This window comes from Firmicutes bacterium HGW-Firmicutes-1 (assembly GCA_002841625.1).
GTDB lineage: Bacteria > Bacillota > Clostridia > Lachnospirales > Vallitaleaceae > HGW-1.
Window position 1 is genome coordinate 115343 of sequence record PHAG01000002.1, and the last position, 230686, is coordinate 346028.

The following is a 230686-nucleotide window of genomic DNA, read 5'->3' on the forward strand; positions in this document are numbered from 1 at the left end:
AGAAAAGCTTGTAATTCTTTAGGTTGACATAATTCTCGTTTTTGAACAAGAATAATATCAAACAAAATTAATAATTCAATAAAATGGTTTTTATTACAAAGTTATACAAATTGAATAAAATATTTTGTTTTTTTTAAAAGTATATATTGTACATTTTCTCGTAAGCTGATACAATATATAGTGGATATAGTAATAAATTGACGAATAATAATTGAATTGTTCGAAATTTAAAACCAATTCGTTTTTGAATTGAAAGCAGGTGATTTTATGAGAATGCATAACAATACAGATGTATTATCAAAGGCCCTAGATGCTTCATCGTTAAAAGGAGAAGCAATTACCAATAACATAGCTAACGTTGATACTCCTGGATATAGAAGAAAAGATGTAGTTTTTGAATCTTATTTACAGCAAGCAATTGATTCGCATGGGAAAATCAAACCTGATTCGTTGTCTAGAGTGTTCCCAAAGGTCATAGAAGTAAATACAAATTTAGACTATAGGATTGATGGTAATAACGTGGATATTGATACGGAAATGGGATATTTGGCACAAAATCAAATAAAATATAACACATTAATTAGTCAAGTCAATTACAACTTTAATAGATTAAAAATGGTATTAGATAGATAGTTTGATTGGAGGTAGGAAACATGTCGGTATTTAATACAATGAATGTAAGTGCAACTGGTATGACTGCTCAAAGACTTAGAATGGATACCATATCTCAAAATATAGCAAATATCAATACAACACGAGGAGATAATGGTAGTGGCCCCTATAGAAGAAAGATAGCTGTGTTTGAAGAAATTAGTACGCAGAAGAATTTTTCTAACATGCTCAATCAATATTTGGGAGAGTATTCAAAGGTTGGCGGAGTAAAAGTGAAAAAAATAGCAGAAGATAAATCTCCTTTTATATCTCTTTATGACCCTACTCATCCTGATGCGAACAAAGAAGGATATGTTTTAATGCCTAATGTGAATTCGTTAGAAGAGATGACCAATCTTATTTCTGCAAATAGGTCCTATGAAGCTAATGTTACTGCATTTAATTCAAACAAATCTATGCTTTCTAAGGCACTAGAAATTGGCAGATAGTTTTAAAGGAGTGATAAATCATGGCTTTGAATGTACAAGAATTATCAAAAATCGGAAATATTGTTCTACCTGGAAGTGCTGGACCAAAAAGTAATAACGTAGCGTTTGATGAACTCTATAAATCAGCGATTGGTATGCTAGACGAAACCAATCAACTTCAAAAAACAGCTGAACAAAAAAGTATGGATTTTGCTCTAGGAAAAATAGATAATATACATGATGTAATGATTGCTCAAGAAAAAGCAAACATTGCATTACAATATACCGTTAAAATGAAAAATGCTGTTATGGATGCGTACAATGAAATAATGAGAATGCAGCTATAATGTTTTTGATTGACAAGGAAAGTTCCGCATATGCAATTGGAAAAGCGGCAGATGGGCAACAAGTGTTGTTTAACACTGCGTATAAATAACAATGTTATTTAACGCTGCGAAGCCGATTTTCTTGATTACATAAAAAAGCAAGATCACTATAAAGGAGTGGCAATATGCCTGAATTTATCCGTAAAATAACTGGACAAATAACTACTTTTTGGAACAGTTTAAAATTAAAAAGTAAAATTCAAATCATTGTGGCTCTGGTAGTGTCCGCCGTTGCTCTAGGCATTTTGGTGTTTGTGTTAAGTCAGCCCACAATGACGAAGTATGCATCAGGTATTGAACCTGATAAAATGAATCAGATTAAAGCGGTTTTAGATGAAGAAGCAATTGAATATGAAATAAGTGAAGATGCAACGACGATTTATGTTGATTCTAAGAGAAAGAAGGATGTTACTTTACTGACTGAAGAGTTAGGTGTTCTCTCTGATGCAGAAATGACTTGGGATGAAGCCCTTTCAAATTCGTTAACCACCACCACAAATGAAAAACAAATTAAATTTCAATTAGCCTTTGAAGAAGAGTTAAATAATAAAATTGAAACATTAGATTCAATTAAGAATGCTTACGTTAAGCTTGACGTTGCTAAAGAGGATACAACAATATTTGATGAGACCAAAAAAAGCTCGGCAACAGTCATTCTTGAAACGAAACAAGAGCTAAACGAGGATCAGGTAAATGGTATTGTTAACTTCCTGAAAAATGCAGTTTCAAACCTTGAAGAAGGAAGCATTTCTATTATGTCTACGAATGGCAAGCTGTTATATGATGGTTCATCAAAATCCAGTATGTCAGGTAATATTGGTTCCAAGCTTGACTATGAGTTTGCAAGAGAATTAAATGTTGAGGCTAAGCTTAGAAGTGTATTATTGGCTGGAGGAGAATTTGATGATGCCACAGTTTCGGTAGATTTGGCAATTAATTTCGATGAATTGTCATCTGTTTCTGAGCAAGTTACTGGCATCAACGGAACAAACAAAGGAGTTATTACTCACCAATACGAAAGTGAATCAGAAGGAACCAATACAGAAGCAGCAGGGGCACCTGGTACAGATACAAACGGTGAAGATCCTACTGATGTAATGATAGATAATGGTTCGAACTCAAATAGTACGAATACTGTCAAGGAAACAGAGTATGCGCCAAGTAAAACTGTTACATCTGAAACGAAAAATATTGGAAACATTGTATATTCAGATTCTACAGTAACAGTAATATTAAATAAATTTGTTAAATATGATCAAGCTATTCTGGAAAGTCAGGATGCTTTAGGTGGTTTAACTTGGGATGAATTCAAGGCTCAAAATGATGTAAGAACTAAAATTGATGAATTAGATCCAGAGATTATTAATTTAGTCAAAACATCTGCAAAGATTGATAATGTTGCAGTAATGGCTTATAGTAATCCGGTTTTTATTGAAAAAGAAGTAGAAGCAAATCCGATTTTAAATTACATACCAGTGCTTATCATTGTAATTCTTATTGGATTGTTAGGATATGCAGTATATAAAGGAACCAATCCAGTTGAAATCACTGAAGTTGAACCAGAATTATCAGTAGAAGATTTACTAGTTTCAACAAAGAGCAAACAAGAATTAGAATCTATAGAATTTGACGGCAAGTCAGAAACTAGAATTCAGATAGAGAAATTTGTGCAAGATAATCCAGACGCAGTTGCTTTATTATTAAGGAACTGGCTGAATGAAGATTGGGAGTGATTAAATGGCGTCAGATAAAGGTGTTATGAAAGGTGTTCAAAAGGCATCAATACTGTTAATTGCATTAGGCCCTGAAAAATCAGCGCTCATATTTAAGCACCTAAAAGAAGAAGAAATTGAACAGCTTACACTTGAGATTGCAAATACAAGAAGTGTATCTCCTAAGGAAAAAGAGAAGGTATTACAAGAATTTTATGATATATGTTTAGCACAACAGTATATTGCTGAAGGCGGTATTGGTTATGCTAAGGATTTACTTGAAAAAGCCTTAGGAGCGGATAAAGCGATAGAAGTTATCGGACGATTAACTGCTTCTCTACAAGTTCGTCCATTTGAATTTGTTAGAAAAACAGATGCTGGACAATTGCTTAACTTTATTCAAGATGAACATAATCAAACAATTGCATTAATACTATCTTATTTAAATCCTACTCAATCTGCTATGGTACTTGCAGCATTACCGCAAGAGAAGCAAGCAGATGTTGCTAGAAGAATTGCGCAGATGGATAGAACTTCGCCAGATGTTGTTAAGGATGTTGAGGACATCTTAGAAAGAAAGCTATCCTCTCTCGTTACACAAGATTACACAATTGTTGGTGGCGTAGATGCTATAGTACAAATCTTGAACTCTGTAGATAGAAGTACAGAAAAACATATTATGGAAACACTTGAAATTGAAGATACAGAACTTGCTGAAGAAATCAAGAAGAAGATGTTCGTATTTGAAGATATTATGTCCCTTGATGATAGATCTATTCAGAGGGTTCTTAGAGAAGTGGATAATAACGATTTAGCAATTGCACTCAAAGGTTCAGGAGAAGAAGTGCAAAATGTTATATTCAACAATTTATCAAAGCGTTTGGCGACTATGATCAAGGAAGATATGGATTATATGGGACCTGTACGTTTGAAGGATGTTGAGGAAGCTCAGCAAAAAATTGTTAATATCATTAGAAAGCTTGAAGATGCTGGTGAAATCGTTATTTCAAGAGGCGGAGGTGACGAGATAATTGTCTAGTATTATCAAATCGTCATTTATTTCGTTATCAGAACAAAAAAAGACTATTGAAGTTATTCAAAATAACGATGCAAAAATCATTAATCCTAATTTTAATGTACAACATCATCAAGATGGGGTTGATGATGGATTCCAAATTAATAGAGATTTGTATCGGTCGGATGACGCAAGTGAAGACCAATATGAAGATGAACATTATGAACAAGACCAACATGAAGAAGACCAGTACGAAGAACAATATAATCATCCAGGATTACCCCAAAATGATGTAATAGAGGATGTAATGAAACAAGCTGAAGAAATCCTTGAAGGTGCAAAGGAGGCTGCTGTTTCAATTGAAGCGGAGGCCAATACCAAAGGTTATGATGAAGGTTTTAAGGCAGGAAAAAAACAAGCACTTAAGGAAGAACTAAAGTTAAGACAGAAATTAAAAGAAGAAATAGAAGCAGCAACGCAAGATAGAAAAAATTCCATTCATAAAATGCAACCCAAGGTAGCCGAAATAATTCAGAGGCTTGTTCTAAATATGATTGGTATACAAAAAATTGAACCAGAGATTATTTTATTTTTAATAAAGTTAGGATTAGAGGAAGTTGATTTATATGGAGATCTAATTATTAAAGTATCATCAGATGATTATGATGAAGTAATACATAACAAAGATAAAATCGTAGAAAACTTAAGTGATAAATTAAGATTTGAGATTTTAAAGGATAATAAACTCAATAAAAATGATTGTATTATTGAAACCTCACTGGGTAGCATAAATTGTAGCTTAAATGAAAGAATGGATGGACTTCTTAGACAGCTAGAGCTTATAGAAAAAAGCTATAGCTCAAATACACCAATAGATTTAGGTGATAAAAATGAAAAAATTTGACTTTACTATATATGAAGACTTGTTTTCAAAGTCCTATATTAAGCATATAGGAAAGGTCACTAAAATTGTTGGCCTTACGGTAGAATCTCTAGGTCCTAATGTAAATATGGGCGAGGTTTGTAGAATAGTTTCTGACGGTGTATCGGTATTTGCTGAAGTTGTTGGCTTTAGAGAAAACAAAATATTGCTTATGCCCTTAGGTGAATTAACTGGGATTGGTTTAAATAGTACAGTTGAGGCGCTTGGTCACTCTCTTCAAGTATCTGTAAGTAAGGATCTGCTGGGTAGAATATTAGATGGCTTAGGGAAACCTATGGATAACTTAGGACCAATTTATTCCAATACTTTGTATAACATTGAAAATGATTCTCCCGATCCCCTGACAAGAAATAGAATTTCTGAGCCACTACCTATCGGAGTCAAGGCTATTGATGGGTTGTTAACGATTGGAAAAGGACAAAGAGTAGGTGTATTTGCTGGTAGTGGGGTTGGAAAAAGTACATTAATGGGTATGATTGCAAGAAATACCTCGGCAGATATAAATGTAATTGCATTGATTGGAGAGCGTGGAAGAGAAGTTAGAGAATTTATAGAACGAGATTTAGGTGAAGAAGGATTGAAGAGGTCGGTTGTAATTGTTGCAACCTCGGATAAGCCAGCACTCATTAGACAAAAAGCTGCTAAAACTGCGACAGCTATAGCAGAGTATTTTAGAGATCAAGGAAATGATGTATTGTTTATGATGGATTCCTTAACAAGGTTTTCCATGGCACAAAGAGAGATTGGCTTAGCAATTGGAGAGCCACCAGTAAGTAGAGGTTATACTCCATCTGTTTTTTCAGTAATGCCAAAGCTACTTGAACGTGCGGGCAATTCAGAGAAAGGTTCTATTACAGCATTATATACTGTACTTGTTGATGGAGATGATATGAATGAGCCTATTACTGATACTGCCAGAGGTATATTAGATGGACATATTGTATTGTCAAGAAAGCTTGCAAACAAAAACCATTACCCTGCTATAGATATTTTGCAAAGTGTTTCAAGGGTTATGCCAGAGGTTGTATCAAGTGAGCATAAGAAGGCTGCTAATCAACTCAAAGCTTCTTTGGCCATTTATTCTGATGCGGAAGATCTTATTAATATTGGAGCATATTCTAAAGGAAGTAATAGCGAAATTGATTATGCAATTTCTAAAAATAAAGAAGTGAAAGAATATCTTCGACAAGAAACCGATGAGAAATTTGAGCTTAATGATGAAATAGAGCTCCTCAAGAGCATATTTGAAAGCTAGGGTGATGATAGAATATGGGAAGATTTACTTTTAAGCTTCAAAATGTTTTGGGTATTAAAGAAAAAATCGAAGAACAAAAAAAGATTGAACTAGGAAATGCAATGATTTATCTTGCGAAACAGGAAGAAATATTTAGCGCGCATAAAGATGCTCTAAATCTACATATTCAAACCTTTAATGAAAAAAACGGAAAAAGTGTTTTGGCAAAAGAGCTTATAGAACTTAACGGATATATTAAATATTATAAAGATGCTATTCAGTTTCAAAAAAATATTATTAATGAAGCAAAAGAAATGGTTGAGATGAAAAGAGAAGCATTAAATAAAGCATTGATTGAGAAAAAGACCTACGAAAAGCTTAAAGAATTAGCACTTGAAAATCATTTGTTAGAAGAACAAGCGCAGAATAACAAGCAAACTGATGAATTGAATAGTTACAATCAATTAATCAAATCTACAACACAATAATCAGGAGGTAAAAAAATGCGAGAGACACAAGAGCTTGAAGATGACGCAACGCCGGATAAAAACAATAAGTCTTCTAAGGAAAAAAAGCCACCAAAGGCGAAAAAGGCTCCTAAGGCGAAGAAACCTCCTAAGGCGAAAAAGCCACCAAAAGAGAAAATACCTCCTGCTGATAAACAGCCCAAAGTAGGTAAATCAAATGATAAGGACAAAGGAAGCGGAAAGATACTTATGCTGTTTATTGTTCTTTTCGTATTCATAGGTGCATTTATATTGCTAGTGAAATTAGATGTTGGTGGGCTTGGATCTAAGGTGATTGGACCAAAATTAAAAGATGTTCCAGTGCTTAATCTTATATTGCCAGAGATGGAAGAAGCAATTGAAAATAATGATATTACTTCCTATAATTTTGAAACGATTGATCAAGCAGTAGAAAGATTAAAAGCTACTGAAATTTTGCTAAAGGAAAAGGAAAAAGAAGCCGAAAAACTAATTGAGACTATTAATCTCAATAAGACTGAAATAGAGCGATTAAAAGTTTTTGAAGCGGAGCAAGTACAGTTTAAAAAAGACAAAGATGAATTTGACTTGCTTGTATCGCAAAAAGCTGCACCTGAAGCGTACATGACCTTTATAGAAAAAGCTTACCCAGAAAATGCATTAGAAATCTATGAAAGTTTAGTCAAAGAAAAGCAATTAAATGAAGAGATTGCTGAAATAGCAAAAATGTATGAAGAAATGAAACCAAAAAATGCTGCTGCAATATTAGAAGAAACAATCAGCAAAGATATTGATATGGCAGCACAGATTTTATTGCAATTAGAGCCTTCTCAGGCAGGAGCAATTTTAGCTGCTATGGATTCAATCGTAGCAGATAAGATTTCAAGATATATGTATCCTGATAATAATTAAATAATGAGAAAGGAGGAATATGATGAACTCAGTTGCAGTAAGCAGGGTTGCAACTAACATGAGTAAAAACTTTGGACAAAAAGAAAAGACAACTTCTAACGGCTTTGATTCAATCCTTGAAAGCTCAATGAAAACTAAAAAACTTGAAAGCACTACTAAATTAGGGCATCAAGACACTGAAATTCAGAAGAGTGAATACAAAGGAACAACAAAAGCCGAGCAAACCAATCAAAGTGAGCCTACAACCACAAAAAGCATTGATGTCAAAGCAGTAGAACAAAAGGTTCTTAAGCAAGTAGCTAAAAAGTTAGGTATTTCTGAAGAAGATTTAAATGAGATCATGTCTACTCTTAATATGAGCTTTATAGATTTGTTTTCAAATCAAGGAATACAAACGGTAGTTAATGAACTTTTTGGAACAACAAATCAAGTAGAGCTACTTACCAATGAAGAAGCCTTTAGTGCTTTTAAAGACATCAAGCAGGAATTAAGTCAAATTTTAAACGAAGAAGCAATCAATTTTGTGGATTTACAAAAAGCGATTACAGAATACCTAAAGAATAGTACAGCACTTCCATTAAAAGATAATGGAGCAAGTAAAGAACCTATTATTAATGTTACTGATGAAATAAGTTTGGATACGAGTGAAGATACAAGCAAAGCTATAAGTGTCGAAGCTCAAAGTCAAACAGCTAATGTACAATCATCAAAGAACAATGTAAAAGTTGAAGTTGAGGATGCAAGAACTAAAGTGGAAAAATCAGTAGATAGTACTGTAGAAGCTAAGCCACTTGAAGTGAAAGTAGAAAGCAACAACAGTGATAACAAAAGTGATCAAGGCAATCGCAATAATAGCTTTGAAAACCATTTTAACAATGTACTATCTCATACAGTCGCTCACAAATTTGAAGTGGTTACAGCAAACGGTATTGAAGAAATTGTCCATCAAGAAACAACTGTCAAAGATATACTTACTCAAATTACAACCCAAGTAAAACTCTCGATAACAAATGATGCTAAGACAATCTTTTTGCAATTACAGCCAGAAAATTTAGGAAAAGTTGCTTTTTCAGTTAGAAGTGAAAACGGTATGATGACTGGTCATATTGTAGCTGAAAATAATAGTGTTAGAGAAGTAATCGAACAAAATTTAGCTAGTTTAAGGACCAACTTAGAACAACAAGGCATTAAGTTAGATGAAATCAAAGTCGTTATTGGCAGCACAAATCAATTTTTTAACAAAAGCGACCAAGAAAATAATTCGAATCAGTTCACTAAAGGAAAAAGACGAAGAAGCATCGAAGGCGTTTCCCAAAGCTTTGATCCTAAATTACAAGATGTAGATGAACCACTTAGAAGCACCGGTTTAGAAGAAGAGGAACACTCAGTTGATTATTCAGCATAAGGAAGGTGAAGAGATGTCAGAAGTAAGCTCAGCAACCCAAAAAATAATGGAGAAATATGGTGTAACTAACAATGCAAGCACAAAAGGAAACGACTTAGGCAAAGACGCATTTTTAAACCTACTTGTTACTCAAATGAGATATCAAGATCCATTAAATCCAACAAGTGATAAAGATTTTTTAGCCCAGATGGCACAGTTTTCATCCTTAGAGCAAATGCAAAACTTAAACACCAGTTCACAAATGTCTCAAGGATATGATTTGATAGGTAAAGTAGTCGAAGGAACAATCATTAATGAAACTACTCTTCAATCAACAGAAGTAAAAGGGTTTGTAGATGCAGTAAATTTAAAAGCAGGTAAAACCTATTTGCTAGTTGATGGAAAAGAAATTGCACTTGATCAAGTTACAAAAGTAACCTATGTAGACTTTGATTCAGCATCAATAGAATCTTTAAACAAAGTAAATGAAGCTTTAAAAGCTATTCAAGAACAGCTTAAAAAACTATTGCCAGAAACTGAAACCGAAACCGAAACTGAAACCGAAACCGAAACCCCATAAGTTCCTTCATAAGTAACTTTAGAGTATAAGATGAAGAAGAATTCAATTGGATTAGAAAATGACAAGGAGGGTCAAAAATGAATATTCAAAATAGACCAATTCCCTCTATACAACAAGTACAAAGCGAACACTTAGCTAGTACGAAAGTAAACAAACCCAACAATTTACCTACATCAAGTTTTGGAAGTATTTTACAGCAGAAGCTACAAGAAAAAGAACCTATAAAATTTTCAAAGCATGCAAATATGCGATTAGATTCTAGAAATATAAAGCTTACTGACGAACAAATTCTAAAAATTCAAAATGGTATAAGTAAAGCAGAGGAAAAAGGTATTAAGGAATCATTGGTTTTAATTGATAACATTGCACTAGTTGTAAATATTGAAAATAAGACAGTAGTAACTGCATTAGATCAACAAGAAACAAGAGATTATGTTTTTACAAATATTGACGGTGCTGTAGTATTATAGCTGGACCTCGAGAAGGAAGCTATTAATTCCTGAATGATAGAAGGAATTAACACATGCATTATAACAACTTACATATTAAGGAGGTCATTTATTATGATGCGTTCGATGTACTCTGGTGTTTCCGGTTTAAGGATTCACCAAACAAAAATGGATGTTATTGGTAATAATATTGCGAATGTTAATACAGTAGGCTTTAAATCAAGCCGTGTAACATTTAGTGAAGTATTTAGTCAAACGATTCAAGGTGCCAGTGGTGCTAGTGAAAATAGCGGTGGTACGAATCCAATGCAAATTGGACTTGGTGCAGGAATATCTTCTATTGATGTGGATATGACAGAAGGTGCTGCACAGAGAACAGATAATCCATTGGATTTAAAAATTGAAGGTGATGGATTTTTTGTAGTATCGGATGTTACAGGAAATAAATTTTCAAGAGCAGGAGCGTTTAGAGTAGATGAAGCGGGAAATTTAGTAAACCCTGATGGATTAAATGTTATGGGTTGGACTCCAGATGCGACATCAGGTCTAATTTCAAAGACAAAAGTAGTTCCATTACAAATTCTTAATGCTGATAATATGTATGTAGAACCAAGTCTGACTACATCTGTAACATTATCAGGTAATATTAATAAAAATGATCCACAAGTAGCACCTGGTATAGGTTCTCCCTTTTCCTTTAAAGTTTATGATAGTTTAGGCTATACATATACAGCTCAATTTGAAATAACACAACCAAACGCAGCTACACCTAATGTGTACCAATTTGATTTACCAGCAAATAGTATTACAGATGTCAAAGGTAATGCTATAACAAATACTGCTGCCGTAGGTACAGTTACATTTGACACAACAACTGGAAAGGTTGCTAGTGTTGTACCAGCACCATTTACGATACCTAGTATCACAACTCCTTTTTCTACCTTCCAAGTACCTATGAATATCGATGCATCAGCTCTAACCATGTTTGCTGGTAATACAACAGTTACTGGTACATCTGGTGATGCGAATGGTTTAGGTGCTGGTAATGCAGCTGGTACAATTTCAGGTTTTGAAGTAGGCTCTGATGGAAAAATACTTGGAAGATACTCAAATGGTGAAACCAAACTACTCGGTCAAGTTATTATTGCGAAATTCCAAAACCCAGCAGGATTACAAAAAATCGGAGCTAATCTATTTGAAACAACAAGCAACTCAGGAGACTTCGATGGAATTGGTGAAGATGTTAAATCTTCCGGTGGTAGTTTTAATGCAGGAGTACTGGAAATGTCAAATGTTGACTTATCAAGAGAGTTTACAGAAATGATAACAACGCAAAGAGGTTTCCAAGCAAATTCAAGAATCATTACATCTTCCGACGAAATGTTACAAGAACTTGTAAATCTCAAGAGATAATGATACAATAAACTGATTAAGGCCGTTGCATAGTATGAGCGTAGGTTATGTATTATGCAACAGTCGTGATCCTTTTTAGAGCAGCTAAGCCTGTTCAATAAAAAGTAGGTGATAGTGTGATCTTTGTAACTAAAATGAACAATGAAACAGTGTTACTTAACAATGATTTAATTGAAACCATTGAAGAAACACCTGATACAGTAGTCACTCTAACAACAGGTAAAAAATTAATAATTAAAGAATCAAGCAAAGAAGTATTAAAGCGAGTTATAGATTTTAAGATGAAAATTTACAATGGAGACTATGATCATGGGAAGGAATAGGCTCTAGAACGAGGTGAAAAGATGGATCTTGCTACAATAATCGGGTTAGTTGCCGCAATCGTTTTCGTGGCTGTATCAATTCTGTTGAATGGCTCATTGTTAACTTTTTGGGATGCCCCTTCAGCAATGATTGTTTTTGGGGGTGCTTTTTCAGCAGTCCTAGTATCTTATCCTTTGGATAGGTACATTAATTCATTAAAAGCAATAAGCTTGGTTTTTAAAAATCAAACAATGGATGAAGGAACTGTAATTAAGAAAATTATTGAATTATCAAATGTAGCTAGAAAAGAAGGATTACTTGCTCTTGAAGAAGCAACAGAATCTATTGATGATGATTTTTTGAAAAAAGGAATATTATTAATAGTCGATGGAACAGATCCTGAATTGGTAAGAAATATATTGGAAACGGAATTGATTTTTATACAAACTAGACATGGATCTATTCAAGGATTCTATGATAAGCTTGGTGAATTAGGTCCTGCTTGGGGTATGATTGGTACATTAATTGGCCTTATTAATATGTTGAAAAATATGAACGACCCAAGTTCTATTGGTCCAAGTATGGCAGTTGCATTAATTACAACATTATATGGATCGATATTAGCTAATTTATTTGCAATTCCTTTTTCATCCAAAATGAAAATTAGAAGTGGTGATGAAGTGCTTTTAAAGGAAGTTATGATTGAAGGTCTTTTGTCTATTCAAGCTGGAGAAAATCCAAGAGTAATTGAAGAAAAGCTAAAAGCGTTCTTATCACCTATATTAAGGAAATCATTAACTGAAGCAGAAGGAACAGAAGGTGATGCATAATGGCAAAGAAGCATGAAGCGCCATCAAGCGGTGGGTTACCACCATGGCTGGCTACATATGGAGACTTAGCTACACTATTATTATGTTTTTTCGTTTTACTATATTCTATGTCTAATGTTGATATAACAAAATACAAAGCTGCCTTTAGTTCTTTTGAAAATCAAATTGATGTAATGCCAGGAGGCATAGCACTAACAGGTGAGGAATTAATTACAAATGGTGTGGATCAATTAAGTGATATTGAATTGATTTTAGACAACAAACCTCCCACAGCTGAGGATTCTGAGTCGGAAGAATTAAAGATAGATGAGAAGAAAAACTCATCCACTAGCGACGAAACCACATTAGATCCAAGTGAACAGACTAGTGCAAGTGCAGGAAATTATGATTCCAAAACAGAAAAAATTGCGAAAGAAATTCAGAAATATTTAATTGAAGAAGGCATTGAATCAGATATCGTGCTTTCCTATAACTCAAATTATGTTAAGCTAACAATTGAAGGCGAAGTGCTTTTTGATGTAGGGCAAGCTGTTTTGAAACCAGAAGCAAAAGGTATAATGAATAGCATTGCAAATATGATCATAGAAAAAAATTACAAACAGTACAATATCCAAATTGATGGGCATACAGATGACTGGGATATAAATACAGTGCAATATCCTAGTAACTGGTATTTATCAGCGGCAAGAGCAATCGCCGTAGGAGTTATTTTGATTAATCAGTATAATTTCAATCCTGATTCGATAGCCTGCACAGGTTATGGTGAATATAATCCTATCGCAGATAATGAAACCCCAGAAGGCAGGGCGAAAAATAGAAGAGTTGAAATTAAGTTGATTGTTGAAACGGATGAAGTTGTACCAGAAGATATTTTATTGAATAAAGAAGACAATTAATTATATAAATAATCATTAAGTACTATACCTAAATGAGGTGGAACTATGGACAAGGGAAAAATAATATTTATTGTAGGTGCTATATTTATCGTAATTGCGTTAGTGTTATCTTCAGTATCAGTAATTATGATGAGTTCAGTAGTAAAAAAGCTGAATGGTGGAACAGAGGAAGAGGTTGTTGCTGAAGAAGGAGAAAAAGTAATACCATTATCTGAAACAACAAACTTTGAATTGAAATCACCGGTTATAGCAATATTAAAATCAGAAATCTCTGATAAATCTATGAATAAGAGTATAGAAATTGGTTTCAGACTTGACAATGAAAACAAAAAAACAGAAGGTGTTCTTGAACTAATGGGTGCAAATGAGGGCATAATTAGAGATAGAATTTCTAAGCTTATTGAAACAAAATCAGTAGAAGATTTTGAAAAACCAGGCTTCACACAAAACCTACAAAAGGAGATACTTGATTTAATTAGTACTGCTTTTGAGACTGACACAATTGTCGAAGTGTATTTTAAAAACAATTTAGGAAGTTCAAAATAAAAGGTTAGATAATAGCTGAATGGAGGTGGTGAGGAAGTGGGAGAAGTTTTATCGCAAAACGAGATAGACAGTTTGCTTAACGCCTTAAATGCAGGAGAACTTGATGTTGAAGAATATAAGTCTAATGCCGCAATTAAGCAAATTAAGGAATATGATTTTGCTAGACCATCTAAATTTGCAAAAGAGCATTTGAGAACATTAGAGATTATTTTCGAACATTACTCTAGACTTGTGTCGACGACCTTACCAGCGTACTTAAGGCATTCATGTCAGGTCGATGTAATTAATTCAGAAGCCGTATCCTATTCGGAATTTTCTAATGCACTGTCAAACCCAATTCTGATTGGAATTATTGACTTTGCACCCTTGAAAGGATCTATTGTAATGGACATGTCAGTTAATATTGGGTATGCCATAATAGATCGGTTATTGGGTGGAAAAGGTGAAACCTTAGATAAGGAAAGAGATTTTTCGGAAATAGAATTAGCAATTATCGAAAAGATGATGACAATTTTAATAGAGCTAATGGTAGAACCTTGGAAAAATGTTGTTGAACTAGATCCTCTCCTTGAAAAGATAGAAACGAATTCTCAATTTGCACAAGTTGTTTCGCCAAATGAGGTTATTGCCTTACTTACCTTGAATTTGAAAATAGGTAAGGTTGAAGGATTAATTAATATTTGTATTCCATATATTTGTGTAGAAGATGTATTAGATAAATTGAATACCAAATACTGGTTTTCAACTATGAGAAAGACAAATGTTGAAATATATCATGAAATTATTGAAAAGCAAATAAGCTCTTCAAAAATACCAGTAAAAGCAATATTTGGAAGAACGACGATAACTGTAAATGACTTTGTGAATATACAAAAGGGTGACATTATTAAGCTAGATCAGAAACTTGACGATGAATTAGATATACTAGTTGGTGATATTATTAAATTTAGAGCAAAACCAGGAATTCATGATAGCAACAATGCTGTTAAAATTACCTCAGTTGTACGAAGGGAGGAATAGTTCATGGGTGATATGTTATCGCAAGAAGAAATAAATGCATTGCTGAAAGGAATAGATGACGATGCAGGTAGCTCTGCATTTACATTATCTGCTGAAGAAAGAGATGCTATTGGTGAAGTTTCTAACATTAGCATGGGTACTGCAGCAACAACACTGTTTTCACTAGTTAATCAAAAAGTATTGATTACTACACCAAGGGTTGAGGTTACTACTTGGGATAAGGTTGCAAGTGGATTTGAAAAGTCTTTTGTAGCTATTCAAATTGTTTACAAAGAGGGCTTGTCTGGTTCTAATCTTTTGGTATTGAAAGAGAATGATGTAAAAATTATTTCCGATTTAATGATGGGTGGAGAAGGGGAAGCTTTTGAAGGAGAACTTTCAGAGCTACATTTAAGTGCAATTGGTGAAGCGATGAATCAGATGATTGGTTCCGCGTCAACTTCTATGTCTTCAATGTTTGGGAAAAAAATTGATATTAATCCACCTATTTCTAATTATGTTGATAATAGCGACTTCGTTGATCCAAGTGAAATTGCAGAATTTTTGACAGGCGAATTTATTAAAGTTTCGTTTGATATGAAAATTGGAGAATTAATAGATAGTGAAATTATGCAACTGTATCCAACTCAGTTTGCACAAGATATTTATAAGGCTTTTAGCCAATCTAAGGAAGTAAGCACACCACCAGCACCAGCGGCTCCAAAAGAACCGCCGACGCAAGATAATGTACAACAACAAATGCCACAGCAACAACAGATGCAACAGCAACAAATGCCACAGCAACAACAAATGCCACCAAATATGAATCCATATCCACAAATGAACCCATATGGTCAACCTAATCCATATCAAAATCCTTATCCCCCAATGGGAGACAATTATGGAGCTGGATATCGAAATATTGAAGTTCAACAAGCTCAATTCCAGAATTTTGACATGAATAGTGTGATTCAACAAAAAGAAAATATTGATTTAATTATGGATGTTGCGCTGGAGGTGACTGTTGAGCTTGGTAGAACACATAAGTCGATTAAAGACATTTTAGAGTTTACCCCGGGGACAATTATTGAGCTTAATAAGCTAGCGGGAGAACCTATTGATGTATTGGTAAATGGTAAAATTGTCGCTAAAGGCGAAGTAGTAGTAATAGATGAAAATTTTGGCATTAGAATCACAGAAATCATCAAGCATTCGGGTAGTATTATGTGATTTTATATCTAAAATTTGGTTATAATATCTCAAAAAGTTTATTAAACGAACTTTTTGAGATATTTAAATTGTAGCAGTAGATAGTATATGGTATAATCATAATATATTTATTTTAAATGCATGAAGGAGAGATAAAAATGGCAGGTAAAAACATTTTAATTGTTGATGACGCAGCTTTTATGAGAATGATGATTAAGGATATTCTTTCAAAGAATGGATATATTGTAATTGGAGAAGCTGAGAACGGTGCTAAAGCTGTAGAAAAATATAATGAGTTAAAGCCAGATTTAGTAATTATGGATATAACAATGCCTGAGATGGATGGTATTGAGGCTGTAAAAGCAATTAAGGGCATCGACAGTAAAGCAAATATTATTATGTGTTCTGCTATGGGGCAACAAGCTATGGTTATTGAATCTATCCAAGCTGGTGCTAAAGATTTTATCGTTAAGCCTTTTCAAGCAGAACGTGTTATTGAAGCAGTATCAAAGGTCACTGGATAATATTTTAAGAATATGAGTGGTAAACAATGAAATATTTATTTTTGCTAGGTGAAATAGCCTACAAGGGAAATGGAAACCAGTATTTTCAAATTGTATATATCTTGATATTATGCGTTGTTATTTTTGTTGGAGCTTATTATTCGTCTAGGCTCCTTGGCAACTATCAATTAAAAAGAACGAAGTTATCTAATTTAAAGATAGTTGAAGTGATTAGTGTCGGACCTCAAAAAACGATACAATTGGTTAAGGTCGGTAATGATTATGTACTAATAGGGGTTACCAAGGATAGAATAACATTTATGAAAGAAGTTTCTGCTGATCATATTGATTTAAGTATACTTCAAAGTGTTACAAATGAATCATTACCCTTTAGTCATCATATGGACAAGTATTTAAAGAAAAAATCATCGAAAAAAAATGGAGATTAATTTTTTTTTGATGCCATTTTATTACTATAAGAAAGTGGAGTGGCTTATATGGTAAAGTTCAAGAAAGCTCGAACATCCGTGATTCTGATTGTGTTTTTGATTATAATTAATATGTGTATGTTTATTGGAACCAATCAAGTTCATGCAACGACAACAGAAGACGTGCCAATACCCATTTCATTTGATTTTAACGTAAGTTCTACAGCAGAGGGTAAAGATGTTGTTAGTAGTCTACAAATTCTTTTTTTCCTTACTATAATTTCATTAGCTCCATCATTATTGATCATGATGACATCTTTTACTCGAATTGTTGTTGTGTTGCATTTTGTTAGATCTGCTATAGGAACGCAGCAGACTCCACCTAATCAAGTATTGATTGGGTTAGCATTATTTATCACCTTATTTATTATGTCTCCTGTTATATCTCAAGTAAATGAAACTGCTCTAAAGCCTTATAGCGCTGGAACAATATCTCAACAAGAGGCGATTGATGCTGGACTTGCACCTATAAGAACGTTTATGTTTGATCAGGTTAATGATAAGGATTTAAAGCTTTTTCTTGATATTTCAAAAGTAGATAATATAACGGATCAAAATGACATTCCTACAACAACCTTAATCCCTGCATTTATTATTAGTGAGCTTCGAGCTGCTTTTATTATGGGATTTTTAATTTATATCCCGTTCATAGTCATAGATATGGTGGTAGCCTCTACACTGATGTCAATGGGTATGATGATGTTACCTCCGGTAATGATTTCTATGCCTTTTAAAATATTGTTATTTATTCTTGCAGATGGATGGAGTCTTGTCGTGCGAGAGCTTGTTAAGACCTTTTACCATTAGCTTATTAAATTGATAAGAAGGTGCTACTTTGAATGAAGATTTAATTATTGATGTGGCTAGGGAAGCGATCATGCAAACAATATTGGTTTCAGCACCAATGCTAATGATAGCATTGATTGTGGGCTTGTTAATTAGTATTTTTCAAACTGTGACCTCTATTCAAGAACAGACTCTTGCATTTGTTCCCAAAATTCTTGCAGTTTTTATAAGTATATTAGTTTTTGGACCTTGGATGTTAAATCAAATGGTAGAACTCATGAATAGTTTATATACGAGCTTTAGCATTTTTATTTTTAGTTAAAGGTGAATAGATGGATCTTTTATTATCAAACCCGTATAAATATTTAGATGTTTTTTTGTTGGTTTTTGTGAGAACCGCTAGCATGTTTATATCAGTACCAATTTTTAGCAATAAAAATATTCCTACTATTGCAAAAATTGGACTTGCGTTTTTTATAACTACAATTGTGATTAATGTAATAGATGTGACCACTCCGATTGCTAGTACAGACCCAATCGGTTTTGGCATTGTTCTAATCAAAGAATTCTTTGTAGGCTGGTTGATTGGAATGGGTGCCTATATGGTATTTACGATTCTAACCTTAGCTGGACAGTTTATTGATTATCAAGTTGGATTTTCTATGGTAAACGTATTCGACCCATTGAGTCAAATACAACTTACTATTACAGGTACATTTTATTATTACATGGTTCTATTAATGATTTTGTTAACCAATACCTATCATTTTTTTATTAAAGCCATGATAAAAAGTTTTGAACTAATCCCAATAGGGCAAATGGTTTTATCTTCGAGTTTATACGATAGCTTCGTTGGCTTTATGAATGAATTGCTCTTAATATCAATGCAAATTGCTGCACCTTTCTTTTTTGTTATGCTATTAACAGATGTCGTATTAGGAATTTTAGCCAGAACAGCACCACAAATGAATTTGTTTGTAATCGGATTTCCCATAAAGATTTTTTTAGGTCTAGGTGTTATGCTGATTACACTTAATATTTTCCCAGCTGTAAGAGATATCATTACAGACAAGTTGGTTATTTTTATAGACAATCTAATAAAGGGTATGATGCCGTTGTGATTTACCTACAAGATAGCTACAAACCACTATTAAAGTATAATTTGCAGTTCTTTGCAGAGGCAGGCTCTGGTGGAGAAAAAACAGAGAAGGCTACTCCTAAAAAAAGAGAAAAAGCAAGAGAAGAAGGGCAAGTTGCAAAAACGAGTGAAATAGCTACTGCATTAATGTTTATTAGTATGTTCAGTGCCCTTAAAATTTTAGGACCAAACTTAATACTTGATCTTATACAATTTACAAAAGAAATTTTTGGATTGTTTACTATAAAAGAAATAACGATTCAATATGCTTCAGGCTTAATGAATCATGCAATAAAAACTTTAATCGGCATGATAGCACCGTTTTTTATAGTTGCTGTCCTCGTTGGCTTTGTTAGTAACTTTATGCAGGTAGGGTGGCATCCTACGACAAAGCCTCTCATGCCAAAACTAAGCAATTTAAGCCCGATACAAGGCTTTAAAAGACTTTTTTCAATGAGATCCATAGTTGAATTATTAAAAGCTCTAATCAAAGTTGGCATAATTCTTATTCTTGTATATACTACGCTTAAGAATTATGAAAATACAATTTTAGCAATTTATGATATACCAGTACTTGAGGCGTATGCCCTTATTGCTAATTTATGTTTAGACATTGGTATTAAGGTAGGTGCATTTTTTATTATTGTTGCACTTGCAGATTACATATATCAAAGAGTACATCTAAGTAATAAATTAAAGATGACGAAGCAAGAAGTAAAAGATGAATACAAACAATCAGAAGGTAATCCTGAAATTAAATCAAAAATAAGACAAAAGATGAGAGAAGCATCAATGAGACGTATGATGCAAGACTTACCTAAAGCAGATGTAATCATAACAAATCCAACCCATTTTGCTGTAGCAGTTAAGTATGATTCTGATAATCAAGGTGCTCCAACTGTAATCGCTAAAGGTGCAGATATGATTGCAGCAAAAATTAGAGAGGTTGCAAAAGATAATAATATTCAAATAGTCGAAAACAAGGCTTTGGCAAGAACGTTGTTCTACACTGTAGAAATTGGGGAAGAAATTCCACCAGATCTTTACCAAGCAGTTGCAGAAATTCTTGCTTTTGTATATAATCTAACAAGAAACAGTAAACAAGCGTAACAATACAATCTAAAGAAAGGTGTTAGAGCATGAAGATAAAACCTGGTGATATAGTTCTTGGATCCTTTGTCATACTTGCAATCATAATTATGATATTACCGCTTCCAACACTATTAATTGACATTCTTATAACGCTCAATCTTTCAATATCATTAATTATTCTTTTTAATGCATTATTTGCAAGAGAAGCTTTGGAAATGTCATCTTTCCCTACGATTCTACTCTTTTCAACAATCTTCAGGCTATCATTAAATGTTTCCTCGACAAGATCTATCCTTACTACTGGTAGTGCTGGAAACGTTGTTGAGACATTTGGAACCTTCGTTGGTGGAGATAGTATAGTTGTCGGTATTGTTATGTTTATTATATTGATTATTATTAACTTTATGGTTATTACTAAGGGTTCTGAAAGAGTTGCTGAGGTATCAGCACGTTTTACGTTAGATGCAATGCCGGGTAAACAGATGGCAATTGATGCTGACCTAAATGCAGGACTAATAGATGAAAAAGATGCTAGATCAAGAAGACAAAAAATACAAGATGAAGCAAGTTTTTATGGCTCTATGGATGGTGCTAGTAAGTTCGTTAAGGGTGATGCAGTAGCTGGACTTATTATTACCTTTATTAATATAATTGGTGGTCTTACGATTGGTGTGATTGTAAATGGTAATCCTATTCAAGAAGCCTTAACAGATTACACGATTCAAACGATTGGAGATGGATTAGTAAGTCAAATTCCAGCACTTCTGATTGCACTTTCTACTGGTATATTAGTTACGAAGGTAACTAAGGATGCTGATGTTAGTGATATATTAGTGAGTCAGTTATTCGCACTACCTAAGGTATTATATTTATCTGGAGCCGTTTTAATTCTATTAGGGGTAGCAACACCATTGAATGATTTTGTTGTTTCTGGTACCGGCTTACTTGTTATATTAGCTGCTAGAGCTATTGATAAAAGCTTACAGGTACAAGCTGTTGCACAAGAGATTTCTACAGAAGATGTGGCTGCGGAAGAAACAAGAAAACCAGAAAATGTCGTTTCATTACTTCAAGTTGATCCAATTGAGCTTGAATTTGGGTATGGTATTATTCCATTAGCAGATGTCAGCCAAGGCGGAGATTTATTGGATAGAGTCGTAATGATAAGGCGTCAAATTGCGCTTGAGTTAGGAACTATTGTACCGATTATCAGATTAAGAGATAACATTCAGCTTAATCCAAATCAGTATATTATTAAGATAAAAGGGACTAAGGTAGCTGAAGGTGAAATATTGTTTGATCACTATATGGCAATGAACCCTGGTTATGTAGAAGAAGAAATTGATGGTATTGAGACAATTGAACCGGCCTTTAAACTACCTGCGCTTTGGATTTCCGAGGCTCAAAGAGAGCGGGCTGAAACCTTAGGGTATACAGTTGTAGATCCTCCATCCATAATTGCAACTCATTTAACAGAAGTGATTAAGATGAGCTTAGGCGAATTATTAACTAGACAAAACGTACAAACATTGATTAATACAGTTAAAGAAAATAACCAAACCTTAATTGATGAATTGGTACCAAAGCAGTTAAGTGTTGGTGAGATTCAAAAAATTCTTATGAATTTACTCAATGAATCAATTTCAATTAGAGATCTTGTAACAATTTTTGAAACGATGGCTGATCATGCATCAGTTACAAGAGACCCAGATGTATTAACTGAATATGTAAGACAAACACTAAAACGAGCTATTTCTGCAAAATATTTTGAAAATGATGAATCTAATCAAGTAATTACACTTGATCCAGCTATAGAACAGGCAATCATGGAATCGGTAAAGCATACCGAACAAGGTACATATTTATCATTAAAACCTGAAATGACACAGCAAATATTAAGCGCTACAAAAAAAGAAATCATGAAATTAACCGCTACAGGAAGAATGCCAATTATTTTAACCTCACCTATAGTGAGAGTATATTACAAAAGATTGACCCAAGAAGAATTTGAAGATTTAGTAGTCTTATCTTTTAATGAATTAGATTCAAATGTAGAATTACAATCTGTTGGGATGGTGAGTGTAAGTTGAAGATAAAAAAGTACGAAGGTTCTACTGAAAAAGAAGCAATGCTAAAAGTAAAAGATGAATTAGGTAAAGAAGCCTTAATTGTTAGTGTGAAAAACATTAAGCCTAAAGGGTTTTATAAAATTTTCAAAAAACCTTATGTGGAGGTTACTGCGGCCGTTGATGACAAAGGTATTCTAAATAATGACAAGTTTGCAGATAAAAGAGCAGAAGGCTTTTCACAAGGTAAGAATGCTAACTTAGAACTTGATCCATCTCAAGAGGATAGTACTTTCGTTCAACTTTTAAAGACACTTGCTGATTCGAAACATATCGCTGATTCAAACCATCTAACAGATTTGAAAAAAAATGAACAAGAACAAAGATTAATTAAAAAATCGGCAGAAGAACAGGTTGATAAAATGAATATGACGCATGATCAACCATTTCTCAAGGTAGTATATGAACAGCTCATAGAAAATGATTTAGATGAAATATATGTGAATCAATTGATGCTGGGTTTAGGGGAGCTCTCCTATGATCAAAAGGCAACCATTGATGATGTTGTATCAATCGTATATAAGAGAATTGTGAAGCTTCTTACTGATTTAGAGACCATTAAGCTTACAAAAGGTAAAACGAAAACAGTAGCCTTTGTAGGGCCAACAGGAGTTGGGAAAACAACCACAATTGCAAAAATCGCTTCCTATTTCACACTTAATTTAGAGAAAAAAGTTGCGTTAATTACAGCTGATACGTATAGAATTGCTGCAGTGGAGCAACTTAGAACATATGCAAACATACTAAACATACCAATAAAAGTAGTTTATACAGCTACAGAGCTCAAGGACGCTATTGAGTCTTTTAAAGGTGTTGATTTGATTTTAATAGATACAGCAGGTAGATCTCATAAGAACCAAGAGCATCAAAATGAATTATCAAAACTATTAAATGAAATTGAAGAAAAAGAGCTATATTTAGTTCTTAGTCTGGCTACTAAATATAAGGATTTAATAAAAATTACAGATGCATATAATGACATTAGTGCATACAAACTTATTTTTACGAAATTAGATGAAACATCAAGTTATGGGAATATATTAAATGTTAAGCTTAAAACCAATGCATTGTTGTCCTATGTAACCTTCGGGCAAAATGTTCCCGACGACATAAGTGAAGTTAATGTTCACGAGATCGCTAAGAAGATATTAGGGGGATGTGAATCATAATGGATCAAGCAAGTAACTTAAGAAATATTATTAAAAACAATCAAGTAAATTATAAAAAAAATGATGTAAGAGTCATTACAGTAACAAGTGGTAAGGGGGGCGTTGGTAAATCCAATGTTTCTGTTAATCTTGCAATTAATTTTAGAAGACAAGGTAAGAGAGTTGTTATATTTGATGCTGATTTTGGTCTAGCCAATATAGAAATAATATTTGGAATCGCGCCTAAATATTCAATGTACGATATGATTTTTAATAATATGAGCATAACAGACATATTAACTTCTGCACCCTTTGGTATCGAATTTATTTCGGGGGGCTCTGGAATTCAAGAGCTTGTGAACTTAAGCAGAACTCAATTAAACTATATGATTAGCAAATTATATGATTTAGATTGCCTTGCAGACATTATTATTATTGATACTGGGGCAGGCATATCTGATAGTGTACTTGATTTTGTTACTGCTTCAAATGAAGTACTACTGATTACAACACCGGAACCAACCTCCATTACAGATGCTTATTCAACTTTAAAAGCGATGAAAAACAGAGGTGGAAATTCGAAGGATAAAATAATCAATCTTCTTGTCAATAAAGCTTCAGGAGAAGCTGAAGGACTTGAAATATATAAAAAGCTTAACAAGGTTACTGAGCGATTTTTAGATATTAAGTTAAAGAATGTTGGATACTTGCCTTATGATAAGACTTTAGAAAAGGCTGTTATTGAACAAAAACCAGTGGCGATGCTTTTTCCAAAGTCAAATATTTCCAAGGCTATTGAAAAATTGGCAGATAATTTATTGGGAAATGAAGAATCTAACGATGCTAAGCCATTAGGGATCAGTAATTTGTTTTCAAATATCTTAAAAATGAAAAAGGTTAAGTGAGGTGGTATATATGATAAATAGTGCAGTAGAACTAGGGGATAAAATTGAAGTTATAAGAAAGACTGTAATAAAAGCGAATCAACATTCTCTTTTTAGTAAAATTCAAGATATTGGTTCAAACAATGAATTGATTATTACTTCGCCAATTGAAAATGGTAAAATAATTCCGCTAGAGCTGAATCATGAATACTATTTATGTATTTATACATCAAGAGGGCTATATAGATGTGAAGCAGAGGTTATTGATAGAAAAAGAGAAGATAATATGTTTATGGCTACCCTCAAAGTGATATCTAAAATGCAAAAATACCAAAGAAGGCAATACTATAGATTAGATTGTGTATTGTCATTTCAATATAAAAATGAAGACGAGAAGGAAATATGGAATAGCGGCATTATTCTAGATATTAGTGGTGGAGGCTTGAGATTTACCTCTAATACACAGCTCATTAATGGAGAGCCACTAATTTGCCATATTCAATTAAATTTTGAAGATGAACAAAAGCACTTATATGTTGCAGGTTCTATTGTTGATTGTAATATTGTCGATTTTAACACAAATACCTATGAAACTAGGGTTGCCTTTGATACAATTTCAAACGAGGTAAGAGAAGTAGTAATTCGTTTTATCTTTGAAGAAGAGCGAAAAAGAAGAAAAAAAGAAAAAGGAATGTGATTTTATGTCTAAAAAGAAAAAAGTTTTAATTGTTGATGACTCTGCATTTATGAGAAGGGTGATTTCTGATATAATTAATAGTGATGAAAGATGTGAAGTGATAGGTGTCGCGAAAAATGGCAAAGAAGGATTAGAATTAGCAAACCAACTTATGCCTGACGTAATTACACTTGATGTTCAAATGCCAATCATGAATGGACTGGAAATGCTTAAGCAACTCAATATAGAAAGACCTACGCCAGTTATTATGTTGAGCACTCTTATGAAAGAAGGCGGAAAAGAAACCATTGAAGCTTTAGAGCTTGGTGCCTATGATTTTGTAAGAAAGCCAGATAATATTTTCAAGATTAATTCAGATGATATTAAAGACGAATTAATTACGAAGGTTATAGAAGCTTCTGAATCAGGAAAAAAAATTATGTCACAATTTAGACCGTCTATTCAGAAAATCAATCTTGAGACAAAAAGTATTTTACCTAAGCAACTATCATCAAATACTAGTAAGGTGAAGAATCTTGTGGCTTTAGGGACTTCAACAGGTGGTCCAAGAGCATTACAATTTGTAATACCTTATTTACCCAAAAATATCAATGCTGCTATTGTAGTAGTACAACATATGCCTCCTGGTTTTACAAAGTCTTTATCCGAAAGATTGAATCAGTTAAGTCAAATAAGTGTTAAAGAAGCTGAGGATAAAGATATTATTGAAAATGGAAAAGCATATGTAGCTCCTGGAGATAGGCAACTTGAGATCAGAGAGGACAAGAGTGGAAATTTGGTGATTCACATCACTGATGACCCACCTAAAGGTGGACATAAGCCGGCGGTGAATGTCATGATGAATTCTGTAGCAGAAATATCAACAAGGAAACTGATTGGCGTTATTATGACAGGAATGGGATCAGATGGCATGGAAGGCATGCAAGAGGTTAAGAGCAGGCAAAAAATGCATATCATAGCACAAAATGAAGAAACATGCGTTGTATACGGAATGCCAAAATCTGTAGTAGAAAAAGGAATAGCTGATGAGGTGGTTCCTTTGGAAAAAATAGCTGAGTCAATTTTAAAACAATCGGGGGTGCTTTAAACATGGATATAAGTCAATATCTGGAAATATTCATCGAAGAATCAAAAGAGCATTTACAAGGCTTAAACACTTCACTGTTAGAATTAGAAAAAGGAACTGTAAGTAAGGATGTTATAAACGAAGTCTTTCGTTCAGCACATACATTAAAGGGTATGGCTGCAACTATGGGCTTTAAAGGCATGAATGTATTAACACATGATATGGAAAACGTTCTTTCAGAAATTAGAAATGATAATATGAAAGTGGATGCAAATTTATTAGACGTTTTATTTCAATGCTTGGATGCATTAGAACGCTTTGTTGATAGTATTATTGAAACAGGTAATGAAGGCCCAGATAACAACGAGAGTATTATCAAAAAGCTCAATGCAATTTTAAGCGGAAATAGTGAAGTTAAAGCTGGGGATGGTAAAGCTGAAGCTGATAAGCATGTTGTTAAAACGAAAGTGAAAGTAGATGTTGCTGCTGAAAAGGTGCACAAGTATGCAAATATTCCTTTTACTGATTTTGAGAAACATGCTTTTGTAAGTGCAAGTAAAGAAAACTATAATTGTTTTGGAATTACATTATATATTTCGGATTCTTGCGTTCTAAAATCAGCTAGAGCCTTCATTATTTTTAGAACCTTAGAAAATTTAGGCCAAATAATAAAAGCATATCCTTCAGTACAGGATATTGAGGATGAAAATTTTGAAAATGATTTTAGTGTTTTTATTGTTTCAAAAGAAGATCAAACAGAAGTACGTCGACAATTAATGACAATAGCAGAAGTTGAAGAAGTGCTTGTTGGAGACATAAATGTTGATGAATCAGTAGAGACTAAAACTGCAGTGGAAGATGATGACTCCAGTGATACACCACAAAAAGAAAGTGAACAGAGCAATCCAGGCAGTCAATCTAAGCCAAAAACCAATAGAACAGTTCGTGTTGATATCGAAAGATTAGATACACTTATGAATCTAGTGAGTGAGTTGATTATTATTAAAAATGGTTTAGAAACAGTAGAAAATACAAATCAAAATTTCACAGATCAAATAGAGTATTTAGAACGTATTACCACGAATTTACATGATGCGGTAATGAAAGTTCGAATGGTTCCAATTGAACGTGTATTCAATAGATTCCCTAGACTCATAAGAGACTTATCAAGACAACTTGAAAAAAACATGGAATTCCATATGTCTGGTGAAGATACTGAATTAGACAGAACAGTAATTGATGAAATTGGAGATCCATTGGTTCATTTAATTAGAAATTCAGCTGATCATGGTATTGAAATGCCTAGTGTGAGAGCACAAAATGGTAAAAATCCAATGGGTCAGGTATATTTAAAAGCATATCAAGATGGAAATAACGTTGTTATTGAAGTTGCAGATGATGGGAATGGAATTAATGTTGCTAAGGTGAAATCAAAGGCAATAGAAAGAGGCACAATTTCAGTAGAGCAAGGTGAAGTTATGTCTGAGCAAGAAATTATTGAACTATTATTTAGACCAAGCTTTAGCACTGCAGATGTTATCTCAGATGTTTCAGGTAGAGGTGTAGGTTTAGATGTTGTTAAAACAAAAATTGAAGCTCTTGGTGGTATTATTGAAGTTAAAAATGAATTAGGAAAAGGAAGTAAGTTTATCATCAGATTGCCATTAACACTAGCCATTATTCAGGCTTTGATGGTTAATATTGCAGATGAGAAATATGCTATTCCATTAAATACAATTCAAAACATTGAAAATGTAAATGTGGTTGATATTAAATTTATTCAAAATCAAGAGGTTATCAACCTCCGTGGACAAGTTATTCCAGTAGTACGACTATACGATATTTTAGACGTTAATAAAGAACCAGCTAATAAGGAGTTTATTACTGTTGTTATCGTTAATAAGGGTGATAAAAAAGCAGGTTTTGTTGTAGACTCATTAATCGGACAACAAGAGATTGTTATTAAAACATTAGGTAAATTCTTAACTAATATTAAGATGATCGCAGGCGCAACTATTTTAGGTGATGGTGATGTTGCACTGATACTTGATGTCAATACTTTAGTATAAGGAGGTAGACTAATGGAGATGAATGTGAAACAAACAAAAAACGAAGAAATAACACAGTATATAATAGTTAAAATTGGACGCGAGCAATACGGTATTAATATTAAATATATTCAAAACATTGTTCGTATACAAAACATTACTAGAGTTCCAAAAGCACCATATTATATTAAAGGTGTTATTAACTTAAGAGGTGAAATTATACCTGTTATGTCAATTAGATTAAAATTTGGATTAGAAGATGAAGAAGATACCTTCAATACTAGAATCATTATCGTTAAAATTTCAGGACAAGTAATTGGACTAATTGTTGACGAAGTTAAGGAAGTAACGGAAATTCCTGAAGAAGATATCCAAACAGTTGCTAGAGAAGCAAATGATGAAAGAGGAAACTATATTATTGGTGTAGGAAAAATTAAAAGTGAATTAGTGACTTTATTAAATCTTGAGGGTTTTATAAATGTCAGTAGTTAAACCATAATGAAAGAGGTGAATCCATGAGCGAAATGAATTTTGATAATATTGACAGTATCCAGTTAGATGTGTTACGTGAGATTGGCAATATTGGAGCAGGAAATGCAACAACAGCATTATCACAACTCATTAACAGAAGAATAGACATGGGAGTTCCTAAGGTCAATATTTCTGAATTTAATGAACTATCAGAAGTTCTTGGTGGAGCAGAAAATCAAATAGTGGGTATTTTATTAGCAGTAGAAGGCGAAATAAATGGGATGATGATGTTTGTTTTAGAAACAGCATCGGCGCATAATTTGATTAATATTTTAATGGAAAAAGATATAGACAATTTTGATGATTTTTCTGAAATGGATTTATCTGCTTTAAGTGAAATAGGAAACATTATTACAGGCGCATATCTCTCATCGTTGTCAACATTAACGAACTTGAGAATAGTTGCATCTGTTCCTTATATGGCAATTGATATGGCGGGGGCTATCCTCAGTGTACCTGCTATTGAATTTGGTAAGATTGGAGACAAGGCCCTTTTAATACAAACAGATTTTGGTGAAGGACAAGAAAGTGTTTTTGGATACTTCATTTTGATTCCTGACATGAAATCATATGAAACAATTTTGAATAGTCTAGGCATATGGGGTTAAGCTATGGATGAATTAATAAAAGTAGGGATGGCGGATCTTAACGTATGTATACCACCTAAAGGTTTAACAACCTTAGGATTAGGTTCCTGTGTCGGTATAATACTTTACGATCCAATTACAAAAGTGAGTGGATTAGCTCATATTATGTTACCGGATAGTACAAAAATAAAAAACAATAGTAATATAGCAAAATTCGCCGATACAGCAGTAGATAAAATGATTGAGGATATGTGCTTACTCGGTGCAAGAAAAAATAGACTTGTCGGCAAGCTTGCTGGTGGAGCTCAAATGTTTTCCTTTAATAGTACCAATGATTTAATGAGGGTCGGTGAAAGGAATATTATTGCCTCTAGAGAAAAGCTGCAAGCCCTGGGAATTCGTATTATATCAGAAGATTGTGGTAATAATTATGGTAGAACAATAGAATTCAACCCTGAATCGGGTGAGCTGTTAATAAAAACTATTGGGAAGCCCGTAAAAATAATATAATAGGAATGAGCTGATATGAAAAGAAAAATCATGAAAGTCATTATCGTACTCTTAGCGAGTATTATAGCTGTGGTATTGGGTTTCGTACAAAATTATTCACTTGAAAGATTATCCTACACAATGCTCGTGGTTGTGGTTTTGTTTTACATAATCGGGATAGTTATTCAAAGTATAATTGATAGGACTATAAAAAGTTCAGAAGCATTAAATTCTAAAGCTTTAAATGACTTAGAAGTGACACAGAAAATACCAGTTGTAAAAGAAGTTAATGATCAACCAATAGATCCTTTACAAAAGAACAATGTTGAGGAAGATGAGGAAGAAGGCTTTGAATAAGAAAATGATATAATTGAAAGCTGGTGACAATATGGATGAAGTGAGTAAAACAAAACTTTGGGAAAAATACAGTAAGACGAAAGATGTGACAATAAAAGAGCAATTAATTATTGAGTATGCTCAATTGGTAAAATTTGTTGCTGGTAGACTTAGCATGTATTTAGGAAGCAATGTGGAATTTGAGGACTTATGTGGTTATGGTATTTTTGGATTGATTGATGCAATTGATAAATTCGATTATGAAAAAGGTGTTAAATTTGAAACCTATGCATCGCTTCGGATTAGAGGCTCTATTTTAGATAACATAAGAAAAATGGATTGGATTCCAAGATCAATTAGAAAAAAACAAAAAGTAATGGATGTTGCAATTAGAAAATTAGAAATTGAGCATGGCAGAACTGCAACCGATGAAGAAATAAGTAATGAATTAGAAATTTCTACCGATGAATATTATAAGTGGATGAATCAAACCAAAGCATTGGCATTAACATCACTTGAAGAATATGTAGAACAGGGTGGAGAGACAAGGGTAGAACCTGTATCAAACTCTAGATATACGCAACCAGAAGAAATGGCTGAACGTGAAGCCCTTAAAAATCTATTATCAAATGCAATCGAAGGTCTATCCGAGAAAGAAAAAAAGGTTATTATATTATATTATTATGAAGAACTAACATTAAAGGAAATCAGTGCGATTATGGGTGTTTCAGAATCAAGAATCAGCCAATTACACACAAAATCTTTAAGTAAAATGAAAAGTACGCTAGGTACACATCTTAGCATTTTTATGACGAACTAATGGAGGTTTACATGGATGGACGGATATTTTGAAATAAAAGAAATGGAAGATGGCATGTATATAGAAGTGGTTTCACCTACAGAAGATGGAAATAAAGTTACTATTGGTGAGATCACTACCAAACTTCAAGAACGAAATATAGAATATAATATTACGTCTATAACGGATGCTCTAGAAAATATTGATCATCAACCGCTTTTTAAAATTTCCGAACTTTCTGAGTTGAAAGAGGAAGAGGTTGTTGAAGAGATAGTTGAAAAGAATTTTAATTTATACGTTTCAGATGATCAAATGAAGCTAATTGTTAAATTTTTCCCTACTAAAAATCACAATAAGGTTGAGCTTAATCTCCAAGCCATTTTAGAAGACGCAAGTAAAATGAAAATTAGTGTTCCAATTAATGATAAATTATTATTAGAATTAGCTGATGAAATTGAATTCCATAGGGATTATATCATTGCAGTTGGAATTACGCCTGTTCCTTCCAAGGAAGCAGAAATCCAATATCATTTTAAAACTGATAAGGATTTTAGACCAGAGGTTGATGAAGAAGGTAATGTCAATTATCATAAATTACATGTTATAGCGAATGTAAAAAAAGATCAAGTATTAGCTACGTTGATACCAAGCTTTGAAGGCATTTCTGGCATGAATGTGTTTGGTACTGAAATTAAACCAAATAAGCCAAAAGTTGTGAAACTGAAACGAGGAAAAAATGTAGGTATGAATAGTGACTTTACGGAACTTTTTTCAGAATCAGATGGTTTAGTTAAACTTGAAGACGACAAGGTTTCGGTTTATAATTCATACGACATTCCAGGAAACGTAGGAAGTTCTACAGGAGATGTAGAATTTCAAGGATCAATCGTAGTAAGTGGAAATGTAATGACAGGCTTTAAATTAGTTGCAACTGGTGATATAGAAGTGCTAGGTGTCGTGGAAGGAGCAATCGTAGAAGCAGGAGGCAATATTTTGCTGCACAGAGGTATACAAGGAATGAATCGTAGTAGGATTCAAGCCGGTGGAAATGTTATTGCAAGATATATAGAAAATGGAGAAGTAATTGCTGGAGGTATGGTTCACAGTGAAGCGATTCTTCATAGTCAAGTTTCAGCAAAGGAAGAGATCAAGGTTGAAGGGAAAAAAGGTATGATAACCGGAGGCACTGTTCGCTCTGGTACTGAAATATCTGCGAATATATTAGGTTCTCATATGGGCACCGCAACAAATATTGAGGTTGGAATCGATCCTCTCATTTGGGATGAATACAATGATCTCAATAAAGAATATCCTAAGCTTTTAAGTGATGCAGAAAAAATCGAACAAGTCATGGCGTTACTGAATAAACGTAAAGAAATTGATGGTGAACTTGATGAACAAAAAAAAGAAATGTATATTTCTGCTACTAGAAATAAAATTATTTTAAGTAATAAAATAAGTAAATCAGAAAAACGTATAGAGGAATTAAAGCACGAAGTTGAAAGAAGAAATGATGGCAAAATCAAAGTAAGAAATATTGTTTACCCAGGTGTTAGAATTACGATAGGAACAGCTAAATATTTTGTAAGAGACGAAATTAAATATGTCTTAATGCAAAAGGATGGCGCAGATGTCAAATTAAGTTCACTTTAGAGTGATTCTTAGAGGAGGGGTTCATATGTCAATCAGACCTTTAGATATGCAGGTTATGGTTCCAAAGCTACAAGAGGTTGCTCAAATGAAGCATATGGAGCAACAAAGAGCTGGCATTAATCAACATGACATTAACCATGCCCAAGATAAAAAAAATGAAAAGGCACATCAGTCTGTTGAAAAAACCTCTGAGGATAACTTACTTCAAAATAAAGCTGATGCAAAAGAAAAAGGTAACAATGAATACAATGCACAAGGTAAGAAAAAGAAGAAGGATAAAGAAGTTATTGAAGAAAAGACCAATAATGGTATGCGTAATAAAATAGACATTAAAATTTAACTATATTATTTTCTTTTTGTATTTTGTTTATTATAGGTTTTAAGGAGAATGTTAATATGAACTACGCGGGTATGACAATAACACTAGTTATATTAGGCTTTGGAGCAATATTATGGAGTTATTATAAAGACGATAAAAGCATGCCCAAAACTACAAAAAATGATGACAATGAAGATTACTATAACGAATATGGTGCTAGAATCGAAGAGCTAAATCATAAGATTCGTGAAATGAACGAGTACGGAGAATTTATGAAAAGCGAATTAGATAAAAAACACAAGGAACTATTGTTTTTATATCAAATGATCAATGAAAAATCAAAAGATATAAATGGGAATAGTGAAGTTTTTAATAGCGTTAAAGAAGAAATGAGGTTAGAGGTTACTAATAAAGAGCAATTTCAACCTCAAACAACAATGTTAGAACAAAAAACCGAACAATTAAAAACGAATCATAATCAAATGATTTTGGAGTTCTCAGAAAAGGGCTATAGCATAAAGGAAATTGCGCAAATGCTAGAAATTGGCCAAGGAGAAGTGAAGCTGGTATTAGATTTGTTTGAATGAGGTGTAAATAATGAAAAGAGATGATAGAGTATTAATAAGAGGTGTGGGCATTGGAGTAATTATTACTACATTGCTTTTTTATTGTGTATTTACATTTACAATACCAAAAGAAAATACATTATCTAACGAAGAAATTATCGAGAAAGCCAAAGATTTAGGAATGATATTTATATCCAACTTAGAAAACGATGAAGTTAATAAGGATAACCTAGATACGGATATTAATCTTGTCGACGATATTGACAGTGATGTTGATGGTGCGCCAGATGATAATATAGGTGAATGATATTTTATACTGATCCGAAAAGTTAGGAGCTAAATAATAAAAAGCTTGATATATGGAAACATATATGGTATACTTTCAATCGTGAAAAAGCACGAATTTGGATTTTTAGAAAGGTGCCTAAAGGTATTCTAAAAAGATGAAGAATTCGGAAGATAACTAACCAAACGGAGGAATTTTTATGAGCGTTATATCAATGAAGCAATTACTTGAAGCAGGTGTTCACTTTGGACATCAAACAAGAAGATGGAATCCAAAAATGGCGGAATACATCTACACAGAAAGAAACGGTATTTATATTATCGATTTACAAAAGACTGTTGGATTAGTAGATAAGGCTTACTATGCTATTAGATCTGCAATTGAAGATGGTGGAACTATTTTATTTGTTGGAACAAAAAAACAAGCTCAAGATGCAATTAAAACGGAAGCTGAACGTTGTGGAATGTACTATGTTAACCAAAGATGGTTAGGTGGTATGTTAACAAATTTCAAAACGATTCAAGGAAGAATAAAAAGATTAAAAGAATTAGAAACTATGCAAGAAGATGGTACTTTTGATGTTTTACCTAAAAAAGAAGTTATCAAACTTAAGGGTGAAATGGAAAAGCTTGAAAAGAATCTTGGTGGTATTAAAAATATGAAGGGTGTTCCTTCAGCAATGTTTATCGTAGACCCAAGAAAAGAAAGAATTGCTATCCAAGAAGCACATATATTAGGTATTCCAATTATTTCAATCGTTGATACAAACTGTGATCCAGAAGAAATAGATTATGTTATTCCGGGTAATGATGATGCAATTAGATCCGTTAAGCTTATCGTAGCAAAGATGGCTGATGCAGTAATCGAGGCTAATCAAGGCGCTCAAGACAATGAAGAAGAAAAAAAAGCTCCGATTAGAAGACAAGAAGTGAAACCAGAAGTAGTTAATAGCACAATAGAAGCAACACAACAAGTGCAATAATTCATTAAATGCTTCAACTAGTTGTTGAAGCATTTATTTTAGAAGAAAGTATGATAAAAATATCTTAGTGATTAAAAATACAGGTCCTATGGAGGGTTCAAAATGGCAATAACTGCAGGTATGGTAAAAGATTTAAGAGAAAGAACTGGAGCAGGTATGTTAGATTGTAAAAAAGCTTTAGAGCATACTGAAGGCAACATTGAAAAAGCAATCGAATATTTAAGAGAAAAAGGTTTATCACAAGCTGCTAAAAAAGCAAGTAGAATTGCGGCAGAAGGTTTAGTAGCTGTTAATTCAGATACAAGTGGAAAAATTGCTGCAATCGTTGAAGTGAATAGTGAAACTGACTTCGTTGCAAAAAATGATATCTTTAAAAGCTATGTTAAAGAAGTTGCTGATCAAGCAATGGCAACGAATTCTACTACAATTGAAGAATTTTTAGCAGAACAATGGATTTTAGATACGAGCAAAACAGTTACGGATGTATTGAATGAAAAAATTTCTCTTATTGGCGAAAAGCTTAATATCCGTAGATTTGATAAAATGAATGTAACCGATAATGGTATAGTAGAATCCTATATTCATGGTGGTGGAAGAATTGGTGTTATCATAGAATTTGTTACAGATGTTGTGAATGATAGCATTAAAGAATGTGCTAAAAACATTGCAATGCAAGTAGCTGCAATTGCACCAAAATATGTTAGCAGAACTGAAATTTCTGAAGAGTTTGTTGAAAAAGAAAGAGAAATATTAAAACAACAAGCAATCAATGAAAATCCTGATAAACCAGAAAGTATCATTGACAAGATGATGGTTGGTAGATTAAACAAACAGTTAAAAGAAATTTGTCTAGTAGATCAACAATACGTTAAAGATGGTGACTTTACTGTAGAACAATATGTTGCAAATGTTGCAAAAGCAAATGGTGCTAACTTATCAATTAAACGCTTTGTTCGTTTTGAAACAGGTGAAGGAATTGAAAAGAAAGAAGAAAACTTTGCAGAAGAAGTAGCAAGACAAATACAACAATAGTGTCTGAGTAACACATTATATAAAAAGCAACATTAATATGTTGCTTTTTTATCTACCAGCCGATTTTTTTTAGGACTAGAAAAATGAACCAAGGTATGGTAAATTATAAATTAGAGGTGTTTTTATGTCAAAATACAAGCGAATAATGCTCAAGCTTAGCGGAGAAGCCTTATCTGGAGATAAAGGTTATGGATTTGATGAAGCTACAGTACTTAAAGTTGCACATCAAGTAAAAAAAATCACTGAGAACGGAATTCAAGTTGGAATTGTTATTGGTGGTGGAAATTTTTGGCGTGGTAGAAGCAATGAAAAGATGGATCGAAGTAGAGCAGATCAAATTGGAATGCTTGCTACTGTCATGAATTGTCTATATGTAGCAGAAATATTTAGAACAATTGGAATGATAGCTGCAGTACAAACACCTTTTAAAATGGGCAATATGACAGAAGAGTTTTCCAAAGAGAGTGCACAAAAACGCATGAACAATTCTGAAGTTGTTTTTTTCGCTGGAGGAACTGGGCATCCGTTTTTTTCAACTGATACAGCTGTTGCTTTAAGAGCTCTGGAAGTTGAAGCAGATGTTATTTTACTTGCTAAAAACATTGATGGTGTTTATGACTTGGATCCAAAGGAACACAAGCATGCACAAAAATTTGATAAAATATCACTAAATGAGGTAATACAAAAAAAGCTAAAGGTTATGGATTTAACAGCTGCAATCATGTGTCTAGAAAATAACATGCCTATGCTTGTATTTTATTTAGGTGAAGAGGATAGTTTGTTGAATGCAGTGGATGACAATATTTCCGGTACATTTGTATATATCTAGGAGGAGAAGAATATGAAGAAAGAATTAGAAATCTATAAAGTTAAGATGGAAAAAACTGTATTATCTTTAGAATCAGAATACAATACACTTCGAGCAGGCAGAGCCAATCCTCATATATTAGACAAGCTAATGGTAGATTATTATGGTCAACCAACGCCAGTACAGCAAGTTGGAAACATAAGTATTCCTGAACCAAGATTAATGCAAGTTCAACCATGGGATAAGGGCTTATTGAAAAGTATTGAAAAAGCAATTTTAATGTCTGATATTGGTATCAATCCGACAAACGATGGAATTTCAATTCGTCTAGTATTTCCAGAGCTTACAGAAGAGCGAAGGAAAGACCTAACAAAAGACGTTAAGAAAAAGGGTGAAGAATCGAAGGTTGCTATTAGAAATATTAGAAGAGATGGTATGGATCATTTTAAAAAGCTTGAAAAGAGTCATGAGCTTTCAGAAGATGATTTAAAGACCTTAGAAGAAGATCTTCAAAAGTTGACAGATAATTTCATTAAAGATATTGATAAGCATGTTGAAGAAAAAATCAAAGATATTTTAACTGTATAGCTGAAATTGAAGAAAGATGTTACCCTCGCTTTAGCGGGGGTAACATTATTAAAGTAAAAATCGAATGGCTCTTAAGGAGGATAAATCTTATGGGGCAAAGGGTAAGCTTAAAAGATTGCGTAATTCCTAAACATATTGCATTCATAATGGATGGAAATGGAAGATGGGCAAAGGAACGAGGAAAAAAAAGAACCTGGGGTCATAAAGAAGGTAGTAATGTTCTCAAAAAAATTTGTAGAGATGCATATCAACTTGGAGTTGAATATGTGACTGTTTATGCCTTTTCAACAGAAAATTGGCAAAGACCTGAAGAGGAAGTCGATTTTTTAATGGATTTATTAAGGCAATATTTAAAGGAAAGCGTGAAAACATGTAAAAAAGACAATATGCGTGTGAGGGTCATTGGAAATAAAGAAGGATTGCCCTTAGATGTTCAAGATACAATAAAGGAGTTGGAGCTGGAATCTTCGGGATATACAGGTCTTAACTTACAAATAGCTCTTAATTATGGTGGAAGAGATGAAATACTTAGAGCAATCAAAAACATGTCTATAGATTTGAATCAAAATCAGCTTTCGATAAATGACTTAGATGAAGAACGGTTCTCGAGCTATCTTGATACAAAGGAAATACCCGATCCAGACTTGATGATTAGAACAAGTGGAGAAATTCGCCTGAGTAATTTCTTGTTATGGCAGCTTGCTTACAGTGAATTTTATTTTACACAGAAGTATTGGCCAGACTTCAAAAAAGAAGACTTAGTAGAGGCAATACAAATATATAATAAAAAAGAGCGTCGTTATGGAGGTTTAATAGATGAAGACTAGAGTCATTACTGGAGTTTTAGCACTTCCGTTTCTTATTGCACCTATTTATTTTGGAGGGATCATTTTATATGTAATGATTTTTTTACTCAGTGTAATTGGCACTTATGAATTGTTGAGAGCTTACAAAGTGACGAATAGAGGCATTTACGGGATTGCGCTTATAACTACATTAAGCTATTATTTGTTGCTGTGGTTTAAGGGTAATGATTATTTATATTTGTTTATTACTTCCTTCCTATTAATTTTGCTCGTTTATTATGTAATTGCATTTCCAAAATTAAATTTTGAAGCTATAACCGTTGCCTTTGTAGCATTTTTTTACATTACATATCTTATTTCTCATGTTATATGGATACGTGAGTCAAAAGACTATGGTTTTGCACTTGTTTGGCTAGTATTTCTAATAGGTTTCGGTAGTGATACTTTTGCATACTTTAGTGGTAGGTTATTTGGTAAGCATAAACTTGCAAAGGTATTAAGTCCTAAGAAAACAATTGAGGGTTCCATTGGCGGAATTTTTGGAGCCATGTTACTTTGCTTCATATATGGTTTATTTATGTACAAAACTGGGACATTTGAAGATTTCTCAAAATTAAAGTTTCTTATACTCATGGGTGGAGCTGGTTCTATTTTGTCCCAGGTTGGTGATTTAGTAGCTTCAGCTATCAAAAGACAAACTGGAATTAAAGATTTTGGAAAGTTGTTACCTGGCCATGGAGGTATATTAGATAGATTTGATAGTAATTTTTTTACTGCTCCGTTTGTATACTTCATTATGACCATATTTATGAGTTAAATAAAAGGAATAACATATGAAAAAAATATCAATACTGGGATCAACAGGTTCTATTGGCATGCAGACTTTAGAAATTGTTGATGAAAATGAAGATATTCAAGTTTATGGATTAACAACAAATACGAATATTGAAAGATTATACCAGCAAATTCAAAAGTTTAAGCCCAAAGTTGTAGCTGTTATGGACGAAAAAAAAGCAATGATGCTAAAATCAATGGTTCATAGCGAGGTCACCGTACTACAAGGAATTGAAGGACTTATTGAAGTTGCAACTCTTTCAGAAATTGATACGGTAGTTACTGCAGTTGTTGGTATGATTGGCCTAAGACCTACGATTGAAGCAATAAAGGCTTCAAAAAACATTGCACTAGCGAATAAAGAAACCTTGGTAACGGCAGGCTCTATTATTATGGAGCTTGCAAAAAAGCACAATGTATCTATACTCCCTGTTGATAGTGAGCATTCAGCAATATTTCAAGCTTTAAAGGGAGAGAATGCGAAGGAAATAGAAAATATTTGGTTAACTGCATCTGGTGGACCTTTTAGAGGGTTGAAAACGAAAGAGCTTGAAGGCATTACTTTGGAGCAAGCATTAAAGCATCCGAATTGGTCAATGGGACACAAAATTACCATCGATTCAGCCACTTTGATGAACAAAGGATTAGAGGTAATAGAAGCCAAATGGTTATTTGACGTATCAGCTGATCAAATTAAAGTTGTTGTACACCCACAGAGTATTATTCATTCAATGGTAGAATTTTGTGATGGTTCAGTTATAGGTCAATTAGGATTGCCAGATATGAAACTTCCAATTCAATATGCATTATATTACCCTAACAGACACCAAAACAGCTTTAAGAGACTAAACTTAGCTCAAATTGGGAAACTTACTTTTGAAGAGCCGGACAGAGTAACTTTTCCTTGTCTTCAACTAGCTTTCGATGCAATGAATATTGGAGGTAGTATGCCAACAGTATTGAATGCTGCAAATGAACTCGTAGTTAGTAAGTTTTTAAACAAAGAAATTGGATTTATAGAGATACCTAAGATTATAGACTTTTGTATGTCAAAACATGATATAATTAATGAGATAACATTAGATAAAATACTTGAGGTTCAAAAATGGACCTATGAATTAATCGAGAGTAGGTGGTAAAAAGATGAATAGTATAATTTCAATTTTAGTTGCGATATTAATATTTGGATTAATTGTTTTAGTACATGAATTCGGTCATTTCTTTTTTGCTAGAAGAAATGGTATTACTGTAGAAGAATTTGCTATCGGAATGGGACCAAAGATTGTAGGTAAAAAGTTAGGGGATACTCTTTTTTCAATTAGAGCATTGCCTTTCGGAGGATTTTGCAGATTACTAGGTGAAGATGAATTGGTAGAAGATGTAAATGCTTACTCATCTAAATCTGTTTGGGCAAAGATACAGGTAGTAATTGGTGGGCCATTGTTTAATATGTTACTTGCGTTTGTTTTTGCAATTGTTTTTTTATTGATTAGTGGTAGAGTTTTAACACCAGTTATATCTGAAGTAAGTGAAGGTTCACCTGCACAAGCTGCTGGTCTTCAAATTGGAGATAAATTAGTAGCAATCAATGATAAAAATATTGTAGCATATAATGAAGTGCAAATATATATTAATGAAAACAAAGGTCAAGCCATTGAACTAACCTATAAAAGAAACGGAGAAAAAATAGATACTGTCATAACACCAAAACTTGATAAAGATAATCTTTATCGAATCGGGGTTAGTCCTACTGCTGTAAGTATGAGTAATCCATTAAATGTTGTTAAGTATGCTTTAATTGAAATTGTTTTTTGGGTTAAAATGGTTTTTTATGGATTTGGTATGTTGTTTTCAGGTGCTATTTCAGCAAATGAAGTTGCAGGTCCGGTTGGTATTGTAACTGTAGTAAGTGAAGGTTATAAATCAAGTATTGAAATGGGGCTACTATCGGTAATACAGACGATTTCATTTTTTATTATTTTACTTAGTGCAAATCTTGGAATAATGAACTTATTGCCTATTCCAGCCTTAGATGGTGGAAGATTGGTGTTTTTAATTATTGAGGCGATAAGACGTAAACCAATGAATGAAGAAAAAGAAGGAAAAATTCATTTTATTGGATATGTACTATTGATGTTACTTATGGTAGTTGTATTATTTAATGATGTCAGGAAGCTTTTTTAAGATCTAGAAATCATTCTTATCAACAAGAAAACCTTAAATAAGGTTTTCTTGTTATATAACACGAGAATCCTATATAAGGAGGTACATACATGTATAGAGAAACTACAAAAGCAATTCATATTGGTGACGCTGTGATTGGAAATGGCAATCAGATTTTGATTCAATCTATGACCAATACAAAAACAGAAGATGTTAAGAGCACCGTACAACAAATAAAAAAGCTTGAAGAAGTAGGGTGTCATATTATTCGTGTAGCTGTACCTACAAAAGAAGCTGCATTAGCAATAAAGGAAATTAAAAGACAAATCAGTATCCCTATTGTAGCCGACATACACTTTGATTATAAGCTAGCATTGTTATCAATTGAAAATGGTGCTGATAAGATTAGAATAAATCCCGGCAATATTGGAACTAGGGACAAGCTAAAAGCAGTTGTTGAAGCTTGCAAGGTTAGAAATATTCCAATAAGAGTTGGCGTAAATAGTGGTTCCTTAGAGAAAAGTATTCTCGAAAAATTTGGCAAACCAACAGCAGAGGCACTCGTAGAAAGTGCGATTTTTAACGTAGAGCTTATTCAACAATTTGAGTATGATAATTTAGTCGTATCCATCAAATCCTCCGACGTACTTCAATCCATAGAAGCGTATGAATTAGCAGCTAAAAAAATGATATACCCACTTCATATTGGTATCACTGAAGCAGGGACACTTTTTTCTGGCACGATAAAGTCTTCAGTTGGTCTAGGTATCATACTAGCCAAAGGAATTGGAGATACACTTAGAGTATCCTTAACAGGCGATCCTATTGAAGAAATAAGAGTAGGCCAAAAGGTTTTACAGGCACTTGATTTATATCCTAAGGGTGTAGAAATTATTTCATGCCCTACCTGTGGTAGAACTCAAATAGAATTAATTAAGCTTGCCAATGAAGTTGAAAAAAGATGTGAACATATGAATAAGCAAATCAAGGTAGCTATAATGGGTTGTGCTGTGAACGGACCAGGAGAGGCAAGAGAAGCAGATATTGGAATTGCGGGTGGTCAAGGAGTTGGACTCATTTTTAAAAAAGGTGAAGTATTTAAAAAGGTTGAAGAAGGTAATCTAATTGAAGCATTAATTGAAGAAATCAATAAACTGTAGGTGATTAAATTGACTAAAAATTTTAAGGATGTCTTTCCTAAAATTAAATTAGGTGAACCATTAAGCAATTATTTTAACGAGTGCCTTGTTGAAAATATTTTTCTCAACAAAAAAACGAATCAATTATTTGTTAACATAACCTTAACACAAGTCATATTCCCACAATTTATCGAAAAGCTTGCTGAGATTATAAAAATTCATTTAAATGTAAGTGATTCATTTCAGGTTATCGTAAAAGAAAGGTTTGTACTTACTACGGTATTGTCCTTTCAACAGATTTATGGGCTATACAAAGGTGCTGTGCATAGTCAAATTATGAGCATCAACCCTGTATGTGGAGTCAAGCTTGCAAATAGTGAATATGTAATTAAAAATAATACAGTAATCTATGAATTTAGCGAACAGCTATATGATTATTTCAAAAGATATGACATTGCTGATAAAATTAGATCTATTTTTAGTGAAAAATTTGATTTAGATATTATAGTTGAATTAAATAAAAAAGAAGGTATGGAGTTAGTTGAGAAGTTCATGGAAAGACATGATATTGAACAAAAAATGCTCCTACAAGAATTGAATATAGATACGATGAATAGTGCCTCCAAGTCATTACCCAAAAAGACAATTAAAAAGGTGGATAAAGAAAATCTCGATCTAGATAAAATTTTAATTGGTAAAAAAGGTATTTCAGGAGAACTGACATATATTAAATCCTTTAGTGAGGAAACAAATGAAGTAATCTTAGAAGGCTTTGTTATCAATTATGAGGAAAGAGATATTAAGGGTGATAAAAAGCTTGTTATCTTTGATCTAACAGACTATTCTGCCTCAGTAACCTGCAAATCATTTTTAAAAATGGATCTATATGAGGAGCAAACAGCAGGAAAGTTAAATAAAGGAATGTTTGTAAGACTATCAGGTAGGCTACAATACGATGAGTTTCAAAAAGAAAACATTGTTATGGTAAATGGACTTGAGTTAATAGAGGATTTCAGGAAGCAAAGAAAAGACCTAGCCACTCAGAAGAGGGTAGAACTTCACTTGCATACGCAAATGAGTGATATGGATGCAGTGGTTAGTGCTAAAGATGTGGTAAAGCAAGCTATAAAATGGGGACATACCGCAGTAGCGATTACGGATCATGGGGTTGTACAAGCTTTTCCAGAAGCCTTTCATGCAGCAGAAAGAAGTGATTTGAAGATTATTTATGGAGTAGAAGCTTATATAGTAGATGATGAAAAACCAACTGTGAAAAATTCAAAGGGTCAAAACTTTGATGAAACTTACGTTGTTTTTGACTTGGAAACCACAGGCTTTTATCCTGGTACAGATAAGATCACTGAAATCGGTGCTGTAAAGGTGAAAAACAGAACGATTATTGAAAGGTATAGTAGCTTTGTTAATCCACAAAGAGGGATACCTCTAAAAGTGCAACAATTAACTGGAATTACGCCTGAAATGGTACAAGATGCACCATTCATAGAAGAAGTGTTAAAGGAATTTCTAGCGTTTGTAGGTGATGAGATTTTAGTTGCACATAATGCGGATTTTGATCTGAGTTTTATTAAATATTTTGCAAATAAACAAAATATTGAGGTTTTAAATACGAGTGTAGATACCTTAGAGCTTGCACGAACCTTATTCCCGGATTTGAAAAATCATAAATTAAATACTCTAGCAAGTGAGTTTAATATACAACTAGTAGGACATCATAGAGCGGTGAATGATGCTGAGGCAACAGCGGGAATATTTGTTTATTTAACGAACCACTTAGATAATATCAACATACATAATTTAGAACAATTTATTAATTATGAAGCAACGCATTTTAAGAACAATAAAAAATTACGTTCTAATCATGCAATCATGCTGGCACAAAATCTTGTGGGACTTAGGAACCTATATGAATTAATTTCTATTTCTCATATCAATTATTATTTTAAACAACCAAGAATACCCAAAAGTGTATTTAGAAAATATAGAGAAGGAATACTGATAGGGTCAGCTTGTGAAGCTGGAGAAATATATAAGGCTGTGCGCGATCATAAGGATCATGAAGAAATCGATAGGTTAGCTCGTTTTTATGATTATTTTGAGATTCAACCACTTGCCAACAATGAATTTTTAATTAGGGATAATGTTGTTCAAAGCAAACAGCAACTTATAGAAATTAATAAAAGAATTGTTGAGCTGTCTAAGGAATATGGCAAGTTAACCGTGGCTACTTGTGATGTGCATTTTATGAATCCTGAAGATGAGATTTATAGAAGAATACTTATGGCAGGAAAAGGCTTTGCAGATGCAGATCAACAAGCACCACTATATTATAGAACAACGGAAGAGATGCTTGCAGAATTTTATTACCTAGGAGAAAAGGAAGCTTTCGAAGTAGTTGTTGAAAATACAAATAAGATAGCTGATCTCATTGAAAAAATCAATCCAGTACCTCCAGAGAAATACCCGCCAAAGATTGATGGTTCTGATGAAGAGCTTAAAAGGATATGTTATGAAAAGGCAAAGTCTATGTATGGCGAAAACTTGCCCTTCATTGTGTCGGAACGATTAGAAAGAGAGTTACATTCCATTATTACAAATGGGTTTGCAGTTATGTATATCATTGCGCAAAAGCTTGTATGGAAGTCTAATGAGGACGGATATTTAGTAGGCTCTAGAGGATCAGTTGGGTCTTCTTTTGCTGCAACTATGGCAGGGATTACTGAGGTGAATCCTCTTTCTGCCCATTATTTGTGTGTAAAATGTAAGTATGTTGATTTTGATTCAGAAGAAGTGAAAAAACATGCAGGTAATTCTGGATGTGATTTACCAGATAGCAAGTGTCCTGTGTGTGGGGAAGTGCTTGCCAAGGAAGGCCACGATATTCCTTTTGAAACCTTCTTAGGTTTTGAAGGAGATAAAGAACCGGATATTGACTTGAATTTTTCTGGAGAATATCAAAGTAAAGCCCATGAATTTACTGAAGCACTATTTGGTTCAGGACATGTGTTTAGAGCGGGTACGATAGGAACACTAGCTGAGAAAACAGCCTTTGGTTTTGTGAAAAAGTATTATGACGAGCGAAATATTGAAGTAAATAAGGCTGAAATAAATAGATTAGTGGAAGGCTGTACTGGTGTTAGAAGAACAACAGGACAGCATCCAGGTGGGATTATCGTTGTTCCTAAGGAGCAAGAAATATATAAATTTACACCGGTACAAAGACCAGCAAATGATATGACTTCTACAATTACTACAACTCATTTTGATTATCACTCCATTGACCATAATCTATTGAAGCTAGATATATTAGGTCATGACGATCCAACAATTATCAAAATGTTAGAAGATATCACTGGAGTTGATGCTAGAACAATACCACTTGATGAGCCTAAGGTTATGTCCTTGTTCAACTCAACAGAAGCACTAGGCATTACACCCAATAGAATTGGCGGATGTACATTAGGTTGTTTAGGGGTACCTGAATTTGGTACAGATTTCGTTATGCAGATGCTAATAGATACCAAACCTAAGTCTTTTTCTGACTTAGCAAGAATATCCGGATTATCTCATGGTACAGATGTATGGTTAAACAATGCCCATGATATCATTAAGGAAGGGAAAGCGAATATATCAGAGGTTATTTCAACAAGAGATGATATCATGACCTATTTAATCAATCAAGGTGTTGAAAAGGGGTTATCCTTTACGATCATGGAAAGTGTTCGAAGAGGTAAAGGATTAAAGGAAGAATGGATTGAAACCATGAAAGAAAATGGAGTTCCGGATTGGTACATTTGGTCTTGTAATCAAATTAAATATATGTTCCCAAAAGCACATGCCGTTGCATACGTTATGATGGCTTATAGAATTGCCTACTTTAAGGTATATTATCCAATTGCATATTACACAGCATTTTATAGTATCAGGGCTTCCAATTTTGATTATGAAATGATGTGTAGAGGTAAGGAACAATTAGAAGAGCATTTAAAGGATTTAAAAGATAGAGATAACCTGCCAGATCAAGCACTCAATAAGTTAACTAAAAAAGAAAAAGATATGATTAAGGATATGAGAATTGTACAAGAAATGTATGCAAGAGGAATTGACTTCATGCCTATAGATTTATACAAAGTAGATGCTACAAGGTTTCAAATATTCTCTGGTAGAATTATGCCTTCCTTAAGTGCAATCGAAGGTCTTGGTGACAAGGCAGCAATAAATATTATCGAAGCAAGAAAAGATGGTGCTTTCGTATCGGTAGAAGACTTAAGAGAACGAACAAAGTTAACAAAAACAGTACTTGAAGTTATGAAACAGAATGGTATTCTTGAGGGCATGTCAGATACGAATCAAATGAGTCTGTTTTAGTATTGCAAATTCTTTACTTTGAAGTTTATCTAGGTTAAACTATACATAAGTTGAATGTTCTTAAAATGAAAAAATGAAAAGTATACTATATAAAGGGGTTAAATACCATGCAAAAAGTAGATTTGTTTACAGATGGCGCATGTAGAGGAAATCCAGGCCCAGGAGGCTATGGTGTTGTCTTAGAGTATTTAGACAATAGTGGTGAAAAATATAGGAAAGAATTAAGTGAAGGCTATATAAATACCACGAACAATCGAATGGAGCTTATGGCGGTTCTAAAAGGTCTAGGGGCATTTTCAAAGCCTTGTGAGATTAAAATATATACGGACTCACAGTATATTGTAAATGCGTTTAATCAAGGCTGGCTAAATAGTTGGATCTTAAATAACTGGAAAAGAGGAAAAAAGAAAGAGCCAGTTAAAAATGAAGATTTATGGAAACAAATCATTGAGAAATTAAATGGTCATAAAGTAGAATGGATATGGGTTAAAGGACATAATGGACATCCACAAAATGAGCGCTGTGATGTATTGGCTACGATTGCAGCAGATGGTGAAAACCTGATAGATGATATTGGATTTGAAGCATAATAAATATTCGGGAGGTAATAAAAAATGAGAAACAATGGGTTTATGGTTAGAAAAAGCGGTGTAAAGGATGGGAATTATTATATTGATTTTGAAGGAGAATATATCCCGGAAAATATTAAGAAGTTGACTGGAATAGATTCTATTACGGATATTTATAAAAACAACAAAGGTGAGTATGATGAAGAGCATGATGTTTATTACTTCCCTTCAGTAGATAATGCAGAGAATGCAATCAACGATTTGGTAAAACTCTTAAGAAAATCAGATCATGTTAGAAAAGTAGAATTAACTGAAAGTGAAATTGAATATATCCGCAGGGCACTTATCAATGAGGATTCAAATGTTATTTTTACAAAGAATAAAATCCGAGAATCCATTTTTGACAAGTTGAATAGATAAAACGATCATAATGGCAAAGTAGTATTATAAAGATGTTAGTTGATTTACTTTGGAAATATAAGAAATCATCACTTTCTTGATGCATCGCTTTAATGCATAAATGACAGAAAGTCAATTATAACTTGCATTTTAGCCGGTTTTAGTGTAAAATAGCCCCATAATAAAACCATTAGAAGGAGAATAATAATGAGAAAAATACTAGCACTTATATTAGCAATGGCTCTTGTTTTTTCTTTGTCTGCATGTTCCAAAGACGCAGAAAAAGATGATGTAGCAGAAAATGACACAGTAGCAGAGGATACAGTGAAAAGCAACGTTCTTAGAGTAGGGGTAGATGATACATATCCACCGATGGAATTCAGAAATGAAAGCAATGAACTGATTGGTTTTGATGTTGATTTTGCAAAAGCTTTAGCCACTGAGTTAGGGATGGAAATTGAATTTGTACCGATTGCTTGGGACGGAATATTTTTAGGACTTGGTGCAGACAAATATGATTGTATTATATCATCGACTAGTATTACAACTGAGAGAATGGAAAATTATGGATTTTCAAAACCATATTTATCAAATGGACAAGTAATTGTAGTTACACCTGGTAACGAAACGATAAAATCCACAGAGGATTTAGCAGGAAAAAACGTTGGTGTTCAAATCGAAACTACTGCTGATATTGCAGCTGAAAAGCAAAACGCTTTAACTCCATTTGAGCTTACTAAGTATGATACAATTATGGATACATTTTTAGATTTAGAAGCTGGTAGATTAGATTGTGTTGTAGTTGATTATGCTGTAGCTCTTGAATATGCAACACAAAATCCAGAAGGTTATTTAATTACTACTGCACAATTAACGAACGAGCCTATAGCAGTTTGTATGAATAAAGAAGATACAGAATTAATAGAAAAAGTAAATACAGGAATTACTTCACTGCAAGAAGCTGGAAAAATGAAGGAATTATCCAATACCTGGTTTGGGGATGATTATACTTCCAATATTGATGAAGAATTAAGATAGTTTTATATCTCGCTTACATTAAAACATTAATGTAAGCGAGCTTTAGTTCTTTTGGTGTATTTATGTGAAATCATTTAATAAAGCTTATATTGTATAAATAAAATGCTTATAGAGTTTTATTAAGGGATTATCATTTGGAGAGTCGTTAATATATAAAGCAGCCCATGTATTACTATAATCTAAAAGGGGAAATGTGATAAATGACTAAAATACAAGCATTGGAGTTATTTAAAGGATCTATAACCACAATTGAACTTACTATTCTAGCAGTAGTAATTGGTTTGTTTTTTGGTATGTTTTTAGCTCTGGGAAGAATTTCTAGAAATAAAATAATGAATGGAATTTGTTGGATATATATTTGGATTTTTAGAGGAACACCTTTACTACTACAAATTTATGTCATATATTTTGCCCTTCCAAGTATTGGCATTAAATTTGATGCTTTTCCTGCCGCTATTGTTGCTTTAAGTCTTAATTCAGCAGCCTACCTAGCTGAAATTATCAGAGCGGCGATTCAGTCAATAGATAAAGGACAAATGGAAGCCTCAAAAGCGTTAGGAATGAGTTACTATCAAGCTATGTTTAAAATAATCATTCCTCAATCGTATAGGAGATTGATTCCACCAGTAGGAAACGAAGCGATTATGCTATTAAAAGATTCTTCATTAGTATCCGTAATGGGTATGACAGAATTACTTCGTAGTTCAAAGCTTATGGCAAATGCGAGCCGTGAAATGTATTTCTATTTCATTGCTGGTGCTATTTATCTTTTCTTTACTACAATATTTACTATAATCTTCCAAAAACTAGAACAGAAATATTCTGTTTATGAATAGAGGTGTCTACTATGATGATAGAATATAAAAATATATATAAATCCTTTGGTAAGCTAGAGGTATTAAAGGGAATAGATTTGAGTATAGATACTAGCGAAGTTGTCTGCGTAATTGGACCAAGTGGTTCTGGAAAAAGTACCCTTCTAAGGTGTTTGAATCATCTTGAACGTATTACGACAGGTGAAATATATGTAGATGGTGAATTGATTGATTCAAATGATGGTCATGTTCAATTAAAGTTACCACATAAAAAAATGGCCGAGGTGTGTTCTGAGTTAGGAATGGTTTTTCAAAGATTTAATTTATTTCCACATTTAACAGTGCTTGAAAATGTTATGTGTGCCCCCATACATGTGAAAAAAGAGTCAAAGAAGGAAGTAAAAGAATATGCCCTTCAACTTTTGGAAATGGTAGGGTTATCAGCTAAAATGGATGAGTATCCATCAAGACTATCAGGTGGTCAGCAACAAAGAGTAGCAATTGCAAGAGCACTAGCAATGAAGCCTAAAATTATGTTATTTGATGAGCCTACCTCAGCCCTTGATCCAGAACTTGTTGGTGAGGTTTTAGAAGTAATGAAGAAGCTTGCAGCAGATGGAATGACAATGATCGTTGTTACACATGAAATGGGTTTTGCTCAAGAAGTGGGAACGAGATTGATTTTCATGGATGATGGTGTTATTATTGAAGATACTAAGCCTAAGGAATTTTTTGAGAATCCAAAAAGTGAGCGTGCTAGAGCTTTTCTTAGGAAGATACTTTAAATAATTTTGTAATTATTGTATGTTAATTGGGAAAATGGTATAATGTTACTCAAACAAATGAAGAAGTAAGGGAGAAGTTATTATGCAGTATTTAAAAAGATTACTTTCACTACTATTGTTGGTGTCATTAGCTTTGATTAATAACTGGGTAAGACCTAATGTAAGTACAAGTTTTTCAGTGCATACAATACTTTATTGTGTGATTAATATTTTACTTGTTTTAGGGATAATTGTAGCGTACAATTTATCCAAGCACGTAACTAAAAATATGATTGTCATCATAGTCGATTCAGTGATTTTGATTATGCTATTCATAATTTCTTTCCTGCCACAAATAGATATGGTTTTGGGCGATGTATTGAATAATCAGTTTAAGATATCACTCAAAGACATTAATTTTATTTATTATATGCAATTCATTTTTGGGTATTGGGCTATTACATACGTTATGATACTCAAAAACATTAATATAAAACGTGGAAATGTGATTAGTTCAATTAGATATATGGGTCCATAAATACTACGGATATTACACTCTCTTAGGGGGGTGTTTTTTTGTAAAGATAGTTTTGCATAAGCAAACATATTCTAGAGTAAAATAGTAAAAACTATTCTATTGGAAAACCTATGGAAAAAAATCTAATTAGATTATTTGTGCTCATATTTATGTTGGCTTTTTTAATTGATCGTGCGCTTATTAGCTTTTTCTATGTTGAAATACCTATCGAAAAAAAATCAGCACTTGTAAATTATGAAAAGTTTTGCAAGATGGATATCACAGGGGAAGCGCTCATAAATATTAAGTCTTTTTGTGAAAAAAACAAAATTGACTTTTCTACATATTTATCTTCATATATGGTTGAGCATGATTACAGTGTTGATGGTCTTGAAGGCGAGTTAAAAAGATTAGGTGATAGAAATACCCCAAACCTCGAATTAAAGCACTTATACCATATGGTATTTGCTGATATTGAATGCTTTCCTATACTTTGTGAGAATGAGGAAGATAAAAAAAGATATACTTATGTTGATTCTTATCTTGCAGAGAGAACTTATGGTGGAGACAGGAAGCATATGGGAACTGATATCATGGATAATGAAAATGAAAGTGGTTATTTTAAAATTGTAAGTATGACAGATGGAATTGTAGAAAATGTAGGATGGTTAGAGTTGGGTGGATATAGAATTGGCATCCGTTCAAATAGTGGTACATATTTTTATTATGCCCATTTAGCAGGGTATGTAGAAGGATTAAAGGAGGGAGATAACGTAGTTGCTGAACAATTACTTGGTTATATGGGAAGTACGGGGTATGGTGAGGAAGGAACCGATGATCAATTTGATGTACATTTGCATTTGGGCATTTGTCTAGTAGAAGAGGGAAAAGAGGAATTATGGGTAAATCCATTTTCTATTTTAAAAATGGTTGATACAAAATAAGGATAGATCCATTTTTAAATGTATCAAAATAAAAACAATTGTGATATAATATTTATGTATGCTTTTACAAGAAATTATGGAAGCTACATATATTATTGGGTGTATAGGAGATTGGTGAATGGAAATACAGATGTGGAGAGAAATACTTATTCCGTACCAACAAGCAGTTAGTGAGCTAGAAGTTAAATTTTCGAGTATTGTAAATGAAAATATTAAGCTTGGTAAGCATTCCCCGATTGAACTTGTAACGGGAAGAGTAAAGAAAATTGCAAGTATTTTAGAAAAGATGAACAAAAAAAACATTCCACTTAGTAGGATTGAAGAAGAAATTGAAGATATAGCAGGTATTAGAATTATTTGTCAATTTGTTGAAGACATCGATATTGTTGTTGACCTTATAAGAAGCCGTAGTGACCTTGAAATTAAGTATGAAAAGGATTATATTTCTAATTCAAAAGAAAGTGGATATAAGAGCTATCATATTATTGTTTATTACGAGGTACATACAGCACTTGGTAAGAAAAGAATCCAAGCAGAAATTCAAATTAGAACACTCGCTATGAATTTTTGGGCAACGATTGAACATTCGTTGAAATACAAATACAAAAGGAATATTCCAATTAACATTAAGGAAAGACTTATCCAAGCCGCTGAAGCAGCGCATAAGTTAGATCAAGAGATGTCAAAAATTCGCAGTGAAATATTAGACGCTCAAGATACCTTTCAATATAAGTCGAGTGTGATAGCTGATATTTTGAACAACATTCAAAATATTAGCAAGGTGAGCAATAATAGCAATGAAATTCACTTGATCCAAGAAGAATTCTATAAGCTTTGGGAAGAAGGAAGCTTAGAAAATCTTGTGGTTTTTAGTAAGAAATTAGATATTATTGCTGAGAAGCATAAGGTACAGTGTTTAAACTACTAATTACTACATAGATTGGGATTGGTGACTATTTTGATTTATGCAATTGGGGATTTACACCTGGGTTTTTCCACGAATAAGGAAATGGATGTTTTTGGAAAGCATTGGGTTAAACATTATGAAAAAATTAAAAAAAGTTGGATTTCATCAGTAAAAGACAATGACTTAGTACTTATTGCTGGAGATACTTCATGGGCAATGTCCCTTGATGAAGCGAAAGTTGATATTGATTTCTTAAAGGAGCTTCCTGGTAGGAAGCTTTTAGTAAGAGGAAATCATGATTATTGGTGGCAATCCTTAACAAAAATGAAAAAGCAGTATATAGATACGAATATAAGCTTTTTGCAAAATGATAGCTTTGTTTATGAAGATATCGTTATCTGTGGCACAAGAGGTTGGGTATGCCCATGCGATAAGGGATATACGTTTGAAGACGAAAAAATATATATTAGAGAAATACAAAGATTAAAGCTTTCATTAGATCAGGATAGAGGTAATCATAATAAAATAGTTATGATGCACTATCCTCCAATGAATGAACAATTAGAACCCTCTGGATTTACTTCTCTTTTTCAGGAGTATGGTATCAAGAAAGTAATATATGGACATGTTCATGGAGAAGAAAGCTTTAAGTGTGCTCCCCAGGGAGTAATTGATGGAGTTGATTATCAATTAGTATCTGCTGATTTTTTGAACTTTCAGTTGTATTTACTCGAGTTGTAAATATTTCATAATATCTATAACATCTCAATGGTCAAATCAAACATGCCTGAAATGATAATATTATTGTTATAATGAAAGGACATTCAATGACACTTCCAGAACAGTATAAAAACAAAATGAAGACTTTACTTGAAGATAATTATGAGGCCTACATAGCCTCATTCGATAAAGTGCATTATCAAGGTTTAAGAAGTAACGATATTAAAATAGATCCAAGTACCTTTTTAAAAATTGCACCCTTTCAGCTTGAACCAATTGTATGGGCAGATAATGGGTTTTATTATTCTAATGAAGAAAAGCCTGCAAAGCATCCTTATTATCATGCAGGTTTATTTTATATTCAAGAGCCTAGTGCTATGGTTCCTGCCTCAATATTACCGATTCAAAAAGGAGATAAGGTATTGGATTTATGTGCTGCTCCAGGGGGAAAGAGTACCCAAATTGGTGCAAGACTTGGTAATACTGGATTATTGGTAAGCAACGATATTAGTCCTTCAAGAGCGAAAGCAATCGTAAAAAATATTGAACTTTTTGGTATAAGAAATGCAATCGTTTTAAGTGAAGCACCTGATAAGCTAGTTGGATATTTTGAAGGTTTTTTTGATAAAGTTCTAGTGGATGCTCCTTGTTCAGGTGAGGGTATGTTTAGAAAGGATTCATCTATGGTAAAAAACTGGCTCGAATACGGAGTATCCTATTATGAAGCTATTCAAAAGGAAATTCTTCCTTCGGCGGCTAAGATGCTAAAGCCAAATGGATATATGGCATATTCTACATGTACTTTTTCAAGTGAAGAAAATGAAAAAATGATAGAATGGTTTTTGAATACCAATTCCAATTTTGAACTAGTGGATATTGAGTCTATAGATGGTTTTGAAAATGGTAGAGAAGGTCTTACACAAACAAAAAGGCTGTGGCCTCATAAAATTAAAGGTGAAGGACACTTTGTAGCCTTACTTCATAAAATAGATGATAACCCAACTAGTAAATATAGACCCTTTTCCTTTGAAAAAACAAATGAGAAGCAACTTTCTTCTTATTTAGATTTTGAAAAGGATGTTTTGAGTTGTACATTAGATAAGAATAGAATGATTATTATCCAGGACAAACTTTATCTCTTGCCGGAGCATACTCCGGATTTAAAAGGTCTTAGAATTCAAAGGAGTGGGTGGTATTTAGGAGAGTTTAAAAATTATCGATTTGAACCTTCACAAGCATTTGCAAGTGGACTTTATTTTGAAGAGATAAAAAAATTGATTACTATACCTGTTGTTGACCATAATGTGATAAAATATCTTAAAGGAGAGTCTTTGAATCTTGATGCTCCTGAAGGTTATAATATGGTTTGTGTAGACGATTACCCACTTGGTTGGGCTAAAAAAACAGGAAACATATTAAAAAATAAATATTGTGCAGGTTGGAGATGGCAATAATTATTAAAATGAAAGGAGACAATATGTTAAAAAATATTGAAGCAGTATTATTTGATTTAGACGGAACTTTAATCGATTCCATGTGGTTATGGAAAACGATAGATATAGAATATTTGAAAAAATTTGACATTGAATTTCCAGATGATTTCCAAGATGAAATTGAAGGTATGAGCTTTACAGAAACAGCACAGTTTTTTAAAGAACGCTTTAACTTGCCAGTCGAAGTGGATTCAATTAAGCAAGATTGGAATGAAATGGCAGGTGAGTATTATAGAAATAGAGTGCCTTTAAAGGAATGTGTCCAAGAATTTTTGGAGTATCTTCTTAAAAACGAATATAAAATAGGTATTGGTTCTAGTAATTCAATAGAGCTTGTGGGAATGATTGTAGATAAATTTAGCTTAAGAGGGCATTTTGGCTCTATTAGAACAAGCTGTGAAGTGAATAAAGGAAAGCCACATCCAGATATTTATTTGAAGGTGGCGCAGGACTTAGGTGTTAAACCAGAAAATTGCCTTGTTTTTGAAGACGTACCTGCTGGAATTATGGCTGCAAAAAATGCTGGAATGAAGGTATGTGCTATATATGATGATTTTTCTAAAAATATTATAGATGAAATTAAAGCTTTAGCAGATTACTTTATTGATGGCTACACTGACATATTAAAGATTATTGAGGATGATAATAATGAAAAAGTTTTTGCCAATTAGTATTGAAGATATAAAAGAACGTGGATGGGATAGACCAGATTTTGTTTTTGTAACAGGGGATGCATATGTTGATCACCCTTCCTTTGGAGTAGCCATTATTAGTAGAGTGTTAGAAAGTTTTGGTTATAAGGTGGCAATTCTAGCACAGCCAAACTGGAAGGATACAGAAGATATTCAAAAGTTTGGAGAACCTAGGTTGGGATTTTTAGTTACTGCAGGAAACATTGATTCAATGGTGAATCATTATACAGTAGCAAAGAAAAAAAGAACAAACGATGCATATACACCTGGTGGAGAAGCAGGCAAAAGACCAGATCATGCTACGGTAGTATATTGCAACTTAATAAGACAGGTTTACAAGGATACGCCAATTATTATAGGTGGAATAGAAGCAAGCTTAAGAAGAATGGCTCATTATGATTATTGGAGCGATTCAGTAAAAAGATCCATACTGCTTGATTCGCAAGCAGATTTGCTCTTATATGGAATGGGAGAGAAAAGTATAGTAGAAGTTGCCGAGGCTCTTTCTTCAGGAATTTCAGTTCAAGATATTACCTATATTGCTGGAACTGTTTATAAAACGAGTTCATTAGAGAGTCTATATGATTATATTGTATTGCCTACTTATAACGATATAAAAGGTGATAAAAAGAAATTTGCTAATAGCTTTAAAATTCAATATGAGAATACGGATTTTGCTACTGGTAAAGTACTGGTTGAAGGCTATGGCGATAAACTATTTGTTGTGCAAAATACTGCACAAAATCCATTAACTCAACCAGAGTTAGACAATGTATATGCCCTTGATTATATGAGAGACTATCATCCTATATATGAAGAACAAGGTGGCATAGCAGCTATTGAGGAAGTTAAATATAGCTTAATTAGCAATCGTGGGTGCTTTGGAGGCTGTAACTTTTGTGCACTTACTTTTCATCAAGGAAGAGTGCTTCAGAGCAGAAGCCATAAGTCTATTGTTACAGAAGCTGAGCAATTTATTTGGGATAAGGATTTCAAAGGCTATATCCATGATGTTGGAGGTCCAACGGCCAACTTTAGACACACCTCCTGCGAGAAGCAAATGGAGTCAGGTGTATGTAAGAACAAGCAATGTCTATTCCCAGAACCATGTAAAAATTTAAAAGTGGATCATAGCGATTATCTTAAATTACTCACTGAACTTAGAGGCTTATCTAATGTGAAAAAGGTGTTTGTTAGATCAGGCATTCGTTTTGATTATTTAATTCAAGACAAAGACGATCGTTTTTTTAATGAGCTATGTAAACATCATATTAGCGGTCAATTAAAGGTAGCTCCAGAGCACGTATCAAATAAAGTGTTAAATCATATGGGTAAACCAGAACATAAGGTCTATGAGCGATTTGTGAAAAAATACAAACAAATTAATGATACATTAGGAATGAAACAATTTTTAGTTCCTTATTTAATGTCAAGTCATCCAGGTTCTGATTTGAATTGTGCCATTGAACTTGCGTTGTACCTTAGAGACATTGGACATATACCTCAACAGGTTCAGGATTTTTATCCAACACCTTCTACCATTTCTACGTGTATGTATTATACCGAACGAGATCCATTAACGATGCAAAAGATTTATGTGCCAAAATCATCACATGATAAAGCAATGCAAAGAGCACTTATTCAATATAAAAATCCAAAGAATTATCATTTAGTTCATGAAGCACTGACTAAAGCTGGTCGTGAAGATTTGATTGGTTTTGATAAGAAATGCTTAATTCGACCACAAACAGGTGGAAGAGGTAAGTTTAATGCTTCAAATGCAGCACAAGGTTCTTCATTTAAGAAAAATGATGAACCAGTGATTCATTATAAGAAAAGAACGATTAGGAACGTCCACAAAAAGAAAAGCTAAATATAAAATATGAATAAACAATGATTGATTGGAGGCTTTTTATATGAAAAACATTGCAGTCATTACAGGTGCTTCTTCAGGTATGGGAAAGAAATTTGTTGAAACCATATGCGAAAGCCAACAAACTTTTGATGAAATATGGTTGGTTGCTAGAAGACGTGAACCAATGGAAAAATTAGCAAACCAGTATCAAGAATATAAATTCAAAATTCTCCCACTTGATTTAGCTTCTAAAGATGTTTACGCTACGTATGAAGATGAATTGAAGAAAGAAGATGCTAATATTAATCTGCTTATTAACAATGCAGGCCTGGGAAAAACGGGTGCTTTTCATAGGGTTGACCTGGAGTATTATATGAACATGATCGAGGTTAATATTAAAGCACTTACTGCTTTTACACATATTAGTTTAAAGTATATGAAAAAGGGTAGCAAAATAGTCAATATGGCATCTATTGCTGGATTTGCACCACAACCTTACTTTAATGTTTATGCTGCTTCAAAAGCGTATGTGATTAGCTTTTCAAGAGCTCTACGATTTGAATTAAAAGAAAGAGGCATTAAAGTGCTTACGGTATGTCCCGGCCCTGTTGATACGGAATTTTTGGATGTTTCAGGTCCAGTTAATTCATTGAAGAAAGGATTTTTTGAAGAAGCAGATGCTGTTGTTAAAAAAGCCTTAAGAGATTTGAATAGAGGAAAAGAAATTTCTATTTGTGGCTATAAAATGAAGACATTAAGCGTTTTTATGAAGATTTTGCCTCATCATATAATCATGAGGTTTATGAAAGAATAAAAATTTTGTTTTGTATGCTGATAGCATACCAAAAAATACATTTAACCTGTTAAGATAGTTTGTGTAGCGTAATTTTAACCGAATGCGGAGGTTTTGTAACATTGACGAGCAGCAGGGTAGTTATCAAAGTTTTTAGTACACCGTTTCATAAAAGTTGAAAGGTTAATTGAAAAAAACTGTTGACACAGAACAAGGGTTCGTATATAATAAATACAAACAGGCGTTCGAATAATTCGAGAAGGGGGCACCTAGGATATCTAGGTACATAATCATGAAGGAAGATAAAACTCAGGCTTTAACAGCTGCCATAGCGCAGATTGAAAGGACTTACGGAAAAGGTTCAATTATGAAATTAGGAGACTCAGGTAATCATTTCAATGTTGAAACAGTGCCTACAGGCTCTATTAGCTTAGATATTGCTTTAGGTGCTGGAGGTCTTCCAAGAGGAAGAATTGTTGAAATATATGGACCTGAATCAAGTGGTAAGACAACAGTTGCATTACATATGCTTGCAGAAATTCAGAAACTAGGTGGAATAGCCGGCTTCGTTGATGCAGAACATGCGCTTGATCCAGTTTATGCTAAAAAAATTGGTGTTGATATCGATAATTTATATATCTCTCAACCAGACAACGGAGAGCAAGCATTAGAGATTACAGAAACAATGGTGAGATCAGGAGCAATAGATATTGTTATTGTTGACTCTGTTGCAGCCTTGGTACCTAGAGCTGAAATTGAAGGTGATATGGGTGATTCTCATATGGGATTACAAGCAAGACTTATGTCCCAAGCACTTAGAAAATTAACAGGTATCATTAATAAGTCCAATTGTATCGTTATATTTATTAACCAGTTACGTGAAAAGGTAGGGGTTATGTTTGGTAGCCCAGAGACAACTACTGGTGGACGTGCCTTGAAATTTTATGCTTCAATAAGATTAGATGTAAGACGTATAGAAACCTTAAAGCAAAATTCAGAAATGATTGGTAATAGAGTAAAGGTTAAGGTAGCTAAGAATAAAATTGCGCCACCTTTTAAAGAAGCAGAATTTGATATTATGTTTGGAGAAGGTATTTCTAGAGAAGGAGATATTCTGGATTTAGCAGCAAAAAACGAAATAGTTCAAAAAAGTGGTGCTTGGTTTTCTTTTAAAGAAACTAGATTAGGTCAAGGAAGAGAAAATACCAAGGAATATTTAAAAAACAACCCTGAATTATTAAGCGAAATTGAGAAGCTCGTTAGAGATTTTTTTGGGCTTGAGACAAAGTCTTCACTCCAAACTAGAGGTTCAGGAGAAGAAACTACGGTAAAAGCTAAGAAAGAAAAATAATGTGTATGAGTAGCTAGGGGTGTGAATCCCTAGCTTTTTTGATCCAGTAGGAAAGTTCTACTTTCCACGAAGCATAGAACAAAGCGTTAGATAGCATAAATTATTACGTAACGCGCTGAGCTTTGTTCTTTACTAGGAAAGTTCTGCATAAGTAATTTGAAAAGCGACAGAGATGAAACGAGGATTTTTAACTCGGCGCAGCCGATTTTCTTGTATATAGAAAAGTTTTGTATAAGCAGTTGAAAAAAGAGATAGATAGGTAACAAGGCTTTTAGCTCATTGCAGCCTTAAATTCCACGATTGGATGTGAGCCATTGAAGATAACTAGACTTGATAAGGATAACAAGAAATTTAGAGTTTATATAGACGAGGAATATGCATTTTGCCTATTTTATAAAGAATTGAAAAGATTCAATATTGAAATAGAAGGTGAAATAACAGAAGATTGCCTTGAGAGGATTCATCAAGAAGTAATTATCAAAAGAGGAATACAGTATATTTATCATCTGTTAGCTAAAAAAGCATATACATATTATGAATTAGAACAAAAAATGCAAAAGGCTGGTTATATAAATGTCATAATAGAGACAGTACTCGACAAATTTTTAGTGAAGGGGTTTATCGATGATCTAAGTTATGCAAAAAGATATATTGAAAGCCATCATAGAAATAAAAGCAATACTCAGATGATATACAACTTAAAAAACAAAGGTATCAAAATGAATACTATACAAATAGCGTTAGAAGAATTAGGTTTAGATGAAGTTGAAGCTGCTAAAAAGGTTATATTAAGAAGATTAAAAGGAAATGAAGAATTAACCTCTTTAGAACAAAATAAGCTTTTTAAATACATGTTAAATAAAGGCTATAAGATGGACACAATTAAATCAGTACTACGCTCTTTGAACAAAAAAAAAGGCGAATAATTGGTTATTATGTCAAGTTTTTTAAAAAACCTCATATATGGCTTGACATAATATTTAAAAAAGTATAAAATTTATATGTTGTGTTATATAAATATGTACAATGAAAATTAAATAAAGAGGAGGTGTTATCAATGCCAACACCAATAGCTATAATTATGTCTATACCAGCACCAGTAGCTATTCTACTTGTTGCCGCTGTAATTATATTTCCTGTGATTGGTTTTTTTACTGGGATTGCCTATAGAAAGAAAGTGTCAGAAGCTCAATATGGATCTGCCGAACAAAAGGCTAGAAAAATAGTTGACGATGCGATTAAAGAAGGCGAAAACATTAAAAAAGAAGCTCGCTTTGAGATAAAAGAAGAGATTTTTAAAACTCGTAATGATGTTGAAAAAGAGCTTAAAGAGCGCAGAAATGAAATGCAACGACTTGAAAGAAGAATACTTCAAAAAGAGGAAGCTATTGATAAAAAAACAGAATCACTTGAAAAGAAAGAGAGTCAATTGATTTTGAAAGAACAAACCCTAAATCAAGACAAAGAAAATGTTGAGCAATTGAAACAGCAACACCTATCAGAACTTGAAAAAATTTCTGGTCTCACCTCTGAACAAGCAAAGGAATACCTTTTAAAATTAGTCGAAGAAGATGTTAAACATGAAACAGCAGTAATGATTAAAGAAATAGAACAAAAAGCTAAGGAAGAAGCCAATAAACGCGCAAGAGAAGTATTGTGTATTGCTATACAAAAATGCGCAGCAGACCATGTTGCTGAAACAACAGTATCTGTAGTTTCTCTCCCTAACGATGAAATGAAGGGAAGAATCATTGGTAGAGAAGGTCGAAATATTCGTACCTTAGAAACACTAACGGGAATTGATTTAATTATTGATGACACTCCAGAAGCCGTAATTTTATCTGGATTTGATCCAGTTAGAAGAGAAGTAGCAAGGATAGCTTTAGAAAAACTTATTGTAGATGGCAGAATTCATCCTGCTCGAATTGAAGAAATGGTAGAAAAAGCTAAACGCGAAGTAGAACAAATGATTCGCGAAGAAGGTGAAAACGCTACATTTGATACGGGAGTTCATGGTCTTCATTCTGAACTTATTAGACTACTAGGAAAAATGAAGTTTAGAACTAGTTATGGTCAAAATGTATTAAAACATTCAATCGAAGTATCATTGTTAAGTGGATTGATCGCTGGAGAAATCGGCGTAGATGTTCGCATGGCAAAACGTGCAGGTCTGTTACATGACATTGGTAAAGCAGTGGATCATGAAATGGAAGGATCACATATATCAATAGGAGCTGAATTGTGTAGAAAGCATAAGGAATCTCCAATTATTATCAATGCAGTTGAAGCACATCATGGCGATGTAGAGCCAACTTCACTTATTGCAATCATAGTTCAAGCAGCAGATTCTATTTCAGCAGCTAGACCAGGTGCAAGAAGAGAAACGTTAGAAACTTATATTCAAAGACTGCATAAACTAGAAGAAATTGCCGACCAATTTAAAGGTGTAGAAAAATCATTTGCTATTCAAGCAGGTAGAGAAATTAGAATTATGGTAATACCAGATCAAACAAGTGATGAAGAAACGGTATTATTAGCGAGGGATGTTGCTAAACAGATTGAAAATGAACTGGAATATCCAGGGCAAATAAAAGTTAACGTAATTAGAGAAACTAGAGCAATAGAATATGCAAAATAAAAAATGGCGTGATATGCTAAATATCACGCTTTTTTAATTGTGTATGACCAATGTTTTTGATAAAAATATTTTTAAATCTTGCATATGAAGGTCTATTATCTTCATAATACGTGCAATAATTACTAATTAGTGAATAAAAGAAAAATTAAACTTGCAAAACAATAGCTATTATATTACAATAACAGTATATTATTAAGGATGGTGGAACTATGAATTTATCTAACAAAGCAAAACAAATTAAACCTTCATCTACATTGGCAATTACTGCTAAAGCCAATCAGATGAAAACAGAAGGTATTGATGTAGTTGGTTTTGGAGCTGGCGAACCTGATTTCGATACTCCTAACCATATAAAAGAAGCTGCCATCGCAGCAATTCATGCTGGCTTCACAAAATATACACCGGTAGCGGGAACAGTAGAATTAAAAACTGCTATCTGTAAAAAATTTAAAGAAGACAATGGTCTCGAATATAAACCAAGTCAGATCGTTGTAAGCAATGGTGCAAAGCATTCACTAACGAACGCGTTTATGGCTATTTTAAATGCTGGTGATGAAGTAATTATTCCAGCACCATTTTGGTTAAGTTATCCAGATATGGTTGCATTAGCTGATGGTGTTCCAGTAATCATTAAGACAACAGAAGAAACAAACTATAAACTAACATTAGAACAATTGCAAAATGCTTTAACTTCAAAAACAAAAGCGATTATTGTTAATAGTCCAAGCAATCCTACAGGAATGGTTTATTCCAAAGAAGAGCTTCAAATGATTGCTGATTTTGCTGTGGAAAATGATATTTTAGTTATTTCAGATGAAATATATGAGAAGTTACTTTATGATGATGAAAAGCATTACAGTATTGCTCAGCTGGGTGAAGAAATATTTAAGCGTACAATCGTAGTGAATGGTGTATCAAAAAGCTATTCCATGACTGGATGGAGAATTGGATATACTGCTTCTACAGAAGAAATTGCAAAGCTTATGTCAAATATTCAAAGCCACGCGGCTTCAAACCCTAATTCCATTGCACAGAAAGCTGCGGTTGCTGCAATAGCAGGTCCACAAGAATGTGTTGAGGTAATGCGAGTAGAGTTCGATACGAGAAGAGAATATATGGTAGAACGTGTCAATGCAATGCCGGGTATTTCTTGTAAAGTTCCGAAGGGTGCATTTTATGTGTTCATTAATGTATCTTCGGTATTTGGTAAATCCTACAATGGAACTGTAATTAATTCTGCAAGTGATTTTGCAGCATGTATTCTTGAAGGTCAAGTAGCAGTAATTCCATGTGAGGATTTTGGGTTTGATACTCATATAAGAATATCCTATGCTATATCACTTGAAAGCATCAAAAAAGGCTTAGATCGATTAGAAACATTTGTTGAATCATTGGTATAAGAAACTTAATAAAATTAAGTAAGTGTGTGAAATTGCACCCTTTATGTTTACACTGTTGCATTGGTGTCAACACGAGGGTGCATTTCATATTATCCCACTTTTTATATTTACTTTTAATGTATTTATGCTATAATAAACTGTAATTAAATGTCAGTATGTGAATAAACCGTTTGAAAGGATGAATATAAATGAATAATGAAATTTATCAAACGCCATTAGGGGAAAGATATGCAAGTAAAGAAATGCTTTATCTTTTTTCACCTAATAAAAAGTTTAAAACTTGGAGAAAGCTGTGGATTGCACTTGCTGAAGCTGAAAAAAGCTTGGGCCTTGATATTAGTCAAGAGCAAATTGAAGAATTAAAGAAATATGCAAATGATATCAATTATGATGTTGCAAAAGCGAAAGAAAAGGAAGTACGACATGATGTTATGGCGCATATTCACGCATATGGAGAACAAGCTAAGTCTGCAAAACCAATCATTCATCTTGGAGCAACGAGTTGTTATGTTGGAGATAATACAGATGTTATAATCATGATTGAAGCTCTTGAGCTAATCAAAGAAAAAGTATTAAATGTAATGGATAAATTAGCAAGCTTTGCTATGGAATATAAAGATTTACCTACTCTTGGATTTACGCATTTTCAAGCTGCCCAACTTACTACAGTTGGCAAAAGAGCATGTTTATGGTTAGAAGATTTATGGATGGATTTCCAAGATATTGAGCATCAATTAAGCAAAAAGATGTTATTGGGTGTGAAAGGTACAACAGGAACGCAAGCGACATTTTTAACCTTGTTTGATGGAGATCATGATAAGGTTAAGCAATTAGATGACCTTGTTGCTGAAAAGTTTGGTTTCAAAGCGTCTTTTCCTGTTACCGGTCAAACGTATCCAAGAAAACTTGACTCACAAATGTTGAATGTACTTAGTGGTATTGCTCAATCAGCATATAAATTTAGCAATGATATTAGATTGCTTCAAAACCTTAAGGAAATTGAAGAACCATTTGAAAAAAGTCAAATCGGTTCATCTGCTATGGCCTACAAAAGAAATCCAATGAGAAGTGAGAGAATATCTTCTCTTGCAAGACACGTTATATGTAATGCACTAAATCCTGCAATTACTGCTTCGACACAATGGTTTGAAAGAACACTTGATGATAGTGCTAATAAACGATTGGCAATTCCAGAAGCGTTCTTAGCAGTTGATGCTATATTAGAAATATACATGAATGTTGTAGATGGCTTAGTAGTATATCCTAAGGTAATTAGACAGCGCATTATGAGCGAACTGCCATTTATGGCTACTGAAGTTATACTAATGGAAGGCGTTAGAAGAGGTGGAGATCGACAAGATTTACACGAGCGAATAAGAGTTCATTCAATGGAGGCTGGAAAACTTGTCAAAGAAGAAGGCTTACCAAATGACCTGATTTCTAGAATTTTGGCAGATGAAAATTTCAAAATGTCTGAAGAAGAGGTGCTCCTTATCCTTGAACCAGAAAACTTTATTGGTAGAGCACCTGAACAGGTTGAAGATTTCATAAAGGATTATATAAGAGAAATATTAGAAAACAATACGAATATCTTAGGAAAATCTGCAGAATTATCTGTGTAACCAATAACATGCATCCTATTTAAAGGGGGATTTCTCAAATGAAAAAAATTGGATTTATTGGTGTTGGAAATATGGGGTTGCCGATGATGAAGGGTGCAATTCAAGCTTTTGGTAATCAAGATATTTTATATACTGATGTGAATGAAGACAGATTAAGATATGTGGAAAATGTATTGAACATTCCTTATTTAACTTCAAATGAACAATGTATTGTTCAATCAGATATGATTGTTTTGGCTATTAAACCACAATTTTTAAAAGATGCCTTAGAAAAACTTAAGGGAAATAATCTGAATGATAAAATATTTATTTCAATAGCACCAGGAATCCACATTTCGAAAATCAAAGAGATTCTTGGTGAAGATATTAGAGTTGTTCGAGCAATGCCTAATACTCCGGCTATGGTATTGGCTGGTATGAGTGCAATTTGTTTTTCATCGGATCGCTATACAGATGATGATAGAGATTTTATATTTCAGTTTTTTAATTCCTTTGGTGAAACAGTAGAGCTTAACGAAAAACAATTGGATATGGTAGTTCCTGTTTCTGGAAGCTCACCGGCATATGTTTATATGTTAATTGAAGCAATGGCAGATGCAGGAGTTCTTTTTGGACTTCCACGAGATGTTGCTTATAAATTAGCGGCCCAATCGGTATATGGTTCGGCTAAAATGGTGCTTGAAACAGGAGAACATCCAGGTGCTTTAAAAGATGCGGTTTGCTCGCCAGGTGGCACTACAATTGAAGCCGTGAGTAGTTTAGAGCGTACAGGCTTCAGAAGTTCAATTATTGAGGCTATGAAGGTTTGTTATGAAAAGACACTCTCCTTTAGCAAGTAAATAGATCTTAAAATCTATGTAATAAAAAATTTATTGAAGAGGTGACGTTAATGGCTGATACAATTAAAAAGTTAAGTCAAACAGAGATATATAAGGGCGTTCGAGTTCATTTGGTAACAGAAAGAATTTTGTTGCCAAATGGTAAAGAAACCGATTGGGAATTGATTCTTCATCCAGGAGCAGCAGCAGTAGTACCAGTAGATGATGAAGGAAAAATTATCATGGTTAGGCAATATAGAAATGCATCCAATAGCTATACTTTAGAAATACCAGCGGGTGTTTTTGATTCACCTAATGAAGATCCTAAAGAATGTGCCGCGCGAGAGTTGGAAGAAGAAATAGGCTATAGCTCAAACAACATTGAATTTTTATTTAACTTTTATTCGGCTATAGGTATTTGTAATGAGATTATTAATGTTTTCGTTGCAAAAAATCTTATTCAAAGTAAACAAAATCTTGATGAAGATGAGTTTATAACATTGGAAAGATATACAGTGGATGAATTGGTTCAGATGATTATAAATGGTGAAATAAAAGATAATAAATCAATATCTTCGATATTATTATACAAAGAGAAATTTGGATTATAGGCGATAGCTTATAGTCCTTTTTTTAAGCAGGAGTATATTAACTAACAGGGGAACAACCATGTAAAGATTTGTTTGAATTATTGTTTTATTATTGTTGAAATGCAACTATTAAAATGGTAAAATTAGGATGTTATGATGTAAATTAGTTTTAATATTATGATAAAGGAGAAACGACACATGAAGAAGATTGTAACATTACTCTTATTAGTACTATCACTTGCTATGTTTACCTTTGTTGGTTGTTCTTTTGATGGCTTCGGTGACAAGGATAGCAAGGTTGAAAAAGACGAAGACGAAGATGAAGACGAAGATGAAGACGAAGATGAAGACGAAGATAATGAAGATGATGAAGATGAAGACGAGGACGACGAGGACGAGGACGAAGACACCAACAATGAAAGTAGTGCAACTGTAGAACCTTATGGGTTTACTGCTACCTTTGATCCAAATCTAGAACCAGAAGATACTGTAGATAGCTATAGCCCGTCTGATACAATGTACTATGTTGTAATAGCAGGAGGCTTCCCAGCAGGTAGTTCTATTCATCAAGTTTGGGAGTATTTAGAAGATGGAAGTATTGTTGAAGGTGATCTTAATATACCAACAGATGTTGTATACAATTATCTAGGATTTAATCTAACTCCAGATGGTGAACTTCCAATTGGAGAATATATTGTTACATTAACATGGACAGTTGATGGTGTTGATGGTAAATTGGTTTCTGATATCATAGAAGTTAAATAAAAATTACATAAAAGTAGCTTTCTAGAAACTAGAGAGCTGCTTTTTTTTGGAAATAAATTGTAATAAATCTATTTTTTTGCGCATATATTGGAATATCAATTAACGACAGGAGAAACAAATATGCTAAAGAAAATAAAGATCAATAAATTTACAGAAGTACAAATACAATTGTTTTTCTTTATGGTTTTTATATGTATTGGGGCTTTGTATGCTAATCTAAATGTAAGTAAGCATATGGATGATTATAATTTGATATTTGATTTTTTCAATAATAAAATGGCTAGTCCTATTATTGTCAAAACGGATCTCTTTGAGTTTCTTCTTGTTAGCAGAATGAAAATATTACTTGGCCTTTGGATTATTGGGTTTGTTTTATTTGCATCTTATATTGATTATATAATTAGTGGATTTTTTGGATTTAATTTTGGATTAATTTTATCTTCCGCATTAATTTATAATGGTTTTAACAGTTTTAATTTAATTATCGTTCTACTTCTTCCTCAATGTATTATTTATGCACCAATATTTATTTATATAACTTCAAAGAATGTGGAATTTTCAAAGGCACTATATAGAAATAGAAAAACAAGTAAATCTCTCAAATTGAGTGGACAACTATTATTTGAGTATTTCCTTGTACTAGTAATATGTTCTGTCTTTACATTAATAGGAATTACTCTCGAGGCTTATGTGAATCCTGATTTAATTAAATGGTATATTTCCATAAAAAGTTTTTAAAATTAATCGACTTTTTGGTAAATATGGATTATAATGGTGTTACATCTTTGCGAAAAGGAAAATATATCATGGAAAAATCTACTCAAGAATTTCTGGTTTATCTACAACATACAAAGGGTGCTTCTATCAATACAATACAATCATATAAGAGAGACTTGAAAAATTTAGTATGCTATTTAACTAAGAATAGTTTAAGAGATCTTAAAAAGATTACTTCAACGCAGTTAAATGCTTATTTTATCGAATTAGAAAAAGAGGGACGAGCTACTTCTACGATTTCAAGAAATGTTGCCTCAATTCATTCTTTTTTTCAGTTTTTGGTTAAAAGCGGTATGATTGATAATGATCCTAGCGAGGTAATTAGCGCACCCAAAATTGATAGGAAGATGCCAAAAACATTATCACTTGAAGAAGTTGATCTACTATTAAATCAACCTTTTGATACTGATAACAAAGGCATTCGTGATAAAGCAATGCTTGAACTCTTGTATGCAACAGGAATTCGTGTTTCAGAATTGATTAATCTTAAAGAAACTGATATAAATATTCCAATGGGCTACATCATATGCTCTGATAAAAATAACAATAAGGAACGAGTCATTCCTATGGGGAATGTCGCTCAATATGCCCTTAGTAATTATATTAAGACCTCTAGAGCAGCCATGGTTAAGAACCCAGAAGAAGAGATGTTATTTGTAAATTGCTTAGGTTCATCAATGAGTCGGCAAGGCTTTTGGAAAATCATTAAGAGCTATGCAAACAAAGCAAATATTAATAAGATCATTACACCACACATTTTGAGACATTCTTTTGCTAGTCATTTAGTAGAAAATGGTGCTGACCTTAGGTCGGTTCAAGAAATGCTAGGACATTCAGATATATCTACGACTCAAGTATATGCAAAAATGAATAATTATAAGTTAAAGGAAGTCTATGCTAGGGCACATCCTAGAGCTTAATATGCAAAAAGAGTATTTATATTAATATAGATGCTCTTTTTTAGCTTAACAATGCACCGTTTTAAAGTGTAACTACACCTATTTTAATGCATTCAATTTAACTAAATAGGAATACTTTTTATGAAAAATTTGGTATAATAAATTATGAAATGATTTTAAATTACTAAAGGAGGCAGCATTATGATTGATAGAGTAATATGGATAATTTTAGACAGTGTTGGAATTGGTGAGTTGCCAGATGCCGATCAATTTGGAGATGTAGGTAGTAATACCTTAGAAAATATTGCTAAGGCTACTAAGCTTGATTTGCCCAATTTGTATAAATTAGGATTAGGAAATATAGATGGTGTTGTACATTTAGGAAGAGTAGACAAACCAATTGGTATATATGGTAAGATGGCCGAGATATCCAATGGAAAGGATACTACGATTGGTCATTGGGAAATGTCAGGAGTATATTCTCCTCATCCTTTACCAACCTATCCAAATGGATTTCCAGATGAAATTATTACTCCATTTATTGAGCAAACTGGCAGGGAGATTCTTGCTAATAAGCCTGCATCAGGCACACAGATTCTTGAAGAGCTAGGCGAAGAACATATGAAGACGGGAAAGTTAATTGTTTATACATCTGCTGATAGTGTTTTCCAAATTGCAGCACATGAAGATGTTGTACCAATTGATGAATTATATAAATATTGTAGTATTGCTAGAGAATTACTTAAGAATGAACACGCTGTTGCGAGAGTAATTGCTAGACCATTTATCGGAGAGCCAGGAAGCTTCAAGAGAACTTCTAATCGTAGAGACTATTCTTTGCTGCCTCCTAATAAAACAATATTAGACTTGGTCAAGGAAAGTGGCAAGGATGTTATAGCTGTAGGCAAAATCGAAGATATTTTTTGCGGTCAAGGAATTACAGAAGCTGTTCATACAAAGGACAATATGGACGGTGTTGATCAGACAATTCAATATATGAAACAAAATAATTCAGGGCTAATTTTTACCAATTTAGTAGAATTTGATTCTAGTTGGGGACATAGGAATGATGTTCAGGCTTATGCAAATGGATTAATGGCTTTTGATAAAAGATTAAATGAAATTATGGATGAAATGAAAGATTCAGATATTCTAATTATGAATGCAGATCATGGGTGTGATCCTACAACGGAGAGTACAGACCATTCAAGGGAATATATACCATTTATTGCATTTGGAAATGAATTAAAGAAGGGTGTTAATATTGGAATAAGGAAATCTTTTGCAGATATAGGTCAAACGATTAGCGAAATTTTTGATTTACCTAAGCTACCTGTAGGGGAAAGCTTTTATCTAGATATAAAAAAGGACTAAGGAGCTATTATGTATGAGAATGTATGATTTAATTGAAAAGAAAAAGATGGGACATACTTTAACAGAAGAAGAAATCCATTTTATCATTGATGGTTTTACAAATGAAACAATTCCAGATTATCAAATGTCGGCACTTTTAATGGCTATCTATTTTCAAGGTATGAGCGAACAAGAAACCTTATCACTTACAATGGCTATGGCGAAAAGTGGAGATATGTTAGACTTATCTGAAATAGAAGGTATTAAAGTTGATAAGCATAGTACTGGAGGTGTGGGGGATAAGACGTCTCTCATCTTAGCACCTATGGTTGCAGCCTTAGGGATACCTGTTGCAAAAATGTCTGGACGAGGTCTTGGTCACACGGGCGGAACAATCGATAAATTAGATTCCTTTCCAGGACTTAGTACGAAGCTAAGTAAAGAAAAATTCATTGAAAATGTGAATACAATTAAGATGGCGATTGCAGGACAGACTGCTAATCTTGCCCCTGCAGACAAAAAAATATATGCGTTAAGAGATGTAACCGCAACGGTGGATAATATTTCTTTAATTGCAAGTAGTATTATGAGTAAAAAAATCGCATCTGGATCAGATGGCATTGTTTTAGATGTTAAAACTGGATCGGGCGCTTTTATGAAGGAAGAAGAGGATGCATTTAAGCTTGCAGTGGAAATGGTGAACATAGGTAATGGCTTAGACAGAGAGACAATTGCAGTTATTTCTGATATGAATCAACCGTTGGGGAAATCAATAGGCAATGCACTTGAAGTTATTGAGGCAATTCAAACTCTTAAAGGTGAAGGTCCTGCAGATTTATTAGAGATATGTTTACAATTAGGTAGTTATATGGTTGTAATTGCAGGTAAAGCAAAAACTCCGGAAGAAGGAGTTCAATTGTTGCTTGAAACGATCAACAGTGGAACAGCTTACAATAAATTTAAGCAATTTGTTGAAGCTCAAGGCGGCGATGCTAGTTATGTGGATGAAATAGATAAATTACCCAAAGCATCAATTGTTGAGGAGGTAACATTATCTGTTTCAGGATATATCAAAACGATTGATACTGAAGAACTTGGATTTGCGACGATGATGCTTGGTGGAGGAAGAGAAACAAAAGATAGTGAAATAGATTTGGCGGTTGGTTATATGATAGAGAAAAAAATAGGTGATTATGTTTCAAAAGGAGAGCCAATTGCATTTATTCATGGTAATGATAAGGAAAAAATGGAAGCCTCTAAAAAACGCTTTGTCAGTGCTTTTACACTGAGTGATGTACCAACGCTTCCTACGAAGTTCATCAAGGGAATAGTTACCAAAAATGGAATAAATAGATTTTAAACAATAGAATTATTTTTGATTAAATAGCTTACCCTATACATAGGAAATGGTTAATATGACAATTGAAACCATTCTACTATGTTTAACTCAAGATTTTCTAATAAGGAGAGGTAAGCTATGATTAAAAGAGGAATAATAGTAGTTTTTGGAGTTTTGATTTTGTTTTCTGGCATTTTTGCCCTCAATATATCTGCAATTAATACGCTATCTCAGACTAAGGAAGGAGATGTATTAAAGCTCACATCTCAGTCAGCTGTATTGATGGAACCTTTAACAAAAACAGTGATTTATGAAAAGAACAGTCATGAAAGATTGAAGCCAGCAAGTGTAACAAAAATAATGACTTTATTATTGATTTATGATGCGGTAGAAGCAGGTAAGATTGGTTGGGATGATGAGGTTGTAATAAGTGAAACTGCATCAGGTATGGGTGGTTCACAAGTATATTTAGAGACGAATGAAGTACAAACCGTTGCAACTTTGACCAAGTGTATCGCAGTAGCTTCTGCAAATGATGGTTCTGTAGCGATGGCAGAGTATATTGGTGGATCAGAGATAGGGTTTGTTCAAATGATGAACGATAAAGCCGAGGCCTTAGGAATGGTAGATACGAACTTTGAAAATGCTTCTGGACTAGACTCGGATAACCATTATACAAGTGCATATGATATCGCTTTGATGGCTAGAGAGTTAACTGTTAAATATCCAGAAATCTTTGATATTTCTACAATTTGGATGGATACCATTATTCATAATACCAAAAGAGGTGCTGAGGAATTTGGACTAACCAATACGAATAAACTACTTCAATGGTATGATGGAGCGACAGGTTTAAAAACAGGCTCAACTAGTTTAGCAAAATATTGCTTAGCAGGAACTGCAACACGAAATGATTTAGATCTTATAGCAGTAGTAATGGCAGCACCAGATTTTAAGGTTAGATTTAAAGAAGTTATGAGCATGTTTGATTATGGATTTGCTCTTTGTAGAAAATACAAGGATAACGTAGTAAACCAAGATATGGGCTCCTTGAAAGTTAGAAGAGGCATCTTAGAAGAGATTAAAGTGTTTGCTAAAGAAGATTTCAATTATGTAATGATGGATACAAAGTATGATGAAAGCAAAATAAAAAAACAAGTCATTTTACCAGAGTATATAGAGGCTCCAGTAGTAAAAAGTCAAAAGGTTGGAGATTTAATCTATACCTACGATGGAAAAGAAATTGGTAGAGTGGATATTGTAGTATTGGATGATGTGAATAAAGCAAAGTTTAGTGATTATTTGAAAAATGTATTTGAAAAATATGTAAACTAAAGTAGAGTGATACACTTACTGAGCCAATGAAAAGCAGTCCCTACATTCATTCTGTAGGGACTACTTTATCTTAAAATAAAATGAAAAGGGTGAATAAAATGGTTTTTGCACAAAAAATGCAACAATTAGAATCTGCAGTTTTTACGCAACAAGAAGCGTTGAAAAGAGATTTGTTATCAAAAGGTATAGAAATTTTCAATTTTAGTGTTGGGACACCAGACTTGCCTCCGCCAGATCATGTTATGAAGGTGTTAAGTGAGGAAAGTGCAAAAGCTTGTAACTACAAATATGCAATTAAAGACAGTGAAGAGTTAGTGGATGCTGTGATAGGTTGGTATAGAAAGAGATTTAATGTTAGCCTAGAAAGAGATGAGATATTGGGTTTAAATGGATCACAGGATGCCCTTGCCCATACTGCGCTTGGTTTGATTAACCCTGGTGAAGTCGTATTGATACAAGACCCACATTATCCTATCTTTTTTGTTGGCCCCCATTTATCTGGTGCTGATATTGTTACGATGCCGATGCTAGAGGAAAACAATTATTTAATTGATTTTAATCAAATAAGCAATACCGTAGCCCATGATGCGAAGATGATGGTGATATCCTATCCCAATAACCCAGTTACTGCTTTAGCACCCTATGAATTTTATGAAGAATTGGTTTGGTTTGCAAAAAAATACGAGATTAAGGTTATACATGACAATGCCTATTGTGAACTTGTGTACGATGGCAAAAAAGCTGGGAGTTTTTTAAATGTGCCAGGTGCAAAGGACATCGGAATTGAGCTTAATTCTTTGTCAAAATCATATAATATGCCTGGATGTAGAATCTCTTTTGCATTAGGAAATAGAGAAATTATCAAGAAGCTTGCAACGATAAAATCACATATAGATTATGGCATTTTTATTCCTATTCAAAAAGCAGCAATAGCAGCCATTACAGGTCCCGATGATTGTATTATGAATACTGTTCGTACATATGAAAAAAGAAGAGATACTTTAGTAAATGGCTTTACTGAAATTGGATGGCCAATGTTAAAACCAGAAGCAACGATGTTTGTCTGGAGTAAGATCCCTGATGGATTTTTAAATTCAGAGCAATTTGTTCATGAGATGATAAAGCAGACAGGTGTTTTTACCGTACCTGGTTCAGCTTTTGGAAAGATGGGAGAAGGTTATGTCAGGTTTGCTTTGGTTGATACAGAAGAAAAAATCAAAAGGGCAATACAAAAAGTAGGCGCTTGGTTGGAATCAAGAAACGCATAACCTTTTATGAATACATTACTAAATTCAGCCGCATTAATCACTAAGATTAATAGCGGCTTATTCTTTGAATAAAAACTAGTGAGTATTTGTTAGAGTAGTTGGTCCAATTAATTATCCTATATCTATACAAGCACAAATCGGACTTTTCAGAGTAATATAGTAGTGTGATTAATATCAAGGAGAGATGATAAATGTATCAAAAACAATTTGCAAACCCTGATTGTTTATATGGAAAAATGGACCCTCAATTTCAATTAGCACGTGCGTATGTTCCATTTCAAGTATTAGGTGATGTTTATGGCCCGGCCGAAGCACTTTGTAAAGGAACATTATTCCCAAAATTATATATGCCCTATCATTTTTAACCGATGTGCAAGCGAAGCTTGCATTCGGTTACGAAACCGTAGCGAATGCGTTGGTTTTGTAACATTAACAAGAAATAATTCGTGGAGGTATTATAAATGCATAACGATCAATTGGTCATGTTAAAAGAACTCATGGAAGTGGGTTTTTGTACTATTGAGATGTCTCTATTTTTAGATACACATCCTACTGATGAAAGAGCTGTTGGACTTCATAATTCATATGCGATTCGTTATAAAGAGTTAACTGATGCGTACAATATGAAGTATGGCCCTTTAACTTCAAATGATTTAAGTAAATGCCCTTGGGAATTTATAGCGGGTCCGTGGCCTTGGGAAATTGATTATATTAATTGTTGTATATAGGAGGATAGTATATGTGGATTTATGAAAAGAAGCTCGAATACCCAGTTAGGGTAGATACCTGTGATCCAGCTTTAGCGTCATTGATATTAGAACAATTTGGAGGACCAGATGGTGAACTATCTGCAGGTATTCGTTACCTCAGTCAACGTTGGACGATGCCTACTGATCAAGCAAAGGGTATTTTAACAGATATAGGAACTGAAGAATTAGCCCCAAGAGGTTATCCGTTATATCACCAGATTAATTTTCAACCAGGCTTGATATTATAGGATATATAGTAAGTGCAAAATTATCTGATCGACATCTTTTAATATAACATTTTTTTGATATGGATCATCTAAAGTTCGATACACTTCTAAGATTGTTTGAATTTTTGGAATAATACTCTTTTTATTATTTTCACGTTGTTCATCCATTTCTATACTTTTATTAATTATTTCAAGATCTTGCTTTATCTGTTTTATACGTTCAGAAATAATTTTAGAACGATCTAAAAAAGTATCTATGCTATAAACTTCACGTTCAAGCAGGTCATGAAGATTACTCAATTGTAACTCTAAATTTTTTAATTCAACATCAAACTTTAAAATAGCCTTTCTCTTAATATCTAATTCAATGTTATTTTCACTTTCTGAATTTTCCCATTTTAACTTATAGGCATTTAATATCTCTTCAAGTCCTTGCAATACTCGATCCTCAACGTAATTGAGGGGAGAGGATACTGTGCTGCATGATGGCTCAGAACACATCAAATAGTCAAATTTGTAAGATGTGTGATTCAAAGGTCTTCTAACCATTTTTCTGCCGCATTTACCACAAATAATAAGTCCTGAAAGGGGATTCATAACCTTTTTTCGGTGAGGTATGGGCTGAGATGGATTATGAGACATATACTCTTGAGCTAATTGCCAGATAGATTCGTCAATTATTGCATGATGAATTCCCTTTGTGAGAATATAGTCTGTTTTTCGTGGACGTTCTTTAACCATATGACCATCAACCATTTTTTTAACAGATGGTCGCCAGTTCCATCTAATCATACCGTTGTATACCGGATTAATCAAAATATCTCTAATAGTTGATTGTGTCCATATTTTTCCAGTCTTGGACATTACCTTCATTTCATTCAGTTTACGTGCAATTAAAGATACACCTATTCTTTTTGGAGCACCATTTGATTCAATCTCTCCATAAGTATATAATTTATAAATAAGCTGAACTATTTCAGCTTCATTTTCTATTGGTTCTAAGGTGAAGCCCTTTCCATGTTCTATCTTTATACGCGTATAGCCATAAGGAGGACGATTACCTACATATTTTCCTTCTTTAACTGATTCCAACCTTCCGCGTTGAAGACGTCTATTAATTGTCTTGAATTCACGCCTAGACATAAAAAGACCAAACTCAAAGTACTCCTCATCATATTCATTATTTGGATCATAAGTTTTCATTGGAGTAATGATTTGTGTATTTGAGTATTTAAATGTTTGTGCGACTAAGCCTTGATCAATAGTATCACCACGAGCTAAACGCTCGACTTCCATTACGAGTACACCATCCCAGATGCTTTGTTCAACTTCACTTAAAAGTTTTTGCATCTCGGGTCTTGCTATAATGGTTTCACCAGATACAACTTCTCTAAATATTTTTGTAACAGGCTTGTTAAGACGTCTAGAAAGCTCAATAAGAACCCTTTCGTGGCGAGCTAGAGTTTCACCTTCGCCATGTGCTTCTGCATCCATATCGGCACGAGATTTTCTTAAATACATACAGTATTGCATTGGATCACCTCAAAAAATTATTCTCCACATTAGAAGAGTAGAGAATATATTTATATATCATTTAATAAATTTTTTAAAGTTAAATAATGTTATTATAGAACAGAATAATCATTATAGCTAACAGTAATAAAATTATTAGCCAACAAAGAGTATATAAATGTATTTTTGAATCAATATACTTTATATCTTCTTTTAATACTTGATCCGATTTAAATATCTTAATAATATCTTTTTCACACAACAAATCAGCATATTGAGATTTGATTCTATCATAATTACTTTTAAATCTAACTAAGTATTTTTTCTTATCAATATGAAGAAAAAGCAAATATAATAAAGATATTACAATAAATAGTGATGATACAATACATATTTCATCTGTAAAAATTTCATTAAACCTATTTCCAGCTACCACATTAAGTACTATAACAGTAATAAAAAAAGTTATTATTGAAGTTATACTTGTTTTAAAACTATTTGAAAATGATTCACAATAATCATGGCTTTTTTCTGATAACTGAAAAAGATGTTCTGAAATGTTATTTTTTATTTCTATATATCTACTTACATTTTCCTTTAGATAAATTTTGAAGTTAGATTCAATTGAACTATATATCCCACTATTAATTTTTGACAGGTTATTATCATCTAGAGATAGAGATATGATATTTCTTGATAGTCCAAGTTTATCTGAATAGCTTTCTTCACAATATATCCAATCATAAATTGAATTAATTTCATCTATGTCCAACACAGAAAAATTATTAAATGAAATTCTGTTTTTTATGAGTTTGTATCCTTCTAATTGAGCTATTAAATAATCATTCTCAATTTGAGAAAGATTGCAAATATCTATTAAGAAATAGATATAATTTAGTCGGTAAAACAAATCATTATACTCATTTATAGAGCATGGTACTAATAGCCGGAACGTATTAAGTGATAGATTTTCAAATTGTCCACGTTGTAGAAAATTGCAATCAGATCCATACTCAACTTTAGTTTCATTATGAATGATTCCATGAAAGCTATTTTGATCATTGATATTACCGATATGAATATAGGGTGTCTTTAAGCATATAGATTCCTCAATAGTATGAAAAGAAATTTCTTTATAATTTAATTGCTGAAATAATTCGTTAAAGTTTTTAAGTATATGAAATAAACTCAGTGATTGTAAATAAGAAAAAAAAGAATCAAGAAAATAGACATTGATGATATTTTTATCTGCCTTTTTAAATATTCTTAATTTAATTTCATACTGATCTCCATCTTCCCAATATTTATTTTGATCATTAATATTAGAAATAAAATCATTTGTATTATTTGTGCTGTTATTAATAATTATTGGGTCATTATAACTACCTTGATTGGTTATATGTATTATTTCAATTGATAAGAAATCATAAGAATATGAATTTAAAAATGAAATCAATTTATACTCTATTGGTACACAAGTTTGATTTAAGCAAAAAGTAATATTTACCTCTTTGAAATCTTCAGTAATTATAGATTCTTGTTGTACAGCATTAAACAATTCAATAAATTCATTGTATAAACCCATAAAAACACCTTCTTAGTTTAATAATAAAACAACTTGAATGTAGCTTCATTTTTAGTCAAGATTTTCAGATACATTTTTCCTTCATCATCTTTATAAGAAACAATATCTTCTTTTATATTATCAATATCCTCAGTAAATTTCAACTTAATTTTAGGGCTTATATCATATTCTTTTTTGAATTTCGTTTTAATTTCATCTTTAATGATACTAAATTTAGGATCAAAACTATTTTTTTCAGGAAGTGCTCTAACTTGAGCGATTACTCTATTTATGTCAAAAGCAGAACCTTCTTCAACGTAGTAATTACCTAATACAGCATCAACATATGTATCTATTTCAAATACATCCTGTGTTCTAAAATAATGTGTATGAGCATTACTTAGTAAGTTGTAGTCAGATGGAAATTGTGGACGGATCTTTCTGATCAAAAAATTTGATATAGTTGAATAAGCATTTTTAGTATTTTCATTATCAGATTGAAGCTCATCAAATTCTAAAAACATATTATCCCAATAATCAGCAATAGTCTTTTTTCCACAATCAGCAATCAGAATATCATCAACGTGCATTGATTCTTCATTTAAAGTAAAGCTTATATCACATACTTTATATATTTTGCTATTTAAAGGTGGTCCAGTTATAATTCTTAGATCCTCATCGCTTAAAATAGAAGAACCTTCGATTTTAGTTAAAAAATAATGTAATGTCCCAATATCGTCAAGATATAAGCCTTGTATAAAACTACCTTTTTGTAGATCAGAAGGTGAAGTTTGTTGTCTAACCATTTCAACCCTAAACAATTTTTGAGATATTCTATTTGAGTATTCTTTAAATAATTCATCTTGAGTTGTAAAGTCCTCTTTATTGACTAGATCTAGTATTAGAGACACAACTTGTGTAGCATTATCACGAACTTTATAAAATCGTTTATTTTTATCATTATATAAATTAATAATAGTACCTAAAATGTAATTTTTAGCATCACCAGTAGATACGTTTCTTTCTTCAAGCTTGCCATCTACAGAACTAATGTTATGTAATGAAGCATAATATAGTATCATTTATAGATCCTCCTCTAATGATTTTACATGACTTGATTAATTGAATATACAATTTGCTAGCATGGTTTGAACGTCTTTAATGTTAGTATTCTTTTTAAATTCTTTTTGTATAGGGGTTGAGTTACCAGAAATCCATATCTTAAGTTCTGAATCATTATCAAAAGTACCTGCAGTTTCTACAGCAAAGTGAGTGATACTTTTGTAGGGGATAGAATGATATTCAACTTTTGATCCAGTAAGCCCTTGCTTATCTGCTAAAATAAGACGTTTATTTGTAAAAATAAACATATCTCTAAATACTGCGAAAGCCTTCAATATGGTTTCACCATTAGCTAGTAGCGGAGAAAGTTCCTTTTCAACTATCTTATTATCTACCTGAGATGCATTTCCCATTAATGAATCTAATAATCCCATTAAAAAATCCTCCTTAGTAATTATTTTTTTGTTTAATTTATAGCTATATATAAAAAAGACAACTAAACCATGGCAATGCCAAAGCCTAATTGTCTAATTAACAAATTGTAATAGTTAATTGTATTAATCATAATAATCTCTCTCCCAAATTATTTTGATTACAATATTTTTAGTTATTTATAAATGATTTTATATTAACTAAAATAATATCACAACATAAGATCACTTACAAGCACTTTTATTGATATATTATTACAATATAAACCTTTAATTGACACGAACAAACGTTTGTGATATAATTCCCGATATAGCAAAATACAGCAAAATATAAACCTAATATTTTCATTACTGCTAGAAGCAGGGGGAGGGCATATGGACATAACAAGATTAAAAGAGAGTGTATACAGAACTTGTGACAAAGTACTTAATAAATATTATGAAAAAGCAAAAAAGTTTAATCAAAAGCAATACTTATATTCGTTTTATTCAACATTAGTTTTGTTTGGATCTGGTTTTTTTTATGCTTTAATTGGAGTTCAAATCAATAATGAAATTTATCAGAATATGATAATTAACGCTGGGGTAGTAAATATAACTTTATCAATTATCATATTCAGTTTTTCTCATTTTATAAGAATTACTATAAATGGTGTAATTAATACGTTAACTCATTTTACTAATAATTTAACTTCAGAGTGTGTAGCGATCCATGAAGCTGGTCATGTTATATTGACAGAGTTTCATTTTCCCTTTTCTATAAAATCAATAAAATTAACAAGAGGTATATTCCATTGTTGGGATGAATATATGAATCCAGGATATATAATTCAAAATATTAATTTTATGAAATGGAGATATAATTTTAACGCTTTATCAAAAAACGATATTGAAAAGCAAATTGCGATTTCCCTTGCTGGTTATATTAATAATCAAATTTACTTATTACAGGATCTTGATCAAATACAAAGAAGCATTATTGATATTATATATTTTAGCGATAAGTCACAACTTGATTCGGACTTTTTATTTGTTAGAAACCAACTTCCGGTTATATCTCGTTATGAAGATTTAGAAAAAATCATTGAAAGTACATATAAAATACTAAATAGAAATATCAAATCCACAAATGCATTAGTTAGTGTAATAACAAAGAAAAAAAAGGTTAAACACAGTAAAACAATAAAAATATTGAAAACAACCATTTCCTCAGAAGACTTAAATTTAAAAAAACAATATAAAAAAATTTATCCTAAACTACTATATCTATTCGTTATTTTTGCAGAATGGATGCACGTTGAAAATACTGTTGATATACTTAGGGAAACAGTTTTAACACTTAGGTTAAATAATTACTAATCAACTAATGTATGGATATTAAGAAAGAATTGGATTGGATGTAATATTAGTAACATCATTATTCTTCTGTTTTCTTTCTTAATTCTTCCATTTTTTCAGCATTTTCTAATGCGCTTTTTATGTCACTGAATAGTTCAAATTGAGTTTGTCTTTGCATTTCCTTGCCATTAAATATATTGATATCATTGTTTTTAAGGATATCTAATAATTGATAAAATTTTTCTTTCAAATCTTCTTTATTATCTTCGCTATTCATTTGTAATGATTGACCGTCGATACTTCTACCCAAAAGATAATCTACTGAAACTCCAAAAAAATTAGCTAGTTGTTGTAATGTATCACTATTAGGTTCAGTTCTTCCTGTTTCCCAACTTCCAATGGTTTGCTGAGATACATTTATCATTTGACTTAGTTCTCTTTGGCTTAAATCTCTTTTTTCGCGTTCCTGTTTTAATCTGTTTTTTAGCATTAGAGCTCACCTCACATAACATTATCATACAACAATATGTTGTTAATGTAAATAAATACAACAAAACATAGTAATAAGTCTTGACAACTACATTATGTTGTTATATAATTGCCACATAACATAGTAGAAAGGGGCTGACGATCTGAAAAATTTAATCGCAGAACTTAGAAATAATAAAAATTTAAGTCAGTTAGAACTTGCCGAAATGCTAAATGTTACGCAGCAGACACTAAGTTCTTGGGAAATAGGAAGAACAATACCCAAACCTTATCAAATGCAATATTTAGAGGATATATTGGGAGAGAAAAAAGAGAATATTTTTTTTGAAGACTTTAACTACAAAATGAAGTTAATTCCTAGTTTGAAATTAAAGATATTGATCAAAAGCAAGTAAGCAGATAAGGTGGAAAACAATAATTAATTAATGTAATCAGGACAAATCATTTAAACATATAAAAAAGTAAGGAGATTGGGAGGTATATGCTTATGCCAAGTCCACCTGTAATAGGTAACGTAGTAAAAGAATTTATGATAGGCAATACTACTATAAAAATTTGCGACGATTCTTATAGGGATAAAACTAAGGAAGATGTTGACAGAATTCTAATGAATATATCCCGAAATGCTTATGAGTTTTTGAATGCACAAGCGAATAAGCCTAGTTAATAGTTAAAACGTTAAAGATGAAGGAAGATAAGAGCAACTGTTGCGTTAATATTAGGCAGTTGCATAGAAAGACATGGACAAGATAGTTGAAGAAGATACTCATTAATTCATGAGTAACAGAAATGCTATTCATTTATTAATATTATTTTATAACAAAAATATGTAGCACGTAAATAAGCAAAGTAATCATATTCGAAGAAAAAAAAGGAGGAATGAATTATGTGTGTAGCAACGGTAATTAAAGAAGCAAGAGAAAGCAATAAATTAACTCAAGACCAAATGGCTTACAAATTTGGAGTATCAAGAAGTACATATAGTGCTTATGAACGAAAAACAAGACCAATACCAGATGATTTAGTATTAAAGATAGCAGATGAATTTAATGATCAACAAATTATTGCAGAGTTTTCATATGAGAAAGGTACTGAATTTTTCAATGTTCCAGTTCTTGATAATGTAGACAAGTACCCTCAGGTAGTTATGGATATTCTAATAGAAGAAGCTAGCGAAATGATTAAAGCTTTATTACAGATAAAAAATATTATTAAGAATAAAACTAGGGCTGATCAAATCGGGAAGGACGTATTTGAAAGACTTATGGAACAAGAAGAGCAAGTTGGTGACGTTTACACAGCTCTTAAGATGCACTTTATAACAATGCAAAAATATGGAGTCAATGTCAAAGATGTAGAGCGAAGATGTGTAATAAAATTAAGAAACAAAGGATTAATAAAAAAAGAAAAAGCACGCCTTGGCAGGACGTACTAAGTAATTAACTTAAATAAATTATACCATAAAAACATTTAAAATTCAATAGATTCTTAAATATATAGGAGGCATATCAATGGAAACATTTATTCTTTGTATGTTATATATTTTAACAATATTATCTATTCACCTAGTGGACAAGCTGATTTCTAAAGTGCTCAACAAGTTATTAATATAAATTATGATAGCCAGAGGACTGTGCACGGTTCGATTCCGTGCTTGGCTACTAACAAAATGGGCTCTTTTGACTCTCCCTCAAAAACCTCTTTTAAGGATAAATAATTTTCACCACGTTATACCTTTATAAAGCCCATTTTGTTTTTTACTATCAATCAAATACTAGGAGGATAAGCTATGGGGTTAGATATCAAGGCATTAGCTCGTGGAGCACTCGAAGAAAAATTTGACATCGAAGTTGACAAAGTAATTAATAACATAATGGATCCTAATACATCGTTCAAGCAAAAGCGTAAAGTAACCATTACTTTAGAATTTACACCTAAGGATGAACAGAGAGACTTTGTTGATGTATTAGTAAATGCAACGTCGATAGTTGCGCCATATGGACCAATTAAAACAGCAATTATTATTGGGAAAGAAAATGGTGAATATGCAGCAGAAGAAATTAATCGTGGTCAGATACCAGGACAAACAAGTCTAGAAGACAATGACAAAGTTATTCAAATGAATAAGGAGGCTAATTAAAATGATAAAAGAAGCAATCGAGTATTTATTTAATAAAGGTACTGAGGAATTTGGTTCACTCGAAGTTGAGGGAAAGACCTACATAACAGGAAATGCATCAATGATTGAAGAACCAAGAGTTAATAAAGCCTTTCTCTTAACAACTCTTACTGGCATTGTAGATTACATCAATAATGCAGTTGATGTAAAAGAGGTAGGTAGAGAAATGACAATTCACATTGATGATCCAAATACAGTAAGTATATATTCGCAACTCAATGATGAACGAAAAAGAGAGCAGTTAGTTATTGCAAAGGCAATTCTACCAAATGTTGTATATGACCGATTTCTAGAATCAGAAAATTTCATTATCGAACTAATGAGTAAGTTTGAACCTACAGAAGACCGTGAAAAAGTACTTAAGTTGTTTGGATGTATTAAGTCAGAACAAGTACATAAATCAATGGATGATGGTTTATCACAAACAGTTACTGCTAAAAAGGGAATATCTACAGTAGCGGAAATGGAAGTTCCGAACCCTGTAACATTAGCTCCATATAGAACATTTCCGGAGCTTCCACAACCAACTAGTAAATTTGTATTAAGACTTCAAGATGGTCCTGAAGCTGCTTTGTTTAATGCTGGAGGTACTTCATGGAGAGTCGAAGCAATGCAAAGTATTAAGGAATACCTTGATGAGGGTATTAATCCAGAGCTTAAAGAGTTCGTGAAAATTATTATGTAATAAAGAGGGCAATTGCCCTCTCTGCATTAAAATAAGGGTATACAAATGTATATCCAAAACGATAGTGTATACCCTAATGTATACCCATAAAATCATTAAATGTATAGACATTGTATACCCATGATTAGGTCGTATACCTTTATGTATATACAAAATAATAAAACTACTGTGGGAGGTAGAAAAATGAGATATGCAATAACTGTTGATCCTGGTAAGGATACAACGAAAGCAATATGTAGTTTTCGTGACTCAATAGGTCCACTAAATGAAAAGAAAACATCATTTCCAACACGGCTATATGATTTAAGCAATGGAGATATTGAAATTCAAGGCAATTCATTTCATGTCGTTTATGATGATAAAGAACTTGTCATAGGAGAGCAAGGTGAGCTTTATGACACTCAAACTACAAAAACATCACTTTTACATAAGTTAGCAATATTTTCTGCAATATCTAAACTAATAGATCCCCTTGATAAAGAACCATGCATTGTACTTACAGTAGGATGCCCAACAACCATTTTCAGGAACAAGTCATTAAAAGAAGAATATAGGGAATACATAAAGTCTAATCCAATCGTGATTATTAACAATCGTAAGCATTTATTTAACTTTGAAAAAATCATTATCAAAAACGAAGGTTCAGGCATTGTTTACTTAGAACCTAATATTTTTCTGCAAAAAAGAGTCGCGGTTTTTGATATTGGAGGTAAACAATTTAATTTTGGGATTTTTGATAATAGAGTATTGATACCCAGTAGCTCTTTTAGCAATAACTTTGGTGGTACAAAATTACAATCCTTGGTAAGGCAAGAACTCAATATTGCGTTAGGTATTGATTGTAGTTTAATGGATGCCAAAAATGCTATAGAGAATGGTGGTATTTTTATTGATGGAGAGCTTAACGCAGATAGTGTAATCGTAATTAAAACAACAATTTCGCGTTTTATTAAGGATTATATACTAAAGTCTCTTGAAGAAAGCAATATTTCAATTAGCTTAATGCCAGCAGTTGCTGTAGGAGGTACTAGCTTCAGTGTTTTAGATGAGTTTAAAGAGATTGTTCCACATTTAATAACACCTACTAAAGCAGATAGTATTGAAACCTTTCAATGGGCAAATGCAGAGGGTTTTCATATTGTCTGTAAAGTAAAAGCAGGGATGATTAATGGCTGAAGACAGACCTCAAAAACCACTTAAATTTAAAAAAGATAATATAGATGTCTATAATATTCTTTGTGGCAAAGAAAACTTTACGCAGTATGTTTGTGATGCTGTTAGATTTTATGAAAAAAACTCACATTTAAAACAAGAGATCTCAAAAACAAAGTCAAATGAGAGTAGTAATGCAATTTTAGATGATATTCGGAATAAATTACAACGTATTGAGGATGCAATCAACAAATTGCCTAACGGTTTAGAACAGAAAAACCCCTTGGTGGACAGTCAACTTATTAATCAAATCTTAAGTGAGGATGATTAGCAAAAGAAGGTGTAAAGCTTGTCAAATTTATTACCATTATGTAGTTGTGAAAACTGTGGTTATACTACCTGGTGCTTGCCAAGTTTCACATCTGGTATTTGCCATAAATGTGGCGGTGTTGTTACAAAAAATGAATCTAAAGACGAGAAGGTGAAACATTGACAAGAATAATTGAAACTCCAAGTTACTATTCAGTATTAACAGCTGAAGTTAGGTATGATAAACGCTTAAAACCAAATGAAAAGATACTTTTTGGTGAAATTACAAGCTTATCATCTGTAAATGGTTTTTGTAATGCAGGTAATGCATACTTCTCTAAGCTATATGACGTTGAAAACGAGACAATAAGCAGATGGATATCTAAGTTAGAGCAATATAGTTACTTAAAGCGTCAGATAATTTACGGTGAAAATAAACATATTATTGAGCGAAGATTGTATATAAATTGCATTGAAAAAAACATACCCCCTATTGACGAAATAATCAATACCCCTATTGATAAAAAAGTCATTACCCCTATTGACGAAAAAGTCAAAGAGAATAATACAAGTGTATTTAATAATACAAGTACTAAACATATATGTACAGAATTTGATTTAATTGTTCAAGATTACAATTCAATTTGTGGCAGTAAGCTTCCCAAAGTAACCATCTTAAGTGAAAAGAGAATTAAAAGTATTAATGGGTTACAAAAAGCTATTAAAGACATTGATTTTAAAATGCTTTTTCAGAAAACTATTGAAAGTAAGTTTTTAACTGGCAGTTCGGGAACATGGAAATGTAATTTTGATTGGCTAATGAATAGTACAAATGCCCTTAAGGTGCTAGAAGGCAATTACACAGATAATTTTAATAAGGCAGGTGAAAAAAAGAATGCCAAAGACGTTCGAAGAGATGCTGAAGGAAAAACAGCTAGCCAACTTGCAGAAGAACTCATCAAGTCACATAAAGGACCAATCGAAGATATTGTCACCAACTTTTAAATGTCCAATATGTAAGGATGTTGGGGCTGTATTATACAAAGTCAAAGATAAGTTTGGAAAGGAATATGATTATGCTAATCCATGCGAATGTAGGACTGGAAGAATAAAAGAATGTAGATTACTATTTGCAAATATTCCAGACGAATTTAAAAATCTTACTATCAATAGTTTTGAAACGAATATTTATAAAAATCAAGCCTTTGAAGCTGTTCAGGTAAAAAAAATCTGTGCTAACTATGTTAATAACTTTCAAGAAATGAAAGAAAAAGGAAAAGGCTTGTATTTACACAGTGAGACTAAAGGTAGTGGAAAAACAAGGATGGCAATTAGTATAGCAAATGCAATTATAAATTATAAAAATACAGCTGCTAAGTTCACGACAGCAATAAGGATTATCGAAGAAATTAAAAGAACATTTAATGATGATCTTGCTGATAAGAATGTTATTCGAGATTTACAAAGAATAGATGTTTTGGTTATTGATGATATAGGAACAGAACGTAACAAACCCTTTGTAAACGAACAATTTTATTCAATACTTGATGAACGACTTATAAATAGAAAAGTAACTATATTTACATCAAATTGTGCGATCGAAGATTTAGAAATTGATGATAGAATTGTAAATCGTATTCAAAAAATGGCGGTACCCATAAGGTTTCCCGAAGAAAGTATCAGATGGGATTTAGCAATTGAAGAGAATGAAAGTATTATTACAGATCTATTAAAACCTTGAAAGGAATAATACTATGGAAGAATGGGTAGGAGCTCATGAATGGGTAGAAAATCACACAATGCTTACTGATAAAGATTTGATGAATCCAGACAAAAGTGAGATTGAAAAAATTACGAAAGAAATAGAGCAGGAGTTAAATGCTTCAAACATGAAACAAAGGGAATTAGATAATATTTTAATTCATTCCAAAGACAAACTTATTAGTTTCTGTATTGAAAACCTTAATAAAAGCTTTCAGATGTTTGAAGTAACGAGAGACTTCCCAGTGGTTAAATCTTATCACTACAAATGATTTATGAACTAGCACAAAAAGCTTTAGATTTAAAAGGTTACAAATTAACAAAGTGTGGAAAATCATGGTACAAGAGTACGAAAGTGGTGAGCTAAGATGCCAAGAAAACAAGATAAACCATGTGGATTTGTAGCTGGTTTAACATTAGATTATGGATGGAGCGAGGAAGAGAAATACATAGCAGAAAAGATGTTAAAAAATGGAGCTACAATATCCCAATTAGCTAAAGAATTTCAAAGACAAATACTTGAAGTTATGATTTTGGTTGATGATCTGATTAAGAAAGGGAGCATCGAATCAAATAAGTCAATATTGAGAGAGGTGAGCTAGTGAATAAAATTGCCTTAACTGAATCACTAAAGTTATTAGTTGATATATTTTCGGGAGGTGGTGGCGCCTCAGTTGGAATAGAAATGGCCACTGGTAGAGAAGTAAACATAGCTATTAATCATGATATGGATGCAATATTAATGCATAAAACCAATCATCCTCATTCACAGCACTTACTGGAAGATATTTGGGATGTTAGTCCATTGAAAGTAACAGAAGGTCGCCATGTAGGATTATTATGGGCTTCACCTGATTGTAAACATTTCAGCAAAGCAAAAGGTGGAAAACCAAAGGATAAAAATATTAGATCATTACCATTCGCTATTGTAAAATGGGCAAGGCATGTTCGTCCTGATGTAATAATTGCTGAAAATGTAGAAGAGATTCAAACGTGGGGGCCTCTTAACAAAAAAGGAATACCTATAGCAAAAAGAAAAGGCGAAACATTTAATCAATTCATAAGAAAGCTAAGAAAACTTGGTTATTCTGTTCAATGGAGAGAATTAGTGGCTGCTGATTACGGCACTCCTACAACTAGAAAACGTTGGTATATGATAGCTCGATGTGATGGAAATCCTATCACATGGCCTCAACCAACACATTCAAAAACAGGAGAGAACGGATTAAAAAAATGGGTACCTGTTTCAACAGTATTAGAATTTTCGGATTTAGGGAAATCCATATTCGGACGTAAAAAGCCTTTAGCAGAAAATACCATGAATCGTATTGGAAGAGGAATGGATAAATTTGTATTTAATAATCCTGAACCATTCATTCTACAAATAGGACAATCTGGATTTACTAAAGATAGGAATAAAACGATTCATGAACCTCTTATTACGATAGTTACTAAGAATGAACACTGCCTGGTATCACCAGTACTTGCTCCATTTATGGCAGTTAATACATCTAACCATCCAGGTGGGAGCGCAGGTGCACCAATACACACTATTACAACCGGGGGACATCACGCATTAGTATCACCTATCTTGATTCAATATCATTCTGAGACTTCTGAAAACTCTGTAAGAGCATATGAAGTTAAAGAACCAATAATGACAATTGATGCAAGTCCAAGGTATGCATTAGCTAGTGTGTTTATATCAAAAGCATATGCCGGATGCAGTAGATCAACAGCATCAAGCGTTGATGATCCGTGTCACACAATTACAGCTAGACAGGTCCATTCATTAGCAGGAGTATTTCTAACAAAATTCTATAAAACAGGTACTGGTCAAGAAGTTACAGAGCCCCTACATACAATAACTACCTCAGCAGGACATTTTGGGGATGTAAAAATTTTAATGGTTGAGAAAGAAGAAGTTATAAGTGAATTCCGTGAAAAGTGCAATATGGTAGCATCATTCATCATGGAATATTACGGTCAAGGCACAGGACAATCACTTAATGATCCACTACATACTATTGTTACAAAAGACCGCTTTGCATTGGTTACTGTTTACGGTATAGATTATGTCATTGTTGATATCACGTTGAGAATGCTGACTCCTAATGAACTTTTTAAGGCACAAGGCTTTCCAGAAGACTACATTATCGATCAGGACTACAAGGGACGTGCTTATCCAATATCAAAGCAAGTAGCAAGGTGTGGCAATAGTGTATGTCCTCAGATGGCAAAAGTATTAGTTGAATCAAATTGTAGTGATTTAAAAACTGGAGAACGCGCACCAAACATGAGAATAGATTCTAGCCATGAGCAACTAAGATTTGCATAGAGAAGGAGACTAAAACGGTGTTAAGACAAGAAACTGAATTGTGGCAAGTAGCGGGCACAGAAATTGAAGTAACTAGCGAAATTGAAAAAGGAAAAAGAATGGATACAAAAGTAATGCTTAATATAACAGTTAATGTATCAGGTGAAAGCCTAACTGATTTTTTAAATCTAATTGGAGCAATTATTGAAGAATATAGTATTTAAACTTACAGGAGGTAACCTATGATATTTAAAGAACTTAAAGAAAATCCTAAAGATGGATTTTATAAAGTATTAAATAAAGACATATTTATTGTAGTCGAAGGTAACAAAGTAGTACATAGTCCTTACAGAAAAAGTATAAGAGATGATGAAAAAATAATTAAGCTTAAAAAAGGGAGTTGATTAGCAACTATAGGGAAAGACGGAAATGTAACTTATTAGAAGAAAACTATTGTTGACTAATTAAGAAAAATTGAACCTTGAAAACTGAATAAAGAAAAAATAAGATTTCTATAAAAGATTGTATATGATATACTTATTAAAGGTGTTTATAACACTAATTTCAAGAATAACATAGTTAGCTGATATTTAATCAGATTATCAAAAAGGGGATAATGTATGGAATTTAATAAATTACCCATGTATGATATGTCACTTAGGCAATTTGAAGATCTATGCTATGATTTATTAAAAGCAAACGAAGAAGTAGAAATAGTCACCAGGATCAAAGATGACGAAGGTTTCGATTTTGAGGGAGAAGAAAAATTTAGTAGTGGCAAATCAAAGTCATTTCTAGTAGTGGTTAAACACTGGTCTAAATTTAATATAAACGGTGTGGCAGAAGCTCTATTAAGATTTATAACAATAGAAAATTTTGACAAACTTATTTTTATTACTTCTGCCAAACTAACGAATACACAGCATGATGAGGTGAAAAATCTTGTAGAAGATATAGATAGAAATATTGATTTTAGTATTATAGACTATAATCGAATTCTAAAACTTGTTAATGATAATATAGAAATTCATAAAAAGTATTTTCAAAATATTAATTTAGTTATTAAAAAAAGATATATTTATTTATCGTCTTCAGTCTTAACAATTATAACATCACTCCTTTTTATTAGTATACAAGTATTAATTGTTAATAATAACAAAGATTCTGACAAACTTGATAACCGAATAGTAAACGTTACCGAATCTATAAACAGTCTCCATGATCTTGAAGAAGACTTAGAGGGTATAAGAGACGATATGATTCAAATGGAAATTGAATCACAACTTATCAAGGAAGAATATGATAGCGCAAAAGAATTAGAGAAAATAACTGATGATGAAATTAAAGCTATTACATATGCATTAAATAAAAAAAGTTTTTGGCAGGTTATAATTCAAACTATACCTGGATTTTTAATTGGTATTGCATCATCAGTAATTGGAAGCATTTTTTATGAGGCTTATAAAAAGAGACGTCAATTATCTCCATAGGGATGATTAAACATCAGCTAACATTAGTTTTCTTGACACTAATCAGTTGGGAAAAATATTGTTAAAAATTAATACTGTACCGTAAAGTGCAACATTTTAAAGGAAATCTCAAAGGTTTCCTTTTTCAGTGCAAAAAACAGTTCATAATAGTCTAATTATTGAGGTATGAAGCGAAAGCTTAATATAATAACGGTATCTACAGCCTAATGTGGGAAAGGAGTACCCTTGTAAGGCATTTAAACAAATCTTAGTATATAATACACGTATTATTTTAGCCCGAAGTTACAATCGGATTTGTTGTAACAGCTAGTCCGGCTCAAGGACCAGGGGCGAACCTCAGAGCCTTGCCCCCAATAATTAAAACAATTAATATGATTTACATATATGGGGGTAATAAAATGGCAAGACATATGACAAATGAAAAAATTGAAAAGCTTGGAGAATACCTAAAGAAATATACGACAATAAAAAGAATGATTAAGCATGATGAAAAACTTCTTGAAGATTATTATGGACTTACAGGAGTTAACTATGATAAGGTTATAGTTAATCCAACAAATAAGTTTCATAGCGATACGGAGAATCAAACGATATCAAAAATTGATATTGAAAATAGATTGTTTAATAATAAAAAACAACTTAAAAGGATAGACTTGGCACTAGATATCCTTGACGATGAAGCCAGAAGGATTATAGTTGATTATTATATTCATGATTTAGGATGGATTGTAATAGCTAGAAAAGTTGGAACATCAGATAGAAATTGCCGAAGAATTAGAGATGAAGCAATGATTCAAATACACGAAGCATTTTATGCAGAAAGACTTGATATGAAAACTGGACACGCTCAAATTGCTCTAGATGCTGTCATGGTCTAAAAGTATGTCCTAATTCTGTCCCTATCGTGTCCTAATAATACCATATATTAATGATATAATAATATTGTGAAAGTTTACAGAAGTAAGCCGAAGCTACCCCCACAGCAATCACCCATTCATATCCTTCGAATGGGTGATTATTATATTGTAAAGAAGGGATGATATTGAATACTGTACAGCCAATAAGAGACTTTGAACTTATAGAAGACATTGGAGAGTTTTTAAGGTTATCATCATATAGAAATTTTGTGCTTTGGTCAACAGGAATATATGCTCCCATAAGGATATCTGATATATTAGATTGGAAAGTACGCGATGTTCGTAACAAGGATTTCGTATCTATACGTGAGAAGAAAACTGGCAATGAACAACTATTCCCAATCAATAGTGAATTGAGAAAAATACTGGATCACTATATAGATGGGAAAAAAGATTATGAATATTTGTTTGCTTCAAGACAAAAAAATGGTAAAGGTATATACGGACCAATTTCAAGACAGCAAGCATATTATATCCTCAACGTAGCTGCAAAGTATTTTAAACTACAAAATATTGGGTGTCATACGATGAGAAAGACTTTTGGATATCATTATTATCAACAAACTGGAGATATTATTACATTACAAGAGATTTATGGCCATTCTCATTTTAGTATTACAAAGAGATATATTGGTTTAACTCAAGAGATGAAAAATAAGGCTGTAAAAGATTTTAAATATAAGAAGTTAAGGAAATCAAGTTGATGATTGAATTCTGTTTGTCATATTAATGTTTTGTCAAACTCACATATATGTTTTTAATTATATATATAGAAGGAAAAATTTTCGTTGAGTTTAACACAATAGTAAGATATGACAAACTCAACACAATAGAGTAAAAAGGATTTTTAATAACTTTAATTGTATATTCTATGTATTTATTATTTGTAAATTACCATGAATTATCGTAATCAAAATAATACTTGGGAATATAAAATAAGTTGATCTATATTCTAAATGTAGGATTAATCATCAGATATACTAATAAATGAAAAATGAAAAATGAAGTGGGTTTCATAGCAGCATCACTTGAATAAGAGTGATATTAACTATTTATCCACTTCATATTTGTATATTATTTGTATTATGAGGGGGGTGGAAGACCAAGATATACTTGGAGCTTCCTGAATGGAAGACCAAGACATGCTTGGAACTTCCTAAATAACTAACCCCCTACCTAGTACATATAAAGTCTATTAGTACAATAGGTAGAATGAAACCAATAAACATGATAGTTACGCGCATTGTTATATTGGAACTTTGACGTTCGAATGCATTGCTATCCATTAAGTTCATTCTCATAATACAAACCTCCTTTATTTTCTAGATTATAATATATGCTACAATCAATATATTAATTCTCAACTACCATGGACACCATAATAGATACTTTTAAATATATTTAAAGGCTAAAAGGTACTTCCAGCGACTTACATCACTTGCGGGTGCTCAGACGCCCAAAGCGTGTTTAGTTACAAATAATATTTTTAGAGGGTTTCCAGTTCCGCACGAATAAAAAGAAAAGGAATGAGCCATGATGGACCACAAAAATGATTCAAATGAAAATATAAATACCCTTACAGTTTCAGGAACAGTAATGGCTAAAATATTAAACGTTACTGATCGTAGAGTTAGACAGTTTGCAGAAGAAGGATTAATAGATAAAGCAGCTAGAGGAAAGTATGCATTGATATCAAGTGTACAAAAGTACATAGCATTTATAAAAACGAATAAAGATATTGAAGGTTCTAAAGTCAAAGAACTAAATTATGATGATGAACATGCAATACATGAAAAAGTTAAAAGAGAAATAGCTGAAATTACACTTGCTAAGATAAAAGGTGAAGTACACGAGGCACAGGACGTTAAGCATGTAATGGAACATATGCTATCAAACTTTAGAGCTAGATTGATGAATGTTCCTTCCAAGTTAGCACCTATATTATTAGCAAGAGATAACATACCTGTCATTCAATCTATGATAGAGAAAGAAGTTATTGAAGTTTTAGAAGAGTTATCGGAGTATAATTCAGAAGTATTCTTATCACAGGACTACATTGCATTAGAAGATGAAGATGAAGAGGAAGATGAAGAAATTGACAGCGAAAACGAAGAAGAATACGAAAACCAAGAAAACAATTAAAGCTAAAACCCTTAGATTGTTCAAAGAAATTGCTAGAATATTATCGCCACCACCTAAGTTAACCGTTAGTGAGTGGGCAGATCAATATAGAAAACTTTCATCTGAAAGTTCTGCAGAGCCGGGGCAATGGAGAACTGATAGAGCGCCATATCAAAAAGAGATTATGGACGCAGTTAGTGATCCAGAAGTAGAGAAAATAGTGGTAATGTGCTCTTCACAAGTTGGAAAAACAGAAATCCAACTAAATATCATTGGTTATCATATTGATTATGACCCAGCTCCGATAATGGTAGTAATGCCAACAGAGTTACTTGCAAAAGCGTTTTCCAAAAAACGTCTTGCAACTATGATTAGAGATACACCAGCAATAAAAGATAAGATTAGTGAAAGTAAATCTAGGGATGGTGACAATACCATCCTTGAAAAAGGATTCCCAGGGGGATACGTTGTTATGGTTGGGGCAAACTCACCTACAAACTTATCGAGTAGACCAATTAGGATATTACTGGCCGATGAAGTAGATAGATTTCCTCTTTCAGCCGGCAATGAAGGTGATCCATTAAGTTTAGCAGAAAAAAGAACAACAACATTTCATAATAAGAAAAAGATATTTGTATCTACCCCGACAGATAAAGAGACTTCTAGAATTGAAGTTGAATTTGAAGCAAGCTCTAAAGAAGAATGGAATTTAGCATGTCCAATGTGTGGAAGATATCAACCATTATCATGGTCTCAAATTAGATTTGATGATGAAACAATGGAATGTAAATATTGTAAAGAACGTTTTTCTGAATTTGAATGGAAAGAACAGCCAGGCATATGGATACCTAGCAAACCAGAGATTACTAATGTGCGTGGTTTTCATTTAAACGCACTAGCTAGTCCATGGGAACGCTGGGGTACTATCATAGATAACTTTAGAGAGGCTAAAGCTAAGGGTAAAGAAGTATTAAAAACATGGGTTAATACAACGCTTGGGGAATCTTGGGAAGATCAAGAGGGTGAAATGGCCGATGAAGAGGCTCTTCTTAAGAGAAGGGAACGCTATGGATGTGAACTACCTGACAAGGTACTCATAATTACAGCTGGGGTTGACGTCCAAGATGATAGATTAGAAATAGAAGTAGTTGGTTGGAGTCATAATTTTGAATCATGGGGTATTGAATACAGACAATTTATGGGTGACACTACCAATGATATGGTTTGGAAAGACCTAGACCAGTACTTAATGAAAGAATTTAGTTTTGAAGATGGAAACAAGTTAATGATATCATGCTGTTGCGTTGATAGTGGTTATAATGCTTCAGATGTATATAAATTCTGCAAAAAAAGAGAACATCGAAGGATATTTGCTATAAAAGGTAAGGGTGGGTATGGAATCCCTTTTATTGGAAAGCCAACAAGGAGTAATAAAGAAAAATGCGCCTTATTTACTCTTGGTGTTGATGCAGGAAAGTCAAAATTAATATCAAGATTAAAAGTGCAGTTTGAAGAAGAGACTGGATATTGTCACTTTCCTATTGAAAGTGGTCGTGGTTATGACCAATATTACTTTAAAGCACTCACTAGTGAGCGTAGAGTAGTTAAATATTCTAAAGGAGAAAGGCAATTTGAGTGGAAAAAGAAAAAAAGTGGAGCAAGAAATGAAGCGCTAGACTTAAGAAATTATGCTACAGCAGCAGTTGAAATACTTAATCCACCCTTTGATGTGCTTGAAAAGACTATTAAAAACAAGCCTAATCAAAATATTAGAGTTGATAATAGTCAAAAACCTCGAAGAGGTGTGGTTAATAGGGGTATTGAAATTTAGAAAGCAGGTGATAAATAACATGGCTGAAACTAGACTTACGATGACAAAAGAACGTCTAAATCAATATTATGATGCAGAAAAGGCAATACTTGCTGGTCAAGAGTATAAAATCGGAACTCGCAGCCTAAAAAGAGCTGATTTAAAGACTGTTCAAGATGCAATTAAGGAATTAGAAAAAACGGTTGATGAATTAACAAAGAAAGAAATAACAGGTGCATCTAGAAAATCCTTTAGAATTACACCTAGAGATTTATAGGAGGTATTAAGGTGAATATTATAGACAAAACAATAAACTACTTTAGTCCTCAAAAGGGTCTTGAAAGAGAAATTGCCAGAGTAAAAACAGACATACTTAATAGTGGTTATTCTGGGAGTGGTGCAAGTCATGACAAGAAGTCAATGAAGGGTTGGACAGATAAAAGCGAGAGCCCATTTAAGGATATTGATAAAAATTTACCCACCTTGAGAAGTAGATCAAGACAATTGTTTATGAATGCTCCAATTGCTACGTCTGCAATTAAGACCAACAGAACAAATGTTGTTGGACAAGGACTTAAACTTAAAAGCAGAATAGATTTTACAAGACTTGGTATAACTCAAGAGGCTGCTGATCAGTGGGAAAAAAATACAGAGAGGGAATTTAATCTTTGGGCAAAATCTAGATGGTGTGATGCAACACGTCTTAATAATTTTTTCGAATTACAACAAATTGCACTAATGTCTTGGCTAATGAATGGTGATGGATGGGCACTTATTAAGCAGCAAGATATAACTAGATTTATGCCATATTCATTAAATATTTATCTTATTGAAGCGGATAGAATATCAACTCCCCAAAAAGATGTTAATGGTAATTGGCTTACTTTAGATAATGAAATAAAGAAAGCTGCTAATGGCAACTTAATCTATAATGGAGTAGAAATAAACTCAAATGGTGCCGTTGTAGCATATTGGATTTGTAATTCATATCCCTCAGACAACAACATGATTAAAAAAGATTGGACAAGAGTTGAAGCATTTGGTAAAAACACAGGAAACCCGAACGTACTTCAATTGATGGAATCAGAACGATGTGAACAATATAGAGGGGTTCCTTACCTTGCTCCAGTAATTGAATCACTAAAGCAAATTAGCAGATACACAGAAGCAGAACTTACTGCAGCTGTTGTAACTGCTTTTTTTACAGCATTTATAAAGCAAGAGGGTTCAAGAAATGATAATACTTGGGAGCAATCAATACCTCAAGAGCAAAGAGTTGATGATTTTGACCCTAATTCATATGAACTTGGTGCTGGAACAATTAACATTCTTGGCCCGGGTGAAGATGTTGTTATTGCAGATGCTAAAAGACCAGCTAGTGGATTTGATCCATTCGTTAGATCAATTCTAAAAATGATTGGTGCAGCACTTGAGATACCCTTTGAATTACTAATCAAGTCATTTGAAGCTTCCTATTCGGCAAGTAGAGCTGCACTACTTGAAGCGTGGAAATCATTTCGAATGAGAAGAACATGGTTTGCAGACGATTTTTGCCAACCGATTTATGAAATATGGCTTTCAGAGGCAGTAGCTAGAGGACGTATCAAAGCACCAGGATATTTTAATGACCCATCAATTAAAAATGCATGGTGTGGGTCTGAATGGATTGGACCATCTCCAGGACAGATTAATCCAGTACAAGAGGTTACTGCATCTGCTTTAAAGGTTGCTAATGGATTTAGTACAAGGGAAAGAGAAACAATGGAGCTCACTGGTGGTAACTTTGATGATAATGTTACACAAATATCTAGAGAAAACAAGGCTTTAGGTGAAGCCAGTATGTTGCCTACAAAGGAAGGAGAAAATAACAATGCCTAATGCATTTTGGGAATTTAAAAACAAATCAGAATCAACAGCCGAACTTATGTTGTACGGTGAAATTGCTAGTCAAGAAAGTTGGTGGGATGAACTAATCACACCCAAAAAGTTTGCAAAAGATTTGAAAAATCTTGGGAGTAAAGACAATATTATTGTAAGAATCAACAGTGGTGGTGGAAGTGTATCAGCTGCAACAGCAATTTATACACAGCTTAGGGATAACAATGCAAAGATTACAGTGATTATTGATGGAATAGCAGCTAGTGCAGCCACTATTATTGCAATGGCTGGAGATGAAATCAAGATACCTCGAAATGGAATGATGATGATTCATGATCCTTCCTACACTTTGTGGGGGAATTATAACGCTGAAAGTTTTAGGAAGTTAGCGGACACATTAGATACTGTTAAAGAGGCAATCTTATCTACTTATGAAAGTAGAACGGGAATGACTAGGGATGAGCTTTCTGAATTAATGTCAGATGAAACATGGCTTACAGGTGAAGAGGCTGTAGAAATGGGATTTGCTGATTCATTATTATTTGAAGAAGCTACAAATGTCATGAATGGTAACATGTTATGTGTAAATAATGTTTCTCATGATATCTCACATTTTAAAACACTTGTAGCAAGGCTAGAAAAGAACAAGTTTATCTCTGAATCAAGTAACACTAGTACTCAGAACTTAACTGAGACTATTAAAAATAATCAAAATGAAGGAGGTCTTCAAGACGTGGAAATTAAAACGGTAGAAGATTTAAAAAATGCTTATCCTGATTTAGTGAATCAAGTGATTGATACAACTAGAGAAGAAAGTTCAAAAAATGAGAGAGACAGATTAAAAGCTATTGATGAAATAGCAAATACTCTTGATCCCACATTGGTCGTAAATGCTAAATATGGTGATACAGTTATGAGCGCTCAAGAACTTGCTTTTGAAGCAATTAAAAATGATGCACAAAAAGGTATTAACCATCTTAAAGAAGTTGCAGACGATGCAACTAATTCAAATGTTACTGGTGTTGGAGTAAAACCAAATACCCAAGAGGAAGAAGCCAAAGCAACAGCTTCTCAAGAAACAGTTAACGCAATGGTTGCAGGAGCAAATAATAGGAGGGAAAACTAATGACAGAAAGTTTATATGGTGAAGTAGGTTCAATCGAATATGATAACCTTGTTGCTGGTAATAATGTACCCTTATTGGTTAAAGGTGTTGTTGTAGCAGCTGGGCAAGGAGTATTAAAAAAAGGTAGTGTATTAGGTATTGTAACGGCAACAAGTAAAGGATTATTTTGTGCGGCTGCATCTGTAGATGGCAGTCAAGAAGCAAAGTTTGTTTTAGCAGATGATGTAGATGCAACGGAAGAAGTTGTAGCACTATGTTATCAATCTGGTGAATTAAACCGTGGTGCTTTAATTTTTGACTCAACGGACACAGCAGAAATGCATGAAGACGAACTAAGAAAAAATGGTATCTTTTTAAAAGATATTAATTAATAGGAGGCTATAAACAATGGGTGATAATAATATTCAAATTTATTCAACAAGAGAAATGATGACAGCGGTTGTTTTGATGAAACCAGCGTACTCATTCTTTAGAGATACTTTTTTCTCTAAAATACAAACGAGTGTTGCTAGTAAGATTGATGTAGATTTCAAAAAGGGTAGAAGAAAAATGGCTCCTTTTGTAGCACCTCGTGTAGGTGGTGTTCCAGTAAGTAGAGAAGGATATAGAACTGATACATATTCAGTGCCTAAAATTGCGCCTGAAAAGATTACTACTGTAGATGATATCTCAAGCAGACAAATGGGAGAATCAGTTTACAGTATCAAGACTCCTGCTCAAAGAGCTGCTGAATTAACTGGAGAAGATTTAGCTGATCTTGATGAACAAATTACCAGAAGAGAAGAGTGGATGTGTAGAGAAATTCTTCTTAATGGGAAAGTTACAATGAAAGGCATCATTGACGATAAAACCGAATCTACAGTTGATCAGGAAGTAGATTATGGATTTACTCAGAAAGTAACTTTAACTGGAGAAGAAAAATGGGATGCGCCAACTACATCTGATCCACATAATGATTTAAAAATATGGAGACAAGGTGTAATTAAATCAACAGGTAAAGCACCTAATGTAGTTGTAATGGCATCTGATGTAGCAACTATATTTATTAATCATCCAGTTATTCAGAAACTTAATGACGTTTCAAGATACACTTTTGGAAAAGTTGAACCTAAAATCATCAGTCCAGCTGTAACACTTGTTGCATTTCTCCCTGATCTTGGCTTAGAAATCTATCAATATGATGAATGGTTCATTGATGATGATGGTGTTGAAAAAGCCATGATGCCTGAAAAACATTTAATCATGGGTAGTATTAACATGGGTAAAAGGTTATATGGCGCTGTTACTCAGATTGAGTCAGGTTCATTTGTTACATATGAAGGACAAAGGATACCTAAAAATATCGTTGATGAGAAAAACGATATTACAAAATTAAGATTAAGTGCTAGACCATTGCCAGTGCCAAATGACATTGATGATTGGTATGTTGCTGTAGTCTATTAGGAGGTACATACATATGGCAGTAATAGTTAAAAAATACAAAGTCAGAAGCAATAAAATTGAGTATAACGTTGGAGAGATTGTAGAAGATCTCTCCATAGAAGATGAAGAGATGCTAATTGAAAAAGGCTATTGTTCAAGAGTTGACGATGAGGAAGCAGATGATGAAGAAGTTGCTGATAGCAATGACTTTGATCTATCAAAATTAAACATTGAAGATGCAAAGAAACGCATTCAAAGTATTGATGATATTGACCAACTTGATAATCTTCTAGAGCAAGAATCTTCTGGAAAGAGCAGAAAAGGATTAGTTGAATTCATTGAAACAACTATTTTAGAGCATCAGGCTAAATAAAGTAAAGGTGATAAGATGCTGAAATTAAAAGATTTACTTGAAAGTGATTTAAATACTTTTATCAATACAGACGATTTTTCAGAAATTCACAAGGTCAATGGTGTTGATATGGAAATCATCATTGACAAAGAACAATTAAAAGAACATGCATCAAAGATTATCGGAGACGATGGCTTGTACGAGGTGAACGTTCTTTTTTATGTGAAAAAAAGTGAATATGGAATTAAACCAGTATGTGGAGAACGAATAAGTATTGATGGAGATAAGTTCAAATGTTATGACGTTAATGAAGAAGGAATGCTTTATATTATTGAATTGGTGGCGATTGATTCTTGATAAATTTAAGTTATGAAAAGGGAAAGACAGAAGGTAAGTTAGGAAAACAAAAAAAAGAAACCCCAGCGGTTATGTCAAGAGCGATTAATAGAGCTACAGCTAACATGAAAACTACCGCTAATAAAGAAGCAAGGATTCTTTATCATTTAAAATCAAAAGACATTAGTACAACATTTACTCTTAAAAAAGCATCAAAAAGCAATTTGAAGGCGCTTGTTATTTCAAAAGGTTCAAAACTAGGGCTAGAAAAATACAAGGTTAGTCCAACGCAACCTAAGCCTGGTAAAGCACCTAAAGTATTAAAGGTTGCAGTTAAAAAAGATGGATTAAAACCTATTGAAGGAGCATTTGTTGCGGATATTCATGGTATAAAGATATTTAAAAGAACTACAAAAAACAGACTTCCAATTACTAGAAAAATGGGGCCCTCTGTTCCACAGATATTAAAAAACAAAGACATTGTAAAAAGTACTGAGAAAGCAGCAATGAAAATTTATAAAACTCGACTAGACCATGAAATTAAAAGGGTTTTAGGAGCTGAAAAGTAAATGATTCCTATTGAATTACAAGATTATTTAAAAGACAGTATCAAAGAATTATTAAATGGATTCAAAGTCAAAAATTCAAACAATGAATTAAGTGATTTTAATATTTATTCACAAAACATTCCTGTAAAACAAGGAAAAAAAGATAAAGAGCATTATCCATTAATTGTAATTGCAATAGACGAAGGTAGAAGTTCAGATGATGATGACCCTGCATCGGCTGATATTGCAATTTTAGTTGGTATTTATGATGATAGTGAAGACAATCAAGGTTATCGTGATGCAATTAATGTGGGTAATAAGATAATAAATTACTTATTATCTCAAACGCACTTTGATAATAAGCATACACTTAAGCTACCTTTGTCCTATCAACTACCACAGGAAGATATTTCGCCTTATTTTTTACTAGCTATCAATACAACATGGAATGTACCACAAATAACAATCAAAGATGACCAATACACGTAGAAAGGAATGAGAAAACATGGCATATAAACATGGCGTTTATATTCAGGAAACACCAACTAAATTGATTGCACCAGTTTTAGCAAACAGTGCGATACAGTTTATAGTTGGAACGGCTCCAGTTAATTTACTAGATGATCCATCAAGTGCTGTAAATAAAATTATTGTTCTTAATAATTTTGATGAAGCAGTTGAGAAGGTTGGTTATTCAGATTCATTTGATAAATTTTCTTTGTGTCAAGCTATTGATGCATCTTTTAGAATCTTTAATGTTGCACCTATAGTAGTTGTAAATGTACTTGATCCTAGTATTCACAAAATTGCTGTAGTAGATGAACTTAACCCTTTAGTAGCAAGAGAAGTGATCATAGAAGAAGAAGGTATCTTGTTAGATGCCAACTTTGTAGTAAAGGACTCAACAAAAACCACTACATACACCAAGGGTACGGACTATACTTTAGAATTTAATGATATGGGGCATGTATTGTTAAAGGCTTTATTAACAGGAACAATACCAGTAGATGAAACACAGTTATCATTTGGATATAATCAGTTAGATCCAGGTGCAGTTACTGCAGCGGATATTATTGGAGAATATGACATCTTAACAGGAATTTATACAGGACTTCAATTGATTGATCAAGTGTTTCCAGTCAAATCATTGATTCCAGGAGTAATTAATTTACCTGGATGGAGTCATCTACCAATTGTAGCGGCAGAAATGATTGCTAAAACAACAAACATAAATGGTTTGTTCAAATGTGAATGCTTACTAGATATTGATTCAAGTTCTGAAGGTGCATTAATCTTCACTGATGTTGCAGCTTGGAAACAAGAAAATAACTACATTAATGAGCATGCAATTGCGCTATGGCCAAAAGTAAAGGTTTCCTCTAAGGAATACTTTATGTCTGCATTATTTGGCGCACTTATTGCTAATACAGATCATGTAAATGAAGATATTCCTTATGTTTCACCATCAAATAAGCCTTTTAAAATTGAAGCCACAATCATTGATGATGGAACGGAGGTATTTCTTCAATTACCACAAGCCAATGAACTTAACGGTGTTGGTGTTGTGACTGCAATAAACTTTAATGGATGGAAAAGCTGGGGTAATAATACAAGTAAATACCCTTTAACTGTTGATCCTAAAGATAGGTTTATATCTGTAAGAAGAATGTTCGATTGGTGGGGTAATCAGTTTATTAATACGTACACTCAAAAAGTAGATGACCCATTAAATTTAAGACTAATCGAATCCGTTGTAGACGCAGAAAATATTAAAGCGAATGGATTTAAGGCAAGATTTCAAATTGCAGATGCAAGGATTGAATTTTATCAAATTGAAAATCCTACATCAAATCTCATGAATGGAAGTATTAAGTTTAAGCAATATTTAACCCCATATACACCAGCTGAAACCATTGAAAATGAACTTGAATTTGACCCAAGCGCTTTAACAAGTGCTATATTTGGAGGTGCTAATTAATGGGTGTTAACGCTATTCCAGATAAGATTGTAAATTACAATTTATATAACGATGAAGAAAAACTCTTTGGTGTTGGTGGAGAAATAACTCTTCCAAACTTTGAGGCAATGACAGAAACAATTAGTGGAGCTGGTATCTTAGGAGAAATTGAAAGTCCTAACCTTGGACATTTTGGAAGTCTACCACTAGAAATTCCACTTAGAATGCTTGATGAACAAAGCATGAAGATTGTAAGTAAGAGCATGGCAACTATTACACTTAGGGCATCCGAACAAAGCTATGATGTTTCATCAGGAGTCACAGAGCATCGAGGTCTTAAAATTGTTACAAAAGGCATTCCAAAAGGAATAGACCTTGGAACAGCAGGTGTTGGAAAACCTACTGAAACAAAAGTAACCTTAGAGTTAGTGTACATTAAGATCATGCTAGACAATAAGGTTTTGCTCGAACTTGATAAAATTAATTTTGTATTCATTGTAGATGGCAAAGATTTATTAGCTGATGTAAAAAACCAAATATAAATTAGGAGGTAGGTAGTTTTGGACGATAAAAAACAATCGAAAGTAAAAGAGGAGTCAACTGACTCAGTTATTGAAGAAGTGGTTGATCTTGAAGGTGAAGATTCAACCGAGGAAGATGAATATATTGTTAAATTTGATAAACCGTTTACTTTTGAAGGTAATACATATCAAGAGGTTGATTTATCGGGTATGGAAGATCTTTCTACTGCTCAGTTAAAAACAGCTGAGAAAATATATTCAAAGAAGGGAAATGCATCTGCTATAGCTGAAATGAGCATAGCCTATGCATGTATTGTTGCTCACATGGTTACTAAGAAACCTATAGAATTTTTTGATAGATTACCAGCTAAAGAGGGTATGAAAATAAAAAACTTATTAATCGGCTATTTATACAGCTAGGAGTAAGGCAAGGTGATGGAGAAATACTACAAAGAGTAGCCATCAACCTTGCCTTTAATACTTTTACAAGCCTAGAATTCTATCTAAACCTTTCGATAGAAGAGTTTGTAAGGGTAGCCGAAGAAGTTAGTGAGGTGAGTAAAAAGCATGGCTAAAAAAACGACATACGAAACTATTCTTGCTATTGGTGGTAAAGTACAATCATCAATGGGAAAGGCTTTTTCTCAAGCTCAAAAGAATATTTCTGGTCTTGAAAAACAAACAAAAGCAGCCAATGCAACTAATAAGGGATTTTCAGTAGGGTTAAAGACTGTTATTGGAGGCGCATTGGCATATAAAGCGTTTAGTTCTGCAAAAAGTTATTTAAATGAATCTGTTGAAGCAGCAAAAGTGCAAATTGAAGTTGAAACAAAACTTGCAACGGTATTAAAACAAAGAACAAATGCTTCTGAATCACAAATACAATCAATATTAAGCTTATCAGAAGCACAAGAACAACTGGGAATAATTGAAGGAGATGTTCAAATTGCTGGAGCACAACAATTATCTACATTCGTGAATCAAACAGCATCGGTAGAAACGTTATTACCTGCAATGAATAACTTACTTGCTCAGCAAAAAGGGCTTGCAGCTACTACAGGAGATGCAGTAAATATTGGAAATTTAATGGGAAAAGTTTTAAATGGTCAAACAGGAGCACTCACACGTGTAGGTATCTCTTTTAGTACTGCACAAGAAAAGGTACTTAAGTATGGTAATGAACAGGAAAAAGCCGCAATGCTAGCCCAGGTTATTAATGAAAATGTAGGGCAAATGAATAAGGCACTTGCTGAAACTGATGAAGGAAAAATAAAACAATCAACAAATATGTTCGGTCAGATGCAAGAAATGATTGGCAAGAAAATACTTCCAATACAAGCTAAATTCTATGGTTGGTTTGCTGATAAGATTCCTATGATTCAAGGCTTTGTATTAGGTTTAATTGAAAACATTTCAAATGGTGTTACTTTTGTAGGTAATTCTCTTTCTAAATTAAAGCCATATGTGACTTCTGCAGTTGCTAAGTTTGGTCTTTTTAAACCTACGATAAATAATATAACTCAAAAGATATCATGGCTTAAGGGCGTTGCAGTGGATTCTTTTAACAAGATTAAAGCTGTGATAACAGAAAATATACCAACCTTAGTAAGTATTAAAACTAGAATCATCGAGGTAGCAACTAATATTCAGGAAAAACTTAATGGAGCTTTTGAAACTGCAAAGCCTGTCATACAGTGGATGTTTACTGATGCATTGCCTCAAGTTGTAGCAATTTTAATATCAGTAGCGGATAAGGCAACACTTGTCTATGACTTTATAGCTAATAACTGGCCATTAATTGAGCCAATTGTTTATGGTATAATTGGCGCATTTGTAGCTTATAAAGTTATTAATGGAATTATGACAGCTTATACTATTGTCACAGGAATAGCATCTGCTGTAACAGGAGCATTTGGAGTAGCTATAGCTTTTGTAACTTCACCTATTGGCCTTGTTGTTATTGCTATTGGTGCATTGATTGCTATTGGTGTTCTTCTTTATAAGAACTGGGACAAAGTTAAAGCATTTATGATAAGAATTGTAACAGGTATAAAAGATGGAATTGTAAATGCCTTTAATAACGTGGTTGCATTCTTTAAAGAATGGGGTCCAAAAGTTCTTATTGCCCTTACAGGACCATTTGGAATTGCAGTTTCATTAATAGTTCAAAACTGGGATACAATTAAGGTCTTTTTTAGTAATGTATGGATTGCTATTCAAGAGATATTTGCAAATGTTGGTACATGGTTTTCTGAAAAGTTTTTAGCTGCTGTTGAAGGAATAAAAACTGTATTTTCTGGAATAGGAGAATTCTTTGGGGGTATTTTTGATAATGTTGTAGGTACATTTAAAGGCAATATTAATATGATTATTGGACTTATCAATTTTATGATTGATAAGATAAATGGTATTAGTATTGAGGTTCCAGATTGGGTACCAGAAATAGGTGGTAAGACAATAGGGTTAAGCATTCCAAACATACCTCAACTTGCAAATGGTGCATATATTAAACATACACCGGGAGGAGTGCTTGCTAATATCGGGGAAGGAAATCACGATGAAGCAGTTATACCACTTGGAAGTAGACTTGATAAAATTTTTGGTAAGTTAGTGGGTAATAAAACATCAAATGAAAATGAAAATATGTCTTTTACTTATTCACCTAATATCATAATTCAAGGTAATGCTGATGAAAATGTAGTCAGAAAAGCCCTTGATGATGCTCAAAGAGAATTCGAAAAACAAATGAAGACGTGGTTATCAAATAACAAACGATTAAAATTTTCATAAGTAGGTGAATGCCTTGACTACATATAAAACAGTTTTAGGAGATACATGGGATAATATATCTTATAATCAGTATGGATCAAGTAAATTTATAAAAGAATTAATGGAAGCCAATAAAAAACATATTGGAACGGTTATATTTGCCTCTGGTGTGCAAATAATGACACCAGAATTAATAGAAGTCGAAGTAAATAATGATTTACCACCTTGGAGGCGTTGAAATGGAAGCACGAAGATCATATATAAAAATTGAATATCAAGGAATTGATATCACAAAGAATATAGAAAATGATCTAGAAAGCTTTACTTATTCTGATAACGCCTCTGGTGTTGCTGATGATATTTCAATTACTTTAAATAATGATTCGAAAAAATGGTTATTTGATTGGAAACCTACAAAAGGTGATAGTATTAAAGCATCTATGTTAACTAAAAACTGGAGATATAATAAAGATATTCAGGAATTAGTATGTGGTAAATTCATCGTAGATAATGTTGAGTTTGCTGGAAGACCTCTTATAGTAAATATTGGGGCTATTTCAACTCCTTCAAGTTCTGGGTTCATGGAAATTGAAACGTATAGAACATGGAAACAAATTAGTATTAAGCAAATAGCCGAAACAATGGCTAAGAATCATTCTATAGGAATAATCTATGATACAAAATTTAATCCAATTATCAAACACGTTGAACAAGATGGCACTTCAGATAGTGCTTTTTTATTTGAGTTATGTCAAAAAAACGGTTTAGCAATTAAAGCATATAGCAATAAGTTGATTATTTTTAAAGAAGAAGAATACGAAGCTAAAAAAGCAGTTGCTACATTCAAAGAGACTGACCTAAAGAGCTGGTCGGGAAAAAATACTTGGACGGATACAGGATACAGTGGTTGCCAGGTATCATATTCTAATCCTTCAAATGGTAAAACACTATCATATACATTTATTGACAAAACAAAAAAAAATGGAAAGATTTATAAAGTTAAAGAAGCGGTCTCAAATCTAGCAGAAGCACAACTGCTATCAAAAAGTACCTTAAGGAACTTGAATAAGCAAGAAAATACTCTATCAGCTGAAGTTCTTGGTGATCTTAGATTGATTGCAAGTTCATGCGTTAATATTGTAGGGTTAGGAATGTTTGATGGAAAATATTATATTGATAAAGCAACTCATAGTAAGAGCAACGAATATAGCACTTCACTTGAAATGCATAAAGTACTGGAGGGATATTGATGCGTGACGCTATTAGAATTGGCATTGTATCAAGCGTAGATTATACCAATGGTACTGTGCAGGTATTGTTTGGAGATAGGGATAATTCAGTTAGTAAAGATTTGTATGTTTTATCATTTGAATATGATATGCCAAGCGCAGGAGATTATGTTTTATGCGCTTTTTTACCTCATGGTGGCGGAGAAGGTTTTTGCTTAGGAAAGTATTTTAATAATGAAAACAAACCTATTGAAACTGGCAATATTTTTCGTAAAGATATTATGGATGAAGCCTATGTTAAGTATGAAAAGTCAACAAAAACACTAATAATTAGTGCTGATAACATAAGACTAGATGGTAACATTGATATTAATGGAGATTTGGTAGTAAGTGGTAATATAAATGCTTTAGGAAGTGTTACTGCTTCTAATATTCCATAGGGAGTGATTAAAAATGATAGGCACTTTTGGAAAAAGAGTTTTTGAGACATCCGATAAAAAAATATTAACATTCTTAGGCCTTACTAGAAACACAGCTGCTAGATTTGGCTATCATGAAATAATTGGGAAAAAGCCACTAACAGAGTATTTGGGTCCAGCTCTTGATACGATATCTTTTACTATTAATTTAAATGCTAGATTCGGTGTAAATGTTAGAAATGAAATGAATGAATGGGTATTAATGGCCACAAAGGGAGAAGCATATCCACTGATAATAGGAAATAGAGCACTGGGCACCGATTTATGGATTGTACAAAGTGTTGGACAGGCATGGAACATAGTTCTTAATCAAGGGGAGTTAATATCCGGCTCGCTCGATATTACTTTAGAAGAATATATTTCAAGGGTGTGATCAGATGATTATAGATACAAATGCAAATATTAAAATAGACTTTGGAGCAATTGGAGCACAAGAGATAATGCAAAATTTATCAGTTCTATATTCAACTCCCCAGGGGAGCGTAGCCTTTGACAGGGAATTTGGCATTGATTGGAGCATCCTAGACAATCCGCTACCCATTGCAAGAAGCCTGCTTATTTCTGAATACATAATAAAAACTAAAAAATATGAGCCTAGAGCAGAAATAGTTAGTATAGATTTTTTAAATGAGGATGACGAAGCATTATTAAAACCAAAGGTGGTGATTAAGCTTGTCTGATATTTTTGACAATGTACCCGATATTAGTTTTGTTAACAAAGATGTTGAAACCTTACTATCAGAAATGATAAGTGAATACGAACAAGCCTACTTGCAACAAACTGGTGAAACCAAAACTCTAGCACAAGGCGATCCAGTAAGGATATTTATATATTCACAGGCATTAAGGATATATGCAGCCTATCAATTAATTGATTATTCTGCTAAACAAAATTTACTGAAATATGCTGAAGGAGATTATCTCGATAATATTGGAGTAAGAATTGGAGCTCTTAGGCTTCAGGCTTCATCAGCAATATCAAAAGTCAGATTCACTTTATCTGCAACTCAAATAAATACTGTGCCAATTCCAAAAGGAACAAGGGTTAGTACTAGTACTAGCATCTTTTTTGCTACAGAGGAATATGCAGAAATATTACCGGGTGATTTATACGCTGATGTAAATATTCAATGTTCTATTAGTGGAAGTATAGGTAATGGATTTACATCAGGGCAAATAAATGTACTTGTAGATCCAATTGGATTTATTCAATCCGTATCTAATATTACGACATCTCAAGGTGGAACAGATATAGAAAGTGACGAAGCTTTTAGAAACAGAATCGTAATAAAGCCAGAAAGTTTTAGTGTTGCTGGACCATCAGGAGCATACGAGTATTTTGCTAAACAATACAATCAATCAATTATTGATGTAATGGTTTCATCACCCTTACCAGGACAAGTAGATGTTAGATTTATTTTAGAAAACGGAGAAATACCTAACGAAACATTACTTACTGAGGTTGAATCTTACTTAAGTAATAAAACAAGAAGACCTCTAACTGACCAGGTTATTGTTGGTGCGCCAAATCAAGTATCATACGACATTGATGTTACCTACTACATACGTAAATCTGATGTAGTATTAATATCAGATATTCAAGTAGCAATAGAGAATGCAAAGTCAGAATTTATAATATGGCAAAAGTCAAAAATCTCTAGATCAATAAATCCGGATGAATTGCTATATAGGTTAATAAATGCTGGAGCAAAAAGAGTTGTAATAAATGAGCCACAATATTATGCACTACTTGAAACGCAAGTTGCTATAGAAAACAATATAAACTTTGTGTATGGAGGGGTTGAAGATGATTAATATTAAAGAATCTAGCCTTATTAGTCTTTTACCTCCTAACATTAGAGAAAATAGTGATGTAATAGCTGCATGTAAAGCTATAGATGGTGAATTTCAACTAATGGCTGATTCAATAAAAAACACGCTAATTTTTGCAGATATTAATAATGTTTCAGAAAAATTATTAGATCACTTAGCAATTGAAATTAATACTGATTTTTATGATAACACATTGTCATTGGGAACCAAAAGAAATCTTGTAAAGAATGCTTTGATTTATCATTTTACAAAGGGAACTCCACATGCAGTAGAATTACTTGTAACAGATGCATTTGATAGTGCGAAAGTAGAAGAGTGGTTTGAGTATGGGGGTGACCCTTTTTATTTTAAAGTGACAACATCAGATGCTATCATTGACCCAAATAAAATCAATCAACTAATAGAAGCAATTAGTTCGATTAAGAATATGAGAAGTCACTTAGAAAGTATTAATATTGAAAGAATTACAGTATTACAGCCATCAATAGGAATCTTAATTAGTGGTGGTGATATTACAACTCTTTCAACAAATATTCCAACGTAAGGAGAATAATGATATGGCTAACTTTGGAGTAATGAAAATTACGAATCTTGGTTTAAATCTATTTGCAAAAGCACAGACAGGTACTCAAATCCTATTTACTAAAATGCAGTCAGGAAACAGCATACTTCCTCCAGGAACTGTAATTGAAACACTAACTCAGTTAATATCACCTGATTTTGATGTTGATATTGAATCTATAACTATTGATCAAGTAAATCACATTGCAAAAATTAAAGGGACAAAAGATAATATAGGCATGTTAGAAGGTGTCTTTTCTAGAGAAATCGGTTTGTTTGCTAATGATCCAGACGTTGGTGAGGTGCTTTATGCATATGCAAATGCTGGGGAGTATCCTGATTACATACCACCTGAATCATCGGGACCATATACAAAGACGTTTGCTATTAATGCAGCCATTGGTAATGCAGCTAATGTTACCGCAGTAATACCTTTAGACATTTATGTTTCTCAAGATACTTTTAATGACTTCAAGGATGAAACTAGTGCGTCTTTGGCTGATTATACGAAGATAATCCCTTATGGTGGAACTACAACTGGAGTAGCAAATACATATGCAATAGCGACACCTACTATATCCGCACTAACTACTGGAATGGCAGTAAGTGTTAAAATCAACATTAATAGTACAGGAGCATCAACACTCAATTGGGATGGTAAAGGTGCTAAAACTATAAAAAAAGCAGATGGAACAAATGTAACAAATTTAAAGTCAACAGGAATTTATACATTGAGGTATGATGGAACAAATTTTATCTTACAGGGTGAAGGAGGTGAGTATGGAACTGCAACCCAAGCGGATGTAAAAAACACTAAAACAATAGGAACGTCACTAGGAGTAATTCAAGGAACATTAGATTTAACAAATCTAACAGCAGGGAATATTAAAAAAGATATTGTTATTGATGGAATTACTGGCACTTTAGTACCATTTCCGAATTTAACTTCTGGTTCATACCCTTTTGCAATAAGTGATACAGATGATGCTTCTGGGTCAACTTCATATGGATTAATAAAATCTATTAGAGTTAAAACTGGTGGCACAGTCACAGTTTCTTTTTCAGCATGGCGTTCATATAATGGGATGTCCTCTTTTGCAAGGGTTTATATAAATGGTATTGCAAGGGGTATAGAAAGAAGTGTTCCATATAGCACTGCAACAACATGGACTGAGGATTTTAATGTAAATGCAGGAGATTATATTCAAATATATGGATATGTAACTCTTAGCCCATATTTAATTAGAGTTGGAGGTTTCAGAATAAAATCTGCTAATGATCAAATGTATAATTTAGTGCAAGGCTCATTATAAATTAGGAGGTTAAATAATGAATTACAAGATTCAATATAATACGCAAGAAGAAAGAAATGTAATTGTAAACAAGAACTTAAGCTTATTCTTAATCGAAGAACAGAATATAACAGAAGGAAATTTTTTGGTATTTTCAGACTTGAAACCTTTAGAGCTTCTATTAAATGACATTAGAAATAATACTGATTTAATTATTTTGAAACAGGAGGGATTACTATAATGAATGAATCTTATTTAGAAAAGTTAATTTCTCTAATTAAGCAAGGAATAATTAATGTTGAACAAATCAAAGATGTTGCATATAAAGCGGAAGTTATAAATCGATTAATTGCTTCAACATAGGAACATATTACGCAGTACATAATTAACTACAAGGGAGCTGTTAAGGCTCTCTTTTTAATGGGGAAAGGAGATGTATATGGATGTAACGATAAATCTTAATCTTATTTTAGCGGTTATATCAATTTTGAGTACTCTTATCGTATCTATTATTGCCATTATTAAGATCTACTCGAAAATAGCTCTGTCTCTAAATAATATTAATAATCATCAAATTCAGACAAATGAGAAGCTCGTAAAAATCGAAACGATGCTACTTGATCTAGATTCGAGAATTGATGAAAATTCAAGTGATATCGAAGAAAATTCGCAACAAATTGAACTTATTAACCAAAAGTGTAAACTTACACATATGAAAAGTTAGGAGATGATTCAATGGTAACAAATATTCAATTAGTGGAATTTGTAAAAAAAGCTTTGAGTGAGAATTGGGGATATTGTTTAGGTTCATTTGGAAATATCTTAACCCCTGCCTTCATGAGCCAAAAAATGAAACAAGGGTATGGTGTCGGTGAGTATAATACTAAGCACAAAACATACCTTCAAAAGTTTCTTAACAAAAGAGTAAGTGATTGTTACGGTCTTGTAAAGGCCTTTGTTTGGTGGAATGATGGTAATGTTAAATACATTGCTAGTCAGGACAGAAATCAAGAAGGGGCTTTTAATGCGGCAAAAGAAAAGGGGCCTATTTCAAATATCCCAGAAATACCAGGACTTGTTTTATGGATGAAAGGTCATGCAGGTATTTATATCGGTGGTGGGGAATTTATTGAATGCGCAGGAGCTCCTACGGGGATGTTTAAAGGTAAGATTCAAAACGGTAAAGTTGTAAGTGGTAGCAAGTTTACGCATTGGTTTAAAGATACTTATATTACATATGTAAGTGCTCCAAAAACAGCAACTGTTCCAGTAAATGAAAAGATTAAGATAGATCTTAATGGAAAGAAAAAAGAGATTATTGGTTATTCAAAAGAAAATGTTATTTATGTTAAATTGAATAATCAGGATGTGGCTTTAAGAACTTTTGCTGAAATGTTGGGTTTGAAAGTAGAATGGGATAACACTAATAAAGTGGTGATGCTTAAGTGCTAAAAAAGAAAAAAGAAGGATTGTTTTCAAAGCTATTACTGTTATTGGTAATAGCTTTAAATATTTGGTTCACTAATAGAGTTTTAAATATTGTTTCAATGGGTATGAGTGAACCAGTAGTATTGATTGGATCATGGTTTTTATTTACTGGAACTGAAGTTTGGATTATGGCAAACATCAAAAAACAAAAAATAAAGAAGGAAAATGGTGATAATAATGGATAAGTTGACATTGAATTTATTTGTTGCAGTTGTATTTGTTTGCATTCTCGGCTTACTATGGTATTACGGAAAGAAAAAAGTTGTTCAAAACATTATTTTAGGTTTAGTAATTCGAGCTGAACTAAATTGGGGTTCAGGAGCTGGGAAAATAAAATTTATAGAGGTTATGTCTAGTATATATGAAAAGCTCCCACTAATTATTCAAGTGTTTGTTCCGCAGGCCATTATAACAAAATGGATAGAAGATGCAGTTAAATACATAAAAACAGAATTGGTGCAAGGTAAAGATGGAGCTACTGTTACAATAGAAGAAAAACTAAGCACTGAATAAAATAAATAGACAAAGAACTATTGGAAAGATTCTCGTTAGTTTGGTCTTTTCATTTGTATCAAGTTTGAAGATGATCTTCTCCACGAGATTAAAAGGGGTTTTTAGTTTTATGTAGAATTATATAATATAGGTATAATAGAACGTATAAATATCATTAGGAGGTGAAAGCATGCTTAATAAAGAAAGAATATTATCATTAATAATTACACTATTAATAGTAGTCATTGGGGCTGAGAGTTATTTTTTAATTAATAAAGATCAAAAAATAAAAAGAATGAATGATGAAGCTATTAATGTAGTTAATGAGTTTGAAATTCAAAAACAAAAGTATGATAGTTTATTAAATAACGAGAGCAAAGAATTAGCTGAAAAAGTAATTATTCACTCTTATCAAGTATATTCTGATGCAGGTATCTTAACGAAAAATGATAATACATATATATTTAGAGTCTTGGAATTGCAATCTAACATGAAGATTATTAGTAACTCTTATAGCGGAGATGACAAGGACATTAAAGATATGTTAGTTAAAATACAGAAGATGCTAGACTTTACCTTTGATAATAGATTTAACATTGAAAAAATGTCAGATGATGAAAAATCTACATATTTTAATAAGAGCCTAGACCTATATGTGCAGGCAGGCGAGGCTTTAGATATATGCATATCAAAATACGCGTTGTTTGATAGGGTCGGATTAGAATAATTATGATTTGCAGAAAATAGTTTGCCATAGAAGAAAAATTAAGTACAGTATAATAATAATATTCTTAGAAAAAGAACCTACTAAACTTGGAGCCATCCTAGTTAGTAGGTTTTTTGTTATTCATCGAATAATTATTTTAATAAAATTCAATTATAAATTGTCTAATATTGTATAATTATATGAATTTACATGATATAATGACGTAAATACGATTTTTTGTGTCTAACAAAACTATTTTAGAACACCTTATTATTATGAGATAAACTTGGAAATTAGCGGATATCTAGAATTGACATGCTTTATTGTAATACAGCATCACGGATGATAAAATGAGGACAGAGATATGTATATAAAATAATTTTTAGAATTGGAGCAATCTAGCTATAAAAAATCGTTATACAGAGGGGGGAATTTACATGTCAACATTTCAAACAGTTGTACCAAATATTGAAGGAAATAGGAAATTAAGAACACCTCAAATTGAGGCATATCTTAATATTAAAGAATATTTCATCAATAATCCTCAGGGGGAAGCTTTAGTTGTTCTACCAACAGGGACTGGCAAGAGTGGTCTAATATCTATAGCACCATATGGTATAGCAAAAAAAAGAGTTCTTATTATTACGCCTGGATTAGTAACTAAAAAGAGTGTCGTAAAGTCATTGCATCCACTTGAAGAAAATTTTTGGATAAAGTATGATGTAATTTTTGATCCAGAAGATCAACCGGTTGTTGAAGAGTATCAACCAGATATGTTAGAATCAAGCTTGAAAAAATGTGATTTTATAATAACAAATGTCCAAAAATTACAAAGCAAGAGTAAGAAATCATTAATTAATAGAGTTGACCCTGACTTTTTTGATATGGTTATAATTGATGAAGCACATCACTCTGTTGCTAATACATGGGTGAAAGCTCTAAAATATTTTAAGAAGGCAAAAAAATTGCATGTTACAGGTACACCGTACAGAGGAGATCAACAGGAACTGCCAGGTAAAGAAATTCATAATACCGCACTTTCAGAAGTAATGGCTCTTAAGTATGTCAAGTGGTTACGAAATCAACCAGTTAATAATCATGAACTGTATTTTACGATACCTGGTAACGATCAAAGACTTAGTAAAGACGAAGTCTTAGAATTTAAGGACAAAGAATGGATTGAGAAATCTGTTGCCATGTCAAAAGAATGTTCGATGGATGTTATAAAAGAAAGTATTAGGTTACTTAAGGACTATAAAGCGTCATCACCAAAGGTGCAACATAAAATATTAGCTACTGCATGTAGTATCGCCCATGCAGAAGATATAAAAAAATGGTATGAATTAGCTGGCATGAGAGTTGAAATTGTTCACAGTGATATTAATAGTGATGAACTAGAAAAAAGATTCTTACGCATTGAAGACCATGAATGTGATGTTGTAGTATCAGTAAATATGCTAATGGAAGGATATGATCATAAGTATCTAACGGTATTGGCACTTTTTAGACCATATAGAAGCTTGAATGCATTTGCACAAGTAGTCGGTAGGGTACTTAGGGCAATACCTGATGATGAAATTACAGCATTTGAAATAGATAATAATGCCGTCATCGTTTATCATGAAGAGACGGGGCTAACTGATATGTGGAACTTTTTCTCAGAAGAGGTAGAAAAAAGCAAGAAATATAAAATTAGGGAGTATAGTGGATATGAATCAGACTATAAACATAGAGAAATAATATTTGCTGAAGTTGACATTGATGGGCATTATTCACTTGATCAAGGCTCTTATTTAAAAGAATTAGATTTCAGTAGATTATTTGAAGAGGCTAGAGAAAGAGTCAAGGAAAAGTCGAATGCTAGGTATGAGGAATTGAAGAAAAGTAATCTTAGTAAAGATGAACTTGAGGCGCTAAGAAACTTCAATGAGCGCAAAGTATTTGATGAAGAGAAAGATGAAATTGATGCGATAATGCTTGATAAGAGACCAGAAGCTGCTAGAAAAAGGTACAGAGATATGCATGTAAAAAGTGCTCAAGAGGGTGTAGATCAATTACTTGAAAAGAAAGGTATAGACCCTAAGGCCTCGACATTATATAATAAGTTTAAGGGTGTATTATATGGACTTTCAAAAGTAACTCCGAATGATGGTATACTTGTTAGGTATGTAAATGCGAGGGTAAGTAAAAGATATGGTAAAATGGATAAGAGAGAACTGGGTAAGATGGGACTTTCTTTAAAATATATGCATACAATTTTAGTTGAATTGGAGGAGATGATTTAATGGATATAAGTAAAATGATTTTGTCAAAAGTAAAAAGGCTTGCATGGATTGCTGATAATGATGGTGTATTACCATCGGGGTTAGTGGACAATGTTTTTCTTGATGCATATGAATCGATGAGTATAAAAAAAGAGAACAATCAATTATTCGTGGAATTAGTGTTTGAAGAGCAAGTAGATGACGAGCGTATAACAACAAAAATGATATATACATACTCGCTAAATAAAAAACTTTTAAGAATTGAAGAAGTTGGAAATATGGGAAATATAATTGAGTGGGACAGAGATATAATAATCAATGAGTTAATTGAAGATATTATGGATTATATTGAGGTTCACTATTCAAGAAATGAGCAAATTGATTTTTTCAATAGTTTACCGAAAGATATTTCTCAGCTGATAATAAAAAGATTTGAAGTAGCATAAAAATATGTACGTTATTATTATAAACTAAAGTATCTAAAAAGCGACATATTACCAATTGGTTATTAATAATAGCCAAAGTATCGGTAACGATAAGTGTATATGTGTTGTACAACATGCTTATAATACGCAATAATTTTGTAAAGAACCTACTAACTTGGAGCAATCCTTGTTGATAGGTTCTTTTTTATTGCATTTTAATATTACTATGATATACTTTTGTTATATTATAATAATTTAGGAGGGTAAATGATGAAATATATCAAAAAGGTAACTGCAATAGTACTACTAATTTCCGTTTTATTATCACAGACAATAATAATCAACGCAGCATCTACACAGTATACAAACTATGCCGAGAAACTCGCTGAAATCAATGTGTTCCAGGGTACAGCTAATGGCTTTGAATTAGATCGAGAACCTACAAGGTTAGAGGGCATGGTTATGCTTATTAGACTTTTAGGAAAAGAGACTGATGCAAAGGCTTTAAGCAATCAAACATGTGTGTTTACAGATGTTCCTAGTTGGGGTGTTGGATATGCAAATTACGCCTATAATAATAAGTTAACTACAGGTATAGGTAATAATCTATTTGGTACAACAGACAACCTTAATGCTAAGGCATATATGACATTTCTTTTAAGGGCATTAGGATATGAAGATTCAAAAGGTGATTTTACATATAACGACTCTATAGAGTTTTCTAAATCTATTGGATTGATTGACAATGAGTTATATAACAAATTAAATACTACTACATTTTTAAGGGATCATATTGCTAAAAGTTCTTATGATACATTACTGCATACAATTAAAGGTTCTAAACAGACATTGGCTGAAAAATTAATTACTGAAAATGCTATATCAGAAACAATAGCAAAGCAAATCGGTGTTTTCGGTGCATCAGATATTGGTGAGCTACAAGTACATTTTATCGATGTTGGACAGGCCCTTGCTATTCTAATAGAAGATGATTTTGGAAACCATATTTTATATGATGCAGGAAATAATGGCGATGACGATACAGTTATTAATTATCTCAAGAGTCAGCAAGTAGATGATTTAGAATACATAATCGTCTCTCATACTGACGAAGACCATTTAGGGGCTATGGATTCTGTTCTAGAAGCATTTGAAGTAGAAAATGCAATAATGACAAGTGGTACAGCTGAAACCGAATCGTATAAAGATGTTATGACAGCTATAACAAGAGAAAGATTACAACCTATTTATGTTGATGTAAATGACAAATTCGAGCTAGGAGATATAGATTTTCAAGTATTAGGACCTATAAATGATAAATATAGTGATCCTAACGAATATTCAATTGTAGTAATGTTTAAATTTGGGGATACATCATTTTTACTTACTGGAGATGCTGAAATTAAAAATGAAACAGAAATGATAAATAATAATACTAACTTAAAAGCCGATGTATTGCAGATAGGACATCATGGTTCAGATTCTAGCACTTCATTAAGCTTCTTAAACGCAGTTAATCCAACACAAGCAATAATTAGTTGTGGCAAGGACAATAAATACGGACATCCAACTAATGCTACACTTCAAACTTTGGCTAGCAAAGAAGTTGAAATATTTAGAACGGACCTTCATGGCACTATTATTGTAACAACTGATGGATATTTTATTAATTTTAATGTAGGTCCAATAGATACAAAAATAATAGAGGCAATTCCAGATAACACAACATTTACTAATACAGGTGTTATTATTAGCACATTAGATAAAGTAAATGAGTTAATTACCATCAAAAATATATCTACAACAGACGTAGATGTTACAGGATGGAAGATAATTTCTATAACTGGAAATCAGACGTATACTTTTCCATCATACTTATTAAAGGGTGGAGCATCAGTCACCGTAGCTAGTGGTGATGCTGCTGGAATTCTAAAATGGGGGAAGAGTAACATTTGGAACAATTCACAATCGGATCCGGCAGAGTTGTATGATTCTACCGGAAAGCTGATTTATAAATTTAACGATTAAACAGGAGGAAAATTATGAAAAAATTTGGGATATATATATGCATCTTATTAATAATGTTTTCTTTTGGTTCTTTTGCACATTCGGGAAGGACTGATGGTAATGGTGGACATAGAGATAATCAAAACAAATCAGGATTAGGATCATACCATTATCATCATGGTAATGGTCCACACTTACATCCAAATGGAGTTTGCCCATATTCGTTTGAAGTACCATCTGATAATACGCCTACAGAAAGTAATAATAATAATAGTACTAGTAGTAGCACGACAATTATAAAAACAAGTAAATCATCAAGTAGTGAAATTAGCGTAAGTATAGTTAATTTTGATGTTAAGATTAATGGCATTATAATCGATAATGAGCATAACAAGTATCCACTGATAATCTACAAGGATATTACTTATTTTCCAATGACGTTTTCTGGAAGTAGATTTATGGGACTTGAAACATATTGGAATGATAATACAGGATTGAAAGTAATTAGCACAGGTACTACTGGAGCATATAATCCATATGACAATAATATTCATAATGACTTTACACAGAAATATAGTGCGAAAATCCCGTCATTTTCTATTACTGTAAATGAAAAAAAGATTGATAATTTGTCTGAAAGTTATCCGGTGTTATCATTTAGAGATGTCACATATTTTCCGCTTACATGGAATTATGTTATAAATGAATTTAAATGGAACTATTCATGGTCAAAAAATGAAGGTCTTATCATAGGAAGTAATCCAAAATTTTTAGAATAATATGGATATATATAATAACCGATATAATGTAGGAGCAGAAGATTAAGAGGTTATGGAAAACTTAACAATATGCTTATATTGCCCAGTAATAAAAGACCCTACAATGTATTATTCATAGTAGGGTTTTTAAAATTACATTTTAAATAGAATCCATTTACATGTATCAAGCTCATATTTGATTTCACAGAGCTTTGGCTTTTCATTTAGTCTTATTTCACATTCAAATTTCATCATCTTATTTCCTGCTAATTTTTCGAGATCCGCTTTTATTACTCTTAATATTTCATAGATTTGAGTGTCACCATTTTTGCCGAGTATCTTAAATTTCAAAGGCTGCATTATTCCAAGTTCATCAGTTTTGCAAATCATTTCAATTTTCTTACTTATTGTCTTCAATTACATGCACCTCCTAAGTCAATAGTAATACGAACGAACGTTTGTGTCAATCTAATTGTTGTTGGTTTAAAATAAAAATTAATACTATTATATTAGGAAGGAACGCAAATTTATTGGAATATTATGCATGAATTATATGCTAATCACTATTACGTATAACATCTTGGCACAGAAGAAGATATGATAAAAGGCACACCATTTGCTGCACATTTTGCGAATCATGGAAGAAGTCCATTCCCACATGATGCAGCGGGAGTTCCGTGGACAGCAGCCTTTATCAATTCTAAAGATGATCCAGTAACGGATTTAACTGAAAATATGGCAGCAGAACAAAAGGCTAGAACAACATATGAACATTTAATTAAATTAAGTGATGACCCTGGAGTTATTGACACACTTAGATTTTTACGTGAAAGAGAAGTAGTTCACTTTCAAAGATTTGGCGAAACGCTACGTATTGTTGAAGATTATCAAAATACGAAGAAGTTTTATTAATTGTACTTTAGGAAAGCATATACAGTTGTTTTGTATATGCTTTTTATTCGATAAAAAACTTTTGGAAATTTGTGGCGAAGACATGGTGATTTCTTAAATTCTAATAGGAAATTAGTACTATAGTGTATAGAAAGTATTGTTTGTGTGTATCTTATTAGTGAAAAACTATTTGAAGATTGCTGTTATCTGCATTTTTTAAATATTTTTTAATAATAAGCAAAAGGAGTTAATCATATGCATGATAAAAATTCAACAAATAATAGTATAGGATGTACAGTAACAGATTGTAGATATCATGATACAACAGATTATTGTACACTTGATCACATTGATGTTGTGAAAAGTGAAACGATGGAAGATGTAGCAGCTCAAGAGGCTACTGATTGTGGTTCTTATGAACTAAAAGATTAATTTATAGAAGTAAAGTAATAGCTATAAGTACATTGAGTACCTATAGCTATTATAATGTGTACTAAGTAATGATAAGGCAATTTGTGCTTCTCTTATATAATTAACATTCAGCTTGATATGCTTAGGATTACATAAAAAAAGATAACATAATCCAATTCAGTTGAATAGTGTATTATAAAGAGCATTTTGAGGTTTCTCATGCAAATTCATGTAGTTCAAACAGGTGATACATTAATGGAAATTGGTTTAATGTATAATGTTCCCATGAACCTATTAATTACTTCCAATAAAATTGAAAATCCGGGGTCTTTGGTTCCAGGTCAAACTATAGTGATCCCCATTTGGGGTTCTTATTATTTTGTCCAACCCGGGGATTCGCTTTATACGATAGGTTACAGATATAAAATTCCAATCGCACAGCTTGAAAAGCTTAATAACCTAACAAATAACAGTCAAATTGTTCCGGGGATGAGATTATACCTTCCTCAAAAACCAAGAACACCTATGTATTCAGGGGGATATGTTGATACAGATATTACTGGTGATCGATCTGGAGAAGTGGTTTTAGAGGTAGGAAAACATTTATCGTCCATTCAAGCATTTAGCTATCAAGTGAATAGTAAAGGTGAGCTAAAGCCGTTACAATTTGAAAATGAGGTACTTAATGCTGCCAAAGAAACCAATTCTAGGCCAATCATGGTTATTACTAATATTGATGAGGGAAAATTCAGTACAGAAGCAGCAACAGCGGTATTGAGTAACCCAGAGTTAAGAAGAGCGGTTCTTGACAAGGTAATTGTAATCATGAAAGAAAAAGGTTATGAGGGACTAGATGTGGATTTTGAGTATTTAGGTGCTCAAAACAGAGAAGCATATAATAGTTTTTTAGTTGAGGCAAGAGCCATTCTAAAAAGAAATGGTTATTCACTATCAACTGCAATTGCACCTAAAACATCTTCGGATGAGGTAGGCGTCTTATATGAAGGACATGATTATGCATTTCATGGAAAAACAGTAGACTATGTTTTTATAATGACCTATGAATGGGGTTACGTTGCTGGACCACCTAGAGCCGTAGCTCCAATAAATGAAGTTAAGAAAGTAATGGATTATACATTAACTCAAATCCCTAAAGAAAAAGTAATGATGGGTATACCGCTATATGGTTATGATTGGAAACTGCCCTTTGTTGCAGGAGAATCAAGAGCGAGAGCCATAAGCTCTCAAGAAGCAATCCTTCTTGCAGAAAAATATGGTGTAAACATTGAATATGATGCGGAGTCAGCATCTCCATTTTTTAAATATAGAGATGAAGAAGGTATTGAGCATGAAGTTTGGTTTGAAGATGCAAGAAGTATTCAAGCTAAGTTTGATCTTGTAAAATCGTTAGGAATTAGAGGTTTCTTCTATTGGGTATTAGGACGTGAATTTCCACAAAATTGGCTGCTTGTTGAAGACAATTTTATTATAAAAACATATTAAAACATTAAATCGTAATATTCGAATATATGATTGACAAAACTGTTCTGATGATGTATAGTTTAATCGAATGGAAGAAGTACCCCGCTTCTTAAGTGGGGGAACCAATTCCAACATCTGTGGGGGTTCAAGCCCCCACAGATGTGCAAGCGGAGCTTGCATTCTGTTACGAAACCGTAGCGAATGCGGAGGTTTTGTAACATTGACTCTATCATTAATCGAAAGAAGGTGCTTTATATGTTTGAATTATTCAAGAAAAACTTTTCTAATGTAAATGCAGAGCAGGTTCAGGGTTGGATCAAAGATGAAGATGTTGTTATTGTTGATGTTAGAGAAGAATATGAATATAAGAAAGGTCATATTCCACAAGCAAAACTAATTCCATTAAATACAATACCTCAAAGACTCTCGGAAATTGATAAAAGTAAGAAGATAATAGTTGTTTGTGCAAGTGGAGGTAGGAGTAAGGGTGCAGCAAGCTTTTTAAGTAGTGAAGGCTATCAAGTATATAATATGATGGGTGGTATGATGGCTTGGGCAGGTCCCATAAAATAGAGGAATCGTTTAGTGGCAAACTATAGCCACTTTTCTTTTGCTGTTTTTTCTTGCTTTTATATTCATTTATTAGTACAATAGCATAGAATAGAAGGTTCAAATTTTGTATTAAAATAATTTCGAGGTGTATTTATGAATTTAATAATTGAAATAGCAATAACAATCGTATGTGGTATTATTACAATGCTTGTTCATGAAGTACCTAAGTCAATAGTAGCTTTTTCAGTAACACATCCTATCTATAGGAGCACTCAAAAAATAAACAAAAACGTACTTAAATATATAGATCCACTTGGATTAATTATGTTTGTACTATTAAATGTTGGTTGGCAAAAACCCTACGAATACAATTCGTCAAAGTTTAGAGATAAAAACAAGGGTATTTTAGCGATTGCACTAACAGGTATTTTTGCGAATCTATTGATAATGTCAGCACTTTTACCAATGTTTAATTACATTACGTTACCAATAGGTCAAATATTTGTTGGAAGACTAATCTATTTTAATTTTTCAATTGTAATCATGAACCTATTGCCAATACCACCACTTGAAATGTCTAAAATCATTCATTCATTTTCGAATAATGCTTATTTTAAGTTAGTACAAAATGAAAGAATAATCCATACAATTTTTATATTGCTTTTAGTAATCGGAATTTTATCAAGATTTGTCGATGGCATCTTTCGCCTAATTATTTTGCCATTTATCAATTAAGGAGCAAAATCCATGAGCATACCAGTAAAAATAAAAGTATTTGAAGGCCCGCTTGATTTATTGCTTCATTTAATTGATAAGCACAAGTTAAATATTTATGATATTCCCATTGCTGAGGTTACAGATCAATACTTAGAATATATTCGACAAATGAAAACAGACAGAATGGAAATCATGAGTGAGTTCATTGAAATGGCTGCCATATTAATAAATATCAAATCTAAAATGCTATTGCCAGTTGATGAAATAGAGGAAGAAGAAACAGGTGACCCTAGACAGGAATTAATGGATAAGCTTATTGAATATCGTAAATTTAAGCTTATGGCATCCCAGCTCAAGGAGCTCCAAGGGGATGCACTAAAGGTAATATATAAAGATCCTACAATTCCAGAAGAAATTGCTTCTTTATTACCTGTGGCTGATCCTGAAAAATTATTAAGTGAAGTAGATTTTTCAAAACTTTATTCGGTTTTCAAATCTGTAATGAAGAAAAAAACTGATAAAATTGACCCTATAAGAAGCAAATTTGGAGAAATCAAAAAAGAAGAATTCACCGTTGAAGATAAAATCAATGAAATCAAAGCACTGTGTGAACGTTATGAAAGCTTTAGCTTTAAGGACTTACTAGAAGTACAGCAAGGAAAAGTAGCTGTCATTGTAACCTTCTTAGCAATATTAGAATTAATGAAGATGGGTTTGATTGAGATTCTTCAAGAAACCTTATTTGATGATATTTTGATTAAATTTATCGGAAGGAATTAACTATGGAAATAAGTAAAATTGAAGCAGCTATAGAGGCAGTATTATTTTCAATTGGAGATGCAATTCATATTAATAAGCTATGTGAGGTTTTAGGACAAGATAAAAAAACAACAAAGCGTATTATTAACAACTTGTGTGATCGTTATGAGGAAGAAAATCGTGGAATTCGAATCATTGTTTTAGAAGAATGCTATCAGTTATGCTCAAAGCCCGAATACTATGAATTCATTAAACAAATAAGCCATAAATCAAGAGAATTCTCCTTAACAGATGTATTGGTGGAGACGTTATCAATTATTGCATATAAGCAACCGATTACTAAGTTGCATATTGAAGAAATTAGAGGTGTTAATTCCAATCATGCAGTAAATAAGTTGGTGGAATATCAATTGATCACTGAGGTTGGTAGGTTAAATGCTCCGGGAAGGCCAGTTTTATTTGGTACAAGTCAAGAGTTTTTAAGATGTTTTGGCTTAGAATCGGTTGAACAAATGCCGTTTTTAGAGGAATCTCAATTATCAATGCTCAAGAACGAAGTATTAGAAGAAGTACAATTGAAGCTTGTGGACTAGTAAAAAGTCGTTTTTTTAGGAATAATTTTTAATAACAGCAATAGATATTTATTAAAGAAAAGGAATGGGAATCGTGATGAAGAGAATTCTTACTTTAATTATTGCTGTTATTTTTATGAACAATATTATCTTTTTTCGTGTTTATGCAATAGATCAAAATGAAATAATTGCCCAAAGTGCAATTCTTATTGACAAGGTGACTGGAAGAGTATTATGGGAAAAAAATGCTGATAAAAAAATGGCAATGGCGAGTACAACAAAAATAATGACATGTATAGTAGCACTTGAAAACGGCAAGCTTGATCAAAAAATTGCTGTTAGTCATAAAGCAGAAATTGCCCCCAAGGTAAAATTATATATTAAAGAAGGAGAATCCTATTTATTAGAGGATTTATTATACGCGTTGATGCTAGAATCAAGCAATGACGTTGCAATTGCAATTGCTGAGGGAGTTGGTGGTAGTGTAGAAGAGTTTTGTGATATTATGACTGAAAAGGCTAAAGAAATTGGTGCACGAAATACATCGTTTAAAACACCAAATGGATTAGATGCAGAAGGACATTATACAACTGCTTATGATCTAGCGCTCATTACAAAATATGCCTTGGAAAATACGGAATTTAACAATATTATCAATACACCTGCGCATAGTTTCTCAGAAGTTACTAACAAAAGTAGGTTTAGTGTAGATAATAAAAATGCTTTCTTAAATATGTATGAAGGTGCTAATGGAGTGAAAACTGGGTATACTGGAGATGCAGGGTACTGTTTTGTTGGTTCTGTAAAACAAGGAGATATGGAGCTAATAGTAGTTTTACTAGCATGTGGTTGGCCAAATAATAGAACATATAGATGGCGTGATACAATAGCTTTAATGGATTATGGATTTGATCATTATTCGTACAAAACAATCTTGAAAGATAAAACAATAGTAATTAAACTTGATAATATTAAGTTTTCAAGCAAGGGCTCAACCCTCGGCATGTTATCACAAGATGTCCGGACAATAGTTAGAGAAGATGAAAAGGTAGATGTGATATATGATATGATTCCAATTGATGAAGCACCAATCATAAAAGATTCAGTTATTGGAACAGCAATCATATATATCGATAATCAACTGTATACAACCATTGATATTAAAGCAACGAATACAGTAGAAAGAATTGATTATGCTTACTGTTGTAACTATGTATGGAAACTGTTTATAGGTAAATAGGAGATATTATGGAAATCAGATTACAAAAGTATTTGGCGGAAGCAGGCATTGCGTCAAGAAGAGCATCAGAAAAGTTAATTGAAGATGGAAGAGTTAAGGTGAATGGACAAACGGTTACTACGCAAGGGCTCAAAATAGATCCAAGTATAGATTCGGTTGAATATGATGGAATTATAGTTGATCACGTTACTGAACTGAAATATTATATGCTTCATAAACCAACTAGGTATGTTACAACAGCTTCAGATGAGAAAGGGAGAAAAACAGTTCTAGATCTCTTGCCAACGAACGAAAGATTATATCCAATGGGAAGACTAGACTATATGTCAAGTGGATTACTCCTAATAACCAATGATGGAGATTTAACCTATAAGCTTACTCACCCCAAACATGTTGTTGGGAAAAAATATATTGCCATTGTTGAACCAAAAGCAGATGAAAATGAGATTGATAAACTTAGAAATGGTGCAGATTTAGGAATATATCAAACATCTCCCTGCAGCATTACTATCATCACAGAGGATTCAAATACACAGACATTAGAAATAATACTACATGAAGGTAAGAACAGACAAATTAGAAGAATGTTTGAATGGATTGATACAAAAGTTATATTTTTAAAAAGAATAGCAGTTGGTGATTTAGAATTAGGAGACTTAGAACAAGGCGAGTATAGAGCTTTAACAAATGATGAAATTGATTATTTGAAAAGATTATAAGGTGGTGATGAATTGATAACAGATCAAATAACTACAATCGTAAAAAAAGAGATTAGCCCTTATATTCATGAGGGCTATATTGCCGTAGATTTGACTGCTGGAAATGGAAATGATACTTGTTTCCTTGCAGAAGCTGTAGGCAAATCGGGAAAAGTTTATGCATTTGATGTACAAGCAATAGCTATTGAAAATACAAAAAGAAAATTAGAGGATAAACAATTACAAGATAGGGTATCATTAATTCATGATGGTCATGAAAATATTGGTCAATATATTAATAGAAAAATCAATGTTGCTATGTTAAATTTAGGGTATTTACCAAGTGGTGACAAAGCAATTATCACTCGTCCTGAAACAACCATTATTGCAATCAATAAGGTTATTGAAATGCTAGAAATAGGTGGGGTTATGTCAATTGTTGTATATTACGGTCATGATGGTGGAGTCCGAGAAAAGGATGTTGTAGAAAACCTGTTGAGAAATTTAGATGAAAAAAATATTGATATAATGACTATTTCATACCTGAATCGTAAAAACGCAGCACCAGTAATACACTTATTACACAAGAGAACAAATTTGGATAAATTTTGAAAATTACTTGATTATTACCAGCGACTCATGTAGAATGGTAATTGGTGAAAGTTGTTTTGTTTTAAGTAAATTAAATAAATGGAGGGTTAATGAATGAGTATCCAAGAAAAAATTAGTGAACTCACTAACCGCCGAGGCCAAATAGAGCAAGGAGGCGGCAGTGCCGCAATCGAGAAAATCCATGCCGATGGTAAGCTTACGGCTAGGGAAAGAGTTGAATTACTTCTTGACACGAATACTTTTGTTGAATTAGGTGCCTTTGTGAAACAAAGAGCTACAGATTTCAACCTAAGTGTGAAAGAAGCTCCTGCTGATGGGGTTGTTACTGGTTACGGTGCAATCAACGGTAGATTAGTATATGTTTACAGTCAAGATGCTACAGTAATGGGTGGCGCATTAGGTGAAATGCACGCTAAGAAAATTACTACAATTTATGACATGGCTTTGAAAATGGGAGCACCAGTATTAGCACTCATTGATTCAGCAGGATTAAGATTACAAGAAGCTACAGATGCATTAGAAGGATTTGGTATTTTATTCCTTAAACAATCCTTAGCATCAGGTGTTGTACCTCAAATCACTGCAATTCTAGGAAGCTGTGGCGGTGGAGCTGCAGTCATTCCATCCCTGTCTGACTTTACCTTTATGACAGAAAAAAACACAAAGTTATTCGTGAATAGTCCAAATGCCTTAGATGATAAATCAGCAAGCTTTGAAAAATATGCTAGTGCTGCTTTTCATGCAGAAAACACTGGCATAGTCGATTTTGTATGTGAGTCAGATGCAGCTTGTCTTGCTTCAATGAGAAATCTAGTTGACTTACTACCATCTAATAATTATGAGGAAAGTCCGTTGTTTGAGACAACTGATGATCCGAATAGAATTACTGAAGAGCTTGCGCTACTTGCTAATATTGTTGAACATGGAGTGAATGCTAGAACAATCATTACTTCAATAGCAGACAATAATGCAGCAATTGAAGTGAAAGCAAATTATGCAACTGAAGTAGTGACTTCTTTTGTTAAATTGAATGGGTCTACTGTCGGAATTGTGGCGAACCATACAATTGGGAATGAAGGAAAGATCACTAGTATTGGTTGCAAGAAAATTGTTAGTTTCGTTAAATTCTGTGATGCTTTTAATATTCCACTGGTAACGTTTACAGACGTTGCTGGATTTGCTGCAACTGTAGCAGAAGAAAGAGCGGGACTTTCAAAAGCAGTAGCAAAAATGACTTATTCATTCGCTAGCGCGACAGTACCAAAAATAAATGTAATCGTAAATAGAGCATATGGTTCAGCTTATGTGTCTCAAAACAGCAAGCACATTGGAGCTGACTTTGTTTTTGCATGGCCAACAGCGGTTATTTCTGTAATGGATGCTACAGCTGCAGTAAAGATTATGTATGCTGAAGAAATTGCAACCTCATCGGTATCTGATGAAGTTATTGCTGCAAAATCAAGCGAATATGCAAATTTACAAGCAAGCCCATATGTAGCAGCTAGTAGAGGTTATATTGATGATGTGATCGATCCTGCATCTACAAGAAAACGTCTTATTGCAGCTTTAGAAATGCTATTTACAAAAAGAGATTTTGGTCCAGAAAAAAAACATGGTACAGTTTAAGGCGGTGAAATAGATGGATTATATGGAAGGCGTCAAAGCGCTGTTTTGTGGTATGACCACGGTTTTTGCGGTATTGATTTTGATTTCCATCGTAATTAGTTTGTTTAAATATATTAAACCTACTGAAAAATCGATCCCAAAAAGTGATAACGTTATAGCACCAGTTGCTCAAACAACTGTGGTAGTAAAAAAAGAAGATGATTTAGAATTAGTCGCAGTCATAACTGCTACAATTGCAGCATCGCTAAATACTACTGCAGACCGTTTAAGGGTAACATCTTTTAGAAGAGTAAATGCAAAAAACAAGTTGAATTGTAGATAAAATAAAAAGAATAATGATTTGATTGGAGGATTATGATGAAAAAATTTCAAGTAACAGTGAATGGAAATACGTATCAAGTTGATGTTGAAGAGCTTCAAGGTGGTCAAACAGTAGCAGCACCGGTTATGACTGCACCAGTAGCAGCAGTAGCAGCACCAGTAGCAGCACCAGCAGCAGCACCAGTAGCAGCACCAGTTTCAGCTCCAGCAGCAGTTGCGGCAGGGGCAAACAAATTAGATGCACCAATGCAAGGGAAGATTGTTGGTGTAAAAGTATCCGTAGGTGCCACTGTAAAAGCTGGTGACGTAATCGTAGTATTAGAAGCTATGAAAATGGAAAATGAAATTGTATCTCCTTTTACGGGAACAGTTGCTTCAATTAATGTAACTGAAGGACAATCTGTAAATGCTGGGGATTTATTGGCATCAATTAATTAATTGTTGATGTTTTACTTATTTCAGTTTCAATAACCTATGGATAGGAGGTAGAACAGTTCATGTGGAATTCGATATTAGAAGCTTTCCAAGATTTTATGTACGATTCTGGAATTGCTTGGATTATTCAAAATTTTTATAACGAAGCAGATGGCATATATGCAGTCAAGAATTTAATAATGATTGCTGTTGCATTAGTACTTATATACCTTGCTATTAAAAAGGAATATGAACCATTGTTATTATTACCAATTGCTTTTGGTATGTTATTGGTTAATTTACCATTAACCGGTATCATGGATGGTCCTTCTGTTATTTTATCTGATAATTTAGCTAAAATAATTGGAGAGAAAACACTTCATGGTAGCTTACTCCAAAATGCAGCACTCTATAGTCAACATGCCGTAGAAATGATTACTAGTACTGAGGTAAAAGAAATGCCGGCAGGTTTATTATATAGTTTATATATGGGTAATAAGCTTGGTATTTTTCCACCTTTGATTTTTATGGGTGTTGGTGCATTAACTGACTTCGGACCACTGCTAGCAAATCCAAAAAGCTTTTTACTTGGAGCGGCAGCACAATTTGGTATTTTCTTAGCTTTTTTTGGGGCGTTAGCTTTAAAGTTTACACCTCAGGAAGCAGCTTCTATAGCCATTATTGGTGGAGCAGATGGCCCAACTGCAATATATACAACAATTAAATTGGCGCCTCATTTACTTGGCCCAATTGCAGTAGCTGCATACTCTTATATGGCGCTTGTACCAATCATACAACCACCTATTATGAGGTTGTTGACTACGAAAGAAGAACGATTGATTAAAATGGATCAATTGAGACCAATATCTCAATTGGAAAAAATACTTTTTCCAATCATTGTTACTATTTTAGTTATTCTTATATTACCTTCTACAGCACCACTTATTGGTATGCTAATGTTTGGTAACTTAATTAAAGTTTGTGGTGTGACAGAAAAATTAGCTGATACAGCTTCAAATGCATTGATGTATATTGTTACTATATTTCTTGGGATTACTGTTGGTGCGACAACAAGTGCTGATAGTTTCTTAAACTTTGCTACTTTAGGTATTTTACTTCTAGGACTACTCGCTTTCTGCTTTGGTACTGCAGCCGGGGTAGTATTAGGTAAAATTATGTGTAAATTATCAGGTGGTAAAATCAATCCATTAATTGGTGCAGCAGGCGTTTCGGCGGTACCAATGGCTGCAAGAGTAGTTCAGAAGGTTGGACGTGAAGAAGATCCAACGAACTATCTGTTAATGCATGCAATGGGACCTAATGTTGCTGGCGTAATTGGTTCAGCAGTAGCAGCAGGGGTATTTTTATCCTTATATTTAAAGTAAACCAAATTTAATATAGCATGAAATTTTCAAATAGTCGTTATTATTAGAAAATAAAGGAGGTTAAGTTTATGGCTGAAATCGTAAAAAGACCGGTACTGATTACCGATACAATTCTTAGAGATGCACATCAATCTTTGATTGCTACTCGAATGAAAACTGAAAGTATGATTCCAATTATGGAAACAATGGATAAAGTTGGATACCATTCCGTAGAATGCTGGGGTGGAGCAACCTTTGATTCATGTATTCGTTTCTTAAAAGAAGATCCATGGGATAGACTTCGTATCCTAAGAAAAGGGTTTAAGAATACAAAATTACAAATGTTATTAAGAGGTCAAAATTTATTAGGGTATAGACATTATGCAGATGATATGGTTGAATATTTTGTGCAAAAATCAATCGCAAATGGAATTGATATTATTCGTATCTTCGATGCTTTAAATGATCTTAGAAACGTTCAAACTTCAATTGATGCTGCAAGAAAAGAAGGTGGTCATGCTCAAATTGCTATTTCTTATACTTTGAGTGATGTTCATACGTTAGAATTTTATGCAAAAACTGCAAAGACAATAGAAGAAATGGGTGCTGATTCCATTTGTATCAAAGATATGGCGGGATTATTGGTTCCTTATGCTGCAACAGAATTGATCACTGCACTTAAAGAAACAGTTAAAATTCCAATTGCTATGCATGCTCATTATACGAGTGGAGTTGCAGGAATGACTTACTTAAAAGCAGTTGAAGCAGGTGTAGACATTATTGATACAGCAATGTCTCCATTTTCTATGGGTTCTTCACAACCAGCTACTGAAGTTATGGTTGAGACCTTCAAAGGAACACCATATGATTCTGGTCTTGATCAAGAAATCCTTGCAAAAGTTGCAGAACATTTTAGACCGCTTAGAGATGAATCCATTGCATCTGGTTTAATGGATGATAAAGTAATGGGTGTTGACATTAAGGCATTATTATACCAAGTACCAGGTGGTATGTTATCTAACTTAGTATCACAACTTCAAAAACAAAACCAAATGGATAAATATTATGATGTGTTGAGAGAAATTCCAAAAGTGCGTGCAGACTTCGGTTTCCCACCACTTGTTACACCTTCAAGCCAAATTGTTGGTTCTCAAGCAGTATTTAATATCTTAGGCGGAGAACGATATAAAATGGTTACTAAAGAATCAAAAGCTTTGGTGAAAGGCGAATATGGAACAACTCCAGTACAAATTTCACAAGAAATTATCAAAAAAATCATCGGTGACGAAGAACAAATTACATGTCGTCCTGCTGATTTGTTAAAACCAGAACTTGCAGCAAATGAAGCAGAAATGAAGAGATTCCAAATTCAAGATGAAGATGTTTTGACATACGCAATGTTCCCTCAAGTTGCACGTGAGTTTTTTGAATATAGAGAAGCTCAAATGACAAAAGTTGATCCTTCATTAGCAGATAAGGAAAACAAAGTATATCCAGTATAAATGTTTCCAGAGGACATATCCAAAAGGGTATGTCCTTTTTTCGTGCTACGAAAGTTTTGTATTAGGAATTGGAAAAGGAGCATACAGGGAATGGGAATTTTTGCTCAGCACAGCTGATTTTATTGTTTACTAGGAAAGTTCTACATATGCAATTGGAAAAGTGGCAGGAAGGTAACGAGAATTTTAACGCTGCGTATAAACAACAAGGTTCTTTAACGCTGCGTATAAACAACAAAGTTCTTTAACGCGGCGTATAAACAACAAAGTTCTTTAACGCGGCGTAGCCGATTTTATTGTTTTGCAATTTTGTAATGCTTATCATGCAAAATAGATTGTATTTATAATTGTTATCATATATAATGATGGTATACAAAATCGAAAATAAGTAGGCGAATTTGCAGGAAAAATATTCAAATGCCAATAAAATCGTCTAACTACAGTTCTATATTGAAGGTATATGATGAAAATATGAATGAATCGTGTATGTAGCATTCATTTTCTGGTAAAACTATAGTATCTCAAAATGAATGATTAATTGCAAGAATGTGAGGATGAACAATGCACAGACAAAATGATTTAATTAAGAGAATCAATGAAAACTATTCAAAACTCAGCAAAGGCCAGAAGTTATTAGCGAATTACATTATTGAACATTATGATAAGGCAGTCTTCTTAACTGCTGCTAGGTTAGGATCCATAGTCGGTGTTAGTGAATCCACAGTAGTAAGATTTGCAAATGAGTTAGACTATGATGGATATCCAAAGCTACAAAGAGCGTTAGAAGAGTTAGTAAAAAACAAATTAACATCTATACAGAGAATGGAAGTCACTTCTGATCGAATCGATAAAACTCATGTTTTAAAATCAGTTCTTCAATCCGATGCTGAAAAAATTAAACATACTCTTGAAGAAATAGAGCCAGAAGTATTTGATCAAGCGATAGATATGATTTTGAATGCGAAAACTATTTATATCTTAGGTGTTAGGAGTAGCGCATCGTTAGCTAGTTTTATGGGATTTTATTTTAATCTAGTTTTTGATAACGTAAAATTAATACATACTAACAGTGTAAGTGAAATGTTTGAGCAAATATATAGATTAGGGAAAGAAGATGTTGTAATAGGTATTAGTTTCCCTAGATATTCAAAGAGAACGTTGAAGGCTATGGAATTTGCTAGATCAAGAGAAGCGAAGGTAATTGTAATTACGGATAGTCCATTATCCCCTATGATACAATTTTCAGATTGTAGCTTAATAGCTAGAAGCGATATGGCATCCTTTGTTGACTCACTTGTAGCTCCCTTAAGTGTTATAAATGCACTTATAGTAGCACTTTGTATAAAAAAGAAGGATACTGTTTTAGCATCTCTTGAAAATTTAGAAACAATATGGTCTGAATATCAAGTATATGATAATGATGAAGAGCTAAAAATTAATTACAATCTTAATTTAGAAAAAAAAGAAGAAATATAGCAGGAGAAAATTATGAATCAAGTCCTCGTCATTGGTGGCGGCCCAGCAGGTATGATGGCTGCCATTATGGCTGCTAGAAATAACAATCAAGTTATTTTATTAGAAAAGAATGATAAACTCGGCAAGAAGCTTTTTATTACAGGCAAAGGTCGATGCAATATTACAAATGTTAGTGATGTTGAAGGACTACTACAGAGTACTTTAACCAATAGAAAATTTCTGTACAGCGCATATTATGGCTTTGATAGCCAGGCATTATTAGATTTTTTTGAAAAGCTTGGATTAAAAACAAAGGTTGAAAGAGGAAATAGGGCTTTTCCACTAAGTGATAAATCATCGGATGTGATTAAGGTACTTCAGAATGAAATAGAAAGATTGGGAATTGAAATATATTTTAAAAGCGAAGTAATCGACATAGTGTTGGAGCAAGGGCGAATAACTCAGGTTATAACAAAAAATCAAGTGTTTGATTGTAATAAAGTGATTATAGCAACAGGTGGTTTATCTTATGAATTAACAGGTTCAACAGGAGATGGCTATCGCTTAGCAAAGAAACTTGGACATAAAGTTGTTCAACTAACACCTGGGTTGGTACCCATTGAGACGAAAGAGCCCTGGATCAAGAAATTACAAGGACTTTCCCTTAAGAACGTTAGTATTCAAATAATCAGTAATCAAAAAGGACAGTCTAAGCTTTTATATGAAGATTTTGGTGAAATGCTATTTACACATTATGGATTGTCTGGACCATTGATATTGAGTGGTAGTAGTTTTTTGCCTAAGGAAAATGTAAATGGTATTAGAGTAATCATCGATTTAAAACCATCTTTATCTATTGAACAATTAGATGCAAGAATTCTTCGCGATTTTGATAAAAATTCAAGGAAACAATTTTGCAATTCCCTAGATGACTTATTACCACAGAAGCTTATTCCTATTATCATCGAATTATCAGGTATAGATGAAAGATCAAGAGTTGATCAAATTACAAAAGAAGAGAGAAAAAATCTTGTTCAAATATTAAAGAATCTAGAGTGTACAATAGAGAGTAGAAGACAATATAATGAAGCCATTATAACAAGAGGTGGTATTGATGTTAAGGAAATAAATCCGAATACAATGTCATCCAAACTTGTTGATGGTTTGTATTTTGTTGGAGAGGTATTAGATCTTGATGCTTTAACTGGAGGATTTAATCTGCAAATAGCTTTTTCAACAGGATATTTAGCGGGAATATCAATTTAACTGAATAGAATTAGTTCCCCCACTTTTTAAGTGGGGGAACTAATTCCAACATCGGTGGGGGTGGGGGCCCCCACCGATGTGCAAGCGAAGCTTGCATTCGGTTACGAAACCGTAGCGAATGCGGAGGTTTTGTAACATTGACGCTAATAACACAAAGATAGCATTTTGCTTATAGTTACTTCGATACTATTTGAGGTCACGAGCTCGTTGCTTATAAATGCGGCGCGAGTATCAATTAAATAAGGTAGGAGAAAACACAATGATATCAGTAAGAGGTGCAATAGTAATAAATGAAAATACGAAAGAGAGCATCTTAAGTGGAACAAAAAGTATGCTAGAAAAGATTATAGTAGATAATGAAATAGAAATTGATGATATCCTATCGATTATTTTTTCAGCAACAAGAGATTTAACAGCATCCTACCCAGCACCAGTTGCTAGAGACCTTGGAATACTTCATGCAAGCTTACTATGCGTTCAAGAAATGTACGTTGAAAATAGTATGGCAATGTGTATTAGAGTCTTGATGAATGTAAATAAAGAATGTTGCCAAAAAGATGTAAAACACGTATACTTAAATGGTGCTGAAAGCTTAAGACCTGATTTAAATGATAAGTAAATGGAAATGATATTTCTATAATAATAATAATTGGAGTTTAACTATGAAGACATTTAGCATTGCCATTGATGGACCAGCTGGAGCTGGGAAAAGCACCATTGCAAGAATGGTTTCCAAAAAACTAAATTATATTTATGTTGATACAGGTGCAATGTACAGAGCTTTTGGACTATATTGCTTAGAAAATAATATTCCACTCAGTGAAGACAGTATTAGCTCTATTGTTGATGATGTAGATATTACAATTGAATATGATGATGATGAACAGCAAGTAATATTGAATGGTAGAAACGTTAATGTATTTATTCGATCAAGTGAGGCTTCTCATATGGCATCTGCAATTTCTGTATATAAGAGTGTTCGATTAAAGTTAGTAGACCTACAAAGAAAATTAGCTGAGAATGCGAATGTTGTAATGGACGGTAGGGATATTGGCACCTACGTGCTTCCAAATGCAAGTTTAAAAATATACTTAAATGCGAGTGTTGCAGTAAGAGCAGATAGAAGATGTAAGGAATTACATGAAAGAGGTATTGATACCGAGGTTGACTTAATAAAAGAAGAAATAATCGATAGAGATACTAGAGATATGAACAGAGAATTTGCACCACTTAGGAAAGCTCATGATGCAATTGAACTTGATACTTCAACTATGAATATTTCCCAAGTGACAGAAAAAATTGTAATGCTATTTGAAGAAAAGGAAAAGTAATATATGGAGATCATTGTTGCTAAAACAGCTGGTTTTTGTTTTGGAGTAGACAAAGCCATACAAAAAGTGAATAAATTTATTGGTAAGGAAGTTATTTATACATATGGACCAATTATCCATAATCAGCAGGTCGTTAAGGATTTTGAGTCAAAGGGAGTTAAGGTTATTGACGATTTAGTTGAATTAGATAATATGCCGCTCGGAACGATCATTATTCGAAGCCATGGTGCTGGAAAGAATGACATTGATATCATGAGAAGCAAGGGCTTTAAAATAATTGATGCCACATGTCCCTATGTGAAAAGAATTCATAGAATCGTTGAGGAATCAAGTCAACAAGGTAATAAAGTTATTATCATTGGCAGTCCTACACACCCAGAAGTAATTGGTATTAAAGGTTGGAGTAGTCAGAAGGTTAATATCATCGAAAATATCCAAGATATTGATGCTATAGTAATAGGTGAAGAAGATACTTTTTGCTTAGTTACCCAAACTACCTTCAATTTTTTAAAATACAAAGAAATTGTGAATAAATTGCAAAAAAGTGAAATTCATGTTATGATATACGAGACAATATGTAGTGCCACAGAAGAAAGGCAAATGGAAGCTATTGAATTATCAAAAATAGCTACCAAAATGATCGTTATTGGCGGTAAACACAGTTCAAATACTCAAAAACTCTATCATATATGTAAAACCCAATGTAAGGATACTTATTACATTGAGACAGCAGAAGATTTGGTGTTGAATGTTTTTGACGATAATGATATTATAGGAATAACGGCAGGAGCGTCAACTCCAAAGAACATAATTGAGGAGGTCATTTTAAATGTCAGAAGAACAAAGCTTTGAACAAATGTTGGAGGAGTCTTTAATAGCGATTCGTAGAGGAGAGGTTATTGAAGGCACAGTAATTGGCGTTAATGATGACGAAATCTATGTCAACATTGGTTATAAATCAGACGGCATTATACCTAAGAGTGAATTTTCTAATTTTCCTTCTGTTAGCTTAAGAGACAGTGTGAAAGAAGGAGATAAGATTAGAGCGAAGGTTCTGAAAGTAAACGATGGTGAAGGACAAGTATTATTAACGTATAAGAGATTACAAACCGAAGAAGGACTTAAGAAAGTTGAGAAGCTTTGTAAATCTAAAGAAGAAGTAACCGGTAAAGTTTCACTTGTTCTTGAAGGTGGATTGATTGTTATCATTGATGAAGTTAGAGTTTTTATTCCTGCTTCATTAGTTTCAGATTCATATGTCACAGATTTACAAGCGTACAAAAATCAAGAGATTACTTTTGTTATTACTGAAGTGAATCAAAAGAAAAATAGAATTATTGGTAATAGACGTATTCTTTTAGAACATGAAAAGAATATTTTACAAGCGGAAACCTTTAAAACTCTTGCAGAAGGTGCAGTTTTAAATGGAGAAGTTAAAAATATTACTGATTATGGTGTATTTGTTAACCTCAAGGGAGTAGATGGACTAGTTCATATCTCCGAATTATCATGGGGTAGAGTTAAGTCTCCTAAGGATGTTGTAAAGGTTGGAGATATTGTTAAGGTTAAGGTTATTTCTATTAACATGGAAAAGAAAAAAGTTTCCTTAACGATGAAATTTCCAGAAGACAATCCATGGAACAATGCAGAACAAAAATATGCTGTAGGCAATGTTGTTGAAGGTAGAGTAGCTAGGATGACCGAATTTGGCGCATTTATTGAGCTTGAGGTTGGAGTAGATGCTTTATTACATGTATCACAAATTTCTGTAAAGCATATTGAAAAGCCAAAGGATATTCTTAAAATCGGACAAACAGTTACTGCGAAGGTTACTGAATTAGATTTAGATGGCAAGAAAATCAGCTTATCAATTAAAGCTTTAGAATCAGATAAAGAAGTGGAAACTGAAGTTCAAGAAACAGAAGTTCAAGAAATCGTAACTCCAGTAGAAACACAAGTGGTAGACCAAGAAGAGCCACAAGTAGTAGATCAAGAAGAGCCACAAGTAGTAGAACAAGAAGAACCTCAAGCAAGCGAAGATGAGACGTTAAACGACTCAAATGATCAAGCATAAATTGGGCAAAAAAGTGCTTATATTCGACTAATTTTTGGAGGATTTCATTGATGAAGGATTATGAGTGGTTTAAGACTGAAGTTTTTAAACTTTCAAGTATTGATTTAAACGCTTATAAGGAAAGACAAATGAAGCGTAGAATTGATTCTTTAATAGCAAAGAATGGCTATAATAGTTATGAAACTTATGCCGTAGCACTTAAAGATGACAAGGAAAAATATGAAGAATTTATTAATTATTTAACCATAAACGTTTCGGAATTTTTTAGAAATACGTCGCAATGGGATGTTCTTGAGAAAGAAGTTTTTCCATATTTATTTGAGAGGTTTTCTAAGGATGTAAATATATGGAGTGCAGCTTGCTCTACGGGAGATGAACCCTATTCTTTAGCAATGGTACTAAGTAAGTTTTTACCATTAAATAAAATTAATATTTTAGCGACTGACATTGATAGACAAATATTAGCTAAGGCTCAAATGGGCTTATATAATGATAAAAGCGTAATTGGTGTTCCAAAAGATTTTAAAAGCAAATATTTTCAAGAAGTTGGTAAGTCCTTTAAGGTTTCCGACGAAATTAAGAAAACAATTAATTTTAAACAGCATAATATGCTAAAGGATGCTTATCCTAGAAACTTAGATTTAATTGTATGTAGAAATGTCTTAATTTATTTTACTGAAGAGGCAAAGGATGAAATTTATATTAAATTCAATCAAGCATTGAAGAAAGAGGGCATATTATTTGTTGGTAGTACAGAACAAATTATACAGCCTCAAAAATATGGTTTTGAAGCTATTAGATCATTTTTCTATAAAAAGGTAAGTGATTTATAAGCTTGAGAGTATTTGCGAAAATAATTGACTAAAGTAGTGATTGTCTTTTAATAGATCTTCGGTTAACTCTACATAATGGAGTGAATCCTTAAGATTGTATTTATATGTAGTTAATGTTGTAGTTGAGCTTTTTATAAGGGGTATGAATGTACCTCTTTTTTTTATGTAGCAATTAAGTTTAGTAGCTTTTTTCCGATGTTCTTTATCAACGAATTGACCAATTGAGCGATGAACAGCCATGTCCTCAAGAGGTAGGTAGTAATAACTTTGATAATCTGGAAAATAGAAATACAATGTATCAAGATGAATAGGTATGAATATACATATCTCTTCTTGAGCGATTTCTATGGTGTAAGGATTTAAGCGAATGGTTGTCTTAAAGTTTGAATGATAAGGAATACTCAATTTGAGTATTCCTTCTTGAATATCAATAAATAGTGCATCCGTAGAAAATGTTTTAGTTGTAGCATTTCTAAAAAACAAGATTTGATCATATGCATTGATAATATAGTACAAGCCCAATAAATCCTCTTCATTATGTAGCAATATGAGTTCTTGTAAATGAGGCATTTGATTCTTTATATAATCGAAATAGATATTGATAAGTGTTCCACCAGTATTTATATCACGTCTATGAAAGCCAAAGGCTTTTTCTACTGTTTTAAGCTTTAGATTTTCGAGGTTTAAGTATGTATGAAGAGGTTTCAGTTCATGATATAAATCAATTTGCTTAACTTCATTTATTTGAGAGGATATTTTATACATTTCAAGTCTTTTTTTAATAAAAGGTATATCAAAGGATGAACCATTATAATTGATAATAGTATATTCTGCAGTAAGCATTTTTGAAAATCTATATAACAATTCAAACTCATCTGCTTCCTTTTCGCATAACCATTGAGTAAGCTTTAATTGATGAGCTTCTACGCTAATGAATCCAATCAGATAAATTTGATTTTTAGTTGAAGAAAAGCCAGTTGTTTCAATATCTAACAAAAGAAATTTTGAAGGATCGTTGGTGATTTTTTCTAGTAATAATAAATCATGAGCGATATTTTTTTCGATTATTTGCATATATTGATCCTCCTTAAAGTTAGTTTGAAATTCAGTCTACTATTTAACAATTATAATACCATATATATTTTAATAGAGGAAGCCTATGTTATATTTAGGAGATTTAGTATAAGTAGCATAGAAAAACGGCAAAATGATATTGGGCAGATATGTAATGAATATATAAATCAGCGCAACCGATTTTCTGTTTCTTATAAACGGTTTACATGGGCAATTGGAAAAGCGGCAGATATGTAATGAATATATAAATCAGCGCAGCCGATTTTCTTATAATGTATTAACAGTATTGAAAGGTTATGGTATAGTAATAGAATATATAAGACTCTTAAAAGGAGATAATTATGGCAAAACTATTTTTTAAATATGGTACTGTTTTTTCAGCTAAGTCTCTTAATTTAATTGCAACAGCACATAATTACGAGACACAAGGTAAGAAAGTGCTTTTATTAATCCCCAAAATAGATACAAGAAGCGAGGGGTTCATAACTACGCGTGCAGGATTTAAACTTGCAGCTGAGGCTATCGATACACATACTAATATTTTAGATGTTTTTAATGATCATTTGAAAAAGAAGGAAAGAATAGATTGCGTATTAGTTGATGAGAGTCAAATGTTTTCAATTGAGCACATTAATCAACTGCGAGAAATTGTAAGTGTTTTTAATACACCTGTAATATGTTATGGATTACGTGTAAGTTATACTTTGGAATTATTTGAAGCAAGTAAACGATTATTTGAACTTGCCGATAAGCTAGAGGAGATTAAGACAATTTGTTGGTATTGTAAGAATAAGGCAACTCATAATTTGAAACTAGTAGACAATCAACCGCAATATGAAGGGAATCCTATCGATATTGGGGGATTAGAGAAGTATGTTCCGGTTTGTTATGAATGTTATATAAAACCACCATTAAACTAGAAAGGTTTTTACGAAGATAGCACACTATTTGCGTTGTTAGTTACATATATATTAATTTATAAATGACTCGCAGCGCTTTATATTTTGAAAAAGAAAAAAGACTGTTGATCCAGTCAATTTCAGCCTATTTTAAAACTTGTTATACATATAATAGAATAAGAACTATTTTCTAGGACTGAGGTTATGTTTTTTAAAAATAAATTATTGGGTATAGCTCTTTGTTCTTTAGCTGTAGGTATGGTTATTATTACCATTTTGCCTAAAGGTAGTTTAGGGATAATATTAGCATTGGTTACATTTGCGATTGGATTATATTTGGTGAAGCGGTGTTACTATTAAAACAAGTTTTTCCAATTGCGTATGCACAACGTTCTTAATAAAGAACAAAGCGCTTGTCAGCGCGTCACATAATAATTTATGCTATGTTCTATGCTTCGTGGAAAGTAGAACTTTCCTACTGGACAAGAAAATCCCCTAATTATAGGGGATTTGTTGTTTTATTGTGCACGTTGAACTTTTCCTGCACGTAAGCAGCTAGCACAAACTTTGATTTTCTTTGACTGTCCGTTAACAACAGCTTTTACATTTCTAATATTCGGTTTCCATAGCTTGTTAGATCTATTATGAGCATGGCTGACTTGAATACCAAAGTGAACTCCCTTATCACAAACTGAACACTTAGCCAAAATGGCACCTCCTTAGGATACAATATTTGAAGATTGTATGTGGTTATTACCATACAATACAATATTTTATAATTCTCCGCAACAAAACAATTCTAACAAAAAACCGCCAATAAAGCAAGTACAAATTTTAAGATTTCTAAAAAAAGTAAAAAGTGTTTTGAATATTGAGGAAAGAATGATATAATAATAGCTGAATTAATAATCTTGTTATAGGGTAAAGTCCATAGATAGAGTCTTTAAGGATATTATAAATGCATTAAAAATAGGAGGCTTATACATGGTAGGTAGAATAAGTAATGAAATTGGAGACATCCTTATAGAAAAGGAAGTAATAGCCAAGGTTGCAGGCCTATCTGCAATGGAATGTTATGGTATTGTTGGAATGGCTATGATTAATGTTACCAGTGGCATAGCTAAACTATTAAAGAGAGAAAGCCTAACAAAAGGCATAGCAGTTACATTTGAAGAAAATATTATTAATATTGATTTGCATATTATTGTGGAATACGGTGTGAACATCACTGCTGTTACTGATACTTTAATTTGCACTGTTCAATATAAAGTTGAGAAATTTTCTGGGATGAAAGTGGGAAAAATAAATATATATGTTGAGGGTGTACGAGTAGATGAATAGCTTGGTACTATAGTATATATTAAGGAGGCAGACCAGTGGCATTAGAAAGTATAGACTCAAAAATGCTTAAAAATATGTTTATTGCTGGGGCAAAATATTTAGAATCCAAAAAGAAATATGTTGATGAGCTCAATGTTTTTCCTGTTCCCGATGGAGATACTGGAACGAATATGACACTAACCATCCTAGCAGCAGCAAAAGAAGTACAAAGCGTTGATGAAAATAGTATGGCACAAGTTGCTAAGGCGATTTCAAGTGGTTCATTAAGAGGCGCCAGAGGTAATTCAGGTGTTATTTTATCACAATTATTTAGAGGATTTGCAAAAGAGATTGGTGAATATGAGCAATTAGATACAATGATTATTGCAAATGCTTTTCAAAAAGGTACAGATACAGCGTATAAAGCAGTAATGAAGCCAAAGGAAGGTACGATTTTAACTGTTGCTAGAGCGATAGCGGATAAAGCATCTCAAATGTCAGAAGATACAGATGATATTTTATTCGTGTTAAAAGAGACATTAAATCATGCAGAAGCTGTTTTAGCAAAAACACCTGACATGCTTCCAGTATTAAAAGAAGCAGGTGTAGTAGACGCTGGAGGACAAGGCTTAATCTATGTACTGTATGGCGCATACTTGGCACTTCAAAACAATGGGGAACTGACCTTTGAAATTGAAGAAACAGTTGAAAATGAAGTGAATTTAATTAGACAACATGTATCAGCTGATATTGAATTTGGTTATTGTACTGAGTTTATTATAAATGTTCATCCAAGTAAGGTGAATGATAGTGAACAGGAAGCATTAGATATTCGTGATTATTTAGAAACCATAGGTGACTCTATAGTTGCGGTTGCAGATGAAGATATCATAAAAATACATGTGCACACAAATGATCCAGGAAAAGCCTTACAACAAGGTTTAACACTTGGGGAATTGATGAACATTAAAATCGATAATATGAGAGAACAACACTCAAACATTATTTTTGAAAAATCAGAAGTAGAACAAATACCTAAGCAGACAGAAAAAAAAGAAACCGGCTTTGTAGCAGTATCAATTGGTTCAGGTTTAAGCAAAATTTTTTCTAGTCTTGGTGCAGATTATATTGTTGAAGGTGGACAGACAATGAATCCAAGCACAGAAGATATACTGAATGCAATTGAAAAGGTTAATGCAGCGCATGTGTTTATTTTACCAAACAATAAAAACATCATTTTAGCAGCTATGCAAGCAAAAGATCTAGTAGAAAACAAAATAATTCATGTCATTCCGTCTAAATCAATACCACAAGGAATAACAGCAATGATTAATTATACCCAAGGAATTTCTCCTGATGAAAACGAGAAAGTCATGACAGAGCATTTAAGTGACGTCTCAACGGGTCAACTTACCTACGCTGTTAGAGATACAAGTATCAATGATCAAACGATTCAACAAGGAGATATTTTGGGCATTGGAAACGATGAAATACTTGTTGTTGAAAAGGATATTGAACAATGTGCAAAGGCTTTAATCCATCAGCTCATTAATGAAGACAGTGGACTTGTAACCATATATTATGGACAAGAAATTGAAGAAGAAAAAGCTAATAACTTGGCTACATATATTGAAGAGAATTATGAAGATTGTGAAGTAGAAGTACATTATGGTGGTCAACCACTGTATTATTATCTTTTATCTATAGAATAGATAATGGGGGGCTGTGTAAAACATTACACAGCCTTCTTTATAAGAATAGATCAAAGTGTTTGATCGAATCAAAGGGATATTATGCGTTGTAAAGAGATAAATTCTAAAAAGGTTAGATAAAAAAGGAGGTGAGAGCTTTGAATATTTCAAGCCCTATTACCAATATAAAGGGTATAGGTGAAAAAACAGCGAAAGCTTTAGAAAAAATAAATATTTATACAATTGAAGATCTAATTCGTTATTATCCAAGAGATTATGAACAAAAGATAGATTTGAAAAAAATCTCAGAAATGAACTTCAATGAAGTTAATCTTGTTGAAGGTGAAGTTTGTGAGATGCCTCAAAATATCAGGAAGAAAAACCTGATCATTACAAAGATGAAAGTGAAAGATGAAACAGGACAAATTTATGTTACATGGTTTAAACAACCTTATATGAAAAACAAGTTTAACCTTTATGAAAAAGTAGTATTAAAAGGTAAGGTCACATTAAAATATGGTCAAATACAAATGGAATCACCAAAGGTTATTAGAAAAGATGAATTGATTCTTCAAAGCTCTCAGCAGTTGTTTCCAATCTATCCTTTAATAAAGGAACTTTCTCTAAGGAGCTTGACTGATTTTATCAATGAAGGGTTAAACTACACAAAGGGACAATTGAAAGATTTTCTCCCAAGTGAAATAAAAGAACAATATATGCTTTGTGAATATAATTATGCACTTTCTCAAATTCATAATCCTGAAGATGAACATGCTCTTGAAATGGCAAAAAAAAGATTGATATTTGATGAATTTCTATATTTTCAGTTAGGACTTTTGATGATAAAAAACGAGTGTTTTGTCATGGAGAACCAATTTGATTTTAAGCAAGTAAACTTGGTAAGTCATTTTTTAACGCTAATTCCATTTGAATTGACTACGGCGCAAATCAAAGTTTGGAAAGAAATAAAAAATGATTTACAAGGTGAGCGAACAATGAATCGTTTGGTACAGGGCGATGTTGGTTCCGGAAAAACAATTGTTGCAGTTTTGGCTTTATTATTTGCAGTAGAAAATGGTTATCAGGGGACGATGATGGCGCCTACTGAGGTATTGGCTAAACAGCATTATAAATCCTTATTAGGCCTACTTGAGCCGTTAGGTATTAAGGTTGGTTTACTTGTTGGTTCAATGACTAAAAAACAAAAACAAGAAATATCGGCAGAAATAGAAGATGGTACTATTCAAATTATCATTGGAACCCATGCAATTATTCAAGATCCGATTAAGTTTCATAATTTGTCGTTGGTTATTACAGATGAACAACATCGATTTGGAGTAAAGCAAAGAGAAAAGTTAGCAGGAAAAGGTCATCATCCACATGTTTTAGTCATGAGTGCAACACCAATACCTAGAACCTTAGCCTTAATTGTTTATGGGGATTTGGATGTTTCTATTATTGATGAGCTTCCGCCAGGTAGACAAATTATAAAAACCTATAGTGTGCAAAGTAGTTACCGAGAAAGGATTTATTCTTTTATAGAAAAAGAAATTGAAATAGGAAGACAATGCTATATTGTTTGCCCTGCAGTTGAAGAAAATGAAGAGATTGATTTAGAATCAGTTATTCAATATACAGACAAGTTGAAGATCGCACTACCATCTTCAATAAGAATAGCATTTTTATATGGAAAAATGAAACCAAAAGAAAAAAATTCGATTATGGAAAGTTTTTCAGAAGGTGATATAGATGTTTTGGTATCTACAACAGTTATTGAAGTTGGAGTTAATGTACCCAATGCAACGATTATGGTAATTGAAAATGCAGAAAGATTTGGTTTAGCTGGGCTTCATCAGCTTCGTGGTAGAGTTGGAAGAGGTGTTCATCAGTCACATTGTATACTAATTACTGATTCAAAAGCTGATATAACAAAGAAAAGAATGAAGGTACTAGAAAAGTATACAGATGGTTTTATCATTTCTGAATATGATTTAAAGCTTAGAGGACCAGGAGATGCATTTGGAATTAAGCAACACGGGTTACCTGAATTTAAAATCGGTAGTATATTTGAAAATATGGATGTATTAAAAGAAACCCATATTTTGGCAAAAAAAATAAATGAGGAAGACAAACATTTAACAAGTGAGAAGTATAAATGTTTAGGTGACTTGATTAATGCATCGTTAAGTCAAAGTATAGGGCAAATTTCGCTATAAAAGAATTTATTTGAAGATCATATGACAACAATTTCTAGCGTATAACAATTCCTTTTGCATATAATATTATCGTAACCTATTCGCTTACAATAAAACAAAAAGATTATAATTAAAAGGAGGAATAGTATTATGGCAAGTAGAAATAGAAATGTTGTACCACAAGCAAGAGAAGCATTAGATAGATTCAAATATGAGGTAGCAAGTGAAATTGGAGTACCATTAAAACAAGGTTATAATGGCGACTTAACTTCTGCACAAAATGGATCTGTTGGTGGATATATGGTTAAGAAGTTAATTGAATCAGCAGAACAAAACATGGCAAATGGTAATACACTTAGATAATGTGAAAAATAAATGATATGAAAATTTATAATTAAAAAGAGCTGTCTCAAAGTAGAAGAATAATCTATGGAGAGATAGTTCTTTTTTTATTGTAGCGATTTTGCTTTATTAATTTATTATTTGTAAAATTCATGGATTCATAAAAACTTGCATATACTTTTATGAGGAAACATATATATGTCCTAGGAAGGTGGACAAGGATGAAGTGCAATAGAATAGAAAATATTTTATCTGAAAGACTTAAGAGAGTATTAGAGGATATTAATGTAAGTACTGAACTACAAGAAATTCGATTAAGAGTAGACAAGCCTATTTTGATTTACTGGGGCAATAAGGAGTTTTTTGTTGGTAATGACCTAAAACTACGCACAACAGATGAAAATTGCTTATATGCAACAAATGATGACATAAAGGAGGTATTAGAATATATTAGCAAACATTCACTATATGCTTATGAAGAGGATATAAGGAATGGTTATATAACAATAGAAGGCGGTCATAGAATTGGACTTGCAGGTAAGGTGGTTTTAGAGAATGGTAAGGTCAAAACCATTCGAAATGTATCTTGTATCAATATTAGAGTATCACATGAAATGAAGGGTTGTGCGGATCATATTTTGCCTTATATTGTGAATGACGGTTTGATACATCATACGCTAATCATTTCTCCACCGAAATGCGGTAAGACAACCCTGCTTAGAGATATCGTAAGACAAGTTTCTGATGGCTTTATGAACTTTTGTGGTGTTAATGTGGGTTTAGTAGATGAGAGATCAGAAATTGGGGGTTGTTATAGAGGAATACCGCAAAATGATATTGGTAAGAGAACAGATGTATTAGATAGTTGCAACAAAGGTGAGGGATTGCTGATGTTAATTAGAGCAATGGCACCACAAGTAATTGCCTTAGATGAAATTGGCAATAAAGATGACATTGATGCAATTGAATATGCCTTAAATGCTGGATGTAAAATAATATGTACAGTACATGGAAATTCTATAAAAGATATTAAGGACAAACCCAAGTTACAGGAATTAATAGAAAGAAAACTTTTTAAGCGATATATTTTTTTGGAAAATCAAAATAATATTGGTGATGTTAAAAAAATATATGATGAAGATCATAAAATGATCAGTATGCTTGTAGATAAGAGGGTGTTAAAGGAGAGTTAATATGAGAATTCTGGGGATGATGATGGTATTTATTTCTTGCTCAGGGATAGGTATCACCTATAGTTACATATATAAAAAAAGGGTAGAGCAATTATGCGATTGGAAAAAAGGTATTGTTTTATTAAAAAATGAAATAAATTATGCGTTAACTCCATTACCAGAAGCCTTCGAAACGATTGGGAAAAGACTTGATGGTGTAATGAGTAGATTTTTCAATGAAATTGGAACACTGTTGAAAACAAATAACAATAAGACTATGAGTAATTTGAATGAAGCGGAAATAAAGAAATTACTAATTGATAACTGTTTAAATGAAAAGGATAGAAAAACGATTATTGGATTTATTAAAAACTTAGGTCTATTAGATAAGGAAAGTCAAATGAATAACCTTGAGTTACACATTAAATATCTCGAACAAGAAATTGATACCGCAAAAAAGGATGAAGAAAAAAACAATAAATTATTCAAGACGCTAGGAATTCTATCAGGTATTTTTATTATAGTAATTTTCATTTAGCCCTAGCGATAAAATACGTAGGAGATGATTCAATGGATATTTCAATTATTTTTAAAATTGCAGCAGTAGGTATATTGATTTCTGTATTAAATCAAGTATTAGATAGGGCTGGAAGAGAAGAACAAGCTATGTTAACTACTTTAGCAGGATTAGTTGTTGTTTTGTTTTGGGTTATACATTACATAAGTGATTTGTTTGTAGAAGTACAACAATTATTTCAACTTTAGGATGGATGCATATGGAAATAGTACAGATAGTGATTATTGGATTGTGTGCTACAATTTTTATTGCAATTCTTGACAAACAAAAAGAATTCAAAGTATATATTAGCATTGTTGCGTCGGTCATTATTTTCTTCATATTTATTGATAAATTTGATTCCATCATTGCATTGTTTAACAAAATCAATGCTCTAATGAACATCGATGATGTCTATATGAAAATACTACTTCAAATACTTGGTATAGCTTTTGTTACAGAGTTTGGTTCCCAATTATGCAAGGATTCAGGACAAAAATCAATAGCGAATAATATTGAAATTGCAGGCAAGATTATTATTTTAGTTATTTCAGCACCAATCGTGTTGGGAATTATTAGCTTAATAGAATCAATTATGTAAAATATCCCAAAAAGATAACGATAATCAAATGATAAGAGGGCATCCGATATGAACAATTGGAGAAAAGCGTTAAAGGCTCTTATTACTTGTAGTATCATTTTATTGTTATTGATGACTACAAGTCGTGGAGTAGAAATAAAAGATGAGGATGAAGCCATCAACATCGAAGAAGAATTGGAAAACATTAAAAATAGTCAAAATGAATTGGTTGATTATAGCAACATTCAACAGGCAATTGATCAAACAGTACAAAATAGTTATGAATTTGATTTCGAAAAACTTGTTACGAATATTCTAAGTGGACAGTATGAGTTAGAAGGAGAAACCATTGGGAGCATGATATTTGAGGCATTTTTCGAAGATATGAAAGCGAACATAGGAATTCTTATTCGAATTATTATTATTAGTATTATAGCTGCTTTTTTTAAGTCATTTACGCAATCCTTTGAAAATAAGCAAGTATCAGAAATGGGGTTTTTAATTGTTTTTTTATTAGTCATAGCTTCGGTTATACAGTCCTATCATCTATTAAATAGTGTAGCTAATGGGCTAATAGACAACCTTTTGATTTTTATAGAAGCGCTTGTACCAAGTCTCTTAACAGTAACCGTACTATCAGGAGCTGCAACATCATCGGTAATGTTTAGTGAAACCATGATTATGCTAATAGGAATTATTGATAATTTAATAAAAACATTTATGCTTCCATTTTTATACATAATTATTATATTTGTTGTATTGAATACGCTTACGGATGAAGATAGTTTAAGTAAGATTATTGATATATTTAAAAAAGGTTACGAGTGGGCAATTAAGATTATTTTATGGATATTTGTAGCTATGTTTGGTCTTCAGTCATTTGGGCTTCCTGTCGTTGATGGTATGATTTCCAGAACAGCTAAACAAACCATTGGTATCGTACCAATCATTGGTACTACTATTTCAGGTATGTCAGATATAGTTCTCGGCTGTGGGAGCCTGATTAAAAATGCTTTTGGAATTGGAGCAATCATTGCTATTGTATTTGTTGCTGTTATTCCAGTGATTAAAATCGGTGTTATTGCTTTCATATATAAATTATCAGCAGCATTAATTGAACCAATATCAGAATCTAAACTTGTATCATGTTTGTCTAATGTGGGTGATGTATGCTTTTTATTACTTGGTACAGTTTTGATTGTTGTTTTATTATTCATTATTGCAATTGCAATGACACTTTTTCTAACAAATATAATGTTGTATATAAGGTGATATTATGGAATTTTTATCAGATTGGGCAAAAAATATTGTTTATTATATTCTATTAGTGAAGTTAATCTCTCAATTACTACCAAATGGTAACATGAGTAAATATATTAAGTTGTTTACTGGGGTTTTATTAATTGTCGTTGTAATGGAACCAATCTTATCATTACGCAATCTGGATCAGAAGGTATTAAGTAATATCATGAATATGGAAAATATGTTAGCGCATAAAGATTATAATAGTCAATCAAAAACATATAACCAAATCAATGACCAGTTAGCAATCAATTTATATAAGAAACAAGTTGAAGAGCATATTAGAAAACTTGTTCATGATGAAGGTGTAGAAGTAAGCCGTATTGAAATAGAAGTTAATGAAGATGAAGGGGATCATTTTGGTGAAATAGTTGCAATGAACCTAAATGTAAGAAAAGAAACCGCTAATAAAGGTGTGACGATTGACAAAATTGAAATAGGCAATCATCATACGGCACATGATGTTACAGCAGAAGATATTATTATAGAAAAAAATATTAAAATTGCATTACGTGGCTTCTATAATATCGCTCCTGATAATATGAATATTAGTATAAGCCAATGAGGGGTCTTATGTATCATAAAAGCGGTATTTTAAAATATCTAAATAGTTTAGCAGGAGGATAAAAATGAACTTTAAATTACCTAGTATTCAAAACAATAAACAAAAGAGAATTATCAATTTGTTATTTATCATATTTTGTATAGGATTTGCTTTTGTTATTTTTTACAAACAAAACACTTCAGAAGAACAACAACCTAATAAACAATTAAATACCGCTGTTTTGCAAGAGGAAGACACCATTCATTATAGTGATGCAATAGAAAAAAAACTGGAAATTGAATTTGAGAAAATAGATGGTGTTGGAAGTGTAGATGTACTACTTACGATGAAAACAAAGGGGGAAGTGGTTCTTAATAAAGATTCACCTAACAGTTCTTCGAAAACTACAGAAAAGGATAAAGAAGGTGGAAGTAGAGAAAGCGAGGAAAATGATCAACAACAAATTACAGTTATGATAAAAAAAGGTGATGGTAGCGAAGAACCAATTATCATCAAGGAATTGTTGCCAGAAGTAAATGGGATTCTTATTATTGCAGAAGGTGGTGATGATCTGATTGTAAAAAATAATTTAATTAATGCTGCAAAAGTATTATTAGATTTACCAGCGCATAAAATAGAAGTAATGAAAAGGGTTCCAAATTAAGGGGGAAAAAATATGAATACCTTTAAAAAAAATCAAATTATAATTACAGCTTTAGCGATTATGATTGCCATAGCTGGATACTTGAACTTTACTGATAAGGCTAGTATCAAAGAAGAAAAATATGTGTTCAATAACAAAGGTTCAGATGTTACTCAGGATGCAGGTGTATTAGTACCTAATGAGGATGAGTTAACAAATGCAAATGTTATTGAAGAAATAATGGAAGAAACTGCAACGACTGGAGAAAATGTAACCAGTGAGGAAACTGCAATCGTTGACGAAGCACAAAAAGAAACAGTAGGGGAAGCAGTATTTGTGAGTAGTAATTCTGTGGATAGCCGCTATTTTCTTGAAGAAAAAATTGATAGAGAACAAACAAGAGCCTACAGTATGGAAATATTACTTGGTGTGATTAACAATGAAAAATTAGGCGAAGAACAAAAAATTGATGCAGCTGCAAAAATGGTGGATTTACAGGATCGAATAGAAAAAGAAGCAGCAGCAGAATCTATTTTAGAAGCAAAGGGTTTTGAAGAAGTTTTTGTTAGAATGGATGAAAAAGGTGTAGATGTTGTTGTAAATGCAGAAAAACTAACTGAAAATGAGTTGGCACAAATTACTGATGTAGTAGCTAGAAAAACAGGTGTAGCAGCTGAACTGGTAGTGATTACACCTCTTAAAATAAATAAGTAAGTGGCACTCGTATCCTTGTGTAAATGCAAAATTAGAAGCTTTGACTTGTGACATAATGGCTCATATGTTATAATACATTATTATATGCATTTTATATATAGGAGGTTACTAATGGATAGAGAAACAGTTAAAATACATGAAAAAGAAGATATTGGAGAAGTTCAGATTGCCAATGAAGTAGTTGCAATTATTGCTGGTTTAGCTGCCACAGAAGTTGATGGTATAGCTGGGATGGTAGGTAGCTTAAAGGGAGATGTTTTTGAGCTATTAGGCAAGAAGAATTTATCTAAGGGTGTCATCGTAAATGTTGGTGAAGACTCCATTTCCTTAGAACTATCTGTGATTGTTGATTTTGGAGCAAGTATTCCAGAAGCATGCAAGAATGTGCAGGAAAAAGTAAAAAATGCTGTTGAAACAATGACAGGACTCACAGTAGAGGAAGTTAATGTACGTGTTGCTGGCGTAGATGTTGAAAACAAATAAATAACACGATTCATATAAGTTACTTATTTAATACCCTTAAATATTTTTATTTAAGGGTATTAAAATGTGTAGAACTATACTATAATAAAAGTTAAATGAAAGTTAGGAGGATACTCTTGTGAACAGAAGATTGCAAAGGGAGCATGTTTTTAAAATCATATTTTCTTATGAATTTGACATAAAAGAAGATTTTGCTCAACATATGGAATATTATTTAGAGGATATTGAACCAGACAATGCAGAGTCTATTGATTATATAAGAGAAAAGGCACTTAAGATTGTTGGCTTGATTGATGAGATTGATTTGCGCATTAATGAAAAAACGAAGGATTGGACAACGGAGAGAATTGCCAAGGTAGAAGTTGCAATTATAAGACTAGCTGTCTATGAAGTGTATTATGATGACGAAGTACCAAATTCGGTAGCAATAAATGAAGCGATAGAAATAGCTAAAAAGTTTGGTGGAGAGAGTTCGCCATCATTTGTGAATGGTGTGCTTGCAAATATCGTTAATTAAAGAGGTATACCAATGAATCAAAATATATTATCAGTTGCACAAGTGAATGCATATATTAAAAAGCTTTTTGAAATGGATTATATTGTCAAGAGCGTCTGGATTCAAGGTGAAGTGTCAAACTGTAAACAACATAGCTCTGGCCATGTTTATTTTACATTGAAAGATGCGAATTCATCTATTGCTTGTGTGCTTTTTAAAGGATATAGGCTAAATTCGTTAAAGGATTTAAAGGATGGGATGAAAATCATTGCCCATGGCGCAGTTTCGGTATATGAAAAAAGTGGTCAATACCAATTATATGTAAAAGAATTTTTAGAAGACGGTGTTGGTTTGCTATATATGAAATTTGAAGCCTTAAAGGAAAGACTAGATGAATTAGGATGGTTTTCGGAAGAATATAAAAAAGCACTCCCATACTATCCTCGAAAAGTAGGAATCGTTACATCAGATACGGGTGCTGCTATTCAGGATATCGTTCACATTTCAAAAAGAAGAAACCCATTCATTCAATTAGTACTTTATCCTTCCCTAGTCCAAGGTGCAGAAGCAAAGGATAATATTGTTGAAGGTATTCGTTTTTTAGATGCAGTACCCGACATAGATATTATTATTATTGGAAGAGGTGGAGGGTCAATTGAAGATTTATGGCCTTTTAATGAAGAGTGCGTAGCAAAAGCAATCTTTGAAGCAAAAACACCTATTATTTCAGCAGTAGGACATGAGACGGATTTTACTATATCCGATTTTGTAGCAGATATGAGAGCGCCAACCCCGTCAGCAGCTGCAGAACTTGCGATACCTTCCATTGATGAGATACAGTCTTCCTTAAATTACTATAAAGAAAAATTAACGCAGCTTATTGAATATAGAATTGATCAAAAAAGAAGTTTAATTGAAGTTTATAAGGCTAGATTCGAAAGATATAACCCGAGACATAGTGTTGAACAAATCATGCAAAATCTGAATGATTTACAAGATAGGCTTGAAAATGCAATCTTCACCAATATCAAAGACTTGAAGAATCAACTAGCGCTTTTAAGCGAAAGCTTAAAGCGGGTTTCACCTATAGAAAAACTTAAAGACGGGTTTGCGTATATAACTGATGAGAACGGAAAACATATTAAATCAATAGATCATTTAAATGGACAAGAAACGCTCGTGATTCAATTATTTGATGGTCAAATTAAGGCTGGAATAACTAATATTGAGAAAGGTGAGGGAAACTATGGTGAAGAATAAAACACTTGAAGAAAACATTAAAGACATTGAAGGTATCGTAGAAAAAATTGAGAAGGGTGGAGTATCCCTTGAGGAATCAATTATTCTATACAAAGAAGGCGTTTCAATTTTAGAAAAGTGTAATATAAAAATTGATACGATTGAGAAAGAACTCATTGTAATAAAAGATCAAGACAAGGTGTAATCAAAATGATGGAATTTAAATTAGAACTTAACAAACGTATAGATTATATTATAAATTTATTAAAAATATATTTGCCAAAGCAAGTAGAAAATAACGAACTATTAGTTGAAGCAATGGCATATAGCTTATTAGCTGGTGGTAAAAGAATGCGACCTATTTTCATGTTGGAAGCATTTACCATATTGAATGGTGAAGGTAAAATTATAAATCCCTTCATGGCGGCAATTGAAATGATACATACGTATTCGTTAATTCATGATGACTTACCTGCACTTGATAATGATGAATTGCGAAGAGGTATGCCTACTTGTCATGTTAAGTTTGGTGAGAATATCGCTATATTAGCTGGAGATGCACTTCTTAATCGTGCATTTGAAATAGCGATAGAGGAAGCTCTAATAAATCCTAAAATGAACGTAATTAGGGCTATGAATGAAATCGGAAAGGCAGCTGGTGCCAATGGAATGATTGGTGGACAAGTTGCAGATGTATTAAATGAAAATAAGCCAATAGATATTGAACTTCTTAACTATATTCACACCCATAAAACCTCTGCTATGATTGAAGCCTCTTTTGTTGTTGGGGCATTACTAGCAAACGCAACGGAAAGGGAAGTAGAAGTATTTAGAAGTATTGGTAAAAATATAGGATTAGCCTTTCAAATTCAAGATGACATACTAGATGTTACGGGTTCAGAATTTGAACTTGGAAAACCAATTAATAGTGATGAAAAAAACAGCAAAGTAACTTATGTTACTCTGAAAGGTATGGAGAAGTCTACTCAAATTGTATTTGAACAATTAGAAGAGGCTGTAACATACCTTCAAAGCTTTGATTCAGATAAATGCGAATTTCTTCTAGCATTTATAGAATATTTAAAAACAAGGAATCATTAAATGTTAGGATGAATAATGTGGTATTTATATTTAAATAGAAATATGCTATAATAAACATTCAGACTAAAGATGCAGTATTCTAGTCCTTCCACTTAATTTTGAAGACGGGGCTAAAAATCCGTTAAAGGGCATACCGATGAAGTTCCTTGTGTTGGCTGGCGACGCCCAGTCGCGGGCTTATGCTGGGAGTTAAGACTTTAGGGCGATCCGCAATGGCATGCGGGCGTTGACCCTTTTGTCGTGGAGACCAACGAATGTGGGAAGTTGCACTATGTGCATGCCTACGACGTTGGATTGAACCTGTCATGCGGCGAAAGCTGTGGACAGAGTAGCCTGCCTTGCGTGATCATAAATGGGAGAGCAAGTTAAACCTCCATTACCTTTGGCCAAAGATAATGTGAAGTTTTTGCTTGAAATTTTATTCGCAAAAGAGGCTAGGAATTATGGTGGATTGTTAGGGAAAACCTCTAGACTGTTCGAAAGAGATATATATAGGATTACAGTGTGATTATTCAAGGTGATCTAGCTCTACTGTTGGCAACACAGTAGGAATTTGTTTCATAGGAAACTACTCCTTTGGCGACAAAGAAGCACAAATTCGGGAAAACCTGCTAGACTATATGTCGCAAAATTTACTATATATTATTGTCTTTGGTTTGTTAATTAAAAAGGAGATTAAGTTGAAATTGACAAGTTTAATTTTGACTTGTGTATAATTTGGAGTCGAAGGAAAAAAAAACAAAAGTAAAATTTAGAAGCTTATATACGCATAGATCGGTCAATTATTCTTGGATAATGGTGGTAACAATCATCACTTTTTTTATATCAATTATTTTGGGATATTTTTCCTTGGTAATAACCGAGAGGGTTTCGTTATATCTTGCAATCATTGTTCTCTTGCTCATTGTATTTACTGGTGTCTTTTTTGACTTATTAGGAATAGCAGTTACTGCTGCAGAAGAAACACCTTTTCACGCAATGGCTTCACATAGACTTAGAGGTGCAAAAGAAAGTATTACAATACTTAGAAATGCTGGTCCAGTGGCTAACTTCTTCAATGATGTTATTGGCGATATTTCAGGAATTATTTCAGGTTCTGCATCAGCAGCAATATTGATTAAAATAAATCAAAACATATCTGTACAATCTACCCTTGCTAGCCTTATATTAACTGCCATCATAGCAGCTATAACAGTTGGTGGTAAAGCAATAGGGAAGGAAATTGCACTTAGACATGCAAATTATGTTGTTTTTAAAATGGGCTATATTATAAGCTTTTTTAGCTTTAAAGGACAGAAGAAATGAGGACGATTAAATGGGTAAATTATTAGATAAGATTCAAGGACCTAAGGATTTAAAAGCTTTACAGGTCGAACAATTAGGTAACTTATCACGAGAAATCAGAAAATATCTTGTTGAAGTGGTCAGTGAAGGTGGTGGACATCTAAGCTCCAATCTTGGGGTTGTAGAATTGACCATTGCACTTCACTATTGCTTTCATTCTCCAGTAGATAAAATTATTTGGGATGTAGGCCACCAAAGTTATGTGCACAAAATATTGACAGGTCGCAAAGATGCCTTAAAAACAATTAGAAGGTTAGATGGCATAAGTGGATTTCCTAAAACAGAGGAGAGTCCTCATGATGCATATAATACAGGACATAGTTCAACCTCTATTTCTGCGGCACTTGGGTTTGCTAGTGCAAGAGATTTACTAAACCAGAAAAATTATGTAATTCCAATTATTGGTGATGGCGCTTTAACTGGTGGACTAGCTTTTGAGGCATTAAACAATGCAGCCAATTTGAAAAGTAATTTTATCGTTATTTTAAATGATAATCAAATGTCCATTTCTGAAAATGTTGGGGGCATATCTTTATATTTAGATTCTATTCGTACAGCAAGCTTTTATAACGAGGTAAAAGAAGACGTTCAAAAGGTTCTTCGAAAGATACCTAAATATGGTGAAGGCGTAATTAATGCAGTTCGAGACGTAAAGGATAGTGTTAAACAGTTATTTATTCCTGGGATGTTTTTTGAAGAAATGGGGTTTACTTACCTAGGTCCAATTGATGGACATAATATTAAGCAAGTGATTACAACATTAAATCAAGCAAAAAAAGTTGATGGACCAACATTAATTCACGTAAATACTGTAAAGGGTAAAGGCTATAAATATGCGGAAGCCTTTCCTTCAAAATTTCATGGTACACGTCCTTTTATCAAAGAAAGCGGAGATGTAAAAAGCGAGTCAAAAGGAAAGAGCTTTTCTAAAACTTTTGGTGCAGCCTTACTTGATTTAGCAAAAGATAACAGTAAGATTGTTGCTATAACTGCTGCTATGCCAGAAGGTACTGGACTAGATGAATTTGCTGTAAAATATCCGCAGAGGTTTTTTGATGTTGGAATAGCAGAGCAGCATGGAGTAACATTTGCAGGTGGTTTAGCGATGTCTGGACTTAAACCATTTATTGCTATCTATTCCTCGTTTTTACAACGGGCTTATGATCAGATTTTGCATGATATTTGCTTGCAGAAGCTACCGGTAGTTTTCTGTGTAGATAGGTCAGGGATCGTTGGTGAAGATGGCGAAACCCATCAAGGAATTTTTGATACATCCTTTCTGGGACACATACCAAATATGACTATTATGGCGCCCAAAAATTCGGTAGAATTAGTAGAAATGATAAATTTATCAGCGCTATATTATGATGGACCAATTAGTATTAAATATCCGAGAGGAATTGATGCTCTAGAGCATTTTGAAGATACTGTTCCAGTACTATTTGGTAAGTCAGAAACCATATATAAAGGCAATCAAATAGGTATCATTTCAGTTGGAACAATGTGTAAACAAGCACTAGATGTATGTGATAAATTGTTAGAAAAAGGGTATTCACCTACATTAGTCAATGCTAGATTTATTAAGCCAGTAGATAAGGAATGTATACTTGAACTTGCCAACAATCATGAAGTTTTGGTGGTGATTGAAGAGAATGTTATTTCTGGTGGTTATGGTGTAGAAGTGTTACAAGTAGCAAGCGGGGTATGTAGAGTACTCCTTTGTGGAATTGAGGATACCTTCGTTACCCATGGTAGTAGAGATGAACTATTAGATCAATGTGGATTAAGTTCAGAAAAGCTATACGATAGAATTATCGATTATATTAAGGATATCAAATAGGTGAAAAAATGGGTGTAAAAAAAGAACGATTAGACGTTGTTTTGGTTAATAATGGGTATGCACCCTCAAGAGAACGTGCAAAAACATTAATTATGACGGGAAATGTTTTTGTTAATGGACAAAGAGAAGATAAAGTTGGTACAAAAATTGATATTGAAGCTTCAATTGAAGTAAAGGGTAATCCGATCCCTTTTGTTAGTCGGGGTGGATTAAAATTAGACAAAGCTGTTAAAATATTTGGTATTCATCTTCAAGATTTAGTTTGCATGGATGTTGGAGCATCAACAGGAGGATTTACTGACTGTATGTTGCAAAATGGAGCAAATAAAGTCTATGCAGTTGATGTTGGTTATGGACAATTGGACTGGAGACTGCGTCAAGATGAACGGGTTATTTGTATGGAAAAAACAAATATTAGATACGTAACTGATAAAGAAATAACTGAATTGTTAGATTTTGTTTCGATTGATGTATCTTTTATTTCGCTTAAGAAAATTCTATTGCCTATTTGGCATTTAATGAAAATAGATGCAGAGTGTATGTGCTTAATCAAGCCTCAATTTGAAGCCGGTAGAGAAAAGGTCGGGAAAAAAGGTGTTGTTAGGGAATGGCAAACTCATTTTGATGTAATTAAAGATGTTATCGAGTATGCAACCAGCATTTCCTTTGAGATGCTTAACCTAGATTTTTCACCGATAAAAGGCCCAGAGGGTAATATTGAATACTTACTATATATGAAAAAGGTCATAGAGGTTAATAATGAAGGCAATGGGTTGGAAGTTATAAAAAATGTTGTTGATAATGCACATGAAAAGTTATAAAATGAAAATTAGAGTTAATAAGTTGAATGGAAAAGTTGGTGAATAGATGAATAAATTTTTGTTAATGCCTAATATATTAAAAAGTTCCAGCCAGGAATTAACTAAGGATATAGTTACTTGGCTTACGAACCACCAATATGAAGTATATATAACTGAAGATGTTGGTGATCTATATGATTTGCAACGTTATAGTTGTAATCAAGAAGAGGCAATATTGAAAGCTGATTGTGCTATCGTTTTAGGCGGGGATGGTACTATTTTACATGCTGCAAGAGATTTAGCGGCTTATGATTTGCCTATTTTGGGAGTAAATCTTGGACATTTAGGATTTTTAGCAGAAGTGGATGAAACAGATATTTATTCTACATTAGATGATCTTTGCTCAGGACGGTACTCAATTGAGGATCGCATGATGCTTCAAACAACGATAATCGATGATAATAATCAAGTAAATAATATAGGCTTGGCTCTAAATGATGTGGTAGTTTCAAGAGCTTCTTCTAGGATGGGGGGATATAGCGTATTTGTTAATGATGAGTTGGTAAATCATTATTTTGCTGATGGTATCATAGTATCTACGCCGACTGGATCAACAGCTTACAATTTGTCAGCAGGTGGTCCGATTTTGGTACCAAGTAAGGAAATGATTGTTATTACTCCGATTTGTCCACATTCCTTAACTGCAAGAAGCATAGTTATCTCATCAGATGATCAAGTTCGTATTAATTTCAAACAAAATAGAAGACCTCATGATAAAGATTTGCAAGTTACTATAGATGGGCAGCAAGTGATAGGTATCACAAATGATACAGAGCTTGTTATAGAGCAATCTAAAGTATATACTCATCTTGTTAAGCTGAATAGTGTTAATTTTTATTCATTACTTAGAAAGAAGTTAGGAAGCAATTAATATGCTTTGATTATAAATATTCTATGAATAAGAGAGGGCTATCATTTGAAAATCGAAAGACAATCCAAAATTCTTCAATTGATTAATGAAATGGATATTGAAACACAAGAGGATTTAGCCAACAAATTATTAGAGAACGGATTTTTAGTCACGCAAGCCACAGTATCTAGGGATATTAGGGATTTGAAGTTAACAAAGGTGACAGTATCAAATGGTAGGCAGAAGTATGTTGTTTTACCAGACAAAGAAAATAATTTAAGTGAAAAATACATACGTGTTTTTCGAGATGGGTTTTTGAATATGGATCGTGCAGAGAATATCATCGTATTAAAGACATTAACTGGCATGGCAATGGCAGTTGCGGCCGCTATTGATGCTATGGACTTTGAAGAAGTAGTCGGATGTATAGCTGGAGATGATACTATTTTTTGTGCAGTAAGAGCAGAAGCAAATGCGGTACAAGTTATGGAAAGATTTAATAGAATAGCACACGCTAGCAATTAAGTTAAACATATAGGGAGGGGCATATGTTAACCTATTTACATGTAAAAAATATAGCATTAATTGATGAGCTAGAGGTTGATTTTGACGGAGGCTTTAATATACTTACTGGAGAGACTGGTGCCGGTAAGTCTATTATTATTGGATCTATTAATGCGGTATTAGGTAGCAAGGTCTCTAAAGATTTTATTCGAAAAGATGAAGAAAATGCTCTCGTAGAATTAATGTTCCAAGTGACATCAAAAGATGTCTTAAAACAACTTAAAGATCTTGAAATTGATTGTGATGGAGAAGTATTAATATCGCGTAAAATTAGTCAAAATGGTAGAAGTGTTTTTAAAGTGAATGGACAAGTTGTAAATGCCGAAGGTGTTAAAAATATGACTTCCTTGCTTATAGATTTACATAGCCAACACGAACATCAATCTTTATTAGAAAAGAAAAATCATATTCGCTTACTTGATAAATACTTAGGTAATAAAGTTGAGTTAATCCAAAATGAACTTAAAGCGAAGTATAAAAAGTATCAGCAGTTAAAAAATGAAATCAAAGAATTTTCCTTAGATCACGAAACTATAAAACGTGAAATTAGCTTCTTAGAATATGAAATAGTTGAAATAGAAAATGCACAATTAACACCAGGAGAAGATGAGTTGCTAGATCTAGAATATAAGAAACAATCAAATATTCAAAGCATTCAAAGTACGCTGTCAAATATTAGAGAAATGATAGATGGGCAAGATCACATTAGTAGTGTGTCCTTTCAAGTAACAAAAGCCCTTGAATTAATGAATAGAATAAAAGGACTAGATCATACACTTGTCAAGCTAACGGAACAACTTGAACAGATAGATTTTATTCTAATGGATTTCAATCACGATACTTATGAATATATTGATAATCTTATTATGGATGAAGAAGCACTAGACTATACTAGAAAAAGAATTGATACCATTAATGGACTTAAGATGAAACATTCAAATAATATTGAGGAAATATTACTCATGTTAGAAGTAAAAAGAGAAAAGCATCAAAAATTACTTCATCATGAAGAAAGCCTTGAGAAAATACGAAATGAAATGATGATTCTAGAAAGAGAAATTATCGATTTATGCAAATCATTAACTACAGTAAGAGTGGAGGGTTCAAAAGAGCTATCTAAACAAATTGTCGTAGCATTAAAAGATTTGAATTTAAACAATACAGATTTTTTGATTCAATGTTTGCAAAAAGAAGCCTTTGGACCTGATGGTTGGGATGATGTAGAATTTATGATTTCAACTAACATTGGTGAAAATATGAAGCAGTTAATTCAAATTGCATCAGGTGGAGAGTTATCTAGAGTAATGTTAGCTATAAAATCTGTACTTGCAGACTGTGATGAAATATCAACTTTAATTTTTGATGAGATTGATAACGGCATTAGTGGTAGAACAGCTCAGATGGTTGCGGAAAAAATGGTACGATTATCAAGAAGCAGACAGCTCATATGTATATCACATTTGCCTCAGATTGCTGCCATGGCAGATAATCATTACCTCATAGAAAAAAGATCAAATAATGATAAGACGATAACGACAATGGTTAAACTTAAAGAAGAAGAAATTCCAAACGAATTATCTCGTCTAATAGGTGGAGCGAAAATTACAGAGTCTATACAAAAAAGTGCTATTGAGATGAAGAAGTTAGCGAATGAAGTGAAAGGCGTTTAGCTTATATTGATGAAAACGTAAAAATAAGAGAAAACACCTTACCAATTTTGTAAAAAAATGTTAATTTAAAAAACTTGCTTGAATAAAGCAAGTTTTTTATTTGCTATAAAGTTCTGTTAAGTAATTACTTGTACTTTTTACTAGCATAATTAAATTTTTCAAAGGGAATTTTAAAACTATAGTTCTTGAAAAAATATGCTAATAGGATGTGAAAAGATGAGCGGAAAATTATATAGATCTATCCTACTAATCGTTGCCTTTTGTTTAACATTAGTAATTTGCTTTCATTTTTTTGTAAAACTATATATACCGAATAACTATAAAATGTTTGTAGGCGAGGAAAGAAATATTGGCTACAATGTACCTTTTGAAGCTGATATAACAGGTGATATTAAGGGCGTCTTACAAATAAATAGTGAACCAGTTCCAAATAATCGTATTGCTGTTAACTTAAATAAACCATTTACAGTTTTATCAAATGAAACTAGAAAGTTTAATGTTCATTTAAAATTATTAGGATGGTTACCAATTAAAAAAGTACAAGTAGAAGTCATTAATCCTGAAAACTACATACCTGTTGGTGAAATGGTTGGAGTTACTGTTTCAACAGATGGGGTATTGGTATTAGGAACTGGCAATTTAATTAATCCTGAAGGCAAAAAGGCATCACCCTCCAAGGATATTTTATTTTCTGGTGATTATATTAAAAAGATCAATCAAAAAACAATTGTGAATAAGGAGGAGTTAATAAAAGAGATCAATGCATCTGATGGCAAGGAAGTATTAATAGAAATTGAAAGAAAAGACGAGACAATGAGCGTTAAAGTAAAACCGAGTAATACATCTATAGAAGGTGAATATAAGTTAGGTGTATGGGTTAGAGATGATACGCAAGGAATAGGTACATTAACCTACATTAATTTAGAAAAAAATACATTTGGAGCTTTAGGCCATGGTATTACAGATGTTGATACACAACAGCTTATGGAGCTATCAGGAGGCACATTAGTAACTTCTTTGATAACTAACATAACGAAGGGTAAAGATGGCGCTCCAGGTGAAATAGCAGGAGTAATTATTGAAAGTGAAGAGAACACGGTTGCGTTTGTAAATCAAAATCATCGAAATGGTATTTTTGGATCATTGACAAAGAATGGAATTGAGATGTACTCCAATAAAGAATGTCTTTCTTTGGGTTTTAAATATGATATTAAATTAGGGAAAGCCTTGATAAGAAGTGATGTTAGCGGGGATATTCGGGATTATGAAATTGTGATTGAAAAGATTTTTTTGAATGATGAAGCCAATAAAGGCATGATTATTAAAGTAGTTGACACGGAACTACTAAATCTGACAAATGGTATTATACAAGGAATGAGTGGAAGTCCGATAATACAAGACGGAAAGCTGATAGGTGCGGTAACTCATGTTTTTGTTCAGGATTCGACAAAAGGTTATGGAACGTTTATTGAAAACATGATTTTAGAAGAAAACTAGTTCTTGTGGAGCAAAAAGCGATATTTTGTCAAAAATTGCGTTTTTTATTTGTTGATTAAAAAGGATTATGGTACTATAATAATATTGTACATTAAAATATGGAAGAGGGGGAAGAATAATGAAAGATAAAATTGATGTCTTAATAGCAGATGACAGCCAAAAATTATGTGCAATGATGTCTGATTTTTTTGAAACACAGGAGGATATTGACGTAATTGATGTCGTTCATAATGGAGAAGATGCAATTGAACAGATTAGAGTCAAAAAACCTGATGTTGTTTTGTTAGATGTTGTAATGCCGCTAATAGATGGTTTAGGTGTTCTCGAAAGGATCAATGAAGAGGATTTAGATAAGAAACCTATTTTTATTATGCTGTCAGCAGTTGGGCAAGAAAAGGTAACTAAGAGTGCTTTAAGTTTAGGTGCAGAGTATTATATGATGAAGCCATTTAATTATGATTCTTTAGCAAAACGCATTAGACAGCTTAAAGGAAGAATTGAGTTTGTAAAGAGAGAAAAAAATAATAGCTTCATTAAAGAAAATACCATTAATAAATATGGATACCAATCAAGAGTATTAGAATCAGAGGTAACAAATATTATTCATGAAATAGGTGTACCTGCACATATTAAAGGTTATCAATATTTAAGAGATGCCATTATTATGGTAATCAATGATATTGAGATTCTGAATTCGATAACAAAATCATTATATCCTGCAATTGCAGAAAAATATGATACAACACCAAGTAGAGTAGAAAGAGCAATAAGACATGCCATTGAAGTAGCTTGGAGTCGAGGCAAGATGGAAACTTTAGACAATTTATTTGGTTATACCATCAGCCACGGTAAAGGCAAACCTACCAATTCAGAGTTCGTAGCCCTTATTGCAGACAAGTTGAGATTAGAGCTTCGAGTAAGTTAAAAAAATTTTTGAATAGAATTCGTTTTGCTGGACATAATATTAATGTGAGTTGAAGTTGTACTCACAGATGACTTATAATTGTGAGGTGTAGTTCCAATGGATATCATCATTAATTGTTGACATAGTTTTGGTATTATAATCACAAATAAAGATGGTTCAAGGTAATTTTTAGGAACAAATGAATATTATAAGTTAAGAAAAATAGTGGTCTAAATGGCTGCTATTTTTTTGTTATTCATAAACGGACGAAGGTAAACCTATTGGTTTACCTTCGTTAGTTTATCTTCATTTGGTTCTACTAGCATCGAATAATTCGTATGATAAATTACAAATCCTGGTGCAGAGCCATTGGGTTTTTTTAGGTTTTTCTTTAAAGTGTAATCAACAGTAACTTTATTTGAATCTTTTCCTTTGCTATAATAGGCAGCAAGTGCAGCAGCCTCTTCAAAGACTTTATCTGTCATTTCATTGCCTGCAGATTTAACAATTACATGAGAACCGGGGATATCCTTAGCATGAAACCACCAATCATTGTTTGCTGCGAATTTGATCCAAAGCTCTTCGTTTTGTATATTATTTTTTCCTACATAGATATCAAAACCGTCGGAAGAAACATAATGGAGTGGTTCAGATTTGCTTAATATTTTTTTTGCTTTTGTTTTTTTGAATTTAATATATCCAGAAGCGATTAATTCGCTTTTAATTTGCATCAAATCTTCTTCTGAAGCAGTAAATTCCAAGGCATATTTTATGGATTCTAAATGGTTCAACTCATTTTTAGTTCCATCAATTTGTTCTGAAATAGCAACAAAGGTACGTTTCTTCTTATTATATTTTGCAAAATAACGTTGTGCATTTTGAGATGGAGTTAAATTAGGATCTAAAGTAATTGTATCATTGGAATCGTTGTAATAGTTATAAAGCTCAATTTTTGACATTCCTTCATTTATTTGATACAAATTAGCATTGATTAATTCGCCTTTGATTTTTAAGTTATCTCGATCAAGGGTATCTTGAAGCTGGCGTAATTGTAATTCTAGCTTCTTAGAACAACGTTCATAATTGTTTTGAACAAGTTTTCTTATATCAACAGATTTTTGGCTTATTCTACTAGAGCTTGAACGTTTCTCGAAAAAACTATCCATTAATTCTGAGATGGAAGAGTGAGATAGCGTTTTATAATGAGTATATATGGACAGCGGTAGAACATAAAATTCTATATATTTACCAGTTTCATCAAGAAATATAGTAGGTGAATAGTCGGCTGTTTTAATTCTTGTACTAATGATATTGAAAATACCATATAAGCGATTAAGCGCTTCCTTTGATAGTTCATTTACAGAGCTATTACTGTCTATTTGAGAGGCATAGCACATCTCTTCTCCGATTAGGGGACTCATACCGGTAAACGATTCATAAATAGCTTGACCAATTCCAATTGGTTTAGAAATAGCTTTTATAAAACTGTCTAAATCCGTAATATCAAATAAATATTGCTTGTCCTTTGAAGGCGGATAAAAATAGTTTTTTCCAGGAAATACCTCTCGAATTGAACTCATTTGGCTATTTACATGTTTGATACTATCTAGAATCATTTTGTTGTCATCACATAATATAATATTGCTGTGTCGACCCATGACTTCAATGATCAATGTCTTCTGGCACAAATCACCAAGTTCATTTAGATGTTCAAATGATATTTCAACAATTCTCTCGAAATTTGGCTGTTGAATATTTAGAATCTTTGCATTATTAAGATACTTTCTAAGAATCATACAAAAGCTAGGTGCAGTTAAGGGGTTGTTTTTTTGTAGGTTTGTAATGTGAAGTCTTGGAAAGTTAGCTTGAGCTGAAAGGAGTAACTTATATAATGTACGATTATTCCTTATAGAAATAATCAGTTCGTCTTTTTCAGGTTGAGAAATTTTGTCCACTCTTCCACCAATGAGTAGCGTGCTTAATTCGTTTACAATGCTTGATAAAACGATACCGTCTAATGCCACTTGTGTTGCCTCCTAAAAGTAATTGTCTTTGTTAAGTGACTAAGCCACTTAGAAATAGTATAGCATTCTTCCTCATGGTTGGGAAGAATATTGTTGAAGTTTAAAAGGATGTATTTGTTGGTTACTTATAAACTAATTAAAAAGTGGCTATCATCAATAGAGTGAAATCTATATTGTGACAGCCAGTGTTTTAATATGAAAGAGTAAGTTTTTGTTGTTTTGAATCCCAGACTAGGGCAACTCCCATTGTGTCAGCAAAAAATCTAACGGGAAGATATGTCCTGCCATTTCTTATGGTTAATGGTGTTTTAATATTGATCAATTCTCCATCTAGCAAAGCTGTCTTTGAATCAGCGGTCAAAACTAAGGTAGAGTTGTTGTACTTAAGAGTTACTGTTTTGCTTTTTTCTTCCCAAGCGATTGTTCCTCCCAAATTTTCAATAAGAGCCCTGGCTGGAATATATGTACGAGAGTCAATAATGATTGGGGTAGTGTTTGCATTTTGTTCGATTTTTATCTTTTCATTGTTTTTATATAAATAGGGGTCATTTATTTTCATTGTTACTATGCTTTCATAGGTTGAATAAAAGCTTAAATTAAATGTTTTTTCACTTGCAAGTTGATTATTAGAATCATAAACTTTAATTCTTAATTTTGCAATTGGTGCCTTGTAGTTAGTGAAATCATAATTCAATTCAAAAGGCATAGCAGTGCTTGTTGCTATAAGCTTCCGATCTAAATAGTATTCAACTTTTCCAATAAATGGATCATAAATATATGCATACGTACTTAGCTTGATGGCTTCTTTTTTTAACAATTGATCTTTAATTTCTTCATAATATATTGGTGATGAGCTGTTTAATTTAGAAATATAATAGGGAGAAGCAATCATTTGTGAATAAAGCTCACTTGCTGCTTTATTATCCTCAAGCTCATATTTGTTAATACCGGGTGAAGCGTTGAAATAGGTTATTCCTTTTATACCGGGGAAAATTCTTGGCAAGTAATGATACACTTTTTCAAGGTTATTTCCATACCAATCATTGAAATCAACATCCGGAAAATAGCTATTATAATAGGAAGGAGCACCTTCTGCTATCATAATTGGTTTTCTTCCTACAAATGCTTGATAGATGAATTCCAACTTTTCAATAGGGTTAACATTCATATTCGATAAACTAACACGATTATTGCCATCAGGTGTTGCGTAAGAACTAACACCAATCCAATCAACGTATTTGTCTCCAGGATAATAACTAAGCATTGTACTAAATGGAATATCATTAGGAGACCATAACATCATAACATTCGGTGCTTCTTCTGCCATAATGTCATGAATTAATCTGAACTTTTGTTTGTATTTTTCGGGGTCACCATACCAAGGAACCCAATCTCCATTCATTTCACAAGCAAATCTTAAATAGATAGGTAAACCTGAAGCTTTGGCATCTTTTGCCCAAGTACGAATATATTCATTATCTACAACACTATCAAGTCCTAACATAGGTTCCATAGCAATTTGAAATCCCATATTTTTACCTTCTAACAGTTCTGCTTGAATCGTAGGGAACTTTGAAACTCCAAAAGTTGAGTAGCATAATAAGATACCCAGGTCTCTACCAAATGTAGAAGAAAATAAATCAGTATCTACATATCCTCCTGAGGTTAATCTTAAATCAGGTTCAGCATACATTCCAATGTAGGCACCATATTTGGGCACATATAAAGCATTGCTTATTGAAGAATTCGCTGCTTTTTTTTCATAGAACAATCTGATATCAACTCTTAGATCATTTGCCTTATCCTTAACCTTAACTGCATATACAGACTGTTTGGCTTCTATATAAGCATAATGGCTTTTATCATAATACTCTACAGCAAGCTCTGAGTCTGTCGAAAAATCTCCATATATACCAGCATAATAATTACCTATCTTTTCTAAATAGATTGCATAGTTCATAGGGGTCAATTGCTCACGAATAGATAATATCTTTAAAAAAGGGCTTGATTGACCAGTAGCGGCCTCATGAATAGATACAATCTTTAACCAAGTATTGAATGCTTTTTCATACTCTCGATTATCAAAGTACTTAGCTGCCAATACTTGCTCTGACCAAATATCTGTATCACTAGCAAATGCCGATGGAGTAGGCACTGCGGATAAAACCATTAGAATTGCCATAGCCAATGGATATATAATTTTGCTTCTTACCTTGTGCATATGTTGTTTCCTCCCTTGTTTGTATCTCTATACAAATTTATATGTATTGCATAAAAATGTCAATGGAATAATAAAAATTTAATCATTAAGTAATCAAATTGAATTAATTTTGGTAGCCAAAATAAAATTGAATTCATAATGATTATATGATATATTAATTAATTAATAAAAGAAATGATGATTGTTTCAACTATGTGGAATGTAAGGAGAATGAAAATGATGATATTTAAAGGCCTAAAATTTGGTATGCTTCTTCAAATTGCCATTGGACCAATTAGTATATATGTTTTTAACATTTCTAGTAATCATGGATTTATACAAGGAGAAATTGCGGCCACTGCTGTAACTTTAGCTGATTCCCTTTTTATCTTGCTTGCTTTACTTGGATTAACAACTTTTTTAGAACATCAAAAGGTTAAAAAGTATGTCACGTTATTTGGTGCAATCGTTATTGCAATATTTGGTATTAACATCATTTTAGAGGTTTTTGGTCATGGTCTATTACCAAATATTCAGTTATTCCACATTCAAAGTAATAACAATGTTTTTTTATATGCATTTTTTCTCACATGTGCGAACCCCTTAACAATATTGTTTTGGGCAGGAGTTTTTTCATCAAAGCTGAGCAAGGAAAACTATAATAAAAAGGATATGTACTTATTTGGTATCGGTTCAGCAACTTCAACCTTAATCGCATTAACGAGTGTTTCGATTATAGGAACTATTACGAAAAGTTTTTTATCAGAGAATATTGTTGGAATATTAAATGGAATTGTTGGAGTAGTACTCGTTATTTACGCGATAAAAATGATTTTTATAAAGAGAGAAAAATCCCAAATAACAACGATTAACTGATTTAACTTTTTTGAAAATTGAAAGAACAGATATATATATCTTCGAATAGAATATTAGTACAAGTATTATGACGAAGGTCATTGTCGACAAATATTTACTTGTTAGTATTTTATAAAGGAGGTTGGAAATATGTGGAATAGAGTATTAGGTGATGTAGCTGAAGAAAGCTGTAACAAACATAGACGTAGACCATCTGACGTTGAAGGTATTTTATGTGACATCTTAGATTCAGTTGAGAATATCGAAGAATGTACTTGTGATCAAATTGTACCTTTATTAAGAAGGATTTTAAATGCTGTAGAAAATGATGATAAACATCGTAAATGTAGAGATTAGTTCATAATACAACATTACGGATATAATCAGAAAGTTGAACATATTGATTGGACAAGTCAAATAATAAGATAAAAACCCAAGGCGCCTTGGGTTTTTGTTGATTAATCAGCAAATGTTTTACAAAAACACAAGAATATGCTATCGTATATACATTATAAGAAATGGAGGAGCTTATGCATGGTGATATCTTTAGAATTGGTTCCTAACAATGAAGAACTTTTATCTCAACAGTTAAGCTATGTTAAATCCAATTTCCCTAACATTGAAGGTATTAATATTCCTGATCTTCTTAAATTTGAAATGCGTAGTTGGGAAGGGTGTAGAATTGCGAAAGGATATTATCAAAGAACAATACCCCATATACGTGCTATGGATATAGACTTAGAAGAACCTCTGCCTATGGCAAAATCATTAATTGAAAACAATATATGCGAAGTTCTAATACTAACAGGTGACCTACCGCAAGATATGAATAGAAAAATATATCATTCCTCAACAATTGATGTAATTAGGAAGTTTAAAACTGAGCTTCCACATATTAAGGTATATGGTGCAATTGACCAATATAGAGATAGCTTTAAGACGGAAATGCTCTATGTAAAACGAAAGATTTATGCAGGAGTTGATGGATTTTTCACACAGCCTTTTTTCGATATGAGACTTTTATCAATTTATGAAGAAATGTTAAGTGGTACCAATGTTTTTTTTGGAATCTCTCCAGTATTATCAGAACACTCACAAAACTATTGGCATGCAAAAAACAATGTAATATTCCCAGAGGGATTTTCACCAAATTACGATTGGAATATTGATTTTGCTAAGAAAGCTACAGAGTTTGCTGATAGCAAAAATAGAAATCTGTATTTTATGCCAATTAAAACAAGCTTAGAGCAGTACTTACATAGTGTTTTCAGGTAGAAGTAATTTCTGAAATAAAGTTCTATAATTAAAATGGGTGAATGAATATGCAAATAAAAAAAGAAGAAGTAAGAGATGCAATATTAAAAAATGCAGAGAATGAGTTTTATATAAATGGATTTGAAAAAGCATCCATTAGGAAGATTGTAAAAGCTTCGGGGACAACTATTGGGAACTTTTATAATTACTTTGTGAGTAAGGAAGGCTTATTTGATCAAGTTGTGGGTGAAGAATACTATAATTTTAAGTATATTCTTCAAAACCATGACCAATTGGTTAAGCCTGATTATTTATGGCAAGTATCGAATCCTAGTGAATGGAAAAAGGTATTGTCTGAGTTTATTCCAGGCTTCTTTCCGGTTCTTGGTAATAAATTTGTTATTCTGATTGAATGCAGCAAAGGGACAAAGTATGAACAAGCGCGCTCAATACTGATTGACTTAATCGATGAGCACTTTATAGAACATATAAAAACCTTTAGTCCGAAATATGAGATGGTTGATATTGGCAAAGTGCTAGCTGAACAGGCATTGAATGGAATAGTAGCTATCATACGAAAATACCATAATGATGAATATAAAAAGAATAATATGATTGTAGAATACTTATTGTTTTTCTTTATTGGTACAATGGGTTTATTAAGTGAATTTTAGTATAAAAATTTTTGAATAAATTCCTTAGTTTTAGCAAAACTTGAAAGCTAGAGATGCTATAACAAACTGATTTTAAAGAGATCAGATGAGGAGTTTGAATGTTTAAGCTAAAAAATAGAATTTATGAAATAATGGAATTAACAAATGAACACGATAATTTAGCAAAGGCATTTGACTATTCAATCTTAGCACTTATTACCATTAATGTCGCAGCTATCATTTTAGAATCCTACAAAAATATTTACGCAGCATATTATTTAACATTCTTAGCAATTGAACGGGTTTCTATTGTTGTATTTACTATTGAATATGTATTAAGATTATGGTTAGCAGATTTGCATTATACGAATGAGAATAGAAAAATTTGGGTTAGAATTAAATATATATTTACGTTTATGGCGCTTATTGATTTGTTTGCGATTTTACCTTTTTATTTTCCAGTGTTAATCGGATATGATCTAAGAGTTTTCAGAATAGCTAGACTGTTTAGAGTAATGAAGCTTACACGATATTCCAGGGCTATGAAGTTAATTAAGGATGTAATAAAAGCTAAAAAAGATGAACTTTTTGCTATGATCATGATTATGCTTATATTGATTATTATTTCTTCAACAATTATGTTTTATATTGAATCACCATCTCAGCCAGAAGCATTTCCTAACATTATAGCGACTTGTTGGTGGTCGATAGCCACGTTAACTACAGTAGGTTATGGGGATGTTTATCCTGTTACATGGGCAGGTAAAATTTTATCTTCGATCATTGCAATCTTTGGAATAGGTTTGATAGCATTACCGACAGGTATTGTTAGTACTGGGTTTATTGATGTTTTGAAAAATAAGGACAAAGATAATATTTGTCCTTATTGTGGTAAAAAAATTAATCATTAATCATTAATCATTATTGATTATGATTGTTATACATTGAACAATAGTAATTTTATTCTTTTTTTAGAATTGCTTTCATTACAGTTTATATTTAACTACTATACTAAGCATGTAACAGTTGTTAAGCAATTTATTTTAAGGAGAGATTTATAATGAAAAACAAAAAGGTTTCACTCGTTATCGTTTTGGTTGTAGCATTATCGTTGTTTTCAGTAACGATACTTGCATTTTCAGGAAATCAAGATAATTATGAGGCTTTAAAGAAAGTAATGATGGCATCAGAGCATTTTGAAAATGGTACATTTAACGGACATTTAACAATCACCGATAATTCTAAAGTGCTATTAGATGCAAAGGTAATAGGAAAAGCTGATCATGTTAGCGAAAATGTAAGCGGTAAGGTAATCTTAAATATTGAAGATATTACAAAATCTGCGGAATTTTACAAAGAAGGACAAAAAGCATATTTTGTTGATAAAGACAATGAATTATATTACCAGGTAGATGATATTGAAGACCATAAAACAAGTCATCATAATCGCAATCATTTTAAAGGGAAAGATTCAAGAGAAATGAGTAAAGCAGAAGAAGAACTTGTGGATTTTATGATGGGAGATATAAAAGAACAAATAAAATTATCTGTTGATGAAAATGGAACAAAGGCTTTTTCAATTGATTTAACTGAAAATGAAATTCCAGTTCCAATAAAGCTTTTGTTAACAAAAGGAATATTAGATAACGACCATATGAGTAAAACAAGTGACGATGATGAAAAATATGAAGCGATTCACCAATTACCATTTTTTAATGGACTAGAAGAAGCTCATAACAATTTTCCGGTTATAACAGATAATGTCAAGGTAAATCATATCTTAATATCTGTAAAAATTGACGCTGAGGATAAGATTATTGCGCATGAATTTTCGTTAACCGTTGAAGGAACTGATGTTTCAGGAAAGGCACATACTACGACTATAGATGGTTCTTTGTTACTAAATGAAGTGAATTCAACAGTAGTTGATACTTTGGATTTAACAGGAAAAGATGTTAAAATTCTTAAAAAATAATTCTTCAGACCTCACCGTAATAGGTGGGGTTTGCCTTTTTATAAACAAACTTTATTGCTAAAAAAAAGCTCATCCTATATAATTATGAATATACATTATATTTTGTCAAAGGAAGTAATCATATGTCAATTAGAATCAAATTAATTATTACATATATTATTATGGTAGGTGTAGCAACTTTCATTATTACAGTAGCAAGCATGTCTTTTATGGCTGGGGTAGTAAATGATATAACAAGTGTTATCACCGATGATTCCTCTATGGATATGGTTATTCATTCGGTTATTGATTTATTGGCTGAATTTAAACAAGCGCAATTATATGATCAAGAGAAAATAAAAGATGAAGCGTTCATGAGGGATATTAATGAAAGATTAAACGAATTTTCGGGATTCTTAATCACAGAAGTAAATGGTGAATTTAATTCCTTTGGAAGTAATGAGCTATCTAGTGCGTTTTACAATAAAATTAAAAGCTTTACTACTATTAAGCCAATAAAAGCTCATGGGATGGATGATGAAAGACATGTATTAAAGGAAGGAAGTAATACCTACTTTATTATTAAACATGAGTTTGAAGATAATGAAGCTTCAATATTTTATTATATTGTAATTGATGTAACAGAATTTGATCAGTTGTCTAAGAATTATGGACAAAAATTTCTTGCAATGATGATCGTTATTGTTTTTTTGATTATTTTACCGTTAACATATATATTAACAAAGGATATCATAAAGCCACTTAAAAAGCTAGAAAAAGGGGCATTAAATATTAAAGCTGGATATTTAGATTTTTCATTAGAGTCTAAAGGTAGTAATGAAATCGGACGAGTAATCAATGCCTTTGAAAAAATGAGAAGTGAGCTAAAAAAGTCTATAGTACATCAGATTCAGGTTGAAGAAAACCGGAAAGAATTGATTTCGAGTATTTCACATGATTTAAAAACGCCCATAACCTCTATTAAGGGGTATGTTGAGGGTATTCAAGATGGTGTTGCAAATAGTCCTGAAAAGCTCGCACGTTATCTAGAGGTAATATATCAGAAATCAGAGGATATGGATCGTCTTATCGATGATTTGTTTCTATATTCTAAGCTTGATCTTCATCGAGTTCCATTTGATATGGAACAAGTTATGTTAAAGCCTTTCTTCAACAGTTGTATTGAGGAACTTCGACTTGAATATGAGAAGCTAGGAATCATAATTAACTCAAACTATTTCTGTCATGATCAACAAGTCATTGTTATGGATTCGCAAAAAATAAAAAGAGTGATTCTAAACATTATAAACAATTCATTGAAATTTATGGAGAAAGATAACAAGCGAATAGATATAAGCTTTCAGGAAGAAAATGAACATATTATTATGAGTATTACTGATAATGGAGCAGGCATTGATCCTTTGGAAATTGATAAAATATTTGAGCGGTTTTATCGTTCAGATCCATCAAGAAATACAAATACAGGGGGATCAGGACTAGGCTTAGCGATTGCAAAGCAAATTGTTGAACAACATGGAGGTATCATATTTGCAGAAAGTGTACCTAATGAGTGGACTACCATTTCCATTAGGCTACCCTATAATAAGGAGAACGGATCTTATGAGCAATAAAATTCTAATAATTGAAGATGAAGTAAGCATTGGTGAACTTGAAAAGGACTATTTAGAAATAAATGGTTTTGAAGTAAACCTCATTACAAATGGGAAAAAGGGACTGATGGAAGCACGTACAAATCATTATGATCTCATTATTCTTGATTTAATGCTACCTGAAATTGATGGTTTTGAAATCTGCAAAAAAGTCCGCGAAAAAAGCAATATTCCAATTTTAATGGTTTCTGCAAGAAAAGAAGATATTGATAAAATAAGAGGCCTTGGACTTGGGGCAGATGATTATATGACCAAGCCCTTTAGTCCTAATGAATTGGTAGCTAGAGTGAAGGCCCATATTCTTCGTTATGAAAGGCTGGTAGGAATCAATCAAGAAAAAAATGAATTGTCAATACGTGGGCTTACAATTAATTTAGGGACTAGGCGTGTATCACTTAATGGTCAAAATATCTTTTTAACAGCTAAAGAATTTGATCTATTGTTATATCTTGCACAAAATCCAGATATCGTTTTAAGCAAAGATCTTATTTTTGATAGAGTATGGGGTATGGATAGCTTTGGTGATATTGCTACGGTTACAGTTCATATTGGGAAAATACGTGAAAAGATTGAAAAAGACACTTCGAACCCACAATACATAGAAACTGTATGGGGTGCAGGTTACAGGTTTATGGTATGATTTCTACACTTTTTTGTTCTTGGTAGATTGTTTCCAATAATTTAATATTGACATGTAAGTAGCCTTCAAGTTATAATATGAATGCTTAAGGAAGGTGAATATATGACAAAAGGTCAATTAGAGACGAAAATAAGCGAAGCTATTAGTAAATTTGAAATTGAATATATGGGTAGAGGTCCAAAAACAATTCGCACATATATCATTAATGATATGATCATTGCTAGGCTTTCAGGATTTTTAAATCCTTCAGAGCAAAAGCTTACAGAAAATCCTCAAGGGATTGAATTATTTAAAAAAGTGCGTACTTCTCTTTTTGAAGGTGGGCGAGGATATTTGGAGACATTGATTACAGATATAATTGATGTAGCCATAGTCAGCACTCATTCTGATATTAGCACGAAAACCAGCGAAAAAATTATTGTTATTACAACTGACAGAAATTTAGAAGAAATGATAAAATTAATATAGTTTCGGAAGACAAATCAAAGTAGCCTAGCTAAGTTGAAAGTAAGCCGATATCCACAGATAACTCTGAGGATATCGGCTTTATATATTTTTAAACAGATAAAAGTTCTCTAAATCTACAAATTAGATGTTCTACTATCAATTGTTTAAATACTAATTTATTAAAATAGGAGGATTATATGAAAGAATACTTAAACAAAATACACTTATCAAGCGAAGTACGAAATATTCTAGAAGGTAGTCAAAAATTAATATTTCCTAAGTCAAGGGAAGAGCTCATTAAGCTTTCTTTTGGAACAGATGATAACGACATTTATAATGTAGAATATGACAGTGGTTTTGGAATGTTTACTGAAGCAACAGTTACAAGATGTAAAAATGGTGCGGTTGTTAATTATACGGATGACTATATGAGACGTCGTGATCCAGATTGTCTTTTAGTAGCAGATGAACTTGATACGGATAAACCAACTTATGATGATGTATATAAAGAAAAATTTGAACCATTGAGAAAAGAAACCTTCGAATGGCTTATGAAGCAGGAGCTAATCGTTCTACCATTTATGGCAGGTGGACAAGAATATGGATATGATGCGCTGCTTATTGCACCTGCCAATGCAGCCTTTTTTGCTTGTGGGCTTTCGGACTTGCAGGGGTTTTTAAGCATTGATGATATACCTGAAGGATTTACGCCGAAATCTATTGTGTTTCTTGCACCACCCTTTAGACATACCCATTTTGAAGGTAAGCAGATAGTAGTTCACAATAGATTAACTCAAATGCATGAAGTGTTTTCCTATAATCTATATCCTGGCCCAAGTGCAAAAAAAGGTATTTATGGTGTATTACTTAATATTGGAGAAAATGAAGGCTGGACTACTGTTCATGCTTCAACCGTAAAGGTAATCACACCATATGACAATGAAATTGTCATCATGCATGAAGGTGCTTCTGGCGGTGGAAAAAGTGAAATGATCGAAAATGTACATAAAGAATCAGATGGAAGAATTCTTATAGGAGAAAATCTTGTAACAGGTGAGAAAAACTTTATGGAGCTCACAGAATCCTGTGAACTACGTCCAGTAACGGATGATATGGCTATGTGTCATCCGAAAATGCAAAATGAAAGTAAGAAGCTTGTAGTTAAGGATGCTGAACAGGGTTGGTTTTTAAGATTAGATCAGATCAAAAATTACGGTACAGCACCTGAATATGAAAAGACCTTTACACAACCACCAGAGCCGCTTGTATTTTTAAATATCCAGGGTGTTGCAAACTCTACTTGTCTGGTATGGGAGCATACGCTAGATTCAGATGGTACTCCATGTCCTAATCCTAGAGTTATTCTTCCTAGACGTTTGGTTTCAAATATTGTTAACGAACAAGTGGAAATTGATGTAAGAAGTTTTGGTGTTAGAACGCCTCATTGTACAAGGGAAAACCCTTCCTATGGAATTATTGGTTTATTTCATGTACTACCACCTGCACTTGCTTGGTTATGGAGACTTGTTGCACCTAGAGGGCATAATAATCCAAGTGTAATCGCATCTGTGGGAATGACAAGTGAAGGGGTAGGTTCTTACTGGCCCTTTGCAACAGGCAAGATGGTTCAGCAGGCAAATTTACTATTAGAGCAAATTATACGTTCTTCTAATACGAGATATGTACTGATCCCAAATCAACATATTGGAGTATATAAGGTTGGCTTTATGCCACAATGGATTGCTAGGGAATATATAGCAAGGCGTGGAAGTGCTAAATTTAAACCTGAGCATTTAAAAGAGGCTCGCTGTACAATCTTAGGTTTTTGTCTTGATTCATTAAGAATAGATGGACAATATATCAGAAAAGCATTTTTACAACCAGAAACTCAGGCAGAGGTTGGAAAGGATGGCTATGATAAAGGCGCAGAAATACTTACTGAATTTTTCAAAAAGGAAGTAATGAAATTCAACACTCCAGAGCTTCATCCAGTAGGTAGACAAATTATTGAATGTTTTTTAAGGGATGCTCCCTTAAGTGAGTATATCGACTTGATGCCAATGAGATACTAGTTAACATGAATCATAAAATGATTAAACACTCAAACATAAAAATAATTGATTTTATTCCAGCAATTTCTGGTTTAATTGGCAAAGTAGCACTTGTCACATCTTTTGCCTTTGTATGGGCACAAGAGTTAAACATTACTACACCAAATTTTGTGTTTGATAATGTGAGAATTGAAGTGATTATTGGAAGCATCATAACACTTTTAGTAGCCTTATTTTTACCAAATACATCTCCAGCAGGAACACTTGCACCTCTAATCGTGTTAATACCATCTATGGTTAGCTTTGGTGTTCACCCTTTCATTTTAAGTATAATGGTTGGATGCATTGGAATAATTGTTGTAAAAACAAAAATATTCAATAAGTTAATATTGCTTTCGAACCATATTGGTAGATCAAGTCTAGCTCTTACCTTTGGAATTTCAGGCATAATATTATCTGCTCAAAAACTTCTTTCTTTTTTTGGTAATCAGTATATAGCGTTGATTTTTCTGATTTTTCTACTTATACTTACTTATGTACTATTGCTACGTTATAATAAGAGCTGGCTAATTATTCCGGCGGCAACTATTGTTTCTATAGTAATTCCTTTACTTTTTGGAATAAGTATGGATATTTCTGTACCAGATACAACGCTGAGCTTTAATCCGATTTATTGGTGGAATGATATGTGGGGCATTGGTTTTGGATTTAATATCGTTACAATCATCAAAACCTTACCATTTGCTTTATTTGTAGTTCTACTTTGGGCTATTGATACTGTTTCAATTAAAGCTGTGATTCATACAGCCGAGAATTCAAGTGAAAAAAATGAGGAAATGAATCTTGACACTTCATTCATTATTGTTTCGTTGCGTAACATTATTGGGGGAGTATGTGGTGGAGCACAGACCAGTTCTCTTTGGAGAAGCTTTCTAATACCTCTTTATATGATTAAGAGACCAATTAGATCATCAGCAATATTGCTGGGCATACTAGGTATCATTGCAGGGTTCACTTCAATTCCTATAAAGATTCTATCTTTTTCTCCTTTAATATGGACAGTATTGCTTTTTGGTATTTTTATTCCATTTGTACTAGTGGGAATTAAGCATTTAAGAAGTACTCAAAAAATAACGCAGAAGATTGCAATTTTATTATTTTCTGCTACAGGAGTGTTTGTTAGTCCAATTCTAACGTGGTTAGCTGCAGTATGCTTTGAAAAAATCGAGCATAAGTTGATGAAATTAAATAATAAGATTGATTAATATGAAAGAGAAGGTCCTTTTTACTTAGATTAAGGCTTTCTCTTTTTTTGATATTAATGAATGGTACCGTTGTTTATGTATACTTTTTATTTTAACAAACATACTCGATTGGGAAAGTCTGCTTGCACTTTAATTATCATTATGATAAAATTTATTAGATTAACGTCGTATTTGCACTTATAATGTTGGGATTTTTGGACATGCTTTTATGTAAAAGTAATCATAGATACGTCGCAAGTAATCATTAATGCTCAGAAAACAGAAGAGAAAGTAGGTATTCATATGTGTGGATTTGTAGGATTTATAGATAAAATAGATGATAAAAATTCAGTTTTAACGAATATGATGAATGAAATTATTCATAGAGGACCAGATAGTGAAGGACAGTATATTGACGATAATGTGGCTTTGGGATTTAGAAGACTATCTATTATTGATTTAGAAGGTGGATCACAGCCCCTTTATAATGAAGACAGTACTATGGTATTGGTTTTCAATGGGGAAATATACAATTATAAGCTAATTAGAGAAGACTTGGTTTCCAAGGGACATATTTTCAAGACCTCAACAGATTCTGAAGTATTGTTACATGGCTATGAAGAATATGGAACTGAACTCGTAAAAAAGTTAAGAGGTATGTTCAGTTTTGTAATATGGGATAAAAGAAATCAATCACTTTTTTGTGCTCGGGATTTTTTTGGTATTAAGCCTTTATATTATAGTCAAAGCAACGGTACCTTCATGTTTGGGTCAGAAATTAAGAGCTTAATTCAACATCCAAGTTTCATTAAAGAACTAAATGAAAGGGCATTAGAAAATTATTTAACCTTTCAATATTCCCCAACAAATGAAACCTTTTTTAGAGGAATTTACAAGCTACCTCCAGCGCATTATTTTATTTATAAAAGTGGTGAAATGAACATTGAGAGGTATTGGGAACCAGAATTTGAGACTGAAGATAAATCATTAGAAGATTATGTTGATTTGATTGATGATCAGTTTAAAGAATCAGTTGAGGCACACAAAATTTCCGATGTTGAGGTTGGTTGTTTCTTATCAAGTGGTGTAGACTCTAGCTATGTTGCCTCTTGTTTTCATGGAGATAAAACCTTTACTGTAGGATTTGATTATCATAAGTACAATGAAATTGATTATGCGAAGGAATTATCATCCTATATTAATATCGATAATTATCATAAGATTATTACAACAGAAGAATACTGGAGTGTACTACCGAAGGTTCAGTATCATATGGACGAGCCTTTGGCAGATCCTTCTGCAGTAGCGCTATATTTTGTAAGTCAGTTGGCAAGTGAACATGTAAAGGTTGTTCTGTCAGGAGAAGGAGCGGATGAGCTATTTGGTGGTTACAATATATACAGGGAACCAATGGACATTGCTTTTTATACTAAGCTTCCACATGGTCTTAGAAAAGCGATTGGATTTTTAGCAAAATTCCTTCCGGATGTAAAAGGCAAGAATTTTCTTATACGAGGAAGTAAGACGATTGAAGAACGTTTTATTGGAAATGCGTTTATGTTTACTGAAAAGGAAAGAAAAGCATTACTAACAATTACTACTGATGCGGTTGCTCCACAAGTCTTAACGAAACCTTTTTATAACAAGGTGAAGGACAAAGATGATGCTACAAAAATGCAGTTTTTAGACATTCATATGTGGATGGCTGGAGATATTTTATTAAAGGCTGATAAGATGAGTATGGCTCATTCGCTTGAACTTAGAGTGCCATTTTTGGATAAAGAGGTTATGAAGTTGGCGGGTAAAATTCCAACAAAATATAGAGTTCATCCAGTCAATACAAAGTATGCAATGCGTTTAGCTGCACTTAGAAATATTCCAGAAAAAGTAGCGCAGAAAAAGAAGCTCGGCTTTCCTGTGCCTGTTCGTGTTTGGTTGCGTGAGGAAAAATACTATTTGATTGTTAAGGAAGCTTTTTCTTCAGAACATTCTAAGCAATTTTTTGATGAGAAGGAATTACTAAAAATACTCAACCTTCATTATAAAGGTAAAAAGGATAACTCTAGAAAAATATGGACAATATATATGTTTTTAGTATGGTATCAACAATTTTTTGTGCAGAAGGGATAAAAGGATAGAATGAAAAAAACCAAAGGTGAAAATGGCTATATCAATTACTATAAGAAGCAATATCTCCTAATTTCATTAGGATTATTAGTTGCTGTTCTTATCATATATTTTATTGGTAAAGTATTTGCAAAAGATAATTTTGTTTTTTTTGCAGTTGGATCAGCAATCATGATCTTACCAGCTGCACAATATTTATCAAAGTATTTTGTGTTTGCTAACTATAAAAGTGGGCTTAGGGATAGCTATATGAAATTTAAAGATGTTCATGAACAATTAATCGTATTGAGTGACTTAATTATTGTAAAAGGGAAGAAAACCATGTTTTTTGATTTTATAATAAATACAGATAAAATGATCGTTGCTTGTCATAAAGCTCAAAATAAGAAAAATGATAAAAAAGAAGAACAACTTAAAGTTGCTAAAGACCTATTAAGCAGTATTTTTAAACCTAAAGGTTATGATTTGCAAATTATTGTATTCTCTGACGAAGAAGAAGTGTTAACTTATTTGATACAAAATGTAAAAGGCACAATGAATAACATTGATGAAACAGCACAAGATAAAGTGGCTACGATTATTCTCCAAAGTGCTATTTAACGAAAGGTACCAATAATAGTTTTGCAACGAGTAATTATTGAAACCCGTAGAGGTGAGGTTATAAATGAAATCCTATATAATTAGTTCTATTGAAGAGAACCAACGTGTAGATAAATACATAATGAAAGTTTTGGGAAAAGCATCTAAAAGCTTTATTTATAAAATGTTCCGTAAAAAAAACATTAAGTTAAATGATAAGAAAATTGAAGGTCATGAGATATTAATGGAAGGCGATGAAATTAAAATCTTTTTTTCCGACGATACTTTTGAAACCTTTAAAAAAGAAGAAGATCGTAAAGTTGCAACATCGATTACCTTTACAATTTTATTTGAAGATGAAAATTTGCTTGTATGTAATAAACCTGTTGGCTTATTATCTCAACCAGACGGCAAGGGCGAGAATTTAGTTGATCAAATTGAGAGCTATTTGAATATGAAAGAAAGTAGCTTTAAGCCTGGGATTTGTAATCGATTAGATCGTAACACAAGTGGAATTATTATTGCAGGCAAGAATATAAAAGCTCTTCAATTGATAAATGGTGCAATCGCATCGAGGGCTGTTGAGAAACTGTATCTAACAATTGTGAAAGGTGTTATTACCGATGAAAATACCATTGAAGGGTATTTGCTTAAGGATGAAGCTACGAATAAGGTAACGATCCATCTACAACCTAAGGGTGACTTTATTAAAACAATCTATAAACCAATTAAAAATAACGGGGATTATACGTTGTTACAGGTTAAGATCATAACAGGGAAGTCACACCAAATAAGAGCGCACCTTCAAAGCATTGGACATCCTATTGTAGGAGATCACAAATATGGTGATTCAAAGGTTAACAGATATTTTGATAAGCACTTTCATTTGAACAATCAATTATTGCATGCCTATAAATTTGAAATTTTAGAAATTGAGGGGCAGCTTCATTACTTAAACAATAAGCAATTTGAAGCGCCTTTAACAGCACAATTTGATACAATTGTGACGGAATTGTTTTGAGGCTGACAAATATGAATATTAATCAATCAATCATACAATATGCAAAAGAAATAAGCATTGATAAAATTGGGTTTTGCCGAGCAAATACAGATTTAGAAAGAAATCAACTCAAGGGAGCGCAAAGCTTTATTGTGATTTTAGAAAGCTACAATCTGTATTTAACAAATGAAAAATCAACAATATTACATGGCAAAATGTCAAAAGCAGCAATTTTTGAAGACTATCATAAAATAGTAAACAGAAAACTAGAGCTTTTGCAACGTTTTTTAAGTGATGGTTTTCATTGTAATTCTAAATTATACTGTGATACGAGTCTTTTTTCTGATAGAAGTCTGGCGGTTAGGGCTGGATTAGGTGTCATTGGGAAAAATACTTTTTTAATCAATGAAGATTACGGAACAGCAACTTTTATTGGATATTTACTAACAGATATGAAGCTTGAATATTATGATTCAGAAATAAGGAATGATTATTGCGAGGGTTGTAGTATATGTTTAAATGCATGCCCGAGTAAAGCCATAGGAGTAGATAAACAGTTTCATATTGATTTATGCATATCTAAATTAACGCAAGCCAAGGAAGTTCCTGAAGAATTAAAAAAATTAATGAGTAATTCACTATATGGATGTGACATATGCCAATTGGCATGCCCGTCTAATCATCCTAAGAATAAAAACAGTGTAAAAGAGAGCATTATTGAAGAATACTATGATTTAGATTTTCTTTTATCTATGAATAATGCAATCTTTAAGGATACAATAGGAAAAACGGCTGCAGGTTGGAAAGGTAAGAAAACCCTTCAAAGAAATGGGATTATTGCTTTAGGTAATCATGACAGCCAAGAAAGTGTTCGAATTTTGAACAAATTTTATCAAGATATAAGAATCGATATTAGAATGGAGATTGTTCATTCATTAGGACGTATCGGTTCAATAGAAGCAAAACAAGTACTAAAAGAGAAGCATGCAACAGAAAAAAATGAAGAGGTAAGGCTACTCATTCACAAATACCTTTGATAAGGTGGGATATTATGGCTTGGCAATCAAGAGGTTTAAGAGGAAGTGCACTTGAAGAGTTAATAAATCTAACGAACGAAAAATATAGAGAGCATGGGTTAGCTCTCATTCAAAAGATTCCAACCCCAATAAAGCCAATAAAATTAGATCAAGAAAAAGGACATATTTCTTTAGCATATTTTGAAAAAAGAAGCACTGTTGACTATATTGGAGTAGTTCAAGGAATACCTATTTGTTTTGAAGCAAAAGAAACAACAAAAAATGAATTGCCCTTACAAAACATTCATCAACATCAACTCGATTTTATGTCAGATTTTGAGAAACAAGAAGGAATTGCTTTTTTAATTGTTTTTTTTGCACTTCATAATGAATATTATTATTTACCTTATTGCCAGTTGAATGAATTTTTTGAACAAGTTAAAATGGGAAGCAAAAAATCCATTCCCTATGAAGCGTTTCAAAAACAATATAAAATCGAAACAAAATCGGGTTACTATCTACACTATTTAGAGCCGCTTGGGGCCTTTCTAAACGATAAAGGTAAATAAAATACCCCTATTATGATAAAAATTGTTTGCAAAAGCAAGCATTAAACTATATAATCTTAATAGGTCTAAAGAAAATGGGAAGAATATACAAATGACACCTAATTCTTGAGAGGTATTTTATGAAAAAAATAATGATGATTTTAGTTTCAATTGTTTTACTAGTAGGTTCGTATACTTTTTGTGCAGGTAGTTCAAAAGGCATACCAATTACTATGTACCTAAATGGAAGCTTTATATCAACCGATGTACTACCATTTAAATCTAACGGAACGACTTATGTTCCAATCAAACCACTTACTGATGCTCTTGGAATCACTGAAGTGATGTTTGAAAAAGAAGATAATAGCGTTACAATTGTTGATAGTAATAAAACAATTAAGCTTTTTATTGATCAAAGCATTGTCTGGGTAAATGAAAGAGAATATTATATTAACGCTAGGCCTACAATTGTAAACAATCGAGCTATGGTTCCACTGGAGTTTATTGCTGAAAACTTCGGTTGTAAAATTTCTTGGGACAAGCTAACAGGCTCAATTAATATAACAAAAGAAGGTTTGCAGATTGCTAAAAACACATCAAAAGACAGCTATACCCCTGATGATGTGCTTTGGTTGTCAAGGATTGTTCATGTTGAGGCCAAAGGTACGGAATATGAATGTAAGCTTGCGGTTGCGAATGTAGTGCTGAATAGAAAAAACAGTGGTGTTTTTCCAAATACAATTTATGGAGTGATTTTTCACCCGGGTCAATTTCCACCGGCTCATAAAAGTGGATTTTCTAGCCTAATACCATATGAGGGTTCCATTATTGCAGCAAAAGATGCTTTAAATGGAAAAAACAATATTTCTAGAAGTTTGTATTTTAACAATAGACCGTTTGGTTCAAAATCAAACGATCTTTACAAGATTATTGATGGCGAATATTTTTATTATTAGAATTTTATTTGTGGAGGAAGAACAATGGAATTAAGAGAAGTGCTTAGCGTGTTAGATATTTTTGCTTTAGTTTTTTTTATAATCTTATGTATTCTTGCAATGATTAAACCCAAAAAGGCATTTGAGCTTCTTAGAAACAAAAAGAAGAAAGATATCATACCTGATCCTAAGGTATATAATAAAGTAAGACTATATGCAGCTATTTTTTTATTATTAGCGGGCATTGGACTTGCCGAATTATTTATATAAACCACAATTAGACTTGTATTATGATTAGCTAGCTTGATAAGAGCTAGCTTTTTATGATTAACTAGTTGCATAAAAAATTAGTTGACATTCAAAAATGTATCGAATATAATAAAAATTAGTTTAGTGAATTAGCAAATTAGTAATGCGATACTTTAACGTGGTAAAATTACAGGAGGAAATAACATGATTGACCGTTTGCTGCATACACCAGATGGAGTAAGAGATATACATTTGGTTGAAGCTTCAAGAAAAAACGAACTACAAAATAGGATACTTAGCATATTTCATTCATATGGATTTAAAGATGTTCAAACACCTACCTTTGAATATATAGATATTTTTAGCAAAGAAAGAGGTACGATTGATACGAAAATGATGTACAAATTCTTTGATAGAGATGGAAATATATTGGCATTACGACCTGATATTACTCCATCAATTGCTCGGTTTGTAGCATCAACCTTCGAGGACGATGGCTTACCAAAAAGAATTTGCTATCTTGGAAATACTTTTAGAAATAACGAAAGTTATCAAGGTAAGTTAAGAGAATTTACACAAGCTGGTGTAGAATTTATTGGTGTAGATAGTGCTGATGCAGACGCAGAAATCATTGCTGTTGTTGTAAACAGTTTGCTTGCATCAGGGCTTGAAGAATTTCAAATTGATATAGGATTGGCTAGTTTTTTCAAAGGGTTAGTTGAGGAAGCTGGTTTAGATGCTTCCTATGAGGAAGAGCTTCGAAGATTAATTGATGAAAAGAACTATATCGCTACAGAAGAGCTTCTCCAAAGCTTGCATTTAGATCAAGAACATAAAAGTACTTTATTGGATTTGCCTAAGCTATTTGGATCTATAGATGTACTCGTCCAAGCAAGAAAAATGACTGAAAATAAAAGAGCATTGGATGCTCTTGATAGATTAGAGAAAATTTATGAGATTCTTTCGGATTATGGAATAGAAAATTATATTTCTATTGATCTAGGGATGGTAAGTCAAATTAATTATTACACAGGTATTGTTTTTAGAGGATATACCTATGGAACAGGCGTTGCAATTGCTGATGGAGGACGATATGACTCTTTAATTGGACAATTTGGTCATGATGAGCCAGCTGTTGGTTTTGCTATTATTATTGATGAATTAATGGCTGCATTAGAGAGCCAAGAAATAATATTGCCTACAGAGGAAATTAATACACTCTTAATTTATAATTCACTTTCCAGAAAAATTGCGATTGGAATAGCTGAAAGCATGAGATATCAAGAAATGAATATTGAAATTGGACTATTAGAGGAAACTATAGAAAAGAATATTGAATATGGTAAGAAGCATGAGATAGGTGGCATTATGAATTTTATTTCAGAAGAAGAGGTAGAATTGATTAATTTGAAAACCAATGAGAGATCAGTAATATTAGTATCAGAGTTATTTGAAGATCACCAGGAAGAAGAACATCAGCATGAGCACGAGTATGAGAAGGATGGTGAAGCTTAATGAGATATTTAACAATAGCATTGGCTAAGGGAAGACTTGCAAAAAAAGCAATGTCTATGCTTGAAGAAATCGGTATAACCTGTGATGAAATGAAAGAAGATTCCAGAAGACTGATCTTCACAAATGAGGAGCTTAAATTAAAGTTTTTCCTTGCTAAGGCGAATGATGTTCCAACTTATGTAGAGTATGGGTCTGCAGACATTGGAATAGTAGGGAAAGATACTATTTTAGAAGAAAAAAGGAATTTATATGAAGTAGTTGATTTGGGTTTTGGAAAGTGCAATATGGTAGTTGCTGGTCCAAAGGCGATGGAAGAAAAGCTGAAATATAGCAATACAATAAGGGTTGCTACTAAATACCCTAATATTGCAAAGGATTACTTTTATAATAAAAAAAATCAAAAGGTTGATATTATAAAACTCAATGGGTCTATAGAACTAGCACCATTGGTTGGTCTATCAGAAGTAATCGTAGACATTGTGGAAACGGGATCAACACTTAAGGAAAATGGTTTGGTAATATTAGATACTATTTGTTCATTATCAGCTAGAATGGTAGTAAATAGAGTTAGTATGAAAATGGAAGGTGAACGTATTAATAAAATAGTTGAGGGTCTGAGAAATTTAAAATAATCCTCAAGGAGGTATGCACATGAAAATATTTAATTTTAAAGATGGACAAAGAATTGATATTAAAAAAATGTTAATTGAACGTGCTCCAATGAGCTATGGTAGGTATGAGGAGCAAGTTGCTAAAATAATTGAAGAGATTAAGATAAATGGTGATAGTGCGGTTATTGAATTTAGCAAACAATTTGATGGCGTATCCTTAGAAATGAATACAATAAAAGTAACAAAAGAGGATATTGATTTTGCATATTCACAAGTAGAACCTACTATAATAGAAGTTATTAAAAGAGCCAAGTTTCGTATAGAGGCATTTCATAACAAACAAAAAACCTATAGTTGGTTTGATACCAGCGAAAAAGGAGCGATTCTTGGTCAAAAGGTTACCCCTATTGAAAGTGTTGGAGTTTATGTTCCTGGTGGTAAGGCTGTGTATCCTTCCTCGGTACTCATGAATGTATTACCTGCAATCGTTGCAGGAGTTGAGAAAATAGTAATGGTTACACCCCCTTCAAAGGAATTAGAAGGACGTATTAATCCGCTAACCTTAGTTGCAGCTGATCTATGTGGTATTCATGAAATATACAAGGTAGGTGGAGCACAGGCAATTGCTGCCCTTGCCTTTGGTACACAGATAATACCTAAGGTAGATAAAATTGTTGGACCAGGAAACATATTTGTTGCTTTGGCCAAAAAAGCTGTTTATGGGCATGCCAGTATTGATTCTATAGCAGGACCAAGTGAGGTGTTGGTAATTGCTGATGCCTCAGCAAATGCAAAATTTGTTGCAGCAGATTTATTATCTCAAGCAGAACATGACGAGCTTGCTTCTGCTGTCCTGGTAACTACTGATGAAGCACTGGCTTATGAAGTAGAAAAAGAAATTATAAGACAAACAGGGTATTTATCTAGACATGAAATTATAAAGGCTTCCTTAGATAAATTTGGTGCAATCATTATTGTTGATTCATTGCAGGAAGCAGTTGATATCTGCAATGATATTGCGCCAGAACATTTGGAATTATGTGTAAAGGAACCATTTTCTGTGATGCCAATGATTAAAAATGCTGGAGCAATCTTTTTGGGAGATTATAGTCCAGAACCATTGGGTGACTATATGGCGGGACCTAACCATGTACTACCTACGAATGGTACTGCAAAGTTCTTTTCACCACTTAATGTTGATGATTTTGTCAAGAAATCTAGCATCATATCATTTGATGAAGATGCATTAGCATTATTAAAAGATGATATCATTACCTTTGCTAATGCAGAATTTTTAACGGCACATGCCAATTCTATAAAAGTGAGGTTTGAAGATGATAAATAATTATTTGAGAAAAGATTTGTTAGATTTTAAAAATTACCATGTTCCGACCCTTGATTATAAAATAAAACTTGATGCAAATGAAAACCCATTTTTTCACAGTGAGAATGTAATGGCTAAAGCAATAGAATGGCTTCAAGAAAAGGACAATTTAACTAGATATCCTGATAATAATCAAAATAGTCTGCGTGAAAAGATTGGTACTACCTTTGGAGTTACAAAAGACAATGTAATTTGTGGTGTAGGTTCTGATCAAATTATTGAGTATATTCTTAAGGTTTTCATTGATCCTGGCGATACAATATTGGTTCCGAGTCCTTCCTTTAGTATGTATCAATTATCAAATACTCTAAACCATGGGAAAACCGTTGAATATGAACTTGAGGATGATTTTTCATATAATATTGAGAAAATAATTGATTTGTATCAGATACATAATCCTAAAGTGATTTTTATCTGTTCTCCAAACAATCCGACGGGTACAATTATTTCCAAAGCAAAACTCAAACAATTATTAGAGGTTGTAAAATGTCCAGTTGTAATAGATGAAGCTTATGGAGAATTTATTGATGATGGAATGATTTCTGAAATAAATTATCATAAGCAAATTGTAATACTAAAAACATTTTCAAAAGCATTTGGATTGGCGGGCTTAAGAGTTGGCTATGGAATAGGATCCACATCAATGATTGATGCGATTAGTATTGCAAAAGCCCCTTACAATTTATCGAGTTTTTCCGCTGCTATGGCAGAAATGGTTTTAACTGATATCGAATATTATAAAGAAAATATTAAGTTAATAAAAGAAAATAGAGATTATTTGTTTGAAAATCTAAAAAAAGTACCAGTAATCGATGAAGTATATCCGTCTGAAGGCAACTTTATATTAATTAAAGTAAAAGATACGGGTGTTGCAAACCATTTGCAGCATTTTAGAATTTTAGTAAGAGGATATGGGAATAGTGGTAGGCTAGCAAACTGTATTCGTCTTACGATTGGAAATAAAGAAGAGAATGAAATGCTTTTGAAAAGATTGAATGAATTTTACAAATTATTTTAACCGAATGGAATTAGTCCCCCACTTGAGGGAACTAATTCCAACATCGGAGGGGGTTCAATCACCCACCGATGTGCAAGCGAAGCTTGCATTCGGTTACGAAACTGTAGCGAATGCGGAGGTTTTGTAACATTGATAGTCAATTAGTAGTATTGGAGGTATTATGATGTTAAGAAAAACGAGTATCAAAAGAGAAACGAAAGAAACAACAATCGAAATGGACTTTAATCTAGATGGAAGTGGCCTATATAGCATTGATTCCGGTGTTGGATTTTTCGACCATATGATGAACCATATTGCGAAACATGGATTCTTTGATTTAGATCTAAGATGTAAGGGTGATTTATATATTGATTGTCATCATACAATTGAGGACATCGGTATTGTTTTTGGTAAATGTATTCAAGAAACGATTGGAAATAAGGAAGGTATCAAAAGATATGGATCAGCCATCATACCAATGGATGAAACCCTTGTACTATGTGCTCTTGACTTATCAGGGCGTCCATTTTTGAACTTTGATGTAGAGTTTTCTGCAATGAAGCTAGGAGATATGGATACAGAAATGATTGAAGAGTTTTTTAGAGCGGTTGCTGTGAATGGAGGAATGAATTTACATATTAAATTATTAAATGGTAAAAATAATCATCACATCGCAGAAGGTATCTTTAAAGCATTTGCGAATGCGTTAGATACGGCTACCATGATAGATCAGAGAATAGTAGGAACAAGATCAACGAAAGGCATGCTGGAATAATAAGGAGATTAAAATGAGCATAGGTATTATAGATTATGGAATGGGTAACCTCAAGAGTGTTTCTAACGCTTTAAAATTCATTGGATATAATTCGTTTATTTCTTCCGATATCAAAGAGCTTGCAAAGGCAGAAAAATTAATTTTACCTGGTGTTGGTGCCTTTAAAGATGCGGTTGCACTTATTAGGGAAAAGAACATTGAAGCCTTCATACACAAAATACACCAGGAAGAAGTTCCTTTGCTAGGTATTTGTTTAGGTATGCAGCTCTTATTTGATTCTTCTAACGAATTTGGGAAGCATGAAGGATTGTCATTACTTAAGGGAGAGATCGTTAAATTAGATGTTGATTTAAAAATCCCTCATATGGGATGGAATAAGCTAGAAATAAAAAAAGAAGCACCTTTATTTGTAGGTTTACCGGAAAATAGTTATGTCTACTTCGTTCATTCATATCATTTGCAAACAGCTGAGGACATTGTTTCTGCAACTACTTATTATGGAAAAGAGATTCAAATTGCTGCACAAGAAAAAAACACTTTTGCACTTCAATTTCATCCTGAAAAAAGTGGAGATGTAGGACTTCAAATTTTGAAAAATTTTGCTAGCCTATTATAGAGGAGTGATATTATGTTCTGTAAAAGAATTATACCTTGTTTAGATGTAGATAAAGGAAGAGTGGTTAAAGGAGTTCAATTTGTTGATCTTATCGATGCGGGTGATCCAGTTGAGGTCGCAAAGGCTTATAATAAAAGTTTAGCTGATGAAATTGTATTTCTGGATATCACAGCATCTCATGAAGCAAGAGAAACAATTATTGATGTCGTGAGAAAGACTGCAGCAGAGATATTTATTCCACTTACTGTAGGTGGGGGAATTAGAACAACAGAAGATTTTAGAAATATATTGCTTGCGGGTGCAGATAAGGTAGCTGTTAACTCAGCGGCCATAGGAAGGCCAGAACTCATTAATGAAGCAGCTGAGAAGTTTGGCAGCCAATGTGTTGTAGTGGCGATGGACGCAAAAAGAAATAATGAAAGAGGAAGCTGGGATATCTATATTAATGGAGGGCGAGTCAATACGAATATTGATGCTATTCAATGGGCAATTGAGGTTGAACAAAGAGGAGCAGGTGAAATATTATTAACCAGTATGGATTGCGATGGTACCAAGGCAGGCTACGATGTAGAGCTAACGAGAATAATTAGTGAGAGCGTTCATATTCCTGTGATTGCTTCAGGAGGAGCAGGAAATATGGAGCACTTTGCTACAGTATTAACGGAAGGCAAAGCTGATGCTGCTTTAGCAGCAAGCCTATTTCACTTTAAAGAGATTGAAATAGTTGAATTAAAGGAGTACTTGAACCAACATAACGTGCCAGTTAGATTATAAGATTTTAATGAACCTTAAAGGAGAAATAATAAAATGAAATTTTCAGACTTAAAGCTTAATGAACAAGGACTTGTGACGGTGGTAACTCAAGATCATTATAATGGTCAAGTTTTAATGGTTGCTTATATGAATGAGGAAGCCTTTAACAAGACAATTGTAACTAAAAAAGCTCATTATTATAGTAGAAGCAGAAATTCGCTATGGCTGAAGGGGGAGACCTCAGGGCATTTTCAACATGTAAAAGAACTTTATATAGATTGTGACAATGATACGTTATTAATGAAGGTTGCTCAAGAAGGCGTTGCTTGTCATACTGGCAAATCTAGCTGTTTTTATAGATTATTAGATTTTGAAACTTGTGAAATCAAAGAGATAGATGATTTCAAAGCAACTGATATTTTAAAAGGTATTTATAATGTAATACTAGACAGACAGCAAAACCCAAAAGAGGGTTCTTATACGAATTATTTATTCGATAAAGGGATCGATAAGATTCTAAAAAAGGTTGGAGAGGAAACAGCAGAAGTAATCATTGGTGCTAAAAACGCTGGTAAGGAAGAAATCGTATATGAAATATCTGATTTATTATATCATTTATCAGTATTAATAGTAGAAAAAGGTGCAACATGGGAAGACATATTCCAAGAATTAGAAGGTAGACGATAAGATTTCTGTTTGGGAATGAAAAATGAGTGAATAATAATGTAAAACACTGGAAAAATTAGATCTCAGATTACAATATTCTAAAATAATCCTTGTTGAAAAATGTAAGAACTAGTGGTAATATAGTATTATCAGTTTTCAAAAGGAGTGAAATATACGTGAAAAAAATTAGTTCTAAAATTGTATTTTTTACGATATTTATTGTATTAATATTATCATTCGTTTTACAAGGCACTTTTTTGATAAGTCAATATTCATTGAACAAGTTTATTAGTGGTCAGAATCGAACGTTATTAGAAGATTCTTTTAATAGACTCATACAGTCAGAAGTAGAAACGGCTGTTAGTAGTATTAAGAGTATGCATGAACATGGAACTGCGAATGGTCTATCAGAAGAGGTAATTAAAGCCAATATTGTAGAATACGTTAGAAATTTTAGATATGCGGAAACGGGTTACTTTTGGATTGATGATGAGCTGGGTAATAATGTTTTATTACCACCAAAACCTGAGGTCGAAGGAACGAATCGATATGAAGCTGTTGATGAACATGGTAATTTCTTTATTAAGGATATTATCAATGCAGGACTAAATGGCGGTGGGTTTTCTGAGTACTATTTTCCAAAGCCAAATGAAGAAGAAGCTAAAAAGAAAATATCTTACTCCTTAGCATATAAACCATTTAGCTGGGTAATTGGGACCGGTAATTATGTCGATGATATTGACCTTGTTGTTCAGAAGCAAGGGGAATTAGTAACGAAGAAGATTAATACTTCAATAATGCTATCCATTGCAATTACAGGTGTATTGATAATTGTATTTTTAATATTAGCATTTTTATATGGTAAGAAAATATCTAAACCAATCGTTGAACTAAATAAAACTATTAAGCAAGCTGCAGGAGGCGATCTTACAGTTCAAGTAAACATTCATTCTAATGATGAAGTTGGAGAGTTATCTACGTCATTTAATATTATGATTGCCAATTTGCAAGATATTACAATGGACATTGCAAAATTAAGTAGCAGTTTATCTCAAGGGTTTATTAAAATTGAAGGTACTGCTGATGATGTTGCGAAAGGTTCAGAAGAAATTGCAAAAACCATTCAAGATCTTGCAGAAGGTGTTTCGAATCAAGCAATGGCTACAGGTGTTGTTGACAAAAGTATTTCTAGTATTGTTGAGAATCTAAAGGTTATGAACTATAATATGGATGAAGCCCAAAAACAAGCGGTTATCTCCATTGATGCAATTAACAAAGGAAAAGAAACAATAGAAATACAAAAAACCAAGATGTTAATTAACAAACAAGCAAGCGGTAAGGTGTCAGATGCCATTACTACTCTTGCGAGTGTAGCTAACGAAATTGGTAATATAGTTGATGCAATCGATTCAATTTCACATCAAACCAATTTACTAGCTTTAAATGCTGCTATTGAAGCAGCTCGTGCAGGTGAACTAGGGAAAGGTTTCGCAGTTGTTGCAGATGAGATTCGAAAATTAGCAGAACAAACAATGTCATCTACCAAAAAGATTAGTGAAATAATACATGAGGTTACCAATTCTGTTGATGTAGCTGTTTTAGAGATTGGACATGTTGGTAAATCAGTAATTGATCAAGAAAGTGCACTTCATGATAGCGTAATGAGCTTTGAAAATATTTCAAGTGCGGTAACTGTAATTATTGAAAAGGTAGATGCTTCAGCAGATAAAGCAAATATTGTAAATCAAGATGCAAATAGTGCATCTAAGGAAATGAACAATATTGCCAGTATAGCAGAAACGTCTGCGGCAAGTACACAAGAGGTTGCTGCGACAACGCAAGAACAAACTGCTCAAATAGGACAAGTTAATCAATACATCAAAGACATTTCAGACCTTGTAATTAACTTAAGCAATAGTACAAAGAAATTTAAAATTTAGTCAGTACATTCGTACTTTAAAGGAAATGAAATGGGTTGTATTAACCTTTTCATTTCCTTTTTGTTTACACAAATCCTAATTCTGCATATAGATATTCATATTGAATTCATAAATTTTTCATGTTAGTATTATTATATATTTTTGATTGTTGAGGTTTGAAATATTTCATTCAATATATGGAACTTTTTTGATTTGATATTCGTCAAAAATAACATCAAATCATTGCAAAGGAAGGGGAACAATTATGAAAAAAAGAATCATTAGTATGGCTTTAATTGTAACACTTATATTTACAGTTCTAGGAGTAGGACCATTTTCTGCAAACAACAATGTTGTAAAAGCAGAAGAATATAGAAATGGTTTTTCTCTTAAGCCTCAATTACAGGATGTTACAGGGATAGATACAAAAACTACTTTTTTGTTTAAATCTGTTGCAGATGAATCCCTTAAGTCACTTCAGGAAGGATTGAAAGTTTATCCAGAAGTGAAATTTACGATTGCGAAAAAGGAAGAAGGGTATTTCATTATTCCATCCTCGGAGCTTGAAACCAATAAACTATATACTTTTACCTACAAAGATGCTACATGGACTTTTCAAACAATGGCTACGTTTCGTATCTTAGGAACACTTCCAAATAACGAAGCTATTAGAGTGCCATTAGCATCAGGAATCGAATTGTATTTTAGTCACTCAAGTGCACAAGTGAAAGATTATTTTGAAATCCAACCTAGTGTACAAGGCGTCTTTGAGGAGCATGGAAGTACTGTGGTTTTTGTTCCAAAAGGTCTTAAAGAAAAAACATTGTATACGGTAACACTCAAATCGGGACTATCTTTAACAAGTTCAAATCAGAAACTTACTGAGGATTATTCTTTTACCTTTGAGACTGCATCCAAAGAGGATGAAGCTTACAAGGAGCCAAAGGGGTATTTTAATTTTAATAGTATCATGAGCGAATATGCGTTAAATGAAGCGCCTAAAATACCAATGAGCTATTATATTGATGGTGATTTTCTTGATACAAAAATCAAGACAACTCTATATGCATATCCATCAATAGACAACTTTATGGATGCAATTATTGATTATAATGAATTGCCTCATTGGTCAATGTACTCTTTAGAAAATAATAAAGTAAAAACCGATGGATTAAGTAAGTCAATTTCATTTGAGCAGCCAGTAGTTCAAAATCAAAACAATCAACAATTTCTAAATATACCAGAGAAGCTACCTGCAGGTTATTATTTGGTTGATAGTACATGGGAGGACCTACACTTCCAAACATTGATTCAGGTTACAAATCTAAGCTATTACTATTCTGACGCATCCAACAAGGGTATATTATGGATTAATGATCTTGCAACCGGTAAATCTGTACAAGGTGCTGTAGTTACTCAAAAGGGTTCCGAGAAAAAATATACAAGCAATGTAAATGGTGTTGTTGAATTGCCAACAAGTGAAGCAGAAGCAGGGTTAACCTTATATAAAATGGGATATGGAAATCAAAGTGCCTTAGTAATGAATTATCCATATAATACATATTACTGGAATGATAGTCTAAGCCAATATTGGAAATATCTACAAACAGATAGAAACCTATATCAACCAGATGATAAGGTAATGGTATGGGGCTTTTTGCAAAATAGATATGAAGATGAAGATCTGAAAGAAGTAACGATTGAGGTAAATTCAAGTAATTGGAGAATGTACGATATGTGGGGTAGATATGGTAATGATATACCCTATACATCAAAAAAGGTTGCAGTAAAGAATGGCTTTTATGAAGGAGATATAGAGCTTCCAAATCTAGAACCAGGCAATTATCAAATAGAGGTTAAGCTAAAGGACAAAGTTGTTTCGAGTACTTATCTTCAAGTAGAAAAATATATTAAGCCAGAATATAAGATAGAAGCCAATCCAGACAAAAAGGCGGTATTTGTTGGTGATAGTGTTCATTTCATAACCAAAACTAGCTTTTTTGAAGGTACACCTGTTGCTAAGCTAAATGTGAACTATAATATTTCAGGATTAGATTATAAAACAGGTGAAATGAAAACAGATACCAAAGGATTAAGCAAGATTGCTTATACACCACAATATAAAGAAGAATATCAAGGCATGAACTATATTTATTTTAATGCTTATGCCAGCTTGCCTGAATCTGGACAGATAGATACGTCCAGTGCGCTAAAGGTGTTTATGAATGACATCAACGTGAAGTTTACAACAACATTAGATAAGGATCAAGGTACAATAAATGCCGAAGTAAACAAAATTGTATTAGATAAACTGAATGATAATATTGAAGACAATGATGAAGAATTTTTGGGTGATGCCATTTCAGCACATTTAATAAAGGGTACTGTTTATAAGAATGAGTGGAAGAAAAAAGAAATTGGAGAATACTATGATTTTATTAACAAGGTAGTTGTAAAACAATATGATTATTATACAGAGAAAGTTAAAGTGCAGGATATTACTTTAGTGACGGACAAAGTAGGAAAAGCCGTAGCAAAAGTCACCTTACCAAGTAAGGAGAATAGTTATTATACGGTTGAACTTAAAACCAATGATTTATCAGGTAAAAAGATGACCTTCGAGCAATATTATGGAGAGCATTGGATGTATAGTCCTAGTTACGAGAGATATATCTTGAAATCTGAAAAAGCAACCTTTGATCTAGGAGATACAATTGACGTTCAATTTATGAACAATGATAAGGCTTTGCCAGCTGGAAATTTCTTATATATTACAGCTCAAAATGGTATTAAAAAATATGAGGTGAAGCAGACATCAAAGTATACTACAACATTTGATGAGACCTTTATTCCTAATGCTGATCTTATAGGGGTATATTTTAACGGGAAAACATATATTCAAGGTGAACACTTTTCACCTAGATTAGATCTTGAGAAAAACCGTATATCTTTTACAGCAGAAACAGATAAAGATTCCTATAAACCAGGTGAAATTTGCACAGTTAAATTAAAAGCCACTATTTTCTCTAAGGCTTTAAATAAAGAAGTTGGAGCAAAGGGAGTTACTATAAATATTAGTATTGTTGATGAAGCTTTATTCCAATTAAGTGATCAAAGTATTGACACACTTGAAAGCTTATATGAATGGGTGCCAAATGGAATTAAAAATTCATATTCCTCACATAAGAATGATGGTTATAATATGATTATGCCTATGATGTATGGTAGAGGAGGCTTAGAACTGGAATCAGCACAAGCAATGCCAACAACTGCAAATAGTTCTAAAGATGCTAAAGATGAAGCGCAAGTGGGAGCTGTGAGATCCGAGTTTAAAGATACCGCTTATTTTACGTCGATTCATCTTGACGAAAATGGTGTAGGTACTTTCTCATACAAGCTACCAGATAATGTTACTTCCTGGCGGATGACTTTTGCAGGTATATCTGAAACCTTAAAGGCAGGAACGAATGTAGAAGAAGTCATTGTTACGATGCCATATTTTATCAATACCTCACTGAGTTCAATTTATTTAGAAGGAGATAAACCTTTTGTTGGTATAACAGCTTATGGTAGTAATTTAAAGAACGGAGAAAAAATTACTTATGAGGTAAGCTGTAAAGAAAATGGTTATAAGTCAACGGTAAAGGGAACTGCCTTTGAAAGATCTAACGTCCCGCTATTTGATATGAAGGAAGGCGATTATAATCTTATTATTAAAGCAACTTCTGCATCAGGTTATACAGATGCGATTGAAAAGCAAATCAAGGTTGTGAAAACTTATCATGAAAAAGAAGTAGCCGATTTTTATCAATTAACAGATGGATTTAAGTTAACAACAACAAATGAGGGTATGACACGTTTAACTTTTGTTGATAAAGGAAAAGGACAATTTATACCTTCACTTTATTCCTTAGCATATAGTGGAGGAAAACGTGTAGATCAAAAGTATATAGGTTTATTAGCTAGAAACATTCTGTTAGAAACATTTGGTGAAGAAATATTGTTCAAGGAAGAAGTAGCACTTTCAGATTATCAAATGGAAGATGGGGGCTTTGGGATTTTACCATATGCCGCAAGTGATTTAGAAACAACTGTTAAATTATTACCTGTTATTAAGTCATTGATAAATGATAAAGCAGTAACATCCTATCTATACAATGCGTTGAACGATAAAAAAAATACCAATAGCAGAAAAGCAATAGCATTGTATGGGTTAGCTGTTATGAATGAACCTGTAGTAATTGAATTAGAAAAGCTAGAAAAGAATACAAACCTTAATTTAAAAGACTATATTTATTTAAGCTTAACTTATGCTGCTCTTGGTGATCACTTTAAAGCAAATGAAATATATTCTAAACATATCGTAACAAATATTGAAAAATATGATCAAGTTGCTAGAATAAAAACAGGTAAAACAGAAGATGAATATTTAGAATACACTGCACTTACAATGTTAATCGCATCTGCTTTAGATCTTGAAGAAAAGCAATTATTTTTTGATTATGTGAAGAGTCAGAATTCCAAGGAAGTGTTGGTGAATTCCGAGATTTTAACGTTTATAAAAAATGAAATTGGTAAAGTGAAAGAATCAAAACTTTCTGTTACCTATTCCTATGATGGGAAATCTTATACGAAGAAGGTCGAAGATGGCTGGCCAGTAACAATTACACTACCTTCAAGTAAGTTAAAGGATTTTAAAGTAACTAAGGTAGAAGGTAGCGCTGGGTTGGTTGCAATCTACAATGCGAAGCTTTCAAAAACAACCACCAATGATAACAATATGAAAGCCAGTAGAACGTATTATAATTACTATACGAAGGCTTCTTCAAAAGAATTTGCACAATCAGATATTGTTAAAGTGCAAATTGATTGGAGTATTGCAAAGTCTGCAATTGATGATACGTATATTGTAACAGATTACCTTCCATCAGGTCTGAGACCAATAGAAAATGTTTGGGATATGGGATTGAAGACTGGCGATGATTATTGGTATAGGGATATTGATGGACAAAAAGTAACTTTCTATATTAGTAAGAATTATGATAAATATGAATCATTGTATTATTATGCTAGAGTAGTAACACCAGGAAATTACAAAGCAGAAGGTGTTGTAGTTCAAGGAGTAAATGTTAAGGATAGTATTTATATTGGTGTAATGGACAATATTAAAGTAAAAGAGTAATGAAGGAAGGCCCACTAGTTGGAAATAGCTAGTGGGTCAAATTTATTTACAAATTATGAAAAGCAGCAGATAGGTCACAATAGAATCATTGGTTCTTCTTGGCCGTTTTTCTTTTTATGTAGGCAAAGTTCTGCATATGTATTGATGATTGTCTGCGTATCGTATATAATTGTGTAATGATCAACAAATTTGGAGGTATAATATGGAACTTAATGACAGTGAGTTATTACGGAATGACAATTTATTACATGCATTAATGAATACCATACAAACCAACTTTGCGAACAATAATGTTGAAATATTATTTTGGGATATTAAATCAAATCTTATTAATAACATAAATGAAAGTAATAGAATATTTAGAATTAGTCTAACTGATAAGAGCTGTGATCTTACAGAATTGATCAATCATTATATTCATGAAAATGATAAATTAAAGGTATTAAATACCTTTGCCGAATTGAAAAGAGGCATAGAAAAAACAGCAATTCTTTTTAGGGTATTAGATGATAAGAACAATACGCTTCATATTAGAATAACTTTTGAAAAAGTTATCAATCAATTAGGAAATATGATTGGAATTCTTATCTTATCTTCTGATTGTACCAACGAACTGAAGGAAAAAAAAGAGTTTCAATATAGAAGATTAAAAAATGAACTTATATATAACATGGGTATGATGAATTTAGTTGATGTACCTGAAATAATAAATGTTTTTTTGGAAAATGCATTGATTATCTCTGAAAGTCTAGTAGGTTATATGTACCATTATAATAAAGCTACAAATGAATTCGAATTTTTTGAATGCTCTAATCGTTTTATTCAAAAAGAAGAAGAGGCAATTAAGAATAATAAAATTCCGTTTAATAGCAACGAAATATTAGATGAGATTATTAGAGATAGGCAAATAATGATTGCCAATAATGAAAGCGAAATGACTTTTAGGGTGAAATCCCTAAATAGATATATGGTTATTCCAATATTAGTAAAAGATATCGTTGTTGGGATACTTATTTTAGGTAACAAGGAAGACTATTATACGAACAATGATGCAAGATCTATCAAGTCTCTAATGGATGAAGTATATAGAGTTATTTTGCTTAAGGAAAATGAAATGATTGCTTCGATAAATCGGGAAAAGTTTCAATTGACCTTTGAGAAAGCTCCAGTTGGTATATGCTTTTTAACGCTCACAGGAAATTATATTAATGTGAATAATAAGTTTTGCAGAATTTTAGGTTATTCAGAAGAAGAAGCAATTCATATGAATTTTTTTGATATTACATATGAAGAAGATGTCAAGGAAAACAAAAGATTATTTAATTTGCTTATCAAGGATAAGATACGTGATTTTTCTTATGAGAAAAGATATATTAAAAAAGGTGGAGCAGTTATTTGGGTTAAAGTAACGGCAACTAAAGTACACGAAGCAATTTCACAGGAAATATATATTATTTCTGTAGTGGAAGAAATAACGGAAAGCAAGATCAACCAACAACGATTGAAATTAAGTGAAGCAAAGCTACGAGAGGCTGAAAAAATTTCCAAATCAGGCTATTTTGAGTATAATGTCAAGACAAATAGTGATTATTTTTCAGATGGATATTTGAGGTTATTTAGAAAAGATAAAATCGTTGTCAATGGTAAGTTTGTTGCTAAAAAAAATAGTGCATGGAGTTTTGAAGCCTTTGTTGAAAAACTAATCAAGGAAATCAAATTAAAAAATAAAAGGAAAACCTTTCATATCGATAATGAATTTATTACAATAGATGGACAAGTTCAATACTTGGAATTTACCATTTTACCTGAATACAATAATGCTGAGCTTTTATTGATTAGAGGCTTCATCAAGGATATTACAGCTGAAAAATTGGTTGAAGAAAAACTCAAGGAAAACGAAGTGCTTTATCAGACTGTAATCGAAAATCTACCTTACAAATTTATCGTAAAGGATGTTAATTTAAATTATATTATTTCTAATTCAATGCTTGCAAATTCACTTAAGGTTTCAAAGGAGGAACTGACAGGTAAAAACGATTTTGATTTTTATCCTCCAGAGTTAGCAAGGCAATATAGAGAAGATGATCTCAGAATTTTAACCTCAAAAAAATCGGAAGATTGGGATCAAAAATACATCTATGATGGTAAGGTGTATTGGGAAAACATCATTAAAAGTGCAGTAATTGATGAAAATGACAATATTATAGCTGTGGTTGCTATGATTAAAGATATAACAGACAGAAAAGCAATAGATATTGAACTAGAAAATTACAGAAACAAGCTAGAAGAGTTAGTAGAAGAAAAAGCGAAAGAAATCACTCGGATTGAAGAAGAGGTCAAATTGTTTTTTAGCACTACCTTAGATATGCTCTGTATTGCAGATTTTGAAGGGCATTTTACAAAAATTAGTAATATATGGTCTAAAACATTAGGGTGGACAGATGAAGAGTTGTTTTCAAAAGCAATTATAAATATTATCCATCCAGAAGATGTAAGTAAAACAATCCTAGTTTTCAAAGAACTAAAAAACGGAAAAGATATTGTTAATTTTAATACAAGAGTATTGTGTAAGGATGGTTCATTTAAGTGGATTGACTGGAATCTAACATCAATAGTAGAACGTAAAATCATTATTGCGGCTGCAAGGGATATCACCAAACGAAAAGAAATCGAGTTAGCGCTAATTGATGCAAAACATAAGGCAGAACTTGCATACGAAGCAAAGAGCGAGTTCCTTGCAAACATTAGTCATGAAATAAGAACACCACTTAATTCAGTAATAGGGTATGCGGAACTATTGGAGAGTCACTTAGAAGATTCAGGGTTAATTAGCTACGTGAAAGGTATAAACACATCAGGAAGAATACTTCTTAGTTTGATCAATGATATATTGGATTTATCTAAATTAGAAGCAAGTAAAATGACTTTTAAATACGATTGGGTAGATATTAGGGAGTTTATTGCAAATATTGAAAAGGTATTCACTTATAGTGCCTATGATAAAAAAATAGAGTTTAATACTGAGGTTGAATCATCCTTGCCAAATTACTTTTATATTGATGAAATTCGAATAAGACAAGTTTTAATAAATTTAATTGGGAATGGTATTAAATTTACCCATCAAGGTTATGTATTGCTAAAAGTAGAATTACTCAAAGTTTTTGATGTAAACAATTTGGTATTTACTGTACAAGATACAGGTATAGGTATTGTGGAAGATGAACTTGATACAATTTTTGATGCGTTTACCCAACAAAAATCTTTAGATCGCATTAAATATGGAGGAACTGGTCTAGGACTTACAATATGCAAAAAGTTAATCAATAGCATGGACGGAGAAATTACTGTAAAAAGCAAAGTAAATGAAGGAACTACCTTTCAAGTAGTAATCAGAAACATTACTTATAAAAATTCTAATATTAATCATGAAAGCTATGTAAATGAAAAAGAATTATTGATGGAGTTAAATAAAAATGATGAATTAAAAGCAATGCTCATTAGTCAATTAAAGAAGTCTAAAACTGCCCTAAAAATGTCTTTACTTAACCAAATGGCAAGTCAACTCATCGTTTATGGAGTCGGAAATAAAAATTCGTATATTGAAGCTTTGGGAAAAGAACTGACATCAGCAATTAATGAAGTCAATCTTGAGAAATGTAATATTATTGTAAATGAATTAAAGGGTATATTATTAAAGGGAGGGGAAAGCCATGAATAATCCTTATAAAATTGTAGTTCTTGATGACAACAACCAGAATTTGAAATTAATTTCCGATGTTTTAGAAGATGGAGGATATGATGTATCCTTGTGCCTTACGAGCTATCAATTGCTTGATTACTTGGAGGAAGAACTGCCAGACATTATCATTTTGGATGTAATGGTGCCAGATATGAATGGCTTTGAAGTATGTAAAAAAATTAAAGAAATTGAAAAGTTGAAGGATATCCCAATCATATTTTTATCTGCAAAAACGGAAACAGTTGACATCGTATATGGCCTGGAAATCGGAGGCGTTGACTATGTAACTAAGCCATTTCGACCTATTGAATTAATAGCACGTATTAAAACTCATCTTGAAATAAAAACAATAAGAGATGAGCTTAAGGAAAAGAATGAGGAACTGATTGCTTTAAATGAACAACTTGAAGAATATGCAATCAAAGACACTTTAACAAAGCTCTATAATAGAAGAATGATTTTAGCAAAATTTGATGAAGAAATGTCAAGGTGTAAGAGAAATTCAGAAATTTTCTCTATTATACTTCTAGATATTGACCATTTCAAAGATATAAATGATAATTATGGACACAATTTTGGTGATGAAGTATTAAAAGTATTTGCCAATCTGCTTACATCTTCAAAAAGACTACAGGATTTGGTTGCTAGATGGGGTGGAGAAGAATTTTTAATTATATTACCAAGTACTGATAAAAAGGGTGCAATTATAGTAGCTGAACGTATAAGGCAACAGATATCTGGACATGAATATCAGGCAAGCAATGGTATGATTCATATTACTGCAACTTTTGGAGTTGCAGAATTTAATAAAGAAGATAGCGCTGAAAAGATCATAAAAAAAGCAGATTTTGCTTTATATTATGGCAAAAATAACGGACGAAATCAAATCAATGCATATGATGAAATAAATAATGAATAGGAATAGATTATGAAAAAAATATTTTTAAATGTGAACAATCAATTAAGATCAGGTTGGAAAATCAGCTTAGTTCTTACTACGCAAATTACTATGATTTCTGTTATATATGTAATATTAACCTTTATGCTTGGGGATGCCCCTATTTTTTTAATCATGGGTATTTTACAATCGATTATAAATATAACTATTGTATTATTTATGTGGAAGGTATTTGATAAAAAACCTTATTCTTTTATAGGAATTACTTCGATAAAAGAAGGCTATAAACAATTAATAATTGGAATGTTTATGGGGATTATTTCAATATCTTTTGTATTCGTAATATTACTAATGATGGGTGATATTAAACTTGAAAACAGTCTGATTGAACCTAATATTAACCCTTCAATCGTGTACTACTTCGTATTATTTATATTTGTAGGCATCAGTGAAGAGCTTTTTTCAAGAGGTTATTGTATGACTGTTTTGAAGCAAACAAATAAGAGATGGATTGTATTGCTCTTACCAGCATTTGTTTTTTCGGTTTTACATATAAACAATCCTAACATTGAATTTATAGGGCTTTTGAATATATTTTTAATTGGGCTGCTTTTTGCATATATGTTTATTCGAACATGTTCTATTTGGATGCCAATTGGATATCACATTACCTGGAATTTTTTTCAAGGAAACGTTTATGGTTTTGAAGTGAGTGGATTGGAAGTTGAAAGTATTTATAATGGTAAATTAGTAACAAGTAATTTGTTGAATGGAGGTTTATTTGGACCTGAAGGAGGATTGCTTGTTACGGGAATTATTATATTAGGATTTATTAGCGTATATATTATAACCGGTGGAGGAAGAAAGAGTGAATTTTTTTATTGATCAAATGAAAGTATCAGATTGGAATCAAGCCAGTAATATTTACCTAGAAGGAATCCAAACAGGAAATGCAACCTTTCAAAATGAAGTTCCAACTTGGGAAGAGTGGGATAGAGACCATTTAATAGAATGTAGATTTGTAGCAAGATGTGACGACAACATACTTGGTTGGGTTGCTCTAAGTTCAATTAGCAACAGACCTGTTTTTAGAGGTGTGGCTGAAGATAGTATCTATATTAAAAATGAGTATAAAGGTATAGGCGTAGCTTCTGCTTTAATGCAACATATGATTATGCAATCAGAATTGCTTGGATTTTGGACTTTAGAGGCGAAAATTTTCCCTGAAAATATTGAAAGTATAAATTTACATCAAAAATTTGGGTTTAAGTCGGTAGGGATTAGAGAAAAGATAGGTCAATCCGTGCTTGGAGTTTGGAGAGATATTGTTGTTCTTGAACGTAGAAGTGAGGTAGTTGGACGATAGGGATAAAAGTTTGAAATAAGACATGAAATGATTGTCTAAAGTATAACAATATGATATAATAAATTTTATGTATGCAAAGAATTAGACGAGAAAATCGGCTGCAAAGATCAAGCCCCTTTGTTAAGAATCTGCCGCTTTTCAAATTACCTTATGTTAATCATTGTTTTCAACTAGAAAAGTGGTTATTCTGGTTTAGCTAATTTTCTTATACCATTTACATAGGAGGTATTTGTTTGAAAATACAAGAGGTAATAGAATATATAGATGCAGAAATATTAGTTGGTGAAGAGCATCTTAATGAGGAAATTGAATATGGTTGGAGCTGTGATTTAATGAGTGACGTATTGGCCTTCGTTAAGAATAATGTCATTTTATTAACTGGATTAATACATCCTCAAGTAATCAGAACAGCAGAAATGTTAGATATTAAAGCAATTGCATTTGTGAGAGGGAAGATGCCAGGAGAAGAGATTTTGCGGATGGCAAAATCAAGAGATATGGTTGTTCTCGCCACAAAGCATTCATTATTTACAGTTAGCGGGATATTATATGAAAAAGGGCTAATAGGAGAGGATTGCACACGATGAAATTACACTTTGAAGTAGACGGTGGTGAATTTACTTCGGCAGGTGGTGCGTCAAGTAAATTAAAAAAAACCTTAAGACAATTAGGAATATTACCAGATGTAATTAGAAAAGTATCAATCGCTATGTATGAAGCAGAAATAAATATGGTAATTCATGCAAATGGTGGTGTTGTTGATATAGAGATTACGCCTGAAAGAATTTTTATAGTGCTTCAAGATCATGGACCAGGTATTGATGATGTGGAGTTGGCAATGCAAGTGGGGTATTCAACCGCATCAAGAGAAGCACGAGAAATGGGCTTTGGAGCAGGGATGGGATTACCCAATATTAAAAAGAACAGTGATCACTTAAACATTACTTCTGTAATTGGCGAAGGAACAAGGGTTGAGATTGCTGTTATGTTAGGATAGGAGAACAAAAATGTCGACTATTTTTCACTCAGTAACACTAAATGAAGACAAATGTATTGGATGTACGGATTGTATAAAGAGATGTCCAACGGAAGCAATCAGAGTTAGAAATTCTAAGGCTGTTATTACAGACGAAAGATGTATTGATTGTGGGATGTGCATACGAGTATGTAGAAACAATGCAAAAAAAGCTACTACCGATTCTATCGAAAAGATACATATGTTTGAATATAAGGTTGCAATTCCAGCACCCACATTATATACACAATTTAAAAATATAGTCAATCCAAATGTTGTATTAACTGGTTTAAAACAAATTGGTTTTGATGAAGTATTTGAAGTGGCAAAGGCTGCAGAGATTATAACTGAATATACCAAAAAACTTCTTCAAAATGATATGATTAAAAAACCCATAATATCTTCTGCCTGTCCAGCAATAGTTAAGTTAATTCAAATGAGATTTCCTTCTTTGATTCCCAATATTATGCCGGTTATCTCTCCAAAGGAAGCTATGGCAAGATATGCAAAAAACTATTTAATTGGTCAAGGAATGAAAGAAGAATCAATTGGTGTATTTTTTATTTCACCATGTGCTGCAAAGGTTACGAATAGTAGAATGCCTGAAACCATTCACAAGTCTTATGTAGATGGAGTTATTTCCTTAAAAGAAGTCTATATAAAACTCATTCCAGAACTGAAAAAAATGGGTGAGCCCGAAGCATTGTTAATGAGCTCAATGGAGGGTATTGGGTGGGCCGGTATTGGTGGAGAAGGAAAGGCAACAATGATTGAAAACCATATTGCAGTTGATGGTATTGAAAATGTAATAAAAGTACTTGAAAGAATTGAAGATGGTAAACTTGATGTAGATTTTCTAGAATGCTTAGCATGTGTCAATGGTTGCTTAGGGGGACCTCTAACAGTAGAAGATTCTTTTGTAGCAAACAATAGAATGGATAAGGTGAAAAAATACATCAAAGAAGGTGCAGAAAAGAGACCAATCCATATTTATGACGACAGTGTAAAGCTTTCATGGGATTTACCATTAAAAACGAAACAGGTTCATAAGCTAGATGAAAATATGAATAGGGCTTTAGAAAAAATCGAAAGACTTGAGATGATTTATGAGACCCTGCCACAGATTGATTGTGGTTCATGTGGTGCTCCAACATGTAGAGCATTGGCTGAAGATATCGTTAGGGATATTGCGAATATTGAAGATTGTGTGTTTATGCTTAGAATGAAAGTTAGAAGCATGGCTGAGGATATGTTAACCTTAGCGCAGAAAATGCCGCCGTCAATCAGTAGAAAACAATTATAAAGTATAAAGGAGAAAAAACTATGGTTGTAAAAGATATTGTAGAGAAAATTGATTTCAAAGTGTTAAGTGGACAGGAATTACTTGATAACGAAATCAAGAGTGGATTTGTTGGTGATTTATTAAGTGTTGTAATGGGAAAAGCAAAGGAAGGTTGTGCTTGGATTACAATTCAAGGACATTTGAATATAGTTGCAGTTGCATCCTTGGTTGGTGTGGCCTGCATTATTGTTTCTGAAGGCTTTGAAGTAGAGCCTGATACAATAGAAAAAGCAAACGAGGAAGAAATTCCTATCTTATCAACTACGATGTCATCCTATCAAGTAGCAGTACAATTAACGAAGTTAGGAATTGCATAGGAAATAAGGAAGGCTAGGTAAAGTTACAATGAAAGAATTATCAATGCATATTTTGGATATTGCACAAAATAGTGTAAGAGCCAAAGCAAAGAATATTGACATCACGGTTAAAGAATTGATAAAGGCTAATGTTTTTGAATTCTCTATTACAGATGATGGAACTGGAATCCCAGATGAAATCTTTAAGACTATAAAAGATCCATTTACTACTTCTCGAACATCTAGAAAGGTTGGCTTAGGCATTCCTTTTTTGAATGATACGTGTGTATTATGTGGAGGTCTGTTAGACATTCAAACTCAGTTAGGAGAAGGTACTTTGCTTAGAGCGACTATGTCCTATGATCATATAGATCGTCCACCTCTTGGTGATATTGCATCAACCATTGTTGGACTTGTAACATCAAATGAAGATATTAACATACACTATAGTCATTTCTTTAACGATAATGTGTTTGATTTTGAAACAAAAGAAATAAAAGACATTATTGGCGACTTACCCTTGGCAGATATTTCCATTTATCAATGGATGAAAGAGTTTGTTAAAGAAAACATACAAGAAATAAAAGAAATGAACAATATGGAGTAAAACTTCGTTTATGTAACTTGAAATTGATATAATATTAACAAAAAACGATATTTGACATATTAGAACCGGTAAAAATGCAAGCATATTCTATTTTTACTGCATAAAAAAGTGCATAAAGTGTAAAAAAGTTCCAATATATGAATTATTATAAGTTGTTAATTTTATAACAAGTATTGTGCAAGCACAATATGTGTAGTATAATACTAAAGGATTTAGTCATTTTATGACGTAATATCAAATTGATTGGGGGTCTAGTTAATGAGCGCATTAACTTTTAAAAGAGGCATTCACCCGAATGAGTCCAAACATTTAACGGAACACAAACAAATAAATACCATATTACCAACTGGTGACCTTGTTTTTCCAATGGTTCAACACATTGGAGCACCATGTAAACCAATAGTTGCAAAAGGTGATTACGTTTTTGTAGGCCAAAAGATTGGAGAAGCTCAAGGGTTCATTTCTTCACCGATACATAGTAGTGTTTCAGGTATTGTTAAAAATGTAACGGATGTATTACATCCAAATGGATTTAAAATTGCAGCAGTAATCATTGAAAATGACGAAAAGTATGCAATGCTTGAATCTATTGTGCAGAGAACGGATATTAATAGCCTATCAAAAGAAGAAATTATTGAAATTGTAAAAGAAGCAGGAATTGTAGGTATGGGCGGTGCAGGATTCCCGACTCATGTTAAACTATCTCCACCACCAACTAAAAATATTGAGTACATCATCATCAATGGTGCAGAATGCGAACCATTTCTAACATCTGACCATAGAATCATGTTGGAAGAGACTGAAAGAATTGTTTTAGGTTTGAAAATTGTTTTATCAATATTTCCTAATGCCAAAGGATATATAGGTATTGAAGACAATAAACCAGATGCTATTAAAGTACTACAAGAAGCAACAAAGAATATTTCTAATATTGAAGTTGCAGTAGTGAAATCAAAGTATCCTCAAGGTGCTGAAAAACAACTTATATACTCTATAACGAAACGTATTGTTCCCGCGGGAGGATTACCAGCAGATGTAGGATGTATTGTTAACAATATTGACACGATAGTGGCAATACAAAAAGCGATCTATGAAGGATTGCCATTAATTAGAAGAATTGTAACTGTTTCAGGAGGGGCTATAAAAAATCCTCAAAATTTCCAGGTTAAGTTAGGTGTTTCTTATAGAGAACTCATTGAAGCAGCAGGCGGATTTACTGAAACTCCGGCTAAGGTTATTTCTGGAGGTCCTATGATGGGATTTGCAATGTATTCCTTGGATGTACCTGTTGTGAAAGGAACTTCTTCTATTTTATGTCTTACTAAAGATGAAATTGGAACAGATGAAGAGCAAAATTGCATCAGATGTGGAAAGTGTGTTATGCACTGCCCAATGAGTCTAATGCCAATGGAGCTTAATAAATATGCATTAGCGAATGAAGTTGACAAAGTCGAAATATATAGAGGCATGGATTGTATTGAATGTGGTGCCTGTTCTTATGTTTGTCCTTCAAAGCGTCATTTATTACAATCTATTAGAACAGCTAAAAAAACAATATTAGTAAATAGAAAAAACAGCTAAGGAGGAATTTAACGTGTCTGATTTATTCGTTGTATCTTCGTCACCGCATATACGTGCAAAGGAAAATGTGTCAACAGTTATGAGAGATGTAGTCATTGCACTGTTGCCAGCAACATTCTTTGGCGTTTATAATTTTGGGATAAGAGCATTGATTATAGTAGTATTATGTATAGCAAGCTCAGTTGCAGCAGAAGCGCTATATCAAATGCTAACGAATCAAAAGATAACTACTGGTGATTATAGTGCGATTATTACTGGTTTATTACTTGGATTAAACCTACCTCATACAGTACCATATTTTATCCCTGTTTTAGGTAGTGTATTCGCAATTATTATTGTTAAGCAATTGTTTGGTGGTCTTGGTCAGAATTTTATGAATCCAGCATTGGCAGCAAGAGCATTTTTATTAATTTCTTTTGCCGGCATTATGACCAAATGGCAGCTTGATGGGGTAAGTACTGCGACACCTCTTGCAATATTTAAAGCAGAATCAGCAATGGGTTTTAACGCACCAGAGTTGATGGATTTATTTATTGGTCGTATCGGTGGATGTATTGGTGAAACCTCTGCGATTGCATTAATTTTAGGTGGCTTATATTTATTGTTTAGAAAAGTGATTGACTGGAGAATTCCAGGTACATATTTATTAACAGTAGCAATTATGGCCGTTGCCCTTGGTGGAAAAGGCTTTGATATTAACACAATAGCCTACCATTTGTTTTCTGGTGGTTTATTATTAGGTGCTTTCTTTATGGCAACTGATTATTCTTCTTCCCCGATGACAAATATCGGTAAAATCATTATGGGTATTGGGTGTGGAATTTTAACAATTCTCATTAGATTATATGGGGGTTATCCAGAAGGTGTTTCTTTTGCTATCTTAATCATGAACTTATTTGTACCTCTTATTGATCGTTACACAATTCCAAAATCCTTTGGGGAGGTGGCAAAAAAATGAAAGAACTAATAAAGAATGCATTAATATTATTTGCAATTACCTTAGTGGGAACAATTTTGCTTGCCATTTCTTATCAGGTAACAGAAGAACCAATTAAGCTACAAAAAGCAAAGCAAACGGCAGCTGCTAATGAAACAGTAATGCCAGGTGCAGATTTTGAGCCATTGGTAGATTTAGACCTTACAAAGCATGAAAAAATCGATTCAATATTTGCTGCTAAAAATGCTGATGAGATTGTTGGTTATACGTTTAAGTTGATTACAGATGAAGGATATAATTCTGGTTTAGAAATCATAGTTGGAATTAGTTTAGAAGGTAGCGTAACTGGAGTTGACATCGTAAAGAGTTCAGAAACACCAGGTCTTGGTGCTAAGGCAGATGATCCAGAGTTTAAAGGTAAATTTACGGATAAACCACTTTCAGAACTAACAGTTGTAAAAGGTAGTGCAGCTAATGAAAATGAAATTGAATCCATTAGCGGTGCAACGATTACTTCAAGAGCAGTAGCTAATGCTGTGAATGAAGCAATTAACTATTATAATAATGAATTGTCAAAGGGGGGCAACTAAATGAGCGGGTTAATAAACAGATTAAAAAATGGTCTTGTTACTGAGAACCCTACCTTTGTTCAAGTATTAGGTATGTGCCCAACCTTAGCAGTAACAACTTCTGCTATTAACGGTTTAGGTATGGGACTTGCAACTACAGCTGTTCTTATGGGTTCTAACTTAGTAATATCAATGCTAAGAAATATAATACCATCAAAGGTGAGAATACCAGCGTTTATAGTTGTTATTGCAGTATTTGTAACAATTACAGATATGCTATTACAAGCGTTTGTACCTTCCTTATATTCAGCTCTTGGTATTTTTATCCCTTTAATCGTTGTAAATTGTGTTGTGCTTGGTAGAGCAGAAGCTTATGCATCAAAAAATGGTCTATTAAATTCCCTTTGGGATGGTTTGGGTAATGGACTAGGATTTACCTTTTCATTAGGTGTAATTGGTATTATTAGAGAAATTTTTGGTTCAGGTGCAGCATTTGGAAAAAATATTATGCCAAGTTTTTATGAACCAGTAACTATATTAGTTCTTGCACCAGGTGCATTTATTGTATTAGGGTTGGTGTTTGCGCTATTTAACTTTGTAAATTCAAAAAAAACGAATAAAGCATAGAGGAGGGACAAAAAAATGGATTTATTATTATTGTTTATTGGTGCCATTATTGTAAATAACGTTGTATTATCACGATTTTTAGGAATTTGTCCTTTTCTTGGTGTTTCTAAGAAAGTGGAGACAGCTGTTGGTATGGGTCTTGCTGTTACATTTGTTATCACACTAGCATCTTTAATATCTTATATTGTTTATGAGTTCTTGCTAGTAAACTTGCACTTGGAATATTTATCTACAATTACTTTTATATTGGTTATAGCTGCATTAGTACAATTTGTAGAAATGGTTATTCAAAAAACAAGTCCGTCACTATACCAAGCACTAGGCGTATATTTGCCTTTGATCACAACAAACTGTGCAGTACTTGGGGTAGCAGTTATTAATATGACTAGTAAATACTCTTTATTTGCAAGTGTTATTAACGGTTTAGGAACTTCAATTGGCTTTACATTAGCAATTATTCTAATGGCAGGCATAAGAGAAAGAATAGAATATAACAATGTACCAAAGCCTTTCAAAGGCTATCCTATTGTGTTAATCACAGCAAGCTTAATGGCAATTGCATTCTTAGGCTTCACTGGATTAATCTAAAAAGAATGGAGGGTTAAGTCGTGGATTATATAAATATCCTTTATGCTGCAGCAGCACTTGGTGGCCTTGCTTTACTTTTTGGTGTTGGACTTGGGTTTGCAGCAATAAAATTTGCTGTTGAAGTAGATCCTTTAGTACCAGTAGTTAGAGAATTATTACCAGGAGCTAATTGTGGAGGTTGTGGTTTTGCTGGATGTGATGCATTTGCAAATGCGCTAGTAAGCGGTGCAGCTAGACCAAACGGATGTCCTGTAAATAATAGTGACAATGCATCAAAAATTGCAATTGCATTAGGTCAAGTTGCAGTAGTAGGCGAAAAAACAAGTGCTTTTGTAAAATGTAATGGTACTTGTGATTTAGCGAGTGAAAAATATGAATACTATGGAATTAAAGATTGTCAAGCTGCTACGTATCTACAAGGTACAGGTTCAAAAGGCTGCGAATATGGTTGTTTAGGACTTGGAAGCTGTTTTAATGTCTGTATGTTCGATGCGATTACTATTGAAAATGGTATTGCAATCATTGATGAGGACAAATGTGTTTCATGTGGTTTATGTGTTAATGCTTGTCCAAAGAATATTATTGAGATTGTTAAAGTTTCTGGTCATACTAGAGTAAAATGTAATTCTAAAGATAAAGGCAAAGAAGTGAAAGCAAATTGTAGTGTTGGATGTATAGGCTGTGGTATTTGTGTTAAACAATGTGAAAGTGACGCAATCCACGTGAATGATTCCTTAGCAAAAATTGATTATGATAAATGTATCAATTGTGGTAAATGTGTAGCTAAATGTCCTACAAAGGCAATCATTAGCTAATCAAATAATTATGATAGGACGTAACTGATTTGATTCAGTTACGTCTTTTGTTATTTAGAAGGGTAGCAAAAAAACTATTTGGTTTTTGTATACAAAGTAATTTGGTTATGATAAAATTATCCTTGAGATAAATTTTTATTGCAAGGAAGGATGATGAAAAATGGCTTATAGCAGAGGTGGCGTGAAGAACGGATGGTCGCTATTTTTTTTGATTTTAGCAGGTATCGTTTTAGGGGGATTTTTAGGTAGCCTTGCAGTCGATGTACCATTTTTAAACTGGCTTAATTTTGGTTATACTTTTGGTATGAATGATCCGGTTGCAATGGATTTAAAAGTAGTATTTCTTCAATTTCAAATTTCTTTTGATATATCTATTGCGAGCTTATTAGGAATCGGTGTTGCGATTTTTGTATATAAAAAAGTATTGTAAATCTAAAGGATAAAAAGGGACTTATGATAAATATTGTTTTGGCATCTGCTTCACCAAGAAGAAGCGAAATTTTAGAAAAACTAAATATTCCATTTCAAAAAAGAGTGAGCTTAATTGATGAGGCAAAATATTTTAACGATGATCCAAGAGAGCTAGTAAAAACCCTATCCTTGGAGAAAGCAAAAAGTGTTATCATTGAAGCAAATGAAGATAAAATCATTATTGGTGCTGATACAGTAGTTGTTTATGATAATAAGGTACTCGGAAAACCACATAACGATCAGGATGCTTTATGTTATTTGAAACAACTTTCAGGGAAAATGCATTTTGTGTATACTGGGATAACAATGCTTCATCCATTATACAATAAGGTCTATATTGACTATTGCGAAACAATGGTTTTTATGAGAGACTATAACGAACATGAAATGAATGCCTATATTAAAACAAAAGAACCAATTGATAAAGCTGGTGCCTATGCGATTCAAGGTTATGGGGCTACGCTCGTTGATAAAATAGATGGTGATTATTATAATGTTGTAGGTTTGCCTATCTCAAAATTAATCGAAGGATTTTTCCATCTAGGTGTTGATTACTTTAATTCGTTTCATAATGATTAATAGACTATATAACATTTGCTGGGGAGTAGGTGTTAATAGATAAATGAATGCTAGACATTCAATAATTACAATGGGGGAGAAAAAATGAATAATGTTAGGCTAACAGTTAAGGAATTGCCTACAGATGAACGACCTTATGAAAAACTTGAGAAGTATGGGGCTTCTGTTTTATCAGATGCTGAGCTTCTTGCAATTATCATAAAAAGTGGTTCAAGAAGGGAGCGTTCCATTGACGTGGCACAAAAAGTATTAAAGCTAAATACAAGGGGTTTAGCTGGAATTCATCAATTATCACTTAAAGAATTGGAGACAATTCCTGGGATTGGTAGAGTAAAAGCAATACAAATCAAATCAATTGCAGAGTTATCAACGCGTATTTCTAAGAACAGTGCAATACAAAAGCTTCAAATAAGTTCACCAGGCTCGGTTGCGAATATTTACATGGAAGAAATGCGACATCTACAACAAGAGCATTTGAAAATTGTTCTATTGGATACTAAAAACAACATTATTAGTGATCATACTATTTCCATTGGAACAGTGAATGCATCATTAGTAAATCCACGAGAAGTATTTATACATGCTCTAAAAAATTTAGCTGTTCATATCATAATTTTACATAATCACCCCAGTGGTGATCCAACGCCGAGTAAGGAAGATATATCTATAACAAAAAGAATTACAGAAGCAAGTGAAATTATTGGCATAAAATTATTAGATCATATTATAATAGGAGACGGTAAATATATAAGTTTAAGAGAAAAAGGTATATGTTAACAAAAACTAATCATTGCTACTGCCTAAGTTGAGATGTACGTGATATGAGTATCCTTTGCTTTTTTGGTAATAATAGTTTTATACTCAAAAGAGCTTTTCAAAGGAGAAAGATATGATTTTCAAAAGAGATTTTGGCTTTGATTTAGGCACAACATACATGCACATTTGTCAAAAAGATAAAGGTGTTATACTAAATGAACCAGAAGCTATTGCCATTGATTTGATTTCAAAAAATGTAATTGCTGTTGGAGATATGGCATTCGATATGTATGAAAAAGCTCCTAAATCGATAAAAATAAATATGCCTGTAAAATATGGTGTTATTGCAGATTTTGATAATATGTTAAGCTTATTAGATTATCAATGTAAGAATTTGAAAATAGACAAAGGTAGTAGACCTACAGCACTTGTATGCGTTCCATATCATATTTCAGAGGTAGAAAGAAGAGCCTTATATGATTTGTTTACCAAGTCTAGACCAAGATTCAAAAGTGTTTTTATGCTTGAAAAACCACTTGCAGCTGGTATTGGCTGTGGAATAGATGTTATGGAACCCGTAGGAAATATGATCGTAGATATCGGTGGAGGTACGACCGAGATTTCGGTAATATCTTTAGGTGGTGTTGTTAATAGCGAGTTGATAAAAGTCGGCGGAGAAAGATTTGACAATAATATTAGGAACTTAGTGAAAAGAAACCACAATGTTTTAATAGGTTTAAGAACTGCTGAAAGAATTAAGATAGAGATTGGCAATGCAATAGGTAATGATATTAGCCAATCTATTGAGGTAGTTGGTAGAGATATTGTAAGTGGATTACCAAAAACTGTTGAAATAACGAGTAACGAAGTACATGAGGCAATGAAGGAAGAGATTAATTCAATTATCGATGCCATTAAACTAATTCTAGAAAAAACTCCTCCAGAGCTTTCAGCAGATATATTATCCTCAGGAATTCACGTAACAGGTGGTACCGCAAGCATTAAAAACCTTGATAGGTTAATCAGTAAGGAAACGAACCTTGAGGTGTTTATAAATGATAATCCTGCAAAGTGTGTTATCAATGGCGTATGCAATATATTGAACAATTATAATAAACATAAAAATATACTTTTTACACTTAAAGAATAGTATTCGAACCTGTTTATTTAGGGAGGCATCCATGAAAAGAAGAAGAAAGTTACCTGCGAAAAATATAATGATTGGAATTACAATAATATGTATTATAGCAATTTTATTTACGTGGAAAAGCAGGTCAAGTATTACACCATTTGAAAAATCAATATCCTTTGTAATAATTCCAATACAAAATGGAGTAAATGTTATTGGTGATTGGTTTGGAGAAAAGGTGCAGTTTGTTAAAGATATCAATGATTTAGAAAAGATAAATGAAACATTACAGACTGAACTTAATCAATTGGAATATGATAATAAAATTTTGCAAATGGATAAAACTGAACTTGAAAGATTAAGAGAGATATATACATTAGATAAAAGATATGCCGATTATCCTAAAATTGGTGCTCAGGTTATCGGAAAAGACCCAAGCAATTGGTACAAAACTTTTATGATCAACAAGGGTGAGAAAGATGGGCTTAAAGTCAACATGGTCGTATTAGCAGGGGATGGATTGGTTGGACATATTACTGAGGTAGGGCCTAATTACGCAAAGGTTCAATCAATCATTAATGATACCTGTAATGTTAGCGCAAAAATCATGAGAACGTCTGATTTATGTATCGTAAAGGGCGATCAAACACTCGTTAACGCAGATGCGTTATGTCGAGTGGACTACATTGAGGATCGAGCTAATATAGTCATTGGTGACGAAATTGTTACTTCCCATTTAGGTTCTATTTATCCACCAGGAATTCTTATAGGCACAATCCAGGAAATTGATAGTGATTCACCAAAGATGACAAGAACTGCTACTTTACAACCAGCTGTTGATTTCAAACATTTAGAAGAGGTTTTAGTTGTAAATCAAGTATGGGATGATGGTTTAACAGAATAAAACAAAAGTACATTGAAAGAGTAGGAATGAAGAAATGGTTAGAGTAATAGCAGTTATTGCAATTATTATTTTTAATATTGTTTTTCAATCAACCATAGTTCAAAACTTTGCTATTGGTGGTATTACAATAAATTTATTAATTATGACAGTTGTTTCTTTTTCTTTGATGAGAGGAAAGCTGGAAGGTGCCATTATTGGTTTTTTTATTGGACTGATGCAGGATGTTTTTTTTGGTAGTGTAATTGGGTTTTATGCATTATTATATATGTATTTTGGATTTTTTAGTGGGTATCTTAACAAAGCACTTTATAGAGACAATTTATTAATACCAATACTCGCTATTTCTGTAAGTGATTTGATCTTAAATCTGTTTATTTACATAATGACATATCTTTTTAGAGGTAGAACAGATTTTCCATATTATTTTACCAATATCATATTACCAGAACTAGTATATACGACTTTAGTAGCAGTATTTGTATATAAGTTTTATATGTTTGTGAATGAAAAACTTGATTCAGTGGAAAAAAGAAGGGAGAACAAGGATAAGGTATGAAACCATTTTTAAAAGCCCTACGTAAAATACTAACTCATAGATTGTTCTTGCTTAGTGTTATTATACTCTGTATGTTCATTCTTCTGTTTAATAGAATTTTTGAACTTCAAATTGTTCAAGGTGAAATGCTTGAAAACGAATTCAGTTTAAGTATACTTAAAGAAAGAAAGTTAGAGGGACAGCGTGGAAACATTTATGATCGATATGGATTTCCTTTGGCTGAGAATATAATTGCTTACAATGTGTTATTGGATGGAAGTATACGTGTTGATAATATGAATCAAATGATTTTTGAACTTTGCCAAATTATTCAACATAGTGGTAATGAAATTGTGAGTGAACTTCCTATTACAATAAATGAAGATGGAACTTTTGTTTATACGCAGACAGAGTCTCAAATACTTAAATTTAAAAAGAATATTTTTGTTGGAAACACCTCAGCAGCATTAACTTCTACAGAAAAAAACATGATGGCAAATGATATGTTTAAATACCTTAGAGATGAGCTTTTTGAAATTCCAGCAGATATATATACAGATGAAGATGTTTTATCAATTTTAAATATTAGATATCCCTTGTGGTTGAATCGGTATACACAATATCAACTTGAAACAGTGGCGATTGACATTAATGACGAAACGCTTGCTAGAATAGAAGAAAATATATGGAAATTCCCAGGTGTATCAATTGTAGAAGATCCACTTCGTGTTTATAATGAAGCAAAATATTTTGCTCATATCATTGGATATACTGGTACAATAGATGCCACTACTTATGAAGACCTTAAATCACTTGGATATAGTGCGAACGATACCGTTGGTAAAATTGGCATTGAACAAGAGATGGAGGTTTATCTTAAAGGTAAGAATGGTATCCAAAGAGTTGAGGTTGATAACTTTGGAAGAACGATGAATATATTAGAAACCATAGAGCCAGCAGCGGGTAAAAATGTCTATCTTACGATAGATAGAGATTTACAAATGGAGTGTTATAATCTTTTAGAACAAAAACTTGCCTATTTACTTCAAAGTACGTTGAGTATGAATGGTTATTCAGGTAAAGATAAAGATGATAAAGTTACTTTAATGAGAGATGTTTTTAGCTCGTTATTTTCGAATAACATTTATTCTATTCAAAAAATTGAAGAATCAACTGAGGGTGAAAGACAGAGAAGGGTATATAATACATTTTTAACTGCTTATAATGGATTGAAAAATAATATCACAGCCTCATTAAGTGATAACTTAACATATCCTACCAAGGAAGATATGAATTATTATACATTTATACTTACAAAGTTAAAAGAAGAGGGTTACCTCTTGGATGGTTATAAGGAATCACCATTATATTCGAAATTTATGAAAAGTGAAGTATCTTTTAAACAGCTCTTAGAAGAATACGTTACCAATAAATTACTCACGATAGAAAGCTTGGGTATTAAGGATGAACCTCCCTTTGAAGTTATAAAAGGGATTATATTAAATGAGCACGTTAATTATGTCACCTTCAAAAGAGCAATTTATACTGGTCTCGCAAAAAAAGAGCGTTTTTCCTATACAGATTTATGTGTAGCACTGGTTGAACAAGGGATTGTAACGACTTCTGAAGATCAACTGAGGAGTTTGAAAAATGGATCGTTAGGTAGCATGGCATTTATTAAAGATATGATAACTAAGCTCGAATTAACGCCTCAACAACTAGCCCTTGATCCGTGTTCGGGATCTGTTGTTGTAACGGATGTAAATACAGGTGAGGTGTTAGCAATGGTTAGCTACCCGAGCTATGATAATAATCGTTTGGTTAATAATTTTGATTATGAATATTATTTGAGTTTACTTAATGATCACTCTAAGCCACTGTTTCCCATGGCAACACAAGGAAAAACTGCTCCAGGATCTACCTATAAAATGGTAGCTGCAATGGCTGCACTTGAAGAAGGAGCTATTGGAGTTAACGAACATTTTTCTTGTCAAGGTTTATATCAAAAGATAACACCTCATGCAAAGTGCTGGATTTATGATTTGGGAGGGACGCATGGTTCACTAACCGTATCAGGTGCATTGGAAGTATCGTGTAATTATTTTTTCTATGATATGGGATATAGATTATCTAAGGATTCAGATAATTCGTATTTAGATATTAGAGGTGTCAATGCTCTCAATGAATATGCCACATTACTAGGACTGGGTACTAAAACAGGAATTGAGATTGGTGATTCTGATCCAACTTTACCCGTACAAGATGCTGTACGTTCTTCTATTGGTCAAACAGCAAACACATATACACCTGTTCAGTTAGCAAGATATGTTTCAACCTTGGCAAACGGTGGTACTAGCTATGAACTAAATGTTATTGATAAAATTCTCGAAAACAATGGGGCACTATTTTTTGATAAAACGCCAGCTGTTACTTGGAAAAATGATTTCGAGCAAACAAACATCAAAACGATTCAAGAAGGTATGTATTTAGTTACATCAGGTTCAAGAGGTACTGCAAGAACAATCTTCTCGGGTTTTCCAATTCCTGTAGCTGGCAAAACCGGTACTGCTCAACAATCGATAACACGACCAGACCATGGGATATTCGTAGGGTATGCACCTTATACGAAACCTGAAATTGGGGTTTCAGTTGTTATTCCTTTTGGTTATGGTTCTACCGTACCAACAATAGTAGGTAAAGACGTTATCGGAGCATATTATCAAATTGGTGAAGAAAAAATAGATGACGAAGCCTCATTCGACCATATTTTAGATTAATATATGATATTTAGCTAGATATTTATGAATACTTTATGCTATAATAATACATGTATTGTTTCTCCATTATTTAACCGAATGGAAGAAGTTCCCCACTTCTTAAGTGGAGGAACTAATTCCAACATCGGTGGGGGTGTGGGCTCCAACCGATGTGCAAGCGAAGCTTGCATTCGGTTACGAAACCGTAGCGAAGGCGGAGGTTTTGCAACATTGAATTGAATAAAAAGAAGGTACTTATATGAAAGATGCAATATTAATAAAAGGGAATAAGTATGGATTAACCATTATCATAAATGATATGTTTGATATTCGTACAATACAGGAAGCGTTGTATAAAAAACTCAATGATTCTAGAAAGTTTTTCGGATCATCTAAGGTTTCCTTATCGTTTGAAGGAAAAGCCCTTACAGCTGAAGAACAGAAAACCTTGATTGAAATTGTGCAAAATGCTTCTGACTTAGATATAATATGTATAATGGATTCAACACAAGATATTTCCCCTGTGGTTGAAAAAGAGCAGACAACCAACCTTCAGGAAATGGAAAACACAAATAAACATAGTAATGAAAATGAAAGTAGTAATAAACATAGTAATGAAATGGAAAGCACAAATAGCAAGAAAAATAAATATGAAATTGAAGTCAAAAGTAGTAAAAGACCTGTAAGTAAAAGTAGTAAGAATAGCAATGATTCTAGTGTAATGGAAGTGATTCCCGAGAGTGCGGCAATTTTCCACAAAGGTACGCTAAGATCAGGTCAAGAAATTATTGCTAACTCAAGCATTATTATTATGGGTAATGTACACAACGGTGCATCAGTATCAGCAAAAGGTAATGTAATCGTTATTGGAAAATTAAATGGTTGTGTTCATGCAGGAAAGGATGGTAATGAAACCTCCTTTGTTGTTGCATTAAATATGAGTCCAACACAACTACGGATAGCTGATGTATTTGGCCGTTCACCTGATAAGAAAAGTAAAATTATTAGTATTCCACAAATAGCTTACGTTGAAGATGAACGTATTATTATTGAAAATATAAACAGGAATATTTACGAAAATTTAAATTTTATTAATAATTAAGAAAAGGGGAAACATCCATGAGCGAAGTAATTGTTATTACATCTGGTAAAGGTGGCGTAGGTAAAACAACTACCAGTGCTAATATTGGTACTGGCCTTGCTATGTTAGATAAAAAAGTTGTTTTATTAGATGCAGATATTGGCCTAAGAAATTTAGACGTAGTTATGGGACTAGAAAACAGAATCGTATACAATGTTATTGATGTAATTGAAGGAAATTGCAGATTAAAGCAAGCATTAATTAAAGACAAGAAATACCCTAATTTGTTTCTCCTTCCTGCAGCTCAAACAAGGGACAAAGATGCTGTTACCCCAGAGCAAATGAAGAAATTGTGTGAACATTTGAAAGAGGAATTTGATTTTGTAATTATTGATTGTCCAGCAGGTATTGAGCAAGGGTTCAAAAATGCAATTGCAGGTGCAGATAAGGCAATCGTTGTTACAACACCAGAAGTATCGGCTATTAGAGATGCTGATAGAATCATTGGTCTATTAGAGGCAAATGATCTTCATCATTCTAGATTAATTGTCAATAGAATCCGTGTAGATATGGTAAAACGTGGAGATATGATGACTGTTGATGATGTAATAGAAATATTGGCAATAGACTTAATAGGTACTATACCAGACGATGAAAACATCGTAATCTCTACAAATAACGGCGATCCAATCGTGAATAACACTACTTGTCCTTCAGGAAGAGCATATATGAATATTAGCAGAAGGATACTTGGAGAAGAGGTTCCATTTATGGAATTTCACAGTGATAAAGGCCTATTTGGAAAATTAAAGAGTATTATGGGTTTTAATAACTAAAAAGGGGGGAGTCCAGTGGGTATTTTCAGTAAGAAAACATCTAAAACTGTAGCAAAGGATAGACTTAAACTTGTATTAATCCATGATCGTGCAAATTGCTCGTCAGAAATATTAGAAATGATTAAGACGGATATCCTTCATGTGATAAATAAGTATATGGAAGTTGAAGAACAAGGCTTAGAAGTAAGGATTGGAACGACAAAATCAGACAGAAACAATACACAAGTACCAGTCTTATACGCCAATATTCCAATTAGAAATATGAGAAGCTCTGGTATAAAACAATATTAGAAAGAGGTCTATATGTTTCGTGAATATGATTTTAGAAGATTAGATATATTCTTTATCGTGCTAATTATTGCTTTAACAATTATTGGCGTTATTGCTATAAAAAGTGCAACTATGTCAAATATCCACGACGGAACAGATATATTTGTTAAAAAGCAAATAATTGGATTGGTTTCTGGTTTTGTGATAATGATTATTGTGGCTTTAATAGACTACCGCTTTATTAGTAAGTTTTATTGGCCAATTTATATTTTAAATATCGTACTTTTGGTTTCAGTTATCTTTTTTGGTAGAACTGTAAATAATGCTACAAGATGGATTAGTATTGGTGGTTTTAATCTTCAACCATCGGAGTTTTGCAAAATATTTCTTATTATTTTTTTAGCGAAACTGATTGATAAAAACAAAGAAAGAATCAATAAGCCAATATTTTTGGTTTTTATGATTGGACTAATCAGTTTACCAATGTATTTGATTTATAAGCAACCAAACTTATCTACAAGTTTGGTTATCATTGCAATCTTTGGCGTAATTCTATTTATATCAGGATTAAGCTATAAATATATAATTGGAACAATTGCTATTCTTATTCCTTGCTTTATTATTGGATTTTGGTATATACAACAACCGAACCAGATCCTATTAGAAGATTATCAAGTGAAGCGAATAATGACAGCAGTATATCCTGAAAAAGCTGAAACCTCAGACAAATTTCAGACCAACAATTCAATTCAAGCAATTGGATCAGGTAAGCTATTTGGCAAAGGACTTTATCAAGGCAAATTAAATCAATATAATTATTTGCCTGAACCTCAAACAGATTTCATATATTCTATTGTTGGTGAAGAATTTGGCTTTGTTGGGTGTAGTACGATTCTAACACTATTACTGGTTTTAATTATGAGGTGTTTATGGATTGCAAAGGATACAAAAGACCTATCAGCAACTATAATGGTTATTGGCTTTGTTACCATTATTTCGTTTCAAACTTTTATTAATGTTGGAGTAGTAACTGGTATTCTTCCTAATACGGGAATTCCCTTGCCATTTATTAGTTATGGAATTAGTTCTCTATGGTCAAATATGATAGGTGCGGGATTAGTTCTTAACATAAGTATGCAACGAAAAGCTATATATTATTAGAATGAAAGGGGTTTTAGGATGAACATCGGATTGGTAGCCCATGATAATAAAAAGAAGCTCATGCAAAATTTATGTATTGCCTACAGAAATATTTTGAGCAAACATGAATTATTTGCTACTGGTACAACGGGTAGATTGATTGAAGAAGTAACCAACCTTTCTATTCATAAATATTTAGCTGGACATTTGGGAGGTCAACAACAATTAGGCTCACAAATAGCGCATAATCAAATAGATGTTGTGATTTTTTTAAGAGATCCGTTATCTCAGAAACAACATGAACCAGATCCAGCTTCCGTTATACGTTTATGCGACATTCACAATATTCCAATTGCAACTAATTTGGCTACTGCTGAACTACTTATTAAAGCATTAGAAAGAGGAGATTTAGATTGGAGAAATGTTCTAAAATAGTGAGATAGAAACTAAACTATAATCAGGAAGGTTTGTTAATTGATAACAACAAAGCCATTATCCAATAGGATAATGGCTTATTAATGTGCAATAACATAAACAAAAAGCTTTAAAAAATGTAAAACACTACAAGAATACGATTAATACGTTGTTTTGATTTTTCTTATTCTGGCCGATTTTCTTATGCTACAATGAATTCTTTCATAAAATCAGGCAATAAATTCGTGTCACAATTAACGCTGAAAATAAATCTAACATCAAACTTATCTGAAAGAGTTTTTAACTTATCAATTAACTCATATGACGAATGAATGTCATTCACATGAGCTAAACGTAATAAGCCATCTGCATAAATTTCCGAAATATCATTGTCTTCAGAGAGTATACCGCACATGAAACCAAAAAACTCTTTGTAGTCAGTGATTGGATATTCAGAAATATTGGTATAACGGATTTGATGCTTTAAATGAAGCATATGACTGCTATCACCATCTAGATAAACAATATGCCCATCTGTTAAATTAACTGCTTCATTTGCCATCTTTATTAAGCTTTTTGTTTTCCCTTCCCCAGTATCACCTGCAACTAAACGTATCATAGTAATCTCCTCCTTATAGAATGGTAATTAAAAACAAATTAATGTACATAGAGTATATATTCCATAAGAAATTAATTTATCCTTTTTATAAATTGAAAATTAATTTCTTATTTCCTAGAAAAAGCTGATTGTCTTCACGAAACGAAACATAGAAAAAAACGTTATTCTATTATATTTAGAATAACGTCATAAAATTATACTTCGTTTCTAATTCTATTGAAAAATGTCAATCCATATAGTGCTGCTAAGCCGACAAGAGCATAAACAATACGGCTACCAGCAGTATCCATTCCGCCAAAAATTGCAGCAACTAAATCAAATCTAAAGAACCCAATTAATCCCCAGTTGATAGCACCTATTATTATTAAGGTTAATGCAATTATGTCAACAGGTTTTGTATTCATGAAAATCCTCCTTAAACAATTAGATTATAATTATCTATTAAATTCATAAACATAGTCTATGCATTTTTTGAATAAATACAATGCTAAATTATGGAAATGAAATTTAAGGATTATTAGACAAGGATACTGTAATAAAATATATTATAACAATACTAAGAGGTCAAGAATGAAAGAAGATGCAAATCGTTTTTATACAACCCATAAAATTATTGAAGGTGAAACGTTAAATGATATCGTAAAAGAATACGATTCAACAGTTACAAGTGTTCTTACAGCAAATCAACTTATAAATCCATTTATGCTTGAAAAAAATTCAACTATTGTTGTACCAATACAGAGAGAAGTTGTTATGACGCAAACTTCCTATGATTACGTGCGATATAAGAATGACTTAATGCACTTAAAAGCGCTTTATCCATTTCTTGAGGTTGAAACAATAGGCTTAAGTGTTGATGGAAGAGATATTTACAGTATAACCTTCGGAGAAGGAAAAAATACTGTCATGTTCAATGGAGCTCATCATGGAAATGAATGGATTACATCACTATTATTAATGAAATGGTTAGAGAATATTTGCTATGCATTCTCTTTAAAAGGAAGCATTCGAGGATATTCGATTCGAGATTTATTTGACGAAACTAGAATTGTTCTTATCCCAATGGTAAATCCTGATGGAGTAGAAATCGTTGTGAATGGATTAAATAATATTGGAAATAATGCACAAAAAATAATGAGAATGAATGGTGGGCGTGATGATTTTAATTTATGGAAAGCAAATGCCAATGGAGTAGACTTAAATAGAAATTATCCTGCCGGATGGCGTGAATACAAAAAAATCGAACGACAATTAAATATTTATTCACCAGGTCCTAGTAAATATGCAGGAATGAAACCACTTTCAGAGCCAGAAGCAAGATGTATGGCGAATTTCACAATGCGTATGGAGCCAAGATTAACCTTGTCTTTTCATTCCCAGGGTGAAGTAATATATTGGCAGTATTTAGGAAGAGGTGCTGCAGATAGTTTATATATTGGTAAAGAACTATCAAAAGCATGTGGTTATAAACTTGAATATGAAGATTGGTTTGAAGCTTTTGCAGGCTATAAGGATTGGTTTATACATCACTTTTCAAAGCCTGGGTTTACCATTGAGGTTGGTTTAGGTGTTAATCCGCTTCATGTAGATCAATTTGATTCAATATATGAAAGAACCGAAGAACTAATGCTCCTTGCCTCAATAATCTAGATTCATCTAGTATTCAATGAGCAAATATGATAATATAATATTGATTACAATATACATACAATTAGAAAGTTGGGAAGAAATGAACGAAGAGGATTTGTACTATAAATATTCTTACTATTTAAAGCAGAAGTATGGTGAGAAAGTATATAAATTACCAGTAAATTTAAACATCTCTTGCCCAAATAGAGATGGAACTGTAGGAACGAAAGGTTGCTATTTTTGTAGTGACAAAGGTACGGGGTTTGAAATGCTTCATTATGAAAAATCAGTTAGAGAACAATTGATTGAAAATAGAAACTATATTGGTAAAAGATATGGTGCAAATAAATTTATAGCATATTTTCAAAATTATACAAACACATATATGCCACTAGATGAGTTCAAACTGTATATGGAACAAGCATGTATGGATGATGTTGTAGAAATAGATGTT

Annotated in this window: 246 protein-coding genes and 2 pseudogenes (1 of these 248 only partly in view); 235 read left to right on the forward strand and 13 right to left on the reverse strand. The window is 32.7% G+C overall.

From position 1 onward, the window contains the following. The first annotated feature begins 267 nt into the window (after positions 1-267). From flgB to CVU84_02900, 70 genes and pseudogenes are all read left to right on the forward strand, one after another. Entirely contained in the window at positions 268-633 is a 366-nt protein-coding gene (gene flgB / locus CVU84_02555) for a flagellar basal body rod protein FlgB (GenBank protein ID PKM95704.1), read from the forward strand. Between the two features lie 20 nt (positions 634-653). Further along, the gene (locus CVU84_02560) at positions 654-1100 is read left to right on the forward strand and encodes a flagellar basal body rod protein FlgC (protein ID PKM95705.1); all 447 of its coding nucleotides are present in this window, start codon (positions 654-656) and stop codon (positions 1098-1100) included. A 20-nt stretch (positions 1101-1120) separates the two neighbouring features. After that, entirely contained in the window at positions 1121-1426 is a 306-nt protein-coding gene (locus CVU84_02565) for a flagellar hook-basal body complex protein FliE (protein PKM95706.1), read from the forward strand. Between the two features lie 164 nt (positions 1427-1590). After that, on the forward strand, positions 1591-3198 hold the full coding sequence (locus CVU84_02570) for a hypothetical protein (GenBank protein PKM95707.1): 1608 nt from the start codon (positions 1591-1593) through the stop codon (positions 3196-3198). Between the two features lie 4 nt (positions 3199-3202). Further along, positions 3203-4216 (forward strand): flagellar motor switch protein FliG, encoded by a 1014-nt coding sequence (locus CVU84_02575; GenBank protein ID PKM95708.1) that lies wholly within the window; start codon positions 3203-3205, stop codon positions 4214-4216. Further along, positions 4209-5096: a hypothetical protein gene (locus CVU84_02580; protein ID PKM95709.1), complete on the forward strand. Its 888-nt coding sequence runs from the start codon at positions 4209-4211 to the stop codon at positions 5094-5096. Before CVU84_02575 ends, CVU84_02580 begins: the two co-directional genes overlap by 8 nt. Then, a complete protein-coding gene (locus tag CVU84_02585; GenBank protein ID PKM95710.1) occupies positions 5083-6390 on the forward strand; it encodes a hypothetical protein in 1308 nt (435 codons plus the stop codon). Before CVU84_02580 ends, CVU84_02585 begins: the two co-directional genes overlap by 14 nt. A gap of 14 nt (positions 6391-6404) precedes the next feature. After that, positions 6405-6857, forward strand: coding sequence for a flagellar export protein FliJ (gene fliJ / locus CVU84_02590; GenBank protein PKM95711.1), 453 nt, complete (start codon positions 6405-6407; stop codon positions 6855-6857). Between the two features lie 66 nt (positions 6858-6923). After that, positions 6924-7007 (forward strand): annotated as a pseudogene (locus CVU84_02595) (GIY-YIG nuclease family protein). A gap of 778 nt (positions 7008-7785) precedes the next feature. Then, on the forward strand, positions 7786-9171 hold the full coding sequence (locus CVU84_02600; protein PKM95712.1) for a hypothetical protein: 1386 nt from the start codon (positions 7786-7788) through the stop codon (positions 9169-9171). Between the two features lie 13 nt (positions 9172-9184). After that, entirely contained in the window at positions 9185-9730 is a 546-nt protein-coding gene (locus CVU84_02605; protein PKM96108.1) for a flagellar hook capping protein, read from the forward strand. 77 nt (positions 9731-9807) lie between these two features. Then, complete coding sequence (locus CVU84_02610; protein PKM95713.1) at positions 9808-10200, forward strand: flagellar biosynthesis protein; 393 nt, start codon at positions 9808-9810, stop codon at positions 10198-10200. Between the two features lie 93 nt (positions 10201-10293). Further along, the gene (locus CVU84_02615; protein PKM95714.1) at positions 10294-11592 is read left to right on the forward strand and encodes a hypothetical protein; all 1299 of its coding nucleotides are present in this window, start codon (positions 10294-10296) and stop codon (positions 11590-11592) included. Positions 11593-11708: 116 nt separating this feature from the next. Next, complete coding sequence (locus CVU84_02620; protein PKM95715.1) at positions 11709-11915, forward strand: endoflagellar protein; 207 nt, start codon at positions 11709-11711, stop codon at positions 11913-11915. A 21-nt stretch (positions 11916-11936) separates the two neighbouring features. Further along, positions 11937-12725: a motility protein A gene (locus CVU84_02625; GenBank protein PKM95716.1), complete on the forward strand. Its 789-nt coding sequence runs from the start codon at positions 11937-11939 to the stop codon at positions 12723-12725. Beyond that, on the forward strand, positions 12725-13621 hold the full coding sequence (locus CVU84_02630) for a hypothetical protein (GenBank protein PKM95717.1): 897 nt from the start codon (positions 12725-12727) through the stop codon (positions 13619-13621). Before CVU84_02625 ends, CVU84_02630 begins: the two co-directional genes overlap by 1 nt. Positions 13622-13666: 45 nt before the next feature. Next, complete coding sequence (locus tag CVU84_02635; GenBank protein ID PKM95718.1) at positions 13667-14167, forward strand: hypothetical protein; 501 nt, start codon at positions 13667-13669, stop codon at positions 14165-14167. Between the two features lie 36 nt (positions 14168-14203). Continuing rightward, on the forward strand, positions 14204-15187 hold the full coding sequence (gene fliM, locus CVU84_02640; protein ID PKM95719.1) for a flagellar motor switch protein FliM: 984 nt from the start codon (positions 14204-14206) through the stop codon (positions 15185-15187). A 3-nt stretch (positions 15188-15190) separates the two neighbouring features. Continuing rightward, positions 15191-16396 carry a flagellar motor switch phosphatase FliY gene (locus CVU84_02645; protein ID PKM95720.1) on the forward strand — a complete coding sequence of 402 codons (1206 nt, stop codon included), beginning with the start codon at positions 15191-15193 and terminating at the stop codon, positions 16394-16396. Between the two features lie 137 nt (positions 16397-16533). Continuing rightward, complete coding sequence (locus CVU84_02650; protein ID PKM95721.1) at positions 16534-16899, forward strand: two-component system response regulator; 366 nt, start codon at positions 16534-16536, stop codon at positions 16897-16899. A gap of 26 nt (positions 16900-16925) precedes the next feature. Next, positions 16926-17327, forward strand: coding sequence for a hypothetical protein (locus CVU84_02655; GenBank protein PKM95722.1), 402 nt, complete (start codon positions 16926-16928; stop codon positions 17325-17327). Positions 17328-17375: 48 nt separating this feature from the next. Continuing rightward, positions 17376-18173 carry a flagellar biosynthetic protein FliP gene (gene fliP, locus CVU84_02660; GenBank protein PKM95723.1) on the forward strand — a complete coding sequence of 266 codons (798 nt, stop codon included), beginning with the start codon at positions 17376-17378 and terminating at the stop codon, positions 18171-18173. Between the two features lie 28 nt (positions 18174-18201). Next, on the forward strand, positions 18202-18474 hold the full coding sequence (gene fliQ, locus CVU84_02665) for a flagellar biosynthetic protein FliQ (protein PKM95724.1): 273 nt from the start codon (positions 18202-18204) through the stop codon (positions 18472-18474). Between the two features lie 10 nt (positions 18475-18484). Beyond that, positions 18485-19273: a flagellar type III secretion system protein FliR gene (locus CVU84_02670; protein ID PKM95725.1), complete on the forward strand. Its 789-nt coding sequence runs from the start codon at positions 18485-18487 to the stop codon at positions 19271-19273. Then, the gene (gene flhB / locus CVU84_02675) at positions 19270-20400 is read left to right on the forward strand and encodes a flagellar biosynthesis protein FlhB (protein ID PKM95726.1); all 1131 of its coding nucleotides are present in this window, start codon (positions 19270-19272) and stop codon (positions 20398-20400) included. Before CVU84_02670 ends, flhB begins: the two co-directional genes overlap by 4 nt. 35 nt (positions 20401-20435) lie before the next feature. Beyond that, on the forward strand, positions 20436-22472 hold the full coding sequence (flhA, locus tag CVU84_02680) for a flagellar biosynthesis protein FlhA (GenBank protein ID PKM96109.1): 2037 nt from the start codon (positions 20436-20438) through the stop codon (positions 22470-22472). Then, positions 22469-23677, forward strand: a complete 1209-nt coding sequence (gene flhF / locus CVU84_02685) for a flagellar biosynthesis protein FlhF (protein PKM95727.1) — start codon at positions 22469-22471, stop codon at positions 23675-23677. The genes flhA and flhF overlap by 4 nt, the downstream gene beginning before the upstream one ends. Beyond that, complete coding sequence (locus CVU84_02690; GenBank protein PKM95728.1) at positions 23677-24561, forward strand: MinD/ParA family protein; 885 nt, start codon at positions 23677-23679, stop codon at positions 24559-24561. The genes flhF and CVU84_02690 overlap by 1 nt, the downstream gene beginning before the upstream one ends. Before the next feature lie 10 nt (positions 24562-24571). Further along, entirely contained in the window at positions 24572-25237 is a 666-nt protein-coding gene (locus tag CVU84_02695; protein PKM95729.1) for a hypothetical protein, read from the forward strand. 4 nt (positions 25238-25241) lie between these two features. Further along, positions 25242-26324, forward strand: a complete 1083-nt coding sequence (locus CVU84_02700; protein PKM96110.1) for a chemotaxis response regulator protein-glutamate methylesterase — start codon at positions 25242-25244, stop codon at positions 26322-26324. 2 nt (positions 26325-26326) lie between these two features. After that, entirely contained in the window at positions 26327-28372 is a 2046-nt protein-coding gene (locus tag CVU84_02705; GenBank protein PKM95730.1) for a chemotaxis protein CheA, read from the forward strand. Positions 28373-28384: 12 nt separating this feature from the next. Beyond that, positions 28385-28843: a chemotaxis protein CheW gene (locus CVU84_02710; protein PKM95731.1), complete on the forward strand. Its 459-nt coding sequence runs from the start codon at positions 28385-28387 to the stop codon at positions 28841-28843. Positions 28844-28866: 23 nt separating this feature from the next. Then, a complete protein-coding gene (locus tag CVU84_02715; GenBank protein ID PKM95732.1) occupies positions 28867-29490 on the forward strand; it encodes a CheY-P-specific phosphatase CheC in 624 nt (207 codons plus the stop codon). A 3-nt stretch (positions 29491-29493) separates the two neighbouring features. After that, positions 29494-29979, forward strand: coding sequence for a chemotaxis protein CheD (locus tag CVU84_02720; protein PKM95733.1), 486 nt, complete (start codon positions 29494-29496; stop codon positions 29977-29979). Between the two features lie 15 nt (positions 29980-29994). Then, positions 29995-30315: a hypothetical protein gene (locus CVU84_02725; GenBank protein PKM95734.1), complete on the forward strand. Its 321-nt coding sequence runs from the start codon at positions 29995-29997 to the stop codon at positions 30313-30315. Positions 30316-30346: 31 nt separating this feature from the next. Continuing rightward, on the forward strand, positions 30347-31114 hold the full coding sequence (locus CVU84_02730) for a FliA/WhiG family RNA polymerase sigma factor (protein PKM95735.1): 768 nt from the start codon (positions 30347-30349) through the stop codon (positions 31112-31114). A 15-nt stretch (positions 31115-31129) separates the two neighbouring features. Further along, on the forward strand, positions 31130-32746 hold the full coding sequence (locus tag CVU84_02735) for a hypothetical protein (GenBank protein ID PKM95736.1): 1617 nt from the start codon (positions 31130-31132) through the stop codon (positions 32744-32746). A gap of 25 nt (positions 32747-32771) precedes the next feature. Further along, a complete protein-coding gene (locus tag CVU84_02740; protein PKM95737.1) occupies positions 32772-33086 on the forward strand; it encodes a hypothetical protein in 315 nt (104 codons plus the stop codon). Between the two features lie 56 nt (positions 33087-33142). Next, on the forward strand, positions 33143-33652 hold the full coding sequence (locus tag CVU84_02745; protein ID PKM95738.1) for a hypothetical protein: 510 nt from the start codon (positions 33143-33145) through the stop codon (positions 33650-33652). Positions 33653-33662: 10 nt separating this feature from the next. Beyond that, positions 33663-33938, forward strand: a complete 276-nt coding sequence (locus tag CVU84_02750; protein ID PKM95739.1) for a hypothetical protein — start codon at positions 33663-33665, stop codon at positions 33936-33938. Positions 33939-34116: 178 nt separating this feature from the next. After that, a complete protein-coding gene (rpsB, locus tag CVU84_02755; GenBank protein ID PKM95740.1) occupies positions 34117-34899 on the forward strand; it encodes a 30S ribosomal protein S2 in 783 nt (260 codons plus the stop codon). A gap of 102 nt (positions 34900-35001) precedes the next feature. Continuing rightward, positions 35002-35931, forward strand: a complete 930-nt coding sequence (locus CVU84_02760) for an elongation factor Ts (GenBank protein ID PKM95741.1) — start codon at positions 35002-35004, stop codon at positions 35929-35931. Positions 35932-36055: 124 nt separating this feature from the next. Further along, entirely contained in the window at positions 36056-36760 is a 705-nt protein-coding gene (locus CVU84_02765; protein PKM95742.1) for a UMP kinase, read from the forward strand. A gap of 12 nt (positions 36761-36772) precedes the next feature. Continuing rightward, positions 36773-37327, forward strand: coding sequence for a ribosome recycling factor (locus tag CVU84_02770; GenBank protein ID PKM95743.1), 555 nt, complete (start codon positions 36773-36775; stop codon positions 37325-37327). A gap of 89 nt (positions 37328-37416) precedes the next feature. Further along, positions 37417-38154, forward strand: coding sequence for a di-trans,poly-cis-decaprenylcistransferase (locus CVU84_02775; GenBank protein ID PKM95744.1), 738 nt, complete (start codon positions 37417-37419; stop codon positions 38152-38154). Beyond that, on the forward strand, positions 38144-38950 hold the full coding sequence (locus CVU84_02780) for a phosphatidate cytidylyltransferase (GenBank protein ID PKM95745.1): 807 nt from the start codon (positions 38144-38146) through the stop codon (positions 38948-38950). The genes CVU84_02775 and CVU84_02780 overlap by 11 nt, the downstream gene beginning before the upstream one ends. A gap of 16 nt (positions 38951-38966) precedes the next feature. Beyond that, the gene (locus CVU84_02785) at positions 38967-40106 is read left to right on the forward strand and encodes a 1-deoxy-D-xylulose-5-phosphate reductoisomerase (protein ID PKM95746.1); all 1140 of its coding nucleotides are present in this window, start codon (positions 38967-38969) and stop codon (positions 40104-40106) included. A gap of 4 nt (positions 40107-40110) precedes the next feature. Then, positions 40111-41151, forward strand: coding sequence for an RIP metalloprotease RseP (rseP, locus tag CVU84_02790; GenBank protein PKM95747.1), 1041 nt, complete (start codon positions 40111-40113; stop codon positions 41149-41151). A gap of 89 nt (positions 41152-41240) precedes the next feature. Then, positions 41241-42290 (forward strand): 4-hydroxy-3-methylbut-2-en-1-yl diphosphate synthase, encoded by a 1050-nt coding sequence (locus CVU84_02795; GenBank protein PKM95748.1) that lies wholly within the window; start codon positions 41241-41243, stop codon positions 42288-42290. Between the two features lie 9 nt (positions 42291-42299). Next, on the forward strand, positions 42300-46655 hold the full coding sequence (locus CVU84_02800; protein PKM95749.1) for a PolC-type DNA polymerase III: 4356 nt from the start codon (positions 42300-42302) through the stop codon (positions 46653-46655). Between the two features lie 107 nt (positions 46656-46762). After that, complete coding sequence (locus CVU84_02805) at positions 46763-47245, forward strand: ribonuclease HI (protein PKM95750.1); 483 nt, start codon at positions 46763-46765, stop codon at positions 47243-47245. A 24-nt stretch (positions 47246-47269) separates the two neighbouring features. Beyond that, positions 47270-47644: a hypothetical protein gene (locus CVU84_02810; GenBank protein PKM95751.1), complete on the forward strand. Its 375-nt coding sequence runs from the start codon at positions 47270-47272 to the stop codon at positions 47642-47644. A 186-nt stretch (positions 47645-47830) separates the two neighbouring features. Further along, on the forward strand, positions 47831-48661 hold the full coding sequence (locus tag CVU84_02815; protein ID PKM95752.1) for an amino acid ABC transporter: 831 nt from the start codon (positions 47831-47833) through the stop codon (positions 48659-48661). 200 nt (positions 48662-48861) lie between these two features. Further along, positions 48862-49497, forward strand: a complete 636-nt coding sequence (locus CVU84_02820; GenBank protein ID PKM95753.1) for an ABC transporter permease — start codon at positions 48862-48864, stop codon at positions 49495-49497. 11 nt (positions 49498-49508) lie between these two features. Beyond that, positions 49509-50261, forward strand: coding sequence for a polar amino acid ABC transporter ATP-binding protein (locus CVU84_02825; protein PKM95754.1), 753 nt, complete (start codon positions 49509-49511; stop codon positions 50259-50261). An 82-nt stretch (positions 50262-50343) separates the two neighbouring features. After that, entirely contained in the window at positions 50344-50778 is a 435-nt protein-coding gene (locus tag CVU84_02830; GenBank protein ID PKM95755.1) for a hypothetical protein, read from the forward strand. 110 nt (positions 50779-50888) lie between these two features. Beyond that, positions 50889-51701 carry a M23 family peptidase gene (locus CVU84_02835; GenBank protein ID PKM95756.1) on the forward strand — a complete coding sequence of 271 codons (813 nt, stop codon included), beginning with the start codon at positions 50889-50891 and terminating at the stop codon, positions 51699-51701. A gap of 118 nt (positions 51702-51819) precedes the next feature. Further along, positions 51820-52629 (forward strand): GTP pyrophosphokinase, encoded by an 810-nt coding sequence (locus CVU84_02840; protein PKM95757.1) that lies wholly within the window; start codon positions 51820-51822, stop codon positions 52627-52629. Positions 52630-52656: 27 nt separating this feature from the next. Further along, positions 52657-53349 (forward strand): serine/threonine protein phosphatase, encoded by a 693-nt coding sequence (locus CVU84_02845; protein ID PKM96111.1) that lies wholly within the window; start codon positions 52657-52659, stop codon positions 53347-53349. 86 nt (positions 53350-53435) lie between these two features. Then, entirely contained in the window at positions 53436-54782 is a 1347-nt protein-coding gene (locus CVU84_02850; protein PKM95758.1) for an SAM-dependent methyltransferase, read from the forward strand. Positions 54783-54805: 23 nt separating this feature from the next. After that, positions 54806-55492 (forward strand): HAD family hydrolase, encoded by a 687-nt coding sequence (locus tag CVU84_02855; GenBank protein ID PKM96112.1) that lies wholly within the window; start codon positions 54806-54808, stop codon positions 55490-55492. Beyond that, the gene (locus tag CVU84_02860; protein PKM96113.1) at positions 55467-57386 is read left to right on the forward strand and encodes a YgiQ family radical SAM protein; all 1920 of its coding nucleotides are present in this window, start codon (positions 55467-55469) and stop codon (positions 57384-57386) included. Before CVU84_02855 ends, CVU84_02860 begins: the two co-directional genes overlap by 26 nt. Positions 57387-57429: 43 nt before the next feature. Continuing rightward, the gene (locus CVU84_02865) at positions 57430-58182 is read left to right on the forward strand and encodes a short-chain dehydrogenase (GenBank protein ID PKM95759.1); all 753 of its coding nucleotides are present in this window, start codon (positions 57430-57432) and stop codon (positions 58180-58182) included. 271 nt (positions 58183-58453) lie between these two features. Next, complete coding sequence (gene recA, locus CVU84_02870; GenBank protein ID PKM95760.1) at positions 58454-59512, forward strand: recombinase RecA; 1059 nt, start codon at positions 58454-58456, stop codon at positions 59510-59512. 314 nt (positions 59513-59826) lie between these two features. Continuing rightward, positions 59827-60438: a hypothetical protein gene (locus CVU84_02875; GenBank protein PKM95761.1), complete on the forward strand. Its 612-nt coding sequence runs from the start codon at positions 59827-59829 to the stop codon at positions 60436-60438. Positions 60439-60593: 155 nt separating this feature from the next. Then, on the forward strand, positions 60594-62150 hold the full coding sequence (rny, locus tag CVU84_02880) for a ribonuclease Y (GenBank protein ID PKM96114.1): 1557 nt from the start codon (positions 60594-60596) through the stop codon (positions 62148-62150). A 209-nt stretch (positions 62151-62359) separates the two neighbouring features. Continuing rightward, on the forward strand, positions 62360-63550 hold the full coding sequence (locus CVU84_02885; GenBank protein PKM95762.1) for an aspartate aminotransferase: 1191 nt from the start codon (positions 62360-62362) through the stop codon (positions 63548-63550). Between the two features lie 188 nt (positions 63551-63738). Further along, the gene (locus tag CVU84_02890) at positions 63739-65172 is read left to right on the forward strand and encodes an adenylosuccinate lyase (GenBank protein ID PKM95763.1); all 1434 of its coding nucleotides are present in this window, start codon (positions 63739-63741) and stop codon (positions 65170-65172) included. A gap of 38 nt (positions 65173-65210) precedes the next feature. After that, positions 65211-66011 (forward strand): pyrroline-5-carboxylate reductase, encoded by an 801-nt coding sequence (locus CVU84_02895; protein PKM95764.1) that lies wholly within the window; start codon positions 65211-65213, stop codon positions 66009-66011. Positions 66012-66061: 50 nt separating this feature from the next. Next, complete coding sequence (locus CVU84_02900) at positions 66062-66601, forward strand: NUDIX hydrolase (GenBank protein PKM95765.1); 540 nt, start codon at positions 66062-66064, stop codon at positions 66599-66601. Between the two features lie 275 nt (positions 66602-66876). Here the strand turns inward: CVU84_02900 and CVU84_02905 are convergent. Next, positions 66877-66987, reverse strand: a pseudogene (locus CVU84_02905) (peptidase). Positions 66988-67096: 109 nt separating this feature from the next. Here CVU84_02905 and CVU84_02910 point away from each other — a divergent pair. The 10 genes from CVU84_02910 (at position 67097) to CVU84_02955 (ending at position 75313) form a co-directional block, all read left to right on the forward strand. Further along, positions 67097-67345 (forward strand): hypothetical protein, encoded by a 249-nt coding sequence (locus CVU84_02910; GenBank protein PKM95766.1) that lies wholly within the window; start codon positions 67097-67099, stop codon positions 67343-67345. 120 nt (positions 67346-67465) lie between these two features. Next, on the forward strand, positions 67466-68083 hold the full coding sequence (locus CVU84_02915; protein PKM95767.1) for a hypothetical protein: 618 nt from the start codon (positions 67466-67468) through the stop codon (positions 68081-68083). 68 nt (positions 68084-68151) lie between these two features. Continuing rightward, positions 68152-69042 (forward strand): site-specific tyrosine recombinase XerD, encoded by an 891-nt coding sequence (locus tag CVU84_02920; GenBank protein PKM96115.1) that lies wholly within the window; start codon positions 68152-68154, stop codon positions 69040-69042. A 180-nt stretch (positions 69043-69222) separates the two neighbouring features. Further along, positions 69223-70395 (forward strand): phosphopentomutase, encoded by a 1173-nt coding sequence (locus CVU84_02925; protein PKM95768.1) that lies wholly within the window; start codon positions 69223-69225, stop codon positions 70393-70395. A 13-nt stretch (positions 70396-70408) separates the two neighbouring features. Further along, positions 70409-71734, forward strand: a complete 1326-nt coding sequence (gene deoA / locus CVU84_02930; protein PKM95769.1) for a pyrimidine-nucleoside phosphorylase — start codon at positions 70409-70411, stop codon at positions 71732-71734. A 117-nt stretch (positions 71735-71851) separates the two neighbouring features. Next, positions 71852-73048, forward strand: coding sequence for a D-alanyl-D-alanine carboxypeptidase (locus CVU84_02935; GenBank protein PKM95770.1), 1197 nt, complete (start codon positions 71852-71854; stop codon positions 73046-73048). Between the two features lie 98 nt (positions 73049-73146). Continuing rightward, the gene (locus tag CVU84_02940; GenBank protein ID PKM95771.1) at positions 73147-74316 is read left to right on the forward strand and encodes an LL-diaminopimelate aminotransferase; all 1170 of its coding nucleotides are present in this window, start codon (positions 73147-73149) and stop codon (positions 74314-74316) included. Between the two features lie 191 nt (positions 74317-74507). Continuing rightward, the gene (locus tag CVU84_02945; protein ID PKM95772.1) at positions 74508-74681 is read left to right on the forward strand and encodes a spore coat associated protein CotJA; all 174 of its coding nucleotides are present in this window, start codon (positions 74508-74510) and stop codon (positions 74679-74681) included. Between the two features lie 96 nt (positions 74682-74777). Next, positions 74778-75044, forward strand: a complete 267-nt coding sequence (locus CVU84_02950) for a spore coat protein CotJB (GenBank protein PKM95773.1) — start codon at positions 74778-74780, stop codon at positions 75042-75044. An 11-nt stretch (positions 75045-75055) separates the two neighbouring features. Next, positions 75056-75313, forward strand: coding sequence for a manganese containing catalase (locus CVU84_02955; GenBank protein ID PKM95774.1), 258 nt, complete (start codon positions 75056-75058; stop codon positions 75311-75313). Here the strand turns inward: CVU84_02955 and CVU84_02960 are convergent. The 4 genes from CVU84_02960 to CVU84_02975 all read right to left on the reverse strand — a co-directional run bounded on the left by CVU84_02960 (position 75308) and on the right by CVU84_02975 (position 79864). Beyond that, positions 75308-76825: a recombinase family protein gene (locus CVU84_02960; protein PKM95775.1), complete on the reverse strand. Its 1518-nt coding sequence runs from the start codon at positions 76823-76825 to the stop codon at positions 75308-75310. The genes CVU84_02955 and CVU84_02960 overlap by 6 nt on opposite strands. A 79-nt stretch (positions 76826-76904) precedes the next feature. Beyond that, on the reverse strand, positions 76905-78389 hold the full coding sequence (locus CVU84_02965; GenBank protein PKM95776.1) for a hypothetical protein: 1485 nt from the start codon (positions 78387-78389) through the stop codon (positions 76905-76907). A gap of 17 nt (positions 78390-78406) precedes the next feature. Next, a complete protein-coding gene (locus CVU84_02970; protein PKM95777.1) occupies positions 78407-79450 on the reverse strand; it encodes a hypothetical protein in 1044 nt (347 codons plus the stop codon). Positions 79451-79486: 36 nt separating this feature from the next. Beyond that, positions 79487-79864: a cytoplasmic protein gene (locus CVU84_02975; GenBank protein PKM95778.1), complete on the reverse strand. Its 378-nt coding sequence runs from the start codon at positions 79862-79864 to the stop codon at positions 79487-79489. Positions 79865-80236: 372 nt separating this feature from the next. On the opposite strand from CVU84_02975, the gene CVU84_02980 reads away from it, so the two are divergent. Next, positions 80237-81220: a hypothetical protein gene (locus CVU84_02980; GenBank protein PKM95779.1), complete on the forward strand. Its 984-nt coding sequence runs from the start codon at positions 80237-80239 to the stop codon at positions 81218-81220. 58 nt (positions 81221-81278) lie between these two features. On the opposite strand, the gene CVU84_02985 is transcribed toward CVU84_02980, so the two are convergent. After that, complete coding sequence (locus tag CVU84_02985; protein PKM95780.1) at positions 81279-81689, reverse strand: XRE family transcriptional regulator; 411 nt, start codon at positions 81687-81689, stop codon at positions 81279-81281. A gap of 142 nt (positions 81690-81831) precedes the next feature. Between CVU84_02985 and CVU84_02990 the strand changes: the two genes are divergently transcribed. The 49 genes from CVU84_02990 to CVU84_03230 all read left to right on the forward strand — a co-directional run bounded on the left by CVU84_02990 (position 81832) and on the right by CVU84_03230 (position 120893). Continuing rightward, a complete protein-coding gene (locus CVU84_02990) occupies positions 81832-82083 on the forward strand; it encodes an XRE family transcriptional regulator (protein PKM95781.1) in 252 nt (83 codons plus the stop codon). 92 nt (positions 82084-82175) lie between these two features. Further along, entirely contained in the window at positions 82176-82355 is a 180-nt protein-coding gene (locus CVU84_02995) for a hypothetical protein (protein ID PKM95782.1), read from the forward strand. Between the two features lie 219 nt (positions 82356-82574). Next, entirely contained in the window at positions 82575-83123 is a 549-nt protein-coding gene (locus CVU84_03000) for a hypothetical protein (protein PKM95783.1), read from the forward strand. 354 nt (positions 83124-83477) lie between these two features. Then, entirely contained in the window at positions 83478-83828 is a 351-nt protein-coding gene (locus CVU84_03005) for a hypothetical protein (protein PKM95784.1), read from the forward strand. Position 83829: 1 nt separating this feature from the next. Next, positions 83830-84552, forward strand: coding sequence for a hypothetical protein (locus tag CVU84_03010; GenBank protein ID PKM95785.1), 723 nt, complete (start codon positions 83830-83832; stop codon positions 84550-84552). Positions 84553-84735: 183 nt separating this feature from the next. Beyond that, entirely contained in the window at positions 84736-85728 is a 993-nt protein-coding gene (locus CVU84_03015) for a hypothetical protein (GenBank protein PKM95786.1), read from the forward strand. Then, positions 85721-86035 carry a hypothetical protein gene (locus tag CVU84_03020; GenBank protein PKM95787.1) on the forward strand — a complete coding sequence of 105 codons (315 nt, stop codon included), beginning with the start codon at positions 85721-85723 and terminating at the stop codon, positions 86033-86035. Before CVU84_03015 ends, CVU84_03020 begins: the two co-directional genes overlap by 8 nt. A 167-nt stretch (positions 86036-86202) precedes the next feature. After that, entirely contained in the window at positions 86203-87018 is an 816-nt protein-coding gene (locus CVU84_03025; GenBank protein ID PKM96116.1) for a hypothetical protein, read from the forward strand. Then, the gene (locus tag CVU84_03030) at positions 86909-87754 is read left to right on the forward strand and encodes an ATP-binding protein (GenBank protein ID PKM95788.1); all 846 of its coding nucleotides are present in this window, start codon (positions 86909-86911) and stop codon (positions 87752-87754) included. The genes CVU84_03025 and CVU84_03030 overlap by 110 nt, the downstream gene beginning before the upstream one ends. A gap of 13 nt (positions 87755-87767) precedes the next feature. Continuing rightward, entirely contained in the window at positions 87768-88046 is a 279-nt protein-coding gene (locus CVU84_03035) for a hypothetical protein (protein PKM95789.1), read from the forward strand. A gap of 96 nt (positions 88047-88142) precedes the next feature. Then, positions 88143-88376, forward strand: a complete 234-nt coding sequence (locus tag CVU84_03040; protein PKM95790.1) for a hypothetical protein — start codon at positions 88143-88145, stop codon at positions 88374-88376. Between the two features lie 83 nt (positions 88377-88459). Continuing rightward, positions 88460-90112 carry a DNA methyltransferase gene (locus CVU84_03045; protein ID PKM96117.1) on the forward strand — a complete coding sequence of 551 codons (1653 nt, stop codon included), beginning with the start codon at positions 88460-88462 and terminating at the stop codon, positions 90110-90112. 17 nt (positions 90113-90129) lie between these two features. After that, positions 90130-90315 carry a hypothetical protein gene (locus CVU84_03050; GenBank protein PKM95791.1) on the forward strand — a complete coding sequence of 62 codons (186 nt, stop codon included), beginning with the start codon at positions 90130-90132 and terminating at the stop codon, positions 90313-90315. A 396-nt stretch (positions 90316-90711) separates the two neighbouring features. Next, positions 90712-91581 (forward strand): hypothetical protein, encoded by an 870-nt coding sequence (locus tag CVU84_03055; GenBank protein ID PKM95792.1) that lies wholly within the window; start codon positions 90712-90714, stop codon positions 91579-91581. A gap of 398 nt (positions 91582-91979) precedes the next feature. Beyond that, a complete protein-coding gene (locus CVU84_03060; GenBank protein ID PKM95793.1) occupies positions 91980-92459 on the forward strand; it encodes a hypothetical protein in 480 nt (159 codons plus the stop codon). A 164-nt stretch (positions 92460-92623) separates the two neighbouring features. After that, positions 92624-93202 (forward strand): site-specific integrase, encoded by a 579-nt coding sequence (locus CVU84_03065; GenBank protein ID PKM95794.1) that lies wholly within the window; start codon positions 92624-92626, stop codon positions 93200-93202. Between the two features lie 832 nt (positions 93203-94034). Beyond that, positions 94035-94640 (forward strand): hypothetical protein, encoded by a 606-nt coding sequence (locus CVU84_03070; GenBank protein PKM95795.1) that lies wholly within the window; start codon positions 94035-94037, stop codon positions 94638-94640. Then, positions 94585-96450: a terminase gene (locus CVU84_03075; protein ID PKM95796.1), complete on the forward strand. Its 1866-nt coding sequence runs from the start codon at positions 94585-94587 to the stop codon at positions 96448-96450. The genes CVU84_03070 and CVU84_03075 overlap by 56 nt, the downstream gene beginning before the upstream one ends. A 19-nt stretch (positions 96451-96469) precedes the next feature. Then, positions 96470-96706, forward strand: a complete 237-nt coding sequence (locus CVU84_03080; protein ID PKM95797.1) for a hypothetical protein — start codon at positions 96470-96472, stop codon at positions 96704-96706. An 11-nt stretch (positions 96707-96717) separates the two neighbouring features. Next, complete coding sequence (locus CVU84_03085; GenBank protein ID PKM95798.1) at positions 96718-98307, forward strand: phage portal protein; 1590 nt, start codon at positions 96718-96720, stop codon at positions 98305-98307. Further along, the gene (locus tag CVU84_03090; protein PKM95799.1) at positions 98300-99433 is read left to right on the forward strand and encodes a hypothetical protein; all 1134 of its coding nucleotides are present in this window, start codon (positions 98300-98302) and stop codon (positions 99431-99433) included. Before CVU84_03085 ends, CVU84_03090 begins: the two co-directional genes overlap by 8 nt. Further along, entirely contained in the window at positions 99433-99804 is a 372-nt protein-coding gene (locus tag CVU84_03095) for a head decoration protein (GenBank protein ID PKM95800.1), read from the forward strand. The genes CVU84_03090 and CVU84_03095 overlap by 1 nt, the downstream gene beginning before the upstream one ends. A gap of 16 nt (positions 99805-99820) precedes the next feature. Beyond that, the gene (locus CVU84_03100; GenBank protein ID PKM95801.1) at positions 99821-100876 is read left to right on the forward strand and encodes a major capsid protein; all 1056 of its coding nucleotides are present in this window, start codon (positions 99821-99823) and stop codon (positions 100874-100876) included. Between the two features lie 13 nt (positions 100877-100889). Beyond that, positions 100890-101228 carry a hypothetical protein gene (locus CVU84_03105; protein PKM95802.1) on the forward strand — a complete coding sequence of 113 codons (339 nt, stop codon included), beginning with the start codon at positions 100890-100892 and terminating at the stop codon, positions 101226-101228. Positions 101229-101243: 15 nt separating this feature from the next. After that, positions 101244-101564 carry a hypothetical protein gene (locus tag CVU84_03110; GenBank protein PKM95803.1) on the forward strand — a complete coding sequence of 107 codons (321 nt, stop codon included), beginning with the start codon at positions 101244-101246 and terminating at the stop codon, positions 101562-101564. Beyond that, positions 101561-102112: a hypothetical protein gene (locus tag CVU84_03115; protein PKM95804.1), complete on the forward strand. Its 552-nt coding sequence runs from the start codon at positions 101561-101563 to the stop codon at positions 102110-102112. Before CVU84_03110 ends, CVU84_03115 begins: the two co-directional genes overlap by 4 nt. Beyond that, positions 102113-102580, forward strand: coding sequence for a hypothetical protein (locus CVU84_03120; GenBank protein ID PKM95805.1), 468 nt, complete (start codon positions 102113-102115; stop codon positions 102578-102580). 16 nt (positions 102581-102596) lie between these two features. Further along, the gene (locus CVU84_03125; GenBank protein ID PKM95806.1) at positions 102597-104069 is read left to right on the forward strand and encodes a phage tail protein; all 1473 of its coding nucleotides are present in this window, start codon (positions 102597-102599) and stop codon (positions 104067-104069) included. Continuing rightward, positions 104069-104590: a phage tail protein gene (locus tag CVU84_03130; protein PKM95807.1), complete on the forward strand. Its 522-nt coding sequence runs from the start codon at positions 104069-104071 to the stop codon at positions 104588-104590. Before CVU84_03125 ends, CVU84_03130 begins: the two co-directional genes overlap by 1 nt. Before the next feature lie 18 nt (positions 104591-104608). Continuing rightward, a complete protein-coding gene (locus tag CVU84_03135; GenBank protein PKM95808.1) occupies positions 104609-104989 on the forward strand; it encodes a hypothetical protein in 381 nt (126 codons plus the stop codon). A 147-nt stretch (positions 104990-105136) separates the two neighbouring features. Then, entirely contained in the window at positions 105137-107359 is a 2223-nt protein-coding gene (locus tag CVU84_03140) for a hypothetical protein (protein PKM95809.1), read from the forward strand. A gap of 13 nt (positions 107360-107372) precedes the next feature. After that, positions 107373-107576, forward strand: a complete 204-nt coding sequence (locus CVU84_03145; protein PKM95810.1) for a phage tail protein — start codon at positions 107373-107375, stop codon at positions 107574-107576. A gap of 1 nt (position 107577) precedes the next feature. Next, positions 107578-108588 carry a hypothetical protein gene (locus tag CVU84_03150; GenBank protein PKM95811.1) on the forward strand — a complete coding sequence of 337 codons (1011 nt, stop codon included), beginning with the start codon at positions 107578-107580 and terminating at the stop codon, positions 108586-108588. Then, on the forward strand, positions 108588-109007 hold the full coding sequence (locus CVU84_03155; protein PKM95812.1) for a hypothetical protein: 420 nt from the start codon (positions 108588-108590) through the stop codon (positions 109005-109007). Before CVU84_03150 ends, CVU84_03155 begins: the two co-directional genes overlap by 1 nt. 13 nt (positions 109008-109020) lie before the next feature. Next, entirely contained in the window at positions 109021-109419 is a 399-nt protein-coding gene (locus tag CVU84_03160) for a hypothetical protein (GenBank protein ID PKM95813.1), read from the forward strand. A 4-nt stretch (positions 109420-109423) separates the two neighbouring features. After that, on the forward strand, positions 109424-109726 hold the full coding sequence (locus CVU84_03165) for a hypothetical protein (GenBank protein ID PKM95814.1): 303 nt from the start codon (positions 109424-109426) through the stop codon (positions 109724-109726). Then, positions 109719-110861, forward strand: a complete 1143-nt coding sequence (locus CVU84_03170; protein ID PKM95815.1) for a hypothetical protein — start codon at positions 109719-109721, stop codon at positions 110859-110861. The genes CVU84_03165 and CVU84_03170 overlap by 8 nt, the downstream gene beginning before the upstream one ends. Next, the gene (locus CVU84_03175; protein PKM95816.1) at positions 110839-111423 is read left to right on the forward strand and encodes a phage tail protein I; all 585 of its coding nucleotides are present in this window, start codon (positions 110839-110841) and stop codon (positions 111421-111423) included. Before CVU84_03170 ends, CVU84_03175 begins: the two co-directional genes overlap by 23 nt. A gap of 13 nt (positions 111424-111436) precedes the next feature. After that, entirely contained in the window at positions 111437-112753 is a 1317-nt protein-coding gene (locus CVU84_03180; GenBank protein ID PKM95817.1) for a hypothetical protein, read from the forward strand. Between the two features lie 16 nt (positions 112754-112769). Further along, positions 112770-112973, forward strand: a complete 204-nt coding sequence (locus tag CVU84_03185; GenBank protein PKM95818.1) for a hypothetical protein — start codon at positions 112770-112772, stop codon at positions 112971-112973. A gap of 198 nt (positions 112974-113171) precedes the next feature. Beyond that, complete coding sequence (locus CVU84_03190) at positions 113172-113456, forward strand: hypothetical protein (GenBank protein PKM95819.1); 285 nt, start codon at positions 113172-113174, stop codon at positions 113454-113456. 11 nt (positions 113457-113467) lie between these two features. Continuing rightward, positions 113468-114184: a hypothetical protein gene (locus CVU84_03195; GenBank protein PKM95820.1), complete on the forward strand. Its 717-nt coding sequence runs from the start codon at positions 113468-113470 to the stop codon at positions 114182-114184. Next, positions 114178-114405, forward strand: coding sequence for a hypothetical protein (locus CVU84_03200; protein ID PKM95821.1), 228 nt, complete (start codon positions 114178-114180; stop codon positions 114403-114405). The genes CVU84_03195 and CVU84_03200 overlap by 7 nt, the downstream gene beginning before the upstream one ends. Continuing rightward, a complete protein-coding gene (locus tag CVU84_03205) occupies positions 114398-114733 on the forward strand; it encodes a hypothetical protein (GenBank protein ID PKM95822.1) in 336 nt (111 codons plus the stop codon). Before CVU84_03200 ends, CVU84_03205 begins: the two co-directional genes overlap by 8 nt. A gap of 169 nt (positions 114734-114902) precedes the next feature. Next, positions 114903-115439 carry a hypothetical protein gene (locus CVU84_03210; GenBank protein ID PKM95823.1) on the forward strand — a complete coding sequence of 179 codons (537 nt, stop codon included), beginning with the start codon at positions 114903-114905 and terminating at the stop codon, positions 115437-115439. A 416-nt stretch (positions 115440-115855) separates the two neighbouring features. Beyond that, on the forward strand, positions 115856-117703 hold the full coding sequence (locus CVU84_03215; protein ID PKM95824.1) for a helicase: 1848 nt from the start codon (positions 115856-115858) through the stop codon (positions 117701-117703). Next, positions 117703-118128 carry a hypothetical protein gene (locus CVU84_03220; GenBank protein ID PKM95825.1) on the forward strand — a complete coding sequence of 142 codons (426 nt, stop codon included), beginning with the start codon at positions 117703-117705 and terminating at the stop codon, positions 118126-118128. The genes CVU84_03215 and CVU84_03220 overlap by 1 nt, the downstream gene beginning before the upstream one ends. A gap of 246 nt (positions 118129-118374) precedes the next feature. After that, positions 118375-120135, forward strand: coding sequence for a hypothetical protein (locus CVU84_03225; GenBank protein PKM95826.1), 1761 nt, complete (start codon positions 118375-118377; stop codon positions 120133-120135). Between the two features lie 14 nt (positions 120136-120149). After that, complete coding sequence (locus CVU84_03230; protein PKM95827.1) at positions 120150-120893, forward strand: hypothetical protein; 744 nt, start codon at positions 120150-120152, stop codon at positions 120891-120893. Positions 120894-121025: 132 nt separating this feature from the next. Here the strand turns inward: CVU84_03230 and CVU84_03235 are convergent, their stop codons facing one another. Beyond that, positions 121026-121289 carry a hypothetical protein gene (locus tag CVU84_03235; protein ID PKM95828.1) on the reverse strand — a complete coding sequence of 88 codons (264 nt, stop codon included), beginning with the start codon at positions 121287-121289 and terminating at the stop codon, positions 121026-121028. 180 nt (positions 121290-121469) lie between these two features. Between CVU84_03235 and CVU84_03240 the strand changes: the two genes are divergently transcribed. The 22 genes from CVU84_03240 (at position 121470) to CVU84_03345 (ending at position 140989) form a co-directional block, all read left to right on the forward strand. Next, positions 121470-121784: a catalase gene (locus tag CVU84_03240; GenBank protein ID PKM95829.1), complete on the forward strand. Its 315-nt coding sequence runs from the start codon at positions 121470-121472 to the stop codon at positions 121782-121784. 234 nt (positions 121785-122018) lie between these two features. Then, positions 122019-122195, forward strand: a complete 177-nt coding sequence (locus CVU84_03245) for a DUF1540 domain-containing protein (GenBank protein ID PKM95830.1) — start codon at positions 122019-122021, stop codon at positions 122193-122195. A gap of 198 nt (positions 122196-122393) precedes the next feature. After that, positions 122394-123677, forward strand: coding sequence for a spore gernimation protein (locus CVU84_03250; protein ID PKM95831.1), 1284 nt, complete (start codon positions 122394-122396; stop codon positions 123675-123677). A 234-nt stretch (positions 123678-123911) separates the two neighbouring features. Continuing rightward, entirely contained in the window at positions 123912-124229 is a 318-nt protein-coding gene (locus CVU84_03255; protein ID PKM95832.1) for a rhodanese-like domain-containing protein, read from the forward strand. A gap of 132 nt (positions 124230-124361) precedes the next feature. Next, the gene (locus CVU84_03260) at positions 124362-124943 is read left to right on the forward strand and encodes a hypothetical protein (GenBank protein PKM95833.1); all 582 of its coding nucleotides are present in this window, start codon (positions 124362-124364) and stop codon (positions 124941-124943) included. Between the two features lie 12 nt (positions 124944-124955). Further along, complete coding sequence (locus tag CVU84_03265) at positions 124956-125705, forward strand: segregation/condensation protein A (protein ID PKM95834.1); 750 nt, start codon at positions 124956-124958, stop codon at positions 125703-125705. Between the two features lie 2 nt (positions 125706-125707). After that, on the forward strand, positions 125708-126277 hold the full coding sequence (gene scpB / locus CVU84_03270; GenBank protein PKM95835.1) for an SMC-Scp complex subunit ScpB: 570 nt from the start codon (positions 125708-125710) through the stop codon (positions 126275-126277). 64 nt (positions 126278-126341) lie between these two features. Then, positions 126342-127496 carry a D-alanyl-D-alanine carboxypeptidase gene (locus CVU84_03275; GenBank protein PKM95836.1) on the forward strand — a complete coding sequence of 385 codons (1155 nt, stop codon included), beginning with the start codon at positions 126342-126344 and terminating at the stop codon, positions 127494-127496. A gap of 8 nt (positions 127497-127504) precedes the next feature. Continuing rightward, positions 127505-128215, forward strand: coding sequence for an rRNA pseudouridine synthase (locus tag CVU84_03280; GenBank protein PKM95837.1), 711 nt, complete (start codon positions 127505-127507; stop codon positions 128213-128215). A 12-nt stretch (positions 128216-128227) separates the two neighbouring features. After that, a complete protein-coding gene (locus tag CVU84_03285; GenBank protein PKM95838.1) occupies positions 128228-128806 on the forward strand; it encodes an SAM-dependent methyltransferase in 579 nt (192 codons plus the stop codon). A 93-nt stretch (positions 128807-128899) separates the two neighbouring features. Further along, complete coding sequence (locus tag CVU84_03290; protein ID PKM95839.1) at positions 128900-130432, forward strand: carboxyl transferase; 1533 nt, start codon at positions 128900-128902, stop codon at positions 130430-130432. A gap of 13 nt (positions 130433-130445) precedes the next feature. Next, a complete protein-coding gene (locus CVU84_03295) occupies positions 130446-130754 on the forward strand; it encodes a hypothetical protein (GenBank protein ID PKM95840.1) in 309 nt (102 codons plus the stop codon). Between the two features lie 35 nt (positions 130755-130789). Further along, on the forward strand, positions 130790-131191 hold the full coding sequence (locus CVU84_03300; GenBank protein PKM95841.1) for an acetyl-CoA carboxylase biotin carboxyl carrier protein subunit: 402 nt from the start codon (positions 130790-130792) through the stop codon (positions 131189-131191). A 95-nt stretch (positions 131192-131286) separates the two neighbouring features. Next, a complete protein-coding gene (locus CVU84_03305) occupies positions 131287-132552 on the forward strand; it encodes a glutaconyl-CoA decarboxylase subunit beta (GenBank protein ID PKM96118.1) in 1266 nt (421 codons plus the stop codon). 68 nt (positions 132553-132620) lie between these two features. Next, complete coding sequence (locus CVU84_03310; GenBank protein PKM95842.1) at positions 132621-134033, forward strand: oxaloacetate decarboxylase; 1413 nt, start codon at positions 132621-132623, stop codon at positions 134031-134033. 558 nt (positions 134034-134591) lie between these two features. After that, on the forward strand, positions 134592-135506 hold the full coding sequence (locus tag CVU84_03315; GenBank protein ID PKM95843.1) for an N-acetylmannosamine kinase: 915 nt from the start codon (positions 134592-134594) through the stop codon (positions 135504-135506). Between the two features lie 12 nt (positions 135507-135518). Further along, positions 135519-136751, forward strand: coding sequence for an aminoacetone oxidase family FAD-binding enzyme (locus CVU84_03320; protein PKM95844.1), 1233 nt, complete (start codon positions 135519-135521; stop codon positions 136749-136751). 259 nt (positions 136752-137010) lie between these two features. Next, complete coding sequence (aroH, locus tag CVU84_03325; protein ID PKM95845.1) at positions 137011-137370, forward strand: chorismate mutase; 360 nt, start codon at positions 137011-137013, stop codon at positions 137368-137370. Between the two features lie 43 nt (positions 137371-137413). Next, positions 137414-138082 carry a cytidylate kinase gene (locus CVU84_03330; GenBank protein PKM95846.1) on the forward strand — a complete coding sequence of 223 codons (669 nt, stop codon included), beginning with the start codon at positions 137414-137416 and terminating at the stop codon, positions 138080-138082. A 3-nt stretch (positions 138083-138085) separates the two neighbouring features. After that, positions 138086-138934 (forward strand): 4-hydroxy-3-methylbut-2-enyl diphosphate reductase, encoded by an 849-nt coding sequence (gene ispH, locus CVU84_03335; GenBank protein PKM95847.1) that lies wholly within the window; start codon positions 138086-138088, stop codon positions 138932-138934. Continuing rightward, positions 138912-140156 carry a 30S ribosomal protein S1 gene (locus CVU84_03340; protein PKM95848.1) on the forward strand — a complete coding sequence of 415 codons (1245 nt, stop codon included), beginning with the start codon at positions 138912-138914 and terminating at the stop codon, positions 140154-140156. The genes ispH and CVU84_03340 overlap by 23 nt, the downstream gene beginning before the upstream one ends. Before the next feature lie 50 nt (positions 140157-140206). After that, a complete protein-coding gene (locus tag CVU84_03345) occupies positions 140207-140989 on the forward strand; it encodes a chemotaxis protein CheR (protein ID PKM95849.1) in 783 nt (260 codons plus the stop codon). Here CVU84_03345 and CVU84_03350 read toward each other — a convergent pair. After that, positions 140984-142063, reverse strand: a complete 1080-nt coding sequence (locus tag CVU84_03350; protein ID PKM95850.1) for a hypothetical protein — start codon at positions 142061-142063, stop codon at positions 140984-140986. The genes CVU84_03345 and CVU84_03350 overlap by 6 nt on opposite strands. A 341-nt stretch (positions 142064-142404) precedes the next feature. Between CVU84_03350 and CVU84_03355 the strand changes: the two genes are divergently transcribed. Further along, positions 142405-142983 (forward strand): thymidine kinase, encoded by a 579-nt coding sequence (locus tag CVU84_03355; protein ID PKM95851.1) that lies wholly within the window; start codon positions 142405-142407, stop codon positions 142981-142983. 497 nt (positions 142984-143480) lie between these two features. On the opposite strand, the gene rpmB is transcribed toward CVU84_03355, so the two are convergent. Then, positions 143481-143669 (reverse strand): 50S ribosomal protein L28, encoded by a 189-nt coding sequence (rpmB, locus tag CVU84_03360; protein PKM95852.1) that lies wholly within the window; start codon positions 143667-143669, stop codon positions 143481-143483. A 277-nt stretch (positions 143670-143946) separates the two neighbouring features. On the opposite strand from rpmB, the gene CVU84_03365 reads away from it, so the two are divergent. From CVU84_03365 to spo0A, 25 genes are all read left to right on the forward strand, one after another. Continuing rightward, a complete protein-coding gene (locus CVU84_03365; protein ID PKM95853.1) occupies positions 143947-144303 on the forward strand; it encodes an Asp23/Gls24 family envelope stress response protein in 357 nt (118 codons plus the stop codon). 35 nt (positions 144304-144338) lie between these two features. Then, the gene (locus CVU84_03370) at positions 144339-145994 is read left to right on the forward strand and encodes a dihydroxyacetone kinase (protein ID PKM95854.1); all 1656 of its coding nucleotides are present in this window, start codon (positions 144339-144341) and stop codon (positions 145992-145994) included. Positions 145995-146131: 137 nt separating this feature from the next. Further along, positions 146132-148189 (forward strand): DNA helicase RecG, encoded by a 2058-nt coding sequence (locus CVU84_03375; protein PKM95855.1) that lies wholly within the window; start codon positions 146132-146134, stop codon positions 148187-148189. 129 nt (positions 148190-148318) lie between these two features. Then, complete coding sequence (locus CVU84_03380) at positions 148319-148531, forward strand: spore protein (GenBank protein ID PKM95856.1); 213 nt, start codon at positions 148319-148321, stop codon at positions 148529-148531. A gap of 200 nt (positions 148532-148731) precedes the next feature. Then, positions 148732-149703 (forward strand): stage III sporulation protein AA, encoded by a 972-nt coding sequence (spoIIIAA, locus tag CVU84_03385; protein PKM95857.1) that lies wholly within the window; start codon positions 148732-148734, stop codon positions 149701-149703. A gap of 1 nt (position 149704) precedes the next feature. Continuing rightward, positions 149705-150220, forward strand: a complete 516-nt coding sequence (locus tag CVU84_03390; protein PKM95858.1) for a hypothetical protein — start codon at positions 149705-149707, stop codon at positions 150218-150220. Positions 150221-150252: 32 nt separating this feature from the next. Further along, positions 150253-150447, forward strand: coding sequence for a stage III sporulation protein AC (gene spoIIIAC / locus CVU84_03395; protein ID PKM95859.1), 195 nt, complete (start codon positions 150253-150255; stop codon positions 150445-150447). A 5-nt stretch (positions 150448-150452) separates the two neighbouring features. Next, on the forward strand, positions 150453-150839 hold the full coding sequence (gene spoIIIAD / locus CVU84_03400) for a stage III sporulation protein AD (protein PKM95860.1): 387 nt from the start codon (positions 150453-150455) through the stop codon (positions 150837-150839). Positions 150840-150887: 48 nt separating this feature from the next. Further along, complete coding sequence (locus tag CVU84_03405; GenBank protein PKM95861.1) at positions 150888-152090, forward strand: hypothetical protein; 1203 nt, start codon at positions 150888-150890, stop codon at positions 152088-152090. Positions 152091-152094: 4 nt separating this feature from the next. After that, complete coding sequence (spoIIIAF, locus tag CVU84_03410; GenBank protein PKM95862.1) at positions 152095-152685, forward strand: stage III sporulation protein AF; 591 nt, start codon at positions 152095-152097, stop codon at positions 152683-152685. A gap of 64 nt (positions 152686-152749) precedes the next feature. Next, a complete protein-coding gene (locus tag CVU84_03415; GenBank protein PKM95863.1) occupies positions 152750-153328 on the forward strand; it encodes a hypothetical protein in 579 nt (192 codons plus the stop codon). A 12-nt stretch (positions 153329-153340) separates the two neighbouring features. After that, positions 153341-154021, forward strand: a complete 681-nt coding sequence (locus CVU84_03420; GenBank protein ID PKM95864.1) for a stage III sporulation protein AH — start codon at positions 153341-153343, stop codon at positions 154019-154021. Positions 154022-154132: 111 nt separating this feature from the next. Then, positions 154133-154504 carry an Asp23/Gls24 family envelope stress response protein gene (locus tag CVU84_03425; GenBank protein PKM95865.1) on the forward strand — a complete coding sequence of 124 codons (372 nt, stop codon included), beginning with the start codon at positions 154133-154135 and terminating at the stop codon, positions 154502-154504. A 118-nt stretch (positions 154505-154622) separates the two neighbouring features. Further along, the gene (nusB, locus tag CVU84_03430; protein PKM95866.1) at positions 154623-155021 is read left to right on the forward strand and encodes a transcription antitermination factor NusB; all 399 of its coding nucleotides are present in this window, start codon (positions 154623-154625) and stop codon (positions 155019-155021) included. Positions 155022-155033: 12 nt separating this feature from the next. After that, positions 155034-156260 carry an exodeoxyribonuclease VII large subunit gene (locus CVU84_03435; protein ID PKM95867.1) on the forward strand — a complete coding sequence of 409 codons (1227 nt, stop codon included), beginning with the start codon at positions 155034-155036 and terminating at the stop codon, positions 156258-156260. Continuing rightward, positions 156247-156444 carry an exodeoxyribonuclease VII small subunit gene (xseB, locus tag CVU84_03440; protein PKM95868.1) on the forward strand — a complete coding sequence of 66 codons (198 nt, stop codon included), beginning with the start codon at positions 156247-156249 and terminating at the stop codon, positions 156442-156444. Before CVU84_03435 ends, xseB begins: the two co-directional genes overlap by 14 nt. A gap of 8 nt (positions 156445-156452) precedes the next feature. Beyond that, a complete protein-coding gene (locus CVU84_03445) occupies positions 156453-157340 on the forward strand; it encodes a farnesyl-diphosphate synthase (protein ID PKM96119.1) in 888 nt (295 codons plus the stop codon). A 708-nt stretch (positions 157341-158048) separates the two neighbouring features. Next, complete coding sequence (locus CVU84_03450) at positions 158049-158645, forward strand: Mg2+ and Co2+ transporter CorB (GenBank protein PKM95869.1); 597 nt, start codon at positions 158049-158051, stop codon at positions 158643-158645. A gap of 10 nt (positions 158646-158655) precedes the next feature. Continuing rightward, positions 158656-160524, forward strand: coding sequence for a 1-deoxy-D-xylulose-5-phosphate synthase (dxs, locus tag CVU84_03455; GenBank protein PKM95870.1), 1869 nt, complete (start codon positions 158656-158658; stop codon positions 160522-160524). Between the two features lie 8 nt (positions 160525-160532). Then, positions 160533-161345, forward strand: coding sequence for a TlyA family rRNA (cytidine-2'-O)-methyltransferase (locus tag CVU84_03460; protein ID PKM95871.1), 813 nt, complete (start codon positions 160533-160535; stop codon positions 161343-161345). A 46-nt stretch (positions 161346-161391) separates the two neighbouring features. Then, positions 161392-162255, forward strand: a complete 864-nt coding sequence (locus tag CVU84_03465) for an NAD(+) kinase (protein ID PKM95872.1) — start codon at positions 161392-161394, stop codon at positions 162253-162255. A 45-nt stretch (positions 162256-162300) separates the two neighbouring features. Beyond that, positions 162301-162759 (forward strand): arginine repressor, encoded by a 459-nt coding sequence (gene argR, locus CVU84_03470; GenBank protein ID PKM95873.1) that lies wholly within the window; start codon positions 162301-162303, stop codon positions 162757-162759. A gap of 23 nt (positions 162760-162782) precedes the next feature. After that, entirely contained in the window at positions 162783-164468 is a 1686-nt protein-coding gene (gene recN / locus CVU84_03475) for a DNA repair protein RecN (GenBank protein ID PKM95874.1), read from the forward strand. Positions 164469-164663: 195 nt separating this feature from the next. Then, positions 164664-165965, forward strand: a complete 1302-nt coding sequence (gene spoIVB / locus CVU84_03480) for a SpoIVB peptidase (GenBank protein PKM95875.1) — start codon at positions 164664-164666, stop codon at positions 165963-165965. Between the two features lie 115 nt (positions 165966-166080). After that, a complete protein-coding gene (gene spo0A / locus CVU84_03485) occupies positions 166081-166890 on the forward strand; it encodes a sporulation transcription factor Spo0A (protein PKM95876.1) in 810 nt (269 codons plus the stop codon). Between the two features lie 257 nt (positions 166891-167147). On the opposite strand, the gene CVU84_03490 is transcribed toward spo0A, so the two are convergent. Both CVU84_03490 and CVU84_03495 read right to left on the reverse strand, forming a co-directional pair. After that, complete coding sequence (locus CVU84_03490; GenBank protein PKM95877.1) at positions 167148-168893, reverse strand: hypothetical protein; 1746 nt, start codon at positions 168891-168893, stop codon at positions 167148-167150. A gap of 190 nt (positions 168894-169083) precedes the next feature. Further along, on the reverse strand, positions 169084-171114 hold the full coding sequence (locus tag CVU84_03495; protein PKM95878.1) for a hypothetical protein: 2031 nt from the start codon (positions 171112-171114) through the stop codon (positions 169084-169086). Between the two features lie 174 nt (positions 171115-171288). Here CVU84_03495 and CVU84_03500 point away from each other — a divergent pair, with 174 nt between their 5' ends. The 55 genes from CVU84_03500 (at position 171289) to CVU84_03770 (ending at position 228005) form a co-directional block, all read left to right on the forward strand. Then, positions 171289-171969, forward strand: a complete 681-nt coding sequence (locus tag CVU84_03500; protein PKM95879.1) for a lysine transporter LysE — start codon at positions 171289-171291, stop codon at positions 171967-171969. Between the two features lie 129 nt (positions 171970-172098). Continuing rightward, complete coding sequence (locus CVU84_03505; protein ID PKM95880.1) at positions 172099-172305, forward strand: hypothetical protein; 207 nt, start codon at positions 172099-172101, stop codon at positions 172303-172305. A gap of 177 nt (positions 172306-172482) precedes the next feature. Then, a complete protein-coding gene (locus CVU84_03510) occupies positions 172483-173223 on the forward strand; it encodes a 5,10-methylenetetrahydrofolate reductase (GenBank protein ID PKM95881.1) in 741 nt (246 codons plus the stop codon). A 41-nt stretch (positions 173224-173264) separates the two neighbouring features. After that, on the forward strand, positions 173265-173876 hold the full coding sequence (locus tag CVU84_03515; GenBank protein PKM95882.1) for a hypothetical protein: 612 nt from the start codon (positions 173265-173267) through the stop codon (positions 173874-173876). Between the two features lie 98 nt (positions 173877-173974). Next, positions 173975-174766: a hypothetical protein gene (locus tag CVU84_03520; GenBank protein ID PKM95883.1), complete on the forward strand. Its 792-nt coding sequence runs from the start codon at positions 173975-173977 to the stop codon at positions 174764-174766. A 149-nt stretch (positions 174767-174915) separates the two neighbouring features. After that, positions 174916-175830 carry a hypothetical protein gene (locus tag CVU84_03525; GenBank protein PKM95884.1) on the forward strand — a complete coding sequence of 305 codons (915 nt, stop codon included), beginning with the start codon at positions 174916-174918 and terminating at the stop codon, positions 175828-175830. A gap of 122 nt (positions 175831-175952) precedes the next feature. Beyond that, positions 175953-177440, forward strand: coding sequence for a hypothetical protein (locus CVU84_03530; protein ID PKM95885.1), 1488 nt, complete (start codon positions 175953-175955; stop codon positions 177438-177440). Continuing rightward, complete coding sequence (locus tag CVU84_03535; protein ID PKM95886.1) at positions 177430-178119, forward strand: DNA-binding response regulator; 690 nt, start codon at positions 177430-177432, stop codon at positions 178117-178119. The genes CVU84_03530 and CVU84_03535 overlap by 11 nt, the downstream gene beginning before the upstream one ends. 102 nt (positions 178120-178221) lie before the next feature. Next, entirely contained in the window at positions 178222-178587 is a 366-nt protein-coding gene (locus tag CVU84_03540; protein PKM95887.1) for a hypothetical protein, read from the forward strand. Between the two features lie 176 nt (positions 178588-178763). Beyond that, positions 178764-180638, forward strand: coding sequence for a DUF4914 domain-containing protein (locus tag CVU84_03545; GenBank protein PKM95888.1), 1875 nt, complete (start codon positions 178764-178766; stop codon positions 180636-180638). A gap of 5 nt (positions 180639-180643) precedes the next feature. Beyond that, positions 180644-181882 (forward strand): hypothetical protein, encoded by a 1239-nt coding sequence (locus tag CVU84_03550; GenBank protein PKM95889.1) that lies wholly within the window; start codon positions 180644-180646, stop codon positions 181880-181882. Between the two features lie 282 nt (positions 181883-182164). Then, entirely contained in the window at positions 182165-183991 is a 1827-nt protein-coding gene (gene asnB / locus CVU84_03555) for an asparagine synthase (glutamine-hydrolyzing) (protein ID PKM95890.1), read from the forward strand. Between the two features lie 9 nt (positions 183992-184000). Beyond that, positions 184001-184588, forward strand: a complete 588-nt coding sequence (locus CVU84_03560; GenBank protein ID PKM95891.1) for a hypothetical protein — start codon at positions 184001-184003, stop codon at positions 184586-184588. A 64-nt stretch (positions 184589-184652) separates the two neighbouring features. Next, the gene (locus tag CVU84_03565; GenBank protein ID PKM95892.1) at positions 184653-185588 is read left to right on the forward strand and encodes an RluA family pseudouridine synthase; all 936 of its coding nucleotides are present in this window, start codon (positions 184653-184655) and stop codon (positions 185586-185588) included. 11 nt (positions 185589-185599) lie between these two features. After that, the gene (locus tag CVU84_03570; protein PKM95893.1) at positions 185600-186604 is read left to right on the forward strand and encodes a hypothetical protein; all 1005 of its coding nucleotides are present in this window, start codon (positions 185600-185602) and stop codon (positions 186602-186604) included. Positions 186605-186615: 11 nt separating this feature from the next. Next, positions 186616-187152, forward strand: a complete 537-nt coding sequence (locus CVU84_03575) for a Holliday junction resolvase RecU (GenBank protein ID PKM96120.1) — start codon at positions 186616-186618, stop codon at positions 187150-187152. A gap of 119 nt (positions 187153-187271) precedes the next feature. Beyond that, positions 187272-188087 (forward strand): copper amine oxidase, encoded by an 816-nt coding sequence (locus CVU84_03580; GenBank protein PKM95894.1) that lies wholly within the window; start codon positions 187272-187274, stop codon positions 188085-188087. A 24-nt stretch (positions 188088-188111) separates the two neighbouring features. Next, complete coding sequence (locus CVU84_03585) at positions 188112-188336, forward strand: hypothetical protein (protein ID PKM95895.1); 225 nt, start codon at positions 188112-188114, stop codon at positions 188334-188336. Between the two features lie 183 nt (positions 188337-188519). Continuing rightward, positions 188520-189830, forward strand: a complete 1311-nt coding sequence (gene hisZ / locus CVU84_03590; GenBank protein ID PKM95896.1) for an ATP phosphoribosyltransferase regulatory subunit — start codon at positions 188520-188522, stop codon at positions 189828-189830. Continuing rightward, positions 189830-190462: an ATP phosphoribosyltransferase gene (locus CVU84_03595; protein ID PKM95897.1), complete on the forward strand. Its 633-nt coding sequence runs from the start codon at positions 189830-189832 to the stop codon at positions 190460-190462. Before hisZ ends, CVU84_03595 begins: the two co-directional genes overlap by 1 nt. A gap of 19 nt (positions 190463-190481) precedes the next feature. Continuing rightward, positions 190482-191786, forward strand: a complete 1305-nt coding sequence (gene hisD, locus CVU84_03600) for a histidinol dehydrogenase (GenBank protein PKM95898.1) — start codon at positions 190482-190484, stop codon at positions 191784-191786. Further along, complete coding sequence (gene hisC, locus CVU84_03605; GenBank protein PKM95899.1) at positions 191776-192843, forward strand: histidinol-phosphate transaminase; 1068 nt, start codon at positions 191776-191778, stop codon at positions 192841-192843. Before hisD ends, hisC begins: the two co-directional genes overlap by 11 nt. Before the next feature lie 163 nt (positions 192844-193006). Continuing rightward, entirely contained in the window at positions 193007-193597 is a 591-nt protein-coding gene (locus tag CVU84_03610) for an imidazoleglycerol-phosphate dehydratase HisB (protein PKM95900.1), read from the forward strand. 13 nt (positions 193598-193610) lie between these two features. Then, the gene (gene hisH / locus CVU84_03615; protein PKM95901.1) at positions 193611-194213 is read left to right on the forward strand and encodes an imidazole glycerol phosphate synthase subunit HisH; all 603 of its coding nucleotides are present in this window, start codon (positions 193611-193613) and stop codon (positions 194211-194213) included. A 12-nt stretch (positions 194214-194225) separates the two neighbouring features. After that, a complete protein-coding gene (locus CVU84_03620; protein PKM95902.1) occupies positions 194226-194987 on the forward strand; it encodes an imidazole glycerol phosphate synthase subunit HisF in 762 nt (253 codons plus the stop codon). A gap of 33 nt (positions 194988-195020) precedes the next feature. Beyond that, positions 195021-195653 (forward strand): bifunctional phosphoribosyl-AMP cyclohydrolase/phosphoribosyl-ATP diphosphatase, encoded by a 633-nt coding sequence (locus CVU84_03625; protein PKM95903.1) that lies wholly within the window; start codon positions 195021-195023, stop codon positions 195651-195653. A gap of 89 nt (positions 195654-195742) precedes the next feature. Next, positions 195743-197572 (forward strand): hypothetical protein, encoded by a 1830-nt coding sequence (locus CVU84_03630; GenBank protein PKM95904.1) that lies wholly within the window; start codon positions 195743-195745, stop codon positions 197570-197572. A gap of 244 nt (positions 197573-197816) precedes the next feature. After that, positions 197817-202733, forward strand: a complete 4917-nt coding sequence (locus CVU84_03635; protein PKM95905.1) for an alpha-2-macroglobulin — start codon at positions 197817-197819, stop codon at positions 202731-202733. Positions 202734-202935: 202 nt separating this feature from the next. After that, positions 202936-206451: a hypothetical protein gene (locus CVU84_03640; GenBank protein ID PKM95906.1), complete on the forward strand. Its 3516-nt coding sequence runs from the start codon at positions 202936-202938 to the stop codon at positions 206449-206451. Continuing rightward, the gene (locus CVU84_03645; protein PKM95907.1) at positions 206444-207391 is read left to right on the forward strand and encodes a diguanylate cyclase response regulator; all 948 of its coding nucleotides are present in this window, start codon (positions 206444-206446) and stop codon (positions 207389-207391) included. Before CVU84_03640 ends, CVU84_03645 begins: the two co-directional genes overlap by 8 nt. A 9-nt stretch (positions 207392-207400) precedes the next feature. Further along, the gene (locus CVU84_03650; protein PKM95908.1) at positions 207401-208255 is read left to right on the forward strand and encodes a CPBP family intramembrane metalloprotease domain-containing protein; all 855 of its coding nucleotides are present in this window, start codon (positions 207401-207403) and stop codon (positions 208253-208255) included. After that, positions 208239-208736, forward strand: coding sequence for an N-acetyltransferase (locus CVU84_03655; protein PKM95909.1), 498 nt, complete (start codon positions 208239-208241; stop codon positions 208734-208736). The genes CVU84_03650 and CVU84_03655 overlap by 17 nt, the downstream gene beginning before the upstream one ends. 233 nt (positions 208737-208969) lie before the next feature. Next, on the forward strand, positions 208970-209323 hold the full coding sequence (locus tag CVU84_03660; protein ID PKM95910.1) for a hypothetical protein: 354 nt from the start codon (positions 208970-208972) through the stop codon (positions 209321-209323). After that, on the forward strand, positions 209320-209733 hold the full coding sequence (locus CVU84_03665; GenBank protein PKM95911.1) for an anti-sigma regulatory factor: 414 nt from the start codon (positions 209320-209322) through the stop codon (positions 209731-209733). Before CVU84_03660 ends, CVU84_03665 begins: the two co-directional genes overlap by 4 nt. 10 nt (positions 209734-209743) lie before the next feature. Further along, on the forward strand, positions 209744-211054 hold the full coding sequence (locus tag CVU84_03670) for a ferredoxin (GenBank protein ID PKM95912.1): 1311 nt from the start codon (positions 209744-209746) through the stop codon (positions 211052-211054). A 20-nt stretch (positions 211055-211074) separates the two neighbouring features. Further along, the gene (locus CVU84_03675) at positions 211075-211410 is read left to right on the forward strand and encodes a hypothetical protein (GenBank protein PKM95913.1); all 336 of its coding nucleotides are present in this window, start codon (positions 211075-211077) and stop codon (positions 211408-211410) included. A gap of 28 nt (positions 211411-211438) precedes the next feature. After that, positions 211439-211996, forward strand: coding sequence for an ATP-binding protein (locus CVU84_03680; protein PKM95914.1), 558 nt, complete (start codon positions 211439-211441; stop codon positions 211994-211996). Positions 211997-212254: 258 nt separating this feature from the next. Then, positions 212255-213577, forward strand: a complete 1323-nt coding sequence (locus tag CVU84_03685) for an electron transport complex subunit RsxC (protein PKM95915.1) — start codon at positions 212255-212257, stop codon at positions 213575-213577. Between the two features lie 13 nt (positions 213578-213590). Next, a complete protein-coding gene (locus CVU84_03690; GenBank protein PKM95916.1) occupies positions 213591-214535 on the forward strand; it encodes a Na+-transporting NADH:ubiquinone oxidoreductase subunit D in 945 nt (314 codons plus the stop codon). Beyond that, positions 214532-215104, forward strand: a complete 573-nt coding sequence (locus CVU84_03695) for an electron transporter RnfG (protein ID PKM95917.1) — start codon at positions 214532-214534, stop codon at positions 215102-215104. Before CVU84_03690 ends, CVU84_03695 begins: the two co-directional genes overlap by 4 nt. Then, positions 215105-215710 carry an electron transport complex subunit RsxE gene (locus tag CVU84_03700; GenBank protein ID PKM95918.1) on the forward strand — a complete coding sequence of 202 codons (606 nt, stop codon included), beginning with the start codon at positions 215105-215107 and terminating at the stop codon, positions 215708-215710. 15 nt (positions 215711-215725) lie between these two features. After that, the gene (locus CVU84_03705; protein ID PKM95919.1) at positions 215726-216298 is read left to right on the forward strand and encodes an electron transport complex subunit RsxA; all 573 of its coding nucleotides are present in this window, start codon (positions 215726-215728) and stop codon (positions 216296-216298) included. Positions 216299-216318: 20 nt separating this feature from the next. Continuing rightward, the gene (locus tag CVU84_03710; GenBank protein ID PKM95920.1) at positions 216319-217113 is read left to right on the forward strand and encodes a ferredoxin; all 795 of its coding nucleotides are present in this window, start codon (positions 216319-216321) and stop codon (positions 217111-217113) included. A 160-nt stretch (positions 217114-217273) separates the two neighbouring features. Next, positions 217274-217543: a DUF4321 domain-containing protein gene (locus tag CVU84_03715; GenBank protein PKM95921.1), complete on the forward strand. Its 270-nt coding sequence runs from the start codon at positions 217274-217276 to the stop codon at positions 217541-217543. 26 nt (positions 217544-217569) lie between these two features. Next, the gene (gene maf, locus CVU84_03720) at positions 217570-218163 is read left to right on the forward strand and encodes a septum formation protein Maf (protein ID PKM96121.1); all 594 of its coding nucleotides are present in this window, start codon (positions 217570-217572) and stop codon (positions 218161-218163) included. Positions 218164-218247: 84 nt separating this feature from the next. Continuing rightward, positions 218248-218940, forward strand: a complete 693-nt coding sequence (locus CVU84_03725; protein PKM95922.1) for a hypothetical protein — start codon at positions 218248-218250, stop codon at positions 218938-218940. A gap of 112 nt (positions 218941-219052) precedes the next feature. Continuing rightward, the gene (locus CVU84_03730) at positions 219053-220069 is read left to right on the forward strand and encodes a rod shape-determining protein (protein ID PKM95923.1); all 1017 of its coding nucleotides are present in this window, start codon (positions 219053-219055) and stop codon (positions 220067-220069) included. Between the two features lie 31 nt (positions 220070-220100). After that, entirely contained in the window at positions 220101-220952 is an 852-nt protein-coding gene (mreC, locus tag CVU84_03735) for a rod shape-determining protein MreC (protein ID PKM95924.1), read from the forward strand. A gap of 34 nt (positions 220953-220986) precedes the next feature. Then, on the forward strand, positions 220987-221508 hold the full coding sequence (gene mreD, locus CVU84_03740) for a rod shape-determining protein MreD (GenBank protein PKM95925.1): 522 nt from the start codon (positions 220987-220989) through the stop codon (positions 221506-221508). Continuing rightward, complete coding sequence (locus tag CVU84_03745) at positions 221505-224264, forward strand: hypothetical protein (protein PKM95926.1); 2760 nt, start codon at positions 221505-221507, stop codon at positions 224262-224264. The genes mreD and CVU84_03745 overlap by 4 nt, the downstream gene beginning before the upstream one ends. 238 nt (positions 224265-224502) lie before the next feature. Then, positions 224503-225345 carry a septum site-determining protein MinC gene (gene minC / locus CVU84_03750; protein PKM95927.1) on the forward strand — a complete coding sequence of 281 codons (843 nt, stop codon included), beginning with the start codon at positions 224503-224505 and terminating at the stop codon, positions 225343-225345. Positions 225346-225362: 17 nt separating this feature from the next. After that, positions 225363-226160, forward strand: a complete 798-nt coding sequence (minD, locus tag CVU84_03755) for a septum site-determining protein MinD (GenBank protein ID PKM95928.1) — start codon at positions 225363-225365, stop codon at positions 226158-226160. A 15-nt stretch (positions 226161-226175) separates the two neighbouring features. Further along, positions 226176-226451 (forward strand): cell division topological specificity factor MinE, encoded by a 276-nt coding sequence (locus CVU84_03760; protein ID PKM95929.1) that lies wholly within the window; start codon positions 226176-226178, stop codon positions 226449-226451. Positions 226452-226463: 12 nt separating this feature from the next. Next, the gene (locus CVU84_03765; GenBank protein PKM95930.1) at positions 226464-227591 is read left to right on the forward strand and encodes a rod shape-determining protein RodA; all 1128 of its coding nucleotides are present in this window, start codon (positions 226464-226466) and stop codon (positions 227589-227591) included. Between the two features lie 18 nt (positions 227592-227609). Further along, positions 227610-228005, forward strand: coding sequence for a methylglyoxal synthase (locus tag CVU84_03770; GenBank protein ID PKM95931.1), 396 nt, complete (start codon positions 227610-227612; stop codon positions 228003-228005). Between the two features lie 181 nt (positions 228006-228186). On the opposite strand, the gene CVU84_03775 is transcribed toward CVU84_03770, so the two are convergent. Together CVU84_03775 and CVU84_03780 are read right to left on the reverse strand one after the other, a co-directional pair. After that, complete coding sequence (locus tag CVU84_03775) at positions 228187-228603, reverse strand: twitching motility protein PilT (GenBank protein ID PKM95932.1); 417 nt, start codon at positions 228601-228603, stop codon at positions 228187-228189. Between the two features lie 194 nt (positions 228604-228797). Further along, the gene (locus CVU84_03780; protein PKM95933.1) at positions 228798-229007 is read right to left on the reverse strand and encodes a DUF378 domain-containing protein; all 210 of its coding nucleotides are present in this window, start codon (positions 229005-229007) and stop codon (positions 228798-228800) included. A gap of 166 nt (positions 229008-229173) precedes the next feature. Here CVU84_03780 and CVU84_03785 point away from each other — a divergent pair, with 166 nt between their 5' ends. Both CVU84_03785 and CVU84_03790 read left to right on the forward strand, forming a co-directional pair. Continuing rightward, complete coding sequence (locus tag CVU84_03785) at positions 229174-230253, forward strand: peptidase M14 (GenBank protein ID PKM95934.1); 1080 nt, start codon at positions 229174-229176, stop codon at positions 230251-230253. A 79-nt stretch (positions 230254-230332) separates the two neighbouring features. After that, positions 230333-230686, forward strand: the start of a protein-coding gene (locus tag CVU84_03790) for a TIGR01212 family radical SAM protein (GenBank protein PKM96122.1). It continues 591 nt past the right edge of the window; the window shows 354 of its 945 coding nt (coding positions 1-354); it begins with the start codon at positions 230333-230335; the stop codon falls past the right edge of the window.

Coding starts and splice junctions, on each gene's coding strand:
- scpB (PKM95835.1), top strand. CDS start 125,708: ATGGAAATAAGTAAAATTGAAGCAGCTATAGAGGCAGTATTATTTTCA.
- CVU84_03495 (PKM95878.1), bottom strand. CDS start 171,114: ATGCACAAGGTAAGAAGCAAAATTATATATCCATTGGCTATGGCAATT.
- rny (PKM96114.1), top strand. CDS start 60,594: ATGTCTATACCAGCACCAGTAGCTATTCTACTTGTTGCCGCTGTAATT.
- CVU84_03245 (PKM95830.1), top strand. CDS start 122,019: ATGCATGATAAAAATTCAACAAATAATAGTATAGGATGTACAGTAACA.
- CVU84_02950 (PKM95773.1), top strand. CDS start 74,778: ATGCATAACGATCAATTGGTCATGTTAAAAGAACTCATGGAAGTGGGT.
- CVU84_02780 (PKM95745.1), top strand. CDS start 38,144: ATGAAGACTAGAGTCATTACTGGAGTTTTAGCACTTCCGTTTCTTATT.
- CVU84_02965 (PKM95776.1), bottom strand. CDS start 78,389: ATGGGTTTATACAATGAATTTATTGAATTGTTTAATGCTGTACAACAA.
- CVU84_03075 (PKM95796.1), top strand. CDS start 94,585: ATGAAGAAATTGACAGCGAAAACGAAGAAGAATACGAAAACCAAGAAA.
- CVU84_02750 (PKM95739.1), top strand. CDS start 33,663: ATGAAAAGAGATGATAGAGTATTAATAAGAGGTGTGGGCATTGGAGTA.
- CVU84_02935 (PKM95770.1), top strand. CDS start 71,852: ATGATTAAAAGAGGAATAATAGTAGTTTTTGGAGTTTTGATTTTGTTT.
- CVU84_03560 (PKM95891.1), top strand. CDS start 184,001: ATGAAAAAAACCAAAGGTGAAAATGGCTATATCAATTACTATAAGAAG.
- CVU84_02850 (PKM95758.1), top strand. CDS start 53,436: ATGACACTTCCAGAACAGTATAAAAACAAAATGAAGACTTTACTTGAA.
- CVU84_03570 (PKM95893.1), top strand. CDS start 185,600: ATGAATATTAATCAATCAATCATACAATATGCAAAAGAAATAAGCATT.
- spoIVB (PKM95875.1), top strand. CDS start 164,664: ATGCTAATAGGATGTGAAAAGATGAGCGGAAAATTATATAGATCTATC.
- CVU84_03530 (PKM95885.1), top strand. CDS start 175,953: ATGTCAATTAGAATCAAATTAATTATTACATATATTATTATGGTAGGT.
- CVU84_03500 (PKM95879.1), top strand. CDS start 171,289: ATGATGATTGTTTCAACTATGTGGAATGTAAGGAGAATGAAAATGATG.
- CVU84_02960 (PKM95775.1), bottom strand. CDS start 76,825: ATGCAATACTGTATGTATTTAAGAAAATCTCGTGCCGATATGGATGCA.
- CVU84_03680 (PKM95914.1), top strand. CDS start 211,439: ATGAAAGAATTATCAATGCATATTTTGGATATTGCACAAAATAGTGTA.
- hisC (PKM95899.1), top strand. CDS start 191,776: ATGATAAATAATTATTTGAGAAAAGATTTGTTAGATTTTAAAAATTAC.
- CVU84_03460 (PKM95871.1), top strand. CDS start 160,533: ATGGGTGTAAAAAAAGAACGATTAGACGTTGTTTTGGTTAATAATGGG.
- CVU84_03380 (PKM95856.1), top strand. CDS start 148,319: ATGGCAAGTAGAAATAGAAATGTTGTACCACAAGCAAGAGAAGCATTA.
- CVU84_03030 (PKM95788.1), top strand. CDS start 86,909: ATGCCAAAGACGTTCGAAGAGATGCTGAAGGAAAAACAGCTAGCCAAC.
- rseP (PKM95747.1), top strand. CDS start 40,111: ATGAATAGTATAATTTCAATTTTAGTTGCGATATTAATATTTGGATTA.
- CVU84_03670 (PKM95912.1), top strand. CDS start 209,744: ATGTCGACTATTTTTCACTCAGTAACACTAAATGAAGACAAATGTATT.
- CVU84_03250 (PKM95831.1), top strand. CDS start 122,394: ATGCAAATTCATGTAGTTCAAACAGGTGATACATTAATGGAAATTGGT.
- CVU84_03425 (PKM95865.1), top strand. CDS start 154,133: ATGGATAGAGAAACAGTTAAAATACATGAAAAAGAAGATATTGGAGAA.
- CVU84_02815 (PKM95752.1), top strand. CDS start 47,831: ATGAGAAAAATACTAGCACTTATATTAGCAATGGCTCTTGTTTTTTCT.
- CVU84_03535 (PKM95886.1), top strand. CDS start 177,430: ATGAGCAATAAAATTCTAATAATTGAAGATGAAGTAAGCATTGGTGAA.
- CVU84_03770 (PKM95931.1), top strand. CDS start 227,610: ATGAACATCGGATTGGTAGCCCATGATAATAAAAAGAAGCTCATGCAA.
- CVU84_02925 (PKM95768.1), top strand. CDS start 69,223: ATGATTGATAGAGTAATATGGATAATTTTAGACAGTGTTGGAATTGGT.
- CVU84_02970 (PKM95777.1), bottom strand. CDS start 79,450: ATGATACTATATTATGCTTCATTACATAACATTAGTTCTGTAGATGGC.
- CVU84_03345 (PKM95849.1), top strand. CDS start 140,207: ATGAAGGATTATGAGTGGTTTAAGACTGAAGTTTTTAAACTTTCAAGT.
- CVU84_03175 (PKM95816.1), top strand. CDS start 110,839: ATGGAGGGGTTGAAGATGATTAATATTAAAGAATCTAGCCTTATTAGT.
- CVU84_02735 (PKM95736.1), top strand. CDS start 31,130: ATGGACGGATATTTTGAAATAAAAGAAATGGAAGATGGCATGTATATA.
- CVU84_02725 (PKM95734.1), top strand. CDS start 29,995: ATGAAAAGAAAAATCATGAAAGTCATTATCGTACTCTTAGCGAGTATT.
- CVU84_03040 (PKM95790.1), top strand. CDS start 88,143: ATGCCAAGAAAACAAGATAAACCATGTGGATTTGTAGCTGGTTTAACA.
- CVU84_03675 (PKM95913.1), top strand. CDS start 211,075: ATGGTTGTAAAAGATATTGTAGAGAAAATTGATTTCAAAGTGTTAAGT.
- CVU84_03340 (PKM95848.1), top strand. CDS start 138,912: ATGTCAGAAGAACAAAGCTTTGAACAAATGTTGGAGGAGTCTTTAATA.
- CVU84_03320 (PKM95844.1), top strand. CDS start 135,519: ATGAATCAAGTCCTCGTCATTGGTGGCGGCCCAGCAGGTATGATGGCT.
- CVU84_02700 (PKM96110.1), top strand. CDS start 25,242: ATGTCTAAAAAGAAAAAAGTTTTAATTGTTGATGACTCTGCATTTATG.
- CVU84_03190 (PKM95819.1), top strand. CDS start 113,172: ATGGATGTAACGATAAATCTTAATCTTATTTTAGCGGTTATATCAATT.
- CVU84_03415 (PKM95863.1), top strand. CDS start 152,750: ATGAACTTTAAATTACCTAGTATTCAAAACAATAAACAAAAGAGAATT.
- CVU84_03540 (PKM95887.1), top strand. CDS start 178,222: ATGACAAAAGGTCAATTAGAGACGAAAATAAGCGAAGCTATTAGTAAA.
- CVU84_03230 (PKM95827.1), top strand. CDS start 120,150: ATGAAAAAATTTGGGATATATATATGCATCTTATTAATAATGTTTTCT.
- CVU84_03060 (PKM95793.1), top strand. CDS start 91,980: ATGGCAAGACATATGACAAATGAAAAAATTGAAAAGCTTGGAGAATAC.
- CVU84_02770 (PKM95743.1), top strand. CDS start 36,773: ATGAAGAAAGAATTAGAAATCTATAAAGTTAAGATGGAAAAAACTGTA.
- CVU84_02825 (PKM95754.1), top strand. CDS start 49,509: ATGATGATAGAATATAAAAATATATATAAATCCTTTGGTAAGCTAGAG.
- CVU84_02920 (PKM96115.1), top strand. CDS start 68,152: ATGGAAAAATCTACTCAAGAATTTCTGGTTTATCTACAACATACAAAG.
- CVU84_03595 (PKM95897.1), top strand. CDS start 189,830: ATGAGATATTTAACAATAGCATTGGCTAAGGGAAGACTTGCAAAAAAA.
- CVU84_03275 (PKM95836.1), top strand. CDS start 126,342: ATGGGAATCGTGATGAAGAGAATTCTTACTTTAATTATTGCTGTTATT.
- CVU84_03105 (PKM95802.1), top strand. CDS start 100,890: ATGGCAGTAATAGTTAAAAAATACAAAGTCAGAAGCAATAAAATTGAG.
- CVU84_03140 (PKM95809.1), top strand. CDS start 105,137: ATGGCTAAAAAAACGACATACGAAACTATTCTTGCTATTGGTGGTAAA.
- xseB (PKM95868.1), top strand. CDS start 156,247: ATGGTGAAGAATAAAACACTTGAAGAAAACATTAAAGACATTGAAGGT.
- CVU84_02690 (PKM95728.1), top strand. CDS start 23,677: ATGGATCAAGCAAGTAACTTAAGAAATATTATTAAAAACAATCAAGTA.
- CVU84_03155 (PKM95812.1), top strand. CDS start 108,588: ATGCGTGACGCTATTAGAATTGGCATTGTATCAAGCGTAGATTATACC.
- CVU84_02615 (PKM95714.1), top strand. CDS start 10,294: ATGATGCGTTCGATGTACTCTGGTGTTTCCGGTTTAAGGATTCACCAA.
- CVU84_03310 (PKM95842.1), top strand. CDS start 132,621: ATGGCTGAAATCGTAAAAAGACCGGTACTGATTACCGATACAATTCTT.
- CVU84_03700 (PKM95918.1), top strand. CDS start 215,105: ATGAGCGGGTTAATAAACAGATTAAAAAATGGTCTTGTTACTGAGAAC.
- CVU84_02785 (PKM95746.1), top strand. CDS start 38,967: ATGAAAAAAATATCAATACTGGGATCAACAGGTTCTATTGGCATGCAG.
- CVU84_03665 (PKM95911.1), top strand. CDS start 209,320: ATGAAATTACACTTTGAAGTAGACGGTGGTGAATTTACTTCGGCAGGT.
- CVU84_03745 (PKM95926.1), top strand. CDS start 221,505: ATGAAACCATTTTTAAAAGCCCTACGTAAAATACTAACTCATAGATTG.
- CVU84_03625 (PKM95903.1), top strand. CDS start 195,021: ATGAAATTTTCAGACTTAAAGCTTAATGAACAAGGACTTGTGACGGTG.
- CVU84_02985 (PKM95780.1), bottom strand. CDS start 81,689: ATGCTAAAAAACAGATTAAAACAGGAACGCGAAAAAAGAGATTTAAGC.
- CVU84_03515 (PKM95882.1), top strand. CDS start 173,265: ATGAATATGCAAATAAAAAAAGAAGAAGTAAGAGATGCAATATTAAAA.
- rpsB (PKM95740.1), top strand. CDS start 34,117: ATGAGCGTTATATCAATGAAGCAATTACTTGAAGCAGGTGTTCACTTT.
- CVU84_03305 (PKM96118.1), top strand. CDS start 131,287: ATGTACGATTCTGGAATTGCTTGGATTATTCAAAATTTTTATAACGAA.
- CVU84_03525 (PKM95884.1), top strand. CDS start 174,916: ATGAAAAACAAAAAGGTTTCACTCGTTATCGTTTTGGTTGTAGCATTA.
- CVU84_03420 (PKM95864.1), top strand. CDS start 153,341: ATGAATACCTTTAAAAAAAATCAAATTATAATTACAGCTTTAGCGATT.
- CVU84_03520 (PKM95883.1), top strand. CDS start 173,975: ATGTTTAAGCTAAAAAATAGAATTTATGAAATAATGGAATTAACAAAT.
- recN (PKM95874.1), top strand. CDS start 162,783: ATGTTAACCTATTTACATGTAAAAAATATAGCATTAATTGATGAGCTA.
- CVU84_02600 (PKM95712.1), top strand. CDS start 7,786: ATGATGAACTCAGTTGCAGTAAGCAGGGTTGCAACTAACATGAGTAAA.
- spoIIIAA (PKM95857.1), top strand. CDS start 148,732: ATGAAGTGCAATAGAATAGAAAATATTTTATCTGAAAGACTTAAGAGA.
- CVU84_03220 (PKM95825.1), top strand. CDS start 117,703: ATGGATATAAGTAAAATGATTTTGTCAAAAGTAAAAAGGCTTGCATGG.
- CVU84_02980 (PKM95779.1), top strand. CDS start 80,237: ATGGACATAACAAGATTAAAAGAGAGTGTATACAGAACTTGTGACAAA.
- CVU84_02630 (PKM95717.1), top strand. CDS start 12,725: ATGGCAAAGAAGCATGAAGCGCCATCAAGCGGTGGGTTACCACCATGG.
- CVU84_02760 (PKM95741.1), top strand. CDS start 35,002: ATGGCAATAACTGCAGGTATGGTAAAAGATTTAAGAGAAAGAACTGGA.
- CVU84_03505 (PKM95880.1), top strand. CDS start 172,099: ATGTGGAATAGAGTATTAGGTGATGTAGCTGAAGAAAGCTGTAACAAA.
- hisH (PKM95901.1), top strand. CDS start 193,611: ATGAGCATAGGTATTATAGATTATGGAATGGGTAACCTCAAGAGTGTT.
- CVU84_03005 (PKM95784.1), top strand. CDS start 83,478: ATGGGGTTAGATATCAAGGCATTAGCTCGTGGAGCACTCGAAGAAAAA.
- CVU84_02575 (PKM95708.1), top strand. CDS start 3,203: ATGGCGTCAGATAAAGGTGTTATGAAAGGTGTTCAAAAGGCATCAATA.
- CVU84_03350 (PKM95850.1), bottom strand. CDS start 142,063: ATGCAAATAATCGAAAAAAATATCGCTCATGATTTATTATTACTAGAA.
- CVU84_02940 (PKM95771.1), top strand. CDS start 73,147: ATGGTTTTTGCACAAAAAATGCAACAATTAGAATCTGCAGTTTTTACG.
- CVU84_02625 (PKM95716.1), top strand. CDS start 11,937: ATGGATCTTGCTACAATAATCGGGTTAGTTGCCGCAATCGTTTTCGTG.
- CVU84_03580 (PKM95894.1), top strand. CDS start 187,272: ATGAAAAAAATAATGATGATTTTAGTTTCAATTGTTTTACTAGTAGGT.
- CVU84_03545 (PKM95888.1), top strand. CDS start 178,764: ATGAAAGAATACTTAAACAAAATACACTTATCAAGCGAAGTACGAAAT.
- CVU84_03070 (PKM95795.1), top strand. CDS start 94,035: ATGGACCACAAAAATGATTCAAATGAAAATATAAATACCCTTACAGTT.
- CVU84_03635 (PKM95905.1), top strand. CDS start 197,817: ATGAAAAAAAGAATCATTAGTATGGCTTTAATTGTAACACTTATATTT.
- dxs (PKM95870.1), top strand. CDS start 158,656: ATGGGTAAATTATTAGATAAGATTCAAGGACCTAAGGATTTAAAAGCT.
- CVU84_02730 (PKM95735.1), top strand. CDS start 30,347: ATGGATGAAGTGAGTAAAACAAAACTTTGGGAAAAATACAGTAAGACG.
- CVU84_02840 (PKM95757.1), top strand. CDS start 51,820: ATGGAAATACAGATGTGGAGAGAAATACTTATTCCGTACCAACAAGCA.
- CVU84_03020 (PKM95787.1), top strand. CDS start 85,721: ATGGCTGAAGACAGACCTCAAAAACCACTTAAATTTAAAAAAGATAAT.
- CVU84_03585 (PKM95895.1), top strand. CDS start 188,112: ATGGAATTAAGAGAAGTGCTTAGCGTGTTAGATATTTTTGCTTTAGTT.
- CVU84_02830 (PKM95755.1), top strand. CDS start 50,344: ATGCAGTATTTAAAAAGATTACTTTCACTACTATTGTTGGTGTCATTA.
- CVU84_03645 (PKM95907.1), top strand. CDS start 206,444: ATGAATAATCCTTATAAAATTGTAGTTCTTGATGACAACAACCAGAAT.
- CVU84_02570 (PKM95707.1), top strand. CDS start 1,591: ATGCCTGAATTTATCCGTAAAATAACTGGACAAATAACTACTTTTTGG.
- CVU84_02820 (PKM95753.1), top strand. CDS start 48,862: ATGACTAAAATACAAGCATTGGAGTTATTTAAAGGATCTATAACCACA.
- minD (PKM95928.1), top strand. CDS start 225,363: ATGAGCGAAGTAATTGTTATTACATCTGGTAAAGGTGGCGTAGGTAAA.
- CVU84_03725 (PKM95922.1), top strand. CDS start 218,248: ATGAATAATGTTAGGCTAACAGTTAAGGAATTGCCTACAGATGAACGA.
- CVU84_03110 (PKM95803.1), top strand. CDS start 101,244: ATGCTGAAATTAAAAGATTTACTTGAAAGTGATTTAAATACTTTTATC.
- CVU84_03445 (PKM96119.1), top strand. CDS start 156,453: ATGGAATTTAAATTAGAACTTAACAAACGTATAGATTATATTATAAAT.
- CVU84_03100 (PKM95801.1), top strand. CDS start 99,821: ATGGGTGATAATAATATTCAAATTTATTCAACAAGAGAAATGATGACA.
- CVU84_03565 (PKM95892.1), top strand. CDS start 184,653: ATGAAATCCTATATAATTAGTTCTATTGAAGAGAACCAACGTGTAGAT.
- CVU84_03265 (PKM95834.1), top strand. CDS start 124,956: ATGAGCATACCAGTAAAAATAAAAGTATTTGAAGGCCCGCTTGATTTA.
- CVU84_02865 (PKM95759.1), top strand. CDS start 57,430: ATGAAAAACATTGCAGTCATTACAGGTGCTTCTTCAGGTATGGGAAAG.
- asnB (PKM95890.1), top strand. CDS start 182,165: ATGTGTGGATTTGTAGGATTTATAGATAAAATAGATGATAAAAATTCA.
- CVU84_03650 (PKM95908.1), top strand. CDS start 207,401: ATGAAAAAAATATTTTTAAATGTGAACAATCAATTAAGATCAGGTTGG.
- hisD (PKM95898.1), top strand. CDS start 190,482: ATGAAAATATTTAATTTTAAAGATGGACAAAGAATTGATATTAAAAAA.
- CVU84_03090 (PKM95799.1), top strand. CDS start 98,300: ATGCCTAATGCATTTTGGGAATTTAAAAACAAATCAGAATCAACAGCC.
- CVU84_02775 (PKM95744.1), top strand. CDS start 37,417: ATGGGGCAAAGGGTAAGCTTAAAAGATTGCGTAATTCCTAAACATATT.
- CVU84_02765 (PKM95742.1), top strand. CDS start 36,056: ATGTCAAAATACAAGCGAATAATGCTCAAGCTTAGCGGAGAAGCCTTA.
- CVU84_03290 (PKM95839.1), top strand. CDS start 128,900: ATGAGTATCCAAGAAAAAATTAGTGAACTCACTAACCGCCGAGGCCAA.
- CVU84_03205 (PKM95822.1), top strand. CDS start 114,398: ATGGATAAGTTGACATTGAATTTATTTGTTGCAGTTGTATTTGTTTGC.
- CVU84_03550 (PKM95889.1), top strand. CDS start 180,644: ATGAATCATAAAATGATTAAACACTCAAACATAAAAATAATTGATTTT.
- CVU84_03730 (PKM95923.1), top strand. CDS start 219,053: ATGATTTTCAAAAGAGATTTTGGCTTTGATTTAGGCACAACATACATG.
- CVU84_03785 (PKM95934.1), top strand. CDS start 229,174: ATGAAAGAAGATGCAAATCGTTTTTATACAACCCATAAAATTATTGAA.
- CVU84_03225 (PKM95826.1), top strand. CDS start 118,375: ATGATGAAATATATCAAAAAGGTAACTGCAATAGTACTACTAATTTCC.
- recA (PKM95760.1), top strand. CDS start 58,454: ATGAAGGAAGATAAAACTCAGGCTTTAACAGCTGCCATAGCGCAGATT.
- CVU84_03095 (PKM95800.1), top strand. CDS start 99,433: ATGACAGAAAGTTTATATGGTGAAGTAGGTTCAATCGAATATGATAAC.
- spoIIIAD (PKM95860.1), top strand. CDS start 150,453: ATGCATATGGAAATAGTACAGATAGTGATTATTGGATTGTGTGCTACA.
- CVU84_03185 (PKM95818.1), top strand. CDS start 112,770: ATGAATTACAAGATTCAATATAATACGCAAGAAGAAAGAAATGTAATT.
- CVU84_03640 (PKM95906.1), top strand. CDS start 202,936: ATGGAACTTAATGACAGTGAGTTATTACGGAATGACAATTTATTACAT.
- CVU84_03255 (PKM95832.1), top strand. CDS start 123,912: ATGTTTGAATTATTCAAGAAAAACTTTTCTAATGTAAATGCAGAGCAG.
- fliP (PKM95723.1), top strand. CDS start 17,376: ATGGTAAAGTTCAAGAAAGCTCGAACATCCGTGATTCTGATTGTGTTT.
- CVU84_02795 (PKM95748.1), top strand. CDS start 41,241: ATGTATAGAGAAACTACAAAAGCAATTCATATTGGTGACGCTGTGATT.
- CVU84_03695 (PKM95917.1), top strand. CDS start 214,532: ATGAAAGAACTAATAAAGAATGCATTAATATTATTTGCAATTACCTTA.
- mreD (PKM95925.1), top strand. CDS start 220,987: ATGGTTAGAGTAATAGCAGTTATTGCAATTATTATTTTTAATATTGTT.
- CVU84_02585 (PKM95710.1), top strand. CDS start 5,083: ATGAAAAAATTTGACTTTACTATATATGAAGACTTGTTTTCAAAGTCC.
- mreC (PKM95924.1), top strand. CDS start 220,101: ATGAAAAGAAGAAGAAAGTTACCTGCGAAAAATATAATGATTGGAATT.
- CVU84_03315 (PKM95843.1), top strand. CDS start 134,592: ATGCACAGACAAAATGATTTAATTAAGAGAATCAATGAAAACTATTCA.
- CVU84_03035 (PKM95789.1), top strand. CDS start 87,768: ATGGAAGAATGGGTAGGAGCTCATGAATGGGTAGAAAATCACACAATG.
- CVU84_02715 (PKM95732.1), top strand. CDS start 28,867: ATGAGCGAAATGAATTTTGATAATATTGACAGTATCCAGTTAGATGTG.
- CVU84_03610 (PKM95900.1), top strand. CDS start 193,007: ATGTTAAGAAAAACGAGTATCAAAAGAGAAACGAAAGAAACAACAATC.
- CVU84_03390 (PKM95858.1), top strand. CDS start 149,705: ATGAGAATTCTGGGGATGATGATGGTATTTATTTCTTGCTCAGGGATA.
- CVU84_02655 (PKM95722.1), top strand. CDS start 16,926: ATGAAATATTTATTTTTGCTAGGTGAAATAGCCTACAAGGGAAATGGA.
- CVU84_03705 (PKM95919.1), top strand. CDS start 215,726: ATGGATTTATTATTATTGTTTATTGGTGCCATTATTGTAAATAACGTT.
- CVU84_02995 (PKM95782.1), top strand. CDS start 82,176: ATGCCAAGTCCACCTGTAATAGGTAACGTAGTAAAAGAATTTATGATA.
- CVU84_02560 (PKM95705.1), top strand. CDS start 654: ATGTCGGTATTTAATACAATGAATGTAAGTGCAACTGGTATGACTGCT.
- CVU84_02695 (PKM95729.1), top strand. CDS start 24,572: ATGATAAATAGTGCAGTAGAACTAGGGGATAAAATTGAAGTTATAAGA.
- CVU84_03045 (PKM96117.1), top strand. CDS start 88,460: ATGGCCACTGGTAGAGAAGTAAACATAGCTATTAATCATGATATGGAT.
- CVU84_02885 (PKM95762.1), top strand. CDS start 62,360: ATGAATTTATCTAACAAAGCAAAACAAATTAAACCTTCATCTACATTG.
- CVU84_02740 (PKM95737.1), top strand. CDS start 32,772: ATGTCAATCAGACCTTTAGATATGCAGGTTATGGTTCCAAAGCTACAA.
- CVU84_03010 (PKM95785.1), top strand. CDS start 83,830: ATGATAAAAGAAGCAATCGAGTATTTATTTAATAAAGGTACTGAGGAA.
- CVU84_02635 (PKM95718.1), top strand. CDS start 13,667: ATGGACAAGGGAAAAATAATATTTATTGTAGGTGCTATATTTATCGTA.
- minC (PKM95927.1), top strand. CDS start 224,503: ATGAAAGATGCAATATTAATAAAAGGGAATAAGTATGGATTAACCATT.
- spoIIIAC (PKM95859.1), top strand. CDS start 150,253: ATGGATATTTCAATTATTTTTAAAATTGCAGCAGTAGGTATATTGATT.
- CVU84_03015 (PKM95786.1), top strand. CDS start 84,736: ATGAGATATGCAATAACTGTTGATCCTGGTAAGGATACAACGAAAGCA.
- CVU84_03685 (PKM95915.1), top strand. CDS start 212,255: ATGAGCGCATTAACTTTTAAAAGAGGCATTCACCCGAATGAGTCCAAA.
- CVU84_02890 (PKM95763.1), top strand. CDS start 63,739: ATGAATAATGAAATTTATCAAACGCCATTAGGGGAAAGATATGCAAGT.
- CVU84_02805 (PKM95750.1), top strand. CDS start 46,763: ATGCAAAAAGTAGATTTGTTTACAGATGGCGCATGTAGAGGAAATCCA.
- flgB (PKM95704.1), top strand. CDS start 268: ATGAGAATGCATAACAATACAGATGTATTATCAAAGGCCCTAGATGCT.
- CVU84_02605 (PKM96108.1), top strand. CDS start 9,185: ATGTCAGAAGTAAGCTCAGCAACCCAAAAAATAATGGAGAAATATGGT.
- CVU84_02895 (PKM95764.1), top strand. CDS start 65,211: ATGAAAAAAATTGGATTTATTGGTGTTGGAAATATGGGGTTGCCGATG.
- CVU84_03195 (PKM95820.1), top strand. CDS start 113,468: ATGGTAACAAATATTCAATTAGTGGAATTTGTAAAAAAAGCTTTGAGT.
- CVU84_02705 (PKM95730.1), top strand. CDS start 26,327: ATGGATATAAGTCAATATCTGGAAATATTCATCGAAGAATCAAAAGAG.
- hisZ (PKM95896.1), top strand. CDS start 188,520: ATGATTGACCGTTTGCTGCATACACCAGATGGAGTAAGAGATATACAT.
- CVU84_03405 (PKM95861.1), top strand. CDS start 150,888: ATGAACAATTGGAGAAAAGCGTTAAAGGCTCTTATTACTTGTAGTATC.
- CVU84_03465 (PKM95872.1), top strand. CDS start 161,392: ATGAATAAATTTTTGTTAATGCCTAATATATTAAAAAGTTCCAGCCAG.
- ispH (PKM95847.1), top strand. CDS start 138,086: ATGGAGATCATTGTTGCTAAAACAGCTGGTTTTTGTTTTGGAGTAGAC.
- CVU84_02835 (PKM95756.1), top strand. CDS start 50,889: ATGGAAAAAAATCTAATTAGATTATTTGTGCTCATATTTATGTTGGCT.
- CVU84_03775 (PKM95932.1), bottom strand. CDS start 228,603: ATGATACGTTTAGTTGCAGGTGATACTGGGGAAGGGAAAACAAAAAGC.
- CVU84_03150 (PKM95811.1), top strand. CDS start 107,578: ATGGAAGCACGAAGATCATATATAAAAATTGAATATCAAGGAATTGAT.
- CVU84_03165 (PKM95814.1), top strand. CDS start 109,424: ATGATTATAGATACAAATGCAAATATTAAAATAGACTTTGGAGCAATT.
- spoIIIAF (PKM95862.1), top strand. CDS start 152,095: ATGGAATTTTTATCAGATTGGGCAAAAAATATTGTTTATTATATTCTA.
- CVU84_02810 (PKM95751.1), top strand. CDS start 47,270: ATGAGAAACAATGGGTTTATGGTTAGAAAAAGCGGTGTAAAGGATGGG.
- CVU84_02710 (PKM95731.1), top strand. CDS start 28,385: ATGGAGATGAATGTGAAACAAACAAAAAACGAAGAAATAACACAGTAT.
- CVU84_03120 (PKM95805.1), top strand. CDS start 102,113: ATGATTCCTATTGAATTACAAGATTATTTAAAAGACAGTATCAAAGAA.
- CVU84_03055 (PKM95792.1), top strand. CDS start 90,712: ATGGAATTTAATAAATTACCCATGTATGATATGTCACTTAGGCAATTT.
- CVU84_03160 (PKM95813.1), top strand. CDS start 109,021: ATGATAGGCACTTTTGGAAAAAGAGTTTTTGAGACATCCGATAAAAAA.
- CVU84_03300 (PKM95841.1), top strand. CDS start 130,790: ATGAAAAAATTTCAAGTAACAGTGAATGGAAATACGTATCAAGTTGAT.
- CVU84_03000 (PKM95783.1), top strand. CDS start 82,575: ATGTGTGTAGCAACGGTAATTAAAGAAGCAAGAGAAAGCAATAAATTA.
- CVU84_03240 (PKM95829.1), top strand. CDS start 121,470: ATGATAAAAGGCACACCATTTGCTGCACATTTTGCGAATCATGGAAGA.
- CVU84_03765 (PKM95930.1), top strand. CDS start 226,464: ATGTTTCGTGAATATGATTTTAGAAGATTAGATATATTCTTTATCGTG.
- deoA (PKM95769.1), top strand. CDS start 70,409: ATGAGAATGTATGATTTAATTGAAAAGAAAAAGATGGGACATACTTTA.
- CVU84_03180 (PKM95817.1), top strand. CDS start 111,437: ATGGCTAACTTTGGAGTAATGAAAATTACGAATCTTGGTTTAAATCTA.
- CVU84_02955 (PKM95774.1), top strand. CDS start 75,056: ATGTGGATTTATGAAAAGAAGCTCGAATACCCAGTTAGGGTAGATACC.
- CVU84_02910 (PKM95766.1), top strand. CDS start 67,097: ATGTACTATGTTGTAATAGCAGGAGGCTTCCCAGCAGGTAGTTCTATT.
- CVU84_03210 (PKM95823.1), top strand. CDS start 114,903: ATGCTTAATAAAGAAAGAATATTATCATTAATAATTACACTATTAATA.
- CVU84_02945 (PKM95772.1), top strand. CDS start 74,508: ATGTATCAAAAACAATTTGCAAACCCTGATTGTTTATATGGAAAAATG.
- CVU84_03435 (PKM95867.1), top strand. CDS start 155,034: ATGAATCAAAATATATTATCAGTTGCACAAGTGAATGCATATATTAAA.
- CVU84_02645 (PKM95720.1), top strand. CDS start 15,191: ATGGGTGATATGTTATCGCAAGAAGAAATAAATGCATTGCTGAAAGGA.
- CVU84_03215 (PKM95824.1), top strand. CDS start 115,856: ATGTCAACATTTCAAACAGTTGTACCAAATATTGAAGGAAATAGGAAA.
- CVU84_03355 (PKM95851.1), top strand. CDS start 142,405: ATGGCAAAACTATTTTTTAAATATGGTACTGTTTTTTCAGCTAAGTCT.
- CVU84_03620 (PKM95902.1), top strand. CDS start 194,226: ATGTTCTGTAAAAGAATTATACCTTGTTTAGATGTAGATAAAGGAAGA.
- fliJ (PKM95711.1), top strand. CDS start 6,405: ATGGGAAGATTTACTTTTAAGCTTCAAAATGTTTTGGGTATTAAAGAA.
- CVU84_02650 (PKM95721.1), top strand. CDS start 16,534: ATGGCAGGTAAAAACATTTTAATTGTTGATGACGCAGCTTTTATGAGA.
- CVU84_03260 (PKM95833.1), top strand. CDS start 124,362: ATGAATTTAATAATTGAAATAGCAATAACAATCGTATGTGGTATTATT.
- CVU84_03125 (PKM95806.1), top strand. CDS start 102,597: ATGGCATATAAACATGGCGTTTATATTCAGGAAACACCAACTAAATTG.
- CVU84_02975 (PKM95778.1), bottom strand. CDS start 79,864: ATGGGATTATTAGATTCATTAATGGGAAATGCATCTCAGGTAGATAAT.
- CVU84_02855 (PKM96112.1), top strand. CDS start 54,806: ATGTTAAAAAATATTGAAGCAGTATTATTTGATTTAGACGGAACTTTA.
- CVU84_02565 (PKM95706.1), top strand. CDS start 1,121: ATGGCTTTGAATGTACAAGAATTATCAAAAATCGGAAATATTGTTCTA.
- aroH (PKM95845.1), top strand. CDS start 137,011: ATGATATCAGTAAGAGGTGCAATAGTAATAAATGAAAATACGAAAGAG.
- CVU84_02670 (PKM95725.1), top strand. CDS start 18,485: ATGGATCTTTTATTATCAAACCCGTATAAATATTTAGATGTTTTTTTG.
- CVU84_03330 (PKM95846.1), top strand. CDS start 137,414: ATGAAGACATTTAGCATTGCCATTGATGGACCAGCTGGAGCTGGGAAA.
- CVU84_03365 (PKM95853.1), top strand. CDS start 143,947: ATGGTAGGTAGAATAAGTAATGAAATTGGAGACATCCTTATAGAAAAG.
- CVU84_02720 (PKM95733.1), top strand. CDS start 29,494: ATGGATGAATTAATAAAAGTAGGGATGGCGGATCTTAACGTATGTATA.
- CVU84_03715 (PKM95921.1), top strand. CDS start 217,274: ATGGCTTATAGCAGAGGTGGCGTGAAGAACGGATGGTCGCTATTTTTT.
- CVU84_02610 (PKM95713.1), top strand. CDS start 9,808: ATGAATATTCAAAATAGACCAATTCCCTCTATACAACAAGTACAAAGC.
- CVU84_03510 (PKM95881.1), top strand. CDS start 172,483: ATGGTGATATCTTTAGAATTGGTTCCTAACAATGAAGAACTTTTATCT.
- CVU84_02915 (PKM95767.1), top strand. CDS start 67,466: ATGCTAAAGAAAATAAAGATCAATAAATTTACAGAAGTACAAATACAA.
- CVU84_02745 (PKM95738.1), top strand. CDS start 33,143: ATGAACTACGCGGGTATGACAATAACACTAGTTATATTAGGCTTTGGA.
- CVU84_02900 (PKM95765.1), top strand. CDS start 66,062: ATGGCTGATACAATTAAAAAGTTAAGTCAAACAGAGATATATAAGGGC.
- CVU84_03080 (PKM95797.1), top strand. CDS start 96,470: ATGGCTGAAACTAGACTTACGATGACAAAAGAACGTCTAAATCAATAT.
- CVU84_03130 (PKM95807.1), top strand. CDS start 104,069: ATGGGTGTTAACGCTATTCCAGATAAGATTGTAAATTACAATTTATAT.
- CVU84_03780 (PKM95933.1), bottom strand. CDS start 229,007: ATGAATACAAAACCTGTTGACATAATTGCATTAACCTTAATAATAATA.
- CVU84_03280 (PKM95837.1), top strand. CDS start 127,505: ATGGAAATCAGATTACAAAAGTATTTGGCGGAAGCAGGCATTGCGTCA.
- CVU84_03295 (PKM95840.1), top strand. CDS start 130,446: ATGGATTATATGGAAGGCGTCAAAGCGCTGTTTTGTGGTATGACCACG.